This window comes from Kitasatospora sp. NPDC088391, from assembly GCF_044753345.1.
Taxonomy (GTDB): Bacteria; Actinomycetota; Actinomycetes; order Streptomycetales; family Streptomycetaceae; genus Kitasatospora.
Genome location: NZ_JBIVNB010000012.1, coordinates 1 through 220,722, shown reverse-complemented (window position 1 = coordinate 220,722; position 220,722 = coordinate 1). Strand labels below are relative to the sequence as shown.

Below are 220,722 nucleotides of genomic sequence, written 5' to 3'. Positions count from 1 at the left end.
GGCGTGCTGGTGCGGCACCGTCCGACGCAGGCCGGTCCGCTGCTCCGGGCGGCCGTCGCGCCGGGCGTGGAGCGGCGGTTGGAGCTGCGGACCATGGTGGAGGCGGTCGCGGACGACACCCAGCGGCTGCTGGCGCTGAACGAGATCTACCTGGGGCAGCCCGGCCACCAGACCGCCCGCTACCGGCTGGCGGCGCCGGGCGGCGAGACCGAGTCGCAGGCGTCCTCGGGCGTGCTGGTGGGCACGGGCACCGGTGCGACCGGCTGGTGCCGTTCGGCCTGGCTGCAGCGCTCCAGCCGGCTGGAGCTGCCGTCCCCGACCGCCCCGGGCCTGTCCTGGTTCGTCCGCGAGGCCTGGCCGTCGCCGGTGACGGGCACCTCCCGGGTCGAGGGCCTGCTCGGCGCGGAGCAGCAGCTCAGCCTGACCGTCGAGTCCGAGCGCCTGGTCGCGTTCGGCGACGGCATCGAGGCGGACGCCCTGCAGCTGACCTGGGGCCAGACCGTCCAGGTCGGCCCGGCCGCCCAGCGCCTGCACCTGCTGGTCTGACCCGGCCCGCGCCCCGCGCCTCCGCGCCCCCTGCACCGACGCCCGACCGGCGCCTCCGAGAAGACGGCCCTCGTCGGCCGCCGACCGGGCGGAGCCGCCACGACACCGTTCCTCCCGGCGGCCGACCGTCCCCGGGTCTCCGGCCGCCGTGCCTACGATGGGGGGGGACGGAACGGTTAGGAGAAACGATCATGGTGCAACGCTTCGCCCTCACGTTCCCCGGGGAGACCGGCGGCCACGCCGAGCAGGACGTGGTGGTCGTGGAGGCCACCGGAACCCGGGGGCCCGGCGGACATCCGGTCTACGCGGACCCGTCCGGAATCGTGCAGGCCGAGATCAGCGACCGCGGGGAGGTCCGGATGCTGGCCAGCGGCGGCCACCAGAACCCCCGCACACCGGTCCACGCCGAACCCCTCGACTGACGACCGGACGAGCGGACGTCCTGACGAGCGGACGAGCGGGCTCCTCCGCGACCGGACGGGAAAGCGCTTGCCGTTCCGAACCGGCAAGCGCTTTCCCGTCCCTTTCCCGTGCCGGGCGCCCTACCGGGCCGCCGTCACCGCCACCGTCACCAGCGCGAGTGCACCTGGGCCCGCAGCCGCCGGTCGTACAGCTCCCGGACGGCCCGCAGGGTCTGCTCGGGCAGCGGCGGCAGGGCCATCGTCTCCGCGTTGGCCCGCGCCTGGGCGGGGGTACGGGCGCCGGGGATGACGGTGCTGACGCCGGGCTGCTGGACGATCCAGCGCAGCGCGGTCTGTGCGGAGGTCGCGCCGGGCGGGGCCAGCCGGGCGAACTCGTCGGCGGCCTCGACGCCGGTGGCGAAGTCGATGCCGGAGAAGGTCTCGCCCTGGTCGAACGCGGAGCCGTCCCGGTTGTAGGTGCGGTGGTCGTCCGCGCCGAACAGGGTGTCCTTGGTGTACTTGCCGGAGAGCAGGCCGGAGGCCAGCGGCACCCGGGCGATGATGCCGACGCCGGCCTCGGCGGCAGCGGGCAGCACCCGGTCCAGCGGCTTGAGGCGGAACGGGTTGAGGATGATCTGCACGCTGGCCACGCCGGGACGGGCGATCGCGGTCAGCGCCTCCTCGCAGGTCTCGACGCTGACGCCGTAGGCCGCCGTGCGGCCCTCCTCGACCAGGGTGTCGAGCCCGTCGAACACCGCGTCGCTGGAGTACACCGAGCTGGGCGGGCAGTGCAGTTGCACCAGGTCGAGCCGTTCGACCCCGAGGTTGCGGCGCGAACGGTCGGTCCATTCGCGGAAGTTGGCGAGGGTGTAGTTCTCCGGCAGCTGCGGCAGCCGACGGCCGAGCTTGGTGGCGACCGTCAGGTCCCGGTCCTGCCGTTCCTTCAGGAAACGGCCGATCAGCTGCTCGCTGCGGCCGTCCCCGTAGACGTCGGCGGTGTCGAAGAAGGTGACGCCCGCGTCCGCCGCGGCGTTCAGGACCGCGAGTGCGTCGTCCTCCAGCACTACACCCCAGTCGGCGCCCAGCTGCCACGTCCCGAGGCCGATCACCGACACCGGGCGCCCGGTCCTGCCAAGTACACGCTGTTCCATGCGGCCGAGCCTGCCACAGCACCGCGCCCGCCCCGATCGCCGACACTCCGCCCGCCCGCACGCGCACACGCACGGCCGCCCGCGCCCGGTCACCCGGCGCGGGCGCAAGCACCGCCGCCCCGCCGCCCCGCTGCCGGAGCGGGCAGCGGGGCGGCGGGGCAGGACCGGGCGACAGGTCGTCCCGTCGCGGGAGCGTCCCGGAAGAGTCCCGGGAAGGCGTCAGACGTTGACGCCGTAGTCCAGGGCGATGCCGCGCAGGCCGGAGGCGTAGCCCTGGCCGATGGCGCGGAACTTCCACTCGTTGCCGTAGCGGTAGAGCTCGCCGAAGACCATCGCGGTCTCGGTGGAGGCGTCCTCGGTGAGGTCGTAGCGGGCGACCTCGGTGCCGTCGGCCTCGTTGAGGACCCGGATGAAGGCGTTGCGGACCTGGCCGAAGCTCTGGTGGCGGTTCTCGGCGTCGTAGATCGACACCGGGAAGACCACCTTGGCGACCTGCGGCGGCACGGCCGACAGGTCGACCTTGATCTGCTCGTCGTCGCCGTCGCCGCCACCGGTGAGGTTGTCACCGCTGTGCTCGACCGAGCCCTCGGGGCTGCGCAGGTTGTTGTAGAAGACGAAGTGCTGGTCGCTGAGCACCCGGCCGCCGTCGCCGCAGAGCAGCGCGCTGGCGTCCAGGTCGAAGTCGGCACCCGTGGTGGCCCTGACGTCCCAGCCGAGGCCGACGATGACGCTGGTGAGCCCGGGCGCCTCCTTGGTCAGCGAGACGTTGCCGCCCTTGGCGAGCGTGACTCCCATGTGTGCCCTCCTGTGGTGTCCCCGTACCGGGCCCGGTAGTTCGACCCGGCGGCTGTCACCCGGCCGCGTGGTCGGGATCGGGCCCCGACCTTGAATCTACAGCACTGTAGATCGGTTAGGAATCCGCCTGCCGTCCCCGCCCCGCCGACCGCCTCCCCGGGGGACGCCCCCGTCCGGCACGCCGGTTCCGCCGGCCTTCCGCACGGCGCGGACCTGCGGGCATAGGCTCGGTGCGGAGGTGTCGCGATGAGCGAGGACACGACGGTCCCCGGGATCGATCCGAGCGTGCCGCCGAGCGGTGACGGCTGCGTGGAGTGTTTGGCGGGCGACGGCCAGGGCTGGTGGTTCCACCTGCGCAGGTGCGCGGCGTGCGGGCACATCGGCTGCTGCGACTCCTCGCCGTCCCAGCACGCCACGGCGCACGCCCGGACGGCGGGGCATCCGTTCCTGACCAGCTTCGAGTCCGGCGAGGACTGGTTCTGGAACACCGAGACCGAACAGTTCTACGAGGGCCCGCCGCTGGCCGGGCCGACCGCCCACCCGGCCGCCCAGCCCTCCCCGGGCCCGGTCGGGCACGTCCCGGTCGACTGGCAGCAGCGCCTGAACTGATCACCGGCCGCACTAGAGTTGCCCCGTGCGCCCGCACCGCACCAGCCGAACACCGGGGCCCGCCCCGTCCGGCGCGGACGGCTCCGTGCGCACCGACGGCATCGACGGCATCGACGGTGGAGGGAACGGGCGCGTGGACGAGCGCGAGCGGCAGTGGGCGACGGTGCGGCGGCTGGCGGACTGGCTGGCCGAGGGCAGCACCCAATCCGCGGAGATGCAGCGGGTGTTGCAGTGCCTGAAGCTCGGCGAGGAGGCCGGGGAGGTCGCCGAGGCGGTGATCGGCGCGCTCGGCCAGAACCCGCGCAAGGGGTTCTCGCACACCTGGGACGACGTGGCGGACGAACTCTGCGACGTGGTGATCACCGCGATGGTGGCGCTCGTCCGCGTGCACCCCGACCCGGCGGCCGCGTTCGACGCCCACCTGGCGAAGGTCGCCGCCCGGGTGCTGCCCCCGCTCGACGACCCCGGCCGGGACGGCGACGGCCACCCGCCGTCCTGACCGCCCGCGCCACGTCCCCGGACGTCAGGGCGTGTCGGGCGGTGCGACGGCCCGTGCCAGCCGGAGCAGTTCGGCCTCGGAGCGCGACCCCGGCTCCGCCGTGTACACCGGGATCACCAGGTCGGGACGGCCGGCGGGCTGCAGTGTCGACAGGGACAGCCGCAGCGGCCGCGCGGCCCCCGGGGAGGCGAGCAGCAGCGTCGTGTGGGGCTGCTCCAGTACCACCTGCTCGTCCCAGAGCTGCCGGAACTCCGGGCTGCACTCCCGCAGTTCGGCGATCTCGCGGGTGAACGCGGCGTCCCGGGGCCGTCGGCCGACCTCGGTGCGCAGCAGGCCGACGGTCTCCCGGGACTTGGTCTCCCAGTCGACATAGAGACGGCGTACGCGCGGGTCGGTGAAGACCAGGCGGCCGATGGTGCGCTCCTCGGGGGGCAGGCGGCCGAAGTCGAGGAAGACGGCGGCGGCGAGCCGGTTCCAGCCGAGGATGGCGCCGCCCGGGCCGACCAGGTAGGCGGGCGTGCGGTCCATCGCGTCGAGCACCACCTGCAGGTCGGGCAGGCGCCCGGCCGGGAGCGGCGTTCCGTCGGCGCCCGCCGGCCGGGCGAGGCTGCGCAGGTAGCGGCGCTCCCCCGGGCTGAGCCGCAGGGCCTCGCCGACCGCTTCGAGGACGGCGTCGGAGACGCGTGAGGCGTTGCCGCGTTCCAGTCGCGTGTAGTGCTCCACGCTCATCGCCGCGAGGTGGGCGACCTCCTCCCGGCGCAGCCCGCTGACCCGGCGGGTGCCGTGGACCGGGAGCCCGACCTCGTCGGGACGCAGCCGCGCCCGCCGGGAGAGCAGGAAGTCACGGAGCGCCTCGGACAGGTCCATGCCCGCGATTGTCTCGGTACCGACAACTCCCGTCCAGACCAACCGAGTTCGGCCCGGCCACAGTCCGCGCGGCTCTGCCAGGTCGGATCGTGACCTCCCTGGCGTCCCCTCCCGTGGGCCACTCTCGTGCTGCCGCCCCCGCTCGGGGGCGGCCGGGGCAGTGCGCGGCCCGCGCCAGTGGGGCCGCCCGTCAGGAAGGGGCCCGTCCATGGCCACTCGCAGCAGCACCACCAGCTCCACCGCCCGTCCCGGCAAGCGGCGTGCGGCCGTCGCACTCGCCGGCCTGGTCGCGTTCGTCGGTCTCGGCGTGGCGACGGCGAGCAGCGCCTCGGCGGACGAGCGTCCGCGGGGCTGCTACGTCGAGGTCTACTACCACGGCGGCTGGCACAAGATTCAGGTCAAGTGCGCCTGAGCCGCGCCTGATCCGGCCCCGTCCCGCCCGCGGGGCGGGGCCGGACACTGGACGGACTGGGCGGCACGGGCCCGGCGCTACGGGCTCAGTGGTGGCCGACGGCGAACAGCAGGATGACGAAGCCCGCGAACAGGTGGGTGCCCGCGATGTAGATGGACGCCCGGATCAGCATCTGCTTGCGGCGCGTCTTCTCCTCGCGCACGGCTGCGCTGGTCACACCGGGCTCCTCTCCTGGTCTCCGCCCGACCGCGGCCCGGCCGCCCCGGGGGCGTCGGGCCCTCTGAAGGGTAGCCGTTGCGGGCCCGTGGCGGAGATCACCCGGGCGGTGGGGCACCTACGGTGGCGTAAGTCACTTCACAAGGTGAACTATCTCCTCCATGGCCGACTACCAGGAGACCCTTGCCCTCACTTCCTACGCCGCTCTCGGGGACAGCTTCACCGAGGGCCTGAACGACCCCGGCCCGGACGGCCAGTTCGCCGGCTGGGCCGACCGGCTGGCCGGGATGCTGGCCGGGCTGCGGCCGGAGCACGACTTCCGGTACGCCAACCTGGCCGTCCGGGGTCGCCTGCTGGACCAGGTCGTCGCCGAGCAGGTCCCGAAGGTCCGCGAGTTGCGGCCCGACCTGGTGACGCTGTGCGCCGGCGGCAACGACATCCTGCGCCCGGGCAGCGACCCGGACCTGATCGCCGAGCACTTCGAGTCGGCCGTGCTGCAACTGCGCGAGAGCGCGGGGACGGTGCTGATCTGTACCGGCTTCGACACCCGCAACGTGCCGGTGCTGCGCCACCTGCGCGGCAAGATCGCCACCTACAACGCGCACCTGCGGGCGATCGCCGACCGCAACGACCTGGCCGTCGCCGACCTCTGGTCGCTGCGCGCGGTGCACGACCGCCGGGCCTGGTCCGACGACCGGCTGCACCTGTCGCCGGAGGGCCACCAGCGGGTGGCGCTGCTCGCGGCCCGCTCGCTCGGCCTGCCGGTGACGGCGGACCCGGAGGCGGCCTGGCCGCCCGCGCCCGTCAGCAGCCCCGCCGACCAGCGGCGGGAGAACCTGCAGTGGGCCCGGACCTTCCTGCTGCCCTGGGTGGGCCGCCGCCTGCGCGGCGAATCCTCCGGCGACCACGTCGAGGCCAAGCGCCCGGAACTGCTCCCGTTCTGACCCGCGGCCCCGGGCTGCCGCTGGGCCACTCGCCCGCCGGGCCCGGACAGCACTGCGGGCCGCTCCGCCCCCACGCGGATGCGGCCCGCAGACCCCGGTCGAGACCCCAGCCTCGCCTTATTCGACGATCAGCTCCACCGGAATGTTCCCGGCGGTCGCCCGGGAGTACGGGCAGACCTGGTGGGCCTGCTTGACCAGCAGCTCACCGGTCTCGCCGGCCAGCTCGTCCGGCAGCTCGACCCGGATCACGGCGGAGAGGCCGAAACCGCTCTCGTCCTTGCCGATGGTGACCTCGGCGGTCACCGAGACCTCCGAGACGTCGACCTTCGACTGCCGGGCGACCACGCCGAGCGCGCTGGAGAAGCAGGCCGCGTAACCGGCCGCGAACAGCTGCTCCGGGTTGGTGCCCTCGCCGCTGCCGCCGAGCGCGGGCGGCGGCGACAGCTTGAGGTCGAGCCGGCCGTCGGAGCTGACGGCGCGGCCCTCACGGCCGTTCGCGGTGGCCACAGCGGTGTAGAGCGCGTCCATGTCCTGCGTCTCCTTCGTCGTCATTCGTCTTCTGATGCGGCTTCGGCTTCGTGCGTGCCGTCGTTCTTCGGACCGGTCGCCCGGTGCAGCCACCCGTCGCCTCCTCCGGCGCCGGGGGCCTCGCCCTGCCCTGCCCCGTCCTGCCGATAACTACAGCACACAATTCAATTGTGCACAACTTAATCGACCGCGCGCTACCCTGGTCCCATGACCTGGCACGGCGACCACCAGCCGCCCGCGAACGCACCCACCGCCACCGCGGCAGCCCCTGCGGCGGCGGACATCGACGTCGACGTCGATCTCGCCGGGGCGGGCGACCTGCTCCTGCTCGACCAGCAGATCTGCTTCTCCCTGAACGCCGCCTCCCGGGCCTTCGGCACCGTCTACCGCACGGCGCTCAAGGACCTGGGCCTGACGTACCCGCAGTACCTGGTGATGCTGGTGCTCTGGGAGGACGGCGAGATCCCGGTCAAACAGCTCGGCGAACGCCTGCGGCTGGACTCCGGCACGCTCTCCCCCCTGCTGAAGCGCCTGGAGGCGGCGGGCCTGGTCACCCGCGAGCGCAGCCCGCAGGACGAGCGCTCGGTCCTGGTCTCCCCCACCCCCGCCGGCCGCGCCCTGCGCGAACCCGCCCGGGCCGTCCCCCGCCACATCGTGGCCGCCGCCGGCCTCCCCCTGGAGGATGTGCGCACCCTGCGCGCACTCCTCGACCGCGTCACCGCCAACCTGGACGCCACCAACGGGGCCTGACCGCCCGTCACCCCACCCGCCGGGAAGCACCCAGCCCGCCAGGCCCGCCACCGCCCGCCTGGCCCGGTCGGCCCGGCATTCCGGACGCTTCATCCATTCACGCTAGTGAGAGCCTCTAACGGAAGCTAGAGGCTCTCACTAGCGCTTTATGCTCTAGCGGGCGCTACGACTCGTAACGCTCGACCTCCTCGATACTGCGCACGCCCGCCATGTCCGGGTCCTCGCCCGCGTCGGCGCGGGCGCGGCGCTGGCGGAGCAGGTCCCAGCACTGGTCGAGCTGCTCCTCGAGGTCGTTCAGCTCACGATGCTCGGTCAGCGGGTCGATGCGCCCTTCGGCGAGCGCGGCGCGCAGGTCGCGTTCGGCTGCCACCATTTCGCTGATCCGGTCCAGGATGCGGCGGTCCGCGCCGCCTTCCGCACGCCGTTCGGTCACCGGGTCCTCCTCGCCGCCGCCACCGCCCCCACCCGGTCAACTCTAGGAACGGTGCCCGCCCGCCGCGAGCCGAACCGCCCCGCACACCGCCCCGCACGCCACCCTGCACGCCAGCCGCGCCGCCCGGCCGCCGGGACGGATCGCGCACCGCGCCGTTGCCCCGAACGAGGGAGCGGAATTGACAGTGCGTCAGGCCGGACGACAGGATCACTTACTGAAAACGAATTCCACTTCCACTTACTTCCGAAAGGCCCGCGCCATGTCGCTGGACGTCTCCCCCGCCCTGCTCGCCCTCGCCGAGCGCGACGAGGTCGCCGACGCCGACTTCCTCGCCACCGTCCGCACCTCGCTGCCGTACGCCTACCGCCTGGTCAACGACCTGACCGCCGAACTGGAGATCACCGACGCCGAGTTCGCCGACAACACGGTGGCCCCGAGCGAGGCCGAGCGCGCCCAGTTGCTGCGCGCGCTGGCCAGCGACTCGATCCGCGGGGCGCTGGAGCGGCACTTCTCGGTGAAGCTGGCGTTCCAGAACTGCCACCGCCTGGCGGTCTTCCACCCGAACGCCGAACACACCGACACCTACCGGAAGTTCACCTCGCCCCGGGCCCAGCTGCTGAACCAGTCCCCGGAGCTGCGGGACTGCTGAGCCCCGCCACCGGCCACGGATGCAGCCCCCATCCCGCCCCCGATCCGTCCACAGACCCGTCCACAGACCCGTCCAGGGCCCCGCCCCGGAGCCCGCCCAGGAAGGCCGTCACCCGCCGGGCGAACTCGGCGGGCCGGGACAGGTTGACCAGGTGGTCGGCCCCGGGAACCACCTCCGCGCGGACCCGGGGCAGGCCGGCGGCCAGGCGGCGGTGGCAGAGGTGGGTGAAGGGGGTGTCGTGCTCGCCGGTGAGCACCAGCGCGGGGGCGTCGATCCGGTCGAGGTGGGCGATGCCGGTGTGCGCGGGCTCCTCGGGCGGGTGTGGCAGGCCGAGCAGGAAGGCGGGCGAGGCCCGGTACAGCTCGGTGAGCGCCGCGCGGACCACCGGCGTGGCGCGCGGGCACCAGACGTCGAGGTCGACGGCGATCGCGGCCTCCAGGTCGCCCCGCTCCACGGCCTCCGCCCGCGGGCGCAGCGCCGCGATCAGCTCCTCGTACAGCGGCTGTTCGGCCTCGGTGAGGTCGGGCAGGTGCATCGCGGCGCCGACCAGGACCAGTCCGGCCACCCGCTCGGGGTGGGCGAGGGCGGCGTCGAGTGCTTTGCGTCCGCCGTCGGAGGCGCCGATCAGGACGGCGCGTCCGATGCCGAGGGCGTCGAGGACGGCGAGCAGGTCGGCGGTGTACGTCCAGGGGCCGGTGGGGGCGGTGGAGTGCGGGCCGGTGCCGCGGTCGTCGTAGCGGGTGACCCGGTGGCGCCCGGCCAGGGCCTCGGCCTCGGCGGCCCACATCCGGGCGTCGGTGGCCCCGGCGTTCAGCAGCACGACGTCCGGCCCGCGACCCGAGCGGACGGCGTGCAGCACGCCCCCAGGGACTTCGACGCGGAACTCCTGGTGGCGTACGGGCACGGCTCCCCCGGCGGTCACGGGCGGCACCGTCGCCGCCCTGATGCAGTGTCATATTGCACGCATCACGGGCGCACCGGCGACCGGTTTTCCGTCACGGCCCCGCCCCACCCCGTCCCAGCCCGGGCAGCGAACGGGCGGCCGGACGGCGGGGCGGCCGGACGGCGGGGCGGACGGACGGAGAGGGGGACGGGCAGGGGCCTCAGCCGCCGACCGGCTCCCGCCGGACCGTCCCGGGCTCCACCGAGTCCGGAGCCACCTTCGGAGTCGCGCCCGGAACGGTGCCCGCGCCCGTCCCCGCCACCGCGACGCCGGTCGGCCGGCGGGCCGGGACCAGGAGCGCGGCGCCCGCAGCGGCCAGGCAGAAGACGGCGAGCAGGGCGAAGCCCTGGGTGTAGCCGGACTCGTAGGGGCGGCCGGTGGGCTGGAGGTGGCCGGTGACCAGGCCGGTCATCAGCGCGGCGCCCATCGAGCCGCCGATGGTGCGGATGTTGGCGTTCATGCCGGTGGCGGCGCCGGTCTGCGCGGCGGGGACGCTCTGCACGATGAGGTTGCTCATCGAGGCGAAGGCCAGGCCGATGCCGAGGCCGAAGACGCCGGCCGCGAGGGCGACGTCCGCGGGCGAGCCGTGCCGGGCGGCGAGCAGCGCGCAGGCGACGGCGCCGAGCAGCGCGCCGACGGAGAGCTGGGCCTTGGCGGGGAAGCGTCCGGCGAGCCGGCCGCCGAGCAGGCCGGCCACGAACATGGCGCCGACCATCGGCAGCATCAGCAGGCCCGCGCCGGTGACGGTGGAGCCGAAGCCGTAGCCCGCGCTGGACGGCGTTTGCAGGAAGCCCGGCAGGAAGGCCCACAGGGCGTACATGCCGGCGCCGAACAGCAGGGCGGCGGTGTTGGTGGTCCACACGGCGGGCAGGCGCATCACCCGCAGGTCGATCAGCGGGTCGCGGGAGCGGGCCTCGTGCAGCACCCAGGCGGCGAACAGGACGACGGCGAGGGCGAGCAGGCCGAGCACGCCGGTGGAGCCCCAGCCCCAGCGGGCGGCCTGGCTGACGGGGAGCAGCAGGGCGACCAGCCAGCCGGAGAGCAGGACGGCGGAGAGCCAGTCGACGGAGCCCTCGCCGCGGACGGGCGACTCGGGGACGAAGCGCTGGGCGAGCGCGATGGTGCCGAGCAGGACGACGACGGGGAGCCAGAACAGCCAGCGGTAGTCGAGGGCGCCGACGATCGGTCCGGCCAGGACCATGCCGAGGCCGCTGCCGACAGCGATCACGGCGGACAGGTTGCTGATGCCCCCGGCGACCTTCCCGGCGGGGAACTCGTCGCGGATGATGCCGAAGGAGAGCGGGAACAGCGCGCCGCCGATGCCCTGGAGGACACGGCCGAGGATCAGCACGGTGATGTTCGGGGCGAGGGCGTCGACCAGGCAGCCGACCAGCAGCGCGACCAGCGCGGCGACCAGGGTGCGCTTCTTGCCGACGAGGTCGCCGATCCGGCCGAGGATCGGGGTGAAGACGGACGCGGAGAGCAGGTAGGCGGTCATCACCCAGGTGACGGTGGACTGCGAGGTGTGCATCGCGTCCTGGACGATCGGCAGCGCGGGGGTGATCAGCGACTGGAGCAGGGCGTAGACGCCCGCTCCGGTGGCGAGCACGCCGAAGGTGCGGCGGGGGGACTGGCGGTTCATCGGACCCTCTCGGGACTCGGGTCGGGGCGCGCGGCATCGCGGGCGCGCCCCGGCGGGGCTGTCGGCAGGGAACCAGGCCGTGGACGAGCGGTGGCCGGGTCCGGGCCGAACGGCGGCAGGATCGGGGTGGAGCGGCAACGGAACGGCAGCGGAGTGGCAGCGGAACGGCGAAAGGCGCGGCGGCACCGCGGCACGGGTACGACGGACGACGGACGACGGACGACAAGGGGACGGCCGGCGCGTCGCGGGCAGGCCGAGGAACGTGCCCCGGTGCTAAAGTCGAGGCATGCCTCCAGATTAGCGGAGGCACACCTCCGGTTCAATCCGGATGCGTCGAGAAGAGGTCACCGTGCCGGACCGACCGGACCAGATCGTCGTGAGCGAGTTCGTCGCCGCGCAGCGCCCGCGCCGCGCGGACGCCGCGCGCAACTTCGACGCGCTCCTGCTCGCCGCCCGCGCGGCGTTCGCGGAGCACGGCGCCGAGGCGTCGCTGGAGGACATCGCCCGGCGGGCGGGCGTCGGCATCGGCACGCTGTACCGGAACTTCCCGACCCGCCGGCACCTCTTCGAGACGGTCTACGCCAACGAGGTCGACGACCTGGGACGGGTCTCCGCCGAGGTCGCCGACCAGCCGCCGTGGCCCGCGCTGGCCGCCTGGCTGCGGCGCTTCGTCGAGTACGCGATGACCAAGCGGGCGATCCGGGAGGCGCTGGCGGGCGAGGAGTCGACGGTCTTCCTGGCCTGCCTGCAGTCGATGTACGACGCGGGCACCCCGCTGCTGCTGCGCGCACAGCAGGCGGGCGAGGTGCGCGCCGACATGAGCATCGATGACCTGCTGCGAATGGTCTCCGGCATCACCTCGGTCGCCTACCCGAGCGAGGAGCAGCGCGACCGGGTCCTCAACATCGCCCTGGACGGGGTGCGCACCCGCCGCTGACGCACACCCCTTCGGCACACCCACCGCCGATCGGTCAGCGGGCGGCGCCGAAGGGGTGTGCGGGGTCGCGGCCGACCAGGCCGAGCAGCCGGTCCCCGGCGGGCGCGTCGGCCGGGACCGGGACGGGGGTGGCGAACAGGCCGGAGGAGGCCAACCCCGCAGCCTGCGGGGCGAGTTCGGCGAGCGCGAACTCGGCGGCGGCCGGGTCGATCCGGGTGTCGGCGCCGATGCCCTGCGCGAGGTCCCAGGCGTGCACGATCGCGTCCACCGTCATCTCGCGGGCGTACCCGTCGGCGCGGCGCGGGCCGTAGGACAGCTGCACGGTGCGTTCCAGGGCGCCGGGTCCGGCGAAGGCGGCGCGGGCGGCCGCGGCGGCGGCCGTCCAGGCGGCGACCGGGTCGGCGCCCAGCACGTCGCCGTCGAAGCGGTCGCCGACCTCGGCGACGCTCGCGCCGGACAGCAGCGGGGGCACCCAGAGCTGCTCCGAGACCAGGTGGCCGACGAGTTGACGGACCGTCCAGTCGGCGCAGGGCGTGGGCCGCTGCCAGCCGTCGGCGGGGACGGCGCGGACCAGGTCGCCGAAGTGCTCCAGCGCCCGGGCGTGCAGGGCGAGCAGGTCCGGTCCGTCGAGGTGTGCTGCCATGCGGAACACGCTTTCCCGCCGGCCCCCGGAAGGGCAAGCCGACACCCCGACGGCCACCGGATCGACCCGTCTGCCCCACCCGCCCGAGCAACCCGCCCGAACGGACAGCCCGAGCAACCCGCCCGCCGCTACTCCACCGGGGCCTTCTCGCGCAGCAGCCGCACGAAGGCGCGCATCCAGGTCGGGTGGTCCGGCCAGGCCCGGGCGGAGACCACGGTGCCGTCGACCACCGCGTCGCCGTCCACGAACTCGGCGCCGCCGGCCGCCACGTCGGGCTCCAGCGCGGGGTAGGCGGCGGTGCGGCGGCCGGACAGCGAGCCGGCCCGCAGGGTGATCAGCGGGCCGTGGCAGATCTGCGCGAGCGGCTTGTCCTCGGCGGTGAAGTGCGCGACGATCCGCTGCACCTCGGGGTCGTTGCGCAGGTACTCGGGGGCGCGGCCGCCGGGCAGCACCAGCGCGACGTACTCGGCGGGGTCGACGTCGGCGAACGCCAGGTCGGCGGGCCAGGTGTAGCCGGCCTTCTCGGTGTAGGTGTCGTAGCCGGGGACGAAGTCGTGCACCACGAACTGCAGGGTCTTCTTGCTGGGCGCGGCGATGTCGACCTGGTAGCCCTCCTCCAGCAGTCGCTGGTACGGGTAGAACACCTCCAGCGACTCGGCCGCGTCGCCGGTGATGATCAGGATCTTCGCTGCCATCCGGGGGTTCCGTCCCTTCGTCACGCCTGGTGCGTCCCGGCCCCGGTGGGGCCGGGCGCTGCCCACCCTGCCCGCTGACGGGTCGTCAATCAACGGGGCGCACGCGGCACTGCGGCCGACCGGGGCGTGCGCTCCCCCGCGCGCCGCGGCACTCCCCCCGGGTGCCGTCGCGCCCGCCCGGGCGGCGGTACTCCGCAGGCGACCCGCCCGGGGCCGCGCCTAGCGTGCTGGCAAGGTCCGTCGGCAGGGAGGCCGTCATGCAGCACTCGCACCCCGTGGAGTCCGCCACCGTCGCCAACCTGCGCGACCTCGGCGGCATCGACCTGCCCGGCGGTGCCCGGGTGCGGCCCGGACTGGCCTTCCGCTCGGGGCAGTTGGACCGGCTCGACCCGGCGGGCGATCCGCTGTTCGCCGCGCTGGGGGTCCGCACCGTGGTGGACCTGCGCACGGCGGCGGAGCGCGCCGCGTTCCCGGACCGGGTGCCGGGCGGGGCCCACCTGCTGGTCGCGGACGTGCTGGCCGGTCCGGAGGGGAGCGGCGCGGCCGGGGCACTGGCCGCCGCGCTGGCCGATCCGGTGGCGGCGGGGCGGGCGCTGGCCGGTGGGCGGGCCGCGGCGGCGCTGCGCGAGGACTACCGGGCCTTCGTCGCCTCCCCCGCCGCCCGCCGGGCGTACCGGCAGCTGCTCACGGTGCTCGCCCACCGGGGCGGCGGGCCGGTGCTGTTCCACTGCACGGCGGGCAAGGACCGGACCGGCTGGGGCGCGAGCCTGCTGCTGCTCCTGCTGGGCGCGGACGAGGCGACGGTGCGCACCGAGTACCTGTCGGTCGGCCCGGCCGTGCACGAGCACTACGCGCCGCTGCTGGCGCGGTTCGCGGCGGCGGGCGGCGACCCGGCGGCCGCGGACGCCCTGTTCTCGGTGCGCGGCGAGTACCTGGACGCGGCGCTGGAGGCGCTGGCCGAGCACTGGCGCGACGCGGAGGGCTACGCCCGGGCGGGTCTCGGCCTGAAGGACGAGACCCTGGAGAGCCTGCGCGAGCGCCTGGTCGAGGCCGCCTGACACCCGCCCGCCCAGTACCCGCACACCCGTCCAGTACCCGTACGCCCGCCCGGCACCCGCCCGCCCGCCTGGCACCCCCGCGCGCAGTGCTGGCCCGCCCGGCACCGGCCCGACGGCCCGTCAGGCGGTGGCGCCCGCCGCGCCGACGCAGACCTCGTTGCCCTCGGGGTCGGCGAGCACCCACAGCACGGGGGCGTCCGCGTCGTTGACCAGTCGGCCGCCGGCGGCGAGCGCGGCGGCCACCCGGTCCTTCGCGCGGTCGTGCGGAACCCACACGTCGACGTGGACGCAGTTGCGCTCGGGGCGGGGCGCGTCCATCTGCTGGAAGTAGAACGGGGCGCCGCGGCGGCGCGGGTCGATCAGGTCCTCGGGGCTGCCGGAGCGGTGCTCGTAGCCGAGCAGGGCCCGCCAGAAGGCGGTGACGGCGGGCAGGTCGAGGGCGTCGACCGTCACCTGCACGGTCTGCACGGACTCCGGTTCGGGCGTCGCGCCGGCCTCCCGGGCGGCGGCGGAGACCAGCCGGGCCAGGACGAGGTGGCGTTCGGTGAGTCCGTAGTAGTCCGGTCCGCTGTCGACGAGGCGGACGGTCACGCCGTCGGGGCGCAGGTCGACGGCGGCGTCCCCGTGGCCGGCGAGGGCGGCGCCGAGCGCCGCGACCAGCCGGACGCCGTGCTCGAAGGAGCCGGTGCGGAAGAAGGCGCACGCCCCTTCGCCGAGGACCCGCCAGTCCCCGGTGCCCTCGGCGGCGTGGAACGCCACCGGCCGAATCCGTCCGCTCTTGTGATCATCAGTCATCGGGGCAGCATAGTGCCGCACCCGAACCACCTCCCAGCCCCTGCCCGACCCGCACCTCCCCTCCCCTTCCCGTCCCTTCCCCGCCCCTTCCCCACCCCGGTCCGGGCGTTGATCTGCCCGAACCCCTTGTTGACACTCTGTCTCATTGGTTTACTGCCTCCAGGAGCCCCTGCCGCCCCACCCTCCGGAGACCTCCGTGCCCGACACCGCCGCCCCCGCCACCGGGACGCTCGCCCAGCAGCGCAACGCCGACCGCGAACTGAACGCGGCCCGGCTGCTGCGCGCCTCCGCCAAGCACTCCTACGACCCGCTGACCGAGATCGACTGGGACGCCCCGCTCGACCCCGACCAGTACGCGCTGCCCGCGCACCGCGTCGCGCTCTACGGCACCCCGCTCTGGGAGCGCCTGGACGAGCGGCAGCGGGCGCAGCTGAGCGTCCACCAGTTCGCCTCCACCACCGCGGCCGGGATCTGGTTCGAGCTGGTGCTGATGGAGGGCCTGATCCGGCACGTGTACGCGGGCGACCTGACGACCCGGCACGCCCAGTACGCGCTGACCGAGGTCGCGGACGAGTGCCGGCACTCGACGATGTTCGCCCGCTACATCACCGCCACCGGCTACCCGTCGGCGCGCCCGACCGCGCGGGCGGACCGGCTGGGGCGGCTGCACTTCCTGCTGAACGACACCACGATGACCTTCGCCGGGGCGATCTTCGTGGAGGAGTTCACCGACGCGATGCAGCGCGAGATGGTCCGGGACGAGAGCCTGCAGCCGCTGGCCCGCTCGGTGGCGCGCATCCACGTGATCGAGGAGGCCCGGCACATCGGCTACGCCAAGCCGGAGCTGGAGCGCCGCTGGGCCCGGATGACGCCGGCCCGCCGGGCGGTGTTCCGCCGGGCGCTGGCGCTGCTGTCCCGGCAGGCGGTGGCCGAGCTGGTCCATCCCCGGGTGTACGCGCTGGCGGGCCTGGATCCGGTGGAGGCGCGGCGGGCGGCGGCGGCGAACCCGCACTGGCGGCAGGCCCGGGTCGACTGGTCGCGCAAGGCGCTCGACTTCTTCACCGAGGTCGGCATCGTCACCCCGGCCACCGTCCGCGGCTGGCGGCGCGGCGCGCTGCTGCCCTGACGGCCCGTCACCGCCCCCGCGAGCGCGTCCCGTCACCCCTCCTCCCGCGCGGCGGTGGTGACGGGAGGGGTCCGGGTGGCGGACGATCGTCCCCGTGAGCGACGTGAACGACGTGAACGGCATGAGTGGCGCGGACGGCGCGGACGGCGGCGGGATCCGGCTCGGTACGGCGCGCGGCCGGTGGGTGGTGGCGGCGACGGCCCTCGGGTCGGGCATGGCGCTGCTGGACGGCACGGTGGTGAACGTCGCGCTGCCGCGGATCGGCGCGGACCTCGGCGCGGGGCTGGCGGCGCTGCAGTGGACGGTCAACGCGTACATGCTGACGCTGGCGGCGCTGATCCTGCTGGGCGGGTCGCTGGGCGACCGGTACGGGCGGCGGCGGGTGTTCCTGCTGGGGGTGGCCTGGTTCGCGCTCGCCTCGGCGGGGTGCGCGGCCGCGCCGAACGTCGAACTGCTGGTGCTGGCACGGGCGTTGCAGGGCGTGGGGGGCGCGCTGCTGACGCCGGGGTCGCTGGCGATGCTGCAGGCGGTGTTCGCGGAGGAGGACCGGGCGGGCGCGGTGGGGGCCTGGTCGGGGCTGGGCGGGGTGGCGGCGGCGGTCGGGCCGTTCGTGGGCGGCTGGCTGGTGGACGGGCCGGGCTGGCGGTGGATCTTCCTGCTGAACCTGCCGCTGGCGGCCGTGGTGGTGGCGGTGACGGCCCGGCACGTGCCGGAGAGCCGCGACCCGGACGCGGCGGGCGGCTTCGACGTGCCGGGCGCGGTCCTCGCGGCGCTGTCCCTGGCGGGGATCACGTACGCGCTGACCGAGGCCGGGTCGGGCCTGTCGGCGGGCGGGGTCGCGGCGGGCCTGGCGGGCCTGGTGCTGGCGGTGGCGTTCGTCGTGGTCGAGCACCGCTCGGCGCACCCGATGCTGCCGCTGTCGCTGTTCCGCTCGCGGCTGTTCACCTCGGTCAACCTGGTGACGCTGTGCGTGTACGGGGCGTTCAGTGGGGTGTTCCTGCTGCTGACGGTGCAGTTGCAGATCGTCTCCGGGTTCACGCCGCTGCTGTCGGGGGTGGCGCTGGTGCCGATCACGGTGCTGATGCTGCTGTTCTCCGGCCGGGCCGGGCGGCTGGGGCGGGCGGTCGGGCCGCGGCTGCCGCTGACGGTGGGGCCGCTGGTGGTGGCGGCAGGCGTGCTGCTGATGCTGCGGATCGGGCCGGACGCGGACTACTGGACGGACGTGCTGCCCGCCGTGACCGTCCAGGGCGCGGGCATGACGCTGCTGGTCGCGCCGCTCACCGCGACGGTGCTGGCCGCCGTCGACGTCCGCCGGGCGGGCATCGCCTCGGGCGTGAACAACGCCGCGGCCCGGGCGGCCGGCCTGTTCGCGGTCGCCGCGATCCCCCCGCTGGCCGGGCTGAGCGGCGACGCCTACCGCGTCCCGGCCGAGGTGGACAGCGCTTTCCGGATCGCCATGCCGATCTGCGCGGGCCTGCTCGCCGCCGGCGCCCTGATCGCGCTGCTGAGCATCCGCTCGGACGCCCTCGCCCCGCCCCACCCGGTCGCCGAGCCCGACTGCGGCTGGCACTGCGACCCGACCTCGCCGCAGATCCATCCGGACGAGGGCCGCTGACGGCGGCGGCCCGCCCCGGAGGTGTTCCGGGACGGGCCGCACGTCGGCCGACGGGGTGTCAGAGGATGTCGCCCGGGGCGTACTTGGCGGCCTCGGGGTGGGCGTCGGCGACGGCCTCGATGCGGCGGACGAGTTCGGCGACCTGGGCCGAGGCGGCGCCCGTGAAGGAGAGGCGGTCGGCGAGCAGGGCGTCGAGCGCGGCGTGGTCGAGCGGGATGCGCGGGTCGGCGGCCAGCGCCGGGACCAGGGTGTTCTCGCGGGCGCCCTCGCGCATGGCGAGCGCGGCGGCCACCGCGTGCTCCTTGATGACCTCGTGCGCGGTCTCCCGGCCGACGCCGGCCCGGACCGCGGCCATCAGGACCTTGGTGGTGGCCAGGAACGGCAGGTAGCGGTCGAGTTCGGCCTCGACGACGGCCGGGAAGGCGCCGAACTCGTCGAGGACGGTGAGGAAGGTCTCCAGCAGGCCGTCGAAGGCGAAGAACGCGTCCGGCAGCGCGACCCGGCGGACCACGGAGCAGGAGACGTCGCCCTCGTTCCACTGGTCGCCGCCCAGCTCGGCGGTCATCGAGGCGTAGCCGCGCAGGATGACGGCGAGGCCGTTGACGCGCTCGCAGGAGCGGGTGTTCATCTTGTGCGGCATCGCCGAGGAGCCGACCTGCCCGGCCTTGAAGCCCTCGGTGACCAGCTCGTGGCCGGCCATCAGGCGGATGGTCTTGGCGAGGCTGGACGGGCCGGCCGAGAGCTGGACCAGCGCGGAGGCCACGTCGTAGTCGAGCGAGCGCGGGTAGACCTGGCCGACCGAGGTGAAGACGTTCTCGAAGCCGAGGTGGCCGGCCACCCGGCGCTCCAGCTCGGCGAGCTTGTCCGTGCCTCGACTGCCCCCTCCCAACAGGTCCAGCATGTCCTGCGAGGTGCCGACCGGGCCCTTGACGCCGCGCAGCGGGTAGCGCGCGATCAGCTCCTCCAGGCGGGCGAAGGCGACCAGGACCTCGTCGGCGGCGGTGGCGAAGCGCTTGCCGAGGGTGGTGGCCTGCGCGGCGACGTTGTGCGAGCGGCCGGCCATGACCAGTTCGCCGTACTGGGCGGCGAGCCGGCCGAGGCGGACCAGGACGGCCACCGTGCGGTCGCGGACGTGCTCCAGCGACTGGCGGATCTGCAGCTGCTCGACGTTCTCGGTGAGGTCGCGCGAGGTCATGCCCTTGTGGATCTGCTCGTGCCCGGCGAGTTCGGAGAACTCCTCGATCCGGGCCTTCACGTCGTGCCGGGTGACCTTCTCGCGCTCGGCGATCGACGCCAGGTCGACCTGGTCGATCACCCGCTCGTAGTCGGCGATCGCGGTGGGCGGCACCTCGATGCCGAGGTCCTGCTGCGCCTTCAGGACGGCCAGCCACAGCTGGCGTTCGAGGACCACCTTGTGCTCGGGGGACCACAGCTGGGCCAGGGTCGCCGAGGCGTACCGGGAGGCCAGGACATTGGGGATCTTGGGCTTCGCGCTCACGCTTCGCAAGCCTAACAGTCGAGGTCAGCGGGAACCGCAGCGCGTCCGCCGGGCGGACGGGCGGCCCCGCCGGGCGGCGGGAACGGGCCGCGGGAACGGGCCGGGAAATCGGCGTGAGCGGCGGGCGGGCGGCGGGTTAGGGTCCGGGCATGACGAAGCGTACTTTCCGGATCACGGTCCGCGGCTCCTTCGACGCGCTGACGGACGGACAGCGGGCCGCGCTGCAGGCCGAGGCCGCCGAGCACGACCTGCTGCAGGCGCGGTTCACCGAGGAGGGGCACCTGTCGTACGACCTGGCGGCGCGCCCGTTCTTCACCTTCCGCTTCCTGGAGCACGGCGAGGCCGAGGAGGACGTGGTGGCGGCCTCGGTCCGGGCCGAGACGGCGGCGGAGCTGTGGCTGACCGACCGCGGCTACGGCTACAAGGGCCTGAAGTCCCAGGCCCAGGACATGTCCCTGGCGGCGGTGGGGCCGCGGCAGAAGCAGGAGGCCCGCAGGAAGGGCTGACGGGCCCGGAAGGGGGTGCGCCCCGGGCGGGCCGGGGCGCACCTGCCGGGGGCGGTGTCAGCAGGCCACCACGGTGGAGACGGTGGCGGTGGAGGCGGGCAGGCCGGGCTGGTTCACCGAGAAGGTGGTGCCGACGGTGCGGCCGCACGCGGCGGTGGTGAGGACGCTGCCGACCGGGTTCGCGCCGGGCTGGACCAGGACGGTCGGGTGGGCGGGGGCGAGCGGGGCGGCGCCGACGACGGTGCCGGAGACGGTGAAGCCGACGGACTGGGGCTGCCAGGACGGGTCGTTGGCGGTGGCCACCCCGTAGAAGCGGACCTGGTTCCCGGAGATCTCGACGCAGGCCCGGGTCAGCAGCGGGCCGGGCGCGCCCGGGGCGCCGCAGGTGACGACCGGGCCGACCGGTCCGGCCGGGCCGGCGGGCGCGGCGGCGGCGCCCTGGACGGTGGCCAGGGTGGTCAGGGCGGTCAGGGCCGCGGCGGTGGCGACGGCGGCGACGGTGGCCTTCATGGGTGCCTCTCCTCGGGGAGCGGGGATGGGACGGCATGCGAAATGTGAAATGTCACATTCCGATGGCGTCAGCATGACAGTGCCCCCGCACCCCGGGGAGGGGCTTCCGGGAAGCGGGCGCCCTTCCACGGGTATCGGCCACCGAATGACCGGAACGGCCTGTCGGTGACCACGCAAGCCCCGGCCCGAACGGCCGAACCACCCACCGGGGAGGCGGAGTTCGGCGGGCGCCCTCAGGACCGGGCGCCCTCAGAACAGGGCGCCCTCAGAACAGGGCGCCCTCAGAACAGGGCGTCCTGTTCGGCGGTGGGGCGGGCCCGGGGCAGCAGGGTGAGCCCGTCGCAGGCGGCGGCCGGGGCGGGCTGCAGCGTCCAGCCGGTGAGCAGCCGGGTGTCGAGGAGCAGCGGGGTGCCGTCGGGCGGGTCGAGGAAGAGGTGGCCGCCGATGGGGCGGCGCAGGGTGCCGGCCAGGTGGGCGCCGTCGGCGACGGCCTTGACCTGCCGGTACTGGTCGGGGGCGCCGTCGGTGAGGCCGTAGAGCTCGACCTGGTCGGTGACGGGGTGGTCGGGCAGCAGGGTGAGCTGCGGGTGGTCGGCGAGCAGCCGGTGCACGCGGGTACGGGCGGCGGTGAGCGCGGCGTGCCGCTCGGCGGGGGCGGGGAGGTTCCACCAGCCCGGGTACTTGGCGGCGGCGGGAATCCGCTCGCGGGCCAACTTGCCGTGGGCGACCGCGAGTTCGGCGCGGCGGACGGCGGGCAGCGGGCCGCGGGCGAGGAACGTCCAGGTGAGGGCGGCCTGTTCGAGCAGGCGGACGGTGCCGCGCTCCTCGGCGGTGAGGCCGACCTTGAGCAGGCCGGGGGCGAACCAGGCGAGGTAGAGGCGGTAGGTGCGGCCGTCGTCGACGATCCGGTCGCGGGCCAACTGGAGTCCGCGGTCGGCGTTCTGGCAGCTCGGGCACTGGCTGCCGGTGCCCTCGGGCGGGACGGTGGCGCGGTGCGGGCAGTCCCGGTGGCCGTGCTCGGTGTGGGCTCCGGTGCAGCGCCGGGGCCCGGTGATCCGCCAGGCGACGGGGAGGCCGGCGGTGAGCGGCCGGGCGTGGCGCTGCCGGCCGTCGGTGGCGGTGAGCTGCGGCGCGCCGTCCTGCCAGCGCAGCCCGGTGGCGGTCCACCCGCCGGTCTGGTCCTGGTGCATCCGGTGAGCGTACGGCACGCCACCGACGGTCACCGTCGCCCGCGGCGGGTCAGGGGCGCTGCAGCAGGGGCAGGACCTGGTCGCAGAGCCGGGAGAGGGCGGCGCGCTGTTCGGCGTCGAGGCTGTCGAAGGCGGCGCGGGCGCGGCCCATGTCGGCGCGGATGCGGTCGAGGACGGTGCGGCCCTCGTCGGTGATGGTGACGATCTTGACGCGGCGGTCGGCGGCGGCGGCCTCGCGGTGGGCGTAGCCGAGTGCTTCGAGGCGGTCGACGATGCCGGTGACGTTGGAGGCGTCGCAGCCGAGGCGGCCGGCCAGGGCGCGCATCGGGACGGGTTCGAGGACGGCTTTGAGCGCCTTGGCCTGGGAGGAGTTGAGTCCGTGCCGGGCCGAGGCGGCGGCGAAGTCGTGGAAGTAGGCGGCGCCGACGGCGGCGACCTGTTCCATGAGTTCGGTGGTGGAGGGTGCGGTGCCGGTCGCGGTGCCGGTGCCCGTGGTGCTGCCCATGGCGGTCAGGGTACGCCCATTCGCTTCAGTGCCTCCAGTATTGAACGGGGCAAGTATTTCGGGGGTGTCGTGCGGGGGGTGTGCGGGTTCCCGGAGCACTGTCAGAGCACCAGGCGGTCGAAGAGGTGGTGCAGTTCCGCCTCGGCGTCGGCGGTGAGGCCGGTGTGCACGGGGCCGGGCTGGACGACGGCGCTGCGCGGGGCGGTGAGCCAGCGGAAGCGCTGTCCGGCGCTGTCGCGGGCGGCCGGTCCGGCGGCCTCGCCGCCGGCGCAGACCGCCTCGATGCCGCGCAGCGCCCGCCGCACCCCGGCGACGTCGGCGACCGGGTCGAGGGCGTGCAGTCGCCCCTGGTCGAGGTGGGTGCGGGCGCCGAGGAAGCCGGCGTGGCGGCAGTACAGCAGCACGCCGATGTTGACGCACTCGCCGCGTTCGACCCGGGGCACGGCGCGGATCAGCGCGTACTCGTAGTCGCGGAGTTCGGCGGGGACGGCGGGGGTGCCGGGGACGGCGGGGGTGCCGGGGACGGCGGGGGTGCCGGGGCCGGTGGGGGTGCCGGGCATCGGATCGGGCATCAGGGGGCCGCCTCGGGGAGCCAGTCGCGGGGCCCGGCGAGGCGGGCGGTGAGTTGTGCGGTGTAGGCGGCGCGGACGTCCTCGGCGGTGGCGAAGCCGGGTTCGTCCTCCAGCCAGACGCCGGGGATCGCGGCGACGGCCGCGGGGAGCGCGGCGGCGGCCAGGGCGGCGAGTTCGGCGTCGACCTCGGGGAGGTGTCCGGCGGCGTGCCGCAGGGCGTGGTCGGCGGCGTCGTAGGGCTTGCGGCGCCAGTTCTCGGCGCTCTTCCAGCTGTGGTGGAAGATCAGGCTGGCGCCGTGGTCGATCAGCCGCAGGCCGCCGGCCGCGACCAGCAGGTTGGGGTTGCGCCAGGAGCGGTCGACGTTGCCGATCAGGGCGTCGAACCAGAGCACCCGGGCGGCCAGGTCGAGGTCGGTGTCGAAGCAGAGCGGGTCGAAGTTGAGCGCCCCGGAGACGTACGCCATGCCGAGGTTGGCACCGCCGCTGGCCCGCATCTGGTCCTGGATCTGCGTCTCGGGCTCGCTGCGGGCGAGCACCGGGTCGAGGTCGAGCAGGGCGAGTTCGGGGACCGGCAGGCCGAGCCCGCGGGCGAGTTCGCCGGCCAGCACCTCGGCGACCAGCGCCTTGCGGCCCTGGGCCGCGCCGACCCACTTCAGGACGTACAGCCGGCGGTCGTCGGCCTCGACCAGGCCGGGCATCGAGCCGCCTTCGCGCAGCGGCGTCACGTAGCGGACGGCCGTCACCTCGGAGAGCATCAGCACAGCGTAGCGGTCCCCTCCCCCGCCGCTTCGGCGGCCCGGCCGCATGGCCCCGCGGTGCGGGGGCATCCGCCGAACAGCCGCTGGAGATGCACCCTCCGGTGCCCCGTGCGAGTGTGGCCAGCAGTCGTCCTCGCCGTTCGGCCTGCCCGGACGGCCTGCCGCTCCACGGAGCTCCACGGACCAGTACACCCAGGACACGTAGGGGATGAAGATGGAACGACCGAGGATTCTGATCGTCGGCGGCGGCTTCGCCGGCCTCGAGTGCGCCCGCCGCCTGGAGCGCAAGCTCGCCCCCTCCGAGGCGGAGATCTCCCTGGTCACCCCGTTCTCGTACCAGCTGTACCTGCCGCTGCTGCCGCACGTCGCGGCGGGTGTGCTGACCCCGCAGTCGGTGGCGATCTCGCTGCGCCGGACGCTGCGGCGCACCCACATCGTGCCGGGCGGGGCGATCGGCGTCGACCCGCGGTCGAAGGTCGCGGTGGTGCGCAAGATCACCGACGAGGTGGTCGCGGTGAAGTACGACCACCTGGTGCTGGCGCCGGGCAGCGTGACCCGGACCTTCGACATCCCGGGCCTGCCGGACTACGCGCGCGGCATGAAGACGCTGGCCGAGGCGACGTACATCCGCGACCACGTGATCGCGCAGCTGGACCTGGCGTCGGCCTCGATGGACGAGAACGAGCGGGCCTCGCGGCTGCAGTTCGTGGTGGTCGGCGGCGGCTACGCGGGCACCGAGACGGCGGCCTGCCTGCAGCGGCTGACCACGGCGGCGGCCCGGCGCTACCCGCGGCTGGACCCGGCGCTGATCAAGTGGCACCTGATCGACATCGCGCCGAAGCTGATGCCGGAGCTGGGCGACAAGCTGGGCACCACGGCGATGGAGATCCTGCGCAAGCGCGGGGTCGACGTGTCGCTGGGCGTGTCGGTGGCGGAGGTCGGCGCGGAGACGGTGAAGTTCACCGACGGGCGGACGCTGCCGTGCCGGACGCTGATCTGGACGGCGGGCGTGGCGGCCTCGCCGCTGGTGGGCACGCTGGACGCGGAGACGGTGCGCGGGCGGCTCGCGGTGACGGCGGAGATGCGGGTGCCGCAGTTCGAGGGCGTGTTCGCGCTGGGCGACGCGGCCGCGGTGCCGGACCTGGCGAAGGGCGACGGCGCGGTCTGCCCGCCGACCGCGCAGCACTCGGCCCGGCAGGGCAAGAAGGTCGCCGACAACCTGGTGGCGGCGCTGCGCAACCAGCCGCTGCAGCCGTACTTCCACAAGGACCTCGGCCTGGTCGTGGACCTCGGCGGCAAGGACGCGGTGTCCAAGCCGATGGGGATCGAGCTGCACGGCGCCCCGGCGCAGGCGGTGGCGCGCGGCTATCACGTGATGGCGATGCGGACGAACGCGGCGAAGTACCGGACGGCGGCGAACTGGCTGCTGAACGCCACCGCGGGCGACGACTTCGTGCGGACCGGGTTCCTGGCCCGGCAGCCCGCCCGGCTGCGGGACTTCGAGTACACCGACGCGTACCTGTCCCGGGACCAGGTCCGCGAGCACGCGCAGGCGCTGCTGGCCAAGGGCTGACCGGCCCCGCGCGCCGCGGAGGGCCCCGTCCGGTTCACCACCGGGCGGGGCCCTCCGGCGTGCGCGGCGTCAGGTGAGGCGGGAGCCGCCGGGGGCGGGGCGTTCCAGGGCGGCGAGGGCCTCGGCGAGGTCGGCGGCGACCGCGGGGGCGTCGGCGGGGTCGAGGGTGGAGGTGGTGATCCGGACGCCGGGCGGGGAGGCGAGCCGGAACCGGGCGCCGGGGGCGACCACCCAGCCGCGCTGGAGCAGGGCGGCGGCGGTGGCGGTCTCGTCGGCGACGGGCACCCAGACGTTGAGGCCGCTGGCGCCGTGGCCGCGGACGCCGTGCGCGGCGAGGGCGGCCAGCAGGGCGTCGCGGCGGGCCCGGTAGACGGCGGCGGGCGCGGGGGTGGCGGGGTCGCGGCGCAGGTGGAGGACGGCGCGCTGGAGCAGGTGGCTGACCCAGCCGGCGTCCAGGCGCTGGCGGCCGAGCAGCCGGGCGACGGTGTCGGGGTCGCCGACGCAGACGGCGACCCGCAGGTCGGGGGCGAGCGCCTTGGCGGCGGAGCGGATCAGCGTCCAGTGCGTGACGGTGCCGCCGGCCAGCGGGTGGAAGGGCAGGTCGACCATGCCGTGGCCGTGATCGTCCTCGATCAGCAGGGTGGCGGGGCGTTCGGCCAGGACGGCGCGCAGGGCGGCGGCGCGGTCGGCGGTGAGGGCGGCGCCGGTGGGGTTCTGGGCGCGGCTGGTGACGATCAGGGCGCGGGCGCCGGCGTCCAGCGCGGCGGCGACGGCGTCGGGCAGCGGGCCGTCGTCGTCGACCGGGACGGGGGCGGGGCGCAGGCCGAGGGCGGGCAGCAGGTCGAGCAGGCTGCCCCAGCCCGGGTCCTCGACGGCGACGGCGTCGCCGGGGCGCAGCCGGGCGGTGAGGACGCGGGCGATGGCGTCCAACGCGCCGGAGCAGACGGCGAGTTCGCCCTCGGGGGCGCCGTCGGCGCGGAATTCGGCGCGGTAGTCGGCGAGCAGGTCGGCCTCGGCGACGGGGTGGCCGTAGAGGACGGTGGGGCCGGCCGCGGCGGCGGCCAGGGCGGGGCCGAGCGGGGGCAGCAGGGCCGGGTCGGGGTTGCCGGCGGCGAGGTCGCGGGCGCCGGGCGGGACGGGGAGGCGGGCCAGGTCGCGGGGGGCGGTGGCGGGGCGGGGGCGGACGCGGCTGCCGCGCCGGCCGGCGGTCTCGATGACGCCGCGGTCGCGCAGCAGGCGGTAGGCGGCGGCGACGGTGTTGGGGTTGACGCCGAGTTCGGCGGCCAGGTCGCGCAGCGGCGGCAGGGCGGCGCCGGGCGCGAGCCGGCCGGTGGTGAGGGCGTGTTCGACGTCGGCGGCGATCTCACTGGCACGCCGACCACTGATCCGATATTCTCCTAGCACAAAACACAGTATGCACTAGTACATAGAGGTTGTCATGTCGGACGGTACCTACACCCGCAACGATCGCACCACGCCGACCCGGAGCAAGGAGCGCGCCGCCTGGGACGAGGCCGCGGTGCACGCGGTCCTGGACGCCGGCTTCCTCTGCCACCTGGGCTTCGTCCGGGACGGCGCGCCGGTGGTGCTGCCCACGCTGTACGCCCGGGTCGGGAACGTGCTGTACGTCCACGGCTCGACGGGCAGCCGGCCGCTGCGCGGGGCGAAGGACGAGCGGGGGCTGCCGGTGTGCGTGACGGTCACCCACCTGGACGGGCTGGTGCTGGCCAAGTCGGCCTTCCACCACTCCGTCAACTACCGCTCGGTGGTGGCGCACGGCACCGCGCACCAGGTCACCGACCCGGCGGAGCTGCGCGCCGCGCTGGACGCGATCGTCGAGCAGGTGGTGGCGGGGCGCTCGGCCGGCTGCCGGCCCGCGAACGCCAAGGAGCTGGCGGCGACGGCGGTGATCCGGCTGGAGCTGGACGAGGTCTCGGCCAAGACCCGCACCGGCGGCGTCAACGACGAGGAGGAGGACCTCGGCCTGCCGTACTGGGCGGGCGTGGTCCCGGTCGCCCCGGCGTACGGCGCGCCCGAGCCCTCGCCGCACACCGGGGCCGCGCTGCCCGCGCACCTGGCGGCGCTGGCGGGCTGACCCGGGCGGGCGCGTTGCGGCGAACGGCGGAGGCGGAACGGGCGGCTGACGGATCGTAGGACTGACGGGTGATCGGTTCCGGGCGTGTCGGACGCGCCGCAGGGGGTAGCCGCTGGTCGAATCGGATCCGGAGATTTCCGTCCGGAACCGGACGGATCGTCACGTAGGGAGAGACCACTGGCTACCCATTCCGCCGCCAGGGACGAACACCTCGGCCATGTGGTGTTCATCTCCGCCGCCGCCGCGATGGGCGGGTTCCTGTTCGGCTACGACAGCGCGGTGATCAACGGAGCGGTCACCGGCATCCAGAAGCACTTCGGGGTGGGCAACGGCGAGACCGCGTTCGTGGTCGCGATCGCCCTGCTCGGCTCGGCGGCCGGCGCGGTGGCGGCCGGCTGGCTGGCCGACCGGTTCGGCCGGGTCCGGACGATGCTGCTGGCCGCGGTGCTGTTCGCGGTCAGCGGCGTCGGGTCGATGTTCCCGCCGAGCATCGGGGTGCTGGGCCTGTGGCGGGTGCTGGGCGGCATCGCGATCGGCATCGCCTCGGTGATCGCGCCGACGTACATCGCCGAGGTCGCGCCGACCGCCTACCGGGGCCGGCTGGCGTCCTTCCAGCAGATGGCGATCGTGCTCGGCATCACCGTCTCGCAGCTCGCCAACTGGGGCCTCAACCAGGCCGCGGGCGGCGAGTCGACCAACCACCTGGGCGGCGTGCAGGCCTGGCAGTGGATGCTCGGCGTGGAGGTGGTGCCCGCGGTGGTCTACGGGCTGATGGCGCTGTCCATCCCCGAGTCGCCGCGCCACCTGATCGCGGTCGGCCGGGAGGCGCAGGCCCGCGAGGTGCTGGCCGAGGTCGAGGGCGGCGGCGTCGACCTGGACGCCCGGGTCGCCGAGATCCGGCAGGTGCTGCACACCGAGCACAAGCCGAGCCTGAAGGACCTGCTGGGCGGCCGGTTCGGGCTGCTGCCGATCGTCTGGGTCGGCATCGGCGCCTCGGTGTTCCAGCAGTTCGTCGGCATCAACGTGATCTTCTACTACTCGTCGTTCCTGTGGCAGTCGGTGGGCATCGACGAGTCCAACTCGCTGCTGATCTCGCTCTCCACCTCGATCGTCAACGTGGTCGGCACCGTGGTCGCGATGCTGCTGGTGGACCGGATCGGCCGCAAGCCGCTGGCGCTGGCCGGCTCGGCCGGCATGGCGGTCGCCCTCGGCGTGGCGGCCTGGGCGTTCTCGTTCCGGCACGGCACCGGCGACAGCGCGACGCTGGACGACGGCCACGCCACCGTGGCGCTGGTGGCCGCGCACGTGTTCGTGTTCTGCTTCGCCTTCTCCTGGGGCGTGGTGGTCTGGGTGCTGCTCGGCGAGATGTTCCCCAACAAGATCCGGGCGCTCGCCCTGTCGGTGGCCGCCTCCGCGCAGTGGATCGCCAACTGGGCGATCACCGTCAGCTTCCCCAGCCTGTCCGACTGGAACCTGTCGGCGACGTACGTGGTCTACGCCTGCTTCGCGCTGCTGTCGATCCCGTTCGTGGCCTACTGCATCAAGGAGACCAAGGGCCGGGCGCTGGAGGAGATGGGCTGACGCCGCCCGGTGGAAAAGCCCGGTGGAAAAGCGGTGGCCCGCTCCCCCGGCGGGCTGCTAGCAATGTCACATGCTACTGGGTGAGAAGGTCGCGCTGCGGGCGCGGATCGAGAGCGACGTGCCGGTGCTGCACGAGGAGTTGTACGGGGACGTGGCCACCAGGTCGCGGGCGGACTCCCGCCCCTGGCAGCCCGTGCCGCTGGAGTCCGGGCAGTCCCCGTACCGGGTCTCGCCGCCGAGCGAGGACGCCGCGGTGTTCTCGGTGGTCGAGCGGGCCGGCGGCGCGCTGGCCGGCGAGGCACTGCTCTGGGGCATCGACACCCACAACCGGTCGGCGCACCTGGGGATCTCGCTGCGCCCGTCCTGCCGCGGCCGCGGCCTCGGGGTGGACACCGTGCGCGTGCTGTGCCGCTACGGGTTCGAGACCCGCGGGCTGCACCGGCTCCAGTTGGAGACGCTGGCCGACAACGCGGCGATGATCGGCGCGGCCGAGCGCGCGGGCTTCGCGCTGGACGGCACGCTGCGCGGGGCCGCCTGGGTCTCGGGCCGGTTCGTCGACGAGGTGGTGCTCGGGCTGCTGGCCGGCGACCGGTCGGACTGAGCGCCCTCCCCTCCCGGCGGAAAACCCTTGGACAGGGCGGGTACGGCGGGGGGATCGTCGGGCGGTGCCACTCTTCGATCCCGCCTGGGCGGGCCGCAACTACCGGATCCAGACCGCCGCCAACGTGGTGAGCGGGCTGGGCAACGCGGCCGCGCCGATCGCCACCTCCTTCGCCGTGCTGCAGCTGAACCCCGCCTGGGGCGCCACCGAGATCGGCTGGGTGACGGCCGCCCGGATGGCGCCGCTGGTGGTGCTGCTGCTGATCGGCGGCGCGCTGGCGGACCGGCTGCCCCGGCACCTGGTGATGGTCGGCGCGAACCTGTTCAACGCCGGTTCGCAGGCCGTCCTGGCGGCGCTGGTGCTGGCCGGGCACCCGAGCCTGTGGGCGCTGATGCTGCTGTCCGCGGCGGGCGGCGCCGGGCAGGCGTTCTACGCGCCGGCCGCCGAGGGCGTGATCCTGCAGGCGGTGCCGGCGCAGCACGCGGCGAAGGCGTTCTCGGTGTTCAAGATGGCGCTGAACGGCGCGCAGATCGGCGGCGCGGCGCTCGGCGGCGCGCTGACCGCGGTGGTCGGGCCGGGCTGGGTGCTGGCCGGGGACGCCGCCTGCTTCGCGGTCGCGGCGCTGCTCAGGACCGGCCTGGAGGACGTCTCCGGGCGCGTCGCCGCCGGCCCCGGCCTGGTGCGCGAACTGGTGGTCGGCTGGCGGGAGTTCCGCTCCCGGCAGTGGCTGTGGGCGGTGGTGCTGCAGTTCGGCGTGCTGAACGCCTGCGTGCTGGCGGTGGAGGCGGTGTACGGGCCGAAGGCGGCCGAGGAGCGGATGGGCGGCGCCGGGGCCTGGGGCCTGGCGATGGCCGCGCTCAGCGTCGGCATGGTCTCCAGCGGTCTGCTGATGGCCCGTTGGCAGCCGCGCCGGGTGCTGCTGGTCGGCAACGGCGGGGTGTTCCTGTTCGGGCTGCCCGCGCTGGCGCTGGCGCTGCACCTGCCGCTGGCGGCGGTCGCGGCGGCGATGTTCCTGGCGGGCGTGGGCACCTCGGTGTTCGTCGTCAACTGGATGGTGACGCTGCAGCAGGAGATCCCGGAGGAACTGCTCTCCCGGGTCTCGGCGTACGACTCGCTGGGCTCCTTCGCGCTGCTGCCGGCCGGCACCGCGCTGGCCGGTCCGGTCGCGGGGGCGCTGGGGCTGACGGGCGCGCTGTGGGCCTGCGCGCTGCTCTGCCTGGCGCTGGCCGCGGCCGCGCTGCTGGTGCCCGACATCCGGCGGCTGGAGCGCCGCCCGGCGCCCGCGGCCGACGGGGCCCGCGAGCCGGAGCCCGTCACGTCCGGGTGACGGCCGCTGACAGTGTGCAACCTCCCGGGGCCGGGGCACGTCCGACCAAGTGACCGGCCACCGACCCGGGGAGGAAGCCGAATGGACAAACCACTGCTGTTCCTTGACGTCGACGGGGTGCTGAACCCGGTGTTCCCGCACCCCGACGACGACTTCGACACGCACGAGCTGCTGGGCTACTCCGTCCTGCTGTCGCCCCGGCACGGCGACTGGCTGCGCGAACTCGCCGACCGGTACGAGATCGTCTGGGCCACCACCTGGGAGGACAAGGCCAACGCGCACATCGCGCCGCTGCTCGGCCTGCCCCAGCTGCCGGTGGTGGTGTTCAGCGGGTACGTCCCGCGGCCCGGCGACCCGAAGGTGCCGCTGATGGAGCTGTTCTCGGCGCACAAGTGGGCGCCGATCCTGCGGCACGCCCAGGGCCGCCCGTTCGCCTGGGTCGACGACTGCATCCCGCCCCGCCTGGTGCGCCGCAGCGTGCTGCGCGCCGACCGGCTGCTGCTGCCGGTCGACCCGGCGCAGGGCCTGCAGCGCGAGCACGTGGACCGGCTGCTGCGCCGCCCGCCGTCCCGGGCCTGGCCGAACCCGTGGGCCTGCTGACGGACCGTCGGCGCGCGACGGGCCGTCAGGGGGCGACGGGCCGTCAGGAGGGCAGCCAGCTCACGTGGCCCGCCAGCAGCGCGTAGCCGACGAAGGCGGTGGTGTCGATCAGGGCGTGCGCGGCGACCAGCGGGCCGACCCGCCGCCAGCGGCGGTACAGCAGGCAGAAGACCACGCCCATCACCATGTTGCCGACCAGGCCGCCGACGCCCTGGTACAGGTGGTAGGAGCCGCGCAGCACCGAGCTGGCGGCGATCGCGGCGGGCCACCCCCAGCCGAGCTGGTGCAGGCGGCGCAACAGGTAGCCGACCACGACCACCTCCTCCAGGATCGCGTTCTGCCAGGCGGAGGCGATCAGCACGGGGATGCGCCACCAGACGTCGGGCAGGCCGGAGGGGGCGACGGTGAGGTTGAACCCGGCGGCCTGCGCGCCGAGGTAGAGGGCGAGGCCGGAGCCGCCGATGCCGGCCGCGAGCAGGGCGCCGCGGCCGAGGTCGGAGAGCTTGTGCCGCAGGTCGAACCCGAGGGTGCGCAGCGCGGCGCCCTCGCGGACCAGCAGGTAGCCGACCAGGACGACCGGCATCAGGCCGCGGGCGACGTAGTAGAGCTGCCAGGCCAGGTCGAGCCAGGGGCGGCCGGGCGCCCGGGAGGCGTTCAGGGTGGCGACCTGCTTGCCGAGCGCGACGGGTTCGGTGAGCGAGCCGGCGAAGCTGATCAGCGCGCCGATGCCGCTGGCGCCGAGCGAGAGCCCGAGGACGATCAGCAGTTCGACGGCGAGCAGCCGGCGGGAGAGCGGCTTGACGTCGGTGGGCTCGGCCGAGGCGGTGGTCACTGGTCTCCCCGAGGGCGGTGGATCGGCCCGGGGCGGCTGCCGCCCCGGGCCGGTCATCCTTCCACAGCGGGCCGCGGGGTTCCCGGACGCCCGGCGGGAGTCTCAGTCCACCGGCCAGGTGTGCACCGGTTCGCCGCTGCGCATGTGCTCGATGTAGCGGCGCGTCATGGCGGCGATCGCGGCGTTCGGGTCGAGGTTGTGGTGCTCGCGCAGCCGGTGCACGGTGGCGGCCTGCCAGGCGGCGCCGTTGGTGCGGCGCAGGCAGCGCTGCTCGATGATGCCGAGGTAGCGGTCCCGGTCGCGGGCCTCGATGCCCCACTCGTCGAGGCCCTGGTGGGCCAGCGGGAGGAGTTCGTTCAGCACCAGGTCGGTGGCGGGGAGTTCGGCCGGGCCGCGGTTGCCGCGGCCGCCGCGCGGCCACCACTGGACGGCGTCGATGCCGTGCCGGGCGCCCTGCTGGAAGTTCCGGTCGGCCAGTTCGAAGGGCAGCCGGCCCCAGATCGGGCGGGGCTGTTCGGCCAGCACCCGGACCAGGCCGTAGTAGAAGGCGGCGTTGGCGAGGGTGTCGGCGACCGTCGGGCCGGCCGGCAGGCAGCGGTTCTCCACCCGCAGGTGGGCGACGCCGTCGGCGACGTCGTACACCGGGCGGTTCCAGCGGTAGACGGTGCCGTTGTGCAGCCGCATCTCGCCGAGCCGCGGGACGCCGCCGGAGGACAGCACCTTGACCGGGTCCTCGTCGTCGCAGATCGGCAGCAGGGCCGGGAAGTAGCGCAGGTTCTCGGCGAACAGGTCGAGCGCGGAGTCGACCCAGCGCTCGCCGAACCAGGTGATGGGGCGCACGCCCTGGGCCTTGAGTTCGGCCGAGCGGGTGTCGCAGGCCTGCTGGAACAGCACCGGGCGGGTCTCGCGCCACAGCTCGCGGCCGAACAGGAAGGGCGAGTTGGCGCCGAGCGCGAGCTGGACGCCGCAGATCGCCTGGGCGGCGTTCCAGACCGAGGCGAACCGGGCCGGGGTGACCTGGAGGTGCAGTTGCAGCGAGGTGGCGGCGGCCTCGGCGACCATCGACACCGAGTCGATGGCGAGGCGTTCGACGCCGTCGATGTCGAGCGCGATGTCCTCGCCGCGGGCGGCCCGGATCTGGTCGCTGAGCAGGGTGTAGCGGTCGTTGCGGCTCATCGCCTCCAGCCCGGCGTGCTCCAGGTCGAGGGTCGGCAGGATGCCGACCATCACCAGTCGGGCGCCCGCGGCGGCGGCCCGCCGGTCCGCGTAGCGCAGGCAGGTGTCGAGTTCCTCGCGCAGGTCCTCGAAGACGTGGCCGCCGAGCCGGCGGGCGGCGACGTTCACCTCGATGTTGAAACGGCCCAGTTCGGTCTGGAAGTCCGCGGAGGAGATCGCGTCCAGCACCTGCTCGTTGCCGAGCATCGGCAGGCCCTGCTCGTCGGCCAGGTTGAGTTCGATCTCCAGCCCCATCATCGCTCTGGGCCGGTCGAACCTCCCCTCCGCGAGCATCCGCTCCAGCACGTCCAGACAGGACTGCAGCTTGCGGCGGTACAGCTGCCGGTCGGACAGCTCCGCCCGGGTCGCCACGACCTTCTCGCCCACGGGTGCCTTCCCTCCCCTCGGTCGACAGTGCCTGTGCATCATGCCCAGACCGAAGATCGGTAGTCCGCGATGCGAACACCCGGACGAGACAGGGTTTCTGACGGAACATCAGTTCCATCGCTACTTGCATCGCACCACGGAACGTGATATGAAGGTCACCCTGTGCACCTGTTCGAGTAAATTCGCACGCCGCTCAGGCCCGGACAAGGCCGTCCGAGACACCCCTTCCTTTTCCCCGGGTGGGCTCGTCGACGACCCGCCCACCCCCTCGGCGCCCATGCCCAACCGGACCCGGCCAGGCCCTTCGTGTCGACGCCGTGCCGGTATGTCGCATCAGCACGCCGATCACGCACGGAGAGGCGACTCAGCCATGACCTTGCACCTGCCCCAGCCCCCGGCCGGCGCACAGCACGCCGTGCTCGCCGCGCTCGTCCCCGAGGGCGGACTGCCGCCGTCCGCGGCCGCCGTGCTGCGCCTCGGCGCCGGGCGGCCCCGGCCGCTGCTCGCGCTGCCCGTCCACGTCCTGCGCGGCGGCGCCGGGGCCCGGCCCGCCGGGGCCGAGCGGACCGGCTGGCGGTTCCTGCTGCGCCGCGACGAGTCGACCTCCCCCTCCGTGCGCCCGGCACCCCCGGCGGGTGCGCCGGGCGCGGTGGACGTGGTCGAACTCGCCGACGGGGCCGACGGGTTCGACCCCGCGGGGCTGGACGAGGTGGTGGCCGCCGCCGAGGTGGTCGAGGGCCCCGGCGGCCCGGTCTTCTCGCACGTCACCGCCGGGCCGTACCTGGACTCCACGGTGCGGGCGCTGCGCCAGGCCCGGCAGCTCTCGCACGGCGCGGCGGGCCGGTTCGAGCCGCGGCTGCTCTCGCTGCCCGAGCACTACGCCTCGGCGCTCTGGCTGCGCAGCGCGCTCCCCGGCGAGGACCTGATGATCCCGCTGGCGCCCGCGCCGCTCGGGGTGGCGGGCCACCAGGTGCTGCCCGCCGCCGAGTTGCTGGCCCGGTTGGAGCGTTCGCCCGCCGCGCGCCCCACCGCGCTGATCGGCTGACCGCCGCTCGGGCCGGTCGTACCCCACCTGAACGGGCCATGCCGGGCTGATCCGATCGGATCAGCCCGGCATGGCCCGTTCGTGCCCGGAATCGATCGGCGGCCGCCCGGTCGGGTGATCTCGGCAACTGATCTGTGGCGCATGTCACCAAATGGCTGCGCGAGCGCCCGTGGAGTCGGACACTGGTGTCGGTCGGGTGGAGGACCAACTGTCCTACCCGGCCCACGCCGTTTCACACCAGAATCGGCGCACTGTTTTTCTGCCCGCCGACGGGGCGGCGCCCGAGGGGGTGGCCGTACGGCGCCGGGAACCCGAGCGAAGCGAGGTACAAGGATGTGCCAGCACCGAACCGACTGTCCGAGCGCGGAATCGGCCGACCGTGAGGCGGCCGTGCCGGTCGCCCGCCACCCGGAGCAGGGCTGGAGCCTGCTCTGCAACGGGGTGCTGATGTTCGACGACACCGGTGAACTGCTGCCCGACGGCCGGGTCATCGCCCCGCGCCGCACCCTGCTGATCGCTGCCTGAGCCTTCGCGGTTCCCCCTTCCCCCTGGGCCCGCCGGGAGTTGCGCCCTCCCGGCGGGCTCCGCCGTTCCCGGGCCGCTTCCGGCGGTGCGTCAGGAGCCCTGCCCGGGGCGGTCGGCGGGGCTCGCGGGGTCGTACCAGAGGCTGGCCATGGGGGCGCGGAGCGTCCAGCCGAGGTGGCGGTAGAGGGCGTGGCCCTCGGTGGTGCCGACCAGCAGGGCGGCGCGGGCGCCCGCGGCGTGCGCCTCGTGCTGGAGGGTGCGCATCAGCAGGGAGCCGAGGCCGCGGCGGCGGTGCGCGGGGGCGGTCTCGATCTGGTCGGCGACGGCGAGGAGTTCGGGGCCGGTGCGGCCCGCGAGCGGCGTCGCGGGGCCGAGGCCGAGCTGGCCGCGGGCGGCGAACTCCCCGTCGGTGGTGCGGACCAGGGCGCGGACGACGCCGCCGCGGCTCCAGGTGGTGATCCGGTAGCCGGCCGGGACGGCGGGGTGCTCGGGGCGCAGCGGGAGCGTCATCAGGTGGCCGGGGACGTCCTGGTGCCAGCCGGGGCCGGTGACCCAGGGCAGGACGCGGTCCTCGGCGTCGAAGAGCTTGAGCCACGTCCAGGGGACGGTGGTGCCCCCGGTGACCTCGCGGACGTCCTGCTCGGTGGGGGCGGGCAGGACGTGCCGCCAGGGGTGGCGGGGCTGGCCGACGTCGATCGTCCAGCCCCAGGGGCGGGGCAGGGGCTCGGCGGCGCCGCGGGAGACCGCCCAGCCGCTGATCCAGGCCCGGACGAGTTCGGGGACGGTGGCGTCGTCGAGCACGGGTGACTCTCCAGAGGTGCGTAATGGTCTCTTTCCAAATTTGAGTATTACACACCGGGTGGGGCGGCGGCACCGGGTTTTCCGCCCGCCGCCCCGCCGGGAGCCGCCCCGCCGGGAGTCCTAGGAGGCGGCGGGCTGCTGCTGGGTGACGCAGTGGATGCCGCCGCCACCGGCGCCGAGGTAGTCGATGTTGAGCTGTTCGACGACCCGGCCGGGGAAGAGCCGGGCGAGGGTGGCCCGGGCGGCGCTGTCGGCGGCGGTGTCGCCGAACTGGGCCGAGATGACCGCACCGTTGCAGACGTAGTAGTTGGCGTAGGCGGCGACGAAGTCGGCGCTGGTGGAGCGGATCTTGTAGTAGTCGGGGCCCTGGAGCTTGGTGACGGGGACGGTGTTGCCCGCGGCGTTGGTCGCGGTGGACAGGATCTGGTACTGCTGCCGGGCGTCCTGGGCCCAGGCGTCGGTGTCGGAGGCGAGCGGCATCTGGACCAGGCCGCCGCCGGCGAGGAAGCGGGAGGTGGCGTCGACGTGGTCGTCGGTGATGTCCTGGCCCTTGATGCCGGCGAACCAGACGACCTTCGACGCGCCGTAGGCGGTGCACATGGCGGCTTCGAGCTGGGCCTGGGTGCGGCCGGGGTTGCGGTTGTCGTTGAGGATGCTGCTGCGGGTGGCCATCAGGGTGCCGGCGCCGTCCTGCTCGATGGCGCCGCCCTCGGCGACGATGCCGGCCGCGGCGGTGAAGGGGACGCCGACGTAGGCGGCGATCCGCTGGGCGACCAGCGCGTCCTTGGCGTGGGTCTGCCGGTTGCCCCAGCCGTTGAAGTTGAGGCCGACGGCGTCCAGGCCGCCGGCGCCGTTGGTGCGGAACACGGCGCCGGTGTCGCGCATCCAGCAGTCGTCGACGGGGACGGTGTCGATGACGGTGACGGCGGAGCCGCACATCGAGCGGGCCTTGGCGGCGCTGGCGGGGTTGGCGCACATGACGACCGGCTCGTACTTGGCGACGGTCCTGGCGATCAGCGCGATGTTGGACTGGACGCCGCTGAGCTTGGTCTTCCAGATCGCGGTGGAGTCCGGCCAGGCCATCCAGGTCCGGGTGTGGCGGACGTCCTCGGCGGGGACGCGGTACGCGCCGGCGGCGAGCGGGGCGGCCGACGAGGTCCGGGGGCGGGCGGCGAAGGCGGTCGGGCCGGTCGCGGCGGTGACGGCGGCACCGGCGGCCACGATTCCGGCGGCGGTCAGGAACCTGCGGCGACCGAGTTCGGGCCGGTCCGAAGCGTGGGGGTTCATTCGGCGGGTCTCCAGTCAACTGCCCGTCGGGGTAACGGGGTTGAGCTGAAGCGTAAAACTGACCAAGCGCTCGGTCAATTGTCTGCGCAAGTCTTCTTCCACCCGGTTCGCGATCACCGACGACGGTGCGCGGACCGGCCGTTACAGTTGCGCCATGGCGACCCGCGCGAACGAGCAGAGCAGCACCGCCGCCCCCGCCCGCAGCCGCGCGGCCAAGGGCGAGCAGACCCGGGCCCGGCTGATCGCCGCCGCCCGGACGCTGCTGGCCGGGGACACCGCCGGCCGGTTCACCACCCGCAACGTCGCCGCGCTGTGCGGGGTCTCGCACGGCATGTGCCACTACCACTTCGCCGACCGCAGCGACCTGATCGTGGCCGTGGTCGAGGACATCCGCCCGGAGTGGATCGCCCCGCTGGAGGCGGCCGTGGACGGGCCGGGCGGCTTCGACGAGCGCGCCGGGCGGACCGTCGCCCTGCTCACCCGCGCCGAGAGCCCGGACCTCGCCCGGCTGCACTCCGCCCTGCACTGGCTGGCGCTCAACGACGAACGGGTGCGGGCGAGCCTGGACGCCGAGTACCGGCGCTGGCGGTCCTGCTTCGTCCGGCTCTTCCGGACGCTGGCGGACGAGCACCCGCAGGCGCCGGTCGACCCGGCCCTGCTCGGCGAGTCCTTCGCGGCCGCGGTGGACGGGCTCGCCGCGATCCGGTCGCTGGACGCCTCGGTGGACGCGGCGGCCGTCCTGGGCACCCTGATGGCCGCCCTGGCCGCCACCGCGTCCTGACCGTCCGTCACGGCGGCACCGCGTCCTCCCGGGCGCGCCGTTCCACCCGGGTGCCGGTGACCACCGCCACCGTCAGGCTCGCCGCGATGATCCCCTCCGCCCAGAAGAACGCCACGTAGTCGATCAGCGAGCCGATCGGCGGGCCGCCGGGCGCGGCGTTGCGCATGCCGATCAGCGCGAACAGCGTGGCCGCCATCCAGCCGAGCGAGGGCCACACCAGGCCCTGGCCGCTGCGGTGCAGCACCTCGACGGCCGCCAGCACGGCCAGCGCCAGCGCCCACATCGCCGCGATCATGAACCAGGCCAGGATGAAGGTGCTGCGCGCCCTGGTGGCCTTCATCTCCATCAGGGTCGCGCCGGACGGCAGGACGGTGCCGGTCGGGGTGACGAAGAAGAACGGGTCGCTGTCGCCGGAGAACAGGCCGACCGGCACCGGCCCCGCGGCGTCGTGCGCGGAGAACACCGTCTCGGCCCGGTACCGGTCGAAGGGGTAGTCGGTCTCCGTCCCGGAGAAGATCTCGGACGGGACCTGCTGCGGCGGCCCCGCCCGGCCCGGGACGGTCCGGAACACCGTCGCGGTGGCCGACTCCGCCGTGATCTCCACCTGCCGGGAGAAGGCCGCCGGGGCGCCGGGCTGCGCCAGGTTCCCGTGCGGGACCGGCACCACGTACAGGGTCACCTTGCCGGTCCCGGGATCGACCTCCTGGGTGGTCACGTCGAGTTCGACCCAGTCCGGCGTGCCGGGCACCGCGAGTTCGTGGGTCTGCTGCCGGGTCTCCCGCTCGTCCAGGTACAGCGCGATGCCCGCGCCGCACAGCACCGCGAGCAGCAGGACGGCCTGCGCGAACCGGCTGCGGCGCAGCCGGGCGAGGGCGTTCACGGGGCTCCGGCGGCGGGCTGCTGCTGGGTGGCGCAGTGGATGCCGCCGCCGCCCGCGGCGATGTGGTCGATGCTCACCTGGGTGACCTTCCTGCCGGGGTGGAGTTCGGCGATGACGGCGGCGGCCCGGTCGTCGGCGGCCCGGTCGCCGAAGCGCGGGACGATCACCCCGCCGTTGACCACGTAGTAGTTGAGGTAGGTGGCGAGGAAGTCCTTGCCGTAGCCCTGGATCTGTTCGGGGTCGGGTTCGGTGAGTTCGACGATCCGCAGGGCGCGGCCCTCGGCGTCGGTGGCGGAGCGGAGGACCTCCAGGGCCTGGTCGGAGGCGGTGGTCCAGACGTCGGGCGGGGCGCCGGCGCCGGGCCGGTGCAGGACGACCGTGCCGGGTTCGGCGAAGCGGGCGAGCGCGTCGATGTGGCAGTCGGTGATGTCCTGGCCCGCGACGCCCTTGATCCACAGGACCTTGGAGACGCCGAGGAGTTCCTTGAGGCTCGCCTCGATCCGGTCGCGGGACTGGCCGGGGTTGCGGTTGGCGTTGACCCAGGAGCTCTCGGTGGCCAGCAGGGTGCCCTGGCCGTCGACCTCCAGTGCGCCGCCCTCGCCGGTGACGGGGGCCCGGGTCCGGGTGGTGCCGTAGTGCTCCAGGAGCCGGCGGGCGACCTGGCTGTCCTCGGCGTGGGTCTGCTTGTTGCCCCAGCCGTTGAAGTTGAGGTCGACGCCGGCGAGGCCGCCGGGTCCGGTGACGAAGGTGGGTCCGCTGTCGCGGGCCCACAGGTCGTCGACCGGCAGTTCGAGCACCTCGACGGTGGAGCCGACCTGCTGCCGGGCCTGGTCGGCCTGGTCGGGCCGGGCCATCAGGACCACCGGTTCGTGGCCGGCGATCGCCCGGGCGAGGCCCGCGATGTCGGCGCGGACGCCCGGGAGTTGGTCGCCCCAGACCTCCTCCAGGGCGGGCCAGGCCATGAAGGTGCGGGTGTGCGGGGCGGATTCGGCGGGCATCGCCCACCCGGCGGCGGACGCGCCCGGCGCCGCCGGGGAGGCCGCGGGGGCGGTGCTCCCGGCGGTGCCGGTGGTGCCGGTGGTGCCGGTGGCGGGCTCCGCTCCCCCGTCGGACGAGCAGCCTTCGATCAGCGCGAGCGCCGCCAGTGCCGCGCCGGAGCGCAGGACGGAGCGGCGGGACGGTGTGCGGGGGTCCATGGCGGCCTCGTTCCGGGCGCTACTGCTGCTGCTGTCATTTCGGGACGATACTGACGAAACCGTCAGCGATCGCCCCGCCGCACCCGGCCGTCCGGGCGAATCGGGCGGCCGACGCGGACCACGGGCCGGGGCGAGCGCTACAGCGCGCGGCGGGCGGCGGCGATCGCGTCGGGGTCCCAGCCGGGGCGGGGCACCGAGTCGAGCAGCAGCCGGGTGTAGGGGTGCCGGGGGGCGGCGAGGACAGCGGTGGTGGGGCCGGACTCGACGATCCGGCCGTGCCGCATCACGACGACCTGCTCGGTGACGCAGCGCACCACGCCCAGGTCGTGGGTGATGAACAGGTAGCCGATGCCGGTCTGTTCGCGGATGTCGGCGAGCAGGTTGAGCACCTGGGCCTGGACGGAGACGTCGAGCGCGGCGACCGCCTCGTCGAGCACCATCACCGCGGGTTCCACGGCGAGCGCCCGGGCGATGGCGACGCGCTGGCGCTGGCCGCCGGAGAGCTGCCGGGGCAGCGCGCCCGCGGCGCGGGTGCCGAGGCCGACCCGGTCGAGGAGTTCGGCGATCCGCCGGGGGTGGTCGGTGTCCGGGAAGTGCAGGCGCAGGGTCTCGCGCAGGGCGTCCTCGACGCTGGTCCGCGGGTCGAGCGAGAGGTACGGGTCCTGGAAGACCATCTGGATCTCGCGGGCGCGGGCCAGGCGTTCGGTCCGGCCGCGGGCCCGGCCGGTGCGGGGGCGGCCGAGGACGGCGACCTGTCCGGCGTCGGCCCGTTCGAGGCCGACCAGGATGCGGGCGGTGGTGGTCTTGCCCGAGCCGGACTCGCCGACGATGCCGAGCGATCCGCCCGGGGCGAGTGTGAAGGAGACCTCGTCGACGGCGCGGACCGCGCCGAACGACCGGCACAGGCCGGTGACTTCCAGCAGGTCGCTCATCGGGCGGTGCTCCCTTCGAGCCGGTCGCTGTGGTGGCAGGCGGCCAGGTGGCCGGCTCCGACGGTCTCCGCCGCGGGGGTCTCGGTGCGGCACCGCCCGGTGGCCAGCGGGCACCGGGCGGCGAACGGGCAGCCGGTCAACTCCTCCCGCAGGTCCGGTGGTTGGCCGTCGATCGCGGTGAGCCGCCCGGTCGGGCCGGACAGTGCGGGGGTGGCGGCGAGCAGTGCGGCGGTGTAGGGGTGGCGGGGGTGGGCGAAGAGCGCTCCGGCGGGGCCGGTCTCGACGATCCGGCCCGCGTACATCACCGCGACCCGGTCGCTGATGGCGGCGGCGAGGCCGAGGTCGTGGGTGACGAACAGCAGGCCGGTGCCGAAGCGCGTCCGCAGGCGGTCGAGCAGGCCGACCACCTCGGCCTGGCTGGTGACGTCGAGGGCGGTGGTGGCCTCGTCGGCGAGCAGCAGGACGGGGTCGCCCATCAGCGCGGCGGCGATCATGACGCGTTGCAGCATGCCGCCGGAGAGCTGCCCGGGGTACGCGTCCAGGACGGTGGCGGGGAGGCCGACGGCGTCCAGGAGTCCGGTGGCGCGTTCCCGCGCGGCGGCCCGGCCCATGGCCTTGGTGAGGACCACGCTCTCGGTGAGGAAGTCGCCGACCCGGCGCAGCGGGTTGGTGGCGGCGCGCGGGTCCTGGAAGATCATCGCGGCCTTGCGGGAGCGCAGGTCCTGCAGGTGTGCGGGGGTCATGGCGAGGACGTCCTCGCCGTCGACCAGGACCTTGCCCTCGACGGCGGCGTCGCCGGGCAGCAGGCGCAGCGCGGTGCGCGAGGTGAGGGTCTTGCCGGAGCCGGACTCGCCGACCAGGGCGACGGTCTCGCCGGCGGCGACGGTGAGGCGGACGCCGTCGAGGACGGGCCGGGCGGTGCCGGGGAGGGTCAGGCGCAGGTCCTGGATATCGAGGGCGTTCACGGGTTCCTCCGGGCGACGCGGTCGGCCCAGCGTTCGCCGACGACGTTGAAGGCGACGACGGTCAGCACGATGAGGGCGCAGGGCAGGATCGCGGAGAGCGGGTAGCCGCGCTGGACGGCGGTCTGGCCGTCGAAGACCATCCGGCCCCAGTCGGGGGTGAGGGCGGGGACGCCGAGTCCGAGGAAGGAGAGTCCGGCGAGGTCCATCAGGGCGTAGCCGAAGTTGACGGTGGACTGGGCGAGGACGACGGGGGCGATGTTGGGCAGGACGTGCCGCAGGCAGATCTGCGCGGCGGAGTGGCCCTGGACCTGGTGGGCGGCGACGTAGGGGCGGGACCGTTCGGCCAGGACCAGGGAGCGGGTGAGCCGGCTGACGTAGGGGAGGTAGGCGACGGCGAGGGCGAGCACGGGGGCGAGCAGGCCCTCGCCGTTGACGGAGACGATCAGGATGGCGAGCAGCATGCCGGGGAAGGCGAAGACCAGTTCGGTGCTGCGGGAGAGCACCGAGTCGAGCCAGCCTCCGCGCCATCCGGCGACGAGGCCGACGGCGAGGCCGGCCACGGTGGAGAAGGCGACCACGCCGAGCGGGCCGAGCAGGGAGGTGCGGGCGCCGAGCAGCAGCCGGGAGAGGGTGTCGCGGCCGGCCGCGTCCACGCCGAGCAGGTGCTCGGCGGAGGGTCCGGCGAGGGCGGCGCCGAGGTCGACCTCGTTGGGGTCGTACGGGGCGAGCCAGGGGGCGAGCAGCGCGGCGAGGGTGACCAGGGCGACGAGGGCGAGGCAGACCAGCCGGAGCGGGGCCCGGCCGGTTCTGATCCGGGCCAGGCCGGGCCGGCGGGTGAGGGCGGTGCTCATCCGGTGGACCTCCGGGTTCCGAGGGCGACCCGGGGGTCGACGAGCGGGTGGAGCAGGTCGACGACCAGGTTCACCGTCATGAACAGCGCGACCATGATCAGCGAGATGGCCTGGACGGTCGGGAAGTCCTTGGTGGTGGTGGACAGTTCGAGCAGTTGGCCGAGGCCGCCGACCGAGAACGCGGACTCCACCAGGACGGTGCAGACCAGCAGGGTGGAGACGATCAGGCCGCCGGTGGTGAGCACGGTGCCGAGCGCGTTGCGGAAGACGTGGCGGTTGATCACCTGCCGTTCCGGTACGCCGCGGCTGCGGGCCACGGTGACGTGCTCGCTGTCGAGGGCCTCCAGCATGGCCGAGCGGGTGACCCGGGCGAGCAGGCCGATCAGGTACAGCGCGAGGGCGACGGCGGGCAGGGCGAGGTGCCACAGCATGTCGCCGAGGCCCTCCCCGGCGCCGCTGCTGGGGAACCAGCCGAGCTTGACCGCGAACAGGCCCTGCAGCAGGACGGCGGCGACGAAGGACGGGGTGCCGATGGCGAAGGTGGTGCCGACCAGGATCGTCGAGTCGGCGGCGCCGCCGCGGACCGCGCCGGTCCGGCCGAGCAGCAGCCCGGCGGCCAGCACGATCACCAGGGCCATGGCGACCAGCAGCAGGGTGGCGGGCAGCCGGTCGGCGAGCAGCGCGGAGACGTCGGTGCGGTAGGTGAGCGAGCGGCCGAAGTCGCCGTGCAGCACCTGGCCGAGCCAGCGCAGGTAGCGGACCAGGAACGGGTCGTCCAGGTGGTACTGCTCGTTGACCGCCCGCAGGGCGGCCGGGGAGGCCGACCGTCCCGACAGGAGGAAGCTCGCCGGGCTGCCCGGCGCGAGGTACATCGCGCCGTACACCACGAAGGAGGCGCCGAGCAGGGTGGCCGCCATTTCCAGCAGCCGCCGTCCCGCGAATCTCAGGAAGTTCACCGGGCGGCGCCCACGTCGGCCGCCCACGGGTAGTAGAGGTAGCTGATGGTGGTGGGCGCGCCGGTGATCCGCTTGTTGAGGAAGAGCGCGGTGGGCCATTCGGCGACCGGTATCCAGAACAGCTGCTCGGAGGCGGTCTGCTGGAGCTTCGCCTCGATCGCGCCGCGTTCGGCCGGGTCGTAGGCGGCGGCGGCCCGGTCGACCAGGTCGTCGTACGCCTTGTCGCTGAAGCCGGGGTAGTTCTGGTAGGCGCCGGTCCGGAAGTTGCTCAGCAGGTCGAGCGGGTCGGTGACGGAGTCGTAGTAGGTCTCGGGGAACATGTCGAGCCCTTCGCGGGCCTGCGGGTCGGTGAACAGCGCGGTGAAGGCGTTCGGGGCGATCGTCTTCAGCTGGACGTCCAGGCCGATCCGGGCGCCCGCGTTCTGGACGGCGGTGGCGAGCAGCGAGACGTCCTGGCCGATGCTGCTGGTGGCGACGGTCAGGGTCTTCCCGGTGGCGCCGGCCTGTTCGACCAGGGCCCTGGCCTGCTGGATGTCCTGGTCGGTCGGGGTGAGGTGGGCGAAGGCGTCGGTGCGCACGGCCTCCGGGTATCCGGCCCAGACGGCCTTGGTGGTGAGCGAGCCGGTGACGGTGCCCGCGCCGCCGAGGCCGGCCTTGACGAAGCCGGAGCGGTCCAGGGCGAGCGAGAGCGCCTTGCGGACCCGGACGTCGCCGAGCGCGCCCTTGGTGCTGGTGATGTTGACGTTGACGGTGCTCAGGCCCTCGCCGAAGTAGAGGGTGCCGACGCCGCTCTTCTTCAGCCGGTCGTAGCTCTCGGTGGGGATCAGGTAGCCGCCGTCGATCTCGCCGCTGAGCATCGCGTTGGTGCGTGCCGACGGGTCGGTGAGGAAGCGGAACACCGCTCTGGCGGACTTCGCCTTCGTCCCCCAGTAGCCGTCGAAGCGCCGGAGTTCGATCGACTGGCCCTTGGCCCAGTCGCCGAGGGTGAAGGGGCCGGTGCAGTCGAGACTGCCGGAGGTGCCGTAGTCCTTGCCGGCCGCCTCGACGCCGGCCTTGGCGGTGACGGTGCCGGCCGCGGTGGCCATGTACTGCGGGAACTGCGAGTCGGGCTGCTTGAGTTTCACGGTGACCCGGAGCGGGCCGGTCGCGGTGATCGAGTCGACGTTCTGGAACACCTGGGCCCAGGCGGCGGCGTTCTCCGGGTCGCGCTGCCGGTCGAGGCTGTACACCACGTCCTCGGCGGTCATCACCGAGCCGTCGTGGAAGTGCACGCCGGAGCGCAGGTCGTAGACCCAGGTGGTCGGGTCGGGGTTGGTCGCCTTCTCGGCCAGGCCCGGGGCGAGGGTCAGCTGCGGCGTCCACCGCATCAGGCTCTCGCAGACGTTGGAGAGGATGGTGTTCTGCGGGTAGTCGAACGCCATCGTCGGGTCGAGGGTGGGCGGTTCGGCGTACAGCGCCCAGGTGAAGGAGTCCAGTCCGCCCTTGGCGGCGGGGGTGTCGGCGGAGAGCCGGAACCCGTCCCCGCCGCCGGACGGCCCGGCGGGGGGTCCGGAGCAGGCGGCCAGCAGGCTGAGGGAGGTGACGGCCGCGGCGGTCAGGACCGCGGCGCGTCGGGGGCGGGGGTGTGCGGTGGGGGGCACGGTGGTTCCTCCTCGGGGGGATGTCAGGCGCGGGCGGCGGGGATCTGCTGGGTGATGCAGTGGATGCCGCCGCCGCCGAAGGCGAGGGCCCGGGCCCGGACGCCGACGACCTTGCGGCCGGGGTGGGCGGCGGCGAGTACGGCCAGCGCGCCCTCGTCCGCGGGGTGGCCGGCGACCGGCACGACCACGCCGCCGTTGGCCAGGTAGTGGTTGAGGTAGCCGACCTCGGTCCGCTGCCCGTCGACCTCGACGAACGCGGCCTGCGGGACGTCGACGATCTCGAACGGGCGGCCCTGCGCGTCGGTGGAGTGCTCCAGCACGGCGCGGTTGGCCCGCATCCGCGCGTAGTCCGGGTGCTCCGGGTCGTCGGGCAGCTGGACGATCACCCGGCCGGGTGCGGCGAAGGCGCAGACGCCGTCGACGTGCCCGTCGGTCTCGGTGTCGAGCAGGCCGCCGTAGGGCAGCCAGATCACCTTGGTGACGCCGAGCCGGGCCTTCAGCTCGGCCTCGATCTCCTCGCGGGTCAGGTCCGGGTTGCGGTTGGGGTGGAGCAGGCACTGCTCGGTGGTGATCAGGGTGCCTTCGCCGTCCACCGTGATCGCGCCGCCCTCCAGGACCATCTCGGAGCGGATCGCCGGGACGCCGAGCCGCTCCAGGAGCAGCGCGCTGATCCGGTCGTCGCCCTCCCACGGCGTGTGCTTGCGGCCCCAGGCGTTGAAGCGGAAGTCCACGCCGGCCCGGTTGCCGTCCGTGTCGAGCACGAAGATCGGCGCGGAGTCGCGGAACCAGGAGTCGTCCAGTGGCAGTTCGAGGACCGTGATGCCCTCGCCGCCGCACATCGCGGCGGCCTGTTCGCCGTGGCCGGGCGGGGCCACCATGGTGACCGGCTCGAACCGGGCGACGGCTCGGGCCACCTCGGCGTACTCCTGCTGGGCCTCGGTCAGCACGGCGCCCCACAGGTCGGCGCGGACGGGCCACGCCATCAGGCAGCCCTGGTGCTGGGTCCACTCGGCGGGCATGCGGTAGTTCACGACGGGTTCCTCTGTCTGGGTCGGGGAGCGCGGTGTGCCGCACATCCTTCATTGAACTGAAAATTCAGTCAATGGGCTTGGGGCGGGTAGAGTGAGCGTCCATGTCGGACCGTCGAACAGGGATACTCACCGCCGCCACCCGCGTCATCGCACGTCGGGGGGTGCGCGGGCTGCGCGTGGAGGAGCTCGCGGCGGAGGCGGGGGTGTCGACCTCGCTGATCTACTACCACTTCGGCGACCGGGCCGGCATCCTGCGCCGGACGCTGGAGTTCATCAACGACCGGGCCGACCGGTACACCGCCGGGCGGATGTCCGACGGCGGCCCGGACGACGCCCGCGCCGACCTCGAACAGGTCCTGCTGCTGGAGCTCCAGGACCTCGACGAGGTGCGCGAGAACAGCACCGCCTGGGGCGAGTTGAGGGCGAGCGCGGTCTTCGAACCCGACCTGCGCGAGGAGTTGGCCCGGGCCACCCACACCTGGGTGCACGAGATCGCCGAACTCATCGGCCGGGCCGACCCGCTGGGCACCGCCCCCGCCCACGCGGCCGCCGCCGAACGCCTGACCGCCCTGCTGGAGGGCCTCAGCGTCCGCTGGCTCAGCGGCGTCCTCCCGCTGCCGCACGCCCGCCACCTGCTCCGCGAGGCGATAGCGGCCGAACTCGACGGCGTCCGGGTCTGATCTTTCCTTCAGGAAACGGCGGCGGGCGGGGCGGTCAGAGGAAGTAGAGGCGGCTGAGGGAGACCGTGTCGGCGGGCTCGGAGCGCAGCGGGTCGCCGTCCAGGAAGACGGCGCCCGTGCGGTGGTCCACCTCGACCAGTCCGGTGCGGGCGTTGCGGAGCAGGTCGCGGGGCCCGATGCCGCGCGTCCCGCGGACGGCGACCCGGCGGCGGCGGGTGGTCATCGCGTCGTACGGGCGGCCGGGCGAGCCGGACTCGGCGGCGGCCGCGCTGACGAAGGCGACCGAGAGGTCGGCGGGGGTGGCCCCGTGCGCGCCGAAGAGCGGTCCCATCACCAGCGGCTGGCAGGACTCCGTGGCGGCGTTGGGGTCGCCGGTGACGCCGTAGGCGGGGAAGCCGGCCTTGAGCACCATCTGCGGTTTGGCGCCGAAGTGGTCGGGGCGCCAGAGCACCAGGTCGGCGAGCTTGCCGACCTCGATGGAGCCGACCTCGTGCGAGAGCCCGTGCGCGATCGCGGGGTTGATGGTGAGTTTGGCGATGTAGCGCAGCACCCGCTCGTTGTCGTCCTCGGGGTTGTCGCCGTCCAGCGGGCCGAGTTCGGCCTTCATCTTGTCCGCGACCGCGAAGGTGCGGCGCACCGTCTCGCCGGCCCGGCCCATGCCCTGGGCGTCCGAGGAGGTGATGCCGATGACACCCAGGTCGTGCAGCACGTCCTCCGCGCCCATCGTCCCGGCCCGGATCCGGTCCCGGGCCATCGCCGCGTCGCCCGGCAGGTCGGTCTTCAGCGCGTGGACCGACACGATCATGCCGTAGTGCTCGGCGACGGCGTCCCGGCCGAACGGCAGGGTGGGGTTGGTGGAGGAGCCGATCACGTTCGGCACGCCCGCCATCTTCAGCACGTTCGGGACGTGGCCGCCGCCGCAGCCCTCGATGTGGAAGGCGTGGATGGTCCTTCCCTCCAGCACCGCGAGGGTGTCCTCCACCGACAGGCACTCGTTCAACCCGTCGGTGTGCAGGGCGACCTGGACGTCGTACTGCTCGGCGACCCGGAGCGCGGTGTCCAGCGCCCGGGTGTGCGCGCCCATGTCCTCGTGCACCTTGAAACCGGACGCGCCGCCCTCGGCCAGCGCCTCCACCAGCGGCGCCGGGTCCGAGGACGAACCCCGCCCCAGGAACCCGATGTTGACCGGCCAGGCGTCGAAGGCGTTGAACGCGTGCCGCAGCGCCCACGGCGAGTTGACGCCCACCCCCCACGCGGGCCCGATCTCCTGGCCGATGATCGTGGTGACGCCGGAGGCCAGCGACGCCTCCATGATCCGCGGCGACATCAGGTGGACGTGGGTGTCGATCGCGCCCGCGGTGACGATCAGGCCCTCCCCCGAGACGATCGTCGTCCCCGTGCCGACCACCACCTCCACCCCGGCCAGGGTGTCCGGGTTCCCGGCCCGGCCGATCGCCGAGATCCGCCCTTCCCGGATGCCGATCGACGTCTTCCGGATGCCCTGCACCGCGTCGATCACCACCACGTTGGAGACCACCACGTCGCAGGTGTCCCGGACGGCGGCGGCCTTCAGGTGCAGGCCGTCCCGCGCGGTCTTGCCGAACCCGGCCAGGAACTCGTCGCCCGGCGCCTGCGAGTCCGACTCCACCCTGATCACCAGGCCGCTGTCGCCCAGCCTGACCCGGTCGCCGGCCCGCGGGCCGTGCACCGCGGCGTACTCGCGCGCGTCGATCGTGCCGCTGCCGCTGCTCATCGCGTACTCCCCTGCTCACTGCCTTCGGTGTCTCCGGCGTCTCCGGCGTCTCCGGTGCCTTCGGTGCTTCGGGCGTCTTCGGCGCCTCGGGTGCTTTCGGCGCCCAGGTAGCCGCAGGCCGCCGCGCGGCGCAGCGCCTCCTGCCGGGCGCCGGGGGCGTCCAGCGGGCCGTCCACCAGGCCGGCGAAGCCGATCGCCACCCGGGCCCCGCCGATCGGCACCAGGCCGACCTCGACGGTCGCCCCCGGGTCGAAGCGCACCGAGGAACCGGCCGGCACCGCGAGGCGGGTGCCGTAGGCGGCGGCCCGGTCGAAGGCGAGGCGCGGGTTGGCCTCGAAGAAGTGGAAGTGCGAGGTCACCGAGACCGGGACGCTCGCGGTGTTGCGCACGCCGAGGGTGAGCGCGGGCTCCGGCACCACGGCGGTGCCGGGGCCGGTCAGCAGTGCGCCGGGGGCGCGGTCGGCGAGGCCGTCGGCGGTGCCGAAGGGTTCGGCGACGACGGCGAGGCGGGTGCCGTCCTCGAAGACCGCCTCCACGCTGATCTCGGTCAGCACGTCGACCACGCCGGGCAGGACGTCCGCGGGGCCGAGCACGGAGCGGCCGAGCGCGACGGCCTCGGCGAGCCGCCGCCCGTCGCGGGCCGCCTCGCAGACGGTGTCGGCGATCAGCGCGGTGGCCTCGGGCAGGTTGAGCCGCAGGCCGCGGGCGCGCCGGGCGCGGGCCAGTTCGGCGGCGGTGAAGATCAGCAGGCGGTCGCGTTCGGTGGGGGTGAGCTGCATCGCCGGGTCACCCGCCCAGCGCGGGCAGGTCGTGGGTGGCGCAGTGGATGCCGCCGCCACCGCCGGCGATCGCGTCGATCCGGACCTGGACGATCTCGCGGTCGGGGAAGTGGTCCTTCAGGACCTGCCGGGCCCGGTCGTCGGCCCGGTCGTCGCCGAACTTCGGCAGGTAGACGCCCTTCCCACCGAGGTAGAAGTTCATGTACGAGGAGACGAAGGCGTCGCCGCGCCCGGTGATCCGGTCCGGGTCGGGCTGCGGCAGGTCGATCACCTCGATCGGTTTGCCGCGCGCGTCGGTGGCCTGCTCCAGGACGGACCTCGCCTGGTCGGCCGAGCGCGACCAGACGTCGGCGGGCGAGCCGGGGAAGGCCCGGTCGAGCAGGACGGTGCCGGGGGCGACGAAGCGCATCAGGCAGTCCACGTGCGCGTCGGTGATGTCCTGGCCCTTCACCCCGGCCAGCCAGATCACCTTGCTGACGCCGAGCGCCGCCTTGAGTTCCTGCTCGACCCGGTCGCGGGACATCCCGGGGTTGCGGTTGGCGTTGACCACCGAGCTCTCGGTGAGCACCAGGGTGCCGAGGCCGTCGGTCTCGAAGGAGCCGCCCTCGGCGACGAGCGGGGTCTCGATCCGCTCGATGCCGTGCTGCTCCAGCAGGGTGCGGGCGACCCTGCCGTCGCGGCCGTGCTGCTGCTTGCCGCCCCAGCCGTTGAAGTTGAAGTCGACGCCCTTGACCTTGCCGCCCTCCTCGACGAAGACCGGGAGGGTGTCGCGGGCCCACAGGTCGTCGACCTCCAGGGGGACGACCTCGACGCCGCTGCCGCACGCCCGGCGGGCGGCGTCCGCGTGCTCGGGCCGGGCCAGCAGGGTGACCGCCTCGTGGGCGCCGATCGCGGCGGCGAGGCCGGCGATGTCCTTGCGGACGTCGCCCAGTTGGTCGCCCCAGACGTTCTCGGAGCCGGGCCAGGCCATGAAGGTCCGGCTGTGCTTCTCCCATTCGGCGCCGAACCGGCGGCCGGTGCCGCCGGGCGGGGCCGTCGGCGGGGAGCCGCCCGCACCGCCGGTGCCGGTGCCTGCATCGGCGCCGGGGACGGGGTCGAGGTCGGTGCAGGCGGTCAGGCCGAGGGCGAGCAGGCCGGTGCCGGCCAGGGCCCGCAGCAGGGTGCGGCGGGGCAGGGCGGAGACGGACAAAGGAGTCCTCCGTTGTGCGCTGTGGAGCGCTGTCGGGCGCTGTCGGACGTTGCCGGGCAGCGAGGGGCGCTGTCGAGCAGCGGGGCGGGGCCGGTCGGATCGGGGGCCGCGGTCAGGGCAGCGGCTCGTGCATGGTCGAGCAGTGGATGCCGCCGCCCCCGCCCATCAGCCGGTCGACGTCGAGCTGGACGACCCGGCGGCCGGGGAAGGCGGCGGCGAGGGTCGCCCGGGCGGCCTCGTCCCGCTCCGGGTCGCCGAACTGCGCGGTGACCACACCGCCGTTGACCAGGTGGAAGTTCAGGTACGAGTCGACGAAGGCGGACTTCCGTGACCGGACCGTCTCGGGGCCGTCGATCCGGATCACCTGCAGTCGGCGGCCGCGGGCGTCGACCGCCTGCGAGAGGATCGCGAACTGCTCGCGGGCGTCGCGCGCCCACACGTCGTCGCGGTCCCGGGGCGGCAGTTGGACCATCACCACGCCGGGCCGGACGAACCGCGAGGTGACGTCGACGTGGTCGTCGGTGATGTCCTTGCCCTTGATGCCGGGCAGCCAGATCATCCGGTCCGCGCCGTAGGCGTCGAGGACGGCGTCCTCGATCTCGTCGCGGCTCATGCCGCGGTTGCGGTTCTTGTTGACCAGGCTGCTCTCGGTGGCCATCACGGTGCCGTCGCCGTCGGTCTCCACCGCGCCGCCCTCGCCGACGAAGTCGGCCCACCGCAGGCGCAGGCCGCGGTGGCGGGCGATCCGCTCGGCGGCCCGGGCGTCGTCGGTGTGGACCTGCTTGTTGCCCCAGCCGTTGAAGTTCAGCGCGGCGGCCTCCAGGCCGCCGCGGCCGTCGCGGCGGAAGACCGGGGCGGTGTCGCGCATCCACAGGTCGTCGGTGGGCACGGCGGTGGTGACCTCGACGGCGGCTCCGCACAGGCCGCGGGCCTGGCGGGCCGAGTACTCGTCGGGGACGCACATCACCACCGGTTCGAAGGCGGCGACGGTCCGCGCGATCAGCGCGATGTCCTCCTGGACGCCGCCGAGCTGCCGCCCCCAGACCGATCTCCGGGAGGGCCACGACATCCAGGTCCGGGCGTGCGGCACGTCGTCCGCAGGCACCCAGGGGCCGTGGTCCTCGCTGTGGTGGTTCATGAAGTGCTCCGGGTCCAGTGTCGCTCGTGGTGGCCACAGCGTGGCACTGACTGAAAAATCAGTCAAGCCGATGAGCATGGAAAGGCCCGCAGGTGAACCCGGGTGCGGGCAGCAGAACGCCCGGGCGCCGGTGCGACGGCGGCCCGGGCGCGGACGGGAGCTCCCCGACGGGACGGACGGGACGGACGGAGCCGGCGGTCAGCGGGCGAGCCGCTCCAGCTCCACGTCGATCGCCTCGCCCATCAGCGTCCGGGCGTGGCCCAGCGGCAGGCTTCCGCTCAGCCAGCGCATGCTCAGGCCCTCCAGCAGCGCGGTCAGCCGCTCGGCGGCGGCCGCCAGCGCGGTCGCCGAGTTGATCGGGTGCACCTGGCCGAGCAGTTGGGCGACCTCCTGGACCCAGCCCAGCGACGCCCGGGCCAGGTCCTCGCGCAGCGAGTCGTCGAAGACCGCGCTCGCCCGCAGCTCGCCCCACGCGGTGCTGTTCTCCCGCACCTCCGGGACGTCCTGCAGTTCCAGCAGGAGGGTCTGCTCCAGTTCCTCGCGCGGGGTGAGCGGCGGCGCGTCCGGGTCGCGCTCGGTGGTGTAGCGCCCCGCGCGGTCGTTGATGAACTCCAGCGTCCGGCGCAGGATGCCGGTGCGGTCCTTGAAGTGGTAGTAGATCAGCGCGGTGGAGACGCCGGCCTCGGCGGCGAGCTCCTCGACGCGCAGGCCGCGGACCCCCCGTCGGGCGATCACGCGCGCGGCTGCTTCCAGGATGGATGTTTTACGACTGGCCACGGTGCACCACCCTACTGGGCGGCGGTCGCCGCGCCGGGGGCGGCATCCTGACCTGCCGGTCAGTGGCCCGGGTGCGGGGGCTCGGCGGGGCGGGTCCAGGGCGGGGTCCAGGTGCCGGGGGCGTCGAGGGCGCGGGGGGTGAGGTGGGCGCGGAGGGCGGGGAGGGCGGGGTGGGGGTTGTCGCGGTGCCAGAGCAGGGAGTGGGGGTAGACCGGGGTGGGGTCGGTGATCGGGACGCGGCGCAGGCCGTGGCCGGCGGGCCAGACCAGCCGGGTCTGTTCGCTCATGAAGGTGGCGAGGGCGGGGGTGTCGGCGATGGTGTCGAGCAGGGCGTCGGAGCCGAAGTTGGGGCCGGTGGCCTCGATGGTGAGGCCGAACTCGGCGACCAGGTCGTCGTAGTAGCAGGCCCATTCGGTGCCGGGGACGATGCCGGGCATCCAGATCCGGTGGCCGGCCAGGCCGGCGAGCGGGACGGAGCGGGCGGCGGCGAGCGCGTGGGCCGGGCCGGTGAGCAGGTGCAGCGCTTCGTCGAGGACCCGGACGGCGGCGATGTCCTCGGGGAGCGGGTGCCCGGGTGCGGGGACGGCGCGGAAGGAGGCGTCGACGGCGCCGGAGCGGATCGCGGCCACCGCGGTGTCGACGTCGAACAGCATCACCACGTCGAGGTCGACGTCGGGGTGGGCGCGGTGGAAGTCCCGCAGCAGCCCGGACGCCGCGCCGCGCGAGTTGATCACGTCGACCCGGAGCGGGCGGCGGTCGGCGCGCACCGAGGCGAGGGCCCGGTCGGCGGCCCGGAGCAGTTCGCGGGCGTGCGGCAGGAACGCCTGTCCGTCGATGGTCGGTTCGACGCCGCGCGGGGTGCGGGTGAACAGGCGGACGCCGAGTTGACGTTCCAGCGCGGCGATCCGTTTGGAGACGGCCTGCTGGGTGATCGACAGTTCGGCGGCGGCCTTCTGGAACTGGCCCGCGTCGGCGACGGCGGCACAGGTGCGCACGGTTTCGAGGTCCACGTCGACCGAGCCTAGTGAACAACCGGTGGTTGTGCCGATCCGGTCCACCGGTTGTTTGACCTGGGGTTGGGCCGCGCGCTTGGCTCTCCCGGGACAACCGGGGAGGGTACGGGTGCGGCGCAGGGCGTTGGGACGGTCGTTCGACCGGCTGTGGGCGGCGTACGCGGTGAGCGCGTACGGCTCGGCGCTGGGGTTCGGGGCGCTGCCGCTGCTGGCGGTGCTGGTGGTGCGCGCGGGGGCGGGGCAGGTGGCGGCGCTCGCGGCGGTCGGCCCGGCGGTGGGGGCGCTGCTGGCGCTGCCGCTGGGCCCGTGGGTGGAGTTCCGGCGCAAGCGGCGGGTGATGGTCGCGGCGGACCTGGTGCGGTGCGCGGCGCTGGCGGGCGTCGCGGCCGCGTACGCCTGCGGGGTGCTCGGGTTCGCCCAGCTGCTGGCGGTGTCGGCGGTGCTGGCGGCCGCCCGGATCGCGTCCGGGGCGGCGTCCGGGGCGCTGCTCAGGTCGGTGGTCCGCCCCGAGGACCTGCTGGTCGCCAACTCCCGCCTGGAGTCCACGAACTGGAGTTCCCTGGCGGTCGGGCCGCCGCTCGGCGGGGCGGCGGTCGGCCTGTTCGGCCCGGTCACGACGGTGGTCGCCGACGCGGTGAGCTACCTGCTGTCGGCGCTCGGGGTCGGTTCGGTCGGGCACCGGGAGCGCGTCCCGGTCCGCCCCTCGGCGGGGGGCGGACGGCGCCGGGCGGGCGGGCTGTGGGACGGCTGGCGGCACCTGTTCGGCGATCCGGTGCTGCGGGCGCTGTACCTCAACAACCTCGCCGTCTCCGGCCTGGTCATGGCGACCGAGCCGCTGCTCGCCGTCCTGCTGCTGGGCCGGCTCGGCTTCCCCGCCTGGCAGTACGGGCTGGCGTTCGCCGTCCCGTGCCTGGGCGGGCTGCTCGGCTCCCGGCTGGCCCGCCGGGTGGTGGCGCGGCGCGGCCGGTGGTGGGTGTTCCGGGTGGTCGGGACGCTGCGCGCGCTGTGGCCGGTCGGCCTGGCGTTCGTCCGGCCGGGCCCGGTGGGGCTGCTGACGGTGATCGCGGTGGAGGCCGCGATCGTCGTCCACATGAGCCTGTACACGCCGGTGCTGGCCACCCACCGGCTGGAGCACACCCCGCCGCACCTGGTGGCGCGGACCCTGACGGCCTGGTCGGTCGGCCAGCAGGCGGCGATCGCCCTGTGCACGGCGCTGGCCGGGCTGCTCGCCGACGCCGCCGGGCCGCGCGCCGCACTGCTGGCCACCGGGCTGCTCGCGCTGGCGACGCCGCTGCTGCTGCCGCGCGAACCGCGGCGCGCGGCAGGGGAGTCGGCCGCCGCGGCCGGTGGCGAGGACGGGTCGGCCGCCGCGGCGGTCGGCGGGCGGGGGATCGGACAGAGCGGTGGGCAGGGGATCGGCTAGAGCGGCGGTCGGCGGGCGGCTGGTCGGCTGGTCGGCTACTGCGGCGGGCGGCGGGTGCGGGCCGGTTCCGCGTACTGGGCGTCGGTGACGGGTTCGGCCCAGGTCGTCTCGGGGGTGCCGTCGCCGGTGGCCTCCCAGAGCGCGTGGTGCGCCATGAAGCGGTCGGCGGTGGCGCCGTGCCAGTGCTCCTCGCCGGGCGGGCAGGAGACGGTGTCGCCCGGCTGGGCCTCGAACACGGTGCCGTCCCGGGTGCCGATCAGCGCGGTGCCGGACACCACGTGCAGGGTCTGGCCGACCGCGTGGGCGTGCCAGTGGGTGCGGGCGCCGGGGGCGAACCGGACCAGGTTGAAGCGCAGCCGGGACGGGGCGGCGCCGGCCGCGAGGACGTCCCACCGGACGTCGCCGGTGAACCATTCGGCCGGGCCCTTCGCGGTGGGCCGCGGGGTGACGAATTCCATGGTGTTCTCCTTTGCTTCGCACCGGATTTGCTTCGCACCGGATCTGCCTCGCACCGGAGTCGACGGTGGGTCAGGGGGTGAGCAGGGCCTTGATCGCGCGCCGTTCGTCCATCGCCCGGTAGCCCTCGGCGACGTCGGCGAGCGGCAGGGCGAGGTCGAAGACCCGGCCGGGGTCGATCCGGTCGGTGAGGACCAGGTCGATCAGTTCGGGCAGGTAGCGGCGGACCGGGGCGGGGCCGCCGCGCAGGCCGACGTGCGAGAAGAACAGTTCCTGCCCGTCGACGGCGACGCCGTGCGGAACGCCGACGAAGCCGACGCTGCCGCCGGGGCGGGCGCCGCGCAGGGCCTGGCCCATGGCCGCGTCGGTGCCGACGCACTCCAGGACGCTGTCGGCGCCGAGGCCGTCGGTCAGGTCCATGATCCGGGCCACGCCCTCGGCGCCGCGCTCGGTGACGACGTCGGTGGCGCCGAACGCGCGGGCCAGCCGCTGCCGGGGCTCGTGCCGGGACATCGCGATGATCCGCTCGGCGCCGGAGTGCCGGGCGGCGAGCACCGCGCACAGGCCGACCGCGCCGTCGCCGACCACCACGGCCGTCGAGCCGGGCCGGACCTGCGCGGCCTCGGCGGCCCACCAGCCGGTGCCGAGCACGTCGGAGGCGGTGAGCAGGCCGGGCCAGTGCCGGGCGTCGGGGACGCCGTCGGTGGCGACCAGGGTGCCGGCGGCCTGCGGGACGCGGATGTACTCGGCCTGGCAGGTGCTCATGAACTCGCGCCGCTCGCAGTGCGAGGTCCAGCCCTGGCGGCAGTGCGCGCAGGTGTTGTCGGAGGTGGCGAAGGACCCGACCACGAACTGGCCGGGGCGCAGGCCGGTGACCTCGGCGCCGACCTCCTCGACGAAGCCGACGTACTCGTGGCCGATCGGGTGGGCGTGCTCGGTGGCGTCCTGGCCGCGCCAGGGCCACAGGTCGGAGCCGCAGACGCAGGTGGCGGCGGTCCGGACGATCGCGTCGGTGGGGTGGAGGATCTTCGGGTCGTCCAGGGTCTCGAACCGGACGTCGCCCGGGCCGTGGATGACTGCTCCGCGCATGGTGGTGCTCCGGGGAAGGGGGTGGTCTCGTCCGTTCCAGGAAACGCCCGCCGGGGGCGGGGAGCGAGACACCCTCGAAGGGTGTACCGGTGGTGCATCCCTCCGGGGGCGCGCGGCGCGTACGGTCGGGAGGGTGGACAACAGTCAGGAGGTCCGCGAGTTCCTCACCTCGCGGCGCGCCAGGATCACCCCGGCGCTGGCCGGGCTGCCCGCCGGACCGCGCCGGCGGGTGCCGGGGCTGCGGCGCAGCGAGGTCGCGGCGCTCGCCGACGTGAGCGTCGAGTACTACGCCAAGCTGGAGCGCGGGCATCTGGCCGGGGTCTCCCCCGCGGTGCTGGAGGCGGTGGCCCGGGCGCTGCGGCTGGACGACGCGGAGCGGGCGCACCTGCTGCACCTGGCGCAGGCCGCGGACGGCTCGGACGCGCTGACCCGGCCGCGCCGCCGGGCCGGCCGGGGGTGGACGCCGCCGCCGGGCCTGCAGTGGACGCTGGACGCGGTCACCGGCGGGCCGGCGTTCGTCCGCAACGGGCGGACCGACCTGGTGGCGACGAACGCGCTGGCCCGGGCGTTCTACTGCGACCTGTTCCGGCAGCCGGGCGGCGGCGGGCCCGGGGAGCCGCCGAACCTGGCGCGCTACCAGTTCCTCGACCCGGCCTCGCGCGCCTTCTACCCGGAGTGGGGTCCGGCCGCCGACATCACGGTGGCGATCCTGCGGACCGAGGCGGGGCGCGATCCGCACGACCGCGGCCTGCACGACCTGATCGGTGAACTCTCCACCCGCAGCGACGAGTTCCGCGTCCGCTGGGGTGCGCACGACGTGCGGCACCACGGCAGCGGCACCAAGCACTTCCACCATCCGGTGGTCGGCGGCCTGACCCTGTCCTACCAGGGCCTGCGGATGGCCGCCGAGCCGGACCTGTTCTTCACCGTGTACGCCGCCGAGCCCGGCTCCGCGAGCGAGCGGTCGCTGCGGCTGCTGGCCCCGGCGGCGGGCGTCTCCGTCAGTCCTTGAGGTAGAACGGCTGCTGCCCCAACGGCTGGGTGAGGAAGGCGAGTTGGAGGCCCTGGTCGAGGCGGAGCCGGAGCGCGTCGTCGGCCGCGAGGGCGGGGCCGAGGCGGGCGGCCAGGGCCCGGGGGTCGGTGGCCGGATCGGCGAGGACGAGGGCCAGGGTGGCGTCCGCGTCCGGGGCCGGGACGAGGTGCGCGGCGGTGATCTCCGGTACGGCGGCGAGGAGTTCGCGCAGCGCGCGGTGCACCTCCGGGTCGAGGTGCGGCCGCAGGTAGGGCCGGTTCTCGGCGACGGCGCGCAGCCGGGCGCCGGACAGCTGGTAGCTGACCGGGCCCGCCGGGTCGATCAGCAGGATGTCGGCGCGTTCCGCGTACGCCACCATCGCGGCCTGCGGGGCGACCACCGGCGCGGGCCGGGCGTCGGCCCGCCAGCGCGTCATGCTCTCCATGGAGGTGAACGCGGGCAGCGCGCGCCGCCCGTCGGCGGCCTCCAGCACCGGCACCGCCATGTCGCTGGTCTTCTCGTGCTTGTGCCCGTGCGCGTCCACCTCGACCTCGCCGAGCAGTGCCACGATCGGCACCATCAGCCGGCTCGGCGTCAACGCGGCCAGCAACTCCGGTTCGGCGGACGGGTCCTGCTGCCACGCGGCGAGGGCCGCGGCGAGGACGGGATCGGCCGTGCCGTCGTCGGCGGCGAACCCGGGATCGGGGATGTTCTTGCGCTCCACCCCGCGAGCCTATGCCACCTTCGCGCCGCCCCGACGCGCCCGACACCCCGGGCCCCTCCGACCGCCCGCGGCCGGGCCGGGCCCCGGCGGCGGATTGGGGGCCGTCGGGATCTACCGTCCGGTAGGGGGATGTGGCAGTCTGCGGCCATGGCACTCGCGGAAACCGCCGCTACCAGCGGTACTGTCTCGGACCGGGCCCGTTACGACCGGGCGACGGCGCACCTGGAGGCGCCGGTGGCGATCGTGGACCTGGCGGCGTTCGACGCCAACGCGGCGGATCTGGTGCGGCGGGCGGCGGGCAAGCCGATCCGGGTGGCGTCGAAGTCGGTGCGCTGCCGGGCGCTGCTGGAGCGGGTGCTGGCCCGGGACGGGTTCGCGGGCGTCATGAGCTTCACGCTGGCGGAGTCGATCTGGCTGGTCCGCTCGGGGTTCACCGATGTGCTGCTGGCGTACCCGTCGGCGGACCGGGCCGCGTTCGGGCGGCTGACGGCGGACCCCGAACTGGCCCGGCAGATCAGCGTGGTGGTGGACGACGTCGCGCAGCTGGACCTGATCGACGCGGCCCGGGAGGGTTCGGCGGCGGTCCGGGTCTGCCTGGAGCTGGACACCGCGCTGCACCTGCTCGGCGGCCGGGTCCGGGTGGGGGCGCGGCGCTCGCCGCTGCGGACGCCCGAGCAGCTCGGCCGGTTCGCCGAACTGGTCAACGCCCGCCGGGGTTTCGAGGTGGTCGGGCTGATGGCGTACGAGGGCCACGTGGCGGGGGTCGGGGACGCGGTGCCGGGCCGTCCGCTGCGTTCGGCGGCGGTGCGGCTGATGCAGGGCCGGGCCCGCACCGAGCTGGCGCTGCGCAGGGCCGAGGTGGTCCGGCGGGTGCGGCAGGTCGCGGACCTGGAGTTCGTGAACGGCGGCGGCACCGGCAGCGTGGAGTCGACGGTGGCGGAGCGCGCGGTGACCGAGGTCGCGGCGGGTTCGGGCCTGTTCGTGCCCCGGCTGTTCGACAACTACCGCGCGTTCCGGGGGCGTCCGGCGGCGCTGTTCGCGCAGCCGGTGGTCCGGCGGCCCGGGGTGGGCGTGGTGACGGTGCTCGGCGGCGGCTACCCGGCGTCCGGCCCGGCGGGCGCGGACCGCTCCCCCGTCCCGTACCTGCCGGCGGGCCTGCGCTACGACCCGCAGGAGGGCGCGGGCGAGGTGCAGACGCCGCTGCTGGGCTCGGCGGCGGACGACCTGCTGATCGGCGACCGGGTCTGGTTCCGGCACGCCAAGGCCGGTGAACTCTGCGAGCGCTTCCCGGAGTTGCACCTGATCGAGGGCGAGACGGTGACCGCCGCCGTCCCGACCTACCGCGGCGAGGGCCACACCTTCCTCTGACGCGCCGTCAGCGCGCACCGGCCGCGGCGCCACCCTTGGCCGCGGCGCTACCCTTGATCACGAAAACGGGTGGCCACGGACCCGGGCAGGTCCGATCGGGGGAGGTGCGACCGCCGGATGTCGTTCGCGGAACAGCACGAGACCGTCGCGTCCGGGGCCGCCTCGGTCGCGGCCGGGCGGGACATCACCGGCCCGGTGGTGACCAACCACCAGGTCAACTTCTGGCTCACCGAGCGGGGTTCGGACGGTCCCGACCCGCTGTCGTGGCCCCTGGCCGGCGAGGTGGACGCGCTCGTCCTCGGCGTGCACCCGGCCCGGGCGTCGGACGCCGGGGCGGCGCTGCCGCCGTACGTGCTGCGCGACTCGGACCGCGGGCTGGCCGCCCGGGCGAAGCACGCGGCGGCGCACGGCGGGCTGGTGCTGCTGGTGGGCGACTCCACGGCGGGCAAGACCCGGTCGGCGCTGCACGCGGTGCGGCGCTGCATGCCGGAGCACCGGCTGTACGCGCCGCCCCGGGGTGCGGCGCTGTCCCGGCTGCCCGGGGCGCTCCGGTCCTCCGGGGTCGGCCGGGTGGTGCTGTGGCTGGACGACCTGGAGCGCTTCCTCGGCGCCGACGGCCTCGACCCGGCGCTGCTGGGCTCGCTCACCGCGCTCGGGGTCGCCACCGTCGCCACCCTGCGGGACGAGGTGTTCGAGACCTACCGCACCCTGCACGCGCCGGGCGGGCTCCCGCACCCGGACCGCGAGCTCGGGCACCGCGTGCTGCGCGGCGCGGACCCGGTCCGGGTGCCCAGGCGCTGGAGCCCCGCCGAGCTGGACCGGGCCGCCGCGGCCGGGGAGGCCCGGCTCGCCGACGCGGTCGCCCACGCCGGGGCGTACGGGGTCGCCGAGTACCTGGCGGCCGGGCCGTCGCTGCTGCAGTCCTGGGAGCAGGCGTCCCGGGTGGGCGGCAATCCGCGCGGCGCGGCGCTGGTCCGGGCCGCCGTGGACCTCGCCCGGGCCGGGCTGCGGGCGGCCGTCGACGTCGAGGTGCTGCGGGACCTGCACGCGGGCTACCTGGACGACGTCGCGCTGCGCCCGGAGGGCTGGCCGGAGGCGCTGGCCTGGGCGACCGAGGTCCGGTACGGGGCCTCCGGGCTGCTGGTGCCCGGCGAGTACCCCGACACCTGGCGGGCCTTCGACTACCTGCCGGAGGCGCTGAACCGGCGCGGCCCGGACGCGCCCGCGGTGCCGGAGGCCGTCCGGGACGAGGTGCTGGAGCTGGGCGCGGACGACGAGGACCGCCTGCTGATCGGGATGAGCGCCTACCTGGCGGGCGCGACCGGGCACGCGGTCGCGGCCTGGCTCCCGCTCGCCCTGGCGGGCGACGGCAGCGCCGCCGCCCACCTGGCCGCCGTCCACGAGGAGGCGGGGGAGGCCGAGGCCGCCGCCCGCTGGAACCGGGTCGCGGCCCGGGACCCGTTCCACAGCGAGCGGATTCCGTTGGGATCGGTGGAGTCGCTGTACGACCCCGTGAGCGGCACGGTGGCGCTCGGCGACGACCGCGGCGGCGCGGAGAGCCGCGTCCCGCTGCACCGGCCCGGTACCGGCGTGTGCCACGGCGCCGTCGTGGGCGGCCCGGGGGTGGGCAAGAGCAACACCCTGACGGTGCTCCTGGTCGGCGCGCTGGCCAGCGGCCGGTTCGTGCTGTGGCTGCTCGACTGGTCCGCCGGGCAGAAGCACTTCCGGGCGCTGCTGGAGGCCGACCGGGCCGACCGGTACGCCGGCGACCGGCCGTCGGAGGCGCTGGCCGTACTGCGGGGCGCGGTGCGGCTGATCGAGCACCGGCGGGCCGGGGAGCATGCGGCCCCCGCACCGACCGAGCCGGGGGTGCTGGTCGCCGTCGAGGACGCCCACCGGCTGTTCGGGGCCGTCCCGGAGGCCGTCCCGCTCTGCCTGCGCATCCTGCGCGAGGGCGGGCCGCAGGGGGTCGGGCTGCTGCTGACCGCGCCCGACCTGGAGACCGCGAGCTTCGGCGGCAGCGCCGAACTGCGCCGGGAGGTCCTGGACGACGCCAACTGGACGCTGCTGATGGGCTCGGCGGCCCTGCCGATGCTGCGGGACGCCCAGCGGCTCGGGTCCGCCCCGCGCGACGACGACCCGTTCGCCTGACCGCCCGGAGCGGACCGCCCCCGGAGCCCGGAAAAAATCTTCGGAGAAATGTCGTGGGTCGTGTCGAGAACCCGCGGGGTGCTCCGTCCCAGGGGTGAGGGCGGCCACAATGGGACCGCCGGAACAGCTGGGGAGTGAGAACGATGGCGAAGTACCTGCTGCTGAAGCACTACAAGGGGTCGCCGGAGCCGGAGGGCTTCGTGCCGATGGACCGGTGGAAGCCCGAGGAGGTCGGCGCGCACATCCAGTACATGCGGGACTTCGCGGCGAAGCTGGAGGGGACCGGCGAGTTCGTGGACGCGCAGGCTCTGGCTCCGACCGGCACCTGGGTGCGGTACGACGGCGAGGGGCGGCCGCCGGTGACCGACGGGCCGTTCGCGGAGACCAAGGACCTGATCGCCGGCTGGATGATCATCGACGTGGACAGCTACGAGCGGGCCCTGGAGCTGGCCGGCGAGCTGTCGGCGGCGCCGGGCGCGGGCGGCGTGCCGATCCGCGAGTGGCTGGAGCTGCGCCCGCTGATGTCCGAACCGCCGACCGTCACGGAGTGACGGGGGTGGCCGGCGCGGTGGACGAGGCGCTGCTGCGCGCGCTCACCCCGGAGGTGCTGGCCGTGCTGGTCCGCCGCGGGGGCGACTTCGCGGCGGCCGAGGACGCCGTCCAGGAGGCGCTGCTGGAGGCGCTGCGGGCCTGGCCCCGGGAGGTCCCGCGGGACCCGAAGGGCTGGCTGGTCACCGTCGCCTGGCGGCGCTTCCTGGACGCGGCGCGGGCCGACGCCTCGCGCCGCCGCCGGGAGGACCTGGTCGAGGAGCGGCCCGCGCCGGGGCCGGTGCCGGACGAGGACGACTCGCTGCGGCTCTACTTCCTGTGCGCGCACCCGTCGTTGCCGCCGGCCTCGGCGGTGGCGCTGACGCTGCGCGCGGTCGGCGGCCTGACGACCCGGCAGATCGCCCGGGCGTACCTGGTGCCGGAGGCGACGATGGCGCAGCGGATCAGCCGGGCCAAGCGGACGGTGTCCGGGGTCCGGCTGGACCGGGCGGGCGACGTGTCGACGGTGCTGCGGGTGCTGTACCTGGTGTTCAACGAGGGCTACTCGGGGGACGTCGACCTGGCGGCGGAGGCGATCCGGCTGACCCGGCAGCTGGCCGCCCGGGTCGACCACCCGGAGGTGTCGGGCCTGCTGGCGCTGATGCTGCTGCACCACGCCCGGCGGGCCGGGCGGATCGGTCCGGACGGCGGCCTGGTGCCGCTGGCCGAGCAGGACCGCTCGCGCTGGGACACCGCGGCGATCGCCGAGGGCGTGGCGGTGCTGCAGGGGGCGCTGGCCCGGGACCGGCTGGGCGAGTTCCAGGCGCAGGCGGCGATCGCGGCGCTGCACGCGGACGCGCGGGTGGCGGCGGAGACCGACTGGGTGCAGATCGTCGAGTGGTACGACGAGTTGGCGGCGCTGACGGACAGTCCGGTGGTGCGGCTGAACCGGGCGGTGGCGGTCGGCGAGGCGGACGGCGCCCGGGCCGGGCTGGCCGCGCTCGCGGAGCTGGACCCCGCGCTCCCCCGGTACACGGCCGCGGCCGCGTACCTGCGCGAGCGGGCCGGCGAGCTGTCGGCGGCGGCCGGGCTGTACGCGGAGGCGGCCCGGCAGGCCGGCGCGGCGGCCGAGCGGGACCACCTCGTCCGGCAGGCGGCTCGGCTCAACACCCTTCTGGGCGAAGGGCGTTGAGCCGGGAGCGAGCCTGCGGGAGCGAGCCTGCGGGGGCCGGTCGGCGGCTCAGGTGGTGGTGCCGCCGGTGGCGCCGCCCGGGGCACCGGTCCCGCCGCCGGTGAAGTCGGCGATGCCGCCGACCAGGGCGTCCATCTGGTCGGTGCCGGGCGCCTTGTCGGCGATGTCGAAGCCCATGTGCACGGCGATCAGCGACTTGCCGTTCGCGGCCGGGAACACCACCGTCTCCACGTAGCCGCCGTTGCCCTTCGACACGTCGACCTGCCAGCGCACCAGGTAGCCGGAGCGGCCGGCCACCGTGACGGCCTCGCTCTTGACCTCCTTGTGCCCGGTGATGCCCTGGTACGCCTCCTTGGCGGCGGCGTCGATGTCGCCCTGCGCGGCGGCCTTGGCGTCGGTGCCCTTGACCTGGCTGGTGTTCGCCCCGGCCAGCGAGCACTTGTCGGTGCCGTCCGGGCAGGTGTACTTGCCGGTCAGGACGGTGGCGTAGCCGTCGGCGGTGGTGCCGCCGTCCCAGCCGTTCAGGATCGGCAGCGAGATGCCGTTGACCAGGTCGACGGCCTGCTTGGCACCCAGGCCCTTGCCGCTGCCGCCCGTTCCGCCGCCGGTTCCGCCACCGCTGCTGTTGCCACCGCTGTTGCCGCCGGTGCCGCCGGAGCCGTTGCCGGAGCCGCCGTTCTTGCCCTGGCCGTTGCCGCCCGTCCCGCCGCCGCTGCCGAAGCCGGGGATGCCGTCGCCGTTGCTGCCGCCGTTGCTGCCGCCGTTGCCGCCGCGGTGGCGCTCGCCGGGGGTGGGGGCGGCACTGGCGGAGCGGTCGTGGCGGCCGTCCATCGCCAGGTAGGTGACGCCGGAGCCGACCGCGAGGCCGATCAGCGCGGCCACCGAGGCGGCGATCAGCACCGGCTTGGACGGGCGCGGACGGGGCGGACGGGGCGGCGCCCCGTCGGCGTAAGGGGGCAGCTGCGGGTAGTGGACGGCCTGGCCGGAGGCGTCCAGCACGGTGCCCTCGATGACGGTCGGCTGCTCGGCGGCCGCGGCGGGGGGCGCGTCGGTCGGCGGGGTCGCGCCCTGGGTCGCGCCCGGGGTCGCGCCCGGGGTCGCGCCCGGGGCGGCGTCGGCCGCCGGGGCCGGGCGGGTGGTGGCCGTCCAGCCCTTGCCGTCCCACCAGCGCTCGGGGCGGGGGTCGCTGTCGGTGTCGACGGGGTCCGGGTACCACCCGGCGGGAATCTGCTGCTCGGTCACACACCCGACCCTAGGGGGCCGCGGATAAGCGGGAAATCAGCGCGGGGCCGGAAACCGGCCCCGGGCGATGAGATTCCGGTGAGAATCGCACGCCCGTGCCCCGCCGGGGCCGCTCCCGTCCCCCGGGGGCGTGAAATCTGCACCGCGCGCCGTACGGGGCGCGCGGGATTGGTGGGTCGCGCGGCAACGGCCGGGACGGCACGGCAGAATGCCCGCCATGACCTCTCGGACCTCTCGCCCCGTGATCGGCATCAGCACCTGTCTCACCGACGCCGCCTGGGGGCGGTGGGACAGCATGCGCTCCGTACTGCTGTCCGAGCGCTACCCGGCGCTGCTCCGGGCCGCCGGTGCGATCGCCGTCATGCTGCCGCCGGACGCCCCCGAGCACGCGGCCGCCGTCGTCGCCCGGCTGGACGGCCTGGTGATCTCGGGCGGCGAGGACGTCACCCCCGCGCTGTACGGCGAGCCCGCCCACCCGGAGACGGTGGCCAACGCCCCCGAGCGCGACCTGTGGGAGGCCGCGCTGATCCGCGCCGCGCTGGCCGCCGGCACCCCGCTGCTGGGCATCTGCCGCGGCATGCAGCTGCTGAACGTGGTCTGCGGCGGCTCGCTGGTCCAGCACCTGCCGGACGTGCTCGACGGGAACCCCGGCGCGGTGAGCCACACCGGGCGGCCCAACGAGTACGGGCGGCACGCCGTCCGCCCGGTGGCCGGCACCCTGCTCGCCGACCTGCTGCCGGAGTCCGAGGTGGTCGTCCCGACCTTCCACCACCAGGCGGTGGCCCGGCTCGGTGAGGGCCTGACGGTCTGCGCGCACGCGGCCGACGGCACCGTCGAGGCGGTCGAGGGCGCCGGGTTCACCCTCGGCGTCCAGTGGCACCCCGAGCAGGGCGAGGACCTGCGGATCGCCCGCGCCCTGGTCAACGCCACCCGCCTGGCCCCGCTCGGCACCACCCCCGCCGCCCTCCCGGTGGTCTGAGGCCCCGGCCCCGCGCTACGGGAGCGGCAGGCCGACCGCCGTGGTGAGCAGGACGCCGAGGCCGGCCGCGCCGAGCAGGCACGGCACCACGCCGCGCCGCAGCCACAGCAGCCACCCGGCGGCCAGCGCCAACACGGCGTACTGCCAAGGCCGTTGCAGGGCGAGCGCCAGCGGGAGGGCCGAGCCGGCGATCGCGCCGATCACGGCCGGGCCCGCGCCGGTCAGGAAGTCCTGGACGGCCGGGTTGGCGCGCAGCCGGTCGAAGTGCGCCGCGCCGAGCAGCACGAACAGGAAGGACGGGGCGAAGGCGACGGACGCGGCGAGCAGGCCGCCGAGGACGCCCGCGGCCGCGTAGCCGACCACCGCGACGGTCTGCACCACCGGCCCCGGGGTGATCTGGCCGAGCGCGACGGCGTTCAGGAACTGACCGTCCGTCATCCAGTGGTAGCGGTGCACCGCGTCCTGCTGCATCAGCGGGATGATCACGAAGCCGCCGCCGTAGGACAGCGCGCCGACCTTGAGCGCCACCCAGGCGAGCGCGCCGAGCCCGCCGGTGGCGGTGGAGAGGGCGAGCAGCGGCGGCAGCCCGAACCGCGGACGGCGGCCGCCTCCGTCCGCACCCCCGTCCTTGCCGCCTCCGCCCGCACCGCCGTCCTCGCCGCCGCCGTCCGCACCGTCCCCGCCCCCGTGGCCCGGCCCCGCGTCCGGACGGCCCAGCGCGGGGTCATCCGTTGGGCTGGTTCCGCGGCTCCGGCGGCGGAAGGCGATCTCGGCGGCCCCGGTGGCGATCAGGACCAGCACCAGCCAGGGCCCGGTGAGGACCGCGGCGGCCGCGCCGCACAGCAGGTAGGCGTACCAGCGCGCCCGGGCCCGGCCCGGGCCGGAGCGCTGCCGGCTGGCCGGGACCAGGCTGTTCGCGGCCTGGAGCGCGACGGCGGCGACCGCCGCGCCCGCCCCGGCGGCCGCGCCGAGCACCCAGCGCGGCGGGTCGACGGCCAGGAACAGCGCGGAGAGCAGCAGGATCAGCAGCAGGCCCGGGAGGATGAACGCCGCGCCGCCGACCAGGGCGCCGGCCGTGCCGCGCAGCCGCCAGGCGGTGAAGATCGCCAGCTGGGTGGAGGCCGGGCCGGGCAGCAGGTTGGTGGCGGCGATGCCGTCCTCGAACTCGCTCGCGGCAATCCAGCCGTGCCGCTCCACGCAGAGCCGGCGCAGCAGCAGGATGTGCGCGGGCGGCCCGCCGAAGCCCAGCACGCCGATCCGGCCCCACTCCCTGGCGATCACCGCCAGCGGCACCCGCTCCGCCATCCCGCTACCCCTCTTCCCCTCCGAAAGCCTGCGCGACCTGCGCGAACGCGGTGCGCACCTTATCGGACCCGGATGGCCTACAGGGGAACGACAACGGTCACCAGTGCAGCCTTTGGATCTTCCTCCGAAGTGGGGTTCACTTCCGGTGCGGACACCAGAAGCGGAGGGACACCGATGGCCGGGCACACGCACGACCAGGACCACGCGCACGACCACGACCACGACCACGAGGACCACGACCACGGGGGCGGCGGCCACGGCGGCGGCGGGCACGCCGGGCACAGCCACGCGGTGTCCGCGGACGCGGACCGCAAGTGGCTGTGGAGCGCGCTGGTCCTGCTGGTGGTGTTCATGGCGGGCGAGGTGGTGGTCGGTTTCGCCGCCCAGTCGCTGGCCCTGATCTCGGACGCGGCGCACATGCTGACCGACGCCGCCTCGATCGCGCTGGCCCTGGTGGCGATGCGGCTGGCGGCCCGGCCGGCCCGCGGCGGCTACACGTACGGGCTGAAGCGGGCGGAGATCCTGTCGGCGCAGGCGAACGGCGTGACGCTGCTGGTGCTGTCGGCCTGGCTGGGCTACGAGGCGGTGACCCGGCTGATCTCGCCGCCGGCCGTCGAGGGCAAGCTGGTGCTGGTCACGGCGCTGGTGGGCGTGGTGGTGAACGTCGCGGCGGCCTGGTGCATGTCGAAGGCGAACCGGTCCTCACTGAACGTGGAAGGCGCTTTCCAGCACGTCCTGACCGACCTGTACGCGTTCATCGCGACGGCGGTGGCGGGCGCGGTGGTGCTGTTCACCGGCTTCGTCCGGGCGGACGCGATCGCCTCGCTGGTGGTGGTGGCGCTGATGCTGCGGGCCGGGATCGGGCTGGTCCGGGACTCGGCGCGGATCTTCCTGGAGGCCGCGCCGGCCGGGATCGACCCGGACCGGGTGGCGGACCGGCTGGTGGCGGTCGAGCAGGTCGAGGAGATCCACGACCTGCACATCTGGGAGATCACCTCGAACCAGCCCGCCCTGTCGGCGCACATCCTGGTGACGCCGGGCGGCGACTGCCACGCGGTGCAGCGCGAGCTGCAGCGGCGGCTGCGCGAGGAGTACCGGATCACCCACGCCACCCTGCAGGTCGACCACGTCGGCGAGAGCGACGCGGACGGGCTGCTGCAGATCGCCCCGAGCAGCGCGGCCGCGGCGGCCGCGGTCTCCGCCGAGGACGGGGCCCGCGAGCACTGCGCGGACGCGCACGGCCCGGTGCACCGCGCGGGCCCGCACGAGCACTGAGCCCGCCCCGTCTCCCCCTCGTCCCGCCCACATGACGGTGCATCAGCACCGGACTGTCGGCGGGATGCGGCATGATCGGAGCGTGACCGCACCGACCGCACCCACCGCGCCCCGCCTGATGCTGCTGGACACCGCCAGCCTCTACTACCGCGCCTACTTCGGCGTCCCGGATTCGCTGCGCTCGCCGCAGGGCGAGCCGGTGAACGCGGTGCGCGGCCTGCTGGACTTCATCTCCCGCCTGGTCCAGGACCACGGCCCGGACCAGCTGGTCGCCTGCATGGACGCCGACTGGCGCCCGCAGTGGCGGGTCGACCTGATCCCCACCTACAAGACCCACCGGGTCGCCGAGGCCGCGGCGGACGGCGAGGAGGAGGTGCCGGACACCCTCGCCCCGCAGATCCCGGTCATCGAGCAGGTGCTGGACGCCCTGGGCATCGCCCGGGTCGGCGTCCCCGACTACGAGGCCGACGACGTGATCGGCACCCTCGCCACCCGCGCCACCGGCCCGGTCCAGATCGTCACCGGCGACCGGGACCTCTTCCAACTGGTCGACGACGCCCGCGCGGTGACGGTGCTGTACCCGGCCAAGGGCGTCGGCGCCGCGCAGACCATGGACGACGCGGCGCTGCGCGAGAAGTACGGCGTCCCCGGCTCCTCGTACGCGGACCTCGCGGCGCTGCGCGGCGACGCCAGTGACGGCCTGCCGGGCGTCAAGGGCATCGGCGAGAAGACCGCCACCCAGCTGATCCAGGAGTACGGCGACCTCGCGGGCGTCCGCGCCGCCGCCGCCGACCCGGCCTCCAGGCTCACCCAGGCCCGCCGCAGGAACCTCGTCGAGGCCGCCCCGTACCTCGACGTCGCGCCCACCGTCGTCCAGGTCGCCAAGGACGTCCCGCTCCCCGCCTTCGACCCGGCCCTCCCCCGCGAGGCCCGCGACCCGATGGCCCTGGAGTCCCTCGCCGACCGCTGGGGGCTCGGCACCTCCCTCACCCGCGTGCTGGAGGTGCTGACCACCCGCTGAGACCGGGCCGGGCGGCCGGGTTGCGAGGGCAGGGGCGGCCGGGCGGGTCCGGGGCGGGGAATTGAGGTCGTCGGCGGAACCGGAATCTGCTAGTACTGTCCCCCGATTCGTTGATCAACTCGGGGGCGGTTCAGCATGCAGCAAGACAGCGCGGTCGTCGCGCTGACCGGAGTCCGCAGAACGTACGGTGCCGGCGAGAGCCGGGTCGCGGCCCTGGACGGGGTGACCCTGGAGTTCCCGGCGGGGACCTTCACCGCGATCATGGGGCCGTCCGGCTCGGGGAAGTCGACGCTGCTGCAGTGTGCGGCCGGGCTGGACCAGGTGGACGAGGGGCGGGTCCGGCTGGCCGGGGTGGACCCGCGCGGGATGTCGGAGACCGCGCTGACCAAGTTGCGGCGGGAGCGGATCGGCTTCGTCTTCCAGTCCTTCAACCTGCTGCCCACCCTGACCGCGCGTCAGAACGTCGAGCTGCCGCTGAAGCTGGCGAAGAAGCCGCCCCGGCCCGCCGAGGTCGACCGGGTGCTCGCCGACCTGGGCCTGGCCGCGCGCGCGGGGCACCTGCCGAGCGAACTGTCCGGCGGCCAGCAGCAGCGCGTGGCGATCGCCCGCGCGCTGGTGACCCGCCCCCAGGTGCTGTTCGCCGACGAGCCGACCGGCGCGCTGGACTCGCGCACCTCGCGGGAGGTGCTGGCGCTGCTGCGCCGGATCGTCGCCGAGCAGGGGCAGACGATCATCATGGTGACCCACGACCCGGTGGCCGCCTCGTACGCCGGGCGCGTGGTCTTCCTGGCCGACGGCCGGGTGGTGGACGAGCTGGCCGACCCCACGGCCGAGGCCGTCGCCGCCCGGATGGCCACCCTGGAACCGCTGGACGCCGAGCCCGACGGGTCCGCCGACCGCGCCCCGGTCGACCGTGCGGAGGCGGCGACGTGCTGAACCTGGCCCTGGCCAACCTGCGCAGCCGCTGGACCGGTTTCGTCGGGACGTTCGTCGCCCTCACCCTGGGCACCGGGCTGATCTCGATGATGGCGCTCGTCCTGGCCGCGACCCTCGGCACGCCGCACCCCGAGCCCCAGCGGTTCGCGGCCGCCACCGCCGTGGCCGTGCCCGTCGACGCGCGCGGGGAGGCCGCCCGGCTCCCCGCCGGACTGCCCGCCGCCCTGCTGGCCGCGGCGCCGCCCGGAGCCGTCGCCGACCGCACCTTCCCGGCCCGGTGGCCGGGCGGCCCGTCCGACGGGGTCGGGCACGGCTGGTCCTCGGCCGCCCTGACGCCGTACCGCCTGACGGCCGGCCGGGCCCCGGCGGCCGACGACGAGGCCGTGCTGACCGGCGGCGCCGAGCTGGTCGGCCGCCGGATCGACCTCGCCACCGCCGCCGGGCGCTCCGCCTTCACCGTGGTCGGGGCCACCGAGCAGCGCTGGTTCGAGCACGCCGTCTTCCTCACCGACTCCGCCGCCGCCCGGATCTCGCCGCCGGTCAACGCCCTGGCGGCGACCGGCCCGGCCGGCCCGCCGCCGGCGGCCGACGGGGTCCTGCTGCTCACCGGGCCGGACCGCCGCCAGGCCGACCCCGACCCGTCCGGCGGCGCGGACCAGCTGCTGAACGCACAGGCCATGGCGGCCACCACCAGCGGGATCGCGGTCGCGGTCGCGGTCTTCATCGTGATCGCGACCTTCGCCTTCTCGGTCGAGCAGCGCGGCCGCGAGCTGGCGCTGCTCCGGCTCACCGGGGCCACGCCGCGCCAGGTGGCCGGCCTGGTGCTGGCCGAGGCCGGAATGGTCGGCCTGGCCGGGTCGTCGGTCGGGTCGGTGCTCGGCGTGTTCGGCGCCGGGGCGCTGCGCGGGTGGATGGTCGGCCACGGCGTCGCACCCGACTGGTTCGGCATCGGCGTCGATCCGCTCGCGCTGCTGGCGGCCGTGCTGCTCGGCCTCGCGTCCGCGCTGCTGGGCGCCGCCGCCGTGGCCGTCCGGGCCGCCCGGGTGCGCCCGGTCGCGGCCCTGCGGGACTCCGCCGCGAACACCCGGGCGATGACGCCGCTGCGCTGGGTGCTGGCCCTCGGCCTGCTGGCCGGCGCCGTCGCCACCGGCTGGACGATCACCTCGACCTCGCCCGAGTACGCGGTGAACGCCCGCAAGTACGGCACGGTGCCGCTGCTCTTCGTCGGCGGCCTCGCCCTGCTCGCGCCGGTGCTGCTGCGGCCCGCCGCGCGGCTGGCCACCTGGCCGCTGGGCCGGCTCGGCGCCGGTGCGCTGATCGTCCGTCAGAACACCCTCAACGCCAGGCGCCGGACCGCCGCCACGGTCACCCCGGTGGTGGTGGCGGTGGGGCTGGTCGCGGCCATGATGAGCATGCAGGGCGCCGGTGACCAGGCCCGGGCCGACCTGGCCCGGGGGCGGACCCGCGCCGCCGCGGTGGTGCTGCCCGAGGACGGGGGGCTGCTGGACCGCCCGACGGTCGCCGCGCTCGCGGACCTGCGGGCCACCACCGTTACCCCCACCCGGATCGAGATCACCGGCGCCGACGGCACGGTACTCGACTCGCTCACCGGGCAGGCTGTCCCGCCCGCCGCGCTCGGCTCCCTGCTGACCCCGACCGTGGTCGCAGGTTCGCTGGCCGGGCTGGGCGACGACTTCCTGGTCGTCGACGAGCACACCGCCCGCAGCGACGACCTGTCGGTCGGCCAGAGCGTCGGCTGCCGACTGCCCGACGGCTCGCGGACCGAACTGCGCGTCGCGGCCGTGGTCCGGACGGGTCTGAGCGGCGACGACACCTACCTCGCGGCGACGCACGCGGCCGGCGGGCTGCCCGCGCTGGCCTGGCTCGGCACCCCCGCGGACGCGGCGGCGGCCCGGGCCGCGCTCGACGGCCGGCCCGTGCTCGTCGGACCGGCCGACCGCTACTTCGACCGGCTGGCGGCCAAGCAGCGCGCGCAGTCGCGGAACGCGAGCGTGGTGGTGCTCGGCATCTCGGTCGGCTACGCCCTGCTGTCGGTGGCCAACACCCTGGTGATGGCCGCGGCCGGCCGCCGCCGCGAACTCGCGGCGCTCAACCTCGCGGGCGCGACCAGGGCCCACGTCCTGCGGCTGATCGCGGCGGAGTCCGTGCTGGCCGTACTGGTGGGCAGTCTGCTCGCCGCCGTGGCCGGCGCCGCGGTCGCCGCCACCCAGGCGACCGCACTGCAACGCCTGGTGGGCCGGTACGCGGTCACGGTCCCCTGGGCGGCGGTCGGGCGGGCGGCGGCCCTGTGCGCGGCGGTCGCGGTGGCGGCGGCCGTCCTCTCCGCCCGGCGCACCACCCGCGGGCGGGCGATCGAGGCGGCGGCGGCCCGCGAGTAGCCGCGCCCCGGCCACCGGGGCGGGGACGGTGCGGGTCGGGCGCGGGTCAGGCGCGGGGGCGGGGGCGGCAGAGCAGGATCTGCTTCGGGGAGGTGCTGGTGAAGGGCGAGGCGTCGTAGTCGCCGTGGCGGTCGAGGACGTCGAGGCCGGCCAGGCGGCAGAGGGCGAGGAGCTCCTCGGGGAAGAAGCAGCGCATGCTGACCTTCTTGGTGCGGACGCGTTCGCCTTCGCGCAGGTAGTCGAGGGTGAAGTGGAGGACCTGGGTGGCGGCGTCGTAGCCGGTGGCGGCGCGGACGTCGAGCGGGGTGCCGTCCAGGTCGACGACGGACTTGTGGTGGTAGGGGGCGTCGGGGAGCCGGGAGAGCTTGGCCGGGGCGGGGTTGAAGACGTCCAGGATCAGCGTGCCGTCGGGGCGCAGCGCGTCGCGGGCGGAGCCGAGGAAGGCGAGCACGGAGTCCAGGTCGTGCAGGTGCTGCATGGCGTTGGTGGCGGAGAAGACCAGGGCGAAGCGGCGTTCGGTGCGGATGCTGCGGCAGTCCTGTTCGAGCCATTCGACGGGGAGGTGTTCGGCCTCGGAGCGGCGGCGGGCCCGGGCGAGCATGGAGGGCATCACGTCGAGGCCGGTGATGTCGACGCCCGCGCGGGCGATCGGCAGGGTGATCCGGCCGGTGCCGCAGGCGACTTCGAGGACGGGGCCGCCGGCCCGGACGGCCCGGTCGAGGAAGAACGGGATGTCGTGGGTGCGGGTGGCGAACTCGCGGTCGTAGAAGTCCGCGTCGTCGTAGACGGCCAGGTCGGTGAGGGGTTTCATCGCGGTACCGCCGGGGTCGGGCCGAAGGTGTCGGCGAGGCTGGTGAGGACGGAGCCGGGCCAGGGGTTGGTGCCGAAGGCGGTGAGCGGGAGGGCGAGCAGGTCGTGCTCGTCGCGGAGGGCGGTGGCGGGGAGGCCGACCGGGAAGAAGTAGTTGCCGGGGCTGGTGCGGGCGGCGGCGGGGATCGCGGCGAGCACCTCGGCCGGGAGCCGGGCGAACAGGCGCTCGGCGCGTTCGGCGAGGGCGGCGGCGACCCGCTGCGGGGTGTCGGCGTGTTCGGTGAGCAGGCTTTCGGCGAGCCGGAGTCGGCTCTGGTCGGGCGGGTCGGCGCGGAAGGCTTCGGCGGCGCCGGAGCGGTCGGGGCCGAGCAGCGTGATGCCGAAGGTCTGCGGCCACAGCCAGCCCTTGGTGACGGAGTGCAGCAGGACGGCCCGGCCGGTCTCCAGCAGGCGGCGGGTGCCGGCGGCGAAGGGGGTGCCGAGGTCGTAGACGGTGTCGATCAGCAGGTGGCGGTGCGGCGATCCGTCGAGCCAGGCGGTGAGTTCGGCGCACTCGGGGTCGGTGAGGAAGCGGCCGAGCGGCTTGCTGGGGTTGGCGAGCAGCAGGTACTCGGGGCGGTGGCCCGGCGGGGCCTGCGGGAGGGCCGGGGCGGGCAGCGTCGGGTAGCCGCCGGGGGTCAGGCCGGCCGCCCGGGCCAGCTCGCCGTAGACCGGGTAGACGTCCGACGGAATCCACAACTCGGCTTTTTCGGCGTGGAGTTGACGGAACATCAGGGTGAGGCCGTGCCGGACGCCGCGGCTCACCATGGCGCGGCGGGACCACTCGGGCGGCAGCCCGTAGCGGTGCAGCCACGTCCGGGCCAGGTCGCACCGGTAGACCGTCCGCTCCGGCTCGGCGACGGGCGGGCCGTCGGACGGGGCGGCGGGGCGCAGCGCGGCGAGCGCCCGGTAGACGTTGGTCTCGGCGGCGTCCAGCAGGCCGGGGTGGGCGGCGAGTTGGCGTTCCCGGTAGGACCGGAACTCGTCGTACTTCATGCGGTGGCCGCTCCTTCCGGCAGGATCTCGCTGGCCCGGTCCTCCAGCGAGGCGTAGCAGCGGCCGTCGGCGAGGACGTTCCAGCTGCGGGCGACGCCGTGGGCGCGTTCCCAGTACAGGCTGGGTTCGGTGTAGGCGGCGATCCGCATCGGGTGGCCGTCCCAGTTGCCGTCGAGGACGGGGGCGCCCCAGGGGAGGCGGTCGACGGTCCGGAAGCCGTGCCGGTCGGCGAACCGGGTGAGGACGGCGAGCGGGACCTGGTGGTCGCGGCTCCAGGTGTTGGCGGCCCGGTCGAAGTAGAGCGATTCGGTGCTGGTGGAGACGTAGAGCTCCTTGAAGCAGACCTCTTCGACGCCGCGGGCGGCGGCCCAGGAGAGGTAGGCGGCGATCCCGGCCTCGTCGGCGACGCCGCCGTGCTGGAGGACGCAGATCAGGCGCAGCCGCAGGCCGGGCCAGCGGTCGCGGCCGGTGCGCCAGCTGTCGATCACGTCGCCGACGGGGGTGTCGAGCATCATCAGGCGTCCGCTGACGGCGTCGTCCTGGTGGTGCCGGGAGACGGCCAGCACGCCGAGGCCGGCCTCGTGCAGGGCGGCGAGGCGGTCGGCCCGGTCGGTGGGGCCGCCCTTGGCGAGGTTGTGGGCGTTGGTGATCAGGACGGTCCTGGGGTAGACCGCGGCGCAGGCGGCGACCAGGCGCAGCTGCTGGTCGAACGGGAGGATGGTGGGTTCGCCGCCGCCGGTGATGACGGCGCGTTCGGCGCCGGCCTGCCGGGCGCGTTCCAGCCAGGCGTCGACGGTGTCCCAGGGCACCCGGGCCGGGGGCTGGTCGGCGGAGATCGAGGCGGCGGAGAAGCAGAACGAGCACTTGGCCTGGCAGGCGTTGGCGACCGGCAGCACGGAGACGGAGCGCGGCCGCAGGGCGGCGTACGGGCGCTGGACGGCGTCGTGCAGGTGCAGGGAGGCCGCCATGGCGTCCTCGACGGTGGTGGGGCGGAGCGCCGCCCCGTCGCCGCCTTCCGTGCCGCCGCCCCGGGCGCCGTCGAGTTCGTGGACAGCGGCGAGCCGGATCGCGGGGCGGTGGAGTTCCGCGCCGAGGCCGGTGCGGGTGTTGGGGCGCAGGTCGGCGGGGTCGACCTCGGTCTCCAGCACCAGCAGCCGGTCGCCCGGTATCGCCAGCCGGTCCAGCAGGCGGCGGGCCTTGTCGACGCCGATGCCGAGTTCGGCGCGGGTGAGCAGGTGGAACCGGTCGGGGAAGGTGCTCTCCGGGACGCCCGCCTTGCGGTAGGCGAGCGCGTACTTGTCGAAGCCGCGGGCGAAGTTCGACAGCACGATGACGTGGAAGCGCCGGTCCGTTCGGTTCATCTCCTCATGATGCACGGAAGCACGGTCGGCCCGGCTTCGCCCCCCTGCGCGGGGGGGCGAAGCCGGGCCGCGGCGGGCCGGACGGGTCAGGAGACGTTGACGTTGACGTCGTCGAGGACGAAGGAGGTCTGCTTGGTGTAGTCCTCGGTGCCGGTGAACTTCAGCGTGACGCTGCGGCCCGCGTAGGCGGAGAGGTCGAGGGTGCGCTGCTGGTAGCCGGTGGCGGCGTTGGTGTTGGAGTAGGTGGCGAGGGTGGTGCCGTTGGCGGTGACGGCGAGGGTGTCGAAGACGGTGGTGGCGGAGGACGCGGTGTCGATGTGCAGCCAGAAGCTCAGCGCGTAGTGGGCGCAGCCGGCGGGCAGGGTGACGGTCTGGGCGAGGCTGTCGGTGTTGGCGGCGCCGTAGCCGTCGAGCCAGGCGTCGTACGTGCCGCTGTGGGCGGGCTCGCTGCTGCTGGAGTTGACGGTGCTGCTGCCGCCGCTGTTGGTCTCGGTCCAGCCGGAGGTGGAGCCGGTCTCGAAGCCCGGGTTGGTGATCAGCTGGGCGGCGGTGCAGCCGGTGCCGCCGCCGGCCGGGTTGACGGTCCAGGTGAAGGCGGCGGTGGCGGACGGGCCGGTGGAGTCGGTGGCCTTGGCGGTGACGGCGTAGCTGCCCGCGGTGGTGGGGGTGCCGCTGATCAGGCCGGTGGTGGCGTTGACGGCCAGTCCGGCGGGCAGGCCGGTGGCGGAGTAGGCGAGGGTGCCGCCGGCGGTGTCGGTGGCGGCGAGCTGCAGGCTGGTGGCGGTGCCGGCGGTGGCGGTGCGGGTGCCGGGGTCGGTGAGCGCGACGGCGCCGGTGCTGCCGCCGCCGCTGCCCTGGGCGAGCCACGCGGTGGCGTTCAGGGCGAGGGCGGCGTCGGTGCCGGCCGGGTCGTCCCAGCCGTTGTAGAGGGTGTTGCCGGACTGGCCGGTGCCGTCGTCGATCGGCGAGGAGTCGCCCCAGATCGCGACCCGGCCGCTGCCGAAGGCGGAGGTGGCGAAGGCCGCGCCGGTGCTGCCGCTGTAGCCGGTGCGGTAGAGCAGGCCCTTGACGTTCGGGTTGTCGGCGGCCTTGAGGGTGAAGGTGGTGCCGTTGCGGATGATCGAGCCGGTGACCTTGCCGAACGGGCCGTTCAGCACCGGGTCGGTGGCGTCGGTGACGGCGCGCGGGTTGTCGGTGGTGATGTTCAGCAGGTCGACGGAGAAGCCGAACGGGTCGGTGTTGTCGACGCTGTTGGTGGTGAGCAGGTCGTTGATGATCGCCGGGGAGTCCCAGCCGTCGTTGTTGCGGTCGCTCTGGGTGTGGTCGGAGATCAGGAACAGGCCGCCGCCGTTCTGGACGAACTTCATCACGGCGGTCTTCTCGGCGTCGCTCAGCCGGATGTTCGGCTCGGGCAGCACGAACTCGTCGAAGTTGGCGAGGTCGAGCGCGCCGCCGGTGCCGTAGGTGATGGTGTTGCCGGCCGGGAGGGTCTTCAGGCTGTAGTTGCCGGTCTTCTGGAGCGCGACGCCCCAGGCGGAGATCGCGCCCGTCCAGGAGGTCTCGGTGCTGGGGTTGGCGTTCTGGGCCAGCGGGTCGGGCTGGCTGGTGGAGATGATCCAGTCGGCGTTTCCGGCGGTCTCGCCCTTGGTGTTGTCGAACAGCACCCGCTTGGGGGTGGTGGCGGCCTGCGCGGCGGTGGCGCTTCCGGCCGTCGGGGCGCTCGCGGCGGTGGCGCTTCCGGCCGTCGGGGCGCTCGCGGCGGCGAGGGCGTGGGCGTGCGGCGGGACGGCGGTGGCCAGCGCGGCCGCCACCAGGGCGGCGGTGGCCAGGCCGGTGGGGCGGAGGGTCCTCGGTGCCCTGATCATCTGTCGGTCTCCTCGTGCCGTGGGGTGTCGTCACAGACGGTGCGCTACGCGCGTAGTCGCGCGGGACACCGTCCCATGATGGAGTGAGCGGCACTTGAACGGAACACGTCGAGTTGATCGGGCGTCAGTCTTGACCCGGTCAAGGGGAGGTCATGGCACCCGGGGCCGCCGGAGGAGCGGGTGGACGGAGGGACGGGACGCCCGCCCCGGCGCTCAGGCACACCGGGGCGGGCGCCCCGCGAGGGACGGCCGGTCCACCAACCGGCCGTCCCGGCCAGGGGGTTGTTCGGGAGACGGGGCGGTCAGCCGACGGGGGTGAGGCGGAAGGTCTGGGCGGGGCCGCCGGTGCAGGTCCACTGCTGGAGGCGGGCGCCGTCGGCGGTGGAGACGCCGGTGACGTCCAGGCACTTGCCGCTCGCGCGGTTCACCAGCGTCCAGCTGCCGTCGGCCTGCCGGGCGGGCCGGAACTGCTGGTTGGCGCCGCCGGACCACTGCCAGGTCTGGATCTTCGCGCCGTCGGCGGTCGCGGCCCCGGTGACGTCCAGGACCTGTCCGGCCGCGGCGGCGTTGCGGTTGGTGATCCGGTAGTAGCCGCTGTCGGTGGGGGTGAACTGCCACTGCTGGTTGGCGCCGGCGCCGCAGGTCCACTGCTGGACGGCGGTGCCGTTGGCGGTGCCCCAGCCGGTGGCGTCCACGCACTTGCCGGAGTTGGTGTCGGCCAGCGTGTACCAGGCGGCGGGGTCGATCTGGCCGCCGGGGCCGCCGCCGGTGGGCGCGCCGGGCCAGGTGAAGGTGGCGACCGCCCCGGCCGGGAGGTCGTAGACCAGGGAGCGCCCGCCGTCGCTGATCGAGAAGTGCTGGGGGCCGCCGGTGGCGTTGAGCACCACGCCGCCGCGCGAGCCGTCCGGGTTCAGGAAGGCGACGTTCTGCAGGCCGCCGCTGCCCTGGCCGGTCGAACCGATGTGGTGCGCACCGGACTTGACGAACTTCGAGACGTGGCCGAGCACGTAGTACTCGGCGTTCTTGCGGTACGTGCCGTCCGCGATCTCCAGCACGCCGTTGCAGGTGGTGGAGCAGTGCCCGTACTGCGGGCCGCCGTTGGCGTCCAGCGCGACGTTCCACAGCACGGCGGTGCGGCCGCCGCTGCGCAGGTTGCGGACGATCAGGTTCTCGGTCTGCCACTTCAGGGTGTCGGCGAAGGTCTGCGCGGGGGTGGCCGAGTCGCTGCCGGTGCACTCGGTGAAGAACACCGCCTTCCCGGTGTCCGCGACCTGCTGCTCGGCCTCGGGCTGCCCGCCGTAGCAGTGGAAGGCCGCGCCCTTGAGCCGGGCCACCGAGGCGTCCTGGGCGAGCACGCCCAGCGGGAAGCCCGGGTCGTCCCAGTTGTGGTCGTAGGCGTACAGCTCGGTGGGCAGTCCGGCGGCGGTCAGCCTGGCGTCCAGCACCTTGACGAAGTCGGCCTGCTGGGCGGCCGTCATCCCGGTGGACGGGTAACTGGTCTGGAACTCCGGCTCGTTGGCCACCGTCAGGTCGCCGATCGGGGCACCGGCCGCGCCGTACGCCTGGATCGCCTTGACCAGGTAGTCGGCGAAGTCCCCGTAGTTCTCCGGCTTCAGGCTGCCGCCGTTCAGCGAGTTCGAGGTCTTCATCCAGGCGGGCGGCGACCACGGGGTGCCCATGATCCGGATGTTCGGGTTGACCGCCCGGGCCTGGGTGATCGCGGGCAGGATCTCCTGCTGGTCGCGGGCGACGGAGAACGACCCCTTGGTGTCCTCGTACGAGTAGAACGGCAGGTGCGCGACGAAGTCGGAGGCGCCGAGCGGCTGGCGCAGGTAGTTCAGGCCGATGCCGCCGCCGGCGGTGGAGAACAGGTCGTTCATCAGGGCGGACCGGGTGCCGGCGGACAGGCCGGCCACCAGGTGGGCGGAGGACTCGGTGAACGCGGCCCCGAAGCCGACCAGCGGCTGCTGCACGTCGGACGCGTTGACGGCGATGTCCTGCGCCTGCGGGGTGGTGGCGGAGAACGGGACGGAGGCGGCCTGGGCGAGGCGGCTGCTGCCGTCGGCGGTGGTGATCCACACCTGGGCGGTGGTGTCGGCGGCCCGGGCGGCCGTCCCGCCGGCGGTGGCGAGACCGGCGGCGGCCAGGGCGAGGGCGACGGCGATCCGGGTGGAGCGGTGCGGTCCGGGCATGGGACTGCTCCTCGTGGGGGGGTGGGGTGGGGTGCTGCGGGGTGGCGGGGTCAGCGGTAGAGGCGGACGTCCGCGAGGCTCCACCAGTTGGGGGCGGCGGCGGTGGCGGTGATCCGCAGGTAGCGGGCCCGGGTGTCGCGCGGCAGGTCGACGGTGGTGAGCTGGCCGGTGCCGGCGCCGGTGGCGAGGGGGCGCCAGCGGGTGCCGTCGTCGCTCGCCTCGATCCGCCAACCGCGGGCGTAGTCACCGAGGTTGTCGCCGCTGTCGAGGGCGATCCGGTCGAAGGCGGTGCGCCGTCCCAGGTCGATCCGCAGGTACTGGCCGGGGGCCTGGGCCGCGCCGCTGGACCACCGGGTGGAGGCGTCCGCGTCGATCGCCGCGCGGGCGTCGGCGGCGGCCGGCCGGGCGTCGGCGGTGGCGCCGGTGAGCGGGACCTCGCGCCGGTCGGCCTTCGGCGCACCGGACTTCGGCCAGCTGAAGGTGGCCAGCGCGCCGCCGGGCAGGGTGTACTCGAAGCTCCGGCCGCCGACCGCGACGGCGAAGTCGCGCGGCGCGTCGTTCTCGTTGTGCACCACCAGCACGGTCGACCCGTCCGGGTCGGTGAACGCGACGTCGGTCAGCTGCCCGTTCCAGCCCGGCGTGCCGAAGCTGGTGCTGGCGATCCGGACGGCGCCGGGGCGGACGAACTTCGACAGGTGGCCGACGGTGTAGTACTCGGCGCCGGTGGTGACGCTGTGGTCGTCGTGCACGGTCAGCAGGGCGGTGCAGGTGCCGCAGCCGCCGTTGTGCGGGCCGTCGTGCTCGTCCAGCGCGAGGTTCCAGTTGAGCACGGACTTGGCCCAGTTGCGGGTCGCGCCGACGGTCAGGTTGCGGGCGTGCCAGGTCAGCGTCCCGCGGAAGGTCTGCGCGGCGGTGTCGTCGGGGCCGTGCGAGCCGGAGCACTCGGTGAACCAGATGCCCTTGTCGGGGTGCGCGTCGTGCAGCGCGCTCTGCGCGGACGGGTCGCCCGCGTAGCAGTGGTAGGCCGTCCCCGCCAGCCACTCGGCGGCGTCGCTGTCCAGCAGCCGGTACGGGTAGTCGGTCTCCGGGTCCTCGCCGGGCGGGGTGTTGCGGACGTCGTCGGGGTGGGTGACCCAGTTGTGGTCGTAGCCGAGGATCTTCGTGCGCGGGCTGGCCTTCCGCAGCAGCGGCCCGAGCGCCTCGATCACCTTCTCCTCCTGCTCGGCGGTCAGGTCGGTGCCCGGGTACGCGTTGGGCTTGCGGTTCTGCGGCTCGTTCTGCACCGTCAGGTAGTCGACCGGGACGCCCGCCGCCGCGTACGCCTGCACGAACTTCACCAGGTAGCGGGCGTACGCGTCGTAGACCGCCGGGTCGTCCTTGAGCCTGCCCTCCAGCAGCGAGTCACCGGTCTTCATCCAGGCGGGCGGGCTCCACGGCGTCGCCACCACCGTCAACTCCGGGTCCAGGCTCCGGGCCCGGCGCAGCAGCGGGAGGATCTGCCGCTCGTCGTGGGCGATCGAGAAGTGCGCCAGCGCGAAGTCGCTCTGCCCGGCCGGGACGTCGTCGTAGGTGTAGTGCGCGGCGGCGGCCGTGAAGTCGGAGGAGCCGATCGGCTGGCGGACCATGCTGATGCCGATCCCGCTCGCGGGGTCGAAGAGCCGGCGCAGTGCGGCGTCCCGGTCGGCCGGGGGGAGGGTGCTCAGGACGGCGGCGGAGGAGTCGGTGATCGAGGCGCCGAAGCCGTCCATCCGCTGGAAGGTCCGCGTCGGGTCGACGGTGATGGTGGTGCGGTCGGACCCGCCCGGGTGGAACGCCACCGAGGGGCGCCGGTGCAGGAGTTCGGCGCCGTCGGGGGTGGTGACCCAGACCTGGACCTCGGCGGGCCGGTGCGCGGGCGCGGGGGCCGCTCCGGTCAGGCCGAGGGCCAGGAGGGCGGCCGTGGCGGTGGCCGTGACGGTGCCGAGGGCGCGTCGGTGCATCGGGAACCCCCTCCTCGCCTTCATGAAACAAAATGAAACATTTCTGCAATGCTTGCGTGCGTTCAGGAAACGGCACCGGCTTTCCCCATGTCAAGATCCCTGCACCCCTTGCGAATTGGGAGTTGTATGATCGCCACCATGAAACGAAACGATGAAACACATGGGTAGGCCGAAGTCGACCCGGGTCACCGTCCGGGAGATCGCGGCCGCCGCCGGGGTCTCCCCCGCGACGGTCTCCCGCGTCCTGACCGGGCAGGCCGCCGTCGCCGAGGAGACCCGGACCGCCGTCCGGACCGCGATGGAACGGCTCGGCTCCCCCGAGTCCGCCGCCGCCCGGCGGACCGCCCGGCCGGGCGCGGTGTTCGTCCGCTGCCCGTACCTGCTCACCGACTACTTCGGCACCATCGTCACCGCCGTCGCCGAGGCGCTCGACCGGCACGGCCGGGAGCTGATCCTCAGCGCGGGCAGCTCCGCGCAGCGCAACGGGGCGCTCGCCGCGCTCCCCCGCCGCCGCGACCTCGCCGGGGCGCTGCTGGTCCTGCCCGTCGAGGAGAGCGCCGAACTCGAGCAACTGCGCCGCCAGGACGTCCCGTTCGTGGTGGTCGACCCCCGCACCCCGGTCCCCCGCGACATCGCGGCCGTCTCCGCCTCGCACTTCACCGGCGCCCGCAACCTGACCGCCCACCTGGTCGCCCTCGGCCACCGCCGGATCGGCTTCATCAACGGCCCCGCCGACTGGCTCGCCTCCACCTCCCGCTTCGCCGGCCACACCGCGGCCCTCGCCGAGGCCGGCGTGCTGATCCCCCCGGAACTCGTCACCAGCATCGAACCCACCAGCGACTGGGGCCACACCGCCGCCGCCCGCCTCCTCGACCTCCCCGAACGCCCCACCGCGCTGGTCGCCTTCAACGACAAGGCCGCCATCGGCGCCCTCCGCGCCGCCCACGAACGCGGCCTGCGCGTCCCCGCCGACCTCTCCGTCGCCGGCTTCGACGACGACTACCTCAGCCGCACCTCCATCCCCACCCTCACCACCGTCCGCCAGCCCCTCGAGGAACTCGGCGGCCTCGCCGTCAGCCTGCTGCTGCGCCTGATCGAGGGCACCGCGGTCGAAGCCCTGCACGTCGAACTCGCCACCGAACTCATCGTCCGCGACTCCACCGGCCCGGTGCCGGGCAGCTGAGCCCGCCCCGCGGGCGAAGAAAGCCTGCCGCCGGCTTCCCGGGCGTGCTCCTTCCCGACGGGCCGATCCGACGGGCCGTCAGGAAGGAGCACGGACCCCGGCACCGCACTGCCGGTGACCACACGGGCGCGGCGTGCCGATCGAGGTCGGCGAGCGGAGCGGACCCGCGCGGGGCGAACCGCCAGGACGCCGAGGACGCCGCCCAGGAAGCCGTACTGCGGGCATGGCACCGGGCGCTCTCCGAACGGTGGCAGGCGATCGGCACCACCCGGGCCGAGTGCTTCGAGCCTGGTCGCGCTCCGGCCCCTCACCCGCGGCTTCTCCCGAGCAACGCGGGAACCGCCGTGCCACGTCCGACGCGAACCTCGCTGACGGACCGTCAGGAAGCAGCGGGGTTTGCCGATCCCCGGACGGGTCATCCGAGGCCGCGAGCGAACCGAACCGGTCGGCCCCGAGCGGGCGGCCCCCGTGTCAGGAGGCAGAGCATGTCCAGCGGTCTGATCGTGGCGATCGTCGTGATCGCCGTGGTGGTGGCGCTCGCGTTCGCCGTCCGCCACCGGCAGCAGCACCCCAGCCTGAGCCGCCGGTTCGGGCCCGAGTACGAACGCACGGTCGCCCACCACGGCGGCGACACCGCCGCGGCCGAGCGCGAGCTCGCCCAGCGGGTGGAGCGCCACCGGGAGCTGACCCTGACTCCGCTGAGCGAGGCCGAGCGCGCCCGGGCCGAGGAGCAGTGGGCGCAGGTGAAGGCACGCTTCGTCGACGATCCCCGGCAGGCCCTGGCCAACGCGGAGGCGCTGCTGGCCCGGGTGGCCCGCGACCGCGGCTACCCCGACTCCGACGTGGACGCGCAGATCGACACCCTCTCGGTCGACCACGGCGAGCACGTCGAGTCCTACCGGACGCTGCGCGCGCTCTCCCGGCCGAACGCCGACGGCCGGACCTCGGCCACCGAGGAGCAGCGCGCAGCCCTGGTCCGGGCCCGGGAGCTGTTCACCGCCCTGGTCGGTACCGGGGACGGGCCGGAGCACGCCTCCGCCCGCGGCACGGCGAAGGCCGCGGTCCCGCCCTCCGGGCGGGTGCCGGCCCAGCACGGCCGTCACGCCTGAGCGCCGACCGGACCCGGCGCGACACCGCCGCCCCACCGTTCCCCGAGGAGGACAGCATGACCACCGAGAACCCCAGCACCGAGCGTGCCACCGACACCGACCGCACCACGGGCATCGGCTCCGCCGACGGGGCCGGCGCCACCCGGGGCCGCTTCGTCCCCACCACCCCGCCGGTCCCCGGCACCGACCGCGCCGACGCCCCCCGCGCCGACCGCACCAACGGCACCGCCACCGGCACCGTCCCCGCCCCCCGCGGCGACCGCACGAACCCCGACCCCCGCGCCGACCGCACGAGCACCGGCACCGACACCGGCACCGGCACCGGCCGCACGAACACCGCCCCGCACCCCGCCGACATGACGAAGACCGCCGAGCCCGCCCGCCCGCGCTCCACCGCCGGGAACCCGGCCGCGGCGGACGAGGCCGACCTGCTGCTGCCGCCGGAGCTCACCTCCCGGCTGACCGGTCGACTCGACCACGCCGTGGGCACCTTCGTGGACGACCCGGACCGGGCCGTGCAGGAGGCGGACGAGGCCCTGGAGGAGACCGTCCGGGTGCTGACCGACCGCCTGCAGGAGCGCCGCACCGCGCTGCGCGACGCCTGGCGGAACGGCGGCGAGCGGGGCGCCGCGGACGCCTCCTCGCGCACCGAGGACCTGCGCCTCTCCCTGCGCGCCTACCGCGACCTGCTGCACCGGCTGCTCGCGGCCTGACCGGCCCCGCCGACGCCGAAGGGCCCGGCCGCTCCGTACAGGAGCGGCCGGGCCCTTCGGCGCGAGGCTGCGACACCGCGGCACTGCGACAGCACGGGGCGGCGGGAGAGCGCCTAGCCGACGGAGGAGTAGGCGATGATGCCGCGCCGCATGGCGTCGACCGCCTTGCGGGCGGTCCTGCGGAGGTCGGTGTTGTCGCCGGCGGCGTCCTGGATCTGGCCGAGGACGTCGATGAGCTGCTTGGTCCAGCGGACGAAGTCGCCGGCGGGCATGTCGGCGTCGCGGAGGACGGCGTCGAGGTCGTGGCCGAGGGCCCACCGGTAGGCCGTCCAGGCGAAGCCGAGGTCGGGTTCGCGCTGGCCGACGCCCTCGGCGGTGGAGATCTTGTGCTGCTCCTCCAGGTCGTCGAGGCGGCTCCAGATCCGGACCATGTCGCCGAGCGCCTGCTTGGCCCCGCCCTCGGGGACGCGCGGGGCGACCGCGTCGTCGGACTGCCGGGCCTCGTAGACCAACGCGGAGGCGCAGGCGGCGAGTTCGGCGGCGGCGAGGTTGTTCCAGACGCCTTCGCGGATGCACTCGGAGGCGAGCAGGTCGAGTTCGCCGTAGAGCCGGGCGAGGCGCTTGCCGTCGTCGGTGACGGTGTCGCCGGTGAGGTAGCCGAGGTCGGTGAGCAGGCCGCAGACCCGGTCGAAGGTGCGGGCGATGGTGTGGGTGCGCGAGCGCATCCGGCGTTCGAGGAGTTCGGTGTCGCGGTGCAGGCGGTGGTAGCGCTCGGACCAGCGGGCGTGGTCCTCGCGCTCGTCGCAGCCGTGGCAGGGGTGCTGGCGCAGGGCGGCGCGCAGCCGGCCGATCTCGGGGTCGTCGGCGGCGGCGGCCCGGCCCTTGCGGAAGCGCTCGGGTTCGAGGTGTCCGGCCTTGGTGCGCAGCGCGGAGGCGAGGTCGCGGCGGGACTGCGGGCTGCGCGGGTTGAAGGACTTGGGGATGCGCATCCGGTCCATGGCGGCGACGGGGTGCGGGAAGTCGATCATCGCGAGGCGCTTGACCTGGCGTTCGGCGGTGAGCACGACGGGGCGCGGCCCGTCCTGGAAGTCGGGGTGCCGGTGGTGGCCGCCGCGGCCGCTGCGACTGTCCGGCGGCAGGCCGGGGTCGAGGACGAGGGCGAGGCCGGCGAACTTGCCGGTCGGGACGTGGATGATGTCGCCGGGCTTGAGCTGCTCCATCGATTCGACGGCGGCGTTCCGGCGCTGCGAGGAGCCCTCGCGGGCGAGTTCGTTCTCGCGGTCCTTGAGCTGCCGGCGCAGCGACATGTACTCGTCGAAGTCGCCGAGGTGGCAGGTCATCGACTCGCGGTAGCCGTCGAGGCCCTCCTCGTTGCGCTGGACCTGGCGGGCGATGCCGACCACCGAGCGGTCGGCCTGGAACTGGGCGAAGGAGGTCTCCAGCAGTTCCCGGGAGCGGTGCCGCCCGAACTGGCCGACCAGGTTGACGGCCATGTTGTAGGACGGGCGGAAGGAGGACTTGAGCGGGTAGGTGCGGGTGCCGGCCAGGCCGGCCAGCGCCTCCGGGTCGAGGCCGCGCTGCCACAGCACGACGGCGTGGCCCTCGACGTCGATGCCGCGGCGGCCGGCCCGGCCGGTGAGCTGGGTGTACTCGCCGGGCGTGATGTCGGCGTGGGTCTCGCCGTTCCACTTGACCAGCTTCTCCATGACCACCGAGCGGGCGGGCATGTTGATGCCGAGGGCGAGCGTCTCGGTGGCGAAGACCGCCTTGACCAGGCCCTTGACGAACAGTTCCTCGACGACCTCCTTGAACCGGGGCAGCATGCCGGCGTGGTGGGCGGCGATGCCGCGCTCCAGGCCGTCCAGCCACTCGAAGTAGCCGAGGACGTTCAGGTCCTCGTCGGGGATGTCGCGGCAGCGCTCCTGGACGAACTGGCGGACCGTCAGGCGGTCGGCCTCCCGGTTCAGGCGCAGGCCGGAGTTGAGGCACTGCTGGACGGCGGCCTCGCAGCCGGCCCGGCTGAAGATGAAGGTGATGGCGGGCAGCAGGCCCTCGGCGTCGAGCCGGTCGATGACGTCGACCCGGCTCGGCGTCCAGACCCGGCCGGGGCGGCCGGTGGGCATCGAGCGGCCGCGGCCGCGGGCGAACCTGTCCCGGCCGCGGTCGGCCTCGGAGCGGGCGAGCCGCACCAGTTCGGGGTTGACGGCCTTGGCGGGGTTCTTCAGGCTGCCCTTGGGGCGGCCGTCCCGGTCGGGGCTGGCGAACAGGTCGTACATCCGGTTGCCGGCCATCACGTGCTGCCAGAGCGGGACGGGGCGGTGCTCGGAGACGATCACCTCGGTGCCGCCGCGGACGGTGTCCAGCCAGTCGCCGAACTCCTCGGCGTTGGAGACGGTCGCGGACAGCGACACCAGCGTGACCGACTCGGGGAGGTGGATGATGACCTCCTCCCAGACGGCGCCGCGGAAGCGGTCCGCCAGGTAGTGCACCTCGTCCATCACCACGTAGCCGAGGCCGTCGAGGGCGCTGGAGCCCGCGTACAGCATGTTGCGCAGCACCTCGGTGGTCATCACGACCACCGGCGCGTCGCCGTTGACGGAGTTGTCGCCGGTGAGCAGGCCGACCTTGGCGGCGCCGTAGCGCTTGACCAGGTCGCCGTACTTCTGGTTGGACAGCGCCTTGATCGGCGTGGTGTAGAAGCACTTGCGGCCGGAGGCCAGCGCGAGGTGGACGGCGAACTCGCCGACGATGGTCTTGCCGGAGCCGGTCGGCGCGGCGACCAGGACGCCCTTGCCGCTCTCCAGCGTCTCGCAGGCCCTGAGCTGGAAGTCGTCGAGCGGGAAGTCGTAGAGCTGCTGGAAGCCGTGCAGGGCGGTGGCCTCGCGCTTGGCGCGCTCGCGCGCGGCCGCGTACCGCTCGGCGGGGCTGAGCTGCTCTTCTTCGGGCGTGGGAGTGCCGGGCACTGGCGTCACCTTTTCTTCCCGTGGGTGTGGCTGGACGGAAGCGCAGACGGCGACGCCTGCGGCTGCGGGGCCGTGGCCGCGGGGGGCGACGGGGCGCAGCGGGTGCGTGGGGTGTGGTGATCGAGCATCTCAGCCTGAGATTACCCGCCAGGACCGACATCAACATCAGACTTTCGGGGCACTTCGGGAGCGGCGGCGGAGCGCGGGGCGCGGACGGGACGCGGGCGGTGACCGGGCGGTTCCGCCGGGTGATCGCCGCTGGTGGAAAACCCGGTGACGGTCGAACGGGCGTGCCGATAACGTCTGTGCCGTGGCCAAGTTGAACCAGATCATCGCCGTCGAAAAGGGCGTCAAGTCGAAGTCCTTCCAGGAGCTCACGCAGTCCCACCAGGACCTGCAGAAGTCCCCGTTGCTGGCCGGCCTGTCCCGGACGTACCAGCCCAAGGACGAGGAGGGCGAGCAGTTGCCGCCCGAGTCGACCCGGGTGCAGGTGAAGGCCGAGGAGGTGCTGCGGACGACCGCGGCGACGCTGACCCGGCTGTTCGACGTGACCGCCACCAAGGACTGGGCGAACACCGAGGCCCGGGCCGACGTGGTGGTCGACGGGCGGACGCTGGTGGCGGACGCGCCGGTGACGTACCTGCTGTTCCTGGAGAAGCAGCTGACGGACCTGCGGACCTTCGTCCGCAAGCTGCCGGTGCTGGACGCCGCGGAGTCCTGGGTGCTGGACGCGTCCACGGACGCGTGGAAGACCGAGGCGGTGCGGACGATCCGCACCAAGAAGGTGCCGCGCAACCACGTGAAGGCGGAGGCGACGGAGAAGCACCCGGCGCAGGTCGAGGTGTACTACGAGGACATCGCGGTCGGGTACTGGACGACCGTCAAGTTCTCGGGTGCGCTGCCGGCCCGGCGGGTCAACGAGTTGGTGGAGCGGGTGGAGAAGCTGCAGCAGGCCGTGCAGTTCGCCCGCGAGGAGGCCAACGGGGCGGAGGTCACCGACCGGAGGGTCGGCGACGCCGTGTTCGGCTACCTGTTCGGGTAGCCCCATGATCCCCCCGGGTGAGACCGGGGGTGGCGCGCAAAGCGCAAGCTGACACTGAGGTTGAAGCTGACGGCGGAGACAGTGGGGGTTCGAATCCCTCCCCCGGCACCACCTGCCGGGGTAGCCCAAGCAGGCAGAGGCATCCCGTGAAACTCAGACTCTCGCTCAAGTCTCAGCATTCGCCGCCGAGCGCCGGATCGACCGGGCGGGGCCAGTAGCGTCGGATGGGGGTTCGATTCCCTCCTGCGCCTCTTACGTGGCGCGGTAGCTTCAACGGTAAAGCAAACGCTGTGAGCATGATCACCGTCCTTAAACGTGCCGGTGCAGAGCAATTGGGTGGCAACCCAGGGGCCCGGGAGCTGGATACCGCTCCCGGGCCCCGTCACGTTCCGGCGGCCTTCCCCGGCGCGCCCGGCGGAAATCTCGTACAGGTGAACTGTTCACATCCCGAGTTGCAAATGTCTTCATGTAGTCGGCAGATCGGCACGCAACGATCGGAAAGCAGTCATCTTCGAAGGATTTCGATCAACAGTCGGATGCGCTGCGATCCCGTTCCTACAGTCGTGCCACCGACCCCGCGACGACAGGAGCACAGGCGATGGCCAATCTGGAGACCTCGCTCAAGGAAGCCATGACCATTGAGGGAGCCATCGGCGTGGCCCTGGTGGACTACGGCAGCGGCATGGCACTGGGCACCCTCGGCGACGGGGGCGACATCGACCTGAACGTCGCCGCGGCCGCCAACACCGACCTGGTCCGTGCCAAGATGCGGGCGATGGAAATGCTCAACCTCCATGACGACGGCATCGAGGACATCCTGGTCACCCTGACCGGCCAGTACCACCTGATCCGGCCGCTCACCACGGCCGGCGGTCGCGGCCTGTTCCTGTACCTGGCCCTGGCCCGCAACCGCTCCAACCTGGCCATGGCACGGCACCAGTTGAAGCGGATCGAATCGACGCTGGAGGTCTGAGCGCGGGTCGGCGGCCCGCCCGCCGCCGGGAAGGGGAGGAAGCATGCCCGTACCGCTCTACCAGGCCAAGGCCGAGTTCTTCCGGATGCTCGGCCACCCGGTGCGTATCCGGGTGCTCGAACTGCTCCAGGCCGGACCGACGCCCGTCCGCGACCTGCTGCCCGAGTTCGACATCGAACCGTCCAGTCTCTCCCAGCAGTTGGCCGTCCTCCGGCGGGCCGGCCTGGTCACCGCGACCCGCGAAGGGTCCACCGTGGTCTACGCCCTGGCCGGCGCGGACGTCGCCGAACTGCTCCGCACCGCCCGCCGCATCCTCACCGAACTCCTGGCCGACCAGCACCTGCTGCTCGAGGAGCTGCGCGCCGCCCGGTGACCCCCGGGCCCGGTGACCCCGGCCCCCCGACGGGCACCACTCCCCCGCCCCCGCGGACCGAGTGGTGCCCGTCGCCGTGCCCCCGGCCTCCCGGCGGGCTAACGGGTGATCAGGTGGGCGAGGCCGTCGGCGAGGTGGAGGTACTCGGCGGGGCGGTTGTAGAGCTGGGCGCTGATCCGGAGGATGCCGCCGCCCGGCCAGGGGCGGACGGCGATCCGGGTGTTCAGGGTGCGGCGGACGGCCACCATCAGGGCCTTGGCCCCGTGCTCGTCCTCCGCGACGCCCGGGGGGAGCCGGACGGTGCGCATGCCGAGGCCGCGGAGGGCGGGCAGCGCGCGCAGGCCGGCGCGTTCGACCAGCAGCTGCTGGCCGTGCGCGGCGAGCCGGTCGTTGTGCTCGCGGAGCTGTTCGACGCCGATCCGCTTGAGCAGGGCGAACCCGGCCGGGGCGGCCAGCCAGGGGGTGTAGTCGAAGGTGCCGCGCCACTCGACCCGCCAGGGGAAGCCCCGGTCGTGCTCCCAGGAGAACATCAGCGGCCGCACCCGGGGCCGCCACTGCCGGTCGACGGCCAGCACGCCGGTCGCGCGCGGGGCGAACGCCCACTTGTGCAGGTTGCCGACCCAGAAGTCGGCGCCGCCGGCCGCGCCGCCCAGGTCGACGGGCAGCGCGCCGGGCGCGTGCGCGGCGTCCACCACCGTGGTCACGCCGCGTTGGCGCAGGGCGGCGAGCAGCGCGGGGGTGGCGATCGCCCGGGCGGTGGGCGAGGTGACCAGGTCGAGGACCGCGACCCTGGTGCGCGGGGTGACGGCGGCCAGGACGCGCTCGGCCACCGACTCCGCGTCGGGGGTGTGCGGGGAGAGCCGCACGCAGTGCACGCTCGCGCCGCTCTCGGCGGCCCGGCGCTCGGCGGCCCGGGTGACCACGCCGTAGCCGTGGTCGGTGACCAGGACCTGGTCGCCCTCGGCGAGCGGGACGGTGTCGAGGGCGATCGCGACGCCCTCGGTGACGTTGGTGATCAGCGCGAGCCGGTTGGGGTCGCCGCCGAGGGCGGCGGCGATCTCCTGGCGGGCCCGGCCGACCCGCTCGGGCGCCTCCAGGAAGAACCCGTCCGGGTCGCGTTCCAGTTCGGCGCGGAGCCGGCCCTGCAGGCGCTGGACCGGCACCGGGACGGCCCCGTAGGAGCCGTGGTTGAGGTGCGCGACGCCCGGGTCGAGGCCGAACAGCGTGCTGCTGCCGCGCAGCGGCGCGAGCCGGTCCGCACCGGCCGAGCCCCCGGCCCCCGCCGCACCGCCCACCGCGCTCGAACCACCCACCGGGCCCGCAGTACTCGCTGTGCCCGCAGTGCCCGCAGTGCCCGCTGCGCCCGCCCCGGCCCGTGCGGTCGGGCCCCGGTTCCCCGAATTCGTCATCGCCACCCTCTCCATGCTGTGTGACATTTCACACTGCATACTTCTAGCCGAACGGCCCCCGGCACGGCAACCATCGGCGGGTGACTCACACCGACCCCTACCTCGCGCTGAGCGCCGCCACCGGCCGCTTCAGCTACGGCTCGCCCCGCGCCGTCACCCTCGCCGCCGACGCGAGCCACGCCCTGTTCCTGCGCTCCACGGGGTCCACCGACCCGGTCGAGCGCCTGTGGCTGTACGACCTGACGACCCATCAGGAGCGCCTGGTCGCCGACCCGGTGGCGATCGACCCGGCCCGCACGGGGGCGGCCGCCGCACTGCCGCCGCTGGAGCGCCGGCTGCGCGAGCGGATCAGGCTGTGGGCGCCCGGCATCGGGTCCTTCGCCGCGACCGCGGACCTGGGCACCGCCGTCTTCGCCCTCGACGGCCGGGTGTTCAGCTGCGCCACCGCGACCGGCACCAGCACCGAGCTCCCGGTCGCGGGGCCCGCGTTCGACCCGCGCCCGAACCCGGCGGGCGACACCGTCGCGTACGTCGCGGACGGCGCCCTGCACCTGACCCCGGGCGGCCGGCTCAGCCCGGCGGACGGCGCGCTCTGGGGCGTGGCCGAGTTCGCCGCGCAGGAGGAGCTGGGCCGCACCCGGGGCCACTGGTGGGCGCCGGACGGCACCGCGGTGCTGGCCGCCCGGGTGGACGAGTCGGCGCTGCCGCTGCGGCACTTCGCCGACCCGGAGCACCCGGAGCGCCCGGCCGAGTCCTTCGCCTACCCGCAGGCGGGCGGCCCGAACGCGGACGTCCGGCTCTGGGTGCTGCGGCTGGACGGCGCCCGGACGGAACTGCGCTGGGACACCGTCGAGTTCCCGTACCTGATGGCGGCGGGCTGGGAGGGCGACGGCGAGATCCTGCTGACCGTCGCGGACCGGCTGCAGCAGAACGTGCTGCTGCTGACCGCCGACCCGGCGACCGGCGCCACCCGCGAACTGAGCCGCACGGTCGACGAGTTCTGGGTGGACCCGCTGCCCGGCACGCCGCTGCGGCTGGCCGACGGCCGGGTGCTGACCTCCGCCGACACCCCGGCCGCGCGCGGGGTCGCACTGGACGGCAAGATCCTCACCGACGAGCGGCTCCAGGTCCGCCGGGTGGTCGGCCCGTGGCGGGACGGCCGACTGCTGATCGAGGCGGGCGACGGCGACCCGGCCGACCAGGACGTCTTCCTGCTGGACCCGCACACCGGCGCGCTGGAGAAGCTCACCGGCGGCGGGGGCGTGCACGCGGTGGCCGCGCACGGCGAGGACGTGCTGCTGCTCACCTCGGCCTCGCTGGACGGCGTCCGGCGCGAGCTGCGGACCTCCGCCGGGAGCGTCGACTTCCCCGACCTGGCGGCCGAACTCCCCTACCGGCCACAGCCGTTGCTGTCCCGGGTGACCGAGCACGGGCTGCCCGCCGCGGTGCTGTACCCGAGCGGGCACCCGGCGGGCCGGAAGCTGCCGGTGCTGCTGGACGTGTACGGCGGCCCGGGCTTCCAGGTGATCGCCAACGAGCCGCGCCGCTGGCAGTTCAAGCAGTGGTGGGCCGACCAGGGCTTCGCCGTGGTGACGGTCGACAACCGGGGCACCCCGTTCGTCTCGCCGGACTTCACCCGGGCGATCTTCCGCCGCTTCTCGCAGGTGGCGATCGACGACCAGGTGGCGGCCCTGCAGGCGCTCGCCGCCGCCCACCCGGACCTCGACCTGGAGCGGGTCGGCGTGCGCGGCTGGTCGTACGGCGGCTACTTCGCGGCGCTGGCGGTGCTGCGCCGTCCGGACGTGTTCCACGCGGCCTGCGCGGGCGCCCCGCCCACCGACTTCCGGCTGTACGACACCGCGTACACCGAGCGGTACCTGGGCCTGCCGCAGGACAACCCGGCGGGGTACGCGGCGGACTGCCTGGTCGACGACGCGCCGGGGCTGTCCCGGCCGCTGCTGCTGATCCACGGCCTGGCCGACGACAACGTGCACCCCTCGCACTCCCTCCTGCTGTCCTCGGCGCTGACCCGGGCGGGCCGGCCGCACAGCGTGCTGCCGCTGTCGGGCGTCAGCCACATGCTCCCGGACGGGGCGCTGGAGCGGGTCGCCACGGCGGAACTCGCCTTCCTGCGGGAAAAGTTGGGCCTGGGCCCGGAGTTCGGCGCGACCCCTTCCCTGTAGCAGATGACATGTGAAATATTACCGCTCATCCCTTTACCCACTCTCCTTGAGGAGCACGTCACTTGCGCAGACTCCCCACGGCCCTCATGGCCGCGCTGACGACCGGCGCGATAGCGCTGACCGCCGTCCCGGCGTTCGCCCAACCCTCTGTCCAGACACCGCAGTTGACGGCCGAGCAGGCGCCGGAGGGCCAGGAGGCCCCGCAGTCGCCGCTGCCGCCGCAGGAGAAGGCCCGGCAGGCCCTCACCGCGCAGGCCCTGCAGCAGGTCAACCAGGGCAAGGTCGCCAAGAACGGCAAGTCCGCGCCGGCCAAGGTGAAGGTCGGCAACGACTACGTCCAGCTGGCCAAGCAGCGCACCGACAAGGTGTTCGTGATCCTGGCCCAGTTCGGCGACCAGGTCGACAACACCACCCAGTACAACGGCCAGGCCCGCTACGGCGGCACCCCGGGCCCGCAGCACAACGCGATCCCGAAGCCGGGCAAGGACGACACGCACACCTACTGGGAGCGCGACTTCAGCCGCGACTACTACCAGAAGATGTTCTTCGACAGCACGCCCGGCGCGAACTCCATGCGCAACTACTACCGGACCCAGTCCTCGGGCCGGTACGACATCCAGGGCACCGTCACCGACTGGGTGACCGTGCCGTGGAACGAGGCCCGCTACGGCTCCAACAAGGGCCCGCAGGGCGGCGGCGCCTGGACCCAGGCCCAGGAGTTCGTCCGGGACGCCACCAAGGCCTGGTACGACGGCGAGATCGCCAAGGGCCGCAGCGCGGCGGACGTCAAGGCGGAACTGGCGCAGTACGACACCCAGGACCGCTACGACTACGACAAGGACGGCAACTTCGACGAGCCGGACGGCTACCTCGACAACGTGATCGTGGTGCACGCCGGCGTCGACGAGACCTGGGGCGGCGGCGCGCAGGGCTCCGACGCCCTGTGGGCGCACCGCAGCTGGGACTTCCCGGACCCGTCCGGCCAGACCGGCCCGGCCGGGAACAGGATCGGCGGCGCGCCGGTCGGCGACACCGGGCTGTACGTCTACGACTACGTGCAGGCGGGCGAGAACAGCGGCGTGGGCCTCTTCTCGCACGAGTTCGGCCACAACATCGGCCTGCCCGACCTGTACCCGACCACCGGCGGCGACAACTCGGTCAGCTTCTGGTCGCTGATGTCCTCGGCCTCGTACCTGGGCCGGGGCAAGAACACCACCGGCGAGTACCCGGGCGACCTAGACGCGTGGAGCAAGCTGCAGCTCGGCTGGCTCGACTACGACGAGGCGCAGTCCGCGACCCGCTCCAGCCACACCCTGGGCGTGAGCGGCTACAACACCGACCAGGCGCAGGCCGTCCTGGTGCACCTGCCGCCGAGCAGCACCACCACCTCGCTGGCCACCCCGTTCGAGGGCGGCAAGCAGTGGTGGAGCGACACCGGCGACAACATGGACGCCTCGCTGTCGCGCACCGTGGACCTGACCGGCGCCACCGGCCCGGCCGCCTTGGACGCGGCGACCTGGTACGACATCGAGCAGGACTACGACTTCCTCTCGGTGGAGGCCTCGGCCGACGGCGGCAAGACCTGGACGCCGCTGCACGGCACCGTCGACGGACAGCCGATCGGTGACACCACGGCCCTCACCCCGGGCCTGAGCGGCACCTCCAACGCCTGGCGGCAGCTGCACATCCCGCTCGACGCCTACCTGGGCAAGAGCGTGCAGGTGCGCTTCCACGTCACCTCGGACTCCAACACCCACGGCAAGGGCGTGCTGGTCGACGCGGTCAAGCTGACCGCGGGCGGCACGGTGCTGCTCGCCGACGGCGCGGAGAACGGCGGCGCCGACGGCTGGGCGCAGGTCGGCTTCTCGGTCATCCAGGGCAAGGACGCCGTCAAGCAGCACCCGCGGGCGTACCTGGTGGAGAACCGCCGCTACACCGGCTACGGCTCCTTCCTGCAGACCGGCCCGTACAACTTCGGGTACTCGGGCGTCACGGGCAAGACCAACGTGATCGACACCTACCCGTACCAGGAGGGTGTCCTGGTCTGGCTGTGGGACACCGCCTACGGCGACAACAACACGGTCGACCACCTCGGCGGCGGCCTGATCCTGCCGGTCGACGCCCGGCCGCAGGCGCAGCGCTTCGCGGACGGCACGGTCACCAACGGGCGGTCGCAGCCGTACGACGCGACCTTCTCGCTGAAGCCGACCACCGCGTTCACCCTGCACAAGGCGGGCGTGGCGACCAAGGTCCCGGCCAAGCCGGCGGTGCCGGTGTTCAACGACCACACCGGGGTCTACACCGACCCGGCGATCCCGCAGCTCGGGGTGAAGGTGCCGGACACCAACACCAGGATCGAGGTGGTCCGCGAGACCCAGGGCGGCAAGCTCACCACCATCAAGGTGGGTCCGGCCTCCTGAGCCCGCGAACGATCCGACACTCCGGCGGCCGCCCGCTCGCCCAGGGCTTGTAAAGAGTTCTTTCTAAAGCTAGCTTTAGAACATGAGCGAGCAGCCGCCGGAGATCCGGCTCACCGACCCGCGCGCCCTGCGCGCGTACGCCCATCCCACCCGGATGGCCCTGGTGGGCCTGCTCCGCCGCGAGGGTCCGCTGACCGCGACCCGCGCGGCGGAGCTGCTCGGCACCGAATCGGTGGCGAGCTGTTCCTTCCACCTCCGCCAGCTCGCCAAGTACGGGCTGGTGGAGGAGGCGGGCGGCGGGCGCGGCCGGGAGAAGCCCTGGCGCGCCACCGCCGTCTTCACCAGCTGGGACGCCTCCCCCGCCGACCCCGAGCAGGCCGCCGCCACCGAGGCGCTGCAACGGGCCGTCCTGGACACCTACTTCGCCCGCGCCGTCGAGTGGCTGGCGCACCGCGCCGCGGACGCCCCCGAGTGGCGCGAGGCCGCCGGGTACGGCGACACCGTGCTCCACCTCACCGCCGCCGAGCTGACCGAACTCGACCGGCAGGTCGCCGAGTTGACGCGCCCCTACCTCGACCGGGCGGACGACCCGGCGCTCCGCCCGGACGGCTCCCGCCCGGTGCTGCTGGTCCAGCTCTCCGTGCCGATGACGCGACCCGGGCAGCCGGGGCAGTCCGAGCGGCCCGAGCAGTCCGGGGAGCGGATGTGACCGCCCTCGACACCCGCCCCGCCGCCGCCGGCCCGCTCCGCCGCCGGATACCGGAACTGCTGCACGACCCGGCGTTCCGCCGCTACTGGACGGGGCAGACCGTCTCCTCGCTGGGCGACCAGATCACCCTGCTGGTGGTGCCGCTGATCGCGGCCACCGCGCTGCACGCCGACGCCGCGCAGATGGGCTACCTGTCCGCCGCCGGCTACCTGCCCTACCTGCTGCTGTCGCTGCACGCGGGCGGCTGGGCGGACCGCTACGGGCACCGCCGCCGGGTGATGATCGCCACCGACCTGGGGCGGGCCGCGGTGCTGCTGACCGTCCCGGCCTGCTGGGCCGCGGGCCTGCTGACGCTCTGGCAACTGTACGCGGCGGTGCTGCTGACCGGCGTGCTCTCGGTCCTCTTCAACGTCTGCAACCCGCCGCTGTTCGTCGCCCTGGTGCCCGCCGACCAGTACCTGCGCGGCACCGCGCTGATCAACGGCAGCCGGGCCGCCGCCTACGTGGCGGGCCCCGGCCTCGGCGGCCTGCTGGTCCAACTGCTCGCCGCCCCGCTGACCCTGGTGCTGGACGCGCTCTCCTTCGTCGCCTCGGCGCTGTTCCTGCGCCGGATCGACCCGGTCGAGCCGCCGCCGGCCGCGCCCGGGAAGGGCTCGACCACCGAGGGCATGCGCTGGATCCGCCGCGACCCGGTGGTCCGGGCGGCGCTGCTCGGCACCGCCACCGTCAACCTGTTCACCTTCGTCGTCGGCGCCCTGTTCGTGCTCTACGCGACCCGTGAACTCGGCTTCAGCGCGGGCCTGCTGGGCGCGGTGCTGTCGGCCGCGGCGGTCGGCACGCTGATCGGCGCGGCCCTCACCGGGCGGCTGGCGGCCCGGATCGGCGTCGGACCGGCCTTCCTGTTCGGCCTGGTGGCCTTCCCCGCGCCGCTGCTGCTGGTCCCGATGGCGGGCGGCTCGGCGGGCGGCGCGGCGCTGCTGTTCGGCGCCGAGTTCCTGTCCGGCATCGGCGTGATGATCCTCGACATCACGGCGGGCAGCATCTTCGCGGCCTGCATCCCGGACGCCCTGCGGTCCCGGGTCTCGGGTGCCTACCAGGCCGTCAACTACGGTGTGCGGCCGGTGGGTTCGCTGCTGGGCGGTCTGCTCGGCAGCACCCTGGGGCTGCGGCCGGCGCTGTGGATCGCGGCGGTCGGGGCGATCGCCTCGGGCCTGTGGGTGCTGTTCTCGCCGATCCCGCGGATGCGCGAACTGCCCGGGCCCGGAGCGGCGGCGGCGGAGCCCGAAGGGGCCTGACGAGGGCCGACGGGACCTGACGGGGGCTCAACGGGCCGGGCACCATAGCGCATTCGCGCATATGCCCGATGGATATGCCGGAAAGTCTCGTCCTCCCGGGGTGCCGACGGTAGCGTTGCGTCCTGGTCAGACTACCGCAGGTGAGCGCGGTGGCAGCGACGCGCCGTGCCCGCCGCACGGTGGGGAGGGAAGGCGGTACGTGCCCGGGATCGAGGAGTGCCTTGCGGAAGCCATGGGGATCACCGGCGCCCTGGGGGTCAGCCTGGTCGACTGGACCAACGGCCTGGCGATAGGCACCGCCGGTCTCGGCCCCGACGGCGACCACGAGGTCGGGGCGGCCGACGCCACCGAACTCGCCCGCGCGGTCACCCAGACCCCCTCGTTCGCCGACCCGGAGACCGGGGCCCCGCCCGCCGAGGACGTCATCGTCACCTCGGCCGGCAACTACCACCTGCTGCGCTTCGTCCCCGCGTCCTTCGACGCCAACGTCTTCCTCTACCTGCGGCTCGACCGGGAGGCCGGCAACCTGGCGATGGCCCGGCTGCGGCTCGCGGCGATCGCCGACCGGCTGGTGCTCTCCTGATGCGGCCCGCCGACACCCTCGCCCCGCCACAGCCCGTCCAGGCGGTCACCGCCGTCGCCGTCCCGCCGCGGCCGCTGCTGCCCCCCTCGGTGCCGCCGGGGGTGCCGCCGCTGCTGGTGGCCTCCCCGGTCGCCGCGCCCCAACTCTCTTTCGTCGCCCAACCGTTCGCCGAACGCCCGGCCGACGTACGGCCGTTCACCGAGCGGCCGTTCACCGAGCGGCCGTTCACCGAGCAGCCGTTCACCGAGCAGCCGTTCACCGATCGACCCTCCGCAGAGCAGCCGGTGCCCGCCGCGCCCCCGGTGCCCGCGCCGTCCGCCCCCGCCCCGCGGCCGCGGCGGACGCACGCCGCCCCGCTGCCGCGCCGCCGCCGCTCCAGCTGCGCGCCCGCCACCACCTTCGAGGCCGCGCTGACCGACCTGGCCGCGGAGGGCGCCACCGGCGCGCTGCACGGCCCGGACGGCGCGGTGCACCTGGCGGGCGGCCTGGTGGTGCACGCCGAGTCCCCGCACGCCGCGTCGGTGGGCCACCTGCTGGTGGGCGCGGGCCGGATCACGGTGCGCGCCTGGGAGGAGGCCCTGCCGCCGACCGGCGAGGGGCTCGCCGAGCGCCTGCTCGGCGCGGGCCTGCTGGGCGCGGGCGAGCTCGAACTCGCCCGGCTGGCCGCGACGCTGGACGGCGCGCAGGACGCGCTGGCCCAGCACGGCGGCGAGCTGCGCTTCGACCCGGCGGCCCGCCCGGCGTTCCGGCTGGCCCGCCCGCTGTCGGTGCTGGAGCTGCGCGGCGCGGTCGGCCGCCGCCGGGCCCTGCTGGACGCCTGCTGGCCGTCCGCCGAGCTGGACCGGGTGCCGCCGCTGCCGACCGGCGCCGAGCCGACCCGGCGCACCGCGGTGCCGCGCCGCCGCCGGCAGGCGCTGCTGGCGGCGGCGGACGGCTCCCGGACGGTGCCCGAGCTGGCCCGGCTGCTGGGGCGCTCCACTTTCGGCACGCTGCTGGACGTCCGGCAGTTGGCCGCGGCGGGGCTGCTGGCAGCCTGCCGGCCGGCTCCCGCCGTCCTCGACCCGCCCCCGGTCGCCGTGCCGGAGCCCGCGCTGCCGGACGTGCTGCTGCCGCCCGGTCCGCGCTCCTACGACCCCTCGGACCCGGAGGTGGGCCTGCTGCTCCGACTACGCGCCGCTCTGGAGGCTCTGTGACATGTCCGACCACCCGTCGTCCCTGCCTGCCCGTCCCGTCATGAAGCGGACGTTCCGACAACTGACCGCCAGGAGGCCCTCGGTGCTGCCGGAGGCCGAGGTCCAGGCCGAGTTGCGCGGCCTGCGGGCGCGCATCCCGCACCTGACCGGTTCGCTGGTCGCCACCACCGACGGGCTGGTGGTGGCGCACGACACCGCGGCGCTGGAGGCGGAGAGCGTGGCCGCGCTGACGGCCGCCGCGCTCGGCGTGGGCGCGCGGCTCGTCGAGGCGACCGGGCAGGGCGCCTTCCGGGAGCTGATCACCCGCGGCGAGCGCGGCTACACGGCGACGTACGCGGCGGGGGCGTACACCGTGCTGACGCTGCTGGCCGGTGCGCAGGCCAATGTGGGCCGGCTGCACCTGGAGGCCCGCCGGGCCGGGGTGCGGATAGCCGCCCTGGCCGACGCGGACCTGGACCGGACGCCCTCCTGACCGCCGACACCGCCCCCACTGTCGTCTCCCCCACCGTTGTTCCACCCACCCGCAGGTCGCGCGACCTGACGGGCCGTCAGTTCCTTTCCAGAAAGAGGTACTCGGAGAAAATGGCTAGTGTCGAAACCGCGCTCAAGGACATCATGAGCGGCATCGAGGGGACCATCGGCGTGGCCCTGGTCGACTACAACAGCGGGATGGCGCTGGGCACCATCGGCGGTGGGGCGGACCTGGACCTGAACGTCGCCGCGGCCGGCAACACCGACGTGGTGCGGGCCAAGCTGCGCGCGATGGAGCTGCTCAACCTGAACGAGGCGATCGAGGACATCCTGATCAGCCTCTCCACCCAGTACCATCTGATCCGCCCGTTGACCTCGCGCACCGGCAAGGGCCTGTTCCTGTACCTGGCGCTGGACCGGAACCGGGCCAACCTGGCGATGGCCCGGCACCAGCTCAAGCGGATCGAACCGGAGTTGGAGATCTGAGTCCTACCTGCGCAGGGTGAGCAGACCCCCGGTGGGCACCCGGACGGACAGTTCGGTGCCGCCGACCGGGGTCTGCGCCCGGGCGACGGTGCCGCCGAGGCAGTCCTGCACCAGCAGGTCGACGGTGCCGGGCGCGCGGTCGAACTCGATCCGGACCAGGGTGTCCTGGTCGGCGTTGGCGACCAGCAGCAGCTCCCACTCCCCCGCGGCCCGGACCGGCAGCGGGGCGTAGCGGCCGAAGGCCAGCTGGGCACCGTTCCGGGCCTCGATCAGCGGATAGGCCAACTCGGGCCGGTGCGGGCGCAGTTCGCCGCGCTGAAGCAGGTCGAGGTGCTCCTTCATGACGCTCAGCCAGAAGGCGACGGCGGTGAGCCGGTCGGCGCCCTGGGCGCCGAGGTCGACGGAGACCTGGGCGGTGGCGAACAGCACCGACTGGAGCAGGACGGCGATCTGCTCGGGGCTCTCGTCGGGGTGCCAGGTCAGCGGGTCGGCGTGCACGGCGAGCGGGCCGGCGGTGAGCCGGAGGTCGGCGGTGCGGACCCGGTTCTCGACGGCGTTGTGCGGGCAGTCGGTGGCCCGGACCATGTCGGCGTAGGGCCACAGGCCGGGGCCCATGTAGTCCTGGCGGTGCTCGATCAGGACGTCGGGGCGGGTGGCGCGGAGCCGGGTGTCGAGTTCGGCGAGGAGTTTCTGCACGCCTTCGGCGACGGTGGCGCAGTCCGCTTCCGGGGAGCCGGTGTGGGGGGCGGCGCCGGGCTGGGGCTTGCGGGCGAAGGTGTCGATGAAGTCGACCTTGAGGCCGTCGACGCCGTGTTCCTCGACGGCGGCGGCGAGCCGGTCGACCTGGTGGGCGCGGACGGTGGGGCTGCGCGGGTCGAGCAGGTGGGTCTCCAGCAGCGGCAGGTGGGCGAGGGTGTGCCCGGCGAGTTCCCGGGCGGCTTCGCTGCGGTCGCCGACGAACGGGATCGCGTGCCAGAGCAGGTAGTTGAGGCCGAGGCCCTGGATCTTGCGGACGTGGTCGGCGAAGTCGGGGAAGTCCCGGGGGGCGGGCTGCCAGTCGCCGGTGGTGGCGTAGGAGCGGGTGCGTTCGTCGGTCTGCCAGCCGTCGTCGACGATCAGGGAGCGGAAGCCGAGCGGGGCGGCGAGGGTGGCGAGCCGTTCGACGTCGGCGGAGGTCATCGCCAGGTGCAGGGCGTACCAGGTGCAGAAGACCGGTTCGAAGGCGGCGGCGGGGACGGTGCGGGCGGGAGCGAGACCGGCCCACCAGTCGGCGCACTCGCGGACGGTGTCGGCGAAGTGGCGGCCGCTCAGGTCGAGGCGGAGGGCGAGCTTCGGGCCGTCGTGCTCGACCCACCAGCTGAACCGGCCGGTCTCCTCGACGGCGCCCTCGCCGATGGTGACGGGGCGGACGAGCTCGCCGACGGCGAAGGTGCACAGGGCGCCGTCGCCGGGGCCGACCAGGCTGCCGACGGGCGCGCCCTTGGGCAGGGACGCCTCGCGGGGCAGGGCCCAGCTCGGGGGCAGCCAGCGGGCGTTGGTGTGGGGCGTCCAGTAGCCGGTGGCGCCGGTGCAGGGCAGTTGCCAGGAGATCCGCAGCCGGGTGTCCGGGCCGGTGGCGGCGGCCTCGATCAGCAGCACGCCGGGGGTTCCGGTCGCGGTGACGGTGACGGCGGGGGCCGCGTCGCCGCCGATGGCGGTGACGCCGAGGGCGAGCGGTCCGGCCTCGACGGTGCGGGTGGTCTCGGTCAGGCCGGACGACGGCGCGGAGCCGTCCCAGGACAGCGCGGTCACGCGGTGGTTCCTTTCGGGGGGTCCGCGGGCGCGCAGGGCCCGCGGGCGCGGGGCGGGCCCGCCCCGGCCGGCCGCGGAAGCGGTCGAACGGCCGGTCGGGGCGGGGGCGTTGGGGCGGGGGTGCTCAGCGGCGGAGCGGGCCCTCGCAGGTGTAGTCGGCGGTGCCGGCCTGTCCGCCGGTCCAGACGTCGACCTTGCCGAACCAGCAGTTCATGTCGTCGAGGTTGTTGGCGACGCCCTTGGTGCGGTCGAGGATGAAGTAGTCGACGGTGGCGGACATGTCCTTGAACACCTGGTCCGGGTTGCCGGAGGCGGACAGGTTGGCGGTGATCCGGCCGGTGCAGACGAAGCGCATCGGCTTGTTGTCCCAGTCGCCGTTGTCCTTGCAGTCGGGGGTGTTGTAGGTGGCCTTGGCGAACGCGGCCCGGACCTCGGACGGGTAGGCGTACTGCAGGGACCCGTTCGGGGTGAAGTCGGTCTCGGGGACGTCGAGCCGGTCGACGTTCTTGATCTGCGCGTCGAGGAACGCGGAGTACTCGGCGTTCAGGTTCCGGTCGGCGCCCAGGCGGGTGCGCCAGGCGTCGAAGCCGGCCGGGTCGTCGGCGCGCTGGTAGCCGTACATCTCGCGCAGCAGCGAGGGGTGGGCGGTCCAGAGGAACTCGAAGAAGGTGCCGGCGTAGTTGTAGAAGTGGAACGCCGGGGTGTCGTCGTAGCGGGCGTGCAGCAGCTGGTCGACGGTCATCCGCGGGATGCCGGCGGCCTCGTCGCGGGCGAGGGCGGCGACCAGGGCCTGCCGGACCTCGATGCCCTGGTCGCGGGTGGCGCCGTCGAAGAACTCGGCGGTGCCCTCGTCCATCGCGGTGGTCCGGTCGTTCGCGTACCAGCGCGGGTCGCCGAAGTAGCCGGGCACCGCCCAGCGGCCGTTGAGGTAGTGCACGTACTCGTGCCGGAACAGTTCCTCCAGCGTGAGGTACGACTCGGCGGGGGTCCGCTGGTAGGTGTAGAAGGTGGCGCCGTTCTCGATGTAGATGCCGCCGTTGTTGGTGGCCATCCCGGTGAGGAGGGGGTGGTAGACCTCGTAGTCGGAGCGGGTCGCGTAGAGGTGGATGTGCAGGGTGTCGTTGGTGTCGCCGGCCAGCGGGACGTCGGTGCCCAGGACGCGGAAGAACTGGGTCTTGACCTGCTTGCTGGCGTAGTACATCCGGTCGACGGTGGCCTTGTCGAGGGCGGTGTGCACCTCGATCGCGCCGTTGTCGTACTTGTAGGTCCGGGGGAAGAGCCGGGCCTCGATCTTGTCGGTGCAGACGTCGTACTGGGCGCACACCTGGTAGGTGTTGGCCCAGCCGACGACCTTGATCCACGGTCCCGAGTAGGTGCCGAAGGTCGCCCCGGTGTCGGTCAGCAGGCCGCCGATCTCGCCGGTGATCTGCGCCGTCAGTGCGTCGATCTGCCCGAACCGGCCGTACTCGCCCATGGCGTCGCGGGCCAGCCAGTCGTTCTGGGTGCCCTTCAGGTGTCCGGCGGTGGCGAACGCCCGGAACGCGGCCCGGTAGGCGGGGTCGGCGGTGACGGCGGCCTTGAAGGCGTCGTCGCGGTTGTAGATGCCCAGGTAGTTGATGTTCAGGGCGGAGAGCGCGGCGCCGCCCCACTCCCAGGAGCCGGCGAGCGCGGTGCCGGGGGCGAACTGGGCCAGGACCTTCTTCACCAGCGGCAGGTTGTTCGCCCGGATGCCGGGGGCGGTCGCGGTGGTGCCGAGTTCGCGCATCACCAGGCCGGCGGCCGGCGTCGGGTCGAAGGCGTGGCCGGCCGCCAGGTAGGCGTCGATGGCGCGCTGCACGGCGCCGGTGGTGTCGGCGGTGGTCAGGTCGATCTCGGCGTGCGAGAAGTCGTGGTAGACGGCGGCGTGCAGGAAGTACCAGAGCTGGTACAGGTTCGGGTTGCCGGAGGCGGCGAGGGCCTGGGCCTTCGCGGCGACGGCCTGCACGTGCGCGGCGTCCATGGTGGTGGCGAACCGGGCGTCCCAGGTCCACAGGGTGCTGCTCAGGCAGGCTTCGGTGACCGCCGGGTCGGCGAGGAAGTCGGCGAGGGCCTGCGGGGAGAGGCCGGTCAGGCCGCCCAGGTCGCAGGGGACGCCGGCGGCGGTGGCGGCGGGCTGTCCGGCGGTGGGCGCGGGGCGGCCGTCGCGCTGCGGCAGTTGTCCGGGCACGTGCGGGTCGCCCAGCGCGCCGCCGCCGGGCGCGGGCGCGGCGGCGCCGGTGCGTTCGGCGGCCTGGCCGAGGTGCGCGACCTCGTCGTAGGCCCCGCGCTCGGCGGGGGCGGCCGCGGCTGGGGTCGGGGCGGCCGCGGCGGCCGCGGCGACGGGGGCGGCTCCGGCGGTCTGGGCGCCCTGCAGGACGGGCAGGGCGAGGGCGGCGGCGATGGCGGCGGCCAGCACGGCCTTTCGGGTCGGGCGCATGGGGGGCTCCCTGGTTGGTGCGGGGTGGGGGGCGGTACAGGGGGGTACAGGGGGATGCGGGGGGATGCGGGGGGATGCGGGGGGATGCGGGGGGATGCGGGGGGATGCGGGGGGATGCGGGGAGGGGACGGCAGGGGTGCGGGCGATCGTGCGGGCGGCCGGACTTCCCGGAAGGCTTCCCGACGATCCGTCAGTTCGCTTCCAGGGAACGGCTGTTCGTGCGGTCGACCGCACCCCTGCCGGGTGTGCTACGCCTCGGGGAAGTGGCAGGCGACCTGGCGGGTGGGGGTGTTGAGGGTGAGCAGCGGCGCCTCGGTCCGGCAGAGTGCCTGGGCCTTGGGGCAGCGGGGGTGGAAGGTGCAGCCGCTCGGCGGGTTGGCGGGGCTGGGCGGGTCGCCGAGCAGGACGATGCGTTCGCGGGCGCGTTCGGCGGCCGGGTCGGGCAGCGGGACGGCGGAGAGCAGCGCCTTGGTGTAGGGGTGCGCGGGGTTGTCGTAGACCTGCTGCTTGTCGCCGATCTCGACGATCCGGCCGAGGTACATGACGGCGACCCGGTGGCTGATGTGCTTGACCACGGCGAGGTCGTGCGCGATGAACACGTAGGCGACGCCGAGTTCGCGCTGGAGGCGTTCCATCAGGCCGACGATCTGGGCCTGGATGGAGACGTCGAGCGCGGAGACGGGTTCGTCGGCGACGACCAGTTCGGGGCGGGTGGCGAGGGCGCGGGCGATGCCGATGCGCTGGGCCTGGCCGCCGGAGAACTGGTGGGGGTAGCGCTCCAGGTGTTCGGGGGCGAGGCCGACGAGTCGGACCAGGTCGCGGACCTCGGCCCGGATCTTCGCGGTGCTCCCGCCCTGGGCGCGCAGCGGGGCGGCGATGATCTGCTGGACGGTCTGCCGGGGGTTCAGCGAGGCGAACGGGTCCTGGAAGATCATCTGGAACTTGCCGCGCAGCGGCCGGAGCCGCCCCTGCGGGGTGCGGGTGATGTCCTGGCCGCGGAAGCGGACGGTGCCGGCGGTGGGGTCGAGCAGGCGGACGAGCATCCGTCCGGTGGTCGACTTGCCGCAGCCGGACTCGCCGACCAGGCCGAGGGTCTCGCCGGGGCGGACGTCGAAGGTGACGCCGTCGACGGCCCGGACGCCGGGGAGGCGGCGCAGCGCGCCGCGGGCGCCGGGGAAGGTCATCCCGAGGTCCTGGACGCTGAGCAGGGCGTCGGGGGTGCGGCCGTCGGCGGGTCCGGTGGTGACGGCGGTCTCGGTGGTCATGCGGTCACCTCATCGAGGACGCAGGCGCTGCGGTGGCCGGGGTCGACGGTGCGCAGCGGGGGCCGTTCGCCGGTGCAGCGGGTGTCCTGCTTGGCGGCGTGGACGGTGCAGCGCGGGTGGAAGGCGCAGCCGGCGGGCGGGGCGAGCAGGGAGGGCGGGCTGCCGGGGATGGAGCGGAGTTCGGCGTCGTCCTCGGCGTCGAGGCGGGGCAGCGAGTCGAGCAGGCCGCGGGTGTAGGGGTGCCGGGGGCGGGCGAACAGGGTGTCGGCGGTGGCCTGTTCGACGGCGGAGCCGCCGTACATGACGAGGACTTCGTCGGCGACCCGGGCGATGACGCCGAGGTCGTGGGTGATCAGGACGATGCCGAGTCCGCGTTCCTGCTGGAGGCGGACGAGGAGTTCGAGCACCTGGGCCTGGACGGTGACGTCGAGGGCGGTGGTGGGCTCGTCGGCGATGATCAGGTCGGGTTCGCAGGACAGCGCGAGGGCGATCATGGCGCGTTGGCGCATGCCGCCGGAGAACTGGTGCGGGTACTCCTCGGCGCGGCGGGCGGGTTCGGGGATGCCGACGTCGCCGAGGACGTCGACGGCGCGGGCGAGGGCCTGTCTGCGGCTGCCGCCGAAGTGCTGCCGGTAGGCCTCGGCGATCTGGTCGCCGACGGTGAAGTAGGGGTGGAGGGCGGTGAGGGCGTCCTGGAACACCATCGCCATCTTCCGGCCGCGGAGCCGGCGCAACTGCTCGTCGTCGGCGCCGATGAGTTCGGTGCCGTCGAGCTTGGCGGAGCCGGTGACGGTGGCACCGCGGTGCAGGCCCATGACGGCGAGCGAGGTGACGGACTTTCCGGAGCCGGATTCGCCGACGATGCCGAGGGTGCGGCCGCGTTCGACGGTGAAGTCGACGCCCTTGACGGCGTGGACGGTGCCTTCGGCCGTGCGGAAGCGGACCTGGAGGTCCTCGACGGCCAGCAGGGGTTCGGTCATGAGAGCCTCGCCCGGGGGTCGATCCAGGCGTAGACGAGGTCCACGACCAGGTTGGAGCTGACGATGAAGAAGGAGGCGAGCAGGGTCACGCCCATGATCACCGGCTGGTCGGACTTGTTGAGCGAGTCGGCGAAGAGCTTGCCGACGCCGGGGAGGCTGAACATGGACTCGGTGATGAGGGCGCCGGCCAGCAGTCCGCCGAGGTCCATGCCGAGCATGGTGGCGACGGGGGTGAGGGCGGGGCGCAGGCCGTGCTTGCCGACGACGCGCCGTTCGGGCAGGCCCTTGGCGCGGGCGGTGCGGACGTACGGTTCGGCCATCGTCTCGATGACGGAGTTGCGGGTCATCCGGGCGTAGATGGCGGCGTACAGCAGGGCGAGGGTGATCCAGGGGAGGATCAGGTGGCCGAACCACTCGCCGGGGTTCTCGGAGAAGGCGACGTAGCCGGGGTTCATCGGGAGTCCGAGTCCGACGACGCACAGGTAGAGCAGGATCATCGCGGTGAAGTAGACCGGCAGGGCGGCGATGCCGATGGTGCCGACCATCAGGGTGCGGTCGAGCCAGGTGCCGCGGCGCAGGGCGGAGACGACGCCGGTGCCGACGCCGAGGACGAGCCAGAGCACGGCCGCGCCGAGGGCCATCGCGACGCTGGTGGGCAGCCGGTCCATCATCAGGTCCCAGACGGGCTGGGCGGACTGGAAGGAGTAGCCGAAGCAGGGGAAGCCGCAGTGCACGGCGTACTGGCCGGTGCCCATGGTCTGGCCGGCGAAGATGCCGACCAGGTAGTGCCAGAACTGGACGATCAGGGGGTCGGCCAGTCCGAGTTGCTGCCGGACGAGTTCGATCCGGTCGGCGGAGCAGTCCTTGCCGCAGAACTGGGCGGCGGGGTCGCTGGGCAGCAGGTAGAAGACGGTGAAGGTGAGCGCGCAGATGACCAGCAGGGTGGCGGCCATCGCGGCGAGCCGGCGGAGCAGGAATCCGATCACGTCCGGCTGCCCTTCGGGTCGAGCGCGTCGCGCAGCGCGTCGCCGACCAGGGTGAAGGCCAGGACCACCAGGAACAGGCAGGCGCTGGGCAGGATGAAGAACATCGGGTCGACCTTGTAGTAGAGCACCGCGTCGGAGATCATCTGGCCCCAGGAGGGCGTCGGCGGGCGGATGCCGACGCCGAGGTAGGTGAGGGCCGCCTCGGTGCCGATCAGGCCGGGGATGGCGAGGGTGATGTAGACGATGATGGTGCCGGTGAGGTTGGGCAGGATCTCGCCGAACAGGATGCGCCGGTCGGTGGTGCCGCTGGCGCGGGCGGCCTCGACGTACTCGCGGTGCTTGAGCGAGAGGGTCTGGCCGCGGACGACGCGGGCGATGTAGGGCCAGGAGAAGACCGACATCACGCCGATGAGCAGGGCGACCCGGTTGACGTCCCGGGCGACCGAGAGCAGCGCGATCATGAAGATCAGGCTGGGGAAGGACATCATGACGTCCATGAAGCGGCTGATCACGGCGTCGACGCGGCCGCCGAAGTAGCCGGCGGTGATGCCGAGGACGGTGCCGATCAGGGTGATCAGCAGGGCGGCGCTGAAGGCCACGAACAGGCTGATCTGGGCGCCGTAGAGCAGGCGGGCGAAGATGTCGCGGCCGAGCAGGGGTTCGACGCCGAGCCAGTGCTTGGGGCTGATGCCGCCGAAGTCGCCGCGGGGCAGGCCGCCGAGGTAGGGGTCGATGGACTTCTTGTCGATGGTGTCCGGTTCGGTGCCGCTGATCGCGGTGAGCACCGGGGCGAGGACGGCGGCCAGGACGAAGAAGACGATGATGCCGAGGCCGATCTGCGCGGTGCGCCGGCGTCGGACGTTCTGGAGGGCGAGGGCCCAGGGGGAGGCGGGGGCGGCGGGGGCCTTCTCGGGGGCCTCCGGGGCCCCCGCTCCCCCGGCCGGAGCCGGGGCGAGCGGGGTGGTCATGGTGGACTCCAGCCTTACTTCACGGACTTGAGGCCGATGACCGCGTAGTCGATCTGGCCGGCCCAGACCGGGTGGGCGAAGGCGCCGGCGACGTTGGAGCCGACCAGCAGCGGCTTCTTGGCCCAGACCAGCGGGACGGCGGGCGACTTGTCCATGATCTTGGAGTCGAGTTCCAGCCAGGCGGCGTTGGCCTTCTGGAGGTCGGACAGGCCGGCGATCCGGTCGAGTTCGGCGTTGGTCTCCGCGTCGTTGAAGCGGGTCATGTTGCCGTTGTTGCCCTTGTCGCGGATCAGGCGGCCGTCGTAGATCATCGGCAGGAAGGTGGCGGCCGACGGGTAGTCGGGACACCAGCCGAGCTGGGCGAGGCCGGGCTGCTTGTCCTTGTCGCCGACGATGGAGTTGACGGCGGTCGGGTCGACGGTGGTGATGGTGACGTTGATGTTGGCCCGCTTGAGGGCGGCCTGGAGCGCCTCGGCCTGCTGCTTGCCGCCGGTGGAGGTGACCATCTCGGTGTCGAAGCCGTTCGGGAAGCCCGCCTCGGCGAGCAGCTGCTTCGCCTTCTCCGGGTCGCCGGCCGGCTTGATCATGAAGTGGTCGACGGGGGCACCGGCGGTGAGCACCGGCGGCAGGTAGGTGGTGGCGATGTCGTTGAACGCGGGGCCGCCCATCGAGGCGGCGAAGGACTCCTTGTCGACGGCGAACTGCAGCGCCTGGCGGACCTTCGGGTTGTCGAAGGGCGCCTTGCTGTTGTTCATGTCGAGCATGGTGGTGCAGCCGGCGTTCTCGCTGATCAGGCGGGCCTTGACGTCCGGGTTGGTGAGCACCTCGGAGATCTTCGCGGGCAGCAGGTCGACGTAGGAGATCGCGTTCTTGTCCTCGCCCTGGTCGGCGATCAGGCGGTCGCCGATGCCGCCGCTCTTCAGGGTCTGGTCGACGACGATCTTGTCCGGGTAGGCCTTGCGGACGGTGTCGGAGGCCGGGTCCCAGTTGGTGTTGCGGACCAGCACCATGCGCTTGCCGCGGTCGTAGCTCTCGATCTTGTACGGACCGGAGGAGACCGGGTGGTTGGAGTAGTTGGCGCCGGTCTCCTTGGCCTTCGGCACGGGGGCGAAGGTGGGGAGGGTGACGGTGTAGCCGAACTCGGCGACCGGGCGCTTGAGGTGGAAGACGATGGTCTTGGCGTCGGGGACCTCGATGGAGTCCTTGCCGAGGCGCTCGCCGCCCAGCGGGCCCTTGTAGTTGTCGGCGCCGGCCAGGTAGCGCACCGCGTAGTCGGGGCCGCCGGCCAGTTCGGCGGAGAACGACCGCTCGACGTTGTACTTGATGTCGTCGGCGACGATCGGGGTGCCGTCCTCGTACTTGAGGCCGTCCTTCAGGTGGAAGGTCCAGGTCTTGGCGCCGTCGCTCGGGGTGCCGAGGTCGGTGGCCAGGTCGGGCTCGATCTTCAGGCCCTCGGCGCCCGGGGCGGCCTTGAAGGTGGTCAGGGTGCGGTAGAGCATCCGGACGCCGACGTCCATGACCGGCATGGTCCAGTTGCGGGCCGGGTCGAGCTGGTCGAAGTCCTGGTTGGACAGGATGGTGAGGGTGCCGCCCTTGACCGGCGTGCCGCCGATGATGCCGTTGCCCTGGGTGGTCACACCCTTCTCGCCGCCGTTGTCGCCGCTGTTGTCGCTGGTGCTGCTGCAGGCCCCGAGGCCGAGGGAGAGGGAAGCCGCGATGGCCGCCGCGAGGGCGGCATGGGTACGCCTGTTCATGTGCAACTCCGGAAGTGGGGGCCGCTCAACGGGGAATCCGTTCCGCCGGGGTCTGGCCCGCTCTGAGGTGTGACCCGTAACATAGTAATGTGAAATTGCACTGCGCAATGAGGCGGCCGGACTGTTATCGAGCCGTGTCATTGCCGCCGACCGCTGGCGAAGTACCGTCTCCGCCAATCGAGTTGCCCGTGCACCCCGCCGGACCGGACCACCCGTCCGACCCGCCGGCAGAGAACCGCCCGCCCGCCGGAACACCGAACAGACCAGGTCAGAGGAGCCCCCGACGATGGCCGACCAGCCCACGCTGAACACCGGAAGCCACGACCTCCCCGTCACCCCCGCCCTGGAGGCCTTCATGGCCGGGCAGTGGGCCGCCACCCCGCTGCCCGCCGACGAGCGCGTCCCCGGCTACGCCTTCTTCCCGGCCCGCCGGGCCAGGCTCGCCGCCGCCTTCCCCGGCGAGCGGCTGCTCGTCCCCGCCGGACAGCTGAAGATCCGCAGCAACGACTGCGACTACCGCTTCCGCCCCTACAGCGGCTACGCCCACCTCACCGGCCTCACCGGCGAGGAGCAGGTCGGCCACGTCCTGGTCGTCGAGCCCGACGGCGAGCCCGTGCTCTACCTGCGCCCGCGCTCCGACCGCTCCGGCGGCTCCGGCGGCTCCGGCGGCTCCGGCGGCTCCGGCGAGTTCTACCGCGACCGCCGCTACGGCGAGTTCTGGGTCGGCCGGCGCGCCGACCTCGCCGAGGCCGCCCAGCTCACCGGCCTGCGCACCGCCCACCTCGACGACCTGCCGAAGCTGTTCACCGGCTCCGTCCCCACCCGGATCGCCGCCGGCATCGACCCCGTCCTCGACGAACTGGCCGGCCGGCCCTCCGCCGCGTCCGCCGTCCTGGACGGGCAGTTCGCCGCCGCGCTCTCCGAACTCCGCCTGGTCAAGGACGCCTGGGAGATCGAGCAGCTCCAGCTCTCCGTCGACCACACCGCCCGCGGCTTCGAGGACGTCGTCCGCGCCCTGCCCGCCGCGCTGCGCCACCACCGCGGCGAACGCTGGCTGGAGGGCGCGTTCAACGCCCGCGCCCGCGCCGAGGGCAACGGCACCGGTTACGAGACCATCGTCGCCTCCGGCGCGCACGCCTGCGTCCTGCACTGGATCCGCAACGACGGGCCGCTCGACCCGAACAAGCTGCTGCTGCTCGACGCCGGCGTCGAGACCGACACCCTCTACACCGCCGACATCACCCGCACCCTGCCGCTCTCCGGCACCTTCACCTCCGCCCAGCGCGACGTCTACGACCTCGTCCTGGCCGCCCAGTCCGCGGGCATCGCCACGCTGCGCCCCGGCGCGTCCTTCCGCGAGTTCCACCGGGCCGGCATGCGGGTCATCGCCGAGGGCCTCGCCGAGTGGGGCCTGCTCCCGGTCTCCGCCGAGGAGGCCCTGCGGGACGACTCCGGCCTCTACCGCCGCTACACCCTCTGCGGCAGCGGCCACATGCTCGGCCTCGACGTGCACGACTGCGCGAAGGCCCGCGCCGAGACGTACCTGGACGGCGTCCTGGAGGAGGGCATGGTCCTCACCGTCGAACCCGGCCTCTACCTCCAGCCCGACGACCTCACCCTCCCCGCCGAACTCCGCGGCATCGGCGTCCGCATCGAGGACGACCTCGTCATCACCGCCGACGGGGCCCGCCTGATGTCCGGCGCCCTCCCCCGCGACCCCGCCGCCATCGAATCCTGGATGGCCGCCCTCCTCCCCTGACCCACCCCGCCCGGGGCGCCCAGGGACTCCCCTCCCCGGGCGCCCCTCCCTTTTGCCCTCCCCTTTGCCCCTCGCCCGCTCAGCCCGCGCGCAGCGCGTCCTCCCACAGGTCCCGCGTCACGTCGGCCGCGCCGCCCGCGCGGGCCAGGCGGTGCGCGGTGCCGGCCCACAGGTGCATCGCCGTCAGGTCCTCCCGGCGGGTCGCGGCGGCGCGGAGGGGCTGCGTCAGGTGGTGGACCTCGGGGTAGGCCGGTGGGGCCTGGTCCTGGTGGGCGTCGGTGAAGGCGTTGCGCAGGGCGCGGGCCGGGCGTCCGGTGAAGGCGCGGGTGACGGTGGTGGCGCCGAGCGCGGTGAGGGCCCGGCGGTGGGCGGCGGACGCACCGGACTCCTCCGTCCGGAGGTACGCGGTGCCGAGTTGCGCCGCCACCGCCCCGGCCCGCAGCGCGGCCGCGATCGACGCCCCGTCCCCGAGCCCGCCCGCGGCGATCACCGGCAGGTCCGTCACTTCCCGTACCGCCGCGAGGAGTGGGAGCAGCGGCAGGGTGCCGGGCCGGTCCTCGGCACGGTGGGTGCCCCGGTGCCCGCCGGCCTCGGGGCCCTGGACGGTGAGGGCGTCGAGGCCGAGGACGGTCGCGGCCCGGGCCTCCTCGGGGCTGGTGACGGTGCCGAGTTGACGCATCCCGGCGGCCCGGACGGCCGCCGCCTCCGCGGGCTCGGGAAGGCCGAAGGTGTACGAGACCCACTCCACGGGGCGGCGCAGCAGCGCCTCCAGCTTGGCGTCCCAGTCGTCCCGGTCGGGCGGGATCACGGCGGGCAGTTCGACGCCCCACCGCCGCGCCTCGGGCAGCAGCGCCTCCCGGTACGCGGCCACCGCCGCCGACCCACCGGACGCCCCGGGCACGAACAGGTTCACCCCGACCGGCCGGCCCGTCAACTCCCTTGCCCGCTCCACCTGTCGGAGCATCTCCGCGGCACTGCGGTAGCCCGCGGCAAGGAACCCGAGGCCGCCCGCCCGATTGACGGCGGCCACCAGCGCGGGCGTGCTCGCCCCACCGGCCATCGGCGCCGCCACCAGCGGCACCGCCCAGTCGAAGTCGCCGCCCATGCCCGCTCCCTCACCGCCGGAACCCCGTCGCCCCACCCTACGTCCGCCCCGTGCGACCATGGCCGCACCGAGGAAGGGCCGGAGTTGCGAACGTACCCGTACGTGGGACCGCCGGACATCGCGGCGGCAGCCCGGCACGCCCCGCCGGGCGCGGCCCTGCCCGATCCGACCGCACTGGCCGCCTGGCTGGCCGAACAGCCTTCCCGGGAGGGGCCGTTCACCTACACGGTGGACCCGGACGGGGTCCTGCACCTGGCGGACCGGCGCAGCGAGCACGTGGCCTGCGCGGGCGGCGCGGCGGTGCTGGCGGCGGGCGAGGTGACGTTCGGCCCGGCGGGCGGGGTGCGGGCGGTGGAGGTGTCGAACCTGTCGACGGGGTACTGCCCGGACACCGCGTGCTGGCCGGCCGTCGCGGCGGCGCTGGCGGCGGCGGGGGCCGGGCATCCGGGCGGGTTCACGCAGGCGGTGGTGTTCCGGCGGTGCCGGGGGTGCGGGGCGGCGCAGGTGGTGCGGGAGGGGTTCTTCGTGTGCGTGTTCTGCGAGGCGGACCTCCCGGAGCACTGGAACCTGGACGACCCGATTGTGTGACGGGGGTCACATCGACGGGTTGTCACACTCGGACGGGCGGCGGGGTCACTCCTGGTGGAAGCACTCACCGCGCAGCGGCGCAGACACCAGGGAGAACCACCGTGGACGCTCGTCTCGACTACTTCGCCAACCCGGTCGGTGCGAAGTTCCTGAAGCACATCAACTCGGCCGGCCACGCGCTGGGCCTGTCGGCGCTGCCGGCCGCCACCCAGGAGCTGGTGAAGATCCGGGCCAGCCAGATCAACGGCTGCGGGTTCTGCACCGACATGCACACCAAGGACGCGGCGCACGCCGGCGAGACCCAGGTCCGGCTGAACCTGGTCGCGGCCTGGCGGGAGGCCACCGTCTTCACCCCGGCGGAGCGCGCCGCACTGGAGCTGACCGAGCAGGGCACCCGGATCGCGGACGCCGCGGGCGGCGTGGACGACGCGGCCTGGGCCGAGGCCGCCCGGCACTACGACGCGGAGCAGCTCGCCGCCCTGGTCGGCCTGATCGCCCTGATCAACGCCTACAACCGGGTCAACGTGCTCATCCGCCAGCCCGCGGGCGACTACGTCCCGGGCCAGTTCGCCTGACCCGCCCCACCCGGACCCGGCCCCCGGAGATCCTCAACGGACCTCCCCGGGGCCGGGGTTGCGGTGCGGCCAGCCGGGCACGTCCCGCACGTGGACCCGGTCGTCGCACCAGGCGCACTCCCACTCACCGAGATCGAGGTCGTAGGCGAGGCGCCCGCAGTGCACGGGAATCGGCTGGCTCCCCAGCCTGGTGGTACCCCAGTCCGCCCGCAGCGTGATCGTGCTCTCGTTGCTCATGAACGGCAGCGTGACACGATCAACTGACACCCCCTCAGCCACGCCCCGCCCCCGGACCCGTCAACTCCACGGCAGCGGCATACCGTTCCTCCTCCCCCACCGTCGCCGACCGGGCCCAGGCCGGGGGTCAGCGTTCGGCGGGGCGGATCAGGCCGGCGGCGAGGCCGGCGGCGATGGCGGCGGTGCGGGAGTCGACGCCGAGTTTGTCGTAGACGTGCACGAGGTGGGTCTTGACGGTGGCCTCGCTGATGAAGAGGCGTTTGGAGATGCGACGGTTCGGGAGGCCCTCGGCGAGGAGTTGGAGGATCTCGGTCTCGCGCGGGGAGAGCGAGGGCCGGCCGGCCCGGACCCGGCCGAGGAGGCGGGCGGCGACGGGCGGCGCGAGGACGGTCTCGCCGCGGGCGGTGGCGTGGATGGCGGCCGCGAGGTCCTCCGGCGGGGCGTCCTTGAGCAGGTAGCCGGTCGCGCCGGCCTCGACGGCGGCGAGGATGTCGGCGTCGGTGGAGTAGGTGGTGAGGATCAGCACGGCGGGCGGGTCGGGCAGCGCGGTGAGGCGGCGGGTGGCCTCCACGCCGTGCATGCCGGAGCCCATCTGGAGGTCCATCAGGACCACGTCGGGCCGCTGCCCGTCCGGAAGGGCGGCCAGCAGGTCGAGCGCGGCGGCGCCGTCCGCGGCCTCGCCGACGGCGGTGACGTCGGGCAGTTCGTCGACCATGGCGCGCAGGCCGCGCCGCACCACGGGGTGGTCGTCGACCAGCAGCACCCGGATCACCGGCGCACCCCCGCGAGGGCGGGCCGGAGCCCGAACCGCAGTGCGCCGCCCGGACGTTCGGGTTCCGGTGGCGCCTGCGCGGGCGGGCCGGCCGGGGCGGGGGCCTCGATGGCGCGCAGCGGCAGGGTCGCGGCGACGGCGGTGCCCTCGCCGGGGGCGGACTCCACCGTGAGGGTGCCGCCGAGCGCGGCGATCCGCTCGTGCATGCCGTGCAGGCCGAAGGAGCCGGGCGCGGGCGCGGCGGGGTCGAAGCCGACGCCGTCGTCGTAGACGTCCAGGGTCACGGTGTCGTCCAGGTATCCGAGGGTGACGGCGACGTGCGGGGCGGCGGCGTGCCGGACGGCGTTGGCCAGTGCCTCCTGGGTGAGGCGCAGCAGTGCGACCTCGGCCTCGACGGGCAGGGGGTAGGGCTCGCCGTCGAGGTGGAAGGCGGCGTCGGCGCCGGTCGCCAGGCGGCGCAGCGCGTCGGCGAGGGTGGCGTCGTCCAGGGCGGGCGGGGTGAGCGCGTGGACGAAGCGCCGGGCCTCGGCGAGGTTCGCGGAGGCCGTCCGCTCGATCTCCCCGAGCAGTGCCCGGACGGACGACGGCGCGGCGGCGTCCCCCGGCATACCGTCCGCATCCGGTACCCCGTCCGCACCCGGGCCCGCCGCGGCAGCGGCCTCGCGGGCGAGCAGCACGATCCCCGACAGCCCCTGCGCGAGGGTGTCGTGGATCTCCCGGGCGAGGCGCTGGCGTTCGGCGAGGCGGCCGGCCTCGCGCTGGCTGGCGGCGAGTTCGTCGCGGGTGCGGACCAGGTCGTCGATGAGCTGCTGGCGGGCCCGGCTCTCCCGGTAGAGGGCGGCGTAGCCGTACGCGGTGAGCAGGGCGACGGCGGCGCCGGCCAGCGGGCCGAGGACCTTGGCGGTGGTGAGGCCGCCGGGGGTGGTGGTCTGGGCGGCGATCACGGCGGCGGTGAGGGCGGCGACGGCGGGCAGGCCGAGGCGCGGCGGCAGGGCGTGCAGGCAGACGAAGTACAGCGGGAAGGCGAGGTAGCTGAACTCGGGGTGCTGGAGCGTCAGCCCGATCCACAGCACGGCGACGACGAGCAGCCAGAGCGCGCCGAGCGCCCGGGACTCGCGGACCGGCCGCAGTATCCCGCCGGCGGCGTACCCGGCGGCGAGCGCGACGGCGGTGGCCCAGCCGCCGGGGCCGAGCCCGCCGTCGGCGGCGGCGCGGACCAGCAGCACGGCGAGCAGCGTGAAGAACAGGCCGTGCACGGCGAGGTTGGCCAGCCGCAGCGCCGGCGTGGGGCCGGTCGGGGAGGCGTGCGGCTCACCTTGGGAAACGGGAACGGGTTCGGTACGGGGCACGCCTTCCGAGGGTACGGGGCGCCGGGGGCCGCCCGGCGCGGCGCGGCATCAACCGTTCGATGGATTTTCGGCTGCACCTCTCGGACGGTGCGCACTCCGTTCCTCTCCCCGATGGCAGCGGGGGCCGCGCCGAGCAGGCTGGGTCCATCAACTCTGCTCCGGAAGGTTTCCCGTGTTCGTCGCACTGCGTGACATCCGTTTCGCCCGGGGGCGGTTCGCCCTGATGGGCGCGGTGGTCACCCTGATCACGACCCTGGTGGTGTTCCTGTACGGCCTGACCGGCGGCCTGGCCTCGGCGGCGTCCTCGACGGTGGCCGAACTGCCGGTGGACGGCGTGGTGTTCGGCGCCCCGGCGGGCGCGGACCCGGAGGTGTCGTTCGCGTCGAGCACGGTGTCGGCGGCGCAGCGGCAGGCGGTGGCGGCGGCCGGTCCGGGCGCGGTGTACCCGCTGGGCGTGGCGATGAGCCGGCTGACGGCGGACGGCGGCGCGGCCTCGGTGAGCGTGCTGGGCACCGATCCGGCGCTGCTGCCCCCGCTGTCGGCGGGCCGGGCCCCGCAGGACGGCGAGCTGGCCGTCGGCAAGGACACCGCGGACACCTACCACCTCGTCCCCGGCGCGCAACTGACGGTCGGGGCGCAGAGGTTGACGGTCAGCGGGGTCGTCGCGGCGCGTTCGTTCTCGCACGCGCCGACGGTGTGGACCACTCCGGCGACCTGGCAGCAGGTCTCCGGGCAGCCGCAGCCCACCGCGCTCGCGCTGCGCGGCACGGCGCACGGCCTGCCGGCCGGTCTGAAGGCGGTGTCCCGGGCGGACGCGCTGGCGGGCATCAACGGGTACGCGGCGGAGCAGGGCAGCCTGCAGCTGATCCAGGGCTTCCTGTTCGCGGTCAGCGCCCTGGTGGTCGGCGCGTTCTTCACGGTGTGGACGGTGCAGCGCCGCCCGGACATCGCGGTGCTGAAGGCGGTGGGCGCGTCCAGCGGCTACCTGGTGCGCGACGCGCTGGCCCAGGCCGCGGCCGTGCTGCTGGCGGGCGCGCTGCTGGGCGGGGCGCTGGGCGCGGCCGGCGGGGCGTTCGCCTCGGCGGCGGTGCCGTTCGACGTGGGGGTGGGGACGGTGGCGGTGCCGGTCGGCGCGATGGTGCTGCTCGGCCTGGCCGGCGCGGCCCTCGCGGTGCGCCGGATCACCGCCGTCGACCCGCTGGCCGCGCTCGGCGCCAACCGATGACCGCCCACCCCTCTCCCGGGAGCTTCCCCATGAACACCGAGACCACCGAGACCACCGGCACCGCCGGTACCGCCGCCACCACCGCCCCCGAGGCCCGCACCGGCCTCGCGCTGCGCGGCGTGACGCTGACCTACCCGGACGGCGAGAGCCGGCTGACCGCCCTGGACGAGGTCGAACTCGTGGTCGCGCCGGGCGAGTTCACCGCGATCGCGGGCCCGTCCGGGTCCGGCAAGTCCAGTCTGCTGGCGGTCGCGGCGACGCTGCAGCGCCCGGACCGCGGCGAGGTGCTGATCGACGGCACGGACGCGGGCGCGCTGGGCGAGCGGCAGCGCACCTCGCTGCGCCGCGACCGGCTGGGCATCGTGTTCCAGCAGTCGAACCTGCTGGCCTCGCTGACGGCGGTGGAGCAGTTGCTGGTGCTGGAGTCGGTGCGCGGGCGGCGTCCGGCGGCGGCCCGGGCACGGGCCGAGGAGCTGCTGGCGTCGGTGGGGCTGGCGGGGGCGAAGCAGCACCGCCGTCCGCACCAGCTGTCGGGCGGCGAGCGGCAGCGGGTGAACATCGCCCGGGCGCTGTTCGGCAGCCCGTCGGTGCTGCTGGTGGACGAGCCGACCTCGGCGCTCGACCACGAGCGCGGCGCGCAGATCGTCGACCTGCTGGCGTCCGTCACCCGCGCGCACGGCACGGCGACGGTGATGGTCACCCACGACCGTGACCTGCTCGGCCGGGTGGACCGGGTGCTGGAGATGCACGACGGCCGCCTGCGCCCCGCCTGATCGCCGCCCGCGCGGAACGCCGGAGGCCCCCCGCGGCGCCGCGGGGGGCCTCCGGCGTTCCGGAAGCGATCCGACGGACCGTCAGCGGCTGGGCAGCCGCAGCACCGTCCCGGCTTCGGCGGCCTGCTCGTCGGCGGCCCACAGGTGGCGGACGTGGCCGAGGTGGCGGGTCATGCAGGCCATCGCGGCCTCGGCGTCGCCGGTGAGCAGGACGTCGAGCAGTTCCAGGTGCTCCTCGGCGGAGGTGGTGAGTTCGCCGCGCTGGTCGAGCCGGTTGAGGCCGTACAGGCGGGAGCGCTTGCGCAGGTCGCCGACGGTCTCGACCAGGCGGGCGTTGCCGGCCAGCGCGAGCACGTCGAGGTGGAACTGGCGGTCGGCCTCCAGGTAGCCGATCAGGTCGTGCTTGCGGGCGGCGGCGACGATCGCCTCGGCCTGCGGGCGCAGCGCCTCCAGCTGGTCGGCGGTGGCGGTGCGGGCGACCTGCCCGATGGTGGGGACCTCGATCAGGGCGCGGATCTCGGTGAACTCGTCGAGGTCGCGCTCGCTGAGTTCGGTGACCCGGAAGCCCTTGTTGCGGACGGCCTCGACCAGGCCCTCGCGGGCCAGGTCGAGCATCGCCTCGCGGACCGGGGTCGCGGAGACCCCGAAGTCGGCGGCCAGCGCCGGGGCGGAGTAGACCACGCCGGGGCGGAGTTCGCCGGAGATGAGGGCGGCGCGCAGGGCGTGGGCGACCTGGTCGCGCAGCCGCTCCTGGACGGAGATGAGGTTGCGGGGCTTCAGGTCGGCCATGGTGTTCCTCCGGGGGTTCAAGGACCCCGATTGTACAATGTCACGTTGCGGAGAGTGAATGCCCCGCGCACGACGGCGGCCGTCGGTGCGCGGGGTCTCCACGCCGTCCGTCAGTGCTGCCGCTCGTACTGGGCCGCCGCCACCGCCAGATCCTGCCAGGCCATGCCGACGCTCTTGAAGAACCTGGGTCGATCATGGCGGACCGCGGCCGCCCCGGTGACCAGTTCGGACAGATTAGCAAGCCGCTCGGCCCCGGCACCCGCCATCAGCAGGTCCCCGGCCTCGCGCAGCGCCACCTCCCGCGCCTCCACGAACAGGTCGGCGCGGCCCACCAGTTCGGCGTCCACCTCGCGGGCGTCCGGCTCGTGGGAGCCGACCGCCGCGACCACCGCCCGGTCCGGCACCAGCCGGCCGTCGAACAGCGGGGTGCGGGCGGTGGTGCAGCACACCACCACGTCCGCCCCGGCGACCGCCTCCGGCCCGCCGGCCGCGGCCGCCAGGCCCAGCCCGGCGGCGTGCGCCACCGCCTCCGCGGCGGGGCCGGGGCGGCGGGCCACCACGGTGACCCGCTCCAGCCCGGGCAGCACCGCGCGCAGCGCCGACAGGTGCCCGAGCGCCTGCGGTCCGGCGCCGAACACCACCAGGTGCCGGGCGTCCGGCGCGGCCAGCTCGCGCACCGCCAGCGCCGTCACGGCGGGCGTGCGCAGCGTCGTCAGCGCCGCCCCGTCGAGCAGGGCCAGCGGCTGCAGGGTCGGGCCGTCCAGCAGCAGGTACGAGCCGGTGATCCGGGGCAGCCCGACCGTCGGGTTGGCCGGAGCCACGCCGGCGATCTTCACGCCCGCGAACTCCCCGGCGGCGGCGGGCATCATCAGCAGTTCCCCGGCCGGGACCGGTACCGCCGACCGGGCGGGGCACGCCTCCACGTCCAGCCCGCCGCGCAGCACCGCCTCCAGCGCGGCGACGGCTTCCAGGTGGTCGAGTTCCAGCTCCAGCGGACCGATCACGGCGGACCCCTTTCTCACAGGAGGAAGCCCGCTCCGAGGGTGTCCTCGGCGTCGAGGACGAAGCGGTGCTCGCCGGTGCGGTGCGCCGCGCCGGTGACCTCGGTGACCACGCCGTCGCCCTGTCGTTCGCGGACCCGGCCGGTGAAGACGGTACCGATGATCGAGTCGTGGCGCAGCGTGCGCCCGGGGCCGAGCAGGCCGTCGTCGGCGAGCAGGGCGAGCCGGGCGGAGGTGCCGGAGCCGCACGGGGAGCGGTCGATCTGGCCGTCGGCGAAGACGGTGACGTTGCGCTGGTGGGGGCCGGTCGGGGTGTCGGGCAGCTCGTCGTACAGGATGACGCCGTAGACGCCGTCGCGGTCGCCGGCCAGTGCCTCGTGGCCCTCCAGGGCGGCCCTGATCTCCCGCCCGGCGGCGGTCAGTTCGGGCAGCCGGTCGGGGACGACGGACAGGCCGAGGGCGGCGGCGGGCAGCGAGGCGTAGACCGCGCCGGAGTGCGCCAGGTCGACGGCGACGGTCCGCCCGCCGACCGTCAGCTCCACCTTCCGGGCGAGCACCCGGGTCGGCACGTTGCGGAAGGTCACGGCGGTGGTGCGGCCGGCGGTGCGGTGCACGGTGGCGCTGACCCGTCCGGACGGGACGTCGATCCGCACCAGCGCGGTGCCGTCCTCGGGGGCGGTGACCAGGCCGGAGTCGACGGCCCAGGCGCCGAGCGCCATGGTGCCGTGGCCGCAGGCCGTCGAGTAGCCGTCCTTGTGCCAGAACAGCACCCCGAAGTGGGCCTCGCTGTCGTCGGCGGGGACGACGAACCCGCCGTACATGCCGGCGTGCCCGCGCGGTTCGCGGGTCAGCAGCCGGCGCACGTCGTCGAGCGCGCTGCGGCGCGGCGCGGTGGCCCGGCCGCCCGCGCCGATCACGATCGAACGGCGCTCGGCGACGCTGTCGCCGGGGACCGGCGGCAGGCCGCCGGTGACGATCCGGAACGGCTCGCCGGCGGTGTGGTAGTCGGTGGTGGTGACGTTCACTCAGTACTCCCCGGCGGGCAGCACGCTGACGGTGCGGGAGGCGGTGTAGAAGTCCAGCACGGCCTGGCCCTGCTCGCGCGAGCCGTACGAGGCGCCCTTGGCGCCGCCGAAGGGCAGGTGGAAGTCGACGCCGCTGGACGGGGCGTTGATCCGGATCATGCCCGCGTCGAGGCGGTCGGCGGCGGCCAGCGCCACGTCCAGGCTGCGCGAGTGGACGGAGGTGGAGAGGCTGTGCCGGGTGTCGTTGGCGAGCGCGACCGCCTCGTCCAGGTCGGCGGCGTGCACCAGCACGGCGAGCGGGCCGAAGAACTCCTCCTCCAGCAGCGGGTGCCCGGCGGGGACGCCCTCGACCAGGGTCGGCTCCAGGAACCAGCCCGCGCGGTCGGCCCTGGCGCCGCCGGCCAGCACGGTGGCGCCGCCCGCCCGGGCGGTGTCGACGGCGTCGGTCAGCCGCTCCAGCGCCTGGCGGTTGATCACCGGGCCGCAGGAGGTGGCGGGCGCGGACGGGTCGGCGGCGGGGGTCTGCGCGAGCGCCTTGGCGAGGGCCTCGGCGAGCGGCTCGTAGGCGTCGCCGACCGCGATCACCCGGCTGGTGGCGGTGCACTTCTGGCCCGCGTACCCGGCGATGGCGTTCGCCAGGTGCGCGGCGGCCTGCGCGATGTCGGCGTCCGGGAGGACCAGCGCCGCGTTCAGGCCGCCCATCTCGGACTGCACGGGGATGCCGCGCCCGGTCGCGCCGGCGATCACCGAGCGGCCGACCCAGGTCGAGCCGGTGAAGGAGATGACGTCGGCGCCGCCGATCAGCGCCGTCCCCGCCTCGGCGCCGCCCGGCACGACCGTCAGCACGCCCTCGGGCAGGCCCGCCAGCTCGGCCAGCCGCAGGGCCACCGCCACCGCCTCGGAGGACGGCTTGAGCACCACGGCGTTGCCGACGGCCAGCGCGGGCGCGGCCTTCCAGGTCGGGATCGCCAGCGGGAAGTTCCACGGCGTGATCAGCCCGGCCACGCCGTAGGGGCGGCGGCGGGTCAGCAGCAGGCCCTGCCCGGCCGCGGGCTCGTGCACCTCGCCGGAGGCGGCGAACGGCGCCTGCGCGTAGTAGCGCCAGATCGCCACCGTCCGGGCGACCTCGCCGCGGGCCTCGGTGACCGGCTTGCCGACCTCGCGGACGACCAGCGCGACCAGTTCCTCGGCCGCGCCCTCGATCGCCGCCGCGGCCCTCGTCAGCGCGGCCGACCGCCCGGCCGCGCCCAGCGCCCACCAGCCGCGCTGCGCCTCGCGCGCCGCGGCGATCGCGGCGGCGACGCCGTCGGCGCCGACCGCGGGCACCGAGGCGACGAGGTCCTCCGGGTCCGCCGGGTTGTACGAGTCGATGGTGCTCATGTCCAGAAACCTTTCGATGGGGGGCGACGGGGCGGCGGAGCGCTCAGAGCAGGAAGCCGGCCGGGAACGGGTCCGTCGGGTCGAGGAAGTACTGCGCGGTGCCGGTCACCCAGGCCCGGCCGGTGACGGTCGGCACGACGGCGGGCAGGCCCGCGACGGTGGTCTCCTCGACCAGGCGGCCGAGGAAGGTCGTCCCGATGAAGGAGTCGTTGCGGAACTCGGCGCCGATCGCCAGTTCGCCGCGGGCGTGCAGCTGGGCCATCCGCGCGGAGGTGCCCGTCCCGCACGGGGAGCGGTCGAACCAGCCGGGGTGGATGGCCATCGCGTGCCGGGAGTGCGCGGCGTCCGAGCCGGGGGCGAGCAGCTGGACGTGGTGGCAGCCGTGGATGGCCGGGTCCTCGGGGTGCGCGGGGCGGTGCTCGTCGGAGGCGTTGACGGCGTCCATCATGGCGAGGCCGGCGGCCAGGATGTCGTCCTTGCGGGAGCGCTCGAACGGGAGGCCGAACTGCTCCAGCGGCAGGATCGCGTAGTAGTTGCCGCCGTAGGCGAGGTCGTAGGTGACGGTGCCGTACCCGGGCACCTCCAGCTTGCGGTCCAGCCCGACCGCGTAGGAGGGGACGTTGCGGAGGGTGACGCCGACGGCCGCGCCGTCCTGCACCCGGACGTCGGCGACCACCAGGCCGGCCGGGGTGTCCAGGCGGACGGTGGTGACCGGTTCGACCACCGGGACCATGCCGGTCTCCACCAGCACGGTGGCGACGCCGATGGTGCCGTGGCCGCACATCGGCAGCAGGCCGGAGACCTCGATGTAGAGCACGCCGAAGTCGGCGTCGGGCCGGGTCGGCGGCTGCAGGATCGCGCCGCTCATCGCCGAGTGCCCGCGGGGTTCGTACATCAGCAGGGTGCGGAAGTGGTCCAGGTGCTGCTGGAAGTGGGCGCGCCGCTCGGCCATGGTGGCGCCGGGGATCGTGCCGAAGCCGCCGGTGATCACCCGGGTGGGCATGCCCTCGGTGTGCGAGTCGACGGCGTGGAAGACGTGACGGGTCCGCATCGCGGTGTTCTCTCCAGTCGGCTGGGATCGGCTGACGGTGCGTCGGTCCGGTGCCCCCGCGGGGCCGGACGGGCAACGGGTCGCGGGCCCGGACCGGCTCCCCCTGGGCCGGTCCGGACCTGTGCCCGGGCCGCGGACCTACTTGTGGCCGTCCGCGAGCGCCTTCTCGGTGGCGGCGCGCACCGCGGCCTCGATCTCGGGGACCAGCGGCAGGCGCGGGGCGCGGGTCGGACCGCCCGGGCGGCCGGCGATGTCCATCGAGAGCTTGATGGACTGCACGAACTCGGTCTTGGAGTCCCAGCGCAGCAGCGAGTGCAGCGACTTGTAGAGCGGCAGCGCGGTGGCCAGGTCGCCGGAGACGGCGGCGTGGTACAGCTCGGAGCTGGCGGCGGGCAGCGCGTTCGGGTAACCGGCGATCCAGCCGACGGCGCCGGCGATCGCCAGCTCCAGCAGCACGTCGTCGGCGCCGATCAGCAGGTCCAGCTCGGGGGCCAGCTCGGCGATCTCGTAGGCGCGGCGGACGTCGCCGGAGAACTCCTTGACGGCGACGATCGAGCCGTCGGCGTGCAGCTGGGCGAGCAGCGAGGGAACCAGGTCGACCTTGGTGTCGATCGGGTTGTTGTAGGCGACGATCGGCACGCCGGCCTTGGCGACCTCGCCGTAGTGGGCGCGCACGGCGTCGTGGTCGGCGCGGTAGGCGTTCGGCGGGAGCAGCAGCACGGAGCCGGCGCCGGCCTCGGCGGCCTGCTCGGCCCAGCGGCGGGACTCGGCGCTGCCGTACGCGGCGACGCCGGGCATCACGCGGGCGCCGTCGCCGGCCGCCTCGACGGCGGTGGTGACGACCTTGGCGCGCTCCTCCGGGGTGAGGGTCTGGTACTCGCCGAGCGAGCCGTTCGGGACGACGCCGTCGCAGCCGTTGTCGATCAGCCAGCGGACGTGCTCCGCGTAGGCGTCGTAGTCCACCGTGAGGTCGTCACGGAAGGGCAGCGTGGTGGCGACCATGATGCCGCGCCAGGGACGGGCGGAGTCGTGGGGGGTGCGGGTCACGGGGGTCTCCCTCGATATGATGTGTGACATTTTATAAACAGGCGACGGAGGTGCACAAGGGGCCCCACCGCCCATATCGGAACTACTGGTCGGGCTCGGCCAGTTGGGCCAGCGGCACCGGGCAGGACAGCGGGCGGCTGTCCGGGCGGCCGGCCGGGCCGCCGGAGAGGCAGGCCACCGCGGGGCCGCACATCCGGCCCTGGCACCAGCCCATCCCGGCCCGGGTGAGCAGCTTGACCGTCCGGGCGTCGGCCGCGCCGAGGTCCGTCACGGCCGCGCGGATCTCCCCGGCCGGGACCTCCTCGCACCGGCAGACGTCGGTGTCGTCGGTGACCCAGCCGGTCCAGTCCGGCCCCGGGGCGTGCGCCGCCGCCATCAGCGCGGCGAACGCGCGCCGCCGCCGACGGACCGTCAGCTCCCGGGCGGGCGCGGGCGCCCCGGCCACCGAGTGGGCCGCCAGCACGCCCTCGGCGAGCGCCAGGTCGGCGCCGCCGACGCCGCAGGTCTCCCCCGCCGCCCACAGCCCGGGCACGCTGGTGCGCTGCTGGGCGTCGACCGCCAGCGCGGCCGCGCCGTCCGGGCCGGTCACCGTGGCGGCGCCCAGTTCGACGGCCAGCTCCAGCTGCGGGACCAGCCCGTGGCCGATCGCCAGCGCGTCGCAGGCGATCCGCCGTTCGGTGCCGGGCACCGGCTTCCAGCGGGCGTCCAACCGGGCCACCGTGACGGCGGTGACCCGGTCGGTGCCGTGCGCCTCGATCACGGCGCCGGAGCGGCGCAGCCGCACGCCGTGGCGGAGCAGCCGGGAGCCGTGCGAGGCGCCCTCGGCGAGCTTGGCCGGGTTGCCGGCCAGCACCGGCAGGCCGCGGGCGTAGCCGAGGTAGGAGGTGGCCTCGACGATCGCCGGGACCTTCGCCCCGGCGGCGACCAGCGAGGAGGCGGCGGCCAGCAGCAGCGGGCCGCTGCCGGCCACCACGATCCGGCGGCCGGGCAGCACCAGGCCGGACTTGAGCATCGCCTGCGCGCCGCCCGCGGTCACCACTCCGGGCAGCGTCCAGCCGGGGAAGGGCAGGTGCCGCTCGTAGGCGCCGGTGGCCAGCAGGACGGCGCGAGCCAGGACGGTGGCCCGGTCGCCGGCCTCGGGGCCGCGGGTGGCGTGCAGCCGCCAGGGCCGGTCGCCGTCGCCGGCTTCGGCGGCCCAGACGTGGTGCCCGGCCAGGTGGTCGACCAGCGGGCTCGCGCCGATCCGCTCGCGCAGCCGGGCGAAGGCCGCCCAGCCGTGGTGCAGCCGATCGGGCCGGGCCGCGCCCAGTTCGGGCGCGGGGTGCCGGTAGTACTGGCCGCCGAGGCGGGCCCCGGCGTCGACCAGCGCGACCCGCAGACCGAGGCGGGCGGCGGCGTCGGCGGCGGCCAGGCCGGCCGGGCCCGCGCCGACCACCGCGAGGTCGTAGCGGCCGGGCTCAGGCTTCGAGGTCGGCATGGCCGTGGCCCTCCTGGGTGGTGACGGTGTCGCCGTGCTCGGCGGGCAGCAGGCACAGGCGCTGGTTGGGGCGGCCGTTGACGGTGGCCAGGCAGTCGAAGCACTGGCCGATGCCGCAGAACGCGCCGCGCGGGCGGCCGCCGATCCGGGTGGTGCGCCAGGCGAGCACGCCGTCGGCCCAGAGCGCGGCGGCCAGCGTCTGCCCGGGCAGCGCGGGCACCGGGCGGCCGTCGAACAGGACGGTGCGGGCGGGGCCGGGTTCGGCGCCCACCAGGTCGAGCGGGTCCACGGCTACTCCTTGCCTTCGCGTGCTTCGGACCGGACGTCGGGGCGGACGTCGGGACGGGGCTGCTGCGCGCTCACTCCGCGTCCTCCCGGCCCTCGAAGCGCTCGGGGCGGAACGGCGCGAGGTCGAAGTCCGGTTCCGCGCCGGTGAGCTGACGGCTGATCAGCAGTCCGGTGGCGGGGGCCAGGCCGATGCCCGCGCCCTCGTGCCCGCAGGCGTGGTAGAGGCCGGGCACCCGGCCGTCCAGGCCGATCGCCGGCAGGTGGTCGGGCAGGTAGGGGCGGAAGCCCCGGTAGCAGCGCTGCACCTGGACGGTGCGCAGCACCGGGAAGAGCGCGGCGGCCTGCGCGGCCAGCCGGCGCAGCACCTCGGGAGCGAGGGAGCGGTCGAAGCCGACCCGTTCGCGGCTGGCGCCGATCAGCACCGGCCCGGCGGGGGTGCCCTCGACCACGGCGGAGGACTGCAGGTCGGCGGAGCCGGAGGCGACGTCGGCGACGTAGTCGGCGGCGTAGACCTTGCGCCGGACGATCCGCGGCAGCGGTTCGGTGACCAGCACGAAGCCGCGCCGGGGCAGGACCGGCAGCCGGACCCCGGCCAGCGCGGCGAGTTCGCCGCCCCAGGTGCCGGCGGCGTTGACCACGGCGGGCGCGGCGAGTTCGCGGCGCCCGGTGACCACGCCGGCGACGGCGCCGCCGGGGCCGCGCAGCAGGGCGGTGACGGCCTCGCCGAGGTAGCGGTCGGCGCCGGAGGCGCGCAGCAGGTGGGCGGCGGCCAGCGCGGGCTGGACCTGGGCGTCCTGCGGGTAGAGGTAGCCGCCGGGCAGGCCCGCGGCCAGGTGCGGCTCCAGGGTGCGCAGGTCGTCGGCGGCGACCGGGACGGCCTCCACGCCGACGGCGCGCTGCTTCGCGGCGAAGCCCTGCAGGGCTTCGAGCCCGGCGGGCTGCGCGGCGACCACCAGGCCGCCCTTGGGCTCGTACTCGACCAGGTCGCCGAACTCGGCGGCGAGGTCCTGCCAGAGGCCGGTGGAGAGCAGGGCGAGGTCGAGTTCCGGGCCCGGCTCCTTGTCGGAGACCAGCAGGTTGCCTTCGCCGGCGCCGGTGGTGCCGCCGGCCACCGGCCCGCGGTCCACCACGGCGACCTTCAGCCCGGCCCGGGCGGCGTAGTAGGCGCAGGCCGCGCCGACCACGCCGGCACCGACCACCACGACGTCGTAGGGGGTTCGCTTGAGCACCTCAGTAATATGTCACATGGCCTGAACCTCCGGCAAGCCCCCCACCAGCGAAGATCACCCGGCCGGGCGCCCGGCCGCAGCGGCCCAGGAACGCGGAACGGCCCCGGACCGCTGGGGTCCGGGGCCGTCCGCGCACAGCGGCGGAGGATCAGGTGATGTCGTCGATCTGCTCGCGGCGGGCGGCCGGCACCGGCGCGGACGCCTCCACCGCCTCGACCCCGCCGACCGACTCGGCGCCCTCGACCGACTCGACCGTCAGGTCGACCTCGGAGGCCACCTCGTCGTCCAGCAGCGCGTCCGGGTTGCGGGCCAGCTTGCGCTTGTCGTTGAGCAGCGAGATGCCCACCGCGATGAAGTACAGCCCCCAGATCGGCGCGGCCAGCGCCAGCATCGAGAGCGGGTCGGCGGACGGCGTGGCGAACGCGGCGAACACCGTGATGCCCATGACCATCGCCCGCCACCAGCCCAGCAGGCGCTTGCCGGTGAGCACCCCGACCAGGTTCAGCATGACCAGGAACAGCGGCAGTTCGAAGCCCGCGCCGAACACCAGCACCATGCGGGTGATCAGGTCGAGGTAGTCCTCCACCGGCACGATCGAGGTGACGCCGTCCGCGATGAAGCTGATCAGCATCTGCGCCGTCACCGGCATGACCACGTACGCGAGGACCGCGCCGGCCAGGAACAGCGGGGTGCCGACGACCAGGAAGGTCACCGAGTAGCGCCGCTCGTGCTGGTGCAGGCCCGGCGAGACGAACTTCCACAGCTGGTACAGCCAGACCGGGGTGGCGGCCACCACGCCGGCCGTGAGGCTGACCTTCAGCATGACCGTGAACGGCGTGGTCAGGCCGATGTTGGAGATCTGCGCGCAGTGGTCCAGACCGGTCGGGGGCTTCCCGTCCGGCCCGCAGGCGGGCAGCGGCGCGATCAGGAAGTCGAGCAGCTTCTTGTGGTAGAACGCCGCCACGATCGTGAACACGATGATCGCGAGCAGCGCCTTGACGATCCGGTTGCGCAGCTCGCGCAGATGGTCGGCGAGCGCCATCCGCCCCTCAGGGTCCTTGGGCGCTTTGGTCGTCTTGCTCAACCCGGTCCTCGAATCGTGCGCAGGTGGTCGGAGTGGGACGGGCCGCGGTTCAGGCGGCCCGGTCGGTGCGGGACGCGCCCGGGGCGGCCTTGACCACCCGGTCGGCCTCGGCGGCCGGCGGCGCGGGGGCGGGAGCGGCGGGCGCGTCCCGGCCGGCGTCGAACTCCCGGCGCAGCGCCCTGCCCTCGCTCTTCAGGATGCGCAGCGAGCGGCCGAGCGCGCGGGCCGCCCCGGGCAGCCGCTTGCCGCCGAACAGCAGCACGGCGAAGACCGAGACCAGCAGCAGCGATCCGGGTGACAGCAGTCGCATCGGGGAGCACCGCCCTCCTGTAGTCCGGGAGGCAGGACTCCCCCTCTGCGGGCGATGGTAGCCGCTCGGGGTGTCGCGGCGGGAACCCGGTACCCAACGATCGGATACCGGTGGGTCCGCGCAGCTCAGCCGCCGTCCCCGGCCCGCTGCAGGGCGGTGACCGCGCCGTCGATCTCCCGGGCCAGCGCCCGGGCGTCCAGCCACAGGCGCAGCGCGAGGACGCCGAGCACCAGCAGCCCGGCGGTGGAGAGCAGGACGGCCCCGACCAGGGTCCAGTTCACGCGCGGGGCCTCCCTATCCGTCCACCGGCAGCAGCCGCATGGTGTGCACGCCGGCCTCGGTCAGCGCGGCGACGATCTTCTCCCCGGCGATCTTGCGGACGGCGGCGCCGCAGGCCGGGCAGGTGAAGCTGTAGAAGGTGCGCTCCTTGCTGGCCCCGAGGGCCAGCCGGAACTCGGGGGCCGGGAGTTCGACCTTCTCCCGGCACTGCGAGCAGTACACCTTGAATCTGGTGCCGTCGGTCACGTGGTGGGGGCCTGTCCGTCCCGGTAGTGCTCCAGCGCGGCGAGCGCGGCGGTGCGGGCCTGTTCGGCGAGCAGCGGCGGGGCGGTGATCCGGCCGTCCCGGCCGAGCCGCAGGGCGAGCGGGCGCAGTCCGGACGGCTCGGCGGAGCGCAGCGTGATCCGCAGGCCGCCGTCGGGGAGTTCCTCGGCGCTGTCGTGGGTGTAGTACTCGGCGACCCAGCGGCCGCCGGGCCCGACCTCGACCACCACCTCGGGGTCGTCGGCGGCCGGGGCGACCAAGCCGGCCGAGAGGTCGCGGGGCTGCAGCCGGGGCGGGTTGGCGGGCTCGTCGAGGACCTTGATCTCGGCGATCCGGTCGAGCCGGAAGGTGCGCCGGTCCTCGGAGGTCCGGCACCAGCCCTCCAGGTAGGTGTGGCCCTCGGTGACCAGCCGGATCGGGTCGACCTCGCGCTCCGTCAGCTCGCCGCGGCCGTGCGACCAGTAGCGCAGCCAGAGCAGCCGGCCCTCGCTGAGGGCGCGGTCGATGTCGGCGAAGACGGTGCCCTCGGCCTCGAAGGTGACGCCGATCCGGGCGGCCGAGCGGGCGCTCTCCCCCGCGGCGTCCTCGATCTTGGCGACGGCCCGGGTGAGCGCCTGCCGGTCGCGCTCGCGCAGGCCGGGCAGCCCGGCCACGGCGCGGGCGGCGACCAGCAGCGCGGTGGCCTCGTCGGCGGCGAGCCGGAGCGGCTGGGCGACGTCGTCGACGTTGTGCCACCAGATCCGCTCGCCGTCGGTGTCGATGTCGAGCAGGTCGCCGCCGCGGAACGAGGTGCCGCACATCGGCAGCACGTTGAGGTCGCCGATCAGTTCGCGCTCGGTGATCCCGAACGCCCGGGCCACCTCGGCGACCTCGGCGCCGGGGCGCTCGCGCAGGTACGTCACCAGCGACAGCATCCGCCGGGTCTGGTCGATGGCGTTGCTCATGCCTGCACCTCCGCGAGACCGGCGACGGCGCGCAGCCGGTCGATGACGTCGGCCCGCAGGTCCTCGGGGCCGATCACGATGACGTCGGGGCCGTACTCGGCGAGGTCGGCGCCCAGGCCGTTGCCGTGCGGGACGTCGAGTTCGTCCCAGTCGGCGCCGGCCGGCCGGGTCTCCAGGGCGCGCTGGCGCAGCGGGTAGGCGGCGCCGGAGCGGACCTTGACGGTGGCGACGGCGGTGGCGCCCTCGCCGGCGAACCGGGCGACCACGGCGCGCACGTCGACGTGCTCGGGGACCTCGCCGGTGAAGGCGCCGGCCCGGGAGCGGACCTTGCCGGTGATCCGGGAGAGCCGGAACACCCGGGCGGAGCCGCGGTCGCGGTCGAAGCCGGCCAGGTACCAGTGGCCGCGCCAGCACTCCAGCGCCCAGGGCTCGACCGAGCGCGGCTCGGCGGCGGCGGCGCCGGCCTTGCGGTAGTCGAAGGTGACCGGGCGGCGGTCGCGGGCGGCGGTCAGCAGCGGCTCGAACGCGGCCTCCCGGCCCGGGATGCGGGGCTCCAGCGCGCCGTGCTCGCGGTCCTCGGCGAACGGGACGCCGGCCGCGCGCAGCTTCTGCAGGGCGCCGCTGGCGGCGCCGGACATCTTGGCCTGCTGCCAGACCCGGGCGGCCAGCGTCAGCGCGGCGGCCTCCTCGGCGTCCAGCGCGATCTCCGGGAGCCGGTTGCGGTCCCGGCGGGCCAGGTAGCCGATCTCGCCGTCGATCGCGTTCTCGTCCACGTCGATGACCAGGCCGAGTTCGCGCAGGTCGTCCTTGTCGCGCTCGAACATCCGGTTGAAGGCGTCCTCGGAGCCCTGTTGCCAGGCCTCCCGGTACGCCTCGACGGACTCGCGCAGCTCCTTCTTGGAGAGCGGACGCCGGGTGTTCATCAGGCACAGGGCGAGGTTCATCAGCCGCTCCGCCTTGGCGATCGCCATCGCTGACCCTTCCTCCGTTCGGGGGTGACCCGCCTGACCGTACCGGTACGGGCACGTCCAGTGAAAGCCGAGCCCCCGGCTCCTGACGGAACCGGGGGCTCGGCGGTGCGTCCGAGGTCAGACGCCCAGCAGGTCCACCACGAAGATCAGGGTGGAGCCGGCCGGGATGAGCGGGCTCGGGGACTGGTTGCCGTAGGCCAGGTGCGGCGGGATGACCAGCTCGCGGCGGCCGCCGACGCGCATGCCCTCGACACCCTGGTCCCAGCCCTTGATGACCCGGCCGCCGCCCAGCGGGAAGCGGAAGGTCTGGCCGCGGTTCCAGGACGCGTCGAACTCCTCGCCGGAGGCGAAGGTGACACCGACGTAGTGGACCTCGACGACCGCGCCGGCCTTGGCCTCGGCGCCGTCGCCGACCACGATGTCGCGGATCTGGAGCTCGGTCGGGGCGTCGCCGCCCGGGAAGTCGATCTCCGGCTTGGTCAGGCTCACGGTTGCTCTTCTCGTTCGGTTGCGTGAACGGGGTTCATCCTACGGCGCGGGGACGCTCCGTCAGTCCGCGCCGCCGACGCCGGCGTCCAGGATGTCGACCACGAAGACCAGGGTCGAGTTGGCCGGGATGGAGCCGCTGGCCTGGTCCTTGTAGGCGAGCGAGGCGGGGATGACCAGTTCGATCCGGCTGCCGATGTTCTGGCCGACGATGCCCTTGTCCCAGCCCTCGATGACGTTGCCGCCGCCGGTGACGAAGCTGAACGCCTGGCCGCGGTCGAGCGAGGAGTCGAACTTCTTGCCGTCCTTGTACAGCGCGCCGGTGTACTGGACGACGACCTTCTCGCCGGACTCGATCGTGCGGCCCTTGCCCTGGATCAGGACGTGGCTCTTCAGCTCGGTCGGGTCGGTGGTGTCCTTCGGCGGGGTGATGTCGAACGGCTTCTTGCCGTTGTCCTTCACCTGCGGGAAGCCGGCCGGCGGCGGGGTCATGTCGCCGGAGAGCACCGCGTCGGGCGCGGTGGCCTGCTTGATGTCCAGCACGAACACCAGGCTGTCCTTGGCGCCGATGCCGAGGTCGGGGTTGCCCTGGTCGCCGAAGGCGGCGGCGGGCGGGGCGACCACGACGATCCGGCTGCCGGCCTTGTGGCCGACGATGGCCTGGTCGATCGCCGGGATCAGCTTGCCCGCGTCGGCCTGGATCAGCTGGGGCTTGGGCTTGTCGCCCTCGTAGGAGCCGGGGATCTCCTTGCCGGTCTGCCAGTCCATCGCCGTGTAGTCGACGGTGACCCAGTTGCCCTTCTCGACCTTGGCGCCGCTGCCCGCGGAGAGCTCCTTGACCACGAAGGTGCCGTCGGGCGCGTCCTTGGGCACGGTGATGGTCGCCTTGGAACCGAACTCGCCGGCCACCGTGGGCAACACCTTGGCGCTGTCCTTGATCGGCGGCACCGGCGGCTGGGTCGGCGTGGCCGGGGCGCTGGCCGTCGGCTTGGCCGCGTCGGCCTTGGCGGCGGGCTTCCCGTCGTCCTTGTTGACGTAGTACATCGTCACCGCGGAGCCGATCAGCAGCACCGCCACCACCGAGCCGAGGATCGCGCCGAGCCGGCCGGAGCTGCCCGGGTCCTCCGCGTAGCCGGCCTCGGAGAGGTCGACCTTGCGCTGGGTGGAGGCGAAGACCTGCGGCTCCTCCTTGGCCTCGGCCGGCCTGGCCGCCGGGGACGGCGGGGCCCAGCCGGCCTGGGAGAGCATCTCCGCGGGGACCACGATCGACTCGCGCTCCGCGGAGGTCAGCTTCCCGGTCTTGTCGCCCTCGTCCGGGCTCGACGCTTTCTCAGACATGACTCCCCATTCATCTCGCCCGACGACGCGTGTACCACTGATACGGGGCAGCAGTATGTCAGGTCGGAATGAGAGCGGGTCAGTCCGGTCCTCACCCCGTTGTCAGGGGACGCTCAGACGGCCTGCAGGATGTCGATCACGAACACCAGGGTGGAGTTCGGCGGGATCGACCCGCTGGCCTGGTCGCCGTAGCCGAGCGCGGGCGGCACCACCAGTTCGACCCGGCTGCCCACGGTCTTGCCGACCAGGCCCTGGTCCCAGCCCTTGATCAGGCTGCCGGCCCCGACCTGCAGCGCCTGCGCGCCGCCGTGGTTCCACGAGGAGTCGAACTGCTTGCCGTCGGCCCAGGTCACGCCGGTGTACTGGACCACCAGCGTCTGGCCGCTCTTCACCTCCGGGCCCTCGCCCTTGACCAGCACGTACTGCTGGAGGTCGGTGGGCGGCTGCTGCCCGGCCGGGACCGTGATGGTCGGCGCGGCCTTGCCGTTGTCGGTGACCTGCGGGGCGGTGGCGGGCGGCTGGGTCATCGCCCCGGTGACCGAGGAGTCCTGCGGGACGGCCTGCATCACGTCGAGGACGAACACCACGGTGTCGTCCTTGCCGACGCCGAGCGCCGAGGAGCCCTGGCTGCCGAACCCGGCCGCGGGCGGCGCCACCACCAGCAGCCGGGAGCCGACCTTCTTGCCGACCACGCTCTGGTCGAACGCGGGCACCAGCTGCCCGGTGCCGGCCTGGTACAGCTGCGGCTTGCCGCCGGAGTCGTACGAGCTGTTCAGGTCCTTGCCGGTGGTCCAGTCCTTGGCCGTGTAGTTGACGGTCACCCAGTCGTTCTTGTTGACCGTCGCGCCGGAGCCCTCGGTCGCCACCGACACCACGAACTGGCCGCTCGGCGGCTCGGTGGGCAGCGTGATGCTCGCCTTCGCGCCGAAGTCCCCGCCGCCCAGGGTGGGCATCGGCGAGGCGGAGGCCACCGGGCTGGGCACCGCGGCCGCGGTGCCGGTCGCCGAGGGCGTCGCCGAGGCGGACTTGCCGGAGCCGCTGCCGCACGAGACCAGCAGCGCGGCGGCGAGGGGAAGGGTGAGCAGGGAGGCGATTCGACGCATGCCGTCACCCTATGACCGGATTCGTCCGGGTCGTCGGAGGCGCGGCGCGCGCCCCCGACGACCCGTCAGGACCGGCTACATCCCGGCGATCAGCTTCTCCACCCGCTCGTCCACCGACCGGAACGGGTCCTTGCACAGCACGGTGCGCTGCGCCTGGTCGTTCAGCTTGAGGTGCACCCAGTCGACGGTGAAGTCCCGGCGCTGCTCCTGGGCGCGCCGGATGAAGTCGCCGCGCAGCCGGGCCCGGGTGGTCTGCGGCGGCACCGACTTGCCCTGGAAGGTCAGCAGGTCGGTGGTGACCCGCTGGGCCTGGCCGTTCTTCTGCAGCAGGTAGAACAGGCCGCGGCGGCGGTGGATGTCGTGGTACGCCAGGTCGATCTGGGCGACCCGCGGGTTGGACATCGTCATCTGGTGCTTGGCCCGGTACTTCTCGATCAGCTGGTACTTCATGATCCAGTCGATCTCGGTGCCGACCTCGGCCAGGTTGCCGCTGCGGACCGCCTCCAGGGTGCGGCCCCACAGGTCCAGCACCCGGGCGACGGTGCCCTCGTTGATGCCCTTGCGGTCGGCGAACTCCAGCGCCTTGGTGTAGTACTCCTCCTGGATCTCCAGGGCGGAGGCCTCCCGGCCGTTGGCGAGCCGGACCTGGTGGGTGCCGGTCAGGTCGTGGCTGACCTCGCGGATCGCCCGGATCGGGTTCTCCAGCGTCAGGTCGCGCATCACCACGCCGGCCTCGATCAGCCGCAGCACCAGGTCGGTGGCGCCGACCTTGAGCATCGTGGTGGTCTCCGACATGTTGGAGTCGCCGACGATGACGTGCAGCCGGCGGTACTTCTCGGCGTCGGCGTGCGGCTCGTCCCGGGTGTTGATGATCGGGCGGGAGCGGGTGGTGGCGGAGCTGACGCCCTCCCAGATGTGCTCGGCGCGCTGGCTGACGCAGTACACCGCGCCGCGCGGGGTCTGCAGCACCTTGCCGGCGCCGCAGATCAGCTGACGCGTCACCAGGAACGGGATCAGCACGTCCGCCAGCCGGGAGAACTCGCCGTGCCGGGCCACCAGGTAGTTCTCGTGGCAGCCGTAGGAGTTGCCGGCCGAGTCGGTGTTGTTCTTGAACAGGTAGACGTCGCCGGCGATGCCCTCCTCGTGCAGCCGCCGCTCGGCGTCCACCAGCAGCCCCTCGAGGATCCGCTCGCCGGACTTGTCGTGGGTGACCAGCTCGATCACGTCGTCGCACTCGGGGGTGGCGTACTCGGGGTGGGAGCCGACGTCGAGGTAGAGGCGGGCGCCGTTCTTCAGGAAGACATTGCTGCTGCGGCCCCAGGAGACGACCCGGCGGAAGAGGTAGCGGGCGACCTCGTCCGGCGACAGGCGGCGCTGACCGCGGAAGGTGCAGGTGACGCCGTACTCGTTCTCGATCCCGAAAATTCGGCGGTCCATGATGGCGACTCTTCTCTGTTCGAAGCCCGGTGGAACCCCTCGGTGGCGGTGACGGTCCGTCGGGGCGGCCCGCGACGGGCCCGCCCCGACGGTCGCTCGGTCATTCGGCGGCGGCGCCGGTGCCCTCCTCCTCGGTGGCGGCGGACTCGTCGCCACCGAGCAGGCGGGCCAGCTGGCCGCCCAGGACGCGCTTGAACTTGCGCTGCTGGAACCGCTGCCGGTCCAGCACCGCGACCTCCAGCTGCTCCGGCGTCAGCGTGCGCGGGGTGCCCCCGTTCGGGTCCCGGGCGAGGCTGTCGACGGCCAGCTTCAGCGCCTCGGTGACCGTCATGCCGGCCCGGTGGCGCTGGCCGAGGTAGTTGCCGATCGAGTCGGCGTTGCCGCCGACGACCACGGCGTTCTTCTCGTCGACCACCGAGCCGTCGGGGGTGAGCCGGTAGATCTGGTCGTCGGCGTCGGTGCGGCCGACCTCGGCGACGATCAGCTCGACCTCGTAGGGCTTCTCGCCGACCGAGGAGAAGATGGTGCCGAGGGTCTGGGCGTAGACGTTGGCCAGGCCGCGGGCGGTGACGTCGGCCCGGTCGTAGGAGTAGCCGCGCAGGTCGGCGTAGCGCACGCCGCCGATCCGGAGGTTCTCGAACTCGTTGTAGCGGCCGACCGCGGCGAACGCGATCTTGTCGTAGATCTCGGAGACCTTGTGCAGGGCCCGGGAGGTGTTCTCGGCGACGAACATGATGCCGTCGGCGTAGGTGAGCACGACCACGCTGCGGCCGCGGGCGATGCCCTTGCGGGCGTACTCCGCGCGGTCCGCCATGGCCTGCTGGGGCGAGACGTAGAACGGCGTGGACACCGCCGGTCTCCCTTCGGGTGGGTGGGGCGCGGACTCAGAGCAGCGGGGCCTGCGGGCCGTTCGGGTGCTCGCGGCGCTGGTCGGTGATGGAGACCGCGATCGCGGAGACCTCGTCCTCGGTGAGCCGGCGGAAGCCGTCCTCGGTGATCAGCGCCACGATCGGGAAGATCTTCCGGGCCATGTCGGGGCCGCCGGTCGCGGAGTCGTCGTCGGCGGCGTCGTAGAGGGCCTGGACGGCGAGCGTGGCGGCCTGATCGCCCGTCAGGCCGTCCCGGTAGAGCTTCTTCATCGAGCCGCGGGCGAACACCGAGCCGGAGCCGGTGGCGGCGAAGCCGCGCTCCTCCGAGCGGCCGCCGGTGACGTCGTAGGTGAAGATCCGGCCGCGGCCGAGGCCGAGGTCGTAGCCGGCGAAGACCGGGACCACGGCCAGGCCCTGCATGGCCATCGCCAGGTTGGAGCGGATCATCGTGGTGAGGCGGTTCGCCTTGCCCTCGAAGGAGAGCACGGCGCCCTCGATCTTCTCGTAGTGCTCCAGCTCCAGCTGGAACAGGCGGACCATCTCGACCGCGAGGCCCGCGGTGCCGGCGATGCCGACGGCGCTGTACTCGTCGGCCGGGAAGACCTTCTCGATGTCCCGCTGGGCGATCACGTTGCCCATGGTGGCGCGGCGGTCGCCGGCGATCACCACGCCCCCGTCGAACACCGCCGCCACGATGGTGGTGCCGTGCGGGGCCTCGATCGTCAGGCCCTCGGGGAGGGCGCGCCGGCCGGGGAGCAGCTGGGGCGCGTGGCTGTCGAGGAAGTCGAGGAACGAGGAGGAGCCGGGAGTGAGGAAGGCGGCCGGCAGACGCCCGGTGCCACTGAGGTTGGCTTCCACGCGTGTCCTTCCGGATCGAAGATCGAAAGTTGGGTTGTGCCCCGGACCCTACCCGTTTCGCGGGCTCGGTCCACGTCCCTCGGGAGGGTTCTCCGAAGGCTCCGGGAACGCGGCGCCGCAGGCGCGCTCGGGCCCGCCTGCGGCGCTCGCCGTCCCGTTCAGCGGTGAACGGGAGGAACTCCCCTCCGGCTCACTCGCCGCCCTTCTGGACGAATCCGCGGACGAAATCCTCGGCGTTGGATTCCAGTACCTCGTCGATTTCGTCGAGTACCGCGTCGACGTCGTCGCCGAGCTTTTCCTGGCGCTCCTTGAGGTCGTCCGAGGCCTGGGTTTCCGCGGCCTGTTCCTCGACCTCCTCGGAGTTGCGACTGGCCCGCTGCTGGCCGCCGCCGGTGTCCTTGTCCGCCATTTCCCTCACCCCGCTCGCTCGATGTTCTCGTTCAACGCTGGCTGCTCACCCGAATGATGCCCAGTCCGGGAATTGTTCACCCGTGGTGATCGAAAAGTTACCCGCCGGAGAGCACCCGGACCAGGTCCTGCGCGGTGCGGCACCGGTCGAGCAGTTCCTTGACGTGCTCCCGGGTGCCGCGCAGCGGCTCCATGGTGGGGACCCGCTGCAGGCTGTCGTGGCCGGGCAGGTCGAAGATGACGGAGTCCCAGGAGGCCGCGGCGACGTCGTCGGCGTACTGCTCCAGGCAGCGGCCGCGGAAGTACGCCCGGGTGTCCTCCGGGGGGCTGGAGACGGCCCGGCGGACCTCCTCCTCGGTGACCAGGCGCTCGAACCGGCCGCGGGCCTCCAGCCGGTTGTAGAGGCCCTTCTCGGCGCGCACGTCGCTGTACTGGAGGTCGACCAGCTGCAGCCGGGGGCTGTCCCAGTCGAGGCCGTCGCGGTTCCGGTAGCCCTCCAGGATCTCCTTCTTGGCGATCCAGTCGAGCTGCCGGGACAGGCTCATCGGGTCGCGCTCCAGCCGGCCCAGCACGTCCTCCCAGCGGGCCAGCACGTCCAGGGTCTGCTCGTCGGCGTCCTGGCCGTACTTGTCCTCGACGTACTTGCGGGCCAGTTCGCAGTACTCCATCTGGAGCTGGACGGCCGTCAGCTTGCGGCCGGAGCGCAGCGACACCAGGTGCTTGAGCTCGGGGTCGTGGGAGACCCGGTGCAGGGTGCGGACCGGCTGGTCGACGGCGAGGTCCACGGCGACGAAGCCGTCCTCGATCATCGACAGGACCAGCGCGGTGGTGCCGAGCTTGAGGTAGGTGGAGATCTCGGAGAGGTTGGCGTCGCCGATGATCACGTGCAGCCGGCGGTACTTCTCGGCGTCGGCGTGCGGCTCGTCCCGGGTGTTGATGATGGGGCGCTTGAGGGTGGTCTCCAGGCCGACCTCGACCTCGAAGTAGTCGGCGCGCTGGCTGATCTGGAAGCCGTGCCCGCCGCCCTCCTGGCCGAGCCCGACCCGGCCGGCGCCGCACACCACCTGGCGGGAGACGAAGAACGGGGTGAGGTGGCGGACGATGTCGGCGAACGGGGTGGCCCGCTGCATCAGGTAGTTCTCGTGGGTGCCGTAGGAGGCGCCCTTGTTGTCGGTGTTGTTCTTGTAGAGCAGGATGCGCTGCCCGTTGGGCAGCTCCAGCGCCCGTTCGGCGGCCGCCGCCATGATCCGCTCGCCGGCCTTGTCCCAGAGCACCGCGTCGCGCGGGTTGGTGACCTCGGGGGACGAGTACTCGGGGTGGGCGTGGTCGACGTAGAACCGGGCGCCGTTGGTGAGGATGACGTTGGCGAGGCCGATGTCCTCGTCGGTCAGCTGGCTGGAGTCCGCCACCTCCCGGGCCAGGTCGAAGCCCCGGGCGTCGCGGAGCGGGTTCTCCTCCTCGAAGTCCCAGCGGGCGCGGCGCGCCCGGTGCATCGCCGCCGCGTAGGCGTTGACGATCTGGGACGAGGTGAGCATGGCGTTGGCGTTCGGGTGGCCGGGCACCGAGATGCCGTACTCGGTCTCGATCCCCATCACGCGCCGTACGGTCATGCGGCCCTCCTAACCCGTCGGTACTGCCGGTGCAGACGCGCCGTCCGGCTGCGGTGCTCGGCGGGGCTCCGCAGCCGGACGGGGTGGTTCGCGTACTACAGGTACTGCCCCGTGTTGGCGACAGTGTCGATGGAGCGGCCGGACTCGGCGCCCTGCTTGCCGGTGACCAGGGTGCGGATGAAGACGATCCGCTCGCCCTTCTTGCCGGAGATGCGGGCCCAGTCGTCCGGGTTGGTGGTGTTCGGCAGGTCCTCGTTCTCCTTGAACTCGTCCACGCAGGCGGCGAGCAGGTGGGAGACGCGCAGACCGCGCTGGCCGTGGTCCAGGAAGTCCTTGATGGCCATCTTCTTGGCCCGGTCCACGATGTTCTGGATCATCGCGCCGGAGTTGAAGTCCTTGAAGTACAGGACCTCCTTGTCACCGTTGGCGTAGGTGACCTCCAGGAAGCGGTTCTCCTCGGTCTCGGTGTACATCCGCTCGACCACCGACTGGATCATCGCGGCGACCGTCGCGGGCAGCGAGCCCTCGTGCTCCTTGACGTCGTCCGGGTGGAACGGCAGCGAGTCCTTGAGGTACTTGGAGAAGATGTCCTTGGCCGCCTCGGCGTCCGGCCGCTCGATCTTGATCTTGACGTCCAGGCGGCCGGGCCGCAGGATCGCCGGGTCGATCATGTCCTCGCGGTTGGAGGCGCCGATGACGATGACGTTCTCCAGGCCCTCCACGCCGTCGATCTCGGCCAGCAGCTGCGGGACGATGGTGTTCTCCACGTCCGAGCTGACGCCGGAGCCGCGGGTGCGGAACAGCGACTCCATCTCGTCGAAGAAGACGATGACGGGCGTGCCCTCGCTCGCCTTCTCCCGGGCCCGCTGGAAGACCAGGCGGATCTGCCGCTCGGTCTCGCCGACGTACTTGTTGAGCAGCTCGGGGCCCTTGATGTTCAGGAAGTAGCTCTTGCCCTGCGGACGGCCCGTCACCTCGGCGACCTTCTTGGCCAGCGAGTTGGCGACCGCCTTGGCGATCAGCGTCTTGCCGCAGCCGGGCGGGCCGTAGAGCAGGACGCCCTTGGGCGGGCGCAGCTCGTACTCCTTGAACAGGTCCGCGTGCAGGTACGGGAGTTCGACCGCGTCGCGGATCTGCTCGATCTGGTTGCCGAGGCCGCCGATCTGGCGGTAGTCGATGTCCGGGACCTCTTCGAGGACCAGCTCCTCGACCTCGGACTTCGGCACCACCTCGTACACGTAGCCGGAGCGGGGCTCCAGCAGCAGCGCGTCGCCCGGGCGGAGCTTGAGGCCGTGCAGCGGTTCGGCGAGCCGGACCACCCGCTCCTCGTCGGTGTGGCCGGTGACCAGCGCGCGGTCGCCGCCCTCCAGCACCTCCTTGAGCGTGACGATCTCGCCGATCCGCTCGAACTCCATCGCCTCGACGACGTTCAGCGCCTCGTTGAGCATCACCTCCTGGCCGCGGCGCAGCTCGTCCAGCTCGACGCTGGGGCTGACGTTGACCCGGAGCTTGCGGCCCCCGGTGAAGATGTCGGCGGTGCCGTCCTCGTTCTTCTCGAGGAAGGTGCCGAATCCGGCCGGCGGCTGGGCGAGCCGGTCGACCTCCTCCTTGAGGGCCACGATCTGGTCGCGGGCCTCGCGCAGGGTGGCGACGAGCCTCTCGTTCTGGGCGGTCACACCGGCCAGACCGGTCTGCAGCTCGATGATCCGCTCTTCTAGGACCCTCGAACTGCGGGGGGAATCGGCGAGCCTGCGCCGGAGCACGGCGATCTCCTGCTCGAGGTACGAGACCTGCGCGGCCTCGTCGGACCCCCGTGCGGGCCTGCCGGCGCTGCGGTCGTAGTCGTCATCCTGGGCTGCCACGGTCCTCACCTCCTCCTGGGGGAGCTGGACGACCCAAACCTACCTGGGACCAGGGTCATGTAAACCCCTCAGTGATCGGAAGGTGGGTCGGGCGTGTCCGATTGGTCGCCCTGGGTGCTTCCCCTCTGACAAGGAGATGCCCACCGCTCAACGGTTCAAAGCAGCGCGGATGTATCGTGACAGGAATGTCCCCGAATGCAGGGGAGACGAGCGCAGAAACGGCAGGGGCAATGGCGGGGACGGGCGAGGCACTCGAAGTCTGGATCGATCAGGATCTGTGCACCGGGGACGGCATCTGCGCGCAGTACGCGCCCGAGGTCTTCGAACTCGACATCGACGGGCTGGCCTACGTGAAGGGCGCGGACGACGAGTTGCGCCAGCAGCCCGGCGAGACGGTTCCCGTCCCGCTGACGCTGCTGCAGGACGTGGTCGACTCGGTGAAGGACTGCCCGGGCGAGTGCATCCACGTCCGCCGGTCGGCGGACGGCGTCGAGGTGTACGGGCCGGAGGCGGACTGACCGTCCGTCAGACGGCGTGGACGGGCGTCCGGGTCTCGGTCTTCGTCCAGGTGTCGCCGCTGCGCGTCCAGACCAGCTCGACCTGGACGTCCGGGGCGAACCGGGGCACGTCGTCGGAGGAGTAGCCGCGGGCCTTGCCGCGGATCGAGCCGTCGCTGCGGATCACCAGCTCGGTGAGGGTGTAGCCGTCGGCGTCCCGCAGCAGTTGGACGGGCTTCGGCGAGTCGGCGCGCAGCAGGAACACCGCGTCCGGCGGGGTGCCCATGTCGGCCTGGCAGTGCGCGGCGACCACCGTCAGCGCGCTGCCGCCGACCGTCGCCGCGGCCTTCAGCGAGGTGGCGACCAGGAACGGCCCGCAGTCCATCGGCAGCGCGACCTTGGTGACGTCCACCGGCGGTGCCGCCGCCGGCTGCGCGACGGCCCCGCCGGCCGGCGTCACGGCCCCGGTCGCCGAGGTGCTCCCCAGTGCCCCGCCCACGACGGCCGCGCATCCCGCCGCGACCAGCGCCCAATGCCGCATCCCCACGCCACACCCCTTTCCGGTCCGCGCATCCTCGCACATCGGGGCCGGGGCGGGGCGTTCGGGGGCGCCGCGGACCGCGCGGAGCGGGAGCGCGCGCACGGCGGGGCCGCGGGGCGGGCACTGACGTGCCGTCACCTCGCGGCCCCGCGGTGCGCGCCGGGTCGGACCGGTCGGTCGGGGCCTACTCGGGCAGGTCCCTGGCGTCGTGCGAGGCCGCCTCGCGCTGCGCCTTGCGGATCGCCGCGCGCTCGGCGAGCGTCAGCTCGGTGTCCGGGCCGGTCTCGTAGTCCTCGCCGTAGGAGCCCTTGGCGGGGCGGCGGCGGCGCAGCGGGGGCTCGACGCCGTCGGCGAGGCGGCGGGAGGTGAGCAGGAAGCCGGTGTGGCCGATCATCCGGTGGTCCGGGCGGACGGCGAGGCCCTCCAGGTGCCAGGTGCGGACCATGGTCTCCCAGGCCTGCGGCTCGGTGAAGGTGCCGTGGTCGCGCAGCGCCTCGACGGTGCGCGACATCTGCGTGGTGGTGGCCACGTAGCAGCAGATCAGGCCGCCGGGGACGAGCGCCTTGGAGGCGACGTCCAGGCACTCCCAGGGGGCGAGCATGTCGAGGATGACCCGGTCGACGTCGGTCTCGACCAGGTTGTCCTGGAGGTCGCCGACGGTGAGCTTCCAGGCCGGGTGCGGGCCGCCGAAGTAGCGCTCGACGTTGCCCTTGGCGATGTCGGCGAAGTCCTGCCGGCGCTCGTAGGAGGCCAGCGAGCCGGTGTCGCCGACGGCGCGCAGCAGGTAGGTGGAGAGGGCGCCGGAGCCGACGCCCGCCTCGACCACCTTCGCGCCGGCGAAGATGTCGGCCATGGCCAGGATCTGCCCCGCGTCCTTGGGGTAGATCACGGCCGCGCCGCGCGGCATGGACAGGACGTAGTCGGGGAGCAGGGGGCGCAGCGCGAGGTACGGGACGTTGCCCGTCGTGCGGACGACCGTGCCCTCGGGAGCGCCGATCAGCTCGTCGTGCGGGAACATACCCTTGTGGGTGTGGAACTGGTTCCCGGCCTGGAGCGTGAACGTGTAGTGGCGGCCCTTGGGGTCGGTCAGCTGGACCTGGTCCCCGACCTGGAAGGGCCCGCGTCGGCGGGTGGCACCGGTCGGTTCGGACATGGGGGCCATCCTACGGGAGCCCGGGGGCTCCCCCGACCACATGATCAGTTCGCGCCGGCGGGGCGTCCCATCAGGGCGGCGGTGAGCCGGCGTTCGAGGTCGGTGAGGGAGAGCACGCCGTAGACGGTGCCGTCGGGGCGGACCACCAGGTACTCGGTGGCGGGGGCGCGGCGCAGGGTGTCGAGGATGTCCTCGCCGGCCAGGTCGACGGGGACGGTGAGGCCGGGTTCGAGGTCGCGGGAGACGGCGGTGACGGCGACCCAGGGGCGGCGGTGCTCGGGGATGCCGGTGACCGCGGACTCCTTGACCAGGGCGACCGGGCGGCCGGTGCCGTCGACCACCACGATGGCGCCGGCGTGGGCCTCGCGGGCCCGGCGCATGGCCTCGCCGAGGGGGGTGTCGGCGGGGACGTCGATGCTGCGGCGGGCCAGCTCGCGGACCTTGAGCCGGGGCAGCACCTGCTTGAGGCGGGCGTTGCGGAGCGCGCTCCCGGCGCCCTGCCAGATGATGAAGCCGAGGATCGCGGCGAGCACGCCGTCCAGCATGGCCTCGGCGCCGGAGCGTTCGACGTCCTGGGAGGAGCTGAAGATCGGCAGGCCGAGGACGACGGCGACGGCGAGCGCGCGGCCGGTCCAGACGGCGGCCAGGGTGCCCTTCATCGGGTCGCCGGTGAGGGCCCAGACCAGGGCGCGCAGCATCCGGCCGCCGTCCAGCGGCAGGCCGGGGAGGAAGTTGAAGGCGGCGACCACGAGGTTGGCGACCATCAGGCCGGCCAGCAGCACGCCGGGGACGGTGTCGGGGCGGACGGCGCGCAGGCCGAGCCAGAAGCCGCCGCCGAGCAGCAGCGAGAGCAGCGGGCCGACGAAGGCGAGCCAGAACTCCCGCCAGGGGGTCTCGGCCTCCTTCTCGATCTCGGAGATGCCGCCGAGGAACTGCAGCTGCACCCGGCGGACGCCCAGCTCGTACCTCAACCCGACGACGGTGTGGGCGAGTTCGTGGACCAGGACGGAGGCGTAGAAGGCGACGGCGAAGGAGAAGGCGAGCAGGTAGCGGGCGCCGCCGAGGTCGGGCAGCACGTCGGCGAGGCGGCTGCCGAAGAGCCAGGTGATCAGGCCCGCCACCAGGAACCAGGACGGGGTGACGTAGACGGGCACGCCGAACGGACGGCCCATCAGGATGGCGCCCCTGGGCCGGTCGTCCCTGTCGGGGGACTCCGGCTTCCCCGGCGCCCGCCCCTCGGTGTCGTTCACCCTGCTCCTTCCACCGTCCGTGCCGTCGGCCGCTGCTGCTCGTACGCTACGTGATCCCTCCCCGGGATCGGCGGCGCACCCCGCGCTCCCCCTCCTTGTACCCACCTGTTCGCCGGATGCCCCGGCCCGTGCGCCCGGGCGGTCCGTCCGGTGCAATAGGGTCGGGGCATGCAGCAGACCGAGCCCTCGCCCGCGCCGCGGCCGGCCTCCCGGCCGACCGGGCTGTCGCCGTCCCGGGCGGGCGACTTCATGACCTGCCCGCTGCTGTACCGGCTGCGGGTGATCGACCGGCTGCCGGAGCCGCCGAGCGCCGCGGCGACCCGCGGGACGCTGGTGCACGCCGTGCTGGAGCGGCTGTTCGACCACCCGCCGCAGGCGCGCACCCCGGAGCGGGCGCACGAGCTGGTGGCTCCGCAGTGGGAGCGGTTGCTGGGGGAACGGCCGGAGCTGGCCGAACTGTTCCCGGACGACCCGGCGGGTCTGGCGGGCTGGCTGACGGACGCCGGGAAGCTGGTCGACAAGTGGTTCCGGTTGGAGGACCCGACCCGGCTGCACCCGGTGGAGCGCGAGCTGTACGTGGAGACCGCGCTGGAGTCCGGGCTGCTGCTGCGCGGCTACATCGACCGGGTGGACGTCGCGCCGTCCGGCGAGGTCCGGCTGGTGGACTACAAGACCGGCCGGGCGCCCTCGCGGGACTTCGAGGGCAAGGCGATGTTCCAGATGAAGTTCTACGCGCTGGTGGTGTGGCGGTGGAAGGGCGTGGTCCCCAAGCGCCTGCAGCTGGTGTACCTGGGCGGCGGCGGGGACGTGGTCACGTACGACCCGGACGAGGCCGATCTGCTGGCGGTGGAGCGGAAGTTGGAGGCGCTGTGGGAGGCCGTCACGGCCGCGGTGGACTCCGGCGACTTCCCGGCGACCCGCAACCGGCTGTGCGACTGGTGCGACCACAAGGCGTCCTGCCCGGAGTTCGGCGGCACTCCCCCGCCGTACCCGCTGCCGCTCGCTACTGAGACCATTCCCGGCAAGGAGTCGTAGGTGACGATCCGTGTACTGCTGGTGGACGACCAGCCGCTGCTGCGCACCGGTTTCCGGATGATCCTGGAGGCGGAGTCCGACCTGGTGGTGGTCGGCGAGGCGGGCGACGGGCAGCAGGCGCTGGACCAGGTCCGCGCGCTGCAGCCGGACGTGGTGCTGATGGACATCCGGATGCCGCGGATGGACGGGGTGGAGGCGACCCGGCGGATCGCCGGCCCGGACCGCGGCGGCCCGGCGAAGGTGCTGGTGCTGACCACCTTCGACCTGGACGAGTACGTGGTGGAGGCGCTGCGCGCGGGCGCGTCGGGCTTCCTGCTGAAGGACGTGCCGGCCGAGGAGCTGGTGCAGGCGATCCGGGTGGTGGCGGACGGCGCGGCGATGCTGGCCCCGTCGGTGACGCGCCGGCTGCTGGACATGTACGCCGGCAAGCTGCCCTCGGGCGAGGAGGCGCCGCCGCAGGCGCTGACCGTCCTGACGGAGCGTGAGGTGGAGGTGCTGCGGCTGGTGGCGCGCGGCCTGTCGAACGCGGAGATCGCGGCCGAGCTGTTCGTCAGCGAGACCACGGTGAAGACGCACGTGGGGCACGTGCTGACCAAGCTCCAGCTGCGCGACCGGGTGCAGGCGGCGGTGTACGCCTACGAGTCGGGGCTGGTGCGCCCCGGCGCGATCTGAGCCCGCACGCACGCGCCGCGGCCCGCCGCCCCTTCCGGGGTGGCGGGCCGCGGCGCTTGGCGAAACGTCACTTCTTGGTGCCGGTGCGGCCGACCAGCCAGAGCCGGAAGACGCCGGTGTTGTCCACGGTGGAGTCGACGCCGGAGATGCCGTTCTTGTAGACGTAGAACGACTTGTTCTGGAACAGCGGGATCATCGGGACGCCGTCGGCCAGCAGCTTCTGGATCTGGTCGTAGGCGCCGCCGCCGGAGCGGTCGGTGAGCTTGATCGAGTCCGGCACCAGCTTGGTGCTGATCTGCGGGTTGTCCCAGCCGTTGTGGAAGGCGCCGCCGTCGACCACCAGCGGGCTGATGTAGTCGTCGGCGTCGGCGTAGTCGGGGGTCCAGCCGACGGTGTACGCCTGGTAGCTGCCGTTCTTCCAGCCGGCCTGGTAGGCCGTCCAGTCGGGCTCCTGGGCGACGGTGACCTGGAACAGGCCGCCGTTCTCCAGCTGCTTCTTGAGCTGCTCCCCCTCGGCGGCGCCGGCCCGGGCCCGCGACCAGGTGAGGTTGATCTTGACCGGGGTGGCGACGTGCGCGTTGGCCAGGATGCGCTTGGCCTTGGCGACGTCGGCCTCGCCGTACTTGTCGAAGAAGGCGGTGTTGTGGCCCGCGACGCCGGCCGGGACGACGGAGTACAGCGGCTGCACGGTGCCCGCGTACACGTCGTGGGCGAGCGCGCCGCGGTTCATCAGCTGGGCCGCGGCCTGCCGGACGGCCGGGTTGCCGGTGGTCTCGTTCTTGGTGTTGAAGACCAGGTAGCGGGTGTCGCCGCCGGCGCCGTCGGCGACCTTGAGGTTGCCCTTGCCGACCTGGTCGTCGTCCTTGATCTGGGCCGAGATGGTCGGGTCCAGGCTGTTGTCGGTGAGGTCGATGTCGCCGTTGTCGAGGGCGCTCTTCAGGCCCTCCGGCTTGTCGTAGTACCGGATCGTGAACTTGCTGTTCTCCAGCTTGGCGTTGCCCTGGTAGCCGGAGTTGGCGCTGAGCACAACCTTGCTCGGGGCCTTGCCGTTCATCTCGACCGAGTCGATCTTGTACGGGCCGGAGCCGATCAGCTTGTCGTTGCCGAGCAGCTTGTCCGCGGGGAAGACCTGGTGGTCGACGATCGCGCCGGCCGCCGAGGCGAGCTTCGCCGGGAGGACCGCGTCGGGGGTCTCCAGGTGGAAGGTGATCTCGCGGTCGCCCGCCGTCTCCACCGACTTGATGGTGGAGAGCAGGGAGGACGGGCCGGACGGGTCGTCGATCTTCTTGGTGCGCTCGATCGAGAACTTGACGTCCTGGGCGGTCAGCGGGTGGCCGTTGGAGAACTTCAGCCCGGACTTGAGGGTGCACTTGTACGTCAGCGCGTCGGCGCTGGTGAACTGGCAGGCCTCGGCGGCCTCCGGCTGCGCGACGGTGGCGCCGGCCGGGAAGGTCAGCAGCGACTGGAAGGTGTTGTTGAGGATCAGCCAGGAGCCCACGTCGTACGCGCCGGCCGGGTCCAGCGTGCTGGTGACGCTGGTGGTGCCCATGGTGATCGCGCCGCCCCCGCCGTCACCGCCGGAGGCGACCTTCTCCACGGAGGCGCAGCCGGCCGCGGTGGAGACGACGAGCGCTGCGCAGCCGAGCACGGCCAGGCGGTTGGGCGTAGTCATGCGGGGTGGTCTTCCTCACTGCGTGCGGCCGGCAGTCGCCGGTGGCCCGGCGGCCGGCGCCGGGGTGGGGCGGCGGCCGCGGGTCTGGTACGACCGCGCGCGCCCGTTCTCCGGGGTCTCCCGGCGGTGGACGGCGCACGGTATGGGGACTGATCGGTTGTAGCGTGCCACATCGGTTCCGGGCGGGTGCCGGAGGTCCGGCGGGCGCGGGGGCCGCGGGCGGGTGATCGTCCCCGGGCGGCCGACGAGTTGTCAGCCAATGCCCGTTTTCGCACCTCTTGACGGACACGTTCCGCATAGCACCGGGAGCGGAAAGAAACCGGCGTTGCGCCGGAGCGAGACGAAGCTCACACCCGGGTGGCGACCAGGCCGCGCAGCAGGTCGAGGTCGACGCGTTCCAGCGAGGGCAGCACCAGTCGGCCGGGGGCGGGCTCGATCGGGGCGATCGAGGGGACGGCGACGACGGGGCAGCCGGCCGCCTCGGCGGCGGCCACGCCGGTGGGGGTGTCCTCCACGACCACGCAGCGGGCCGGGTCGGCGCCGAGCCGGGCGGCGGCGGCCAGGTAGGGGTCGGGGTGCGGCTTGGTGCGCGGGACCTCGTCGCCGGCCACGGTGAAGGCGAAGTGCTCGGCGCCCAGGCTGCGCAGCACGATGTCGATGATGTGCCGGTGCGAGGCGGACACCAGGGCGGTCGGGACGCCGTGCGCGGCCAGCGTGTTGAGCAGCCGTTCGGCGCCGGGCATCAGCGGGACGCCGCCGGCCAGCAGGTCGACGAAGCGCCCGTTGATGCGCTCGGTGAGTTCGGCGGCGGTGAGGGTGGTGCCGGTGCGGGCGGTGAGGTAGTCGATGACCCGGGTCATCGGGCCGCCGACCACGTGGGTGCGGTCCTCCGCGGTGAGCCGGTGGCCGAGCCCGGCGAACAGGTCGACCTCGGCCTGCCACCACAGGTCCTCGGTGTCGACCAGGGTGCCGTCCATGTCGAGCAGCACCGCCTGCAGGCCGCTGTCCTCGCCGTCCCCGCCGATGCGGACCGGGGTCGAGACCGTCGTCATGCGCGCCGTCCTTCCTGCTGGATGCCCCGGCGCGAGCGCCTCCGGGGATGGCACGGGCCGGCCCGCTGGTCTGCGGACCGGCCCGTTCAGGATCATCAAGGATACGCCCGCCGGGGTGCTTTGCACCGGACGGTGGCGGGGCGAACGGATGATCTCCGGTTGAAGTTCTACCGCGCGTTGAAGTACTTGGCCTCGGGGTGGTGCAGCACGATGGCGTCGGTGGACTGCTCGGGGTGCAGCTGGTACTCCTCGGAGAGGATCACGCCGACCCGTTCGGGCTTCAGCAGTTCGGCGATCTTGGCCCGGTCCTCCAGGTTGGGGCAGGCGCCGTAGCCGAGCGAGAAGCGGGCGCCGCGGTACTTGAGCGCGAACATGTCCTTGACGTCCTGCGGGTCCTCGTCGCCGAAGCCGAGTTCGTAGCGGACCCGGGCGTGCCAGAACTCGGCCAGCGCCTCGGCCAACTGGACGGACAGGCCGTGCAGTTCGAGGTAGTCGCGGTAGGAGTCGCCGGCGAACAGCTCGTTGGCGGCCTCGGAGATCCGGTTGCCCATGGTGACGACCTGGAGGCCGACCACGTCGCGTTCGCCGGACTCCTCGGGGCGGAAGAAGTCGGCCAGGCAGAGGCGGCGGCCGCGGCGCTGGCGGGGGAAGGTGAACCGGGTCAGCTCGGAGCCGTCCTCGCGGTACAGGACCAGGTCGTCGGCCTTGGAGTTGGCGGGGAAGTAGCCGTAGACGACGGCGGGCTCCAGCCAGCCCTCGGTCTGCAGCCGGTCCAGCCAGCCGCGCAGCCGGGGGCGGCCCTCGGTCTCCACCAACTCCTCGTAGGACGGGCCGCCGGCCCGGCCGCCCTTGAGGCCCCACTGGCCCTTGAACAGGGCGTCCTCGTCGAGCCAGGAGGCGTAGTCCTGGAACGGGATGCCCTTGATGATCCGGTCGCCCCAGAACGGCGGGACGGGGACGGGGTTGTCGACGGCGACGTCGGAGCGGATCTGGCCGAGGTTGACCTCCTCCGGCTCCTCGACCTCGACCCGGGCGTGCCGGCGCTTGCGCAGTTCGGGCAGGGCGGCGCCGGGGACGCCGCGCTTGACGCCGATCAGGGCGTCCATCAGGCGCAGGCCCTCGAAGGCGTCGCGGGCGTAGCGGACCTCGCCGTCGTAGATCTCGTGCAGGTCCTGCTCGACGTAGGCGCGGGTGAGGGCGGCGCCGCCGAGGATGACCGGGTAGTCGGCGGCCAGGCCGCGCTGGTTGAGCTCCTCCAGGTTCTCCTTCATGATCACCGTGGACTTGACCAGCAGGCCGGACATGCCGATCACGTCGGCCCGGTGCTCCTGGGCGGCTTCCAGGATCGCCGAGACCGGCTGCTTGATGCCGAGGTTGACGACGTTGTAGCCGTTGTTGGAGAGGATGATGTCGACCAGGTTCTTGCCGATGTCGTGCACGTCGCCCTTGACGGTGGCGAGCACGATGGTGCCCTTGCCCTCGCTGTCGGACTTCTCCATGTGCGGTTCGAGGTGGGCGACGGCGGCCTTCATCACCTCGGCGGACTGCAGCACGAACGGCAGCTGCATCTCGCCGGAGCCGAACAGCTCGCCGACCACCTTCATGCCGGACAGCAGCGTGTCGTTGATGATCTCCAGGGCCGGGCGCTCCGCCAGGGCGGCGTCCAGGTCGGCCTCCAGGCCGTTGCGCTCGCCGTCGATGATCCGGCGCTGCAGGCGCTCCTCCAGCGGGAGGGCGGCCAGTTCCTCGGCCTTGGACGCGGCGCTGGAGGCGGCGGAGACGCCCTCGAAGAGCTGGAGCAGCTTCTGCAGCGGGTCGTAGCCCTCGCTGCGGCGGTCGTAGACCAGGTCGAGGGCGGTCTGCCGGCGGTCCTCGGGGATGCGGTTCATCGGGAGGATCTTGGCGGCGTGCACGATCGCGGAGTCCAGGCCGGCCTCCACGCACTCGTGCAGGAAGACCGAGTTGACGACCTGTCGGGCGGCCGGGTTGAGGCCGAAGGAGATGTTCGACAGGCCGAGGGTGGTCTGCACGTCCGGGTGGCGGCGCTTGAGCTCGCGGATCGCCTCGATGGTCTCGATGCCGTCGCGGCGGGACTCCTCCTGGCCGGTGGCCAGGGTGAAGGCCAGGCAGTCGACCAGGATCGAGGACTCGTCGATGCCGTACTCGCGGCCCAGCTGCTCGATCAGGCGCTCGGCGATGGCGACCTTGGCCTCGGCGGTGCGGGCCTGGCCCTGCTCGTCGATGGTGAGCGCGATCAGGCCGGCGCCGTGCTCGCGGGCCAGCGAGGCGATCCGCCCGAACCGGGTGTCGGGGCCGTCGCCGTCCTCGTAGTTGACGGAGTTGAGGACGGCCCGGCCGCCGAGCATCTCCAGGCCGGCCTTGAGCACCGGCGGCTCGGTGGAGTCCAGCACGATCGGCAGGGTGGAGGCGGTGGCGAGCCGGCCGGCGAGTTCGCGCATGTCGGCGACGCCGTCCCGGCCGACGTAGTCGACGCACAGGTCGAGCAGGTGGGCGCCCTCGCGGATCTGCTCGCGGGCGATCTCCACGCAGGTCTGCCAGTCCGCGGCGAGCATCGCCTCGCGGAACTTCTTGGAGCCGTTGGCGTTGGTGCGCTCGCCGATCGCCAGGTAGGAGGTGTCCTGCCGGAACGGCACCGCCTGGTAGAGCGAGGCGGCCGCGGCCTCCGGCTTCGGGTGGCGGGGCGTCAGCGGCAGGCCCTGGACCCGCTCGACCACCTGGCGCAGGTGCTCGGGGGTGGTGCCGCAGCAGCCGCCGACCAGGGCCAGGCCGTAGTCGCGGACGAACGCCTCGTGGGCGTCGGCGAGTTCGCTCGGGCTGAGCGGGTAGTGCGCGCCGTCCTTGGTGAGCACCGGCAGGCCGGCGTTCGGCATGCAGGAGAGCGCGACCTTGGCGTTCTTCGCCAGGTAGCGCAGGTGCTCGCTCATCTCGGCGGGGCCGGTGGCGCAGTTCATGCCGATGAAGTCGATGCCGAGCGGCTCCAGGGCGGTCAGCGCCGCGCCGATCTCGGAGCCGAGCAGCATGGTGCCGGTGGTCTCCACCGTGACCTGGGCGAGGACCGGCAGGTCGAGGCCGGCCTCGGCGAGCGCGGCCTTGCAGCCCAGCACCGCGGCCTTGGTCTGCAGCAGGTCCTGGCTGGTCTCGATCAGCAGCGCGTCGGCGCCGCCCGCGACCAGGCCGGCCGCGTTCAGCCGGAAGCCCTCGCGGACCACCTCGAAGGTGGTGTGGCCGAGCGTCGGCAGCTTGGTGCCGGGGCCGATCGAGCCGAGCACCCAGCGGGTCCGGCCGTCCCGCGCGGTGAAGGCGTCGGCGGTCTCCCGGGCGATCCGGGCGCCCGCCTCGGAGAGCTCGAAGATCCGGTCGGGGATGTCGTACTCGGCCAGCGCCCAGTGGTTGGCGCCGAAGGTGTTGGTCTCCACGCAGTCCACGCCGACCGCGAAGTACGCCTCGTGGACCGAGCGCACGATGTCGGGGCGGGTGACGTTCAGGACCTCGTTGCAGCCCTCGAGCTGCTGGAAGTCCTCCATCGTCGGCTCCTGCGCCTGGAGCATGGTGCCCATCGCCCCGTCGGCCACCACGACTCGGGTGGCGAGGGCCTGGCGCAGGGCGTCGGCGCGGTCCTGCGGGGCGGGCGTGGGTACAACGGTGGCCATGGGGCTGCTCCCTGAGTGCGACGGCTGTCGGCTATGCGGCCCCACCGGTACCGGGGGCGCACCCCGCCAGGGTATCGGCCCGCGGACGGTGCGACGGAACCCGTTTCGCATCGTGGGCGTCCTTGTCCACCGGAAGGGAGCACGATCATGCCCGTTGCGGGGGAACAGAGCCGGTGGCAGCGCGCCGGGGAGGTGCTGCGTCCGTCCGAATGGCGGACACTGCCGGGCCGGGCGGCCCGCCGGGTGCGGGCGCGGCGGCGCTGGGGCCGGCGGCGGCGGGTGCTGACGGCGCTCGGCCTGCTCGCCGTGCTGCTGGTCGCGCCGGTGGTCGCCGCGGCCGGGTGCCTGCAGGTCGCGTACGCGGGCGACCCGGCGGCCGACGCCCGCACCCGGGGCCGGGACGCGCTCTGGCTCGGCCACGCCTGGGTGGACGGGCGCCGCAGCGACGCCGAGCTGAAGGCGCTGGCCGGGCAGCTGCGCGGCACCGGCATCCGCGACCTGTACGTGCACACCGGCCCGCTGGAGCACGACGGTTCGCTGGACCCGGCGCTGGCGCCGAGGGCGGCGGACTTCGTGGCCCGGGCGCACGCGGCGCTGCCCGGGGTGCGGGTGCAGTCCTGGCTGGGCGACGTGGTGGCGCCCGAGAAGGACGGCCTGCACCTGGACCGGGACGACGTCCGGGAGCGGATCGCCGCCTCCGCGCGGCAGGTCCTCGACCTGGGCTTCGACGGCGTCCACCTGGACCTGGAGCCGGTGCACTCCGGCTCCCCCGGTTTCCTGGCGCTGCTGGACCGGGTGCGGGTGCTGACCCGCTCGCGCGGGGTGCCGCTGTCCGTGGCCGCCCCGCAGATCGACCCGGTGCCGGGCCTGGGCCGGGTGACCTTCGCGCTGAGCGGCCACGGCAAGTACTGGTCGGCGGAGTACTTCGGGGCGGTGGCCGGGCGGGTCGACCAGGTCGCGGTGATGTCCTACGACACCGGGATGCCGGTGGAGTCGCTGTACGGCGGCTACGTCGCCCGGCAGACCGGACTGGCGCTCGCGCACACGCCCGCCGGCGTCGACCTGCTGATGGGCCTGCCCGCCTACTGGGCCGACACGCCCTCCCACCGCGGTGACGCCGAGACCGTCCGGGCCGCCGTCCGGGGCGCCCGCCTCGCCCTCGGCCCGGGCGCCCGGCAGAACTTCGGCCTCGCCCTCTACGTGGACTTCGCCGCCACCCCGGACCACTGGGCGGCCTACCGGGACGGCTGGTGCGCCTGACGGCCGCTCAGCCCTCCGGCCCGGCGGGGACCGTCTCGTACGCGTACCCGTCCCGGCGCAGGGCCCGGACCAGGGCCTCGACCTCGACGGCGGTTCCGAGCGGGCGGCCGGCCTTCGCCGCGCGCAGCAGGCCGATCGCCTCGGCCGGGCCGAGGTCGAGGAGGGTCCGCAGGTGGCGGGCGGCCGCGACGGTGCCGTCCCGGCCCTCCACCGGGCGGGGCCGGAAGCCGCCGTGCTGCGCCAGCAGGCCCTGTCTGAGGTCCTCCGGCCCGGGCCCGTCGCCCCAGTCGTCACTGACCAGGCCGCAGCCCTCGCACTGCCATTCGTCGAACCAGCCGAACTTCCCGGCCGCGATCTGCTGCCCCCGCGAAGCCGTCACGCCGTGACCGCACCCGTCGCAGGTCACCTCGTACTCGAGCGAGCGGCACACCGGTCCCGATTCCCGTTCCCGTTCCCGTTCCATCCGCGCATTCTCGCGGTTCCGGTCACCTCAGCCAGACGGCGGTGTCGGTGGGGAGCCGGCCGTCCGTCAACTCCCCGCTGGCCAGCAGGACTTCGCCGTCGAGCGGGAGGGGGGCGGCGGAGAGGTTGACCAGGCAGCGGACGTCGCCGCGGCGGAGGGCGAGGACGCCTTCGGGGGCGTCGGTGTCCCAGCCGAAGGGGCCGCGCAGTTCGGTGCGGCGGAGTCGGAGGCCGGTGCGGTAGAGGGTGAGCATCGAGGCGGGGTCGTGCTGCTGGGCCTCGACGGTGAGCGGGGCCCAGTCGGCGGGTTGGGGGAGCCAGGGGGCGGCGCCGTCGCGGGTGAAGCCGTAGGGCGGGTGGTCGCCGCTCCAGGGCAGCGGGACGCGGCAGCCGTCGCGGCCGGGGTCGGTGCCGCCGGAGCGGAAGTGCATCGGGTCCTGGAGGGTGTCGAGCGGGAGGTCCTCGACCTCGGGCAGGCCGAGTTCCTCGCCCTGGTAGAGGTAGAGGGCGCCGGGGAGGGCCATCGTGAGGAGGGCGGCGGCGCGGGCCCGGCGGCGGCCGAGGTCCAGGTCGGTGGGGGTGTCGAAGGTCTTGGCGGTGAAGGCGAAGCGGGTGTCGGCGCGGCCGTAGCGGGTGACGGTGCGGGTGACGTCGTGGTTGGCGAGCACCCAGGTGGCGGGGGCGTCGACGGGGGCGTGCGCGGCGAGCGTGGTGTCGATGGAGGCGCGCAGTTCGGCGGCGTCCCAGGGGCGGGCGAGGAAGTCGAAGTTGAACGCGGTGTGCATCTCGTCCGGGCGCAGGTAGCGGGCGAAGCGTTCGGCGTCGGGCACCCAGATCTCGCCGATCAGGACGCGCGGCTGCGCGTAGGAGTCGGCGATGGCCCGCCAGGAGCGGTAGATGGCGTGCAGGTCGTCGCGGTCGAGGTAGGGGTGCGGGTCGGTGCCGTCGGCCAGGTCGGGGAGGGCGGGGTCCTTGGCGAGCAGGCCGGCCGAGTCGATCCGGACGCCGGCGGCGCCGCGGTCGAACCAGAACCGGAGGATCTCCTCGTGCTCGGTGCGGACCAGCGGGTGGTCCCAGTTGAGGTCGGGTTGGGCGGCGGCGAACAGGTGGAGGTACCACTGGCCGTCCTCGACCCTGGTCCAGGGGCAGCCGCCGAACTCGGACCTCCAGTCGTTGGGCGGGAGTTCGCCGCTCTCGCCGCGGCCCTCGCGGAAGTGGAACAGTTCGCGTTCGGGGCTGCCGGGGGCGGCGGCGAGGGCGGCCCGGAACCACGGGTGCCGGTCGGAGACGTGGTTGGGCACGACGTCGACGATGGTGCGGATGCCGTGCCCGGCGGCCTCGGCGATCAGCTTCTCGGCGTCCGGGAGGGTGCCGAACAGCGGGTCGACGTCCCGGTAGTCGGCGACGTCGTAGCCGCCGTCGGCCATCGGGGAGGGGTACCAGGGGTTGAACCAGACGGCGTCGACGCCGAGTTCGGCGAGGTACGGGAGCTTTGCGCGTACTCCGGCGAGGTCCCCGGTGCCGTCGCCGTTGCCGTCGGCGAAACTGCGCGGGTACACCTGGTAGATCGCCGCGTTCCGCCACCACTGCTCTGACACGGTCCGGGTTTCCTTTCGGGAGGGGGAGGGCGGGTTCAGCCCTTGAGGCTGCCCGCGGTGAGGCCGGCCATGATGTTGCGCTGGAAGACCAGGAACAGGGCGATGGTCGGGATCGAGGCGAGGAAGAGTCCGGCGATCAGGGTGTTCTGCGGCATCGAGGTGGCCGCGGTGTTGACGCCGACGTTGAGGGTCTCGTGCTCGGGGACGGTGATCAGCGGCCAGAGGAAGTCCTTCCAGACCGCGACCAGGCCGAAGATCGAGACCACGCCGAGGATCGGCCGGGACAGCGGCAGGATCACCGACCGGAGCGTGCGCAGCGGGCCCGCCCCGTCGATGGCGGCCGCATCGAGCAGCTCGTTGGGGATCGAGTCGAAGAACCGCTTGAGCAGGAAGACGTTGAACGCGTTGGCCACGGTGGGCAGCCAGATCACCCAGGGGGTGTTCATCAGGTTGACGTGGATCAGCGGCAGGTCGAGCACCGTCAGGTACTGCGGGATGACCAGGGCTGCGGCCGGGATCATCATCGAGGCCAGCATCATGCCGAGGATCACGTTGCCGAAGATCGGGCGCAGCTTGGAGAGCGAGTAGGCGGCGGCGACGCAGAAGATCAGCTGCAGGAGCAGGGCGCCGCCGGCGTAGACGACGGTGTTGAGCAGGAGCTGGCCCATGCCGAGGCGGTCCCAGGCCTCGGTGAAGGCGTGCGTGCCGGGGTTCTCCGGGACGAGGGTGGGCGGGGTGCGGACGAGTTCCTGGGAGGACTTGAAGCCGCCGGTGGCCATCCAGTAGAGCGGGCCGACGAAGACGGTGGTGGCGACGGCCAGGGTGAGGCCGAGCACGATCCGGTAGATCCGGCGGCCGCCGGGCTGGTTGAGCCGGACCGGCGAGATCAGGGTCCGGGTTCCGCTGTGGACGGGCTTGCTCATGGTCACTCCTCCCCGCCCCGGCGCTCCAGCCACAGGTAGAGGGCGGAGAAGGCGCCGAGCACCAGCAGCAGGACGACGCCCAGTGCGGCCGCGGTGTTGAACTTGTCGAAGTTGAACGCGTAGTTGTAGAGCAGGTAGACCACGGTGGTGGTCGATCCCTGGGGTCCGCCGCCGGTGAGGACGAAGGACTCGGTGAACATCTGCATGGTGGCGACCACCTGCAGCATCAGCATCAGCGAGAGGATCAGCCGGGTCTGCGGCACGGTGACGTGCCAGATCCGGCGCAGCAGGCCGGCGCCGTCGAGTTCGGCAGCCTCGTAGAGCTCGCCGGGGATGGACTGCAGGGCGGCCAGGTAGACCAGGGTGGCGCTGCCCATGTTGGCCCAGGTGGAGACGATGACCAGGGAGAACATCGCGGTGTCCTGCGAGGCCAGCCAGGACGAGGTGGGCAGGTGCAGGAAGCCCAGGATCTGGTTGAAGAGGCCGTAGCCGGGGTCCATGAAGTACTTGAACAGCAGGATGCCCGCGACCGGGGGCAGCATCACGGGCAGGTAGACCAGGATGCGCAGGTAGCTCTGGGCGTGCCGGAACTCGTTGATCACGATGGCGGTGACGAACGGGGCGACGAAGCCGAAGAAGAGGGCGATGCCGGTGAACTCGAGGGTGTGGCCCCAGGCGGGCCAGAACTCGGGGTCGGCGAAGATCTGCCGGAAGTTGTCGAGTCCGACCCAGTGGGTCTCTCCGTAGCGGACCTTCTGGAACGACATGACGATCTCACGGACCATCGGGTACCAGGTGAACAGCGCGAAGCAGAGCAGGGCGCCGATCAGGAAGGCGTGGGCGCGCAGGTTCCGGGCGAGGGAGCGGCGCAGTCGGCCGCCGCCGCTCCGGTCGGGGGTGCGGGCCGTGTCGGCTCGGGGCCGCCCGCGGGTCAGTGTGGTGGTCATGGGTGGTGACTCCTCGTCAGGGGGCCGGCCGCCGGCCGGACCGCGGGGCGGGTGCGGTCCGGCCGGCGGCGCCGGTCACTGGTTGGCCAGGATCTGGTTGGCCTGGGTCTCGGCGGTGGCGAGCACGCTGTCGAGGTTGGCGTTGGGGTCGGTCATCGCGGCCGACATCGCGGTGTCGAGGATCTTGTAGAGCTGCTGCGCGGCCGGGGGCTCGGTGAGCGACTTGGTGGGGTTCTTGATGTAGGGGTCGTAGTTGGACAGCGGCAGGTTGCCGTTGGTCTTGAGCGACTCGGTGATCGCCTTGATCTGCGGCGAGTCGGCGGACCAGAAGTACGGCTGCGGGACGGCGATCGCGACCGGGTCCTTGCTGGAGCCGGCCAGGGTCTTGGCGCGGGGGAAGTTGAACTGGCCGGCGTCGGGGGTCTGGTACTGGAAGTTGATCCAGGCGATCTCGGCCTTGATCTGGTTCGGGGTCTGGCCCTTCTTGATGTAGTAGAGGTCGCCGCCGCCGAGGCTGTTGCCGGGGCCGGTGGCGCCGGGCATCGGGCCGAGGCCCCATGCCTTGGGGTCGGCGCCGAGCACCTCGATCAGGTGCTTGACGACGTCGGGGGCGCCGAGGAACATGCCGACCTTGCCGGTGGCCAGCGGCGGGAAGGCGTCGGCCCACTGGGTGACCGGGGTGGCGCCGATGCTCTGGTCGGTGAAGCGCATGTCGTGCAGGCGCTTGAGGACCTGCTTGCCCTGGGGCGAGTTGAAGGCGGCCTTCTTGCCGTCGGCGGAGACCATCGTGCCGCCGAGGCTGTACAGCTCCGAGGTGAAGTGCCAGCCGCCGGTGTTGCCGCCGCTGTAGTCCTCGTAGCCGGAGATGCCGTTGCCGAGCGCGGCGATCTTCTTGGCGGCGGCCTGGACCTCGTCCCAGGTGGTCGGCGGCTTGTCGGGGTCGAGGCCGGCCTGCTTGAACAGGTCGCGGTTGTAGACCAGGCCGGTGGTGTAGTAGTTGATCGGCAGCGCGTAGACCTTGCCGTCGACCGTCATGTTGTCCTTGACCGACGGCAGCATCGAGGAGAAGCCGGGCAGCGTCTGGTCGTTGACGTACTTGGTGATGTCCTGGGCGTCGCCGGAGTTGAGGGTGGCGTCGCGGTCGGTGAAGTAGGCGTGGAACGCGCCGGTCTCGTCGTGCGCCTTGTACTGCGCGGTCTGCTGGGCCGGGACCTCGCACTGGCCGACGTACGGCTTCGCGTTGATGGTGACGTTCGGGTACTTGCTCTTGAAGAGCGCGAGGTCGTCGGCGTAGTTGGCCTTGCCGGCGGCCTGGTCCGCACCCGGGGCGCAGTCGATCGAGATGGTGACGGTCGCGTTCGGGTCGAGCGGCTTGCCGTCCGCCGTGCCGCCCGCGGCGTCGCCGCCGCTGCCGGTGGAGGAGGAGCTGCTGCACGCGGCGGTGCTCAGGAGCAGGCCGGTGGCGAGCGCGAGGGCGGCCAGCTTGCTCGATCTGTTCAGCTTCATGCGTACCCCATGGGTGGGAAGAGGTTTCGGGTGCGGCCGGACCGAAAGCCCGGCGTGGGAGGAACGTATGTGTTTCGCAGCTGCTACGCAAGATATCGACGAGACATTGAAAAGTTACGACTGCGCATCGTCGGGGTGCTCGGAACGGCCGGATTCCGGGCATGCCGGACAGGACGGGCGCAGTCAGGCGCGCCCCTCCTGTCCGGGGTCGGAGGGGTGTTACGGGTTGACGGTGATGTGCAGCGTCGAGGTGGTGTTCTGGATGTCCCGGTAGTTGTTGCTCAGCGTCAGGTGGTTGAAGGTGACGTCACCGACGGCCGGGCCCTGGCCCGACTCGGGCATCTCGTTGGCCCACAGGCCGAACCCGGACTTGGCGTCGAAGGCGTCGCCGCTCTTCTGCGCCCCGCTGATCGACACGTTGGTGAAGACGGTGTCCTTGATCGGGTTCTGCGGCTGGCCGCCCACGTAGTTGGTCTGGAACATGATGCCGCTGTAGGTGGGGTCGACGATGTCCACGTCGCTGACCCGGATGCCCTGGAACACCTTGGAGGCGGAGAACACCCAGATCCCGGGGAAGGTCTGCCCGCCCCAGAAGTGGCCGCCGGCCCGGACCAGCGAGATGTTCTGCAGGTTGGTCGGGTCCGTCCCGAAGCCGTTCATCGGGTAGCCGAAGTCCAGCGAGGAGATGGTGATGCCCGAGTAGCAGAGGGTGTCCGCGATGTAGATGTTGCGGAAGGTGTTGGCGTAGCCGCCGTACACCGCGACGCCCGCCGCGCGCCAGGTCAGGATCGAGGTGAGGTTCTGGAACACGTTGTTCTTCTCGTCCGCGCCGCCCGCGTCGATCGCGGAGAACAGCGCGAAGGAGTCGTCACCGGTGGCCCGGGCCTCGTTGTTGGAGACCAGGTTGTCGGTGGAGCCGTTGGTCATGTTGATGCCGTCGGCGAAGGTGTCCCTGATCCGCGAGTTGGTGATCGTCATGGAGTCGGTGTTGGCACCCCAGTACATGCAGACCATGTGCTCGGTCCAGATGTTGTCGATCGTGATGTTGGCGACGTTGGCGAAGTCGAAGACCTTGCCGGGGCCGTCGATCCGCGAGGTGTAGTTGCCGAAGTAGGCGAACCCGCTGAAGGTCGAGCCGTTGGCGGTGGCCTCGGCCCGGAAGCCGACGTCGGTGTTGGACTGGCCGGTCGGGGCGTAGAAGCGGGTGAACCACGGGCCCGCGCCGATCACCTTGACCGGCTTGCCGTAGACCTGGAACTTGCTCGCGGTCTGGTAGTCGCCGGCGGGCAGGTAGACGCCGACCAGGGTGCCGGTGGTGTCCATCCGGACCTTGTCCAGGGCGTTCTGCACGTCCTGGTGGGCGAAGCCGGTCGGCACGACGTACTTGGCCGGGTCCGGGTTGGCGATCTGGGTGGCCTGCTCCAGGCTGACGAAGTCGATCGCGTACTGCGAGGTGTTCGCCGCGTCCTTCTGCAGCCTGATCCTGTGCCCGGCCGGGACGGTGGTGCCCAGCAGGACGTTGGCCTCGTCGTAGACGTGCCGCGGGCTGCCCGCGCTCGGGGCGTTGCCGGGGCTGGTCTCCGAGCCGTACAGCCAGGCGTACTTGGAGGTCAGGTCGATGGCCTTGAGGAAGGTGCCGTCGACGTACACGTTCAGGGTGGCGCTGGTGCCGTCGCCGCCCGCCGCGTCCGGGATGGAGAACCGGGTGACCAGGGTGTTGGTCGCCGCCTTGGTGGTGAACTCCACCGAGGAGCCGGTGGAGTTGAGCGTGACGGCCTTGCGGCCGGACGCCTCGCCCGCCAGGTCGCCGATGGTCCGGTTCGGGCCGACCAGCTGGGCGCCGCCGCCGAGCACGCCGTCCTCGGCCTCGTAGGTGTCGAACGGCATGTTCGCGCCGCGGCCGACGTACAGGGACTGGCTGGTGGTGTTGTTGGCCTGCTTGACCGGCAGCTCGTTGGCGTCGGCGGCGATCACCGTCTTCACGGTGTAGCGGCCGTTGGCGGCGGTCCAACTGCCCAGCGAGACGGGGCTGCTGGTGGCGCCGGGTGCCAGGGTGCCGGTGTACGCGCCGGTCAGGGTCTTCAGCACGGTACCGGAGGCGGCGTCCGCGACGGTCACCGTGATGCCGTGGCTGCCGGCGGCGCTGGCCACCGTGCCCTGGTTCTTGACCGCGACGGTGAAGTTCACCGGGCTGCCGTCGGCCGGGTTGGAGGGCGACCAGGCGGACGGGGCGGCGACCAGGTCGGAGGAGGCGACCTGGTTGACCGTCAGCGAGCCCGTCAGCGCGTTGTTGGTCTCGTCCTGCTCGATGACCTTGTTGTCCTCGTCGACCTTCGCGGTCAGCTGGTAGCTGCCCGCGTTCTGCGCCGGGACCTGCGCGGAGACGGTGGTGGAGGCACCGGCCGCGAGCGCGCCGACGTTGGCCGTGCCGACCTTGGTGGCGCCCAGGTAGAAGTTCACCGAGGTGGCGCCGGAGGGGTTGGTGCCCGCGTTCTTCACCACCGCCGACAGGGTGGGGGTGTCGGTCTCCACCGGGGTGGCCGGGTTGCTGCTCACCGAGGTGACGGTCAGGTCCGGGTTGGGGGCCGGGACGCCGATCACCTGGAACTCGGCGGCCTGGCCGCCGCTGGAGCCGGAGTTGGCGGTGATCTTCAGCTGCACGTCGGCGACGGTCGCCGACACCGGGATGGTGACGGTGTTGCCGCTCGCCGGGTCGAAGCTGTAGCTCTGCGCCGGGACGAGCGTGCTGAAGCCGCTCGCGCTCTGCTCCCGGCCGTCCACCTCGATGGTCTGGGTCCGGGCGCCCCAGGCCGAGCCCGGGTTGAGCTTGACCACCACCGCGCTGGTGTTCGCGTTCGCGCCCAGCTTCACCGCGAGGGTGTTCGGGTAGCTGCCCGCCGCGCCCTCCCAGTAGGTGGCGGTGTCGTTGTCGTTGGCGTTGGTCGCCACGAAGGTGAAGGCGGTGGAGGAGGCCGAGATCGGCTTGCCCGCCGCCAGGTTGGTGCCCGTCCCGCCGCCCGTGCCGGTGCGCACCACGGTGTTGGAGGCCGCCGAGACGTTGCCCGCCGCGTCCTTCGCCTTCACGTAGTACGAGACGGTCGCGGTGTCCGGCTGGCTGTCGGTGTACGTCAGGGTGCTGCCGTTGACGCTGCCGCGCAGCGCGCCGTTGGCGTACACGTCGTAGCCGGTGACGCCGGTGTTGTCGCTCGCCGCGCCCCAGGTCAGCTTGACCTGCCCGGCGGCGGGCTGGGTGTACGCCAGGCCGCTCGGCGCGCTGGGCGCCTGGGTGTCGCCGCTCGCGCCGGTGCGGGTGACGGTGTTGGAGGCCGCGGACTGGTTGCCCGCCGCGTCCTTCGCCTTCACGTAGTACGACACCGTCTCGCTGTCGGAGCGGCTGTCGGTGTACGTCAGGGTGCTGCCCGACACGCTGGTCAGCAGCGTGCCGTTGGCGTACACGTCGTAGCCGGTGACGCCGGTGTTGTCGCTCGCCGCGCCCCAGGTCAGCTTGACCTGCCCGGCGGCGGGCTGGGTGTAGGCCAGGTTGGCCGGGGCGGTGGGGGCCTGGGTGTCGCCGGTGGTCGGGCCGTACGCCTCGAACTCGGCGAGCTGGCCGGCCGGCCAGGCGGTGTTGCCGGTGAAGGTCAGCCGCAGGTACCGGGTCGTGCTGGTGGCCAGGTTGACGGTGACGGCGTTGCCCGCGGCCGGGTCGAAGCTGTAGCCGGCCGAGGCCACCAGGTCGGTGAAGTTGCTGCCGTCGGTGGAGCCCTGCACCTTCAGGGTCTGGGTGCGCTGGCCCCATCCGGCGGGCAGCTTCAGCACCAGCCTGTTGACCGGGACGGCCGAGCCCAGGTCGCCCTGGATCCACTGCGGCCAGGCGTTGTTGACGCTCTCCCAGTAGGTGCCGGTGTTGCCGTCGCCGACGTTGCCCGCGGTGTAGTTCTGGGAGTTGCCGCTGGCCGTGAAGGTGCGCCCGGCCAGCAGGTTGGCGGAGGCGGAGGCGGCCCCGTAGACCTCGAACTCGGAGATCTGGGCGGCCTGCCAGCCGGTGTTGGCGGTGATGGCGACCCGCACGTAGCGGGCGCTGGTGGCTCCGAAGGAGATCGTCGCCTTGTCGCCGGAGGCCGGGTCGAAGGTGTAGTTCGCCGAGGAGGTGAGGGTGGAGAAATTGGTGCCGTCGGTGGAGCCGAGCACGCTGAGCGTCTCGGTCCGGGCGCCCCAGCCGCCGGGCACCTTCAGCACCACGGTGTCGATGGCCGCGGCCGCGCCCAGGTCGACCTGGAGCCACTGCGCGGAGGCGAGCCCGTTGGACTCCCAGTAGCTGTCCTGGCTGCCGTCGGCGGCGTTGCCCGGCGTGTAGGCGCCGTTGCTGCTGGAGGCGGTGACGGTCTTGCCGAGGGCCAGGTTCGGCCCTCCCGCCGCCTGTGCCGCCGGGAGCAGGGGCCCGGCGAGCAGGAGCATTCCCAGCACGGCCGACGACGCCGTCAGCCGTGTGGTGACGCGCTTCGATCTCATGACGTCCCTTCACAAGGTCGAGAAGATTCAATCTTCTGTCCATCTTTTGCGTGATGGCAGCCAAGAGTTACCGTGGCGCTACGAGCATGTCAACGGACGGGAGCGGGTGTGCGCATACGAAAAGCGGGCGGGCACCGAAGTGCCCGCCCGCTCGGCGGTCCTGCCCGCCCCCCGGTCGGGGGGCCTACTGCCCGCGGTCCGTCAGCCGCGCTCCCTGGCCGGCGCGGTCGAGCCGCGCACCACCAGCTCCGGCTCGAACAGCAGCTCGTCGTGGGTGACCCGGACCCCGGCGATCTCGCCGACCAGCAGGTCCACCACCGCGCGGCCCATCGCCTCGATCGGCTGCCGGACGGTGGTCAGCGGCGGGTCGGTGCACATCATGAACGAGGAGTCGTCGTAGCCGACCACCGACACGTCGTCCGGCACCGACAGCCCGGCCCGGCGCACCGCGCGGACCGCGCCCAGCGCCAGCGGGTCGCTCGCGCAGACCACGCCGGTGACGCCCTGGCGCAGCAGCCGGGTGGTCGCCGCCTGGCCGCCCTCCAGGCTGAACAGGGCCCGCTCGACGTGCTGTTCGGGCAGCTCCAGGCCGAACTTGCGCAGCACCGCCTCGGCCGCGGCCAGCTTGCGCTGCGAGGGCATGTGGTCCAGCGGGCCGAGCACCAGGCCGATCTTCCGGTGCCCCAGCTGGCGCAGGTGGCCGACCGCCTGCTCGACCGCCACCGCGTCGTCGCAGGAGACCCGGGGGAAGTCCAGGTGCTCGATCGCGGCGTTCAGCAGCACCGTCGGCAGGCTGCGCTCGGCGAGCCGCTCGTAGTGGTCGTGCGGGGCGTCGCCCTGGGCGTAGAGGCCGCCGAAGAAGACCACGCCGGAGACGTGCTGCTCCAGCAGCAGGTCCACGTAGTCGGCCTCGGAGACCCCGCCGGCGGTCTGGGTGCACAGCACCGGCGTGAAGCCCTGGCCGGCCAGCGCGCCGCCGACCGCCTCGGCGAAGGCGGGGAAGATCGGGTTGCCCAGCTCCGGCAGCACCAGCCCGATCAGCCGGGCCCGCTCGCCGCGCAGCTGGGTGGGGCGCTCGTAGCCGAGCACGTCGAGGGCCGTGAGCACGGCCGCCCTGGTCGCCGCGGAGACACCGGGCTTCTCGTTCAGCACCCGGCTGACGGTCGCCTCGCTGACTCCGACCTTCTTCGCCACCTCGGCGAGTCGTCGTGTCATGCGCCGAGTGTACGACAGAAAACGCAAGCCGCTTGCGCTCATTTGCAAAAGGGGACGGAACCGGCCGGTTCCGTCCCCTTCCGCGGCCGACCGGGCGACGGGCCGGCCGACGGGCCGTCAGCGCAGGTCGAACACCAGCCGGGCGGTGACCTTGCCGGACAGCACCTCCTCGAAACAGCTGTTCACGTCCTCCAGCCGGCGGGTCTCCCGGATCACCCGGGTCCGGCCCAGCCGGTGCAGCCGGAACACCTCCGCCAGGTCCTGCCGGGTGCCGACGATCGAGCCGACCACCTTCGTCCCGTTCAGCACGGTGTCGAACACCGGCAGTGTCAGCTCGCCCTCGGCGGGCAGCGCGACCAGCACCAGCGTGCCGCCGCGGCGCAGCGCGTCGTAGGCGGCCCGGAACGAGGCGTTGGAGACCGCCAGCGAGACCGCCGCGTCCGCGCCGCCGAGCTTGCGCACCTCGTGCGCGACGTCCTGGGTGCGGGCGTCGATCACGTGGTCGGCGCCGAGTTCCTTCGCCAGCCGGAGCTTGTCGTCGGTGATGTCGACGGCGACCGTCTCGGCGCCGAAGATCCGGGCGTACTGCAGGGCCAGGTGGCCGAGGCCGCCGATGCCGGAGATCAGCACCCGGGTGCCGGGCCGGGCGCCGGACAGCTTGACGGCCTTGTAGGTGGTGACGCCCGCGCAGGACAGCGGGGCGGCGTCCAGCGGGTCGACGCCGTCCGGCACCGGGACGACGTAGTCGCCGTGCGCGAGCGCGTACTCGGCGTACGCCCCGTCCACCGAGTAGCCGGAGTTGTGCTGCTGGAGGCAGAGCGTCTCCCAGCCGGTCACGCAGTGGTCGCAGCGCCCGCAGGCGTCGGCCAGCCAGGGGATCGCCACCCGCTCGCCGACCGTCACGTGCCGGACCTCCGGGCCGGCCGCCTCGACGATCCCGACGCCCTCGTGGCCGGGCACGAACGGCGGGACGGGCTTGACCGGCCAGTCGCCGTGCGCGGCGTGGATGTCGGTGTGGCACAGGCCCGAGCACTCGATCCGCACCAGCACCTGGTGCGGGCCCGGGGCCGGGACCTCGCGCTCCTCGACGCTGAGCGGGGCGGTGAAGTCCCGGACGACGGCAGCCTTCATGTCTCTGTCTCCTCACGGAAGCGGGCGAAGCGGTACATGGGGGGACGAACTCCCCGTCCCAGCCTGCCGACCGTCCGTTCGGAGCGCGAACGGACGCGCCGGGACCGCGGCCGCCGTCCGGACCGGGCCGGTCGGCCGACACCACTACGCTTGGGTCGCCCGCCCGGCCCACGGCGGCTTTCAAAGCCCGTAGGCTGGGCAGTAAGGGACCACGGGGGGCGGAAACCGCCTCCGCCGTTGACGGAGGGAGATGCCGGGTGATCGAGCTGGAAGACCTTCCCGAGTTGATCGACCCGGTGATGATCTGCGCCTTCGAGGGCTGGAACGACGCCGGAGACGCGGCCTCGGCCGCACTCGGACACCTCGACGAGACCTGGGGCGGCAAGGTGTTCGCCGCGCTCGACGCCGAGGACTACTACGACTTCCAGGTCAACCGGCCGACCATCTGGCTCGACGGCGGGGTCCGGCGGATCACCTGGCCCACCACCCGGCTGTCGGTGGTCCGGGTCACCGACCCCAAGCCGCGCGACCTGGTGCTGGTCCGGGGCATCGAGCCGAGCATGCGCTGGCGCTCGTACTGCAACGAAATCCTGGGCTTCGCGCACGAGTTGGGGGTCGAGCTGGTCGTCGTCCTGGGCGCCCTGCTCGGCGACACCCCGCACACCCGGCCGGTGCCGGTCTCCGGGGTGACCTCGGACCCGGCGGTGGCCCGCACGCTGGACCTGGAGGAGAGCCGCTACGAGGGCCCGACCGGCATCGTCGGCGTCCTCCAGGAGGCGTGCGCGCACGCGGGCGTCCCCGCCGTCACCTTCTGGGCGGCCGTCCCGCACTACGTCTCGCAGCCGCCCAACCCGAAGGCGACGCTGGCCCTGCTCAACCGGGTCGAGGACCTGCTCGACCTGCGCATCCCGCCGGGCGAGCTGGCCGACGACGCCCGGGCCTGGCAGCTGGGCGTCGACCAGCTCGCCGCGGAGGACGCCGAAGTCGCCGAGTACGTCCAGCAGTTGGAGGAGGCGCAGGACACCGCGGAGCTGCCGGAGGCGTCCGGCGACGCGATCGCCCGCGAGTTCGAGCGCTACCTGCGGCGCCGGGACAACCAGGGGCCCAAGGGCGAGAAGCCCGCGGCGGGGCACGCGACGGAGCGGCCGAAGGACGAGGACGAGGAGTAGGCGCCGAGCGCTGGGCGCAACGCGGATCGGCCCGGGGAGAGCGGTGCTCTCCCCGGGCCGATCCTGCTGTGGGTGCCGGGTTGCCCGCGCGGTTCCCCGCTCCCCTGACGGGACGGGGGAACCGCGCGGGGTCCTACAGGGCCACGCCGAGCAGGGCGTCGACGGTGCGGGAGACCAGGCCCGGGGCGCCGGTGTCCTCGCCGCCCTCGGTGGCGGCGGTCGCGGCCCAGCGGTCGACGGCGGCCAGGGCGGCCGGGGCGTCGAGGTCGTCGGCGAGGGCCGCGCGGATCTCGGCGAGCATCGCCTCGGCGGGCGGACCGTCGGGGCGGGAGACCGCGGCCCGCCAGGCGGCCAGGCGGGTGAGGGCGGCGTCCAGGTCGGCGGCCGTCCACTCCCAGTCGCTGCGGTAGTGGTGGGCGAGCAGGGCGAGCCGGATCGCGGCCGGGTCGACGCCGTCGCGGCGCAGCGCCGAGACGAACACCAGGTTGCCGCGGGACTTGGACATCTTGTGGCCGTCCAGGCCGACCATGCCGGCGTGCACGTACGCGCGGGCGTACGGGTGCTCGCCGAGGGCGACCTGGGCGTGCGCGGCGCCCATCTCGTGGTGCGGGAAGGACAGGTCGCTGCCGCCGCCCTGGATGTCGAAGTCCATGCCGAGGAACTTCAGCGCGATGGCGACGCACTCGATGTGCCAGCCGGGGCGGCCGCGGCCGAGTTCGGTGTCCCAGGCGGGTTCGCCCGGACGGGCGGCCAGCCAGAGCAGGGCGTCGAGCGGGTTCTTCTTGCCGGGGCGCTCGGGGTCGCCGCCGCGCTCGGCGAAGACCGGGAGCATCTGCTCGCGGGTCAGGCCGGAGACCTCGCCGAAGCGCGGGTCGGACTCGACCGAGAAGTAGACGTCGCCGTCGACCTCGTAGGCGGCGCCGGAGGCGAGCAGCCCCTGCACCAGCGGGACGATCCACGGGATGGACTCGACGGCGCCGACGTAGTGCGCGGGCGGGAGCATCCGCAGCGCGGTCATGTCCTCGCGGAACAGCGCGGTCTCGCGCTCGGCGAGGGCCGTCCAGTCCTGGCCGGTGGCGACGGCGCGCTCCAGCAGCGGGTCGTCGACGTCGGTGACGTTCTGGACGTACAGGACGTCGTGGCCGGCGTCCTTCCAGACCCGCTGGACCAGGTCGAAGGTGTTGTAGGTGGCTGCGTGGCCCAGGTGGGTCGCGTCGTAGGGGGTGATGCCGCAGACGTAGAGCCGGGCGGTCGGGCCGGTGGGCACGACCTCTCGGACACTGCTCGTGGCGGTGTCGTAAATGCGCAGGGGAAGCCCCTGACCGGGCAGGGCGGGAACCTCGGAGGCGGGCCAGGCATGCATGGGACCGACTCTAACCTTGCGATCATTTGAAAGACCAACCTACGGACGCGATCGGCCGGAATCCGTTCGTCCTCGGTTTCGGATCGGTATCAGACCGGCGGCCAGGGAATAGAAGGCCACTCCGCCGACGGCAGCGGATGCCGTCCGGCGGACCGCAGCGCGTCCGTCCGGGCCGCCAGCGCGGCGAGCTCACCCGCCGTCAGGTGCGGGCGCAGCCGCTCGCCGAGCGGTCCGGCCAGGTCGGCGGCGAGCCGGTCGAGGACCTCGCGGGCCTCGTCGGTGAGCGGCTGTCCGGCCCAGCCCCAGAGCAGGGTGCGGAGCTTGGGGTCGGTGTGGAAGGTGACGCCGTGGTCGATGCCGTAGATCCGGCCGTCGGCGGCGGGCAGCCAGTGACCGCCCTTGCGGTCGGCGTTGTTCAGGACGGCGTCCAGGACGGCGAGGCGGCGCAGCCGTTCGTCGTCGCGGTGCACCAGCCAGGCCTGTCGGCCGCCGTCGACCTCGGCGCGCAGGATCGGCAGCCAGCCCGGGTGCGGGCCGGTCTCCAGCGGCTGGAGGTCGAGCAGCTCGGGGGCGTCCGGGTCGGGCTCGATCCACAGCTGCACCATGCCGGGCCCGGCCGGGCCCTCGCGCAGCAGCGTCGGCGGGACCAGCCGCCAGCCGGTGGCGGCGGACACCTCGTGCGCGGCGGTCTCCCGGCCGGCCAGGGTGCCGTCGGGGAAGTCCCACAGCGGGCGCTCCCCCGCGACGGGCTTGTACACGCAGGGGGCGGTCAGGCCGTCCAGCGTGGCGGTGCAGTAGAGGACGGCGTTGGACGCGTCGGTGACCCGGCCGTGCACGGCGAGGACGCCGTCGCGCAGCAGGGCCAGCGCGGCGGCCGGGTCGGCGGCGAGCGCGGCGCTGGTGGCCGGGTCGGTGCCGGGGGCCTCCGGGGCGGCCCGCTCCCCGGTGGCCCCGGTGTTCTCGGTGGCGCCGGTGTTCCGGGGGTCCGGGTGGGTCTCGGTGCCGGGGGCGTCCGCGGCGGGCTGCTCGCTCAGCGCCGGTACCCGTTCGCGCGCGGGCACAGGTGGCCCTCCGGGTCGAGCGGCAGGTTGCAGAACGGGCAGGGCCGGCGGCCGGCCGCGACCAGGTCGAGGGCGCGCTTGGCGAACACCCGGGCCATCGCGCCGCTGAGCCGGACCCGCAGCATGTCGGGCCCGTTCTCGTCGTCGAAGACCGTCTCGCCGCCGTCCTCGTCGGCCCCCTCGTCCTCCTCGACGTACGCCTGCGCCTCGACCACCAGGCAGTCCTCGCGGGCGTCCCAGGCCAGTGCCATGGTGCCGACCCGGAACTCCTGCTCCAGCGGCACGTCCAGCGGCGCGGTGTCGAGCAGTTCGGCCGGGGCGACGGCCGGGATCGGGGCCTCGCCGCCGCTGCGCCGCAGCGCCTCGTCGAGGACCTCCTCGATGCGCTCGGCGAGCGCCATGACCTGGGTCTTCTCCAGCAGCACGCTGGTGATCCGGCCGCGCGAGGACGCCTGCAGGTAGAACGCGCGGGCGCCGGGCTGGCCGACGGTGCCGGCCACGAACCGCTCGGGCTGGTCGTAGAAGTGGACCTGACGGGACACGCTGCTCGCTCCGAATGGGTTGCGGTGTTCTCGATCTCACCCTACGGCCAAACGGGCCGGAGGTGGGCCCGGGGGCGGCCGGTTTCCGCGCTCCGCCGGGGAGTTCGCGGCGGCGGCTCCGGCGGTGCTCCGGTGCTGGCCGGGGTTCGGGCGGTGCCCGAGCAGGGCCCGGGCGGTGCCCGGGCGGGGCTCAGGCGGTGCTCAGCCGGTGCTCAGGCGGTGCCGGTCTCGCCGCCGACCACCGCGTCGTCCCCGGCGGAGCGGCCGTGCGGGCGCGGGGCCAGCGCGCCGAGGTCGCCGGTGTCGCCGAGGCGCAGCAGGTAGGGGCGGTGCGGGGTGTAGCGGATCGCGGTGACCGAGCAGGGCTCGACCGAGATCCGCTGGAAGTGGTCGAGGTGCAGGCCGAGCGCGTCGGCCACGATCGCCTTGATCACGTCGCCGTGGGTGGCGGCCACCCAGAGCGCGTCCGGACCGTGGTCGACGGCGATCTTGTCGTTCCACTCGCGGACGGCGTCCACCGTGCGGTGGCTGAGCGCGCGCAGCGACTCGCCGCCGGGGAAGGCGGCCGCCGAGGCGTGGTCCTGGACGGTGCGCCAGAGCGGCTCCTGGGCCAGCTCGGACAGCGGGCGGCCGGTCCACTCGCCGTAGTGGCACTCGCCCAGCCGCTCGTCCGCGTCGGGCTCGGCGAGGTCGGGGCGGGCCGCGCGCAGCGGCTCCAGGGTCTGCCGGCAGCGCTCCAGCGGGCTGCTGACCAGCCGGGCGATCGGCAGCCCCGCGAGGCGGTCGGGCAGCGCGGCGGCCTGGGCGCGGCCGGTCTCGTCCAGGTCGACGCCGGGCGTCCAGCCCGCCAGGATTCCGGCCGAGTTGGCGGTGGACCGGCCGTGGCGCACGAGCAGCAGGGTGGGCATACGGACCAGGGTACGGCGTCGAAGGCTCCCCGCGGGCGGCCCGGCCGGGTCACAATGGCGGGCATGATCGTGGATTGCGGCATCTACCGGGACGGGCGGCGCACCGAGGGCCCGGCGGACTTCTCGGACGCCCTGGCGGAGGTCCGCGCGGCGGGCGACGGCTTCCTCTGGATCGGCCTCGCGGACCCGACCGAGGCGGAGTTCGACCACGTCTCGGAGGAGTTCGGCCTGCACCCGCTGGCGGTGGAGGACGCGGTGACGGCGCATCAGCGCCCGAAGGTGGACATCTACCAGGACTCGGTCTTCACCGTCCTGAAGACCGCCGCGTACCACCCCGACGACGAGACGGTCTCGATCGGCGAGCTGACCATCTTCCTCGGCGACGGGTACGTGATGACCGTCCGGCACGGGCCGGAGAGCCCGCTGGCCGCGCTCCGCGGCGACCTGGAGAAGCAGCCGGAACTGCTGGCCCACGGCCCGGCGGCGGTGCTGTACGCGATCTGCGACCTGGTGGTCGACCAGTACCTGGACGTGGCGACCGAGCTGCAGACCGACCTGGACGAGCTGGAGGCGGAGATCTTCTCCCCCGGCCGCTCGCGCGGCGCCGCCGAGCGGATCTACGGCTTCAAGCGGCAGGTGGTCGGCTTCCGCAAGGCGACCTTCCCGCTGATGGAGCCCGCCCTGCGGCTGACCCGGGCGGGCAGCGCGGGCGAGGTCAAGGTCCCGTTCGTGGCGGACGGCCTGCGGCCGTACTTCCGGGACGTCGCCGACCACCTGGCCAAGGTCAACGAGGTGGTGGAGAGCCTGGACCGGCTGCTCTCCGACATCCTCTCCGCCAACCTGGCGCAGGTCAGCGTCCAGCAGAACGACGACATGCGGAAGATCTCCGCCTGGGCGGCGCTGGCGGCCGTCCCCACCATGATCGCCGGCATCTACGGGATGAACTTCGAGCACATGCCGGAGCTGCGCCAGGCCTGGGGCTACCCGGTGGCCGTCGGACTGATGGTCGGGGTCTGCCTGGTGCTGCACCGGCTGTTCAAGCGCGCGGGCTGGCTGTAGCGCCCGCGCGCCTGCTGACGGGTGGGTCCGTGGGCCGGTTCGGCAGCCCCGGGGACCGGACTCGACCGGGTGCGCGTCCGCCCCACCGGACCGGGCCCGGCTGGTCGTTGCCGGTCCCCGGGCGGCGCTGGAACACTGGTGGGCATGGCTCTTGAGGTTTCGTCACCGCTCCGAGGACACCGTGCGGTACCCGGGGCGGCCCGTCCGGGACCGGTCGGCGGGGACGGGGAGCGGCTGCAGGCGGAGTTCAACCGGACGGTGCGCCGACCCGACGAGTGCGGCGGCCTGTCGGCCGTGGCGCGTCTCCTCGACCGGCTCGCGGCCGGTGAGCAGCGGACCGCGGGTTCGGTGTGGATTCCCGACACGAACGCGCGGCTGGCACCGTCGGGGCTGCTGCGGGGCGCTTTCCCCGACTCGGACGTCCACGTGATCGCGTCCCAGTACGGCGAGGACGCGCACCGCCGGGGCTGGCTCCGGCTCGACCGCAGCCTGCCGCCCGCCGAACACGCCGCCGTCGTCGACCGGGCCGTGGCCTGGTCGGGGACCGACCGCTCCCTGTCCGACGTCCTGGCCGAGTTCGGGCAGCCGTCGGTCACGTTCGGTCCGCGGGACCCGCACCTGCCCAAGACCCTCGGCTACGCCACCGACGACCCTGCGGCCCCGGTCGTCGTCTTCCACCTCGGTTCGGCGCAGGCCGACGCGGAGCCGACGGGTGCGGAGCCGACCGCTTCGGACCCGGGAGGGCCGACGTCGGCGGAAGCGGTCCTGCTCGCGGTGCGGGTCCGCGACGACTTCTTCGACGGGTGGGAACTCACACCGTCCGGCCTCGACCGCTTCCACTGAGGGCCGGTCCGGGGCCGGTGCGGGGCCGGTGCGGGAGACCCGGCCCCGGGGTGTCCGCCGCTAGGCGAGGCCGGCCCGTTCGAGGGCGTCGACGCCGGTGCGGAGGGCGGCGATGCGTTCGTCGAGGGTCCAGCCGGCCGGGGCCAGATTCGTTTACACGCTGGAGAACGTCCTACCCCCTCGCCCTGTTCCCCGGTGCACGAACGCACAGGTCAGAGCCCTGACCGCCCGGCTCAGCAAAATGATCAACCCGGATACTCGCCGACCTCCATCCAGACCGTCTGCGTACGGGAGGAGAAGCCGTAGGAAGTGCCCAGAGACAGGACCGGGAGCGTAGCTGTCTCTAGGAACAGATCACCGGTGGTCTGCCAGTACAACCGGTAGCCGCCCTCCTTCAACCGGGACAGTCCTATCTCCTGCCGCGTGATGCCGCTCAACAGGCTCGCCACCTTGAACGCCCAGAGGTTCGTCTCCATCAGCCCCTCCCCTGTGAAGGACCCCGCCCCGTGGCGGCCTGAAGAAAGCCACGGGGCGGGGCCTGATCCCGCCGGAGGGGGAGGCCGGCGGGGGTGCGGGATGGTCAGGGTGTCCTGGCGACGTAGGTTCGGAAGCCGCCACGTTCACCGGTCGGGACGAATCCCGCCTTGATGAGTACGCGGCCGGAACCCGGGTTGTCCGGGTGGTGCCGGGCGTGCACTCGGGTCACCCCGAGGCACCGGGCCAGGTCGAGCAGGTGGCTGACAGCGAGGGTCGCGTACCCCCGGCCCCAGGTATCGGGCCGCAGCAGGTAGCTGACGGCCGCACTCGTGTCGGAGCGCTGGTGGAGCGTGGCGATGCCGACGAGTTCGCCGTCGGCGGTGATGCCCAGCACGTGGTCGCGGGGCGGCCCGGTAGGGGGTGTGAGTGCCTGCCGCGTGCGGAAGAGTGCTTCCGTCGGTCCCATCGGCGGCCGGCCGAGGTAGCGCACTGCCTCGGGAGTGTATATGCCGGGCATCGCCCGGGCGTCGCCGAGCACCAGTTCCCGCAGTTCGATCATCAGCGGCCGGCCTCATGGAGAGCAGTGAGCCGGTCCGCGAGTTCGGTGGCCAGCGGGCGGTCCCGGGCATCGGCGAGCAGCACGTCCTTGAGTACCTGCTGAAGCTCGGGCCATGCCTCGGTGTGGGCGAGCGGCACGGCCCGTTCTCCGATGGCTTCGAGCAGCGCGACCGGTCCGGCGGACTTCCGGTCGATCCCCGCGGCTTCGTAGTCCAGGGGCCAGTCTCCCGTCGCGGCGGTCCACAGGGAGGCGGCGAGGGCGTACACGTCGGACATGAAGGTAGTCAGCACGGGTTGGTGCCCGGCCGTGATCTCGGTGGCCAGCTCGGGCGCGGTGAGGTGCACCATCGTCCCCCGGAACGCCGTCCAGGGCGTTTCTCCGAGCTGACGGGACCAGGCGAAGTCGAGCAGCCGCACCCCGTCCGCGGTGTGGACCGCGTGGGCGGGCTGGAGGTCGCCGTGAATCCAACCGAGGCCGTGCAGGTCCGCGACGGCTCGGGCGACCTGGACGGCGCTCGCCAGCGCCTCGGAGCGGGTGCTGGCGCACCCGGCGCGAACGGACTTGAACCGCTGCCAGGTGTTCGGGCCTTCCTCCCAGCGCGTGACGTACCAGACCCCGCCGCCGTCGATCCGGCCGACGAGCACGTCGTGCCCGGGAAGCCGCTCCAGCACGGACGCCTCGCGGGCGGTGACCTCGGCGGCCTCCCCGGTGCCGAGCTTGACGGCCGCCGCCCCCTCCGAACCGCCGGCCTTCCACACCGCCGAGCCGCGCCGGTCGCTGATCTCCGTCAGCGTGACGGGCCCGCACAGGGACTCTGCGGCCTTCAGGGCCGCTGCGGCCTCGGCAGGGAACTCGCCCATTCTCGAACTGCCTTCCACTCGCAAGAGATGTGCTCGAAGACGTCCCGGCCGTCGTCCACGCCCACAGCAAGGGCCGTGGCGAGATCGGGCGTCCCCATGAGGAACTTCGGGTCCAGCGGTCGCACGCCCGCCCTCACGGGCAGGAACGAGAAGGGCGGCGGCGGGATGCTCCGCCCCTGTCGGCCGGTCTCGACCTCGCCCCGGACGAACTTGCCGAACATGACCCCGACGGGGGCGTACAGGTGCTTCAACACCCAGTGCGGCCAGGCCAGCAGCTCCCGGTGGTCCGCGTCCACGCAGCGCCCGAGCAGCACCACGTTCTCGCACACCAGCGTGCCGAACGGCCGCGCCATCAACGGACGCACCCACTCCGCGGCCTGGACCCCGGCGTGGAACAACTCGGCCTCCACCGCGTACCGGTGGCTGCCCGGCGCGATCTCGTAGACCGTCCACCCGGTCATGCCCCGACGCACGGACGGGCGCAGGAACGGACAGTGCTCGTACAGCGCGGCGAGGTAGCCGTGCACGTCGGCGGAGGCCGGGTGCTCCGTCCGGGCCTCGATGAGGCGGAGCGCCCCGGCGGTCGGCCGGGACGCCCCGTCGTGCGGTGCGGGAATCACAGGTAGGACGCCGCCGGGGCCACGTCGCCGTCGTCCGGCACGGGCGAGCAGTCCCACTCCGCCCAGACCTTGCCCGTTTCGCGGTAGCGGCCGAGGAGTTCGGTGTCCAGGGTGCCGTCGGCGTCGGTGAACCAGATCTCCGGCAGCGGGCCGTACGCCTCGGTGTAGGCGGACACCCAGTCGATCCAGCCCTCGCCGCCGCTCTCCGCGTGGCCGAGGGTGCGGCCGGCGTACTCGGTCGTGAAGGCGGCGTGCTCGGCGGGGTTCTCGGTCAGCCGGTGCCACGCCTTGTCGACGGCCCTGGAGAACATCTGCGGGGCGGGGAGGCCGGCGGTGGCGCGGGCACCGGCGATCTTGAAGAACTTGCCCAACTCGGTCAGCGCGGAGTCGGTTTCGTTGACGGGGTTCACGTGCCTCTCCTATCGGGTTGGCGCTGCCCGGTCGGCGGGCTGGGCAGCGGGGTGGTGGTGCCCCGGTTCGGCAACAGGCTCGCTGCCGCCGAACCGGGAGTTCGTGGGTGCCGGAGGGCGCGGATGGCCCCTGCCTCGGCCGGATGCGATCAGCAGGGTGACCAGCACCAGCAGCACCAGCAGCGCCACGGTGTAGGCCACGGCGACCGACTTGGGGGTGGGTGCTCCGTGAGAGGTGCGCTCGGTGGCGGCGCGGTACTCGTCCTGCTCGTCCACGGGTACCTACGCCGTCCGCTTCGCGTCGAGCGCGGCCCGCAGGGCGGCCCGGCGGCGGGGGGTACGCGCCCGGATGATGCAGTCGTCGCAGATGGGGTGCACGGTGCCCTCGGATTCGTCGGGCGCCTGAAGGGTCACCCCGGCGCAGACCAGCGTGTCCCGCCGGCACACCGAGCAGCACCCCCGGCGGTAGCCGTCGGGGCGGTCGTAGCTGTACTCCTCGCCCACCAGCCGGAAGGGCGGGGGCTTGTCCCGGCTCAACTCGCATCCTCCAAGTCGGCCAGGCGGACCAGGTCCGGGTGCTCGGCGGTGGAGCTGTTCCGGTCCACCCAGACGCAGCCGGAGAAGTTGCTCGGCAGGGGGGAGACCACGCCCGTCCACCCTTCGGTACGGTGGCGGACCGGTGCGCCCTGGCCTCCGTCGACCCTCGCGGCCTTCACAGTTGCGCCTCTCCATCAAGTCGTTGAACTGGCCTGTCCACGTACGCGGTTGCTGTCCGCCCGGGCTACACGGCACCCTGGCGGACCCGGCACGAGGGGCAGGTGCACGAGGACAGCACCGCGGACTTCTGTATCTCGCTGCCGAGCGAGGGTGCCGTGCCCTCGGCCTTCGCCTGTCGGTAGTCGTCCAGCGGCGTCCAGCCCGGCGGGGGCGCGTTCTTCTCGGCCTTGGTCGGCCCGGGGTCGACCTCGCGGTACACCCGGGGGGCGGTGCGGCGAGGCATTCGTGAGTCCTCGCGTCTGTCTCGGTGAACTTCTCGCTACTGTGCGTCCATGTCCGCCGCCCCGTTCATCAACGACGACGACGATCACGACGCCTGCTGGATCTGTCCCAGCCTCCGGCTCCCGGCCGGGGAGTTCGATGTGCTCGAACGCCCCAGCCGGGACTACCCGTTCAACCCGGCCGACGGCTTCCGGTACAACCGGGAGGGAGTCCCGGCCTGCGTACACGCCGACCGCATCGGGCTGCCTCCCGGCCGGTACGCGAGTGCCGGCCGGGACTTGCCGGAGGGCTAGAACGCGATGGCGTGCTGGCGCCCGCTGCGGCTGAAGCCGATCAAGTCGTACAGCCCCGCGAGGACGGCCAGACGGCGGTCGACCTCGGCCTTGTCGAGCCAGTACCGGGTCGGCGGTTCGGTGCCCCAGGCGGCCACGTACGCGGCGTGGGTGTACTTGCCGCCGGTGTAGTCGGTGTGTTCCTGGTCGGTCTGGTGGATCAGCGTGAAGCCGGTCCGCGCGGCGATGCGGGCGAGGAGCTGCGGCTGCGCGATCATCGCGTGCGTCATCTCGTCCACGGGCACGGGCAGCGCCAGCTCGGCGGCGGTCTCGCTGCCGGTCAGCGCGAAGGCCGCGGCCTTCAACGCGATGGCGCGCAGGCCCTCGGCGAACAGCGGGGCCTTGTCCGTGTCGAGGTTCCACTTGCTGACGACCGGGAAGCCGGTGAAGCACTGCCAGTCGGACGAGTATTCCAGGGTCGCGGCCTCGAACGCCGGGAACTCCGGGTCCGCCTGGATCGCCGTCAGGATCTCGCGGGCGCGCTCGCCGACCTTGCCGGCCGAGGGCATGGTACTGGTGGACATGCTGGTCCTCCTGCTGGTGGTTGATGTCGCTGCACCAAGTGAAAGACCCACGCAGTGTCCGGAACCAGAGCGGAAGTTGAGCGTTGATCAGGCATAATCAACGCGTTGTCAGGCTTGAGCTGGGCCTTCGGACTGAACGGGGGAGGCACACATGCCAGCGAAGAGACGAAGGCTTGCGGCCCGCCGGAAGGCGCTCGGTTACAGTCAGGACCGTCTGGCCGAACTGTTGGGGGTGGCAACATCCACCGTTGCTCGCTGGGAGGCCGGCGCTGACCCCCATGGATGGGTTCTTCCCAAGCTCGCCAGGGCCCTCAAGGTCACACCCGAGAATCTTGCGGACCTCTTGGTTCCCGAAGCGGCCCCTCCAGCCTTTCCGGCGGCTTCAACCGCCGCTATTCCCTCTGGGGACACCGACGACATGAAGCGCCGTGATGTTCTGAGCCTGCTGGCCGTAACAGGGGCTCTCATCTCCCTGCCAGAAATCGTTAATTCACCATCCCGTAACGGCGTATCTGCGGCGCTGGAGGAGTCCGGCCCGGAGCTGAATAAAGCCTTGTGGAAAACGTTCTCGCTTTCCGATTCAAAGCAAGATGTATATCCCTTGATCCGGCATCAGCTCGGGCTTCTTGCTAAGGGGTTGGAAGAAAGTCAGAGCAATGCTTCTCGCCAACTTTTGTGCTCTTTGGTCGGAGACCTCTATCAACTGGCTGGAGAAGTCTTCTTCGATGCCAACAGGTATTCCGATGCCGCTCAGTGCTATGCGTTGGCTGCCAACGCTTGCAGGGAGGCGGGCGCATTCGACATGTGGGCTTGCGCCTTGACGCGGCACGCCTTCGTGGAGCTGTACGAACGCCGCTTCACAGTTGCCGCTCCAATTCTGTCAGCAGCGGCACAGGTGGCTGAGCGAGGAGACAGCCAGTTGTCGACGCGCTACTGGGTGGCAGCGGTGCAGGCCGAGGTCTATGCAGGGCTTGGTGACTTTGATGCCGTTGGCCGAGCGCTCGACGCTGCCGAGGAAGTGCACAACCTTCCGGGGAAGCCGCACAACGGGGGCTGGCTTCGATTCGACGGATCGCGGCTCGCGGAGGAGCGAGGGACCTGCTACCTGGCCCTGGGGCGACCCGACTTGGCAGAACAGGCGCTGACTGCGGCACTCGCTCAGCAGCTCTCGCTGCGCCGCAGGGGGGCCGTACTCGCGGAGCTGGCGGCCCTCGGTGCCGAGCGCCGAGACCTCGACCAGGCGGACCACTACATCCGCGCTGCTCTTGATCTAGTAGGGCAGACCGGCTCGGGGTATGTCGGGAAAAAGCTGGAAGCCGTCAAGGCACGCCTAGTTCCGCTCATGCCTGATAGACGCGCCCTGGCGTTGCACCAGAAAATTTCGGCGCTCGACAGCGCCGCCTGACCGAGGAGCAGCACATGTCGACTGACGGGCAGTTTTTCCGCGAAGCATGGATCGCCGGTGTCTCGAAGTACTATCCCGGGGAGCCGAAGCCCGGGTATGTCGCCCCGTGGGAAGAAACGCCGGACTGGGAGCGCGAGTGTGCTGCCGCAGTTTTCGGCCAGGTCCGGGATTTCCTTCAGGTGAGTAACGGGAATGCTTCGAAACTTACCCGGGAGCAGAAGGGCCGGTTCGTGGCACTGTGCTGGATCGCGCAGATCTACAAGCACATCGAGAACCCCAAGCCGGGCTACGTCGCCGACTGGAGCGAACTTCCGTCCTGGCAACAAGAAACCGACTCGGACATCTTTGAGGCCATCGAGCAGGCGCTGACCTGACTCGGACCCTCGGCCCCTAGCCGTCGGGCAGGGGCCGAGGGGTACGGCGGAGTGGTTGATGTCAATATGTCATTTTTTTTGACATTCTAAAAATATCTATACATGCGCCTACAGTGGTGGGGCTCAACCCGAATCGGGCTCCGACACCCGGCATTCCGACAGCACGGCGGGGGCGGGGCCTGGTGCCACCCGGTACTGCTCTAGCTCGGCCGGCGGCGGGAGCGGAACGGTGATGGACAGTTCGATGGCGGCCACTCGGCGGGTGAGGTAGCCGCGTCGGCCGGCGGCGGCCCCCACCCACGCGCCAGCGGTGTTCCTGGGCATCCAGACGCCCCCGCGTTTCTCCACGGTGCCGATCTGTTCGCCCAGGCCGCGCACGACCCGGTAGAGCCCTCTGCGGCCCTCGTAGTCGAGTTCGAAGAGGCGTTCGTCCCAGCGGCCGTCGGGCAGCACGTTGTCCGGGTGAATGGTCAGGGGTGATTCCTTCCGTCGGGAGCGGTCGGGGTGGGGCCTGGTGCCAACGGTCGGCGAGGCCCCGGGCGGTCGGTCGACCGAGGACGGCGGGGGTGGGGTCTGGTGTCCGCTCCCCGATCTCGACTCCGTCGGCGAGTAGCTGCCGCACGGCGGCCCCGGCCTGGTGGCGGTAAGGGTGACGGGAGACGAAGTGCCCGTTCTCCCGGATCTCGTACATGTCCGTGGCGAAGTCGCGTTCGTTGAGGGCGACTTCCAGGCGACGGTCGTGGCCGGAGCCCGTGACAGTCCAACGGCCGGCACCCACCGCGGACCACGTCAGGGTGATGTCCGATCCGGTGCGGGCGCGCTCGGCACGCTCGCGCTCGGCCTGGGCGCCAGCGGCGCGCTCGCGCTTGGCCGCCAGCTCGGCCTGGTGCTGCTGTTCGGCGCGCTCGCGCACTCGCTCGGCCTCGGCACGGGTCTCGGCGCGCCACCGGTCCAGCTCGACGGCGCGCTGGCGGGCGGCCTCCTTGCGGCGGGCGGCCTCGTCGCCGCCGGGCAGCGGAGGCAGGGCCTCGGGTTCGTGGCGGGCGGGCCACGGCTGGGCGAGGTCGGCGCGGTGCTGGCGCCAGGCCGTGAGCATGGCGCGGCCGTCGGCGGTGGCCCACACTTCGCCGCGCTCGTCCTGGCGGAGGAACCCGGCGGCGAGCACCAGCTCGACCACGCGGCGGCGCACCCGGCGGCCCTTCGCGTCGAGCCGGGCTCCGGCCGGGACGAGGCGGTAGCCGGTGCCGTCCCACCAGACCCCGCCGTCGGGGTCCTCCCGGGTGGCCGCCGCGACGAGGTCGTACACGCGGGTCGTCCACCCGGACTTCTGGCGGGCCTCCTCGGTGCGCAGTGCGGCGACGAACCGACGGAAGTCCGCTTCGTGCTCGTCGGCGTGGAGCCGGGCGGCGAACCGAGCGTCGTCGCGGTGGTTGTGCTCGTCGCCGACCTGGGCCGGGCGGCCGGCGTACCGGTCGCCGCAGTCCAGGCACCACACCAGCCACCACCGCACCCGGGCGGTACCGCCGGGGCCGACCCCGACGGGGCAGGGGTTGAGCAACCCCCACTCCAGGGCGGTGCCGCCCCCGGGAATCCAAGGGGCGAGAGTGGGGGTGGGCACTGGTGTCTCCTGCCGGTGGTGCGAGGGGTGGGGCCTGGTGTCAGCGGGGCGGTGGTCAGTCGGAGCCGAGGGCGTCCAGCCACTCCCCGGCGTCCATGCCGTCGATGGTCGGGTGGGCGCCGCAGAATCGGACGTCCCGCGGTTCCAGTTCCATGCCGAGCGTCTGCGCGGCGTGCAGGATTTCGCGCACGACGAGGCCGCGGAAGGCAGAGACGGCGCGGGCCTGGGCGTCGTCGCCGAAGTAGCGGCGGGGCTGGTCGCCGGTCAGCATTCGGCCGGCGGGCCCGTGCGGCTGCCGCTCGACGGTCCACGTCCCCCGGCTGTCGGCGGTGGCGGTGAACCGGACGGCCAGCCGGGGCTGGTCGGGTCGGGCCTGCGGGTAGGTCAGGGTGTAGCGGGCGGTGGCGGGTGCGGCGGTAGCGCTGTTCACTGTGCTCCGTGCTGGTCGGGTGCTGGGCGTCAGGGCTGGACGAGCGCGGCGCAGGCCGTGCACAGCGGGTCGCCGTTGAGCGCCCAGTCGGAGAGCAGCGGGCTGTCCGGGGCGCACAGAGCGCGCCGCTCCGGCAGCGGGATGTCTGCGTTGGTGACGTGCGGGGCGCTGCCGGGGCTGGTGTAGCCGAAGGTCAGGTGCCGGGGCAGGTCCATGACCCGCAGCGGCTCGGGGATGACGTGCACGGGGTGTTCCTTTACGGGGACGGGGTGGGGCTTGGTGTCAACGGGCGCGTTCAGGCGTGGTCGGTGCGGAGGTGCCGCCGACGGGTCTCGTCCACGTAGGTCTTCGTGTCGCTGCGGGTGGACCACCCGCACGTGCAGGTCGCGGTGGAGTACGTCCGGCCGGGGCAACCCTCGGTGCGCGGCTGGCCCGAGCTGGTGTGCTTGTGGCTCGGCGGGCACTCGGTGTCGTCGGCGTGGTGGTCGGTGCGGGTGGTGCGCGGCTTGGTGACGGGGACGTCCGGCTTCGGCCGGCGGGTCCGGGGCGAGGTCTGGTGTCCCTCGCGCTCGCGGTCCTTGGCGGCCTTCTTCAGCCCTTCCCAGCGGGCCGCCTCGGCGGCCCACTCCTGTTCGTCGTGGGCGTCGCCGACCACGGGGTCCACCGCGTGGTGGAAGTGCGTTTCCCAGTCGGCCGCTACCAGGTCGGCGGCCTTGGCTTCTGCCGCCTCGTGGGTCTCGGCTTCGACGCTCACCAGGTGCACGGTGATGAGGTCCACGGGAACGATGTAGCGGGACATGCTGCTCTCTCCTGCGCTGCTCGGGGTGGGGCCTGGGGTCTGGCCGGGCCTCGGCACGGTCCGGACGGTGGTCCGGGCCGCACCGGGGCGGGTCAGGCCGCGAGCGCGGTGGAGTCGGCGAGCAGGCCGGGCAGGCACTCCTGGAGCAGGGCGGGGAACATCTCGGTGTCGCGGTCGCGCATCCACGGGTGGCCGGGGGCGGTGGCGATGGCGAACGGCTCCCCGCCGTCGGCGGGGACGACGACCCGGAACCGGGCGCGGGTCGCGCGGACGGCCGGGCGGAGCAGGCCGAGGACGCTGGGGTCGGTGTCGCTGGCGACGCCGTACCGGACCCGGCCGTCGGGCTCGGTCCAGCGCTGCCACCCCGCGCCAGGGGTGCGGGTGCGGCTGGGCTTGATCCGGGGGCGGGGCCCGGGACCGATCTTCACCGGGCTGCCGGGGCTGCTGAGCATCGGCAGGTCCAGCGCGGTCTGCACGGCCTTCGAGTGCTCGGCCTGTGCGCGGCGACCGGCCGGGGTGGTGATGGTGACGGCCTGGTGCCCGTCCTCGCCGGGCAGGCGGAGCAGGGTCGTCAGTTCGGTGGTGCTCACGGTGGCGCTGTTCCTTCGGTGGTGCGGGGAGGGTGGGGCCTGGTGTCAGCGCGCGGTCACGCGGCGGCCGGGAGCGCGTCCAGCAGCTCGGCGTCGTAGACCTGCATCTCGTTGGAGTGGCTGTAGCCGTCGTCGCGGGCGTCGCTCTCGAAGAGGTCGACGGCGGCGGCCTCGGCGGCTTCGTAGTCGTCGGCTTCGACCACGAAGCGGTACGACACGGTCTCGTCAATGTGGACGGCGAAGCGGGGCACGGTGGATCTCCTGCGGGTGGTGCGGGCGGGGGTGGGGCCTGATGCCGGCCGGGGCGGGGGCTGGTGTCAGCGGTCGGAGGAGATGACCCAGTCGTCGTAGCCGGTGTCGTAGGCGAACCACTCGCCGTCGTCGCCGCTCAGTCCGGCGGCTTCGGCCCAGGCGCGGAAGCCCGCGCGGCTGAGCCGGTAGGCCCGCAGCTTGCTCGCGTCCTCGGCTCCCTTGCCGTACGCGCGGCTGTCCGGCGTCCACTCGGGCAGGGGCTCCGACAGGTCGACCCACTTGGCGCGGATCACCGGGCGCCACACCACGCGGACGGTGCGGGCGGGGCGGGGCCACTCGATGGCGAGGGCTCCGCAGGGCTCGGGGGTGACGGTTGCGCCGTGGTGGAGGCTGTGGCGGGCGAGCCGCGAGGCGAGGACGTACGGCGGGGTGCTCGGGCTGTCGGGCTCGGTGGCGTAGGCCAATGCGCCGTTAAGAGCGGCGTAGTCGCCGAGCTGGAGGACGAGGGAGGAGTAGTCGGTGCTCACGGTGGCGCTGTTCCTTCGGTGGTGCGGGGCGGGTGGGGCCTGGGGCCAGCCACTCGGGGTGGGGCCTGGGGGCCACCCCGAGCGGGCAGGTCAGCCGAGCGGGATGCGGCCGACGACGCGGCCGACGGGGTGGGCCCTGGTGTAGTCGGCGCGGGCGGTGTGCCCGGCCTTGCTGAGCCTCCACGCGCCGGGGACGGTTCCGGGGGTGAGGTATCCGGCCTCGGCGAGTCGGGCGGTGGCGGTGCCGTCCGGGTCGGCGATGTTGGCCCCGATCCGGTCGCCGAAGACCCAGTGGGACAGGAGCGCGAAGTCCTTGGCGCTGATCAGCGGACGGTCTCCCGGGGTGTACTCCAACGCGGCTACGAGCGCTTCGAGTTCGGTGGTCAGGGTGAGCAGCAGGTCCCGGCTGTCGTGGGCGCGGGCGGTGCCCATCTCGTCCACGTCGCCCATGTACTTGTCGTCAGCGGGCTGCTCGGCGGCGGGGTTGGCGTCGTAGGTGGGGATGGTCTCGAACGAGGCTTCCCATTCCCGTTCGTGGCGGTGGACGCGGGCAACGAGGGCTTCGAGCCGGGCAATGGTGGTGTTCACGGTGGCGCTGTTCCTTTGGTGGTGCGGGGAGGGTGGGGTCTGGTGTCAGCAGTCGGAGCCGTGGAGCCGGTTCTCCGCCGCGCAGATCAGGTCTCCGAGCTGCTGGCCGAACTGCTCGGGGGCGGGGGCTTCACAGGTGCTGCACGCGGTCTCGGCGTACTCGATGTCCAGGCCGAGGACCGAGAGGGCCGGGGGCAGGTCGCCGTGTGGGTGGGCGACCCGCAGGAACACGGGGGCGGTGATCACGAGGGTTCCGCCGCACGGGCAGCGGAGGGTCTGGGGCTCGGAGGTCACAGCACGATCCCCGCAACCTGGGTGGTGCCCCGGGCGACCAGGGCGGCCACGGCCCTGCCGATCTCGTCGTCCGCCGCGTAGCCGCACCGGCCGCAGCGGACGGCGGCGGTTCCGGTGGCGAACCCGTCGACGTACACCAGCGGGGTGCCGTCGGGCTGTCGGCGGATGCACAGCCACAGGCGTGCGTCGGCTTCCATGAAGTAGCCGCAGAAGCGGCAGGTGTAGACGTCCAGTTCGACGCCTTCGGGGAGGCGGTGCGGGTCGGTGATGGTGGGCATGGTTGCGCTGTTCCTTCGGTACGGGCGGGGGCGGGGCCTGGTGCCTGAGTGGGCACGGCGGGGGCCGGACGGGGGTCCGGCCGCCACCGTGTCGGCTCAGACCGTGATGCCGGTCAGCGCGCTGTCGAACGGGCACATGGCGTCGGTGATCAGGCGGTCCAGGTACTCGCCAGCGGCCTGCCCGCAGTCGGCACAGCTGACGGTCGACGCTTCGACGCCGACGCCGTACACATCCAGGTAGGGGCTGCCGTCCTCGCGGCGGGAGACGTTGAACCAGAGCGGTGCAGCGGCCTCCAGCTTCCCGCCGCAGAACTCGCATCCGAACTCGTCGGTGGTGGCGGTGACTTCAGGGTTGGGGAACTCGGCGACGATCTCGGCGAACTGCTCGGCCGTCTCGTTCGGGGTCGGGTTGGGGGTGTGCTCGGCCATGGCGCTGTTCCTCGGGGTCGGGGTGGGGTCTGGTGCCTGTGCACCCTTGGCGGGGGCCCGACGGGCGGGAGTCGGGCCGCCACCAGGGGCGCACAGCTCAGACGGAGCGGAAGACGTGGCCGCCGGTGTGGATGTAGTCGCAGTGCCAAGCGATCATGTCCAGCGCGGGCCGCCACCCCCGGCAACTCTCCATCGCGGCGCGGTACTCGGCGTCCATCTCCATGAGCTGGTCATGTGCGAAGTCCTCCAGGTCGTCCCACTCGCCGCAGTAGGCGTCTTCGAAGGTGTCGACGGCGTACTCGGCGCTGCCGACGTGCGCGGCGTAGGCGGTGAGGGCTTCCAACTCGGCGACGACTCCGGCGTCTTCGGCAAGTTCGGTCAGGTATTCGGCGGTGCGGCTCACGGTGGCTCTCTCGGGTCGGTGCGGCGGTGCGGGCGGGGGTGGGTGTCAGGCGGCGTCGGGGTCCTCGAACAGCTCATCCAGCAGGATGTCCAGGCCCCGGGCGAACTCCGGGTCGTGGCGCATGTCGCGGAACGCGTCGAACATCGCGGATACGTCGTCCGGGTGGTCCATCCCGAGTCGGGCGAGACGAGGCCAGTAGCCGGACAGGCGGATCATGTCGGCGCGGGTCATGATGGCAATTCCGTTCTTTGGTACGGGAGTTGATAAGTTGAGGGGGTGGGGCCTGTTGCCTACGCGGCCCGGCCGTAGACGGCGCTGTAGCCCTCGGCGCTGCCCCGGACGATGGCGCGGACGTCGTCGCGGTACGCGGCTCCCTGGCGGGTGGCGTAGCCGTCCAGGTAGGGCCGGAGCACGGCCGTGAGCGGTTCGCCGGTGGTCCAGCCGGACCCGCCCGCCAGGGTCGCGGACGTCCAGTGCACGGGCGGGCAGGACTCGGCCAACGCGCAGTCACGGCACAGGGGTTCACCGGGTCGGGCGTCCATCGGGGTCAGCCACTCGTCGCAGTCGGAGCACTGCGCGTAGCCCATGCCGGACAAGGCGTCTTCGATCATGGTCATGGTGATCTCGCCCGGGGACGGGAAGTCGAGTTCGCGGAGCACGTCCTCGCCGTCGACCCCGTCCGGCAGACCGACGGGCGACCCTTCGATCTCTTCGACCATGGCGGCGTGTTCGCGCTCGCTGTGGTCTTCGTCGTCCAGCAGGGGGTATCCGGCCAGCGCGTCCGCGATCCGGCGTGCGGCGTCGCTGGCCAGGAACGAGTCGGCGTCGTACATGATCCCGTCGCCGGTTGCGTCCCACAGCGTCCCGCAGACCCCGGCGGCGTCACCCATGATCCGGCACGCGGCAGCCCAGTTGGACTGTGCGCGGAGCGCTTCCGCCTCGTGCTGGTACCAGCCTTCCCCGTCCTCCAGTAGGGCCCCCGTGCCGTCCAGCACCATGCCTATCCGGGCCCATCCGTGGGCGTCCGCTTCCGACTCCATGCGGGTCACGAAGTCGTACCGGTGGCAGTGCTGACCGGTGGCGGAGAGGAGTTCGTCAGTCAGGGTCGCGCTCATGATCAGTTCCTAGCGATGGTGCGGGTCGGTAAGGTCAACGGGCCTTCGTGTCAAGCCAGTTGCAGGCATACGCGCTGCCCTGGTCGCAGGCGTCGCGCATCGCGTCGGACCACCCGTCGTTGAAGGCTGCGACCTGCCCGGAGACGGACGCGGCCGATTCGGCAGTGGAGTGCCCAACTGCCCACCCGTCAAAGGCTGTTGCGGCCAACAGGGCAAGGGCGGCCAGCACTCGGCGGGGGTTCATCGCGGGTTCTCCGGGGGTCGAGTCGGGGCGGTCAACGGGAGCGGCGGCCTCGGCGCGGACGGCGCGCGGCCTCGGCGCGGTCGCGGTCGTACGGACCGACCGGCGCGGGGGTGGCGGCGGCCGGTTCCGGCGCGGCCACGGACGGGCCCTGTACGGCTCGCCGGACCAATCCGGGCACCTTGCCCACCCAGTGGGCGAGAAGGGCGGCCAGAAGGGCGGCGGCGGCCCCTCCGCCCCAGTTGTGCGTCTGCCAGGGAGACCCGGCCAGCAGCATGGCCGCACCCAGGGCGGCGGGGGTGAGGTACTTACGCATCGTGGTCACTCGTTCCGGTCGGTCGTTCGCTTGCAGGGCCAACACTGCACCAGTGCATCAGTGAATGTCCAACGGTGGATGAGTGATGGTCGTCACATCAATGCGGCTCTCGCTCTGCACTTGATCGAAGGGTGCGCGAGTAGGCGAACGCGCAGCAAAAGGCAAGCTCAGCAGGCTAGTTGAGGCATCGATCACAGCGGCGGCGAGGGCTTGACCGGGCGCGACCCGGGGGGGTACTCCCGCGCGCGTTCCTTCATTGCCCGGGGCGTCATAGCAGCCGAGATCCGATACGAACGCCGGCCGACCCCTTCTTCTCGGTGATATACGCAGCGTGACCAGCAGTAATGAACTCAGTGCCACGCACTGATTGCGGAGAGTGAGGTCGCGGGCGTCGGCGGTGTTAACCGCCCCCGCTTAATACATGTGGAGGCCGCTCCGCGCGCGTGCGCGCAAACCGCTGCTGCGGCACCCCGGCCGGCCTCCTCCCGCAGCCCCGCCAGGACACCGCTCCCCGCCGGCACTCTCTCCCCGGCCGAGGTCGAGCACCTGGCGGGGCCCTGCGCTTCAAGGAGGCCCGCCTGCACGCGAGTTCGCGCCGCGTGGCGCCCCTGCCCCCGCACTGGACCCGCCTCCGCCGGGCGGTGATGAACCGCGACGCCTGGCGCTGCCAGCACATCCGCTACGACACCGGCGAACTGTGCGGCGAGCCCGCGCGCCACTGCGACCACATCGTCCCCGCCTCCGAAAGCGGCTCCGACGACCCCGCCAACCTCCGCGCCCTGTGCGACTGGCACGTCCTGCGCAAGGACTCCGCCGACGCCGGCCGAGCCCGCAAGCGGGCCACCGCGGACCGCTGGCAGCCCGCCCGAAACCTCCGTCGCCACCCCGGGGAGGTTCGTTGATCGACCCGACCGAGAAGGACGCGGGCAAGATCCGCGCCGTGCTGATCGCCCTGTACGAGACCGAGTTGGACTTGGAGCCGACGGACCTCGCGCTGATCGATATCGCCGCGCCGATGCTCGCCCGCGCTGCCCAGCTCGACGCCGTGGTCAAGCGCGAGGGCCAGATGATCCCCGGTGGCAACCGCGCCGGCATGTTCGTCCTGCACCCCGGCATCGCGCAGGCCCAGACCAACCGGGCCAGCGCGGCCGGTCACCTCGCCAAGATCCGCGGTGAGGGCGAGGGCCCGAAGCGCGGCCACAACGCCCGCGACGCCGTGGGCGCCCGCTGGGGCAACCGAGTCTGAGAAAGGGGCCGCCGTGGCACGCCGTAAGACCCGGGCCTCCGGCCCCTCGGACGAGTCGCTGCGCATCGCGCGGACGATCGTCTACTACGAGGCGTGCCTCGACCGCGAGGTCCCGCACGCCGTTGCCCGCGAACTGTGGGCTCACGACATGACCACGCCCTTCGCGGCCGGTGAGCACGTCTCCGCTGACGCTGCTCGGCTACTTGAGGCTCGCGCACGCCGAGAGGCACGTGGCGCCGGATAGAAGAGATCAGCTTTCGTCCGGAGGGGGAGATTCACCCTGAATGCGTAGTTGCTCACGCTTGGTCTCTTCGGTGATTTCAAGCCGACGAGTCTCAGCTTCGATTTCTGCCTTGCGGATCTCGGTCCGGGACTCAATCTTCGCCTTGGCGATCACGCTGGCGGCCCCTGCCGCAGCGGTCAGACTAGCGAGCACTTCAGCAGGAGGCATCGCCGTTGCGGGAAGGTTCACCTCCGCATGTTCGTGCCGCCGCATCCTGATTCGCTTTACCGCGGCGCGAATCATTCTCGTCCAACTTGACTCTGACGTCGGTGACATGGCGTCAGCTTAGGTGTTCTCGAAGCGCGTGGGCAGCAGATGCCCACGCGCCGATTGGTGGAGCGCTATCAGGAGGTGGCCGTCCTGACCATCACCTACGAGCCGGTGCGCACGATCCCGGACGACGTCCCGCACCCGCACCGCACCCTCGCGGGCGAGCTGCTGCGCTGGTCAGCGCACGCCTTCCGGCCGGACTGGAAGTACACCCCCGAGCAGTGCCGCATCCTGGCGCGCTGGTACGAGCTGCGCGACGACGCCGTGCCGGAGGACCCGAACGACCCTGAGACCTGGGGCCGGTCGTTCCGCTACGAGTCCGGCACGCTGCGCCGCCTGAAGGGGTGGGGCAAGGACCCGAAGATGGCCAGCGTCGCGGCGATGGAGTTCGTCGGTCCGTGCCGCCTGGTCGGCTTCCGCGCCGACGGCTCGCCGATCGGCGGCCCGCCGCAAGAGGCGTGGGTGCAGATCTTCGCCACCGCGGCCGGCCAGAACGTCAACACCATGTCGGCGCTGTCCACGATCTTCAGCCAGGCCGCCATCGACCGGTACGCGATCAAGCTGGGCCAAGAGGTCTGCTACGCCTCGCAGACCGACACCGACGGCCGCCAGTGCCGCCTGGAGGCGAAGGCATCGAGCTTCCGCGCCGCCGAGGGCGGCCGACCGAGCTTCGCCCTGCTCAACGAGACCTGGCACTGGGTGGAGGGCAACCACGGCCCCCGCCTGGCGGCCACGATCCGCCCGAACGCCACGAAGGTGGGCGGGCGGACGATGGAGATCACGAACGCCCCGGTGATCGGTGAAGAGTCGGTCGCCGAAGGCACCTGGTACGCCTTCGAGAAGCAGCGCGACGGGATCAACCGCGACGCCGGTATCTACTACGACTCGGTGGAGGCCCCGCCCGGGGTCGATCTCGCCGACGAGCAGCAGCTCCGCGCTGCGATCCTGTGCGCGCGGGGCGACTCGGTCTGGATCAACCCGGACCGCGTGATGAAGGACATCTGGTCGGCGTCCACCACCGAGGACGAGAGCCGCCGGAAGTACCTCAACCAGCTCTCCAGCCACGATGACGCCCTGGTCGACCGCGACACCTGGGACCTGGCCACGGTCGAGCCCGCCGACGGCCTCAAGGCGGGCGAGCGCATCGTGCTCGCCTTCGACGGTGGCAAGACGGACGACTCAACAGCCCTTGTCGGCATGCGAGTTCGGGACAAGCTGGTCCAGAAGCTCGCGCTGTGGGAGAAGCCCGACGGCCCGGCTGGCAAGACCTGGGAAGTCGACGGCACCGAGGTTAACGACATGGTGGCCCACACCTTCCGCAAGTACACCGTCGTCGGCTTCTTCGCCGACATCGCGGGCTGGGAGTCGTACGTCGCCGACTGGTCGGAGAAGTACGGCAAGCACCTGCTGATCAAGGCGTCCGGCCGTTCCTCGGTCGGCTTCGACATGCGCGGCAACCAGCGTGAGATCACCACCGAGCACATGGCGATGGTGGGCGCGATCGAGACGGCGGCGCTGCCGCACGTGCGCGACTACTCGCTGACCCGCCACACCCTCAACGCCCGCAAGCGCCCCAACCAGTACGGCATCAGCTTCGGCAAGGAGTCGCGCGAGTCGCGGCTCAAGGTCGACCTGTACGCCGCGATGGTGCTGGCCTGGATCGCCCACCGCCGCCTCACCGAGAGCGGCAAGCTCAAGCCGCAGAAGCGGCCCGGAACGCTACAGACCCGAGGAGGGTTCTGATGTCCCTCCCCGCCGTCCTCCAGCGTGCCCGGCACGCGAAGGGCCTGGTCGACCGCGACCAGGAGCGCCTGGACCTGGTCGACCGGTACGCCCGCGGCCTGCACCGCGCGCCGTGGATGCCGGCCAAGGCGAACGCCGAGTTCAAGGACCTGGTGAAGCGCTCGATCGTGAACGTCTCCGCCCTGGCGGTGGAGGCCCCGTTGAACGCGTTGCGCGTGCAGGGCTTCCGCAAGCCGGGCAGCGGTGAGAACGCCTACGAGTGGCGGTACTGGCAGAAGAACCGGCTGGACGAGCGGCAGAACGCCGTCCATCGCGCCGCGCTCACCTCCGGGGCCGCGTACGTGGTCGTCACCCCCGACCCGCGCAAGGGCCGCAAGGAGCCGCTGATCCGCGCCTACGACGCGATCAGCACGGTGGCCGTCTACGTCGACCCGGCGTGGGACGAGTTCCCCGTGTACGCGCTGCACGTGCCCGAGCAGCAGCCGGACGAGCACCGCACGCTGGCCTTCCTGTGGGACGACGTGGCGAAGTACACCGTCGACCTGGAGGCCGAGCCGGAAGCCGCGGTGCTCACCACCGAGCCGCACGGCATGAACGTCTGCCCGGTGGTCCGGTTCTCCCCGGCCGTCGACCTGCGGGGCCGCACCCGGGGCCTGGTGGAGCCGCTGATCGTCTCGCAGGATCGCCTCAACCAGCAGACGCTTTCGCTGCTGCTCAACGAGCACTGGGGCGCGCACGCGATCCGCTTCGCCACCGGCCTCGCGCCGGCCGAACGCCTCGACCCCGAGACGGGCGACCCGGTCCGCGACCCGGAGACCGGCGAACCCGTCTACGACGTCCCCTCGCTGGACCCCTCCACCCTGCTGATGGCACCCAACTCGGACGCCAAGTTCGGGCAGCTCCCGGCGATGCCGACCGGCGATCTGCTGGCCTCCCGCCGTCAGACCGTCGAAGAGATCATGGGCCTCGCGGACGTCCCCCCGCACTACCTCGCCGGGTCGAACCTCGTGAACTTGAACGCGGACGCCCTCGCGGCAGCCGAGACCTCGTTCAAGCGGTTCCTGTCCACCCTCCAGGACTCGCTGGGCGAGTCCTGGGAGTCGGTGTTCCGGCTGTGCGCGGTCGCGGCCGGCCGGGGCGAGATCGAGCAGGACGAGAGCCAGGTCGAATGGGCCGAGAAGGCAACCCGCTCCCTCGCCCAGGCCGCTGACGCGATGGTCAAGCTCATGCAGGCCGGAGTGCCGCTCAGCGTCGCGCTGCGCAAGATCCCCGGCTTCTCGCAGGCCGACATTGACGAGGCGGTGAAGGCCGCCGAGGAAGCCGCCCGCAAGGCGGAGGCCGCCGAAGCCGAGGCCCTGAAGCAGCAGAAGGAGGCGACGGCCGGTGGCGTGGACTCCCCGAACCGCCGAGATTCTGCGGGCGGTGGCCGCGTACCAGCTCGCGCAGGAGCGGCTGGCCGGTGAGTTCGCCGCCCGCTGGGCCGAGGTACTGGCCGCCGTCGAAGCCCGCGAGCTCGCGGGCGCGCTGACCGAGCTGGAGACCGAGTACGCGGCGGCGATCAGCGAAGCCGCAGCGGCCTCCCGCGTCCTGTCGATCGCCTTCTACCGGCTGGTGCGGGCGCTGGAGACCGGCCGCGTGATCGGCGGCCCCGGCTACCGACCGGCCTCCTCGCTCGGCTCGCTGTGGGCGGACTTCAACAGCTTGACGGGCAAGCGGACCGGCTCCGGACCGCGCGAGCCTCTGCCCGTCGACACCCGCAACCCCTTCCCCGCCGCCGACCTGGCGCGCGAGGCCCGCAGGGCCGAGGAGGCGTTCCGTCAGGAGGTCGCCGACCGCGTCGAGCGCCACGAGCGCGAGCGCGGCCGGCAGGGCTCCGCCGCCCTCGGCGACGCCGAGCTGCTGGCCTGGGAGCGGGAGTTCCTGGACGCGCTGCGCACCGGCAGCAGCGGGGCGGGCGGGATGCTCGTCCAGGACGGCGGCCGGAACATGATCCACAACGCGCTGCAGGACGACCCCGGGGCGCTCGGCTACTACCGCAAGACCGACGCGAGCCCCTGCTACTTCTGCGCGCTGATGGCCTCCCGGGGCGCGGTCTACAAGTCCCGGTCGACGGCCGCGTTCGGCGCTCACCCGCACTGCCACTGCCAGGCCGTCCCGATCTTCTCCCGCCGCTACCAGCTCCCCGCCGAGAACGACCGGTACGCCCGGATGTGGCGCGAGTTCGGGGGCGGGTCGCTGGCCGACTGGCGCACCTACTACCGCAAGACAACGACGACCTAGGAGAGCCGTGCCCGAGACCCCCACGCCCGAGACCCCGACCCCGGCCGAGGCGATCCCCGGCGGCGTGGTGAACCCGGCCACCCCGCCCGCGTCCGAGCCCGAGCAGCCCGAGGCCCCCGCCGCGGAGAGCACCGAGCAGACCCCGGCCGCGCCCGCTCCGGTCGAACCGGACTACAAGGCGCTGTACGAGAAGATGCAGGCCGACCTGGACGCCACGCGCGAGCGCTCCACCGAGGCCGGTGTCGAAGCGGACGAGCTGCGCGCCCAGGTCGCCCAGCTCCAGGAGCAGGCGCTCCGCGACCGGATCGCCGCCGAGTACGCCCTTCCGCCGGTCCTCGCCGCCCTGGTCCAGGGCGCCGACGAGGCGGCCGTCCGCGCGCACGCCGAGCAGCTGGCCGCCGTCGCCGCGCCGAAGCCGCTGCTGGGTGCTGGCGGGCTGACCCCGCACGCCGAGCCCGACCCGTACAAGGGCCTCGCCGAGAAGCTGCGCCAGCGCCGCTACGGCATCTGATTCCACCCGCCCCCGCCTGAGCCGCCCTACCCCCGGGGCGGCTTTCCGTCTCCCCGAGGAACAGCGCCATCTCTCTCAACCCCGCACGTGCCAACGCCTTCCAGAACCCGGACAAGCTGGTCCAGGTGGCCCTGGCCAACCTGAAGGACTCCGTGGTCTTGGCCGGCATGTTCGACCGCCGCCCGGCCGAGCAGTTCGTCAACGCCACCGGCCAGGTCATCAGCATCCGCCGCCCCGCCCGCCTGAAGGGCGCGGAGGAGGCCATCGACGCCAAGCGCAAGTTCAACGACACCTCCACCTGGATTCAGTCGGAGAACCTGAACGAGGGCCTGCTCGAAGTCCGCCTCGACACCCACGCCTACTCCGCGGTGGACCTCTCCGACGCCGAGCTGTCGCTCGACCTCCTCAGCTTCGGCGAGCAGGTGATGGTGCCGCAGATCGACACCATCACCGAGCGCCTGGAGCGCAAGGTCGCCACGGCGATGGAGCAGTTCCCGGACGTCGCCGCCGCCGCGAAGATCCCGGTCGACCTCACCAAGGCCACCACCGACGAGGCGGCCGGCCAGATGATCCGCAAGGCGCTCGCCCGCCTGCGCGTCCAGCTCAACAAGGAGAACGTGCCCGCCGAGGGCCGCACCGCCGTGCTCGGCAGCGAGGCCGCGTTCTACCTGCTGAACGCCTCCTCCATCCTCAACGCCGCCGAGCACGCCGACGGCGGCGCAGCCCTGAAGGAGAGCACCCTCGGCCGGGTCCACGGCTTCCGCCTGGTGGAGTCCACCTCCGACACCCTCAACCCGATGGGCGTCTACGCCTTCCACCGCTCCGCGATCCAGCTCGTCTCCGGCGCGCCGAACGTCCCGGAGTCCGCCAAGGGCGGCCGGACCAGCGCCGAGGGCTTCTCGCTGCGCTGGATCAAGGACTACAACTCCGGTGCGGCGATGGAGCGTTCGTTCCTCTCCTCGTACTGGGGCGCCACCCTGGTCACCGACCTGAAGAAGGGCGAGACCGACTGGTCGAAGCCTGCCAACATCGTCAAGGTGCGCGGCATCAAGGTCGCCTTCACCGGCGAGCCGAAGCTCGCCCCGGCCGCGTGACGGCAGCCGGGCTGACGGTCGACGCGCTGTTCGCCCGGCTCGGCCGCCCCGCCCCCGCACCGGATACCCCGGACTGGGCGCGGGCGTCGGCTGCCCTGGAGGATGCGTTCTGGGTGATCGCCGCCACCGGCCACCCCGCGTGGTCGCCCGAGCGGCACCCGCCCGTGATCCGCACCCTGGCCCTGGCCGTCGCCGACCGCCGTTTCCGCAACCCGGAGTCCTACGTGCAGGAGCAGGCCGGAGAGGTGTCCTACCGCATGGCGGACGGCTCTCCGGTGGGCCTCGCCCTGACCCGGGGCGAGGTCGCGCTGATCGAGCGGGTGGCCGGCCGGGGCGGGCTTCGCTCCGTCCAGGCCCGCCGCGAGGTCGTCTCGCGCGGCATGCGTACGGGCTACCCGTTCCCGTCCCCCGAGGACTGGCGGGGTGCCGCGTGAGCCTGCTGGAGCGTGGCCGCACCCCCGTGACCGTGCACACCGTCCGGTACGTCGATGACGGCTACGGCGACCGCCGGCCGACCGCCGGGCCCTCCGCCACCTACTCGGCCTGGGTCGCCCCCGTCGGCGACGCCGCAGGCTGGCGCGCCCCCGTCGGCGCACAGGTCGGCTGGTCCCCGCCGATCCGCCGCAAGATCGTCCTTCCGCCGCACGCGGTGATCGACAAGTGGTCCGCCGTGGAGTTCGCCGACGAGGGCGACCCCGGCACCCGCTGGACCGTGGTCGACGCCCCGCGCGCCCACCACGGCGCTTCCGACCGCCTGCGGTTCGTCACCGTGATCGTGGAGGGAGGCGGCCAGAGTGGCGGAGATCCGTCCTGACCTCGACGCCGTCATAGCCGGGCTCCCCGGCGTGATGGGCGCCCTCAAGCTTCAGGCCGAGGAACGCGCCGCCCGGGTCGTGGCGAAGGCCGCGCTGCACATCGACACCGGCGAGTTCATCGCCGGAATCAAGGTGAAGCGGCACGCCAAGGGCTACGCCATCGTCAACGAGGACCCGCTCGCCGCACACAAGAACTGGGGCGGCTTCAACGAGCGGGCGCACCGACACGTGGACGGCATCCACGCGATGGAGGCCGCCCTGTGGTGACCCGCGAGCCGTACCTGATGCCCGACTCCGAACGCCTCGTCCTGGAAGCCCTGCGCACCGTGCTACCCGAGCACCGCTGCGCGGTCTACCTGCCCACCGACTGGCAGCCCGCGCTGCGCAAGACCGGCGGCCTGGTGATCGCCCGCCGGGTCGGCGGCGTGATGCGCGACAAGCGGTACGTGGACGAGGGCATGTTCGTCGTCCAGACCTACGCCACCAGCCGCGCCGACGCCTCCCTACTGGCCCGCCGCGCCCGCGCCGGCCTGGTCCGCCTCTGCTTCGAGCAGTTCGGCAACGCCGAGGGCTACCTCTCCCGCTTCCGCGAGGCAACCGGCCCGTTCGCCACCACCGACCCGATGACCGAGGCGCAACCGGAGTTCTACCGGTTCTCGGCCAACTACATGATCACCACGAGGCCCCGCTAGCGGGCCGGAAAGGAGTCAGCGATGGCTGCTGACGACGCCCCGGTCCTGGTACCGGGCACCGGATACATCTACGTCGCCCCGCCGGGCACCGCCCTGCCGGACCTGAGCAAGCCGGGCTTCGACCCGAAGGACAACACCAAGTGGGGCCCCGAGGGCCTGACGTGGAAGTCCATCGGGAACACCTCGCTGGACAACGGCATCGAGATGTCGGTCGACGGCGACGAGCCCGAAGTGCTGGGGAGTTGGCAGAACAAGAGCCTCAAGACCACCGACCCCGGCAAGACCTACGCGGTGTCGATCAACCTGTCCGACTTCACCGCGGAGTCGTACAAGCTCTACTACGGCACCGACAAGGGGCTCGACTCGAAGGGCCTGTTCTCCATCCCGACCAGCCCGGCCGCGCAGAACCGCGCGCTGCTGGTCGCCGCCGTGGACGGCACCAAGGCCGTGGTCTGGCACTACCCGAAGACCAGCATCATCGGCGCGGACTCCGTGACCATGGACCCGGCCGCGCTCGGCGAGATGCCGGTGAAGGCCACCGTCGTGGCCCTCAACCAGTCGACCCCGCTCGGCACCGTGACGCCCGTCTTCGACCTCGACGCCGGACTTCAGTCCGCCGCCTGATCTTCCTCGGCCGGCAGCGTTGGCCGGGCTGGCGGCTGGCCTTTCCGCAGCTCCGCCTGAACCTTGCGGATCGCACGAATCGAGATGATCGTGTCTTCGCTCAGCGACGGAATCCACCGCCTTAGCACCACGCGGAGAACGGTCACCAACCCGGCGGCACCGAGGACAACAGGCGCCAGCCAACCAGGAACCTGCACCACAACTCCCTTGCTCTAAAAGCAGATCGGGAGCTGACCTGTTCTTTGGCAGGCTCGACCCGACCTACCCCAATGGATAAGTCATCAGTCGAGATCTGCCGGTGCAGGTCTCTCGGGTACAACCGCTTGGCCTTCAAGGGCCAAGCAAGAAACCTCTGATGGTTCGGATCGAGTGCTTCCTCACGGGGCACTTCCCGATAACACCGGCTACCGGGTTAGTACCCCTCGTGAGGGCGGGTGCTTGCCGAGCACCCAACGGCGATAGGGGTCCGACTTGCGGGAGTAGCCATCTCCCGCACCCGTAGTTTCCTGATCTACCGTCAGCTCTGTCAAACCACCTGGAGAAAGACCCTCTTGACCACCCTGAACTACGCGGACCTGGACGCCGAGGCGCGCCGGACCGAGCACGGCACCGGCCTGCCCTTCGTCGCCAAGAACGGCAAGAAGATCAAGCTGCGCACCATCGAGACGCTGCCCGGCGCGGACCTGAGCGCCGCGCTCGCGCTGCTGGACCTCGTGCAGTCGAAGAAGGTGTCCAACGAGCGCCGGATCGGCGCGATCTCCGGTCTGCTGGTCGCGGTCGCGTCGCACAAGAAGGCCATGCGGGAGACCGTGGACGCGCTGCCGCTGCCGGAGCAGATGAAGGTTCTTGAGGGGTGGATGGAGCACGCCGCACCGGGGGAAGCCGCGGCCTGATCAGGCTGCTGGACAGCCACGGCGCGGAGATCACCGCCGACCTGCGGCGCTTCTACGGCGTCGATGTCCTGGACTGGTTCCGGGGCCGGCACTCCGCCCGCTACGTCCTCGCCCTGATCGGGACGCTCCCCGACGACTCCGCCACGGTCGCCGCGATGCGCGGGGGCCGCGAGGCCCTGGGCTGGGACGCCGGGACGTACGTCCTGGCGGACCTGGTGGATGCCGTCCAGGCGCTCACCCACGTTCAGGTCGCCAAGGCGGCGAAGAACCCGCGGACGGTCGAGCGGCCGAAGCCGTACCCGCGCCCGTACGCCAAGAAGGCCCGCCGGCCGACCGGCGCCAGCAACCCCTTCTCCGCCGCGCTCCAGCGCGAGGTCGGCGAGGGTGGCGGCCCGGCCGTCGCCGAGCCTCTTTCCCCCCATGCAGAAACGTTCCGCCTTCCGGCGGCCGTGCTCGCGCGCTCCGCCGCGCCTGAGCGGCCCGCGCCGGTCCGACTCACGTAGGAGGTGAGCCTGTGGCCGGTCCCGGCGGCAAGGAAGCCGGGCGCGTGCACGTTCGGGTGCTGCCCGACACCTCGGACTTCCGCCAGCGCCTCAAGCAGTACCTGGAGATGCTGGAGAAGTACACCAAGCTCTCCGTCAAGCTCAACCTCGACACCACGGGCGTCAGCGCCCGACTGCGGGAGCTGACTCAGGACCGCACCACCCGGGTCAACGTCTTCGCCGACACGGCGGAGGCCGCGGCCCGGATCGCCGCCCTGACCCGGGAGCGACGAACCCGGGTCGGTGTCGACGCCGACACCGACCCGGCCGAGGCCCGGGTGCGCGCGTTCACCGGCCGCCGCTGGCGGCTGGGTGTCAACGTCCACCTTGCCCGGGGCGGCGTCGACCGGGTCAAGGGCGGCCTTCGAGAGATCGGTTCGGGGGCCGCCGAGTTCGCCCGCAACTTCGGGCGGCTGTTCACCCTCTCGATCAGCCAGACGGCGTCCGCGCTGGAGGGCATCGGGTCGGGCATCAGCTCGGCCGCCCAGGGCACCCTGGGCATCGCGGCCGGCCTCGCCCAGTCGGCCGCTGCGGCTCTGCCGCTGCTGGTAGCGGTAACCGCCATCGCCTCCTGGGTGACGGTCGTCGCCTCCGGGCTGATCGCCGTCATCGCGCTGGCGGCGCTGCCGGTCCTGCCGATCGGCCTCGCGGCCATCGCGGCGGCCGGCGACATGCGCACCCTCGGCAAGAAGGCCGAGGAGGCGATGCAGGCCGCCAGCGAGGCGCTGAAGCCTGCAACTGCCGCCATCCGCACGGAACTTGGCGGAGCACTACGCGACGTCGTCGGCTGGTACCGCCAGGCCCAGACCGAAGTCAAGGCGTTCTTCGACGCCGGGGCGCAGTTCGTACGCCCCATGGTGGGGTCGATCACCGACTTCGCCGATGTCCTGCTGCCGAAGCTCACGGCAGCGATGTCCACGCCCGGGATGCGGGCGTTCACCGAGCAACTGCCCGTCGCGCTGGTCGCGCTCGGGGCCGCGCTCGGGGACTTCTTCCTCACCCTGTCCAACGGGGGAGCCCAGCTCCAGGTCATCCTGGGCCCGCTGGTCGGCCTGCTCGACGCCTTCCTTCAGGGAGTCGCCTCCCTGGCGGTCGCCTTCGCTCCCGAGATCGCCGCGTCGATCTCGTGGTTCGCGGACACCCTCCGCGATTTTTTCGGCGTCTTCCGGGACAACGCGCAGGCAACTGCCCTGATGATGAGGGTAGTTGACATCGGCCTGCGCGCCCTCGTGATCGCCTTCGCGGTCACGATGGGCGCCTGGGACCTGCTGGCGAGCGGAGCTGTGGCCGCCTGGCACGGCATCCAGGCAGCCTGGGACGGGGTGACCTCCGCCACGGCGTCGGCCTGGTCGTCCGTGAAGTCGTGGACGTCCGATACCTGGTCCTCCGTGAAGTCGTGGACCTCCGAGTCCGCCAGCTCGGCGGCCTCGGCCGTCTCCGGAGCGTGGAGAAACGTTTCCTCTTGGACGGCGTCCACCTGGGCCGACGTGACGTCGTGGACGGCATCGGCCTGGTCGTCGGTGGCCTCCACCACGTCGTCGGCGGCCAGCTCCACGGGCTCGGCCGTCGCCACGGCCTGGCGGAACGTGCGCCAGTGGACCTCCGACGCCTGGGACGCCTGCGTGCGAACCGTTGCCTCGGCCTGGTCGACCATCACCTCCGGGGTGTCCACGGGGATCAGCGAGACGGTCAAGTTCGTCTCAGCACTCCCCGGCCAAATCCTGGGTGCCATAGGCGATTTGGGCCACCTGCTGTACGACAAGGGCAAGTCGGCGATCCAAGGACTGCTCGACGGCATGAAGTCGATCAGCGTCGGCAACGTCGTCTCCGGCATCGTCGGGTCACTCAACCCGTTCAAGGCCAGCGCCGCGGCCCCCGCCGCCGCGCCGCGCTCGCTGGCGGCCACGCCGATGATGCTCGCCGCCATGCCCGCCGCCGCGTACGCGAGCCCGCTGGAGCAGGCACTCCGCCCGGTCACTTCCGAGCTGCGCGGACTGGACAGCTACGGCTACGGCCGCCGCGCCGCCGCGAGCCTGCGCCCCCAGGAAGCTCCCGCGCCCGACCGGGCCCGCTCCGCACCGCAGATCACCGTCAACGCCACCACCAACGCGAATCCCCACGAGATCGGCAAGGCCATCGCGTGGGAGCTGAAGACCTCGGGGAGGTAGCAAGATCGGGGCTCTCTCCCCACCCTTCGTCAGCGACGTCACCGCCCACACCGCCCGGATCTTCTTCGAGAAGAGGCCGGGCGCGTGGACGGACGTCGAAACCACCAACACCGCCACGGGCGCCACCCACTACGACGGCGAAGACCCCGACTGGCCGGGCTCCGCGCTCGTCGGCGACCGGGGCCCGCTGGCGGACGACCCGCCGCTGGAACCGGACACCGAGTACCGGGTCCGCTACCGCGTCACCGGCTCCGACCTGGACCTCTGGTCGGAGCCGGTGACGGTCCGGACGCTGCCGGAACTCCCGCCGCCGGCAGAGCCGGACATCGGCCCGCAGCCCAGCGCCCACAACCCGTACACGGCCGCGCCGTGGACGGCGACGTGGGGCGGGATGCTGCTCGGCGAGGGCTCCACCGTCGTCCTGGAGGAGGTGGGCGGCCTCCTGGACGCGCCCGAAGTACGCACCTCGGATGCCGAGTTGCTTCAGCGCGACGGCCTCACCCCGGGCACCGACTACATGGGCGCCCGCACCGTCACCCTCACCATGCTCGCCCTGGACGACCACGAACTCCCAGCTCTGCTGGCCGCGTTCGCGCCCGGCGGCGCGGAGCGGCCGTTCGAGTTCGCATTCCCCGGCATCGCCGGAGGCCACGGGCGGCTCACGGCCCGGGTGCGCAAGCGCGCTGCCACCGTCGACCGCGACTTCCACGCCGGCCGACGCCGGGTGACGGTCGAGCTGGTGGCCACCGATCCCCGCCTGTACTCCGCCGACGAGGCGCGGGCGACCGTGGCGGTGGCCGTCCCCCGCGAGGGGCATCCCCTCTTCCCGCTGGTCTTCCCCCTCGACCTCGGCAACGGCCCCGGCACCCGGAGCGCACCCGACATCACCAACGCCGGGTCGGTCGACAGCTGGCCGGTCATCCGGCTCACCCCAGCCACCGGCGAGATCCGCGACCCGTCGCTGACCCTCGTCCACAACGGCAACCGCAAGCGGTTCGCCACCCGGGGACTTCGGGTCGGCCGCGGTGACGCCCTGGTGATCGACATGGCCCGCCGCCGGATCACCCTCAACGGCAGCTCCCGCTTCGGGCAGGTCGACCCGACCTCCACCTGGTTCGCCCTCCCGCCCGGGGCGAACACCCTGCAACTCGACGTACTGGAAGGCCCCGAAGGGGTCACGGCGGACGTGCTCTGGCGCTCCGCCTGGATGTAAGGACCCCACCCGCTTTGGCAATTGAACTCCGCGCCCCGCTGTTCGTCCAGCAGGGCCGCTACGACGCGCTCGACCTTCGAACCATGATCGGCGGAACCCGGGGCGCCCACGTCGGCGTCGCCGGACCCACCGCCCTGCTGGTCGAGAAGGTCGACAACCCCACCCCCCGCGTGTCCGTGGCGGCCGGGTCGATCTGGCTCCCGGACGACGTCGCCGTCAGCCACAAGGGGGCCGTGCACTTCGCCAACCTGGACGCCGGCATTCAGCTCCAGTGCTCCACCCCGAAGCCCGGCGAGGCCGCCCGGGTCGACCTGGTCGTGGCCTTCGCCGACCCCGACAGCGCCCCGTCCGGGCCCCTGCTGATGGACATCCGCACCACCGCGGACCAGTACATGCAGTCCGTCGCCTACGCCTCCGACGGCACCCCGTACGCGACCGCCGCGACCGGCGCGGAGGTCACCAGGGAAGGCGCGAAGGGCTGGTCGATCGCAGTCCTGGCCGAGTCGACCCCCGGGGCGAAGGACTGGCCGGTGCCGTCCAACTGCGTGCGCCTGGCCAAGGTGTCCATCGCCCAGACCGGCATCACCGGCATCGAGGACGTCCGCTTCGTCGTCGCCGGGCAACTCGACACCACCCCGCTGCGCCACCTGCGCACCGCCGGGGCCCAGGGCGTGGCCCAGACCGCCGCCGGGGCTCCGGCCGGCAGCCTGGTCTACGACTCGGTCAGCACTGCCCTGCACAAGGTCACCGGAGCCAACACCACCGCGCCGCTGGTGCCGGGGGCGGTGCGCCTCGACATCGCCTACCAGGCCCCGGAGGGGGCGTGGGGAAGTGAGGCGTGGCAGCAGTTCACGGCACCGGCCGCCCCGTACCCGCGGCTGATCACCATCTCCTTCGAGGTGACCTACCGGGGCGACTTCGGCGAAGGTTGGTACACCCCGCTCGTCATCGGCCACGGCGAGCGCCGCCGCGCCGGTCGCCTCCAGTACGTCCGCGCCGGGGACACCCGGGACGTGCGCGGCAGCGCCACCATCCGGGTGCCGGCCGGGACTCCGCTGTCGGCCGCCTCGACCATCGGGTCCGACAACCCCACCGGGTACAACTGCAAGTTGAACGTGGCGTGGACGTCGCAGGCCGATGCCGTGGTGGTCGCTGCCTGATGCCCGAGATACCCGAGTACCGCGTGATCCTCTCCGAGTTCAAGGGCGGCCGACTGCTGGCCGAGCTGCCCGTCTCCGCGATCACCTACCGCTCGATCCTCAACGCCCCCGGCTCCGCGAGCTTCACCGTGCCGCTGGCTGCCGAACCCCTCGCCGGACTCGACTGGTCGCTCGTCTCCCCGTGGCGGATCATCGCCCACGTCCAGCGCGGCAGCCGCGTCCTGTGGGGCGGCCCGCTGCTGGCCTGGTCGGTCGACCTGGCCGCCGAGGAGATGACCCTCGACTGCGTGGGCCTGTGGGAGTACTACCGCCGCAACATCATCAACCTCGGCTATTCCACCGGCACGACCCCGCGCGAGCAGACCACGATCGCCCGCGAGCTGATCCAGCAGTTCGCCGACAACCCCTCGCCGGTCGCCCCCGGCCAGCCCGGCTACTGGGGCAGCAACGGCCCTGGCGCGCTGACCTTCGACCCCGACCTGGACAGCGTGAAGCGCGAGCGCACCTACCCCTGGTTCGAGTGGAAGTCGGTGGGTGAGGCCGTCGAACAGCTCGGCGCGGTCATCAAGGGCTTCGACTTCCGGATCGACCACGACTGGGACGTGGACGCCCGCGTGATCCGCAACCGGATGCGCTGGCTGTACCCGGCGGGTGGCCAGGACACCGGCATCGTGCTGGAGCACGGCACCAACTGCACCGTCACCACCGTCACGTCCGACGGCGACAAGATGTGCACCGAGACCGGCGTCAACGGCGCTGGCGAAGGCTGGAGCCAGCTCAAAAGCTGGTGGTACAACGGCCAGTTGGAGACCGAGGACGGCCGCCGCATCCCGCGCCTGGCCGCCGTCGAGACCAACAACAGCGTGGTGCGGGTCGAGACCCTGACCGCGCAGGCCGAGCGCATGACCGCCGTCGGCGCGTTCCCGATCGTCGTCCCGGAGGTCACCCTCCACCCGGGCGGCGAGTACTCCGTCGCCGAGCTGCGCGTCGGCCACAAGGTCCGCGTCCGCGCCCGCACCGCGAACTGGCCCGGCATCTCCGCCGACTACGTCGTCCAGGAGATCGACACCAAGGTCACCAGAACCGGCGAGGAGACCACCCTCGCCCTCGTCCCCGTCACGATCTTCGAGCGCGTGGACGACTGGGTCCAGGGCCAGTTGGAGCTGACCGCATGACCGTCTACGGCCGCCCCACCCTCGCCGACGAGTTCCAGACCATCGGCACCCGGCTGTCCACGATGGAGCGCACCGCGTCCGCCCTGGGCGCGGTGCTGCCCATGACCCCCTACCGGCCCGGCCTCGACGTCGTCACCACCTGGCGCGCCGCCGCCACCATCCCGACGGCCGGCATCGCCCACCCCGTCATCCGCCTGGACTGCCGCGTCTCCTCCAAGACGGGCGCCACCGTCTGGCTGCGCCTGTTCGACGTCGACAAGGCCCGCGCCGTCACCACCGAATGGAAGTACACCGGCGGCTCGCTCAACAACGGCTGGGTCCGCCTCGACTGGGTCCTGCCGATGGGCGGCGGCCAGCCCGGCGAGTGGCAGCGCCTCCTGCTCCAGGCCAGGACCGACATTGCCGGAGGCGGCACCGTCGACCCCGGCGTGGCCATGGCCCTCCCGATCAACCAGGCACCCACCGCCACCGAGGCCGGCACCTGGACCGCCGTGCCGATCCCGCCCGGCTACGCCTGACCCCTCGACCTCGCGGGGGCACCTACTCACGTGAGTAGGTGCCCCCGCCGCACGCCCGAAAGGACCCTGCTCCATCTCCCGCGAAGCAGTCATCACCGAAGCCCTGAAGTGGGCCGACCAGAACTACCGGGGCGGCCTCAGCCCCTCGGGGAAGTACTACGACACCCCGTTCGGGAAGTGGTACGCCCCAGGCTTCAACCACGAGCCCTTCTGCGACATGTTCGTCTCCTGGTGCGCCGACAAGGGCGGCGAAGCCGCGGCCGTCGGCCGGTTCGCCTACTGTCCCTCGCACGTCCAGTTCTTCCGCAACAAGGGCCGGTGGCACGGCAGTTCCGCTGCGTTCAAGCGCGGCGACATCATCTTCTTCAGCTGGGACGGCGGTCCGACTGCTGACCACGTCGGCATCGTCCTGGAGGACTCCGCCCCCGGCCAGAGCGTGAAGACCGTGGAAGGCAACACCGCCCGGACCTCGGGCGCGGGCCAGGGCTCCGGCGGATGCGTCGCACGCAAGGTCCGCCCCCGCTCCAGCGTCCTGGGCGTCGGCCGCCCCGCCTACTCCACCAACGGCGGCACCGGCACCTCTACTCCGCCGACCGGCCAGGCCGTCACCATCAACGGCAAGCCCTACGGCCCCGGCGCGGTCGGCGACCACGTCACCGTGATGGGCCGCGCCCTCGTCCGCGCGGGCTGCTCCCGCTACAAGGAGGGCCCCGGCCCGGTCTGGGGCAGCGCGGACACCGAGAGCTTCCGCGCCTGGCAGCTCAAGCTCGGCGACGCCGCCGACGCCGACGGCATCCCCGGCCCGAAGCAGCTCGCCCGCCTGCTCGCCGAGTTCGGCACCACCCCCGCGCCGCAGCCGCCGGCCACCCGGCGCTTCACCGTCCGCCAGGGCATGACCCTGGGCGGCATCGCGCTGGCGCTCGGTACCACCGTGGCCGGACTGCTCTCGCTGAACCCGCAGATCCGCGACGCCGACCGGATCACCGAGGGCCAGCAGATCAGCGTCCCCAACCAGGCCCAGGCCGCCACCCCGGCCACCCCCGAGGTGCCGACCGCTCCCGACCCGGTGGAGAGCACTCCGGCCGAGCACGCCCCCGTTGCGGAGCCGGAGGTGCCGGCCGTCGAGCAGCGGCTCTACACCGTCGTCCCCGGTGACAACCTCTGGACCATCGCGGGCGCCCACCGCGTCACCCTGGAATCCCTGATCGCCGCGAACCCGGCCACTGCCGCGAACCCGGATCTGATCTTCCCCGGCCAGCAGCTCGTGATCCCCGACGCTGCCACCGCTCCGGCCCCGGCCCCCGCGCCGTGCGCCGTCGGGGTGCCCGTCCCGGAGCCGGTGGCGCCCAGCGAGCCGACCGCCCCGACCGCCGAGGCGTCCGCTCCGGTGGAGGAACCGGCCGCCCCGCTGCCGGCCACCGACGAGCCGACCGCCCCGAGCACCGGTTACTCGAACGACCTTCCCGGCTGGATCGAGGAGGCGCGGGACATCCTGCGCGTGAACGGCGACCTGGTCCCCAGCGCCGAGGCGATCGAGCACCGCGCCATGGTCGAGTCCAGCGGCAACCCCCGCGCCGAGAACCACTGGGACAGCAACGAGGCGCTGTACGGCGGGACTTACGGGCTGCTCCAGACCATCCGCCCGACCTTCGACGCCTACTCGCTGCCCGGTCACCGCGACATCCTCGACCCGGTGGACTCGATCATCGCCGGGGTCCGCTACGCGAACGCGACCTACGGTTCGTTCGAGTCGATCGCCTGGAACGAAGGCGGCTACTGATGCCCGACGAGAACGAGCACCTGGGCGGCGTGGTGATCGGCCCGAGGGAGATCTACGACCAGTTGGTGGGCGTCCGGGAGGACGTCCGCTCGCTGGCCCAGAGCAGCGACGCCGTGGACAAGACCCTCCGCGACCACGAAGACCGCGTCCGCGCGCTTGAGGTCTGGCGCTACGGCGTCGTGGCCTCCGGCCTCGCGGGCGGCACCGCGCTGATCACTGACGTCGTCGTACGCCTGAAGGGCTGAACACCATCGACAACCTGAAGAACTGGATCACTGACAACCCCGTGCGGGCGCGCTCGGCCGTCGTCGCGGTGCTGACCGTGCTCGGCACCGTCGTGCCGAAGCTCGCCGGGATCGAGAGCAACGAGGCCGTGGTCGGCCTGCTGCTTGCGGTCGCCGCGATGGCCGGCGGCCACTCCGCGGGTAAGCGCGTGGTCACCCACGCCACCGACGCCGCCAACAGCGAGGCGGCCCGCGCCGAAGCGCTCGCCGAGTGCTGCGCGTGCCCGCACGCCGAAATCGCCGAGCCCACCGCGCTCGGAGACGAGATGAAGGCCAAGCGGTAACCCAGGCCCCGGCCTGCCTTCGGGCGGGTCGGGGCCTTTTCTCGTCGCGGCCGGCACCCGTGGTGGAATGGGAGTGAGGCACCGTTGGTTGCACAACGGTCCCCGATCGGAGCGAGAGGACCCCATGCCCCCACAGAAGAAGTCGGCCGCTGACTGGCGCGACGTGCCCGGAGCCCAGGACATCTGGGACAAGGCGCTACCCCTTGTAGCGGTTGCACGGCGGGAGAAGGACTACGGGCCCCTTGCGACGGAGGCGTTCAAGACCACGCTTCTGTTCAAGAACCGCGAGGGTCTGCCCGACCTTCGGCGGGCCAGCCATCAAGCGAAACGGTGGATGTCCGATCTGCTGGACGCCGCCGGGCTGAAGCCGGTGCCTGGCGACTCCAATGAACGGCGGGAGCAGTTGGCCGCCGAGCGCGACGCCATCCTGCAAGGCGTTCGGGCCGCCATGAACCCGATCCGAGTCCGCTTCGTGCGGAGCATGGACGACGACCCCGCCGAGCGAGCGCGGCGGTTCCCTGATCTGCCCGACTCGGTGGCGATCTTCGCTTACTACCGGATCGTCCCGAGGGCCCAGAGCGAGGTCCGCGCGGAGACCTACCAGCGCCGCACAGCGCAGCAGCACGTCGGAGCAGCCTTGCTCAGTGCCGATGGGGGGATCTCGCAGGAGAACTGCGTCGAAGCCGTCCACGGACTACACCGCCTCGCCACTGCGCTCTCCCCGTCCTCCTTCGAAGGGCTCGACCCGAGCGCCGCGGACCAACTCCGCCAGGAACTCCGCGAGACCGCCGTCGTGCTGCTCGACCTCGACAACAAGCTGGGCTGAGCCCGGCACCAGGCCCCGTCTTCCCCGGCCAGGGAGGGCGGGGCCTTGTCGTGTTTCCGCACCGTGTTAACCGCACCGGCTCAACCCCGGTGACCACGGAGAGAGGAGACACGAGTGCACGGCATAGCCCTGATCGGCCGGGCGAGATCCGGCAAGGACACGGCGGCCGGCCTGCTGCGGGAGTACGGGTTCACCCGGCTCGCGCTGGCCGACCCGCTGAAGCGCATGGCGTACGACGTCGACCCGGTGGTGGGCTTCGAGCTGCTGGGCGTTCAAGCCCCGACGCCCGTCCACCTGGCCGAGGCGGTGGACCGCTACGGCTGGGAGGCCGTGAAGGACCGGTTCCCGGAGGCGAGACGCTTCCTCCAGCGGCTCGGCACCGAAGGCATCCGACGCCACGTCACCGCGGACTTCTGGATCAAGCAGGTTCGCCGGGCCGCCGCCGCGATCGGTGGGCCGGTCGTGGTGACCGACGTCCGCTTCTTGAACGAGGTGAACACGCTGCGGAAGGCGGGCCTCGCCGTCTGGTTCATCGACCGGGGCGGGGCCGACGGCGACCACCCGAGCGAGCAGCTCGGGGCCGAGCATGCCGACCGCGTCGTCCCGAACATCGGCTCGCTCTCCGACTTCCACGCCCGAATCCGCGAAGCCCTGGAGGCTGGATGACCCTGTGCGACCGCGCCCGGGTGAGCTGCCAAACTGCTCGGAACCGCTACCGTGCAGCGCGCGAATGCATTGCATTGCGCTGCACAAATGCATTGCAATAAGGCCATTTCTTCCGCATCCAGGCGCTTCACTTTGACCCGGCAGCAAGGGCCAAAAGGGTGACACTCTTTTGGCCCTTGAGGGTGTGGAAGTTGCGACGTTTCATGTTTTAGACACTACATGTCAGGTGCATGACAAAAGCGCCCCTGACCTGCATCTTGTGGATGATATATAACTTCCCATGAGAACTTTGCCTTTTGGCTTCCACCTCTGGATCGCCCCTCGCTTCATAGTGCAAATCCGAACCCGCTTGCGATCGGAAACGCGCTGTGGCGGTGCATGTTTGATGATTCATCAGAAGTGGCGGTACCCTCGATCCAAGCGAGACGGACCGCCCCCCTGCATGGGGGCGGTCCGCGTTTCCTCGCACTCTCGGAAAGAGTTGGAAGAGGTTCAATCATGGCACACCCCCAGTCGTCATCTCCTGGCGACGCCCCACTCGACCGCCCCGTGACGTGGCGGGATGCGCTGGTCTATGGTCACGGCACGTTGACCGCCACGTCCCTCCATCTCCAGGTCGGCTGGCCGACCTCGGCGGCTGCAGCGGTCGGCCTGTCCGGTGTGGTGACGTGGGAGCTGCTGCGGCGTAGGCCGCGCGGCGACGCTTGAAGCTACGAAAGAACGAATGAAAGAACGACGGGGAAGGTAAGTAAGTAAATCCCTAGGGCCGCTGACCTGCGGTTTCATGGAGTCATTTAGTTACTTATCTTCCCGGCGTCAGCCCCGACCGTCCTTCGGATGGTCGGGGCTTTTGCATGCCCAAACGAGAGAGGAACGCATGTCCGAAGGCGTCCGTACGGTCCACCAGCGGGGTTCCCGCTACTACGTCCACCCCGTCAGCTCCGAGCTGGCCCCCTCGGTCACCTCCATCTTGAACATGGAGGCGAAGCCCTTCCTTCAGGACTGGTCGGCCGGCATGGCGGCCGAAGCCGCGGTGACCGACCTGGAGGTCGTCCAGCGCATCGCCGCGCGTGACCGCCAGGCCGCCGTCGACTTCCTGAAGTACGCGGCCAAGCGCTACACCAAGCTCCGGGCCGACGTCGGCTCGCTGGTGCACGACTACTTCGAGCTGCGCCTTCGCGGGGAAGAGGTGCCGTACCCGCACCACGACGTCGAGCCGTACGTCCCGGCGATCGAGTCGTGGCTCGACCGCTACCAGCCGGAGCTGCTGCACGCGGAAGACGTCGCCTGGTCGCGGGAGCACGGCTATGCCGGGTCGTTCGACTTCATGGTGAAGATCAACGGTAGGACGATCCTCGGCGACCTGAAGACCAGCAAGTCTGTGTACCTGTCGGTCTCCTACCAGCTCGCGGCCTACGCCCACGCGGACGACCTGATCACGGTGGACCGAAAGATCATCCCGTTCCCGAAGGTCGACGCCGGGGCGGTGCTGCATGTCACCCCGGCCCGCGCCGAGTTCCGCCCCGTGACGATCGACCGGCCGGTCTTCGACCGCTTCCTGACCCTGCGCCAGCGCTTCGCCGACGACCGCGCCTCGGACGCCGGGATCATCGGCCGCGTCGCCTGGAAGCACGAGGCCGGCCACCTGACCGGCACCGCCCGCCGCGCCGCCTGACCCGGCTGTTAACCGCCCCCGCTCAACAGCAGTGCACACGGCGGACCGCCCGGTTCGCCGGTCCCGAGAGAACAGAGAGACCTTGAGCAGCGCACTCGACAACATCTTCGCCAGCGACCCCGAGCTGGCGGAGCGCGCGGAGCGCGCCGAAGCCGCGGCCCGCCCGGACCTGGCCGGTGTCTTCCGCAACTACGAGGCCGACCCCGACGGCGGCTTCCCGATCGCCCAGCACCAGTGGATGGTGACCACCGCACTGCCGGCCACCGCCGAGGCCGTGGCCGAGCTGCTGGGCGGCACCCCGTACGAGCGGGAGACCGAGGCCGAGGACGCCATGGCGGTCAAGACCGACGCCGACCGGGTGGAGGTCGTCATCGACGGCCCCGCTGCCGTGAGGATGGACTTCAAGCAGTGGGTGAACGGCAAGCTCGCCCACCACTGCGACACCCGCACCTTCCTGTCGCCGCCGGAGGACGTCGGCGTGCCGTGCCGCTGCCCCGGCACCATCGCCGAGCTGAAGGACCGGGCGAAGGCGGAGCGCGGCCCGAAGCCGAGCATCGAGATCGACTTCACCCTGCCCCACGCTCTGGAGCTGGGCCGCTTCCGCTACAAGTCGTCGGGCTGGTCGCTGATCCCCGAACTCCCGGCGCTGAAGGGCGCGCTGGCCAAGTCCGCGGGCCCGTCGCTGGCCCATCTGATCAACGAGCGGGTGCAGTACCACTCGAAGGCCGGCCGCGACGTCGACTACCAGATGGCCAAGGTGAAGGTGGTCAAGCCGTACGGCGATGCGATCACCGACACCCCGGCCACGGCCATTGAGGAGGAGCCGCCGTTCTAGCCGGCGCTTCACCCACCACGAGCACCACCAGCGGGGCCGGTCCTTCGGGGCCGGTCCCGCTCCCGTTTCCCGGAGAGAGAACCCCGTGCACACCCCGACCTACGCGGAGCCGACCCCGGCCCGCCTGATCAACCCGCTGGCCGCCACCGACCGCGCGCAGGAGATCATGCGCTCCGCGTTCCGCGACACCCCGCGCCGCTCGCAGAGCGGCACCCGCAACTCGCAGGCCAAGCTGACCGAGCGCAAGGTCGCCGCGATCCGCCGCGCCGCCGACCTGGGCGCCAACCTCGCCGCGCTGGCCGAGGCGTTCGGCATCAGCGAACGGACCTGCCGGCACATCGCCGACCGGACGTCCTGGTCGCACCTGCCCGAGCAGGGCTGAGCCGATGAACGACACCACGACGCCGCTGTGGCGGATACCGCCCGACCAGCGCCGGACCGCCCTGCACGCCCGCACCCGGGCGCTGGCCGCCGAAGGCGCCCACCCGCGCCGACTGCTGCGCGCCTCCGACGCAGCCCACACCGTCGACTTCCGCGAGGCCCGGCCGCCGGAGGAGACGTGACCTACCGCATCGGGCTGGGCATCGCCCCCGCGCTCGGCGACCTGCGCCGTGCCGGTCCCGGTGACCGGCTGCTGTTCCTGTACGACGCCCGCCAGCGCCCCGACTTCTCCCGCTACTGGGAGGCCGCCGGCCTGGCTGTCTTCCGGGGCGCGGCCCTCGCGGTGGTGACCGCCTAGTGGCCAACCGCAACAAGGTGAAGGGCACCGGCTGGGAGACCGCGGTGGCCGACTACCTGAACCAACAGCTCGGCCAGTACCGGGAGGCGTGGAAGGACGGCGACCGCTCGGTCCGCTGGAAGGACCCCACCGACCCGGACAACATCCGCCGCAACGTCCAAGAGGGCGCGGCCGACATCGGCGACCTCGCGGTGCATCCGTTCGCCGGGGAGTGCAAGGCCGAGAAGTCGTACGACCTCGCCTCGTACGTCCGCCAGGCCGAGGCCGAGGCCGTCAACGCCGGGATGCCGTTCGGCGTCGCCTACGTGAAGCGCCCCCGGGCGAAGACCGAGGACGGATACGCCGTCACGTCCATCCGCACGCACGCCGCGATCGTCCGCGCTCTGCGGGAGGCCGGTTACTGAAGAGAGGAGCAGGGCAGTGCGCATGCAGGAGATCCTGGACCGCCTGGAGGAACGGCGGGACTACCAGGCGGGCGAGTGGGTAGCGCGCTGCCCGGCCCACGACGACGGGAAGCCGTCGCTGTGGATCAACCTGAAGACGTCCGGCATGGTGGGCCTGGCCTGCCGCGCTGGGTGCGCCTTCGAGGACATCGTCGCCGCGATCGGCCTGCTGCCGAGGCACCTGTTCAACGTCGACCCCGAGGGCCTAGCGGCCGTCGCCGAGGCCCGGCCGGAGCCGGTGAGCCCGTTTCTGACGGCGGGCCTGCGGGTGTGGCTGGACAGCCTGTCGGCCGGTGAGGAGGACGCGGCCCCGGCCACGTCCTACGCGCAGAAACGTTTCGCCTTGTCGGCGGCCGAACAGGACCGGTTGGGCCTGCGCTGGTGGCCTGGCCCGCAACCGTGCCCCGAGTGGGTTCCGACTTCGTTCGTCCGGTATCCCCGCCTCGTCGTGCCGATGGCCGACTTCGCGGGAGTGGCCAGGGGCGCCCAGGGCCGGGACCTCTCGGGGCGCTGCCCCGGCCGGTGGATCTCGCTCGCCAACCCCGACGGGTTCGAGTGGCAGCGCTACGGCGTGTTCCCCGGCCCCGACCCGGGCGCGCCGTGGGTGGTGGCCGAGGGCCTGTCGGACCCGCTGGCCGTCGTCGCCGACGGCTACAGCGCCGTGGGCGTGCGCGGGGCCGCGCTGCTCAACAACGACTCGCCGACCCTCGACGCGCTGGCCGCCGGACTGGCCGGCCGCGACGTGCGGGTGTGCGGCGACAACGACCGCTCCGGGCGTGAGTTCGCCCGCACCATCCTCACCGCCCTTCACCAACGGGGCTTGCAAGCAAGGCAGTTGAACATTCCTGCCGCATTCAAGGACTACGCAGCATGGAGATCTGAGCGGTGCCGTACGCAATAGACAGCCTGACCGTCCACTTCGCCCCGGAATCGGTGGCGCTGACGCTGCCGCCGGCCGACGCGGTGGCGGCCTACCGAGCGGCGGCATCCCGGTACGGGGCGAGCGACATCGTCAACGCCCACGCGCTGGTGCAGTACACCAAGGGCGGCATCAAGTACGCCGACGGCGTCGGGTTCCACGTCTGGGCGGGGACGCACTGGGTGCGCTCGGAGGTGCTGGTACGCCAGGCCGCCCACGATCTCGGCGCGGCGATGGTCGAGACCCTGGCCAGGGAGAAGGCCATCATCCGCGAGGCCCTGGCGCTGAAGCTCGCCGGGGACGCGCTGGAGGCCGAGTACGAGAAGCAGGTGCAGGCGCTCCCGCTGGCCAAGGCCGCGAAGGGCTTCACCATGGCGCGGCGGATTGACGACCTGATGCGCGAGCTGGCGTCGGTGCGCGGGGTGAACTGCTCGGTGGACGACTTCGACCACCAGCCGCACCTGCTGTCGTTCGCCAATGGGACCGTGGACCTACGCACCGGCCGCCTCCAGCCGCACGACCCAGCGGACATGCTGACCAAGTCGCTGCCGTGGAACTACAACCCGCAGGCGACGGCTCCGCGCTGGCTGCGGTTCCTGGACGAGGTGTTTCCCAACGAGCCGACGATGCCCGCCTACATCCACCGCCTGTGCGGGTACGGCATCACGGGCAGCACCGCGGAGCAGGCGTTCGCCGTGCTGGTCGGTGTCGGCGCGAACGGCAAGTCGGTGTTCCTGGACACCTTGTCGTACGTCTTCGACGCGCTGTCCGAGACCACCCGCTTCGAGACGTTCGAGGACCGGGGCAGCTCGATCCCCGCCGACCTGGCCGCGCTGCGCGGGGCCCGGATGGTGATGGCCAGCGAGGGCGAGGCCGGGAAGCCGATGAGCGAGTCCGTGCTCAAACGCGCCACCGGCAGCGACAAGCTGACGGCGCGTTTCATGAGGGAGAACTTCTTCACCTACCAGCCGACTTTCCTCCTGTGGCTGGCCTCCAACCACACCCCGGCCTTCCGCTCGCAGGATGCCGGCCTGTGGCGGCGCGTGAAGTTGATCAAGTTCGACCGCTTCTTCAAGCCGGACGAGCGGGACCACTCGATCTTCGAGACGTTGCGCGGGGAGGCCGAGGGCATCGCCGCGTGGGCGGTCGCCGGGGCGGTCGCCTGGTACGCCGAGGGCCTGAAGGAGCCCGACTGCATCAAGACCGCGACCTCCAACTTCAAGGAGAACTCGGACGCGCTGGCGGAGTTCCTGACGGACGTCCTGGTGAAGGTCGACAGCGACAAGAGCCACGTCCCCAGCCAGGACGCATACACGGCGTACCGCGACTGGTGCGAGGCCCAGGGCGAGAAGGCGTGGACCCGCCGCGGCTTCATCTCCGCGCTGGACGAGCGCGGTATCCGCCAGCACCGCATGACGAAGGGCCGGGTGCTGCTGGGCGTCCGCTTCGCCGACCAGCCGGCCGCCGGGCCGGGCGTCTTCGACACCACCACCGACTACTAGGAAGCGAGCACATGCGGGTACACCCGTACCGACTGGCCGGAGAGCCCGTCGAGATCAAGGTCCCCGAACGGGCGGCCGACCTGCGGGAGTTCCGCACCTGGTGGACCGCCCACGCGGCGGCCGGCACCCTGCTCGGCTTCGACACCGAGACCACCGGCCTGGCGTGGACGGACCGAATACGCCTCGTCCAGCTCGGCGACACCCACACCGCGTGGGTGATCCCCGTCGAACTCGGCGACCCGTTCCGCTCGGCCGCGATCGAAGCCCTGGCCACGCTGCCCAACCTCGTCGCGCACAACCTGAGCTTCGACGCGCTGAAGGTCGACACCGAGTTCGGCATCCGGCTCGAAGACCTCTACCCGCGCGCCCAGGACTCCCGGGTCGCCGCCCACCTCCTCGACAGCCGCCACGACTACGAAGGCGGCGTCGGCCTGAGCCTCAAGCCGCTCTCGGCCTGGTACGTCGACCCCACCGCGCCCGACACCCAGGGCGACCTGACCCGGGTTTTCAACGGGCTAGGGCTGACCAAGGCGACCGGGTGGGCGGGCATCAGCCTGTCGCACCCCACGTTCGAGCTGTACGCCGGTCTCGACGCCTTGCTCGCCGCCCGGCTGCTGCCCAAGCTGCTGGAGCGGTACAAGGCGGAGGGCCTGCGCTCGGCGCTGCTGCCCTACGAGCATCAGCTCGCCCTGGTGTGCGCCAAGCTCCAGCGCACCGGGATGCTGGTCGACCCGGGCTACACCAAGGGCCTGGTCGGCCGCCTCGCGGACGAGAAGAAGTGGTTCTCCGACATCGCCGCCCGCTTCGGCGTGGACTCGGTGAACAGCCCCGACCAGGTGGCCGGCGCGCTGCTCGGGATGGGCGAGCTGCTGACGGAAAAGACGGACAGCGGCGCGCTGTCGGTCGCCAAGGAAGTGCTTCTGCCGCTGGCCGACCTCGACCAGGACTGGAAGCGCCTCGGGATGCGCGAGCCCAACCAGCTCGCGGACGCCGTCCTGCGGGCGAAGCGCGCGGGCAAGTGGTCGACCAGCTATGCCCAGGCGATGCTGGACAACCGCGACAGCGGCGACCGCATCCACCCGAAGATCAACCCGCTGGGCGCCCAGACCGGACGCGCCTCGCACTCCGACCCCGCGATGGCCCAACTCCCCTCCCACGGGTGGGAGATCCGCCGCGCCGTGGTCGCCGAGCCCGGGAACGTGTACTTCAGCGTCGACCAGCAGGCGGTCGAGCTGCGAGTGCTGGCCGCGCTGTCCGGCGAGTCCCGGATGATCCGGGCCATCGCCTCGGGCGCGGATCTGCACGGGTTCGCCGCCGAGATGATGTTCGGCACCGGCTACACGAAGGCCCAGCGCACCCTGGCGAAGATTGCCGGATTGGGCACCGCCTACCAGGGCGGGGCCGCGACGCTGGCCAAGCAGACCGGCCAGCCGGTGGACGTCATGCGCGACACCCTCCAGCGCTACAGCCGGGCGTTCCCCGGCATCAAGCGGTGGGCGCGGAAGATGCAGCGCACAGCCCTGGCGGAGAAGTGCACGATGACCACCGTCACCGGCCGGCGGCTGCACCTGGACCGGGACAAGCTCTACAAGTCGGTGGCGTACGCCTGCCAGTCGACCGCCCGCGACACGATGGGGCAGGCGTTGATCACGATGGACAAGCAGGGCCTCACCCCGTACCTGACCATGTGGGTGCACGACGAGGTGGTGGGCACCGCCCCGAAGAAGGAGGCCGCGGACGTCGCCCGCGCGTGCGCCGAGGCCATGAAGATGAACCTGCTCGGGGTGCCGCTGGACACCGATGCCGAGGTCTACGGCCCGAGCTGGGCCGACGGCTACGGCCTGCCGGAGGAGTGGGCCTATGCAGCGTGAGCCGGAGAGCGCGCACACCCAGTTCTGCGAGGTGTGCGACGACGAGAAACCCCTCGGCCAGTTCGGCAGGCGCAAGCGCGCGCCCACCGGGCGGGCGAACGTCTGCCGGCCGTGCGTGAAGGCCGCCAACCACAAGGCCAGCCGCGACCCGGTGGTCATCCGTAAGCGCCGTGACACCCGGCTCCGCCGGGTCTACGGGATCACGCTGGCCGACTACGAGCGGATGGGCCGTCAGCAGCGCTGGCGGTGCGCGATCTGCGGGCAGAAGGCTGCCGTCGGCGACCGATTGGTGGTCGACCACGACCACGACAAGCCGCACGGGCAGGCCGTCCGCCGCCTGCTGTGCCGGGGCGAGAACAGCGCGCTCGGTCATTTCGGCGATTCTCCTTGTCGACTCGACAAGGGCGCCGAGTATTTGCGGAGCCATGGGAAGTGAAGCCGGTCACACATTTCATTAACTCTGCGTGAGAGTTGCTGGTGAATGCGCTACTAGGGACCTCTTCCTTGAGGAAAAGGTCCCGCTTGATCAATTGCGAAGGTCACGCCTGTTTCCTAAAGTTCAGGTAAAGCACACCTGAAGGTGGCCATTCAGAAGCGAAGGAGCCGGAATGAGCAGCGGAGGCTGGGCCCGCACCGCGGGCCGTCGTCGGCTGCTCGCGCGCCTCGCGGTCGCCCGGAGGGTCATTGCCCAAACCATCAGCCGCACGGCGGTCGTGATGGTCTTTCAGGCCATGGGTGTCACTTGCCAGGGGTCTTCCGACCCGCACGAGCGCACCGAGCGCGAGGACGATCAAGATTTATTCTGGGAGGCCCTGCGCACCTTAGCGGACACCCATACCCACCGGGCCGTTAGTCCCGAGTGGGCCCGCGCCGGATACCGGCGCCTGCCCGACTTCCACCTTGCTCATCACATGGCTCTTTATACCCGCACCCTCGCGCTGGCCGACCACCGGCCCCGCCGGAGTGCACCCGAAGCCTAATTCCATCGACCGCCCAGGCGGTTTTCCCTAGGCCCCTGCCGACCGGCTCACGTCCACGGCAGGGGCCTCTTTGCGCCCCGATCCGGCTGCCCGCCGGACGGGGCTTTTTCACGCCCTGCGCACCGCGCCGCGCCGCGATGAGTCGCGCCCCTCTATCTGATCTGTACACGTCAAGGAATACTCATGCCTTCCCCCTGCATCCCCTCCTCGCTGATCCGCCAGGCCCAGACCCCGAAGCCCCTGCCCGCCCTGACCGGCGTGGGCAAGCTCGACCGGGGTCGGGTCGCCACGGAGGAGATCCTGAACGACCTGGAAGGCATCGCCCGTTCCGTCTCCCGCAAGCGCGCCGCCCAGATGGAGGGCGACAGCCACCAGGCCGCCCAGGACATCGCCCAGGAGATGCGGCTGAGCTTCTGGCGCGCCATCCACTCGTGGGACGTCGACGGCAAGAACACCGCCGAGTTCACCTCCTACGCCTTCCAACGGGCCAAGCTGGACGGTCGGGCCGCCGCCACCCGCGAGGCTGCCCCCGGCTCGGCCCGCGACGCCGCCGCCTCCTTCATGGGTGCGCTCGCCCGCACGAACGGCGACTTCGCCGCCGCGAAGAAGGAACTGACCGGCCACCCCGATTCGAAGCGGCGGTTCTCGCCCGAGCAGGCCGACCTGGTCGCCGCGGCCTTCGCCCGCCCCGTGCCGGTCGACAGCGTCCCGGAGCACATCCTCGACGCCTCGACCGCGCAGGACCCGGACCGCCTAGGAGCTGTCCGGCCGATCATGTGACTCGCTAGGCTCCCAGTCGCCTGGAAGGGGTGACTGCAGTGGTGATGGCTCGTGAGACTGCCGTTGC

At 73.2% G+C, this 220,722-nt stretch carries 227 protein-coding genes (1 of these 227 only partly in view); 99 read left to right on the top strand and 128 right to left on the bottom strand.

Going from position 1 to position 220,722, the window contains the following annotated elements; translation table 11 throughout:
- Positions 1–546, top strand: partial view of a hypothetical protein gene (locus ACIQBJ_RS30175; RefSeq protein ID WP_400716813.1) — the 3' portion only. 354 nt of this gene lie to the left of the window's left edge; only the last 546 of its 900 coding nucleotides appear in the window; its start codon lies off the left edge, out of view; its stop codon occupies positions 544–546.
- Positions 547–737: 191 nt separating this feature from the next.
- Entirely contained in the window at positions 738–968 is a 231-nt protein-coding gene (locus ACIQBJ_RS30170) for a DUF6296 family protein (RefSeq protein ID WP_400716811.1), read from the top strand.
- 146 nt (positions 969–1,114) lie between these two features.
- On the opposite strand, the gene ACIQBJ_RS30165 is transcribed toward ACIQBJ_RS30170, so the two are convergent.
- Together ACIQBJ_RS30165 and ACIQBJ_RS30160 are read right to left on the bottom strand one after the other, a co-directional pair.
- Positions 1,115–2,098: an aldo/keto reductase gene (locus tag ACIQBJ_RS30165; RefSeq protein WP_400716809.1), complete on the bottom strand. Its 984-nt coding sequence runs from the start codon at positions 2,096–2,098 to the stop codon at positions 1,115–1,117.
- Between the two features lie 219 nt (positions 2,099–2,317).
- On the bottom strand, positions 2,318–2,893 hold the full coding sequence (locus ACIQBJ_RS30160; protein WP_400716806.1) for a TerD family protein: 576 nt from the start codon (positions 2,891–2,893) through the stop codon (positions 2,318–2,320).
- 246 nt (positions 2,894–3,139) lie between these two features.
- On the opposite strand from ACIQBJ_RS30160, the gene ACIQBJ_RS30155 reads away from it, so the two are divergent.
- Positions 3,140–3,502, top strand: a complete 363-nt coding sequence (locus ACIQBJ_RS30155) for a UBP-type zinc finger domain-containing protein (RefSeq protein WP_400716803.1) — start codon at positions 3,140–3,142, stop codon at positions 3,500–3,502.
- Positions 3,503–3,527: 25 nt separating this feature from the next.
- On the top strand, positions 3,528–4,001 hold the full coding sequence (locus ACIQBJ_RS30150) for a MazG-like family protein (protein ID WP_400716800.1): 474 nt from the start codon (positions 3,528–3,530) through the stop codon (positions 3,999–4,001).
- Positions 4,002–4,025: 24 nt separating this feature from the next.
- Here ACIQBJ_RS30150 and ACIQBJ_RS30145 read toward each other — a convergent pair whose 3' ends face one another.
- A complete protein-coding gene (locus ACIQBJ_RS30145) occupies positions 4,026–4,868 on the bottom strand; it encodes a helix-turn-helix transcriptional regulator (protein ID WP_400716799.1) in 843 nt (280 codons plus the stop codon).
- A 208-nt stretch (positions 4,869–5,076) separates the two neighbouring features.
- On the opposite strand from ACIQBJ_RS30145, the gene ACIQBJ_RS30140 reads away from it, so the two are divergent.
- Positions 5,077–5,280: a hypothetical protein gene (locus tag ACIQBJ_RS30140; RefSeq protein WP_400716796.1), complete on the top strand. Its 204-nt coding sequence runs from the start codon at positions 5,077–5,079 to the stop codon at positions 5,278–5,280.
- Between the two features lie 85 nt (positions 5,281–5,365).
- Here ACIQBJ_RS30140 and ACIQBJ_RS30135 read toward each other — a convergent pair whose 3' ends face one another.
- Entirely contained in the window at positions 5,366–5,497 is a 132-nt protein-coding gene (locus ACIQBJ_RS30135) for a DUF6126 family protein (RefSeq protein ID WP_400716794.1), read from the bottom strand.
- Between the two features lie 160 nt (positions 5,498–5,657).
- On the opposite strand from ACIQBJ_RS30135, the gene ACIQBJ_RS30130 reads away from it, so the two are divergent.
- Positions 5,658–6,440 (top strand): SGNH/GDSL hydrolase family protein, encoded by a 783-nt coding sequence (locus ACIQBJ_RS30130; RefSeq protein ID WP_400716791.1) that lies wholly within the window; start codon positions 5,658–5,660, stop codon positions 6,438–6,440.
- A gap of 117 nt (positions 6,441–6,557) precedes the next feature.
- Here ACIQBJ_RS30130 and ACIQBJ_RS30125 read toward each other — a convergent pair whose 3' ends face one another.
- Positions 6,558–6,968: an organic hydroperoxide resistance protein gene (locus ACIQBJ_RS30125; RefSeq protein WP_400716942.1), complete on the bottom strand. Its 411-nt coding sequence runs from the start codon at positions 6,966–6,968 to the stop codon at positions 6,558–6,560.
- A gap of 207 nt (positions 6,969–7,175) precedes the next feature.
- On the opposite strand from ACIQBJ_RS30125, the gene ACIQBJ_RS30120 reads away from it, so the two are divergent.
- Complete coding sequence (locus ACIQBJ_RS30120) at positions 7,176–7,718, top strand: MarR family winged helix-turn-helix transcriptional regulator (protein ID WP_400716789.1); 543 nt, start codon at positions 7,176–7,178, stop codon at positions 7,716–7,718.
- Positions 7,719–7,881: 163 nt separating this feature from the next.
- Here the strand turns inward: ACIQBJ_RS30120 and ACIQBJ_RS30115 are convergent, their stop codons facing one another.
- Positions 7,882–8,151 carry a DUF2630 family protein gene (locus ACIQBJ_RS30115; protein ID WP_400716787.1) on the bottom strand — a complete coding sequence of 90 codons (270 nt, stop codon included), beginning with the start codon at positions 8,149–8,151 and terminating at the stop codon, positions 7,882–7,884.
- A 259-nt stretch (positions 8,152–8,410) separates the two neighbouring features.
- Between ACIQBJ_RS30115 and ACIQBJ_RS30110 the strand changes: the two genes are divergently transcribed.
- Positions 8,411–8,800: an SCO5389 family protein gene (locus ACIQBJ_RS30110; protein ID WP_400716784.1), complete on the top strand. Its 390-nt coding sequence runs from the start codon at positions 8,411–8,413 to the stop codon at positions 8,798–8,800.
- Here ACIQBJ_RS30110 and ACIQBJ_RS30105 read toward each other — a convergent pair.
- A complete protein-coding gene (locus ACIQBJ_RS30105; RefSeq protein WP_400716782.1) occupies positions 8,745–9,722 on the bottom strand; it encodes an alpha/beta fold hydrolase in 978 nt (325 codons plus the stop codon). The genes ACIQBJ_RS30110 and ACIQBJ_RS30105 overlap by 56 nt on opposite strands.
- A gap of 181 nt (positions 9,723–9,903) precedes the next feature.
- On the bottom strand, positions 9,904–11,385 hold the full coding sequence (locus ACIQBJ_RS30100; RefSeq protein WP_400716780.1) for an MFS transporter: 1,482 nt from the start codon (positions 11,383–11,385) through the stop codon (positions 9,904–9,906).
- A 328-nt stretch (positions 11,386–11,713) separates the two neighbouring features.
- On the opposite strand from ACIQBJ_RS30100, the gene ACIQBJ_RS30095 reads away from it, so the two are divergent.
- Positions 11,714–12,322, top strand: a complete 609-nt coding sequence (locus ACIQBJ_RS30095; protein WP_400716778.1) for a TetR/AcrR family transcriptional regulator — start codon at positions 11,714–11,716, stop codon at positions 12,320–12,322.
- Positions 12,323–12,356: 34 nt separating this feature from the next.
- Here the strand turns inward: ACIQBJ_RS30095 and ACIQBJ_RS30090 are convergent, their stop codons facing one another.
- Positions 12,357–12,965 (bottom strand): TIGR03086 family metal-binding protein, encoded by a 609-nt coding sequence (locus ACIQBJ_RS30090; protein WP_400716776.1) that lies wholly within the window; start codon positions 12,963–12,965, stop codon positions 12,357–12,359.
- 128 nt (positions 12,966–13,093) lie between these two features.
- The gene (locus ACIQBJ_RS30085; protein WP_400716773.1) at positions 13,094–13,660 is read right to left on the bottom strand and encodes a DJ-1/PfpI family protein; all 567 of its coding nucleotides are present in this window, start codon (positions 13,658–13,660) and stop codon (positions 13,094–13,096) included.
- A 257-nt stretch (positions 13,661–13,917) separates the two neighbouring features.
- On the opposite strand from ACIQBJ_RS30085, the gene ACIQBJ_RS30080 reads away from it, so the two are divergent.
- The gene (locus ACIQBJ_RS30080; protein WP_400716771.1) at positions 13,918–14,718 is read left to right on the top strand and encodes a tyrosine-protein phosphatase; all 801 of its coding nucleotides are present in this window, start codon (positions 13,918–13,920) and stop codon (positions 14,716–14,718) included.
- Positions 14,719–14,838: 120 nt separating this feature from the next.
- Here the strand turns inward: ACIQBJ_RS30080 and ACIQBJ_RS30075 are convergent, their stop codons facing one another.
- Complete coding sequence (locus ACIQBJ_RS30075) at positions 14,839–15,513, bottom strand: VOC family protein (protein ID WP_400716769.1); 675 nt, start codon at positions 15,511–15,513, stop codon at positions 14,839–14,841.
- Positions 15,514–15,709: 196 nt separating this feature from the next.
- Here ACIQBJ_RS30075 and ACIQBJ_RS30070 point away from each other — a divergent pair, with 196 nt between their 5' ends.
- Together ACIQBJ_RS30070 and ACIQBJ_RS30065 are read left to right on the top strand one after the other, a co-directional pair.
- The gene (locus ACIQBJ_RS30070; RefSeq protein WP_400716766.1) at positions 15,710–16,639 is read left to right on the top strand and encodes a diiron oxygenase; all 930 of its coding nucleotides are present in this window, start codon (positions 15,710–15,712) and stop codon (positions 16,637–16,639) included.
- A gap of 121 nt (positions 16,640–16,760) precedes the next feature.
- Positions 16,761–18,254: an MFS transporter gene (locus ACIQBJ_RS30065; protein WP_400716938.1), complete on the top strand. Its 1,494-nt coding sequence runs from the start codon at positions 16,761–16,763 to the stop codon at positions 18,252–18,254.
- A 58-nt stretch (positions 18,255–18,312) separates the two neighbouring features.
- On the opposite strand, the gene purB is transcribed toward ACIQBJ_RS30065, so the two are convergent.
- On the bottom strand, positions 18,313–19,752 hold the full coding sequence (gene purB, locus ACIQBJ_RS30060; protein ID WP_400716764.1) for an adenylosuccinate lyase: 1,440 nt from the start codon (positions 19,750–19,752) through the stop codon (positions 18,313–18,315).
- A 149-nt stretch (positions 19,753–19,901) separates the two neighbouring features.
- On the opposite strand from purB, the gene ACIQBJ_RS30055 reads away from it, so the two are divergent.
- Positions 19,902–20,258 (top strand): DUF6204 family protein, encoded by a 357-nt coding sequence (locus ACIQBJ_RS30055; RefSeq protein ID WP_400716762.1) that lies wholly within the window; start codon positions 19,902–19,904, stop codon positions 20,256–20,258.
- A gap of 57 nt (positions 20,259–20,315) precedes the next feature.
- Here the strand turns inward: ACIQBJ_RS30055 and ACIQBJ_RS30050 are convergent, their stop codons facing one another.
- The 5 genes from ACIQBJ_RS30050 to ACIQBJ_RS30030 form a co-directional block, all read right to left on the bottom strand.
- Positions 20,316–20,768: a hypothetical protein gene (locus ACIQBJ_RS30050; protein ID WP_400716759.1), complete on the bottom strand. Its 453-nt coding sequence runs from the start codon at positions 20,766–20,768 to the stop codon at positions 20,316–20,318.
- A gap of 281 nt (positions 20,769–21,049) precedes the next feature.
- Entirely contained in the window at positions 21,050–21,958 is a 909-nt protein-coding gene (locus ACIQBJ_RS30045) for a DUF2797 domain-containing protein (RefSeq protein ID WP_400716757.1), read from the bottom strand.
- Positions 21,959–22,007: 49 nt separating this feature from the next.
- Positions 22,008–22,463: a MarR family winged helix-turn-helix transcriptional regulator gene (locus ACIQBJ_RS30040; protein WP_400716755.1), complete on the bottom strand. Its 456-nt coding sequence runs from the start codon at positions 22,461–22,463 to the stop codon at positions 22,008–22,010.
- A 101-nt stretch (positions 22,464–22,564) separates the two neighbouring features.
- Positions 22,565–23,035 (bottom strand): DUF3037 domain-containing protein, encoded by a 471-nt coding sequence (locus ACIQBJ_RS30035; RefSeq protein ID WP_400716752.1) that lies wholly within the window; start codon positions 23,033–23,035, stop codon positions 22,565–22,567.
- Positions 23,035–23,790, bottom strand: a complete 756-nt coding sequence (locus tag ACIQBJ_RS30030) for a HipA family kinase (protein ID WP_400716750.1) — start codon at positions 23,788–23,790, stop codon at positions 23,035–23,037. The genes ACIQBJ_RS30035 and ACIQBJ_RS30030 overlap by 1 nt, the downstream gene beginning before the upstream one ends.
- Positions 23,791–24,007: 217 nt before the next feature.
- Between ACIQBJ_RS30030 and ACIQBJ_RS30025 the strand changes: the two genes are divergently transcribed.
- Complete coding sequence (locus tag ACIQBJ_RS30025; protein ID WP_400716936.1) at positions 24,008–25,366, top strand: NAD(P)/FAD-dependent oxidoreductase; 1,359 nt, start codon at positions 24,008–24,010, stop codon at positions 25,364–25,366.
- 69 nt (positions 25,367–25,435) lie between these two features.
- Here ACIQBJ_RS30025 and ACIQBJ_RS30020 read toward each other — a convergent pair whose 3' ends face one another.
- Positions 25,436–26,770 carry an aminotransferase class I/II-fold pyridoxal phosphate-dependent enzyme gene (locus ACIQBJ_RS30020; RefSeq protein ID WP_400716748.1) on the bottom strand — a complete coding sequence of 445 codons (1,335 nt, stop codon included), beginning with the start codon at positions 26,768–26,770 and terminating at the stop codon, positions 25,436–25,438.
- Between the two features lie 34 nt (positions 26,771–26,804).
- On the opposite strand from ACIQBJ_RS30020, the gene ACIQBJ_RS30015 reads away from it, so the two are divergent.
- The 5 genes from ACIQBJ_RS30015 to ACIQBJ_RS29995 all read left to right on the top strand — a co-directional run bounded on the left by ACIQBJ_RS30015 (position 26,805) and on the right by ACIQBJ_RS29995 (position 31,570).
- Complete coding sequence (locus tag ACIQBJ_RS30015; protein WP_400716745.1) at positions 26,805–27,461, top strand: pyridoxamine 5'-phosphate oxidase family protein; 657 nt, start codon at positions 26,805–26,807, stop codon at positions 27,459–27,461.
- A gap of 177 nt (positions 27,462–27,638) precedes the next feature.
- The gene (locus ACIQBJ_RS30010; RefSeq protein WP_400716934.1) at positions 27,639–29,042 is read left to right on the top strand and encodes a sugar porter family MFS transporter; all 1,404 of its coding nucleotides are present in this window, start codon (positions 27,639–27,641) and stop codon (positions 29,040–29,042) included.
- Positions 29,043–29,112: 70 nt separating this feature from the next.
- The gene (locus ACIQBJ_RS30005) at positions 29,113–29,643 is read left to right on the top strand and encodes a GNAT family N-acetyltransferase (protein ID WP_400716742.1); all 531 of its coding nucleotides are present in this window, start codon (positions 29,113–29,115) and stop codon (positions 29,641–29,643) included.
- A 64-nt stretch (positions 29,644–29,707) separates the two neighbouring features.
- Complete coding sequence (locus tag ACIQBJ_RS30000) at positions 29,708–30,970, top strand: MFS transporter (protein ID WP_400716740.1); 1,263 nt, start codon at positions 29,708–29,710, stop codon at positions 30,968–30,970.
- An 81-nt stretch (positions 30,971–31,051) separates the two neighbouring features.
- Positions 31,052–31,570: an HAD domain-containing protein gene (locus ACIQBJ_RS29995; protein WP_400716738.1), complete on the top strand. Its 519-nt coding sequence runs from the start codon at positions 31,052–31,054 to the stop codon at positions 31,568–31,570.
- Positions 31,571–31,613: 43 nt separating this feature from the next.
- Here ACIQBJ_RS29995 and ACIQBJ_RS29990 read toward each other — a convergent pair whose 3' ends face one another.
- Complete coding sequence (locus ACIQBJ_RS29990) at positions 31,614–32,402, bottom strand: CPBP family intramembrane glutamic endopeptidase (RefSeq protein WP_400716734.1); 789 nt, start codon at positions 32,400–32,402, stop codon at positions 31,614–31,616.
- 102 nt (positions 32,403–32,504) lie between these two features.
- Complete coding sequence (locus ACIQBJ_RS29985) at positions 32,505–34,004, bottom strand: glutamate--cysteine ligase (RefSeq protein ID WP_400716732.1); 1,500 nt, start codon at positions 34,002–34,004, stop codon at positions 32,505–32,507.
- 370 nt (positions 34,005–34,374) lie between these two features.
- Between ACIQBJ_RS29985 and ACIQBJ_RS29980 the strand changes: the two genes are divergently transcribed.
- Together ACIQBJ_RS29980 and ACIQBJ_RS29975 are read left to right on the top strand one after the other, a co-directional pair.
- On the top strand, positions 34,375–35,049 hold the full coding sequence (locus tag ACIQBJ_RS29980) for a hypothetical protein (protein WP_400716730.1): 675 nt from the start codon (positions 34,375–34,377) through the stop codon (positions 35,047–35,049).
- Between the two features lie 333 nt (positions 35,050–35,382).
- Positions 35,383–35,574 carry a DUF5999 family protein gene (locus ACIQBJ_RS29975; RefSeq protein ID WP_400716728.1) on the top strand — a complete coding sequence of 64 codons (192 nt, stop codon included), beginning with the start codon at positions 35,383–35,385 and terminating at the stop codon, positions 35,572–35,574.
- Positions 35,575–35,664: 90 nt separating this feature from the next.
- On the opposite strand, the gene ACIQBJ_RS29970 is transcribed toward ACIQBJ_RS29975, so the two are convergent.
- Together ACIQBJ_RS29970 and ACIQBJ_RS29965 are read right to left on the bottom strand one after the other, a co-directional pair.
- Positions 35,665–36,375 (bottom strand): GNAT family N-acetyltransferase, encoded by a 711-nt coding sequence (locus tag ACIQBJ_RS29970; protein ID WP_400716726.1) that lies wholly within the window; start codon positions 36,373–36,375, stop codon positions 35,665–35,667.
- Positions 36,376–36,495: 120 nt separating this feature from the next.
- Complete coding sequence (locus tag ACIQBJ_RS29965; protein WP_400716724.1) at positions 36,496–37,662, bottom strand: agmatine/peptidylarginine deiminase; 1,167 nt, start codon at positions 37,660–37,662, stop codon at positions 36,496–36,498.
- A 154-nt stretch (positions 37,663–37,816) separates the two neighbouring features.
- Here ACIQBJ_RS29965 and ACIQBJ_RS29960 point away from each other — a divergent pair, with 154 nt between their 5' ends.
- Positions 37,817–38,443, top strand: coding sequence for a TetR/AcrR family transcriptional regulator (locus ACIQBJ_RS29960; protein ID WP_400716722.1), 627 nt, complete (start codon positions 37,817–37,819; stop codon positions 38,441–38,443).
- 7 nt (positions 38,444–38,450) lie between these two features.
- Here ACIQBJ_RS29960 and ACIQBJ_RS29955 read toward each other — a convergent pair whose 3' ends face one another.
- The 8 genes from ACIQBJ_RS29955 to ACIQBJ_RS29920 all read right to left on the bottom strand — a co-directional run bounded on the left by ACIQBJ_RS29955 (position 38,451) and on the right by ACIQBJ_RS29920 (position 46,894).
- On the bottom strand, positions 38,451–39,323 hold the full coding sequence (locus ACIQBJ_RS29955; RefSeq protein WP_400716720.1) for a DUF4436 family protein: 873 nt from the start codon (positions 39,321–39,323) through the stop codon (positions 38,451–38,453).
- Positions 39,320–40,519 carry an agmatine deiminase family protein gene (locus ACIQBJ_RS29950; RefSeq protein WP_400716718.1) on the bottom strand — a complete coding sequence of 400 codons (1,200 nt, stop codon included), beginning with the start codon at positions 40,517–40,519 and terminating at the stop codon, positions 39,320–39,322. The genes ACIQBJ_RS29955 and ACIQBJ_RS29950 overlap by 4 nt, the downstream gene beginning before the upstream one ends.
- A gap of 137 nt (positions 40,520–40,656) precedes the next feature.
- Positions 40,657–41,451, bottom strand: a complete 795-nt coding sequence (locus tag ACIQBJ_RS29945) for an ABC transporter ATP-binding protein (RefSeq protein WP_400716715.1) — start codon at positions 41,449–41,451, stop codon at positions 40,657–40,659.
- Positions 41,448–42,416, bottom strand: coding sequence for an ABC transporter ATP-binding protein (locus ACIQBJ_RS29940; protein ID WP_400716713.1), 969 nt, complete (start codon positions 42,414–42,416; stop codon positions 41,448–41,450). Before ACIQBJ_RS29940 ends, ACIQBJ_RS29945 begins: the two co-directional genes overlap by 4 nt.
- Entirely contained in the window at positions 42,413–43,267 is an 855-nt protein-coding gene (locus tag ACIQBJ_RS29935; protein WP_400716711.1) for an ABC transporter permease, read from the bottom strand. The genes ACIQBJ_RS29940 and ACIQBJ_RS29935 overlap by 4 nt, the downstream gene beginning before the upstream one ends.
- Positions 43,264–44,223, bottom strand: coding sequence for an ABC transporter permease (locus tag ACIQBJ_RS29930; RefSeq protein ID WP_400716708.1), 960 nt, complete (start codon positions 44,221–44,223; stop codon positions 43,264–43,266). The genes ACIQBJ_RS29935 and ACIQBJ_RS29930 overlap by 4 nt, the downstream gene beginning before the upstream one ends.
- Positions 44,220–45,863, bottom strand: a complete 1,644-nt coding sequence (locus ACIQBJ_RS29925; protein ID WP_400716706.1) for an ABC transporter substrate-binding protein — start codon at positions 45,861–45,863, stop codon at positions 44,220–44,222. Before ACIQBJ_RS29925 ends, ACIQBJ_RS29930 begins: the two co-directional genes overlap by 4 nt.
- Before the next feature lie 23 nt (positions 45,864–45,886).
- Entirely contained in the window at positions 45,887–46,894 is a 1,008-nt protein-coding gene (locus tag ACIQBJ_RS29920) for an agmatine/peptidylarginine deiminase (protein ID WP_400716704.1), read from the bottom strand.
- Between the two features lie 101 nt (positions 46,895–46,995).
- Between ACIQBJ_RS29920 and ACIQBJ_RS29915 the strand changes: the two genes are divergently transcribed.
- On the top strand, positions 46,996–47,574 hold the full coding sequence (locus ACIQBJ_RS29915) for a TetR/AcrR family transcriptional regulator (RefSeq protein ID WP_400716702.1): 579 nt from the start codon (positions 46,996–46,998) through the stop codon (positions 47,572–47,574).
- A 34-nt stretch (positions 47,575–47,608) separates the two neighbouring features.
- On the opposite strand, the gene ACIQBJ_RS29910 is transcribed toward ACIQBJ_RS29915, so the two are convergent.
- The 6 genes from ACIQBJ_RS29910 to ACIQBJ_RS29885 all read right to left on the bottom strand — a co-directional run bounded on the left by ACIQBJ_RS29910 (position 47,609) and on the right by ACIQBJ_RS29885 (position 54,220).
- Positions 47,609–49,327, bottom strand: coding sequence for an urease subunit alpha (locus tag ACIQBJ_RS29910; RefSeq protein WP_400716700.1), 1,719 nt, complete (start codon positions 49,325–49,327; stop codon positions 47,609–47,611).
- A complete protein-coding gene (gene ureA, locus ACIQBJ_RS29905) occupies positions 49,324–50,106 on the bottom strand; it encodes an urease subunit gamma (RefSeq protein ID WP_400716697.1) in 783 nt (260 codons plus the stop codon). The genes ACIQBJ_RS29910 and ureA overlap by 4 nt, the downstream gene beginning before the upstream one ends.
- 7 nt (positions 50,107–50,113) lie before the next feature.
- A complete protein-coding gene (locus tag ACIQBJ_RS29900; RefSeq protein WP_400716694.1) occupies positions 50,114–51,295 on the bottom strand; it encodes an agmatine/peptidylarginine deiminase in 1,182 nt (393 codons plus the stop codon).
- Positions 51,296–51,407: 112 nt separating this feature from the next.
- Positions 51,408–52,433 carry an agmatine/peptidylarginine deiminase gene (locus ACIQBJ_RS29895; protein WP_400716691.1) on the bottom strand — a complete coding sequence of 342 codons (1,026 nt, stop codon included), beginning with the start codon at positions 52,431–52,433 and terminating at the stop codon, positions 51,408–51,410.
- Between the two features lie 198 nt (positions 52,434–52,631).
- A complete protein-coding gene (locus ACIQBJ_RS29890) occupies positions 52,632–53,210 on the bottom strand; it encodes a TetR/AcrR family transcriptional regulator (RefSeq protein WP_400716689.1) in 579 nt (192 codons plus the stop codon).
- Between the two features lie 59 nt (positions 53,211–53,269).
- Complete coding sequence (locus ACIQBJ_RS29885; RefSeq protein ID WP_400716688.1) at positions 53,270–54,220, bottom strand: LysR family transcriptional regulator; 951 nt, start codon at positions 54,218–54,220, stop codon at positions 53,270–53,272.
- A gap of 112 nt (positions 54,221–54,332) precedes the next feature.
- Between ACIQBJ_RS29885 and ACIQBJ_RS29880 the strand changes: the two genes are divergently transcribed.
- Positions 54,333–55,646, top strand: a complete 1,314-nt coding sequence (locus ACIQBJ_RS29880; protein ID WP_400716685.1) for an MFS transporter — start codon at positions 54,333–54,335, stop codon at positions 55,644–55,646.
- 35 nt (positions 55,647–55,681) lie between these two features.
- Here ACIQBJ_RS29880 and ACIQBJ_RS29875 read toward each other — a convergent pair whose 3' ends face one another.
- Positions 55,682–56,104 carry a cupin domain-containing protein gene (locus ACIQBJ_RS29875; RefSeq protein WP_400716683.1) on the bottom strand — a complete coding sequence of 141 codons (423 nt, stop codon included), beginning with the start codon at positions 56,102–56,104 and terminating at the stop codon, positions 55,682–55,684.
- Between the two features lie 70 nt (positions 56,105–56,174).
- Entirely contained in the window at positions 56,175–57,191 is a 1,017-nt protein-coding gene (locus ACIQBJ_RS29870; RefSeq protein ID WP_400716681.1) for a zinc-dependent alcohol dehydrogenase family protein, read from the bottom strand.
- A 133-nt stretch (positions 57,192–57,324) separates the two neighbouring features.
- Between ACIQBJ_RS29870 and ACIQBJ_RS29865 the strand changes: the two genes are divergently transcribed.
- On the top strand, positions 57,325–58,203 hold the full coding sequence (locus tag ACIQBJ_RS29865; protein ID WP_400716678.1) for a helix-turn-helix domain-containing protein: 879 nt from the start codon (positions 57,325–57,327) through the stop codon (positions 58,201–58,203).
- Here the strand turns inward: ACIQBJ_RS29865 and ACIQBJ_RS29860 are convergent.
- A complete protein-coding gene (locus tag ACIQBJ_RS29860) occupies positions 58,193–58,927 on the bottom strand; it encodes an SseB family protein (RefSeq protein ID WP_400716676.1) in 735 nt (244 codons plus the stop codon). The genes ACIQBJ_RS29865 and ACIQBJ_RS29860 overlap by 11 nt on opposite strands.
- Before the next feature lie 147 nt (positions 58,928–59,074).
- On the opposite strand from ACIQBJ_RS29860, the gene ACIQBJ_RS29855 reads away from it, so the two are divergent.
- The 4 genes from ACIQBJ_RS29855 to ACIQBJ_RS29840 all read left to right on the top strand — a co-directional run bounded on the left by ACIQBJ_RS29855 (position 59,075) and on the right by ACIQBJ_RS29840 (position 64,166).
- On the top strand, positions 59,075–60,295 hold the full coding sequence (locus ACIQBJ_RS29855) for an alanine racemase (RefSeq protein ID WP_400716674.1): 1,221 nt from the start codon (positions 59,075–59,077) through the stop codon (positions 60,293–60,295).
- A gap of 117 nt (positions 60,296–60,412) precedes the next feature.
- On the top strand, positions 60,413–62,446 hold the full coding sequence (locus ACIQBJ_RS29850; protein ID WP_400716671.1) for a hypothetical protein: 2,034 nt from the start codon (positions 60,413–60,415) through the stop codon (positions 62,444–62,446).
- 143 nt (positions 62,447–62,589) lie between these two features.
- Complete coding sequence (locus ACIQBJ_RS29845) at positions 62,590–62,997, top strand: YciI family protein (protein ID WP_400716669.1); 408 nt, start codon at positions 62,590–62,592, stop codon at positions 62,995–62,997.
- Positions 62,998–63,014: 17 nt separating this feature from the next.
- The gene (locus ACIQBJ_RS29840; protein ID WP_400716932.1) at positions 63,015–64,166 is read left to right on the top strand and encodes an RNA polymerase sigma factor; all 1,152 of its coding nucleotides are present in this window, start codon (positions 63,015–63,017) and stop codon (positions 64,164–64,166) included.
- Between the two features lie 48 nt (positions 64,167–64,214).
- Here the strand turns inward: ACIQBJ_RS29840 and ACIQBJ_RS29835 are convergent, their stop codons facing one another.
- The gene (locus ACIQBJ_RS29835; RefSeq protein ID WP_400716667.1) at positions 64,215–65,408 is read right to left on the bottom strand and encodes a DUF2510 domain-containing protein; all 1,194 of its coding nucleotides are present in this window, start codon (positions 65,406–65,408) and stop codon (positions 64,215–64,217) included.
- Between the two features lie 217 nt (positions 65,409–65,625).
- Between ACIQBJ_RS29835 and ACIQBJ_RS29830 the strand changes: the two genes are divergently transcribed.
- Positions 65,626–66,387: a gamma-glutamyl-gamma-aminobutyrate hydrolase family protein gene (locus ACIQBJ_RS29830; protein ID WP_400716665.1), complete on the top strand. Its 762-nt coding sequence runs from the start codon at positions 65,626–65,628 to the stop codon at positions 66,385–66,387.
- A 15-nt stretch (positions 66,388–66,402) separates the two neighbouring features.
- Here ACIQBJ_RS29830 and ACIQBJ_RS29825 read toward each other — a convergent pair whose 3' ends face one another.
- Positions 66,403–67,692: a chromate transporter gene (locus ACIQBJ_RS29825; protein WP_400716663.1), complete on the bottom strand. Its 1,290-nt coding sequence runs from the start codon at positions 67,690–67,692 to the stop codon at positions 66,403–66,405.
- A 174-nt stretch (positions 67,693–67,866) separates the two neighbouring features.
- Here ACIQBJ_RS29825 and ACIQBJ_RS29820 point away from each other — a divergent pair, with 174 nt between their 5' ends.
- The 4 genes from ACIQBJ_RS29820 (at position 67,867) to ACIQBJ_RS29805 (ending at position 73,323) form a co-directional block, all read left to right on the top strand.
- Complete coding sequence (locus ACIQBJ_RS29820; protein ID WP_400716661.1) at positions 67,867–68,967, top strand: cation diffusion facilitator family transporter; 1,101 nt, start codon at positions 67,867–67,869, stop codon at positions 68,965–68,967.
- A 118-nt stretch (positions 68,968–69,085) separates the two neighbouring features.
- Positions 69,086–69,988 (top strand): 5'-3' exonuclease H3TH domain-containing protein, encoded by a 903-nt coding sequence (locus ACIQBJ_RS29815; RefSeq protein WP_400716930.1) that lies wholly within the window; start codon positions 69,086–69,088, stop codon positions 69,986–69,988.
- Positions 69,989–70,123: 135 nt separating this feature from the next.
- On the top strand, positions 70,124–70,924 hold the full coding sequence (locus ACIQBJ_RS29810; RefSeq protein ID WP_400716659.1) for an ABC transporter ATP-binding protein: 801 nt from the start codon (positions 70,124–70,126) through the stop codon (positions 70,922–70,924).
- A complete protein-coding gene (locus ACIQBJ_RS29805; protein ID WP_400716657.1) occupies positions 70,918–73,323 on the top strand; it encodes an FtsX-like permease family protein in 2,406 nt (801 codons plus the stop codon). Before ACIQBJ_RS29810 ends, ACIQBJ_RS29805 begins: the two co-directional genes overlap by 7 nt.
- 46 nt (positions 73,324–73,369) lie before the next feature.
- On the opposite strand, the gene ACIQBJ_RS29800 is transcribed toward ACIQBJ_RS29805, so the two are convergent.
- The 6 genes from ACIQBJ_RS29800 to ACIQBJ_RS29775 all read right to left on the bottom strand — a co-directional run bounded on the left by ACIQBJ_RS29800 (position 73,370) and on the right by ACIQBJ_RS29775 (position 82,565).
- Complete coding sequence (locus tag ACIQBJ_RS29800; RefSeq protein WP_400716655.1) at positions 73,370–74,134, bottom strand: class I SAM-dependent methyltransferase; 765 nt, start codon at positions 74,132–74,134, stop codon at positions 73,370–73,372.
- Positions 74,131–75,168, bottom strand: coding sequence for an aminotransferase class I/II-fold pyridoxal phosphate-dependent enzyme (locus ACIQBJ_RS29795; protein ID WP_400716653.1), 1,038 nt, complete (start codon positions 75,166–75,168; stop codon positions 74,131–74,133). The genes ACIQBJ_RS29800 and ACIQBJ_RS29795 overlap by 4 nt, the downstream gene beginning before the upstream one ends.
- Complete coding sequence (locus ACIQBJ_RS29790; RefSeq protein WP_400716651.1) at positions 75,165–76,529, bottom strand: radical SAM protein; 1,365 nt, start codon at positions 76,527–76,529, stop codon at positions 75,165–75,167. Before ACIQBJ_RS29790 ends, ACIQBJ_RS29795 begins: the two co-directional genes overlap by 4 nt.
- An 86-nt stretch (positions 76,530–76,615) precedes the next feature.
- Positions 76,616–78,394, bottom strand: coding sequence for a putative Ig domain-containing protein (locus ACIQBJ_RS29785; protein WP_400716649.1), 1,779 nt, complete (start codon positions 78,392–78,394; stop codon positions 76,616–76,618).
- 302 nt (positions 78,395–78,696) lie between these two features.
- Complete coding sequence (locus ACIQBJ_RS29780; protein WP_400716647.1) at positions 78,697–80,586, bottom strand: RICIN domain-containing protein; 1,890 nt, start codon at positions 80,584–80,586, stop codon at positions 78,697–78,699.
- Positions 80,587–80,636: 50 nt separating this feature from the next.
- The gene (locus ACIQBJ_RS29775) at positions 80,637–82,565 is read right to left on the bottom strand and encodes a discoidin domain-containing protein (protein WP_400716645.1); all 1,929 of its coding nucleotides are present in this window, start codon (positions 82,563–82,565) and stop codon (positions 80,637–80,639) included.
- A 160-nt stretch (positions 82,566–82,725) separates the two neighbouring features.
- Between ACIQBJ_RS29775 and ACIQBJ_RS29770 the strand changes: the two genes are divergently transcribed.
- The 3 genes from ACIQBJ_RS29770 (at position 82,726) to ACIQBJ_RS29760 (ending at position 85,570) form a co-directional block, all read left to right on the top strand.
- Positions 82,726–83,748 (top strand): LacI family DNA-binding transcriptional regulator, encoded by a 1,023-nt coding sequence (locus ACIQBJ_RS29770; protein WP_400716643.1) that lies wholly within the window; start codon positions 82,726–82,728, stop codon positions 83,746–83,748.
- 485 nt (positions 83,749–84,233) lie between these two features.
- A complete protein-coding gene (locus ACIQBJ_RS29765; RefSeq protein WP_400716641.1) occupies positions 84,234–84,857 on the top strand; it encodes a hypothetical protein in 624 nt (207 codons plus the stop codon).
- A 56-nt stretch (positions 84,858–84,913) separates the two neighbouring features.
- On the top strand, positions 84,914–85,570 hold the full coding sequence (locus ACIQBJ_RS29760; RefSeq protein ID WP_400716639.1) for a hypothetical protein: 657 nt from the start codon (positions 84,914–84,916) through the stop codon (positions 85,568–85,570).
- A 113-nt stretch (positions 85,571–85,683) separates the two neighbouring features.
- Here the strand turns inward: ACIQBJ_RS29760 and ACIQBJ_RS29755 are convergent, their stop codons facing one another.
- Positions 85,684–88,533 carry a DEAD/DEAH box helicase gene (locus ACIQBJ_RS29755; RefSeq protein WP_400716637.1) on the bottom strand — a complete coding sequence of 950 codons (2,850 nt, stop codon included), beginning with the start codon at positions 88,531–88,533 and terminating at the stop codon, positions 85,684–85,686.
- 310 nt (positions 88,534–88,843) lie between these two features.
- On the opposite strand from ACIQBJ_RS29755, the gene ACIQBJ_RS29750 reads away from it, so the two are divergent.
- The 3 genes from ACIQBJ_RS29750 to ACIQBJ_RS29740 all read left to right on the top strand — a co-directional run bounded on the left by ACIQBJ_RS29750 (position 88,844) and on the right by ACIQBJ_RS29740 (position 90,921).
- Complete coding sequence (locus tag ACIQBJ_RS29750) at positions 88,844–89,575, top strand: hypothetical protein (RefSeq protein ID WP_400716635.1); 732 nt, start codon at positions 88,844–88,846, stop codon at positions 89,573–89,575.
- A gap of 598 nt (positions 89,576–90,173) precedes the next feature.
- Positions 90,174–90,548 carry a hypothetical protein gene (locus tag ACIQBJ_RS29745; protein ID WP_400716633.1) on the top strand — a complete coding sequence of 125 codons (375 nt, stop codon included), beginning with the start codon at positions 90,174–90,176 and terminating at the stop codon, positions 90,546–90,548.
- 43 nt (positions 90,549–90,591) lie between these two features.
- A complete protein-coding gene (locus ACIQBJ_RS29740; RefSeq protein ID WP_400716631.1) occupies positions 90,592–90,921 on the top strand; it encodes an ArsR/SmtB family transcription factor in 330 nt (109 codons plus the stop codon).
- 98 nt (positions 90,922–91,019) lie between these two features.
- On the opposite strand, the gene ACIQBJ_RS29735 is transcribed toward ACIQBJ_RS29740, so the two are convergent.
- A complete protein-coding gene (locus ACIQBJ_RS29735) occupies positions 91,020–92,234 on the bottom strand; it encodes an aminotransferase class V-fold PLP-dependent enzyme (protein WP_400716629.1) in 1,215 nt (404 codons plus the stop codon).
- Between the two features lie 176 nt (positions 92,235–92,410).
- On the opposite strand from ACIQBJ_RS29735, the gene ACIQBJ_RS29730 reads away from it, so the two are divergent.
- The 8 genes from ACIQBJ_RS29730 to ACIQBJ_RS29695 all read left to right on the top strand — a co-directional run bounded on the left by ACIQBJ_RS29730 (position 92,411) and on the right by ACIQBJ_RS29695 (position 101,670).
- Positions 92,411–94,513 carry a prolyl oligopeptidase family serine peptidase gene (locus ACIQBJ_RS29730; protein ID WP_400716627.1) on the top strand — a complete coding sequence of 701 codons (2,103 nt, stop codon included), beginning with the start codon at positions 92,411–92,413 and terminating at the stop codon, positions 94,511–94,513.
- Between the two features lie 62 nt (positions 94,514–94,575).
- On the top strand, positions 94,576–96,933 hold the full coding sequence (locus ACIQBJ_RS29725; RefSeq protein WP_400716625.1) for an immune inhibitor A domain-containing protein: 2,358 nt from the start codon (positions 94,576–94,578) through the stop codon (positions 96,931–96,933).
- A gap of 82 nt (positions 96,934–97,015) precedes the next feature.
- The gene (locus ACIQBJ_RS29720; RefSeq protein WP_400716623.1) at positions 97,016–97,642 is read left to right on the top strand and encodes a helix-turn-helix domain-containing protein; all 627 of its coding nucleotides are present in this window, start codon (positions 97,016–97,018) and stop codon (positions 97,640–97,642) included.
- Positions 97,639–98,937: an MFS transporter gene (locus ACIQBJ_RS29715; RefSeq protein WP_400716621.1), complete on the top strand. Its 1,299-nt coding sequence runs from the start codon at positions 97,639–97,641 to the stop codon at positions 98,935–98,937. The genes ACIQBJ_RS29720 and ACIQBJ_RS29715 overlap by 4 nt, the downstream gene beginning before the upstream one ends.
- A 232-nt stretch (positions 98,938–99,169) precedes the next feature.
- Positions 99,170–99,520 carry a hypothetical protein gene (locus tag ACIQBJ_RS29710; RefSeq protein ID WP_400716619.1) on the top strand — a complete coding sequence of 117 codons (351 nt, stop codon included), beginning with the start codon at positions 99,170–99,172 and terminating at the stop codon, positions 99,518–99,520.
- Complete coding sequence (locus ACIQBJ_RS29705; RefSeq protein ID WP_400716617.1) at positions 99,520–100,713, top strand: hypothetical protein; 1,194 nt, start codon at positions 99,520–99,522, stop codon at positions 100,711–100,713. Before ACIQBJ_RS29710 ends, ACIQBJ_RS29705 begins: the two co-directional genes overlap by 1 nt.
- A gap of 40 nt (positions 100,714–100,753) precedes the next feature.
- Positions 100,754–101,185 (top strand): roadblock/LC7 domain-containing protein, encoded by a 432-nt coding sequence (locus ACIQBJ_RS29700; protein WP_400716615.1) that lies wholly within the window; start codon positions 100,754–100,756, stop codon positions 101,183–101,185.
- A 110-nt stretch (positions 101,186–101,295) separates the two neighbouring features.
- Positions 101,296–101,670: a hypothetical protein gene (locus ACIQBJ_RS29695; protein ID WP_400716613.1), complete on the top strand. Its 375-nt coding sequence runs from the start codon at positions 101,296–101,298 to the stop codon at positions 101,668–101,670.
- 3 nt (positions 101,671–101,673) lie between these two features.
- Here the strand turns inward: ACIQBJ_RS29695 and ACIQBJ_RS29690 are convergent, their stop codons facing one another.
- The 7 genes from ACIQBJ_RS29690 to ACIQBJ_RS29660 all read right to left on the bottom strand — a co-directional run bounded on the left by ACIQBJ_RS29690 (position 101,674) and on the right by ACIQBJ_RS29660 (position 111,869).
- Positions 101,674–103,461: a glycoside hydrolase family 36 protein gene (locus ACIQBJ_RS29690; RefSeq protein WP_400716611.1), complete on the bottom strand. Its 1,788-nt coding sequence runs from the start codon at positions 103,459–103,461 to the stop codon at positions 101,674–101,676.
- A gap of 124 nt (positions 103,462–103,585) precedes the next feature.
- The gene (locus tag ACIQBJ_RS29685) at positions 103,586–105,916 is read right to left on the bottom strand and encodes a collagenase (protein WP_400716609.1); all 2,331 of its coding nucleotides are present in this window, start codon (positions 105,914–105,916) and stop codon (positions 103,586–103,588) included.
- A 248-nt stretch (positions 105,917–106,164) separates the two neighbouring features.
- On the bottom strand, positions 106,165–107,181 hold the full coding sequence (locus ACIQBJ_RS29680) for an ABC transporter ATP-binding protein (protein ID WP_400716607.1): 1,017 nt from the start codon (positions 107,179–107,181) through the stop codon (positions 106,165–106,167).
- A complete protein-coding gene (locus ACIQBJ_RS29675) occupies positions 107,178–108,161 on the bottom strand; it encodes an ABC transporter ATP-binding protein (RefSeq protein ID WP_400716605.1) in 984 nt (327 codons plus the stop codon). Before ACIQBJ_RS29675 ends, ACIQBJ_RS29680 begins: the two co-directional genes overlap by 4 nt.
- On the bottom strand, positions 108,158–109,147 hold the full coding sequence (locus tag ACIQBJ_RS29670; protein WP_400716603.1) for an ABC transporter permease: 990 nt from the start codon (positions 109,145–109,147) through the stop codon (positions 108,158–108,160). The genes ACIQBJ_RS29675 and ACIQBJ_RS29670 overlap by 4 nt, the downstream gene beginning before the upstream one ends.
- Complete coding sequence (locus ACIQBJ_RS29665; protein ID WP_400716601.1) at positions 109,144–110,115, bottom strand: ABC transporter permease; 972 nt, start codon at positions 110,113–110,115, stop codon at positions 109,144–109,146. Before ACIQBJ_RS29665 ends, ACIQBJ_RS29670 begins: the two co-directional genes overlap by 4 nt.
- 14 nt (positions 110,116–110,129) lie before the next feature.
- A complete protein-coding gene (locus tag ACIQBJ_RS29660; RefSeq protein WP_400716599.1) occupies positions 110,130–111,869 on the bottom strand; it encodes an ABC transporter substrate-binding protein in 1,740 nt (579 codons plus the stop codon).
- A 286-nt stretch (positions 111,870–112,155) separates the two neighbouring features.
- On the opposite strand from ACIQBJ_RS29660, the gene ACIQBJ_RS29655 reads away from it, so the two are divergent.
- Entirely contained in the window at positions 112,156–113,628 is a 1,473-nt protein-coding gene (locus ACIQBJ_RS29655; protein WP_400716597.1) for an aminopeptidase P family protein, read from the top strand.
- A gap of 79 nt (positions 113,629–113,707) precedes the next feature.
- Here ACIQBJ_RS29655 and ACIQBJ_RS29650 read toward each other — a convergent pair whose 3' ends face one another.
- Positions 113,708–114,733 (bottom strand): NAD(P)H-dependent flavin oxidoreductase, encoded by a 1,026-nt coding sequence (locus ACIQBJ_RS29650; RefSeq protein WP_400716595.1) that lies wholly within the window; start codon positions 114,731–114,733, stop codon positions 113,708–113,710.
- Positions 114,734–114,817: 84 nt separating this feature from the next.
- Here ACIQBJ_RS29650 and ACIQBJ_RS29645 point away from each other — a divergent pair, with 84 nt between their 5' ends.
- Positions 114,818–115,321, top strand: coding sequence for a hypothetical protein (locus ACIQBJ_RS29645; protein WP_400716593.1), 504 nt, complete (start codon positions 114,818–114,820; stop codon positions 115,319–115,321).
- Positions 115,322–115,422: 101 nt separating this feature from the next.
- Positions 115,423–115,896 carry a carboxymuconolactone decarboxylase family protein gene (locus ACIQBJ_RS29640; protein ID WP_400716591.1) on the top strand — a complete coding sequence of 158 codons (474 nt, stop codon included), beginning with the start codon at positions 115,423–115,425 and terminating at the stop codon, positions 115,894–115,896.
- 33 nt (positions 115,897–115,929) lie between these two features.
- On the opposite strand, the gene ACIQBJ_RS29635 is transcribed toward ACIQBJ_RS29640, so the two are convergent.
- From ACIQBJ_RS29635 to ACIQBJ_RS29625, 3 genes are all read right to left on the bottom strand, one after another.
- Positions 115,930–116,133 (bottom strand): hypothetical protein, encoded by a 204-nt coding sequence (locus tag ACIQBJ_RS29635; RefSeq protein ID WP_400716589.1) that lies wholly within the window; start codon positions 116,131–116,133, stop codon positions 115,930–115,932.
- 127 nt (positions 116,134–116,260) lie between these two features.
- Positions 116,261–116,905: a response regulator gene (locus ACIQBJ_RS29630; RefSeq protein ID WP_400716587.1), complete on the bottom strand. Its 645-nt coding sequence runs from the start codon at positions 116,903–116,905 to the stop codon at positions 116,261–116,263.
- On the bottom strand, positions 116,902–118,254 hold the full coding sequence (locus ACIQBJ_RS29625) for a sensor histidine kinase (RefSeq protein ID WP_400716584.1): 1,353 nt from the start codon (positions 118,252–118,254) through the stop codon (positions 116,902–116,904). Before ACIQBJ_RS29625 ends, ACIQBJ_RS29630 begins: the two co-directional genes overlap by 4 nt.
- 172 nt (positions 118,255–118,426) lie before the next feature.
- On the opposite strand from ACIQBJ_RS29625, the gene ACIQBJ_RS29620 reads away from it, so the two are divergent.
- On the top strand, positions 118,427–119,479 hold the full coding sequence (locus ACIQBJ_RS29620) for an FtsX-like permease family protein (protein ID WP_400716582.1): 1,053 nt from the start codon (positions 118,427–118,429) through the stop codon (positions 119,477–119,479).
- A gap of 29 nt (positions 119,480–119,508) precedes the next feature.
- Positions 119,509–120,252 (top strand): ABC transporter ATP-binding protein, encoded by a 744-nt coding sequence (locus ACIQBJ_RS29615; RefSeq protein WP_400716580.1) that lies wholly within the window; start codon positions 119,509–119,511, stop codon positions 120,250–120,252.
- A gap of 81 nt (positions 120,253–120,333) precedes the next feature.
- On the opposite strand, the gene ACIQBJ_RS29610 is transcribed toward ACIQBJ_RS29615, so the two are convergent.
- The 24 genes from ACIQBJ_RS29610 to arc form a co-directional block, all read right to left on the bottom strand.
- Positions 120,334–121,041: a GntR family transcriptional regulator gene (locus tag ACIQBJ_RS29610; RefSeq protein ID WP_400716928.1), complete on the bottom strand. Its 708-nt coding sequence runs from the start codon at positions 121,039–121,041 to the stop codon at positions 120,334–120,336.
- Between the two features lie 110 nt (positions 121,042–121,151).
- Positions 121,152–122,045: an ornithine cyclodeaminase family protein gene (locus tag ACIQBJ_RS29605; protein ID WP_400716578.1), complete on the bottom strand. Its 894-nt coding sequence runs from the start codon at positions 122,043–122,045 to the stop codon at positions 121,152–121,154.
- A 14-nt stretch (positions 122,046–122,059) separates the two neighbouring features.
- Positions 122,060–123,067 (bottom strand): proline racemase family protein, encoded by a 1,008-nt coding sequence (locus tag ACIQBJ_RS29600; RefSeq protein WP_400716576.1) that lies wholly within the window; start codon positions 123,065–123,067, stop codon positions 122,060–122,062.
- Entirely contained in the window at positions 123,068–124,447 is a 1,380-nt protein-coding gene (locus tag ACIQBJ_RS29595; protein ID WP_400716574.1) for an aldehyde dehydrogenase family protein, read from the bottom strand.
- Positions 124,448–124,490: 43 nt separating this feature from the next.
- Positions 124,491–125,498 carry a proline racemase family protein gene (locus ACIQBJ_RS29590; protein WP_400716572.1) on the bottom strand — a complete coding sequence of 336 codons (1,008 nt, stop codon included), beginning with the start codon at positions 125,496–125,498 and terminating at the stop codon, positions 124,491–124,493.
- Positions 125,499–125,636: 138 nt separating this feature from the next.
- Positions 125,637–126,575, bottom strand: a complete 939-nt coding sequence (locus ACIQBJ_RS29585) for a dihydrodipicolinate synthase family protein (RefSeq protein WP_400716570.1) — start codon at positions 126,573–126,575, stop codon at positions 125,637–125,639.
- Positions 126,576–126,627: 52 nt separating this feature from the next.
- Complete coding sequence (locus tag ACIQBJ_RS29580) at positions 126,628–128,022, bottom strand: NAD(P)/FAD-dependent oxidoreductase (RefSeq protein WP_400716568.1); 1,395 nt, start codon at positions 128,020–128,022, stop codon at positions 126,628–126,630.
- Positions 128,003–128,311 (bottom strand): (2Fe-2S)-binding protein, encoded by a 309-nt coding sequence (locus tag ACIQBJ_RS29575; RefSeq protein WP_400716566.1) that lies wholly within the window; start codon positions 128,309–128,311, stop codon positions 128,003–128,005. Before ACIQBJ_RS29575 ends, ACIQBJ_RS29580 begins: the two co-directional genes overlap by 20 nt.
- A 70-nt stretch (positions 128,312–128,381) precedes the next feature.
- Positions 128,382–129,539 (bottom strand): NAD(P)/FAD-dependent oxidoreductase, encoded by a 1,158-nt coding sequence (locus tag ACIQBJ_RS29570; protein WP_400716564.1) that lies wholly within the window; start codon positions 129,537–129,539, stop codon positions 128,382–128,384.
- Positions 129,540–129,687: 148 nt separating this feature from the next.
- Complete coding sequence (gene tatC, locus ACIQBJ_RS29565) at positions 129,688–130,623, bottom strand: twin-arginine translocase subunit TatC (RefSeq protein WP_400716562.1); 936 nt, start codon at positions 130,621–130,623, stop codon at positions 129,688–129,690.
- Positions 130,624–130,672: 49 nt separating this feature from the next.
- Positions 130,673–130,933 carry a twin-arginine translocase TatA/TatE family subunit gene (locus tag ACIQBJ_RS29560; RefSeq protein WP_400716560.1) on the bottom strand — a complete coding sequence of 87 codons (261 nt, stop codon included), beginning with the start codon at positions 130,931–130,933 and terminating at the stop codon, positions 130,673–130,675.
- A gap of 125 nt (positions 130,934–131,058) precedes the next feature.
- Positions 131,059–131,214: a hypothetical protein gene (locus ACIQBJ_RS29555; RefSeq protein WP_400716558.1), complete on the bottom strand. Its 156-nt coding sequence runs from the start codon at positions 131,212–131,214 to the stop codon at positions 131,059–131,061.
- A 13-nt stretch (positions 131,215–131,227) separates the two neighbouring features.
- Complete coding sequence (locus ACIQBJ_RS29550; RefSeq protein ID WP_400716556.1) at positions 131,228–131,458, bottom strand: hypothetical protein; 231 nt, start codon at positions 131,456–131,458, stop codon at positions 131,228–131,230.
- Positions 131,455–132,420: a helix-turn-helix transcriptional regulator gene (locus tag ACIQBJ_RS29545; RefSeq protein ID WP_400716554.1), complete on the bottom strand. Its 966-nt coding sequence runs from the start codon at positions 132,418–132,420 to the stop codon at positions 131,455–131,457. The genes ACIQBJ_RS29550 and ACIQBJ_RS29545 overlap by 4 nt, the downstream gene beginning before the upstream one ends.
- Positions 132,417–133,391: a helix-turn-helix transcriptional regulator gene (locus ACIQBJ_RS29540; protein ID WP_400716552.1), complete on the bottom strand. Its 975-nt coding sequence runs from the start codon at positions 133,389–133,391 to the stop codon at positions 132,417–132,419. The genes ACIQBJ_RS29545 and ACIQBJ_RS29540 overlap by 4 nt, the downstream gene beginning before the upstream one ends.
- Positions 133,392–133,508: 117 nt before the next feature.
- On the bottom strand, positions 133,509–133,880 hold the full coding sequence (locus tag ACIQBJ_RS29535) for an FKBP-type peptidyl-prolyl cis-trans isomerase (protein ID WP_030913967.1): 372 nt from the start codon (positions 133,878–133,880) through the stop codon (positions 133,509–133,511).
- Between the two features lie 60 nt (positions 133,881–133,940).
- Complete coding sequence (locus ACIQBJ_RS29530) at positions 133,941–135,215, bottom strand: FKBP-type peptidyl-prolyl cis-trans isomerase (RefSeq protein WP_400716550.1); 1,275 nt, start codon at positions 135,213–135,215, stop codon at positions 133,941–133,943.
- Positions 135,216–135,328: 113 nt separating this feature from the next.
- A complete protein-coding gene (locus tag ACIQBJ_RS29525) occupies positions 135,329–136,318 on the bottom strand; it encodes an FKBP-type peptidyl-prolyl cis-trans isomerase (protein ID WP_400716548.1) in 990 nt (329 codons plus the stop codon).
- 75 nt (positions 136,319–136,393) lie between these two features.
- Entirely contained in the window at positions 136,394–137,755 is a 1,362-nt protein-coding gene (gene pafA / locus ACIQBJ_RS29520) for a Pup--protein ligase (protein ID WP_400716546.1), read from the bottom strand.
- Between the two features lie 100 nt (positions 137,756–137,855).
- Positions 137,856–138,605, bottom strand: coding sequence for a proteasome subunit alpha (prcA, locus tag ACIQBJ_RS29515; protein WP_400716544.1), 750 nt, complete (start codon positions 138,603–138,605; stop codon positions 137,856–137,858).
- Positions 138,606–138,639: 34 nt separating this feature from the next.
- Complete coding sequence (gene prcB, locus ACIQBJ_RS29510; protein WP_400716542.1) at positions 138,640–139,482, bottom strand: proteasome subunit beta; 843 nt, start codon at positions 139,480–139,482, stop codon at positions 138,640–138,642.
- Between the two features lie 190 nt (positions 139,483–139,672).
- Positions 139,673–139,891: a ubiquitin-like protein Pup gene (locus tag ACIQBJ_RS29505; protein ID WP_400716540.1), complete on the bottom strand. Its 219-nt coding sequence runs from the start codon at positions 139,889–139,891 to the stop codon at positions 139,673–139,675.
- Positions 139,892–139,988: 97 nt separating this feature from the next.
- On the bottom strand, positions 139,989–141,500 hold the full coding sequence (gene dop / locus ACIQBJ_RS29500) for a depupylase/deamidase Dop (protein WP_400716538.1): 1,512 nt from the start codon (positions 141,498–141,500) through the stop codon (positions 139,989–139,991).
- Positions 141,501–141,595: 95 nt separating this feature from the next.
- Positions 141,596–143,362: a proteasome ATPase gene (arc, locus tag ACIQBJ_RS29495; protein WP_400716536.1), complete on the bottom strand. Its 1,767-nt coding sequence runs from the start codon at positions 143,360–143,362 to the stop codon at positions 141,596–141,598.
- Between the two features lie 230 nt (positions 143,363–143,592).
- Between arc and ACIQBJ_RS29490 the strand changes: the two genes are divergently transcribed.
- Entirely contained in the window at positions 143,593–143,880 is a 288-nt protein-coding gene (locus ACIQBJ_RS29490; protein WP_400716534.1) for a ferredoxin, read from the top strand.
- A gap of 7 nt (positions 143,881–143,887) precedes the next feature.
- On the opposite strand, the gene ACIQBJ_RS29485 is transcribed toward ACIQBJ_RS29490, so the two are convergent.
- The 3 genes from ACIQBJ_RS29485 to ACIQBJ_RS29475 all read right to left on the bottom strand — a co-directional run bounded on the left by ACIQBJ_RS29485 (position 143,888) and on the right by ACIQBJ_RS29475 (position 146,803).
- The gene (locus ACIQBJ_RS29485; RefSeq protein ID WP_400716532.1) at positions 143,888–144,406 is read right to left on the bottom strand and encodes a hypothetical protein; all 519 of its coding nucleotides are present in this window, start codon (positions 144,404–144,406) and stop codon (positions 143,888–143,890) included.
- A gap of 178 nt (positions 144,407–144,584) precedes the next feature.
- On the bottom strand, positions 144,585–145,553 hold the full coding sequence (locus ACIQBJ_RS29480; protein ID WP_400716530.1) for a tRNA (adenine-N1)-methyltransferase: 969 nt from the start codon (positions 145,551–145,553) through the stop codon (positions 144,585–144,587).
- A gap of 44 nt (positions 145,554–145,597) precedes the next feature.
- The gene (locus ACIQBJ_RS29475) at positions 145,598–146,803 is read right to left on the bottom strand and encodes a site-2 protease family protein (protein WP_400716528.1); all 1,206 of its coding nucleotides are present in this window, start codon (positions 146,801–146,803) and stop codon (positions 145,598–145,600) included.
- A 168-nt stretch (positions 146,804–146,971) separates the two neighbouring features.
- On the opposite strand from ACIQBJ_RS29475, the gene ACIQBJ_RS29470 reads away from it, so the two are divergent.
- Together ACIQBJ_RS29470 and ACIQBJ_RS29465 are read left to right on the top strand one after the other, a co-directional pair.
- Positions 146,972–147,838 (top strand): RecB family exonuclease, encoded by an 867-nt coding sequence (locus tag ACIQBJ_RS29470; RefSeq protein ID WP_400716526.1) that lies wholly within the window; start codon positions 146,972–146,974, stop codon positions 147,836–147,838.
- On the top strand, positions 147,839–148,510 hold the full coding sequence (locus ACIQBJ_RS29465; protein ID WP_400716524.1) for a response regulator: 672 nt from the start codon (positions 147,839–147,841) through the stop codon (positions 148,508–148,510).
- Between the two features lie 67 nt (positions 148,511–148,577).
- On the opposite strand, the gene ACIQBJ_RS29460 is transcribed toward ACIQBJ_RS29465, so the two are convergent.
- The 3 genes from ACIQBJ_RS29460 to metH all read right to left on the bottom strand — a co-directional run bounded on the left by ACIQBJ_RS29460 (position 148,578) and on the right by metH (position 154,905).
- Positions 148,578–150,182, bottom strand: a complete 1,605-nt coding sequence (locus ACIQBJ_RS29460) for an ABC transporter substrate-binding protein (protein WP_400716522.1) — start codon at positions 150,180–150,182, stop codon at positions 148,578–148,580.
- A gap of 347 nt (positions 150,183–150,529) precedes the next feature.
- Positions 150,530–151,234, bottom strand: a complete 705-nt coding sequence (locus ACIQBJ_RS29455; RefSeq protein WP_400716520.1) for an HAD family hydrolase — start codon at positions 151,232–151,234, stop codon at positions 150,530–150,532.
- Positions 151,235–151,401: 167 nt separating this feature from the next.
- Positions 151,402–154,905, bottom strand: coding sequence for a methionine synthase (gene metH, locus ACIQBJ_RS29450; protein WP_400716518.1), 3,504 nt, complete (start codon positions 154,903–154,905; stop codon positions 151,402–151,404).
- A 147-nt stretch (positions 154,906–155,052) separates the two neighbouring features.
- On the opposite strand from metH, the gene ACIQBJ_RS29445 reads away from it, so the two are divergent.
- Positions 155,053–156,165 carry a hypothetical protein gene (locus ACIQBJ_RS29445; protein WP_400716516.1) on the top strand — a complete coding sequence of 371 codons (1,113 nt, stop codon included), beginning with the start codon at positions 155,053–155,055 and terminating at the stop codon, positions 156,163–156,165.
- 7 nt (positions 156,166–156,172) lie between these two features.
- On the opposite strand, the gene ACIQBJ_RS29440 is transcribed toward ACIQBJ_RS29445, so the two are convergent.
- The 8 genes from ACIQBJ_RS29440 to adhP form a co-directional block, all read right to left on the bottom strand.
- A complete protein-coding gene (locus ACIQBJ_RS29440) occupies positions 156,173–156,544 on the bottom strand; it encodes a hypothetical protein (RefSeq protein ID WP_400716514.1) in 372 nt (123 codons plus the stop codon).
- 106 nt (positions 156,545–156,650) lie between these two features.
- Positions 156,651–158,225 carry a glycoside hydrolase family 13 protein gene (locus ACIQBJ_RS29435; RefSeq protein WP_400716512.1) on the bottom strand — a complete coding sequence of 525 codons (1,575 nt, stop codon included), beginning with the start codon at positions 158,223–158,225 and terminating at the stop codon, positions 156,651–156,653.
- A gap of 35 nt (positions 158,226–158,260) precedes the next feature.
- A complete protein-coding gene (locus tag ACIQBJ_RS29430; protein ID WP_400716510.1) occupies positions 158,261–159,148 on the bottom strand; it encodes a carbohydrate ABC transporter permease in 888 nt (295 codons plus the stop codon).
- Positions 159,149–159,150: 2 nt separating this feature from the next.
- Positions 159,151–160,095 (bottom strand): carbohydrate ABC transporter permease, encoded by a 945-nt coding sequence (locus ACIQBJ_RS29425; RefSeq protein ID WP_400716508.1) that lies wholly within the window; start codon positions 160,093–160,095, stop codon positions 159,151–159,153.
- Positions 160,096–160,170: 75 nt separating this feature from the next.
- The gene (locus ACIQBJ_RS29420) at positions 160,171–161,601 is read right to left on the bottom strand and encodes an ABC transporter substrate-binding protein (RefSeq protein WP_400716506.1); all 1,431 of its coding nucleotides are present in this window, start codon (positions 161,599–161,601) and stop codon (positions 160,171–160,173) included.
- A 219-nt stretch (positions 161,602–161,820) separates the two neighbouring features.
- Complete coding sequence (locus ACIQBJ_RS29415; protein WP_400716503.1) at positions 161,821–166,113, bottom strand: discoidin domain-containing protein; 4,293 nt, start codon at positions 166,111–166,113, stop codon at positions 161,821–161,823.
- Between the two features lie 201 nt (positions 166,114–166,314).
- Entirely contained in the window at positions 166,315–167,328 is a 1,014-nt protein-coding gene (locus tag ACIQBJ_RS29410; protein ID WP_400716501.1) for a LacI family DNA-binding transcriptional regulator, read from the bottom strand.
- Positions 167,329–167,445: 117 nt separating this feature from the next.
- On the bottom strand, positions 167,446–168,459 hold the full coding sequence (gene adhP / locus ACIQBJ_RS29405) for an alcohol dehydrogenase AdhP (RefSeq protein WP_400716499.1): 1,014 nt from the start codon (positions 168,457–168,459) through the stop codon (positions 167,446–167,448).
- A gap of 257 nt (positions 168,460–168,716) precedes the next feature.
- Between adhP and ACIQBJ_RS29400 the strand changes: the two genes are divergently transcribed.
- The gene (locus tag ACIQBJ_RS29400) at positions 168,717–169,628 is read left to right on the top strand and encodes a PAC2 family protein (RefSeq protein ID WP_400716497.1); all 912 of its coding nucleotides are present in this window, start codon (positions 168,717–168,719) and stop codon (positions 169,626–169,628) included.
- A 133-nt stretch (positions 169,629–169,761) separates the two neighbouring features.
- Here the strand turns inward: ACIQBJ_RS29400 and mshC are convergent, their stop codons facing one another.
- The 4 genes from mshC to ACIQBJ_RS29380 form a co-directional block, all read right to left on the bottom strand.
- Positions 169,762–170,991, bottom strand: a complete 1,230-nt coding sequence (gene mshC / locus ACIQBJ_RS29395; protein WP_400716495.1) for a cysteine--1-D-myo-inosityl 2-amino-2-deoxy-alpha-D-glucopyranoside ligase — start codon at positions 170,989–170,991, stop codon at positions 169,762–169,764.
- An 89-nt stretch (positions 170,992–171,080) separates the two neighbouring features.
- Positions 171,081–171,857 carry an SCO1664 family protein gene (locus ACIQBJ_RS29390; RefSeq protein ID WP_400716926.1) on the bottom strand — a complete coding sequence of 259 codons (777 nt, stop codon included), beginning with the start codon at positions 171,855–171,857 and terminating at the stop codon, positions 171,081–171,083.
- Positions 171,858–172,021: 164 nt separating this feature from the next.
- Entirely contained in the window at positions 172,022–172,594 is a 573-nt protein-coding gene (locus ACIQBJ_RS29385) for a DUF3090 domain-containing protein (protein WP_400716493.1), read from the bottom strand.
- Positions 172,595–172,806: 212 nt separating this feature from the next.
- Positions 172,807–173,502 (bottom strand): histidine phosphatase family protein, encoded by a 696-nt coding sequence (locus ACIQBJ_RS29380; protein WP_400716491.1) that lies wholly within the window; start codon positions 173,500–173,502, stop codon positions 172,807–172,809.
- 63 nt (positions 173,503–173,565) lie between these two features.
- Here ACIQBJ_RS29380 and corA point away from each other — a divergent pair, with 63 nt between their 5' ends.
- Both corA and ACIQBJ_RS29370 read left to right on the top strand, forming a co-directional pair.
- Complete coding sequence (gene corA, locus ACIQBJ_RS29375; protein WP_400716489.1) at positions 173,566–174,561, top strand: magnesium/cobalt transporter CorA; 996 nt, start codon at positions 173,566–173,568, stop codon at positions 174,559–174,561.
- A 258-nt stretch (positions 174,562–174,819) separates the two neighbouring features.
- A complete protein-coding gene (locus ACIQBJ_RS29370; protein WP_400716487.1) occupies positions 174,820–175,404 on the top strand; it encodes a hypothetical protein in 585 nt (194 codons plus the stop codon).
- A gap of 245 nt (positions 175,405–175,649) precedes the next feature.
- Here ACIQBJ_RS29370 and ACIQBJ_RS29365 read toward each other — a convergent pair whose 3' ends face one another.
- From ACIQBJ_RS29365 to ACIQBJ_RS29330, 8 genes are all read right to left on the bottom strand, one after another.
- Positions 175,650–175,880 (bottom strand): hypothetical protein, encoded by a 231-nt coding sequence (locus tag ACIQBJ_RS29365; RefSeq protein WP_400716485.1) that lies wholly within the window; start codon positions 175,878–175,880, stop codon positions 175,650–175,652.
- A gap of 104 nt (positions 175,881–175,984) precedes the next feature.
- Complete coding sequence (locus ACIQBJ_RS29360; protein WP_400716483.1) at positions 175,985–176,440, bottom strand: GNAT family N-acetyltransferase; 456 nt, start codon at positions 176,438–176,440, stop codon at positions 175,985–175,987.
- The gene (locus ACIQBJ_RS29355) at positions 176,440–177,300 is read right to left on the bottom strand and encodes a protein kinase (RefSeq protein WP_400716481.1); all 861 of its coding nucleotides are present in this window, start codon (positions 177,298–177,300) and stop codon (positions 176,440–176,442) included. Before ACIQBJ_RS29355 ends, ACIQBJ_RS29360 begins: the two co-directional genes overlap by 1 nt.
- Complete coding sequence (locus ACIQBJ_RS29350; RefSeq protein WP_400716479.1) at positions 177,264–177,920, bottom strand: hypothetical protein; 657 nt, start codon at positions 177,918–177,920, stop codon at positions 177,264–177,266. Before ACIQBJ_RS29350 ends, ACIQBJ_RS29355 begins: the two co-directional genes overlap by 37 nt.
- Positions 177,917–178,330 carry a hypothetical protein gene (locus ACIQBJ_RS29345; RefSeq protein ID WP_400716477.1) on the bottom strand — a complete coding sequence of 138 codons (414 nt, stop codon included), beginning with the start codon at positions 178,328–178,330 and terminating at the stop codon, positions 177,917–177,919. The genes ACIQBJ_RS29350 and ACIQBJ_RS29345 overlap by 4 nt, the downstream gene beginning before the upstream one ends.
- A 9-nt stretch (positions 178,331–178,339) precedes the next feature.
- Entirely contained in the window at positions 178,340–178,606 is a 267-nt protein-coding gene (locus tag ACIQBJ_RS29340) for a hypothetical protein (protein WP_400716475.1), read from the bottom strand.
- Between the two features lie 6 nt (positions 178,607–178,612).
- Entirely contained in the window at positions 178,613–178,867 is a 255-nt protein-coding gene (locus ACIQBJ_RS29335; protein ID WP_400716473.1) for a hypothetical protein, read from the bottom strand.
- A gap of 244 nt (positions 178,868–179,111) precedes the next feature.
- The gene (locus ACIQBJ_RS29330) at positions 179,112–179,330 is read right to left on the bottom strand and encodes a hypothetical protein (protein WP_400716471.1); all 219 of its coding nucleotides are present in this window, start codon (positions 179,328–179,330) and stop codon (positions 179,112–179,114) included.
- Positions 179,331–179,379: 49 nt separating this feature from the next.
- Here ACIQBJ_RS29330 and ACIQBJ_RS29325 point away from each other — a divergent pair, with 49 nt between their 5' ends.
- Positions 179,380–179,622, top strand: coding sequence for a hypothetical protein (locus ACIQBJ_RS29325; RefSeq protein WP_400716469.1), 243 nt, complete (start codon positions 179,380–179,382; stop codon positions 179,620–179,622).
- Here ACIQBJ_RS29325 and ACIQBJ_RS29320 read toward each other — a convergent pair.
- Positions 179,619–180,185 carry a hypothetical protein gene (locus tag ACIQBJ_RS29320; RefSeq protein ID WP_400716467.1) on the bottom strand — a complete coding sequence of 189 codons (567 nt, stop codon included), beginning with the start codon at positions 180,183–180,185 and terminating at the stop codon, positions 179,619–179,621. The two genes, ACIQBJ_RS29325 and ACIQBJ_RS29320, sit on opposite strands and share 4 nt — an antisense overlap.
- 151 nt (positions 180,186–180,336) lie before the next feature.
- Between ACIQBJ_RS29320 and ACIQBJ_RS29315 the strand changes: the two genes are divergently transcribed.
- On the top strand, positions 180,337–181,590 hold the full coding sequence (locus tag ACIQBJ_RS29315) for a helix-turn-helix transcriptional regulator (RefSeq protein ID WP_400716465.1): 1,254 nt from the start codon (positions 180,337–180,339) through the stop codon (positions 181,588–181,590).
- Between the two features lie 14 nt (positions 181,591–181,604).
- Positions 181,605–181,964: a hypothetical protein gene (locus ACIQBJ_RS29310; protein WP_400716463.1), complete on the top strand. Its 360-nt coding sequence runs from the start codon at positions 181,605–181,607 to the stop codon at positions 181,962–181,964.
- Positions 181,965–182,025: 61 nt separating this feature from the next.
- On the opposite strand, the gene ACIQBJ_RS29305 is transcribed toward ACIQBJ_RS29310, so the two are convergent.
- The 15 genes from ACIQBJ_RS29305 to ACIQBJ_RS29235 all read right to left on the bottom strand — a co-directional run bounded on the left by ACIQBJ_RS29305 (position 182,026) and on the right by ACIQBJ_RS29235 (position 189,844).
- Positions 182,026–183,582, bottom strand: coding sequence for a hypothetical protein (locus ACIQBJ_RS29305; protein WP_400716461.1), 1,557 nt, complete (start codon positions 183,580–183,582; stop codon positions 182,026–182,028).
- A gap of 55 nt (positions 183,583–183,637) precedes the next feature.
- Positions 183,638–184,012, bottom strand: a complete 375-nt coding sequence (locus ACIQBJ_RS29300; RefSeq protein ID WP_400716459.1) for a hypothetical protein — start codon at positions 184,010–184,012, stop codon at positions 183,638–183,640.
- Positions 184,013–184,041: 29 nt separating this feature from the next.
- Positions 184,042–184,257 (bottom strand): hypothetical protein, encoded by a 216-nt coding sequence (locus tag ACIQBJ_RS29295; protein WP_400716457.1) that lies wholly within the window; start codon positions 184,255–184,257, stop codon positions 184,042–184,044.
- A 50-nt stretch (positions 184,258–184,307) separates the two neighbouring features.
- A complete protein-coding gene (locus ACIQBJ_RS29290; protein ID WP_400716455.1) occupies positions 184,308–184,811 on the bottom strand; it encodes a hypothetical protein in 504 nt (167 codons plus the stop codon).
- 92 nt (positions 184,812–184,903) lie between these two features.
- A complete protein-coding gene (locus tag ACIQBJ_RS29285) occupies positions 184,904–185,401 on the bottom strand; it encodes a hypothetical protein (RefSeq protein ID WP_400716453.1) in 498 nt (165 codons plus the stop codon).
- A gap of 56 nt (positions 185,402–185,457) precedes the next feature.
- Positions 185,458–185,652 (bottom strand): hypothetical protein, encoded by a 195-nt coding sequence (locus ACIQBJ_RS29280; RefSeq protein WP_400716451.1) that lies wholly within the window; start codon positions 185,650–185,652, stop codon positions 185,458–185,460.
- A 66-nt stretch (positions 185,653–185,718) separates the two neighbouring features.
- The gene (locus ACIQBJ_RS29275) at positions 185,719–186,180 is read right to left on the bottom strand and encodes a hypothetical protein (RefSeq protein ID WP_400716449.1); all 462 of its coding nucleotides are present in this window, start codon (positions 186,178–186,180) and stop codon (positions 185,719–185,721) included.
- Positions 186,181–186,270: 90 nt separating this feature from the next.
- Positions 186,271–186,768 (bottom strand): hypothetical protein, encoded by a 498-nt coding sequence (locus ACIQBJ_RS29270; RefSeq protein ID WP_400716447.1) that lies wholly within the window; start codon positions 186,766–186,768, stop codon positions 186,271–186,273.
- A 45-nt stretch (positions 186,769–186,813) separates the two neighbouring features.
- The gene (locus tag ACIQBJ_RS29265) at positions 186,814–187,014 is read right to left on the bottom strand and encodes a hypothetical protein (RefSeq protein ID WP_400716445.1); all 201 of its coding nucleotides are present in this window, start codon (positions 187,012–187,014) and stop codon (positions 186,814–186,816) included.
- 44 nt (positions 187,015–187,058) lie between these two features.
- Positions 187,059–187,340 carry a hypothetical protein gene (locus ACIQBJ_RS29260; protein ID WP_400716443.1) on the bottom strand — a complete coding sequence of 94 codons (282 nt, stop codon included), beginning with the start codon at positions 187,338–187,340 and terminating at the stop codon, positions 187,059–187,061.
- Between the two features lie 96 nt (positions 187,341–187,436).
- Positions 187,437–187,769, bottom strand: a complete 333-nt coding sequence (locus tag ACIQBJ_RS29255; protein WP_400716441.1) for a hypothetical protein — start codon at positions 187,767–187,769, stop codon at positions 187,437–187,439.
- Between the two features lie 97 nt (positions 187,770–187,866).
- Positions 187,867–188,172: an antirestriction protein ArdA gene (locus ACIQBJ_RS29250; RefSeq protein WP_400716439.1), complete on the bottom strand. Its 306-nt coding sequence runs from the start codon at positions 188,170–188,172 to the stop codon at positions 187,867–187,869.
- Positions 188,173–188,217: 45 nt separating this feature from the next.
- A complete protein-coding gene (locus ACIQBJ_RS29245; RefSeq protein WP_400716437.1) occupies positions 188,218–188,403 on the bottom strand; it encodes a hypothetical protein in 186 nt (61 codons plus the stop codon).
- Positions 188,404–188,462: 59 nt separating this feature from the next.
- The gene (locus ACIQBJ_RS29240) at positions 188,463–189,287 is read right to left on the bottom strand and encodes a hypothetical protein (protein WP_400716435.1); all 825 of its coding nucleotides are present in this window, start codon (positions 189,285–189,287) and stop codon (positions 188,463–188,465) included.
- Between the two features lie 275 nt (positions 189,288–189,562).
- Positions 189,563–189,844, bottom strand: coding sequence for a hypothetical protein (locus ACIQBJ_RS29235; RefSeq protein WP_400716433.1), 282 nt, complete (start codon positions 189,842–189,844; stop codon positions 189,563–189,565).
- 599 nt (positions 189,845–190,443) lie between these two features.
- Between ACIQBJ_RS29235 and ACIQBJ_RS29230 the strand changes: the two genes are divergently transcribed.
- Positions 190,444–190,746, top strand: a complete 303-nt coding sequence (locus ACIQBJ_RS29230; protein WP_400716431.1) for an HNH endonuclease — start codon at positions 190,444–190,446, stop codon at positions 190,744–190,746.
- Entirely contained in the window at positions 190,743–191,090 is a 348-nt protein-coding gene (locus tag ACIQBJ_RS29225) for a hypothetical protein (protein WP_400716429.1), read from the top strand. The genes ACIQBJ_RS29230 and ACIQBJ_RS29225 overlap by 4 nt, the downstream gene beginning before the upstream one ends.
- A gap of 250 nt (positions 191,091–191,340) precedes the next feature.
- Here ACIQBJ_RS29225 and ACIQBJ_RS29220 read toward each other — a convergent pair whose 3' ends face one another.
- The gene (locus tag ACIQBJ_RS29220; protein WP_400716427.1) at positions 191,341–191,562 is read right to left on the bottom strand and encodes a hypothetical protein; all 222 of its coding nucleotides are present in this window, start codon (positions 191,560–191,562) and stop codon (positions 191,341–191,343) included.
- A gap of 144 nt (positions 191,563–191,706) precedes the next feature.
- Here ACIQBJ_RS29220 and ACIQBJ_RS29215 point away from each other — a divergent pair, with 144 nt between their 5' ends.
- The 10 genes from ACIQBJ_RS29215 (at position 191,707) to ACIQBJ_RS29170 (ending at position 199,402) form a co-directional block, all read left to right on the top strand.
- Positions 191,707–193,386: a terminase gene (locus tag ACIQBJ_RS29215; protein WP_400716425.1), complete on the top strand. Its 1,680-nt coding sequence runs from the start codon at positions 191,707–191,709 to the stop codon at positions 193,384–193,386.
- On the top strand, positions 193,386–194,849 hold the full coding sequence (locus tag ACIQBJ_RS29210; RefSeq protein ID WP_400716423.1) for a phage portal protein: 1,464 nt from the start codon (positions 193,386–193,388) through the stop codon (positions 194,847–194,849). Before ACIQBJ_RS29215 ends, ACIQBJ_RS29210 begins: the two co-directional genes overlap by 1 nt.
- Positions 194,809–195,666: a hypothetical protein gene (locus ACIQBJ_RS29205; RefSeq protein ID WP_400716421.1), complete on the top strand. Its 858-nt coding sequence runs from the start codon at positions 194,809–194,811 to the stop codon at positions 195,664–195,666. The genes ACIQBJ_RS29210 and ACIQBJ_RS29205 overlap by 41 nt, the downstream gene beginning before the upstream one ends.
- Positions 195,667–195,673: 7 nt before the next feature.
- Positions 195,674–196,177 carry a hypothetical protein gene (locus ACIQBJ_RS29200; protein ID WP_400716419.1) on the top strand — a complete coding sequence of 168 codons (504 nt, stop codon included), beginning with the start codon at positions 195,674–195,676 and terminating at the stop codon, positions 196,175–196,177.
- 125 nt (positions 196,178–196,302) lie between these two features.
- Entirely contained in the window at positions 196,303–197,271 is a 969-nt protein-coding gene (locus tag ACIQBJ_RS29195) for a P22 phage major capsid protein family protein (protein WP_400716417.1), read from the top strand.
- The gene (locus tag ACIQBJ_RS29190) at positions 197,268–197,705 is read left to right on the top strand and encodes a hypothetical protein (protein ID WP_400716415.1); all 438 of its coding nucleotides are present in this window, start codon (positions 197,268–197,270) and stop codon (positions 197,703–197,705) included. The genes ACIQBJ_RS29195 and ACIQBJ_RS29190 overlap by 4 nt, the downstream gene beginning before the upstream one ends.
- Positions 197,702–198,085 carry a hypothetical protein gene (locus tag ACIQBJ_RS29185; RefSeq protein WP_400716413.1) on the top strand — a complete coding sequence of 128 codons (384 nt, stop codon included), beginning with the start codon at positions 197,702–197,704 and terminating at the stop codon, positions 198,083–198,085. Before ACIQBJ_RS29190 ends, ACIQBJ_RS29185 begins: the two co-directional genes overlap by 4 nt.
- Positions 198,066–198,353 (top strand): DUF5403 family protein, encoded by a 288-nt coding sequence (locus ACIQBJ_RS29180; RefSeq protein ID WP_400716411.1) that lies wholly within the window; start codon positions 198,066–198,068, stop codon positions 198,351–198,353. Before ACIQBJ_RS29185 ends, ACIQBJ_RS29180 begins: the two co-directional genes overlap by 20 nt.
- The gene (locus tag ACIQBJ_RS29175; protein WP_400716409.1) at positions 198,350–198,778 is read left to right on the top strand and encodes a hypothetical protein; all 429 of its coding nucleotides are present in this window, start codon (positions 198,350–198,352) and stop codon (positions 198,776–198,778) included. The genes ACIQBJ_RS29180 and ACIQBJ_RS29175 overlap by 4 nt, the downstream gene beginning before the upstream one ends.
- A gap of 21 nt (positions 198,779–198,799) precedes the next feature.
- Positions 198,800–199,402, top strand: a complete 603-nt coding sequence (locus ACIQBJ_RS29170; RefSeq protein WP_400716407.1) for a hypothetical protein — start codon at positions 198,800–198,802, stop codon at positions 199,400–199,402.
- Here the strand turns inward: ACIQBJ_RS29170 and ACIQBJ_RS29165 are convergent.
- A complete protein-coding gene (locus tag ACIQBJ_RS29165; protein WP_400716406.1) occupies positions 199,387–199,602 on the bottom strand; it encodes a hypothetical protein in 216 nt (71 codons plus the stop codon). The two genes, ACIQBJ_RS29170 and ACIQBJ_RS29165, sit on opposite strands and share 16 nt — an antisense overlap.
- 351 nt (positions 199,603–199,953) lie before the next feature.
- Here ACIQBJ_RS29165 and ACIQBJ_RS29160 point away from each other — a divergent pair, with 351 nt between their 5' ends.
- From ACIQBJ_RS29160 to ACIQBJ_RS29045, 24 genes are all read left to right on the top strand, one after another.
- A complete protein-coding gene (locus tag ACIQBJ_RS29160; protein ID WP_400716404.1) occupies positions 199,954–200,295 on the top strand; it encodes a hypothetical protein in 342 nt (113 codons plus the stop codon).
- A complete protein-coding gene (locus tag ACIQBJ_RS29155; RefSeq protein WP_400716402.1) occupies positions 200,256–200,798 on the top strand; it encodes a hypothetical protein in 543 nt (180 codons plus the stop codon). The genes ACIQBJ_RS29160 and ACIQBJ_RS29155 overlap by 40 nt, the downstream gene beginning before the upstream one ends.
- 11 nt (positions 200,799–200,809) lie before the next feature.
- Positions 200,810–203,005 (top strand): hypothetical protein, encoded by a 2,196-nt coding sequence (locus ACIQBJ_RS29150; protein WP_400716400.1) that lies wholly within the window; start codon positions 200,810–200,812, stop codon positions 203,003–203,005.
- 277 nt (positions 203,006–203,282) lie between these two features.
- Entirely contained in the window at positions 203,283–204,218 is a 936-nt protein-coding gene (locus ACIQBJ_RS29145) for a phage distal tail protein (RefSeq protein ID WP_400716398.1), read from the top strand.
- Positions 204,219–204,232: 14 nt separating this feature from the next.
- Entirely contained in the window at positions 204,233–205,378 is a 1,146-nt protein-coding gene (locus ACIQBJ_RS29140) for a hypothetical protein (protein WP_400716396.1), read from the top strand.
- Entirely contained in the window at positions 205,378–206,553 is a 1,176-nt protein-coding gene (locus tag ACIQBJ_RS29135) for a hypothetical protein (RefSeq protein ID WP_400716394.1), read from the top strand. The genes ACIQBJ_RS29140 and ACIQBJ_RS29135 overlap by 1 nt, the downstream gene beginning before the upstream one ends.
- Positions 206,550–207,071 carry a hypothetical protein gene (locus ACIQBJ_RS29130; protein ID WP_400716392.1) on the top strand — a complete coding sequence of 174 codons (522 nt, stop codon included), beginning with the start codon at positions 206,550–206,552 and terminating at the stop codon, positions 207,069–207,071. The genes ACIQBJ_RS29135 and ACIQBJ_RS29130 overlap by 4 nt, the downstream gene beginning before the upstream one ends.
- 217 nt (positions 207,072–207,288) lie before the next feature.
- The gene (locus ACIQBJ_RS29125; RefSeq protein WP_400716390.1) at positions 207,289–208,851 is read left to right on the top strand and encodes a LysM peptidoglycan-binding domain-containing protein; all 1,563 of its coding nucleotides are present in this window, start codon (positions 207,289–207,291) and stop codon (positions 208,849–208,851) included.
- A complete protein-coding gene (locus tag ACIQBJ_RS29120; RefSeq protein ID WP_400716388.1) occupies positions 208,851–209,096 on the top strand; it encodes a hypothetical protein in 246 nt (81 codons plus the stop codon). Before ACIQBJ_RS29125 ends, ACIQBJ_RS29120 begins: the two co-directional genes overlap by 1 nt.
- Positions 209,097–209,137: 41 nt before the next feature.
- A complete protein-coding gene (locus ACIQBJ_RS29115; protein ID WP_400716386.1) occupies positions 209,138–209,419 on the top strand; it encodes a hypothetical protein in 282 nt (93 codons plus the stop codon).
- A 124-nt stretch (positions 209,420–209,543) separates the two neighbouring features.
- Positions 209,544–210,245, top strand: coding sequence for a hypothetical protein (locus tag ACIQBJ_RS29110; protein WP_400716384.1), 702 nt, complete (start codon positions 209,544–209,546; stop codon positions 210,243–210,245).
- 114 nt (positions 210,246–210,359) lie between these two features.
- Complete coding sequence (locus ACIQBJ_RS29105) at positions 210,360–210,911, top strand: hypothetical protein (RefSeq protein WP_400716382.1); 552 nt, start codon at positions 210,360–210,362, stop codon at positions 210,909–210,911.
- An 877-nt stretch (positions 210,912–211,788) separates the two neighbouring features.
- Positions 211,789–212,586 carry a hypothetical protein gene (locus tag ACIQBJ_RS29100; RefSeq protein ID WP_400716380.1) on the top strand — a complete coding sequence of 266 codons (798 nt, stop codon included), beginning with the start codon at positions 211,789–211,791 and terminating at the stop codon, positions 212,584–212,586.
- A gap of 82 nt (positions 212,587–212,668) precedes the next feature.
- Complete coding sequence (locus ACIQBJ_RS29095) at positions 212,669–213,421, top strand: hypothetical protein (RefSeq protein ID WP_400716378.1); 753 nt, start codon at positions 212,669–212,671, stop codon at positions 213,419–213,421.
- An 85-nt stretch (positions 213,422–213,506) separates the two neighbouring features.
- On the top strand, positions 213,507–213,803 hold the full coding sequence (locus ACIQBJ_RS29090; RefSeq protein ID WP_400716376.1) for a helix-turn-helix domain-containing protein: 297 nt from the start codon (positions 213,507–213,509) through the stop codon (positions 213,801–213,803).
- Between the two features lie 4 nt (positions 213,804–213,807).
- Positions 213,808–213,984, top strand: coding sequence for a hypothetical protein (locus ACIQBJ_RS29085; RefSeq protein WP_376052930.1), 177 nt, complete (start codon positions 213,808–213,810; stop codon positions 213,982–213,984).
- Positions 213,981–214,160, top strand: a complete 180-nt coding sequence (locus ACIQBJ_RS29080; RefSeq protein ID WP_400716373.1) for a hypothetical protein — start codon at positions 213,981–213,983, stop codon at positions 214,158–214,160. The genes ACIQBJ_RS29085 and ACIQBJ_RS29080 overlap by 4 nt, the downstream gene beginning before the upstream one ends.
- A complete protein-coding gene (locus ACIQBJ_RS29075) occupies positions 214,160–214,564 on the top strand; it encodes a hypothetical protein (RefSeq protein WP_400716371.1) in 405 nt (134 codons plus the stop codon). The genes ACIQBJ_RS29080 and ACIQBJ_RS29075 overlap by 1 nt, the downstream gene beginning before the upstream one ends.
- 22 nt (positions 214,565–214,586) lie before the next feature.
- Entirely contained in the window at positions 214,587–215,504 is a 918-nt protein-coding gene (locus ACIQBJ_RS29070) for a toprim domain-containing protein (protein ID WP_400716369.1), read from the top strand.
- The gene (locus ACIQBJ_RS29065) at positions 215,489–217,024 is read left to right on the top strand and encodes a phage/plasmid primase, P4 family (RefSeq protein ID WP_400716367.1); all 1,536 of its coding nucleotides are present in this window, start codon (positions 215,489–215,491) and stop codon (positions 217,022–217,024) included. The genes ACIQBJ_RS29070 and ACIQBJ_RS29065 overlap by 16 nt, the downstream gene beginning before the upstream one ends.
- A gap of 11 nt (positions 217,025–217,035) precedes the next feature.
- A complete protein-coding gene (locus ACIQBJ_RS29060; protein WP_400716365.1) occupies positions 217,036–218,895 on the top strand; it encodes a DNA polymerase in 1,860 nt (619 codons plus the stop codon).
- Entirely contained in the window at positions 218,885–219,331 is a 447-nt protein-coding gene (locus ACIQBJ_RS29055) for an endonuclease domain-containing protein (protein ID WP_400716363.1), read from the top strand. The genes ACIQBJ_RS29060 and ACIQBJ_RS29055 overlap by 11 nt, the downstream gene beginning before the upstream one ends.
- Positions 219,332–219,503: 172 nt before the next feature.
- Entirely contained in the window at positions 219,504–219,875 is a 372-nt protein-coding gene (locus tag ACIQBJ_RS29050; RefSeq protein ID WP_400716361.1) for a hypothetical protein, read from the top strand.
- A gap of 183 nt (positions 219,876–220,058) precedes the next feature.
- Positions 220,059–220,655, top strand: a complete 597-nt coding sequence (locus ACIQBJ_RS29045) for a hypothetical protein (protein ID WP_400716357.1) — start codon at positions 220,059–220,061, stop codon at positions 220,653–220,655.
- The last annotated feature ends 67 nt before the right edge of the window (positions 220,656–220,722 follow it).

Bases quoted from the DNA above. Each gene is read 5' to 3' on its own strand.
- ACIQBJ_RS30170 (WP_400716811.1), top strand. From the start codon at position 738: ATGGTGCAACGCTTCGCCCTCACGTTCCCCGGGGAGACCGGCGGCCAC.
- ACIQBJ_RS30165 (WP_400716809.1), bottom strand. From the start codon at position 2,098: ATGGAACAGCGTGTACTTGGCAGGACCGGGCGCCCGGTGTCGGTGATC.
- ACIQBJ_RS30160 (WP_400716806.1), bottom strand. From the start codon at position 2,893: ATGGGAGTCACGCTCGCCAAGGGCGGCAACGTCTCGCTGACCAAGGAG.
- ACIQBJ_RS30155 (WP_400716803.1), top strand. From the start codon at position 3,140: ATGAGCGAGGACACGACGGTCCCCGGGATCGATCCGAGCGTGCCGCCG.
- ACIQBJ_RS30145 (WP_400716799.1), bottom strand. From the start codon at position 4,868: ATGGACCTGTCCGAGGCGCTCCGTGACTTCCTGCTCTCCCGGCGGGCG.
- ACIQBJ_RS30140 (WP_400716796.1), top strand. From the start codon at position 5,077: ATGGCCACTCGCAGCAGCACCACCAGCTCCACCGCCCGTCCCGGCAAG.
- ACIQBJ_RS30130 (WP_400716791.1), top strand. From the start codon at position 5,658: ATGGCCGACTACCAGGAGACCCTTGCCCTCACTTCCTACGCCGCTCTC.
- ACIQBJ_RS30125 (WP_400716942.1), bottom strand. From the start codon at position 6,968: ATGGACGCGCTCTACACCGCTGTGGCCACCGCGAACGGCCGTGAGGGC.
- ACIQBJ_RS30120 (WP_400716789.1), top strand. From the start codon at position 7,176: ATGACCTGGCACGGCGACCACCAGCCGCCCGCGAACGCACCCACCGCC.
- ACIQBJ_RS30110 (WP_400716784.1), top strand. From the start codon at position 8,411: ATGTCGCTGGACGTCTCCCCCGCCCTGCTCGCCCTCGCCGAGCGCGAC.
- ACIQBJ_RS30100 (WP_400716780.1), bottom strand. From the start codon at position 11,385: ATGAACCGCCAGTCCCCCCGCCGCACCTTCGGCGTGCTCGCCACCGGA.
- ACIQBJ_RS30095 (WP_400716778.1), top strand. From the start codon at position 11,714: ATGCGTCGAGAAGAGGTCACCGTGCCGGACCGACCGGACCAGATCGTC.
- ACIQBJ_RS30090 (WP_400716776.1), bottom strand. From the start codon at position 12,965: ATGGCAGCACACCTCGACGGACCGGACCTGCTCGCCCTGCACGCCCGG.
- ACIQBJ_RS30085 (WP_400716773.1), bottom strand. From the start codon at position 13,660: ATGGCAGCGAAGATCCTGATCATCACCGGCGACGCGGCCGAGTCGCTG.
- ACIQBJ_RS30080 (WP_400716771.1), top strand. From the start codon at position 13,918: ATGCAGCACTCGCACCCCGTGGAGTCCGCCACCGTCGCCAACCTGCGC.
- ACIQBJ_RS30075 (WP_400716769.1), bottom strand. From the start codon at position 15,513: ATGACTGATGATCACAAGAGCGGACGGATTCGGCCGGTGGCGTTCCAC.
- ACIQBJ_RS30065 (WP_400716938.1), top strand. From the start codon at position 16,761: ATGAGTGGCGCGGACGGCGCGGACGGCGGCGGGATCCGGCTCGGTACG.
- ACIQBJ_RS30055 (WP_400716762.1), top strand. From the start codon at position 19,902: ATGACGAAGCGTACTTTCCGGATCACGGTCCGCGGCTCCTTCGACGCG.
- ACIQBJ_RS30050 (WP_400716759.1), bottom strand. From the start codon at position 20,768: ATGAAGGCCACCGTCGCCGCCGTCGCCACCGCCGCGGCCCTGACCGCC.
- ACIQBJ_RS30045 (WP_400716757.1), bottom strand. From the start codon at position 21,958: ATGCACCAGGACCAGACCGGCGGGTGGACCGCCACCGGGCTGCGCTGG.
- ACIQBJ_RS30040 (WP_400716755.1), bottom strand. From the start codon at position 22,463: ATGGGCAGCACCACGGGCACCGGCACCGCGACCGGCACCGCACCCTCC.
- ACIQBJ_RS30035 (WP_400716752.1), bottom strand. From the start codon at position 23,035: ATGCCCGATCCGATGCCCGGCACCCCCACCGGCCCCGGCACCCCCGCC.
- ACIQBJ_RS30030 (WP_400716750.1), bottom strand. From the start codon at position 23,790: ATGCTCTCCGAGGTGACGGCCGTCCGCTACGTGACGCCGCTGCGCGAA.
- ACIQBJ_RS30025 (WP_400716936.1), top strand. From the start codon at position 24,008: ATGGAACGACCGAGGATTCTGATCGTCGGCGGCGGCTTCGCCGGCCTC.
- ACIQBJ_RS30015 (WP_400716745.1), top strand. From the start codon at position 26,805: ATGTCGGACGGTACCTACACCCGCAACGATCGCACCACGCCGACCCGG.
- ACIQBJ_RS30005 (WP_400716742.1), top strand. From the start codon at position 29,113: ATGCTACTGGGTGAGAAGGTCGCGCTGCGGGCGCGGATCGAGAGCGAC.
- ACIQBJ_RS29995 (WP_400716738.1), top strand. From the start codon at position 31,052: ATGGACAAACCACTGCTGTTCCTTGACGTCGACGGGGTGCTGAACCCG.
- ACIQBJ_RS29980 (WP_400716730.1), top strand. From the start codon at position 34,375: ATGACCTTGCACCTGCCCCAGCCCCCGGCCGGCGCACAGCACGCCGTG.
- ACIQBJ_RS29975 (WP_400716728.1), top strand. From the start codon at position 35,383: ATGTGCCAGCACCGAACCGACTGTCCGAGCGCGGAATCGGCCGACCGT.
- ACIQBJ_RS29965 (WP_400716724.1), bottom strand. From the start codon at position 37,662: ATGAACCCCCACGCTTCGGACCGGCCCGAACTCGGTCGCCGCAGGTTC.
- ACIQBJ_RS29960 (WP_400716722.1), top strand. From the start codon at position 37,817: ATGGCGACCCGCGCGAACGAGCAGAGCAGCACCGCCGCCCCCGCCCGC.
- ACIQBJ_RS29950 (WP_400716718.1), bottom strand. From the start codon at position 40,519: ATGGACCCCCGCACACCGTCCCGCCGCTCCGTCCTGCGCTCCGGCGCG.
- ACIQBJ_RS29945 (WP_400716715.1), bottom strand. From the start codon at position 41,451: ATGAGCGACCTGCTGGAAGTCACCGGCCTGTGCCGGTCGTTCGGCGCG.
- ACIQBJ_RS29935 (WP_400716711.1), bottom strand. From the start codon at position 43,267: ATGAGCACCGCCCTCACCCGCCGGCCCGGCCTGGCCCGGATCAGAACC.
- ACIQBJ_RS29915 (WP_400716702.1), top strand. From the start codon at position 46,996: ATGTCGGACCGTCGAACAGGGATACTCACCGCCGCCACCCGCGTCATC.
- ACIQBJ_RS29910 (WP_400716700.1), bottom strand. From the start codon at position 49,327: ATGAGCAGCGGCAGCGGCACGATCGACGCGCGCGAGTACGCCGCGGTG.
- ureA (WP_400716697.1), bottom strand. From the start codon at position 50,106: ATGCAGCTCACCCCCACCGAACGCGACCGCCTGCTGATCTTCACCGCC.
- ACIQBJ_RS29895 (WP_400716691.1), bottom strand. From the start codon at position 52,433: ATGAACCACCACAGCGAGGACCACGGCCCCTGGGTGCCTGCGGACGAC.
- ACIQBJ_RS29875 (WP_400716683.1), bottom strand. From the start codon at position 56,104: ATGGAATTCGTCACCCCGCGGCCCACCGCGAAGGGCCCGGCCGAATGG.
- ACIQBJ_RS29870 (WP_400716681.1), bottom strand. From the start codon at position 57,191: ATGCGCGGAGCAGTCATCCACGGCCCGGGCGACGTCCGGTTCGAGACC.
- ACIQBJ_RS29855 (WP_400716674.1), top strand. From the start codon at position 59,075: ATGGCACTCGCGGAAACCGCCGCTACCAGCGGTACTGTCTCGGACCGG.
- ACIQBJ_RS29850 (WP_400716671.1), top strand. From the start codon at position 60,413: ATGTCGTTCGCGGAACAGCACGAGACCGTCGCGTCCGGGGCCGCCTCG.
- ACIQBJ_RS29845 (WP_400716669.1), top strand. From the start codon at position 62,590: ATGGCGAAGTACCTGCTGCTGAAGCACTACAAGGGGTCGCCGGAGCCG.
- ACIQBJ_RS29830 (WP_400716665.1), top strand. From the start codon at position 65,626: ATGACCTCTCGGACCTCTCGCCCCGTGATCGGCATCAGCACCTGTCTC.
- ACIQBJ_RS29825 (WP_400716663.1), bottom strand. From the start codon at position 67,692: ATGGCGGAGCGGGTGCCGCTGGCGGTGATCGCCAGGGAGTGGGGCCGG.
- ACIQBJ_RS29820 (WP_400716661.1), top strand. From the start codon at position 67,867: ATGGCCGGGCACACGCACGACCAGGACCACGCGCACGACCACGACCAC.
- ACIQBJ_RS29815 (WP_400716930.1), top strand. From the start codon at position 69,086: ATGCTGCTGGACACCGCCAGCCTCTACTACCGCGCCTACTTCGGCGTC.
- ACIQBJ_RS29810 (WP_400716659.1), top strand. From the start codon at position 70,124: ATGCAGCAAGACAGCGCGGTCGTCGCGCTGACCGGAGTCCGCAGAACG.
- ACIQBJ_RS29800 (WP_400716655.1), bottom strand. From the start codon at position 74,134: ATGAAACCCCTCACCGACCTGGCCGTCTACGACGACGCGGACTTCTAC.
- ACIQBJ_RS29795 (WP_400716653.1), bottom strand. From the start codon at position 75,168: ATGAAGTACGACGAGTTCCGGTCCTACCGGGAACGCCAACTCGCCGCC.
- ACIQBJ_RS29790 (WP_400716651.1), bottom strand. From the start codon at position 76,529: ATGAACCGAACGGACCGGCGCTTCCACGTCATCGTGCTGTCGAACTTC.
- ACIQBJ_RS29785 (WP_400716649.1), bottom strand. From the start codon at position 78,394: ATGATCAGGGCACCGAGGACCCTCCGCCCCACCGGCCTGGCCACCGCC.
- ACIQBJ_RS29780 (WP_400716647.1), bottom strand. From the start codon at position 80,586: ATGCCCGGACCGCACCGCTCCACCCGGATCGCCGTCGCCCTCGCCCTG.
- ACIQBJ_RS29775 (WP_400716645.1), bottom strand. From the start codon at position 82,565: ATGCACCGACGCGCCCTCGGCACCGTCACGGCCACCGCCACGGCCGCC.
- ACIQBJ_RS29770 (WP_400716643.1), top strand. From the start codon at position 82,726: ATGGGTAGGCCGAAGTCGACCCGGGTCACCGTCCGGGAGATCGCGGCC.
- ACIQBJ_RS29765 (WP_400716641.1), top strand. From the start codon at position 84,234: ATGTCCAGCGGTCTGATCGTGGCGATCGTCGTGATCGCCGTGGTGGTG.
- ACIQBJ_RS29760 (WP_400716639.1), top strand. From the start codon at position 84,914: ATGACCACCGAGAACCCCAGCACCGAGCGTGCCACCGACACCGACCGC.
- ACIQBJ_RS29745 (WP_400716633.1), top strand. From the start codon at position 90,174: ATGGCCAATCTGGAGACCTCGCTCAAGGAAGCCATGACCATTGAGGGA.
- ACIQBJ_RS29740 (WP_400716631.1), top strand. From the start codon at position 90,592: ATGCCCGTACCGCTCTACCAGGCCAAGGCCGAGTTCTTCCGGATGCTC.
- ACIQBJ_RS29720 (WP_400716623.1), top strand. From the start codon at position 97,016: ATGAGCGAGCAGCCGCCGGAGATCCGGCTCACCGACCCGCGCGCCCTG.
- ACIQBJ_RS29710 (WP_400716619.1), top strand. From the start codon at position 99,170: ATGGGGATCACCGGCGCCCTGGGGGTCAGCCTGGTCGACTGGACCAAC.
- ACIQBJ_RS29705 (WP_400716617.1), top strand. From the start codon at position 99,520: ATGCGGCCCGCCGACACCCTCGCCCCGCCACAGCCCGTCCAGGCGGTC.
- ACIQBJ_RS29700 (WP_400716615.1), top strand. From the start codon at position 100,754: ATGAAGCGGACGTTCCGACAACTGACCGCCAGGAGGCCCTCGGTGCTG.
- ACIQBJ_RS29695 (WP_400716613.1), top strand. From the start codon at position 101,296: ATGGCTAGTGTCGAAACCGCGCTCAAGGACATCATGAGCGGCATCGAG.
- ACIQBJ_RS29685 (WP_400716609.1), bottom strand. From the start codon at position 105,916: ATGCGCCCGACCCGAAAGGCCGTGCTGGCCGCCGCCATCGCCGCCGCC.
- ACIQBJ_RS29680 (WP_400716607.1), bottom strand. From the start codon at position 107,181: ATGACCACCGAGACCGCCGTCACCACCGGACCCGCCGACGGCCGCACC.
- ACIQBJ_RS29675 (WP_400716605.1), bottom strand. From the start codon at position 108,161: ATGACCGAACCCCTGCTGGCCGTCGAGGACCTCCAGGTCCGCTTCCGC.
- ACIQBJ_RS29665 (WP_400716601.1), bottom strand. From the start codon at position 110,115: ATGACCACCCCGCTCGCCCCGGCTCCGGCCGGGGGAGCGGGGGCCCCG.
- ACIQBJ_RS29660 (WP_400716599.1), bottom strand. From the start codon at position 111,869: ATGAACAGGCGTACCCATGCCGCCCTCGCGGCGGCCATCGCGGCTTCC.
- ACIQBJ_RS29655 (WP_400716597.1), top strand. From the start codon at position 112,156: ATGGCCGACCAGCCCACGCTGAACACCGGAAGCCACGACCTCCCCGTC.
- ACIQBJ_RS29650 (WP_400716595.1), bottom strand. From the start codon at position 114,733: ATGGGCGGCGACTTCGACTGGGCGGTGCCGCTGGTGGCGGCGCCGATG.
- ACIQBJ_RS29635 (WP_400716589.1), bottom strand. From the start codon at position 116,133: ATGAGCAACGAGAGCACGATCACGCTGCGGGCGGACTGGGGTACCACC.
- ACIQBJ_RS29615 (WP_400716580.1), top strand. From the start codon at position 119,509: ATGAACACCGAGACCACCGAGACCACCGGCACCGCCGGTACCGCCGCC.
- ACIQBJ_RS29610 (WP_400716928.1), bottom strand. From the start codon at position 121,041: ATGGCCGACCTGAAGCCCCGCAACCTCATCTCCGTCCAGGAGCGGCTG.
- ACIQBJ_RS29595 (WP_400716574.1), bottom strand. From the start codon at position 124,447: ATGAGCACCATCGACTCGTACAACCCGGCGGACCCGGAGGACCTCGTC.
- ACIQBJ_RS29590 (WP_400716572.1), bottom strand. From the start codon at position 125,498: ATGCGGACCCGTCACGTCTTCCACGCCGTCGACTCGCACACCGAGGGC.
- ACIQBJ_RS29585 (WP_400716570.1), bottom strand. From the start codon at position 126,575: ATGTCACACATCATATCGAGGGAGACCCCCGTGACCCGCACCCCCCAC.
- ACIQBJ_RS29580 (WP_400716568.1), bottom strand. From the start codon at position 128,022: ATGCCGACCTCGAAGCCTGAGCCCGGCCGCTACGACCTCGCGGTGGTC.
- ACIQBJ_RS29560 (WP_400716560.1), bottom strand. From the start codon at position 130,933: ATGCGACTGCTGTCACCCGGATCGCTGCTGCTGGTCTCGGTCTTCGCC.
- ACIQBJ_RS29545 (WP_400716554.1), bottom strand. From the start codon at position 132,420: ATGAGCAACGCCATCGACCAGACCCGGCGGATGCTGTCGCTGGTGACG.
- ACIQBJ_RS29540 (WP_400716552.1), bottom strand. From the start codon at position 133,391: ATGGCGATCGCCAAGGCGGAGCGGCTGATGAACCTCGCCCTGTGCCTG.
- ACIQBJ_RS29530 (WP_400716550.1), bottom strand. From the start codon at position 135,215: ATGTCTGAGAAAGCGTCGAGCCCGGACGAGGGCGACAAGACCGGGAAG.
- ACIQBJ_RS29525 (WP_400716548.1), bottom strand. From the start codon at position 136,318: ATGCGTCGAATCGCCTCCCTGCTCACCCTTCCCCTCGCCGCCGCGCTG.
- pafA (WP_400716546.1), bottom strand. From the start codon at position 137,755: ATGGACCGCCGAATTTTCGGGATCGAGAACGAGTACGGCGTCACCTGC.
- ACIQBJ_RS29505 (WP_400716540.1), bottom strand. From the start codon at position 139,891: ATGGCGGACAAGGACACCGGCGGCGGCCAGCAGCGGGCCAGTCGCAAC.
- dop (WP_400716538.1), bottom strand. From the start codon at position 141,500: ATGACCGTACGGCGCGTGATGGGGATCGAGACCGAGTACGGCATCTCG.
- ACIQBJ_RS29490 (WP_400716534.1), top strand. From the start codon at position 143,593: ATGGCGGGGACGGGCGAGGCACTCGAAGTCTGGATCGATCAGGATCTG.
- ACIQBJ_RS29480 (WP_400716530.1), bottom strand. From the start codon at position 145,553: ATGTCCGAACCGACCGGTGCCACCCGCCGACGCGGGCCCTTCCAGGTC.
- ACIQBJ_RS29470 (WP_400716526.1), top strand. From the start codon at position 146,972: ATGCAGCAGACCGAGCCCTCGCCCGCGCCGCGGCCGGCCTCCCGGCCG.
- ACIQBJ_RS29460 (WP_400716522.1), bottom strand. From the start codon at position 150,182: ATGACTACGCCCAACCGCCTGGCCGTGCTCGGCTGCGCAGCGCTCGTC.
- ACIQBJ_RS29455 (WP_400716520.1), bottom strand. From the start codon at position 151,234: ATGACGACGGTCTCGACCCCGGTCCGCATCGGCGGGGACGGCGAGGAC.
- metH (WP_400716518.1), bottom strand. From the start codon at position 154,905: ATGGCCACCGTTGTACCCACGCCCGCCCCGCAGGACCGCGCCGACGCC.
- ACIQBJ_RS29445 (WP_400716516.1), top strand. From the start codon at position 155,053: ATGCCCGTTGCGGGGGAACAGAGCCGGTGGCAGCGCGCCGGGGAGGTG.
- ACIQBJ_RS29430 (WP_400716510.1), bottom strand. From the start codon at position 159,148: ATGAGCAAGCCCGTCCACAGCGGAACCCGGACCCTGATCTCGCCGGTC.
- ACIQBJ_RS29425 (WP_400716508.1), bottom strand. From the start codon at position 160,095: ATGACCACCACACTGACCCGCGGGCGGCCCCGAGCCGACACGGCCCGC.
- ACIQBJ_RS29420 (WP_400716506.1), bottom strand. From the start codon at position 161,601: ATGAAGCTGAACAGATCGAGCAAGCTGGCCGCCCTCGCGCTCGCCACC.
- ACIQBJ_RS29415 (WP_400716503.1), bottom strand. From the start codon at position 166,113: ATGAGATCGAAGCGCGTCACCACACGGCTGACGGCGTCGTCGGCCGTG.
- ACIQBJ_RS29410 (WP_400716501.1), bottom strand. From the start codon at position 167,328: ATGACACGACGACTCGCCGAGGTGGCGAAGAAGGTCGGAGTCAGCGAG.
- adhP (WP_400716499.1), bottom strand. From the start codon at position 168,459: ATGAAGGCTGCCGTCGTCCGGGACTTCACCGCCCCGCTCAGCGTCGAG.
- mshC (WP_400716495.1), bottom strand. From the start codon at position 170,991: ATGCATGCCTGGCCCGCCTCCGAGGTTCCCGCCCTGCCCGGTCAGGGG.
- ACIQBJ_RS29380 (WP_400716491.1), bottom strand. From the start codon at position 173,502: ATGCCCACCCTGCTGCTCGTGCGCCACGGCCGGTCCACCGCCAACTCG.
- corA (WP_400716489.1), top strand. From the start codon at position 173,566: ATGATCGTGGATTGCGGCATCTACCGGGACGGGCGGCGCACCGAGGGC.
- ACIQBJ_RS29365 (WP_400716485.1), bottom strand. From the start codon at position 175,880: ATGGAGACGAACCTCTGGGCGTTCAAGGTGGCGAGCCTGTTGAGCGGC.
- ACIQBJ_RS29360 (WP_400716483.1), bottom strand. From the start codon at position 176,440: ATGATCGAACTGCGGGAACTGGTGCTCGGCGACGCCCGGGCGATGCCC.
- ACIQBJ_RS29355 (WP_400716481.1), bottom strand. From the start codon at position 177,300: ATGGGCGAGTTCCCTGCCGAGGCCGCAGCGGCCCTGAAGGCCGCAGAG.
- ACIQBJ_RS29330 (WP_400716471.1), bottom strand. From the start codon at position 179,330: ATGCCTCGCCGCACCGCCCCCCGGGTGTACCGCGAGGTCGACCCCGGG.
- ACIQBJ_RS29325 (WP_400716469.1), top strand. From the start codon at position 179,380: ATGTCCGCCGCCCCGTTCATCAACGACGACGACGATCACGACGCCTGC.
- ACIQBJ_RS29320 (WP_400716467.1), bottom strand. From the start codon at position 180,185: ATGTCCACCAGTACCATGCCCTCGGCCGGCAAGGTCGGCGAGCGCGCC.
- ACIQBJ_RS29315 (WP_400716465.1), top strand. From the start codon at position 180,337: ATGCCAGCGAAGAGACGAAGGCTTGCGGCCCGCCGGAAGGCGCTCGGT.
- ACIQBJ_RS29310 (WP_400716463.1), top strand. From the start codon at position 181,605: ATGTCGACTGACGGGCAGTTTTTCCGCGAAGCATGGATCGCCGGTGTC.
- ACIQBJ_RS29290 (WP_400716455.1), bottom strand. From the start codon at position 184,811: ATGTCCCGCTACATCGTTCCCGTGGACCTCATCACCGTGCACCTGGTG.
- ACIQBJ_RS29260 (WP_400716443.1), bottom strand. From the start codon at position 187,340: ATGCCCACCATCACCGACCCGCACCGCCTCCCCGAAGGCGTCGAACTG.
- ACIQBJ_RS29255 (WP_400716441.1), bottom strand. From the start codon at position 187,769: ATGGCCGAGCACACCCCCAACCCGACCCCGAACGAGACGGCCGAGCAG.
- ACIQBJ_RS29245 (WP_400716437.1), bottom strand. From the start codon at position 188,403: ATGACCCGCGCCGACATGATCCGCCTGTCCGGCTACTGGCCTCGTCTC.
- ACIQBJ_RS29240 (WP_400716435.1), bottom strand. From the start codon at position 189,287: ATGAGCGCGACCCTGACTGACGAACTCCTCTCCGCCACCGGTCAGCAC.
- ACIQBJ_RS29235 (WP_400716433.1), bottom strand. From the start codon at position 189,844: ATGCGTAAGTACCTCACCCCCGCCGCCCTGGGTGCGGCCATGCTGCTG.
- ACIQBJ_RS29210 (WP_400716423.1), top strand. From the start codon at position 193,386: ATGTCCCTCCCCGCCGTCCTCCAGCGTGCCCGGCACGCGAAGGGCCTG.
- ACIQBJ_RS29170 (WP_400716407.1), top strand. From the start codon at position 198,800: ATGGCTGCTGACGACGCCCCGGTCCTGGTACCGGGCACCGGATACATC.
- ACIQBJ_RS29135 (WP_400716394.1), top strand. From the start codon at position 205,378: ATGCCCGAGATACCCGAGTACCGCGTGATCCTCTCCGAGTTCAAGGGC.
- ACIQBJ_RS29130 (WP_400716392.1), top strand. From the start codon at position 206,550: ATGACCGTCTACGGCCGCCCCACCCTCGCCGACGAGTTCCAGACCATC.
- ACIQBJ_RS29125 (WP_400716390.1), top strand. From the start codon at position 207,289: ATGTTCGTCTCCTGGTGCGCCGACAAGGGCGGCGAAGCCGCGGCCGTC.
- ACIQBJ_RS29120 (WP_400716388.1), top strand. From the start codon at position 208,851: ATGCCCGACGAGAACGAGCACCTGGGCGGCGTGGTGATCGGCCCGAGG.
- ACIQBJ_RS29110 (WP_400716384.1), top strand. From the start codon at position 209,544: ATGCCCCCACAGAAGAAGTCGGCCGCTGACTGGCGCGACGTGCCCGGA.
- ACIQBJ_RS29100 (WP_400716380.1), top strand. From the start codon at position 211,789: ATGTCCGAAGGCGTCCGTACGGTCCACCAGCGGGGTTCCCGCTACTAC.
- ACIQBJ_RS29085 (WP_376052930.1), top strand. From the start codon at position 213,808: ATGAACGACACCACGACGCCGCTGTGGCGGATACCGCCCGACCAGCGC.
- ACIQBJ_RS29070 (WP_400716369.1), top strand. From the start codon at position 214,587: ATGCAGGAGATCCTGGACCGCCTGGAGGAACGGCGGGACTACCAGGCG.
- ACIQBJ_RS29060 (WP_400716365.1), top strand. From the start codon at position 217,036: ATGCGGGTACACCCGTACCGACTGGCCGGAGAGCCCGTCGAGATCAAG.
- ACIQBJ_RS29055 (WP_400716363.1), top strand. From the start codon at position 218,885: ATGCAGCGTGAGCCGGAGAGCGCGCACACCCAGTTCTGCGAGGTGTGC.
- ACIQBJ_RS29050 (WP_400716361.1), top strand. From the start codon at position 219,504: ATGAGCAGCGGAGGCTGGGCCCGCACCGCGGGCCGTCGTCGGCTGCTC.
- ACIQBJ_RS29045 (WP_400716357.1), top strand. From the start codon at position 220,059: ATGCCTTCCCCCTGCATCCCCTCCTCGCTGATCCGCCAGGCCCAGACC.